This is a genomic window from Modicisalibacter tunisiensis (genome assembly GCF_020148005.1).
GTDB lineage: Bacteria > Pseudomonadota > Gammaproteobacteria > Pseudomonadales > Halomonadaceae > Modicisalibacter > Modicisalibacter tunisiensis.
Genome location: NZ_JAGXFD010000002.1, coordinates 1 through 224836 on the forward strand (window position 1 = coordinate 1; position 224836 = coordinate 224836).

The following is a 224836-nucleotide window of genomic DNA, read 5'->3' on the forward strand; positions in this document are numbered from 1 at the left end:
TTTGTCACCGCCGTTCGGCCCGGCCGCCTTCTACCTCAAGGGCGTGGCGCCACCGGGCATCAGCCTGAAGGACATCTTCGTGTCGCTGCTGCCGTTCATCGCCATCCAGCTGGTGGTGCTGTTCGGTCTGCTGTTCTTCCCCGACCTGGCCATGTGGCTGGTGTAGGTTCCCTCCTTACAACCCAAGCGGAGATCGCCATGCGACTCATCCAGTATGAACACGAGGGCCGCCCGCAGGTGGCGGTGGTGGAAAGTCCCGACCGGGTGCGTCGGGTCGCGGCCGACGAGGGCACCTACGGCCTGGCACGCCGCGCCATTCGCGAGCGGCGCTCGCTGGCCGCGGTGGTCGAGTCGGCACTGACCGAGGAGCGGCTCGACTACGCCGAGCTGGTCCGCGAACATCGCCTGCTGCCCCCGCTCACCCATCCCGACCCGGCTCACTGCCTGGTCACCGGCACCGGCCTGACGCACCTGGGCAGCGCCGATACCCGCTCGGCCATGCATGCCAAGGCCCAGGCCGACGAGAGCCAGCTGACCGACTCCATGCGCATGTTCAAGCTGGGTGTCGAGGGCGGCAAGCCAGACCCGGGCCGGGTCGGCGCGCAGCCGGAATGGTTCTACAAGGGCGACGGCGACTGCGTGGTCGCCCCCGAGGCCGACATCCCGGTGCCCGCCTTCGCCGCGGACGCCGGCGAGGAACCGGAGCTGGCGGGGCTCTACGTGATCGACGAGGCTGGCCAGCCGTGGCGAATCGGCTATGCTGTCGGCAATGAATTTTCCGACCACGTCACCGAGCGCCACAATTACCTGTGGCTGGCCCACTCCAAGCTGCGCGCCTGCAGCTTCGGTCCCGAGCTGCTCGTCGGTGAGCTGCCCCACCATCTCGAGGGCACCAGCCGCATCGTCCGCGACGGCAAGACGCTGTGGGAGAAGCCGTTTCTCACCGGCGAGGCCAACATGGCCCACAGCCTCGCCAACCTCGAGCATCATCACTTCAAGTACGCCGGCTTCCGGCGTCCCGGCGATGTCCATGTGCACTTTTTCGGCACCGCGACATTGAGTTTTGCCGACGACGTCCGCACCCGGGAGGGAGATCGCTTCGAGATCGAGATTCCGGTCTTCGGACGCCCCCTGCGCAACCCGTTGTGCTTCGAGGCCACGGATGTCGAGACCGCGACATCCGTCAACACGCTCTAACCCAGTTCTGACTCAGAAGGAGAAACCATGACCCTGGAAGGCAAGCAACTCATCGGCCAGCAGGCGGTGCGCGGCACCCGCGGCGAGATCCAGGCCATCAATCCGTCGTCCAGCCAGGGCCTGGAACCGGTCTATGCCGGCGGCACCCCGGACGACGTCGCGCGGGCCTGCGAGCTCGCCGAAGCGGCGTTCGACACCTACCGCGAGACCTCGCTGGAGGAGCGCGCCACCTTCCTCGAGACCATCGCCGAGGAGATCGAGGCGCTGGGCGATGCCCTGATCGAGCGCGCCAGCGACGAGTCGGGCCTGCCGATTCCGCGCATCGAGGGCGAGCGCGGGCGTACCTGCGGCCAGCTCAGACTGTTCGCCAATGTCGTGCGCGCCGGCGAGTGGCTCGACGTGCGCGTCGACCCGGCCCTGCCCGAACGAGCGCCGCTGCCGCGGGCCGACCTGCGCCAGCGCCACATCGCCCTGGGCCCGGTGGCGGTGTTCGGCGCCTCCAACTTCCCGCTGGCGTTCTCGGTGGCCGGCGGCGACACCGCCTCGGCCCTCGCCGCCGGCTGCCCGGTGGTGGTCAAGGCGCACTCCGCCCACCCGGGTACCAGCGAACTGGTGGGCCGGGCCATCCAGAAGGCCGTGGCCCGCTGCGAGCTGCCCGAGGGCGTGTTCTCGCTGCTCTATGATGCCGACATCGAACTCGGTCAGGCGCTGGTCGCCGATCCGCGCATCAAGGCGGTGGGCTTCACCGGCTCGCGCCGCGGCGGCCAGGCGCTGGTCGCCACCGCCCAGGCGCGTCCCGAGCCGATCCCGGTCTACGCCGAAATGAGCGCGATCAACCCGGTGTTCGCCCTGCCCGCGGCGCTCGAGGCGCGCGGCGAGAGCATGGCCGAGGGCTTCGTCGGCTCGCTCAACCTGGGCGCCGGGCAGTTCTGCACCAACCCGGGGCTGGTGATCGCGGTCAAGGGCCCGGCACTCGACACCTTCGTCGAGGCCGCCGGCCGGGCGGTACGCGACAGCGCCGGCCAGACCATGCTCACCCCGGGCATCCATGATGCCTACACCCGCGGCGTGGACAACCTGGCGAATCATGACAGGACCCGCGAAGTGGCCCGTGGCCAGGCCGGCGAGCAACCCAACCAGTGCCGGCCGGGGCTGTTCGTCACCGCGGCGGCCGACTTCCTCGCCGACGAGGCGCTGCAGGCCGAAGTGTTCGGTGCCACGTCGCTGGTGGTCGAGTGTGCCGACGAGGCGGAAGTGCGCCAGGTCGCCGAGCACCTGGAGGGCCAGCTGACCGCCACGCTGCAGCTGGACGACGCCGACCACGACAGCGCCCGCGCGCTGCTGCCGATCCTCGAGCGCAAGGCGGGGCGGATCCTGGTCAACGGCTGGCCGACCGGGGTCGAGGTGTGCCACGCCATGGTCCACGGCGGGCCCTACCCGGCGACGTCGGACTCGCGCACCACCTCGGTGGGCAGCGCGGCGATCCAGCGCTTCCTGCGCCCGGTGTGCTACCAGAACCTGCCGGATGACCTGCTGCCGGAGGCGCTCAGGGAAAGCAACCCGTACCAGCTCAACCGCCTGGTCGACGGCCGGCGCGAGGGCTGAGCGGCGCTTGAGCCGCTGAGCCACGCATGACCCCGACGGGACGGCTTCGGCCGTCCCGTCGCTGTTTCAGGGGCGCTTCACCTCCCCGCCCGACGCCTCTCCCGTCACACCCTCGAGGGGACGTGCCGCCAGCTCCCGCAGGTGCTCGATCAGTGCCCGGGCCGTCGATGGCAGCGTTTCGTCACGCCGCGTGATGATGCCGTAATAGTCGAGCGGCTTGCCGATGATGCGTTCGAGCAGCACGTACTGGCCGCTTTCCAGCGGGCGCCGCAGCACCGAACGCGGCAGCACCGCCAGCATGTCCGAATCCAGCAGCAGCTGCAGCGTGGTCTGGATCGAGGTGGTCTCGACCACATTGTCCGGCGAGGTCACGCCCTCGGCCGCCAGCGCCGTCTCGAACACGCCACGCATGGGGCTGGTCAGCGGGTGCAGGATCCACGGCCAGCGCGCCAGCGTGGCCAGACTCGGCACGGCAACTCCCCGCGTCAGCGGATGATCGCGCCGCACCACGACGCGCAGCGGCTCGTCACGCAGCGGCTCGAAGTCGAACTGGTTGTGCTGGCTGACATGGGTCAGCCGGCCGATGACCAGATCGAGGCGCTTGTATTCGAGCTCGATCAGCAGCCGGTCGCTGGTCTGCTCCTGCAGGTGGATGGAGAGCCGCGGACGCTCGCGCTTCAAGCGGGCGATCGCCGCCGGCAGAATCTCCGGCGCCGCCGCCGCGATCGCGCCGATCAGCAACCGCCCATAGCCGCCCGCCCGCAGATCGTTGATGTCGCTGACCAGCCGATCGGCCTCGTTGAGCAGCCGCCAGGCATGGCGGATCACCGGCTCGCCCAGCTCGGTGGGCAGCATGGCGCGCGGCAGCCGCTCGAACAGCGCAAAACCGAAGAAGCCTTCCAGGTCGCGCAGCATCTTGCTCGCCGCCGGCTGACTCAGGTGCATGGCGCGTGCCGCGGCGTGCAGGTTGCGGCTGCGATCCAGCGTGGTCAGCAGCACCAGATGCTTGAAGCGCAGCCAGCCCAGCAGGCCGGCGGATGACAGGGGGTCCATGGACTTCGCTCCCCGGCACGGCAACGCGTGCCATTTTGATAACCAGAAGAAATCGCAGAAACAAAATTTTGATTGGAAGGTTATCGCAGTTACCGCTTACCTTGCCAGGAGGCTTGAGTCCCGGCGACGACCGGCAACATGGCAAGGAGCAGGCATGACCACCATCACCCACCTCGACGTGCGCGACATTCGATTTCCGACCTCGCGCGACCTGGACGGCTCGGACGCAATGAATGCGGCTCCGGACTACTCGGCCACCTACGTGATCCTTTCCACCGACGCCGGCGACGGCCGGGAAGGCCACGGGCTGACCTTCACCATCGGCCGCGGCAACGAGGTGTGCGTGGCGGCCGTGCGCTCGCTGGCCTCGCGGATCGTCGGCCAGCGTCTGGAAACCATCACCGCCGAGATGGGCCGCTTCTGGCGCGAGCTGACCAGCGGCGACAGCCAGCTGCGCTGGCTGGGGCCGGAAAAGGGCGTGATCCACCTGGCGAGCGCCGCGATCATCAACGCCGTCTGGGACCTGTGGGCCAAGCGCGAGGGCAAGCCGGTCTGGCAGCTGCTGGCCGACATGTCGCCCGAGCAACTGGTGCGCTGCCTGGACTTCCGCTTCGTCAGCGACGCCCTGACGCCCCAGGAGGCACTGGCCATCCTCAAGCGCAACGAGGCCGGCAAGGCCGAACGGATCGCGCATCTTCGCGAGTCGGGCTACCCGGGCTACACCACCTCCGCCGGCTGGCTGGGCTACTCGGAGGACAAGATGCGCCACCTGGCCCGCGAGGCCCTGGAGGAAGGCTGGGAGCACTTCAAGCAGAAGGTCGGCGGCGACCTGGCGGAGGACCGGCGCCGGGCGCAGATCCTGCGCGAGGAGATCGGCTGGCAGCGCAGCCTGATGATGGACGCCAACCAGATGTGGGACGTCGACGAGGCGATCGCCAAGATGCGCGACCTGGCCGAGTTCGACCCGCTGTGGATCGAGGAACCCACCAGCCCCGACGACATCCTCGGCCACGCCGCCATTCGCGAGCGCCTGGCACCGGCCATCGGGGTGGCCACCGGCGAGCACTGCCACAACCGGGTGATGTTCAAGCAGCTGCTGCAGGCCGGGGCGATCGACTACTGCCAGCTCGATGCCGCGCGGCTCGGCGGGCTCAATGAGGTGATCGTGGTGCTGCTGCTGGCCGCCAAGTACGACGTGCCGGTCTGCCCCCACGGCGGTGGCGTCGGCCTGTGCGAGTACACCCAGCACATCTCGGCGTTCGACTACATCGCCGTTTCCGGCTCGCTGGAGGGCCGCCTGCTCGAGTACGTCGACCACCTGCACGAGCACTTCCTCGACCCCGTGCGCATCGAGCGCGGCCGCTACCGGCTGCCCGAGGCCCCCGGCTACAGCATCACCATGCACGCCGACACGCTCGCGCGTTACCACTTCCCCGACGGCGACGCCTGGCAGTCGTGAGCGCAACCGCCCGGGCATGTTCGACCAACGATCAACTCTCATCGAGCGCCGAAGTCGTGTAAGTTCAACATAGAGATCAACGAAACAAACATTATTCAGCATAGTTTGTTCATTTGTGACCGGGTTGCGGTGTCTGCCCGCCCGGCCCACACGCCACGTGTCTTGCACACGTCAGCCACACCAAGGAGCCAAGCATGAAAACAACCACAATGACCCGCGTGACTTCGCTGATCGGCGGCGCCCTGCTGGGCCTGACCGCCCTGCAGGCCAGCGCCGCCACCGAGATGCCGCCGATCCCCGACGTCAAGGGTGATGTCGTCAAGGCCGACGGCGACTTCAAGATCAAGTTCAGCATCGGCACCACCCAGTCCGGCGCCCAGTATCGCGGGCTCGAGTACTTCGAGAAGATCGTCGAGAAGCGCAGTGACGGTCACATCCAGGTCGAACTCTTCCCCGGCGCCCAGCTGGGCGACGACCTGCAGGCGGTCAGCGCCCTGCAGTCCGGCACCCTGGAGATGACCGCACCGTCGACCTCGCCGCTGGTCAGCATGTTCCCGAAGTTCGCCCTCTTCGACCTGCCCTTCCTGTTCCCCACGCCGGAAGTCGCCGACGAGGTCCTGGACGGCGAGATCGGCCAGCAGATGCTCGAGGACGCCTCGACCAACGGCCTGGTGGCGATCGGCTGGGCGGAGAACGGCTACCGCCAGTTGACCAACAGTCAGCATCCGGTCAGCTCGCCGGAGGATCTCGACGGCCTCAAGATCCGCACCATGCAGAACCCGATTCACCTCGACATCTGGCGCACGCTGGGGGCCAACCCCACGCCGATGTCCTTCGCCGAGCTGTTCACCGCCCTGGAGCAGGGCGTGGTCGACGGTCAGGAGAACCCCTGGATCACCATCCAGTCCTCCAAGTTCAACGAGGTGCAGGACTACGCCACCGAGACCAACCACGTCTACACGCCGTTCATCACCCTGGTGTCGGAGCGCTTCTGGAAGCGCCTGCCGGACGACTATCAGCAGCTCCTGCGTGAGGCGGCCAAGCAGATGGGTGACTACGAGCGCCACGTCAGCCGCACCATGAACGACCAGATCAAGCAGGAGCTGGCCGACTCGGGCATGCAGATCACCGAGCTGACCCCGGAGCAGATGAAGACCTTCCAGGAGACGGTGGCCCCGGTCTACGACGACTGGCGCGACAAGATCGGCGGCGAGCTGATCGACAAGGTCCGCGCGGTCTCCCAGTAATCACCGACCGGCGTCGGGCGGGCCTCGGAGCCCGCCCGACGCGCCGTATTCGGAGGGCGCCATGAACGCATCCCATTCCTCACGCAGTGCGCTCGCCCTGCTCAAGACCACCCTGGAAGTCGCCGTCGGCCTGCTGGTACTGGGCGTGGTGTTCTGCGTGGCGGCCAACGTCTTCGGCCGCTTCGTGCTCAACTACTCCTACGCCTGGGCCGAGGAACTCTCCCGCGTGCTGTTCATCTGGCTGGTGCTGCTCGGCGCCGGGCTGGGCAGCATCGACCGCGAACACGTCGCGGTCACCTACTTTCAGGACAAGGCCCCGGCGCCGCTGCGCAAGCTGTTCGCCCTGCTGTGCATCGCGGTGATCTACATCGTCTGCGTGTGCATCCTGTTCGGCTTCCGGGACCAGCTGTCGGGCTTCACCAGTGCCACGCCGATGCTGCAGATCCCCAGAAGCGTGCTCTACAGCGCCATGCCGGTGATGGCCGTGCTCACCCTGATCGCCAATACCCTGGCGCTCGTCAAGCTGTTGCGGGGGACCGCCTCATGATTCTCTGGAGCATTCTCGTCGGGCTGGCGATCTGCATCGTCATCGGCCTGCCGATCTCGTTCGGGCTGGCAGCGATCAGCCTGTTCATCTTCTTCGCCGCCGACTACTCGCTGTCGCCGATCGTCGCCCAGGCGGTCAACGGGCTCGACTCCTTTCCGCTGCTGGCGATTCCGCTGTTCATCCTGGTCGGCGAGGTGATGAGCCAGGGCGGCATCGCCCAGCGCCTGGTGCGGCTGGCCAGCGCCCTGGTGGGCTTCGTCGCCGGCGGGCTGGGCCAGGTGGCGGTGCTGACCTCGATGTTCTTCGGCGGCATCAGCGGCTCGGCGGTGGCCGACGCCTCCGCGGTGGGCAGCATGATGATCGAGCCCATGAAGCAGCACCGCTACAGTGGCCCGCTGGCCACGGCGATCGTGGTCGCCGCCTCGGTGGTGGGCATCATCATTCCGCCGTCGATCCCCATGATCCTGTTCGGGGTGGTCACCAATACCTCGATCTCGCAGCTGTTCATGGCCGGCATCGTGCCCGGCGTGCTGATCACCCTGGGCCTGGCGGTCACCACCTACCTTCAGGCCCGCAAGACCGGCAAGGGCCAGCCCTTCGAGCTCCGCGAGCTGGGGCTGGCACTCAAGGATGCGCTGCTCGCGCTGCTGCTGCCGGTGATCATCGTCGGCGGCATCCTCTCCGGGGTCTTCACGCCCACCGAGAGCGCGGCGATCGCGCTGATCTACGCCATCGCGGTGTCGATGTTCATCTACCGCAGCCTGTCCCTGAAACGCTTCTTCCGGCTGTGCATCGCCACCGGTCGGCTGACCGGCGTGGTCATGCTGCTGCTGGCCTTCGCCAGCGTGCTGGCCTGGCTGCTGACCGCCAACATGATCCCCCAGCAGCTGGTCGTCAGCCTGTCGGCGATCACCGAGAACAAGCTGCTGCTGCTCCTGCTGCTGTCGCTGTTCCTGCTGGTGGTGGGGTTCTTCATGGACCTGACCCCGGCGATGGTGATCCTGGCGCCGCTGATGACGCCGGTGGTGGTCAAGCTGGGCATCGACCCGGTGTACTTCGGCGTGCTGATGTCGTTCATCCTCGGCCTGGGCCTGATCACCCCGCCGGTCGGCACGGTGCTCTACGTGGGCTGCGGCGTGGGCAAGGTCGGCATGGAACATCTGGTCAAGAGCCTGCTGCCCTTCTACCTGACCCTGCTGCTGCTGCTGGCCGCCTTCCTGCTCTTCCCCGGCCTGATCCTCTGGTACCGGTAACGCTGCAAAGGAGACCGCCATGCCCATCGATCCCGCGCCCCTGAAGGCCTTCCTCGTCGAGCAGCTCGGCGAGGCCGGGGTCATCGACGATCCGGCCGACCTGCCCCGCTACACCACCGACTGGGCCGGCGACCGGCGTGGCGAGCCGCTGCTCGTCGCCCGGCCACGGACCACCGACGAGGTGGCGTCGGTCGTCGCCCACTGCCGTCGTCACGGCATCCCCATGGTGCCCCAGGGCGGGCATTCCGGACTGGTGGGGGGCGCCCTTCCCGACGACGCGCGTCCGGAGCTGGTGATCAGTCTCGAGCGGCTGAACCGGATCCGCGCCATCGACCCGCTCAACTTCACCATCAGCGTGGATGCCGGCTGCGTGCTGCAGACGGTCAAGGACGCCGCCGCCGACCACGACTGCGACTTCCCGCTGAGCCTCGGCGCCCAGGGCAGCTGCCAGATCGGCGGCAACGTCGCCACCAACGCCGGCGGCCTCAACGTGCTGCGCCACGGCATGATGCGCCAGCTGGTGCTGGGCCTCGAGGTGGTGCTGCCCGACGGGCGGATCTGGAACGCCATGCACGCCCTGCACAAGGACAACCGCGGCTACGACCTCAAGCAGCTGTTCATCGGCGCCGAGGGCACGCTGGGCATCGTCACCGGCGCGGTGCTCAGGCTCTCTCCCCGGACGCACAACACGCGCACCGCCCTGGTGGCCGTGCCCGACGTGGCCGCGGCGATGGCCCTCTACGGCCAGGCGCGACGCAGCTGCTGCGACCTGCTCAGTGCCTTCGAGCTGATCCCGCGCGCCTGCCTGGAACTCGCCTTCGAGGCCGATCCCTCGCTGCCCGACCCGCTGGGCAGCCCCTACCCCATCTACGTGCTGCTGGAGGTCGCCGCCAGCGGCCCGCTGGATCTCGACGCCCTGATCGAGCACCTCTTCGAGACCGGCATGGCGGCCGGGCAGATTCTCGACGGCGTGCTGGCCGGCAGCGACACCCAGGCCGAGCGCCTGTGGCAGATCCGCGAGCGCATGGTCGAGGGCCAGCAGCTGCGCGGGGAACACCTGCGCACCGACATCGCCCTGCCCATCTCGACCCTGGCCGACTTCTTCGCGGCCGCCAGCCGCCGGATGGTCGAGCGTTCGCCGGATACCACGGTGATCGCCTACGGCCACATCGGCGACGGCAACCTGCACTTCAACCTGCTGCCGCCAGCCGGGCTCACGCTGGCCGACAAGAAGGCCCTGCTGCACGAGCTGGAAACCGAACTGTTCGCGCTGGTCGACGACCATCACGGCAGCATCAGTGCCGAACACGGCATCGGCCGGGTCAAGCAGGCCCCCTACCTGGCCGGCCTGGCCCCGGTGGAGCGCGAGCTGCTCGAGGGCATCAAGCGGCTGTTCGACCCCGAGGAGCTGATGAGCCCGGGGCGTATCCTGCCCCGGCGTCACTGAGCCCGTCACCCGGCGTCCCGGATGCCGCCGCGGCACCCGGGACAGGCCGTCCGTTCCGTCGTCTCCCTTTTCCCCGTTCCCGCGCGTTCCCGCATTCCCCGACGAAAAGCCAATGCCCGCCGTGCCGCCGGGTATGGCAAGTCGACGACGGCTGTACCATACTCGACGTGACAGTCAGGCTGTTATCCTGTCATACAATAAGTCAGTCAATGACACCGCCACCATGAGGCCGCCATGCGACTTCGAGACAAGACCGCCCTGGTGACCGCCGCCGGTCAGGGCATCGGCAACGCGACCGCGCGACGCTTCGCGGCCGAGGGCGCCCGTGTCCATGCCACGGATATTGCCACCGACGCGCTGGAAAGCCTGGCGGACGTGCCCGGCATCGAGATCCACCGGCTCGACGTGCTCGACGCCCGAGCCATCGCGCAACTGGCCCGGTCCCTGCCCGGGATCGACATCCTGTTCAACTGTGCCGGTCATGTCGCCAGCGGCTCGCTGCTCGAGTGTGACGAGGACGACTGGGAGCGCTCCCTGTCGCTCAACGTCACGGCCATGTACCGGATGATCCGCGCCTTCCTGCCCGGCATGCTGGAGCGGGAGCACGGCAGCATCATCAACATGGCCTCGGTGGCCTCGAGCCTGAAGGGCGTGCCCAACCGCTTCGCCTACGGCACCACCAAGGCCGCCGTGCTGGGCCTGACGAAGTCGGTGGCGGTGGACTATCTGGCCCGGGGCATTCGCTGCAACGCCATCTGCCCGGGCACCGTCAGCTCGCCCTCGCTGATGCAGCGCATCGCCGACCAGGCCGCCGCTCAGGGCCGCAGCGAGGCCGACGTCCACGCCGAGTTCATCGCGCGCCAGCCCCTGGGGCGCCTGGGCACGCCGGAGGAGATCGCCGCACTGGCGACCTACCTCGCCGCGGACGAGTCGGCCTACACCACCGGTACCTTCTCGGTCATCGACGGCGGCTGGCTGGCCTGATTTCGCTGGACACTCTCGACCATGGACACTCTCTCGATCACAAGGAATACCCACGCATGAAACTGCTGCGCGTCGGCCCTCCGGGCCAGGAAAAACCCGCCCTGCTCGCCGAGGACGGTACCCTTCGCGACCTGTCCGGGCAGATCGACGATCTCGCCGGCGACGTGCTGGCGGCCGCGCGACTGCGCGCGCTCGCGGCGCTGCCGATCGACAGCCTGCCGATGATCGACGCCGATACCCGCATCGGCCCCTGCGTGGGCCGGATCGGCAAGTTCATCTGCATCGGCCTCAACTACGCCGACCACGCCGCCGAAAGCGGTGCCGAGGTTCCCGCCGAACCCGTGGTCTTCAACAAGTGGACCAGCGCGGTCTGCGGCCCCGACGACGACGTCGTCCTGCCGCGCGGCTCGCAGAAGACCGACTGGGAGGTCGAGCTGGGCGTGGTGATCGGCAAGGGCGGCCGCTACATCGAGGAAGCGGAGGCGATGTCGCACGTCGCCGGCTTCTGCGTGGTCAACGACGTCTCGGAGCGCGAGTATCAGCTCGAGCGCTGCGGCAGCTGGGACAAGGGCAAGGGCTGCGACACCTTCGGCCCGCTGGGCCCGTGGCTGGTCACGCCCGACGAGATCACCGACCCCCACGACCTGAACCTGTGGCTCGAGGTCGACGGCAAGCGCTATCAGGACGGTTCGACGCGCACTATGGTCTACAAGGTGCCCTTCCTGATCAGCTACCTCAGCCGCTTCATGAGCCTGCAGCCCGGCGACGTGATCTCCACCGGCACGCCTCCCGGCGTGGGCATGGGTCAGACACCGCCCACCTACCTGCGGGCCGGGCAGACCATGCGCCTGGGCATCGACGGCCTGGGCGAGCAGCGCCAGCGTGTCGTGGCCGACTGAACGAGACTACCGGGGCGGCGCCAGAACCGCCCCGGGACGGAGCATCCTGCAATGAGCCAGACCATCATCAGCGACACCTTTCAGCGCCCCAGCCTGCGCGTGCATGCACTCGACAACGTGCATGTGGCCCTCAAGGACCTGCCGGCCGGCACCGAGATCGACGACGACGGGCGGACCGTGCGCCTGACGGAAGCCGTGCGCCACAAGCACAAGTTCACGCTCGCTCCGCTGGCCGAGGGCGAGCTGGTCATCATGTACGGCGTCACCGTCGGCCGGGCCACCCGGGCGATCGCCGAAGGCGCCGCGATCACCACCGAGAACACCGAGCACTCCACCGACAGCCACCCCGCCCAGGCCCACCGCGACCACTGGAGCGCCCCGGACGTGAGACGCTTCAGCGGCATCACCTTCGACGGCTACCACCGTCCGGACGGCCGGGTCGGCACCAGCAACGTCTGGCTGGTGGTGCCGCTGGTATTCTGCGAGAACCGCAACATCGAGGTGCTGCGCCAGTGTGTCGCCGATGCGCTGGGCGAGGACCCCTATCGCGACTACAAGCGCATGGCGCGCGAGCTGCTCCACGGCGAGGCCGGTGCCGCCAGGGACGCCCCGCCCTCGCAGCCACTCTTTCCCAACGTCGACGGCGTGCGCTTTTTGACTCACACCCTGGGCTGCGGCGGCACCGACGACGACGCCCGGGCCCTGTGCCAGCTGCTCGCCGGCTACATCTGTCACCCCAACGTCGCCGGCGCCACCGTGCTCAGCCTGGGCTGCCAGAAGGCGCAGATCGAGATGCTCCGGCAGGCCGTCGCGCAGCGCGACCCGCAGGGGCTGCGCCCGGTGCACTACTTCGAGCAGCAGGCCGCCCAGGGCGAGGACGCGCTGATCCGCGAGGCCCTGACCACCATCTTCGACGGCATCAAGGAAGCCGACCGGGTCACGCGCCGGCCGGCGCCGCTGTCGGCGCTGACCATCGGCGTGGAGTGCGGCGGCTCCGACGGCTTCTCGGGGCTGTCGGCCAACCCGCTGGTGGGGGCGGTCATCGACCGCCTGGTCACGCTGGGCGGCAGCGGCATCCTCAGCGAATTTCCCGAGCTGTGCGGCGTGGAACACGAGCTGGTCGCCCGCTGTCGCGACGATCATGTGGCCGAGCGCTTCCGCGAGCTGATGGACGCCTACCAGCGTCATGCCGCCGCCGTCGGCGCCCACTTCTCGATGAATCCCTCGCCCGGCAACATTCGCGACGGGCTGATCACCGACGCCATGAAATCCGCCGGCGCCGCGAAGAAGGGCGGCGACAGCCCGGTGGTCGACGTGCTCGACTACACCGAGCCGACCGTGCGCCAGGGACTCAACCTGCTGTGCACCCCGGGCAACGACGTGGAATCCACCACGGCGCTGGTCGGCTCGGGGGCCAACCTGGTGATGTTCACCACCGGCCTGGGCACACCCACCGGCAACCCCATCGCCCCGGTGCTCAAGGTCGCCAGCAACAGCGAGATGGCGCAGCGCCTGCCGGATCTCATCGACTTCGACGCCGGGCCGATCATCCGCGGCGAGGCGCGGATCGGCGAACTGGCCGATGAACTGCTGCAGCTGTGCATCGACACCGCCTCGGGACGCTATCAGCCCCGGGCCGTGCGCCTGGCGCAGCACGACTTCATTCCCTGGAAGCGCGGCGTCTCGCTGTAGGTCGCCTCACCGCGGGCCGGAAGCACGGGCCCAGCAACGAACAGGGGCGCCGATGGGCGCCCCTGTTACCACCTGACTCCTGGACCTGACGATGTACCGGTACCGCCCCGGATCAGTCCTCGTCGGACAGGCGTTCCTTCAGCTGCCGGTAGGTACCGTAGTGGCGATCGAGATGACGGCGCATCGCCGCCTCGGCGGCATCCGGATCGCCGGAGGCGATGGCCTCGACGATCTCGACATGCGCCCGCAGCGCGGCATGGTCCTCGCCCTCGCGCTGGAGTACATGGGCGCGGCGGTCGTCGAGCCATTCCGACAGCGCCTCGTGCACGGCGCTGAAGATCGGGTTGCGGGCGATCGCGGCCAGCACGCCGTGGAAGTCGTTGTCGCTGCGCTTGAAGCGGGTATCGTCGTCGAGCGCCTCGCGGTTCTCCTCCAGGGCGCGACGCAGGCTGTCGATATCCTCGGCGCTGGCGTGCTGTGCGGCATAGCGGGCCATGGAAATCTCGAACATGGCACGCGCTTCCTGGAAGTACTGCTGCCCTTCCGACTGGGCGAGCAGCTGGCGAGTCACGCCGGACAGCCGCGCCATCACGGCCTCGGCGGTGGGGCGAATGACCCGGGCACGCGTGCCGCTGTTGATGGCGATGAGCCCCAGCCGCTGCAGGTAGAACAGCGCCTCGCGCACCGCCGGCCGGCCGACGCCGAACTGCTCCATGAGCTCGCGCTCGGCGGGCAGCTGATCGTCCGCCTTGAGCCGCCCCTCGAGAATGTCCTTCTCGAGCTGCTCGGCCACCTGCTCGGACAGCGTCTTGCGTTCTACCTTGTATTTCGTCATTCGCTGCGACTCCTCGCCAACCGTGTCTGCGCCCTATGGTACTGCATTGCCCCCCGGTCAGGTCAGCGGCAACGGTTCCACGTCCAGCGCCTCGGCCAGTTGCCGATAGGCCGCGACGTTGGCCGAGTCCAGCGGGATCCCCTCGGCGTCACGCTGCGCCTGGCAGCGCCACTCGCGGTCGCCCGGCGCCAGCACCTCGCGTCCCTCGACGGCGGGCTGGGCACGCAGATCCTCGAGGTAGGCCGCGATGGCACGCTCGTAGACCTCGCGTTCCACGAAGGCCCCGGGATTCATGACCAGGAAGAAGTGCCCGATGCCCCGCGGGGTGTGCATGTCCTCGCCGAGCATCGGCAGCAGCCGGAACCCGTGCAGCATGCCCGACAGGCTGGCGCTGAGCACCTCGACCATGCCGGCCAGCGCGGCCCCCTTGAAGCCGAAGTCGGCACCGCCCAGCGGCAGCAGCGAGGCGGCCGTGTGCGGGTCGGTGGTCAGGCCGCCGCGGTCATCGACCACCACGTTCGACGGCAGGGTGCGGTCGATGGCGCGATACTGCTGGACGCGATTCCAGGGAATCGAGCTGGTCGCCATGTCGACCAGGTAGGGCTGGCCCGCGGCCACCGGCGCCGCGAAGGCGATGGGATTGGTGCCATGGAAGGCGTTGGTGCCGTCGTGCAGGTTCACCAGGGCGTCGGCGGTACAGAACGCCATCCCCATGTAGCCCCGCCGGGCGGCTTCCAGCGCGTAGCAGCCGGCGGCACCGAAGTGCGACGAGTTGCCGACCGCCACCGCCCCCATGCCGGTCTCCTCGGCCATCTCGATCGCCCGCTCGATGGCCTGGTACCCCGCCGGATGGCCGAGCCCGTCGCCGGCGTCCAGGTAGCCCGTCGCCGGCAGGCGCCGCGTGAAGCGCATGGCCGGCCGGGCCTGGATGCGCCCGCCCTGCAGCGCCCGGATGTAGTGCGGCAGCAGGCGCAGCCCGTGGCTGTCGGTGCCCATGCGCGATGCGGTCAGCAGGGCCCGGGCGACCGCCTCGGCGGCGGTCTCGTCGACGTCGCAGCGGCGCAGCGCCTCGCGCATGAAGCGCCCGAGTTCCTCCGCGGAGACGCGGGCGGCAATATCCTGGGTCATGGTCAAGAGTCTCCTAGCGGTAGATCAGTGTCGGCAGCCACATGGACAGCGCGGGGATGAAGGTAACCAGCAGCAGCGCCAGAAACAGCGGCACCAAAAACGGCAGCGTGCCGCGCATGCAGCGCTCGAAGGGAATGTTCGAGACCCGTGACAGCACGTAGATCACCATGCCCACCGGCGGCGTGAGCAGGCCGATCATCAGGTTGAGCACCATGATCACGCCGAAGTGCACGGGGTCGATGCCGGCGTTGACCGCCACCGGCAGCAGGACCGGCACCAGGATGGTGATGGCGGCGATCGTCTCCATGAAGCAGCCGACGATGATCAGCACCAAGTTGATCAGCAGCAGCACGGCGACCGGGTTGTCGGCGATCGGCCCGAACAGCGCCACGACCTGCTGGGTCACCTGATTGCTGGTCAGGATCCAGGCGAAGATCGAGGCCCCGGCGACGATCATCAGGATGATCGCGGTGGTCTCGATGGTTTCCATGCTGACCTGCACCAGACGCCGCCAGGTCAGGGTGCGATAGACCACGGTGCCCAGGAACAGGGCGTACACCACCGCCGCGATCGCCGCCTCGGTGGGCGTGAACATGCCGGTGATGATGCCGCCGACGATGATCACCGGCGTCAGCAGGGAGAGGAAGGCCCGGGCAAAGGTGATCCGCAGCGTCTTCAGGGCGAAGGTGGTGTCGCGCTGATAGCCGCGGCGACGCGCCAGCACGGCGATCATCACCATCAGCACCACGCCCATCAGCAGCCCCGGCACCAGCCCGGCCACGAACAGCTGTCCCACCGAGGCCCCGGCCATGACGCCGTAGATCACCATCGGCAGGCTGGGAGGAATGATCGGCCCGATGGTCGACGAGGCGGCGGTGATGCCGACCGCGAATTCCTGATCGTAGCCGGCGTCGCGCATGGCCTTGATCTCGATGGTGCCGAGCCCGCCGGCGTCGGCCACCGCCGCTCCGGACATGCCCGAGAAGACGATGCTCGCCCCGACGTTGACGTGTCCCAGGCCGCCGCGCATCCAGCCCATCAGCGCCAGGGCGAAGTCGAAGATGCGGTTGGTGATGCCACCGTTGTTCATCAGGTTGCCGGCCAGGATGAAGAAGGGAATCGCCAGCAGCGGAAAGCTGTCCACCCCGTTGATCATGCGGTGGGCGACGATGATGTCGGGCACCTGGCCGCTGAGATAGACATAGAGCAGGCAGGAGCCCGCCAGGCAGATGGCGATCGGCACCCCCATCACCAGCAGCGTGAACAGGGTGGCGAAGAGAAAGCCGATGTACTGGCCCTGGAGGGCCAGCACGACACAGAAGGCCACCGCCAGGATGGCGACGACCGGGGGAACCATGAATCGCCCGTGGCGAAGTGACAGCGTGGAGGACATTGTCGCGCAGCTCCAGGGAGGGTTATCGGTCGTCGTCGCCGGCCAGCAGCTCGCTGGTGCCGTCCCGCCAGTGGCGCATCGCCACCTGCACGGCCCGCAACAGCATCAGCAGGAAGCCGGCCATGACGGCGTAGTAGAGATAGCTCTTGGGAATGTCCACCGAGACCATCATCGAGTGCGTGCGGCCGGCGAGCCCGTAGGTGATCCAGGCGGCGGCGGCGAAGAAGACGATCCGCGCCAGATCGACAAACGTCGAGAGCAGGCGCCCCATCGCCGGCGGCATGTAGCGGTAGAAGAACTCGACCATGATGTGCGAGTTGCGGCGTACCGCCATGGACCCGCCGATGAAGCACACCAGGATCAGCAGGTAGCGCGCCATCTCCTCGGTCCAGGCGACCGAGTCGCCGAGCACATAGCGGCTGAAGAACTGGAGAAAGACATCGAGGGCGAGCACCCAGAAGATGCCCAGGGTGACGTAGTCCTCGATTCGGTAGTCGCGCGGGTCGAACGGGGCCTCGTCGGGGGCGGCCAGGGCCTCGAGCGCCTCGCTGTCATGGGACTGGCGTTGTTCCGTCATCGCGGTCTCCGAACCCCGCCCGGGGCATGGCCGCCGGGCGGGTAATGAAGGGAAGGCGGTGTTCACGCGGTGGCGTTACTGACCGAGTGCCTGCAGACGGTCGTAGGTCTCCTGGTCCCAGGTGGCGGCGTCCCCGTTGTGGTAGGGCATCACGGCCTCGCGGAAGGGCTTGGTATCCACCTTGTTGACGGTCACGCCCTGGTCCTCGAACCAGCTCACCAGCTCTGCCTCGGACTGGCGGACGTCCTGGGTGATGTGCTCGCCGGCCTCCTGATAGACGTCGCGGAAGATCGTCTTGTCCTCGTCGGAGAGCCGGTTCCAGAACGGCCCGCCGGCGATGGTCAGCAGCGAATCGGTGATATGCCCGGTGAGGTTGATGTAGTCCTGCACCTCGTAGAACTTCTTGGCCTTGATGGTCGGCAGCGGATTCTCCTGGGCATCCACCACGCCCTGCTGCAGCGCCAGATAGACCTCAGAGAAGGCGATCGGCGTCGGGTTCGCGCCGACGGCCTCCGGGAACATCATGTACATCGGCGCGTTGGGCACGCGGATCTTCAGCCCCTTCATGTCCGCGGGGGTGTTGATCGGCTTGTTGGAGGTGGTGTGACGCTTGCCGTAGTAGTTGAGCGCCAGCGGCACGTTGCCGGTCGCATCCTGGTAGCCCTTGGCGATCTCCTTGAACAGGTCACTGTGCGCGTAGGCCTTCCAGTGATCGAAATCGCGGAACATGTAGGGCGCCCCGGCGATGCCGATGGGCCCGTAGGAACGGCCGGCGAACTGGTTGCCGGTGAAGATCAGGTCGATGGTGCCGAGCGACAGGCCCTCGTTGATGTCGGCCTCCTTGCCCAGCGACGAGGCCGGATACACCTCGACCGTGTAGCGCCCGTCGGTACGCTTCTCGATCTGGTCGCCGGCCCAGACGGCCCACTTGTGATAGGGCTCGGACGTCTCGTAGACGTGCGCGAAGCGCAGCGTCTCGGCACTGGCCATGCCGGCCGCGCTGATGCCGGCCAGCAGCATGGCGGTCGAGATCCAGCGGTTGATGCGGGTGTGGCGGGTGCGCGTGTTGCCCATTTATTGTTCTCCCTTGAAAGACATGGCAGGTCACTGCCCGGTATTGGCTCGATGGCGCAAATGTATACGTGTCATACCATCATAAGGAAAGCTAGCCGTCGTCGCGTCATGGCGCAACGGCCGGTGTATTATCCTCTGGTCGTAGACGCCGCCAGCAGCCGCACCAGCAGGTCGTCGTCACCGAAGCCGCCGGCCTTGGTCACCACGGGCTGGCGGCGCTCGCCCTCCAGCCAGCCCCAGGCGACCCCGGGCTCCCACTCGCCGGCCACCTCGATCGAACGCACGCCCCGATGTCGCAGCAGCGCCATGGCGGTGTCGCCGCCGGTCAGGAACAGCCAGGGCGGGGAAGCCGCCCGCGCCAGCCAGGCCTGGGCCTGCACCGCCAGGACACGGGCCACATCGTCCGCCGTCCATTCGCGGCCGACACGCCCCGGCCGCAGCAGCGTCGTCCCCTGCCAGCCCGCCGGTGGTGCCCGGTCGGCGGGCGCCTCGGCCTCCCGCCAGACGACCGGACACTCCGCCAGCTGCGCCATCTGACGGCGGGCCTGCTCGCAGCGCGACCCGACCACCAGCAGCCAGGTGTCGCCGGGCGCGGGCGTCGGCCCCTGCCCCCGGAAGTGCCGCCGCGCCAGGGCCTGACACAGGCCCGCCGCGCCCACCAGGAGGCCGGGGGCCGGCGCGGTTTCCAGGGCATCCACCAGGGCATCCAGCGCCGCCTCGTCCTCGGCATCCCAGACGATGTCGCCTGCCAGGCGTGCGTCTTCCACGCTGCGGCAGGCCACCGCCAGCCCGGCGGCCGCGAACAGCTCGGGCAGCGCCCCGTCCGGGGGGGCCGAGCGGGCATCCCGCGCGAAATCGCTCTCTGCCAGCGCCCGGCCGTGCACCTGCACCCGGCCGTGGCGCACGGTGCGTCCCTGGGACGGCACCGCCGGCGCCACGATCAGTGGGTAACCGAGCACCCGCCTTGCCGCCAGGCTCTCGGCCACCACATGACCGCGCAGGGTGGAATCGATCTTCTTGATCACCAGCGCCGGGGACAGCGCTTTCACCGCGTTGAACACCTCGGCCACCCGGGCGGCCGCCTCGGCGACCGGGGCATGGCGGGTCTCGGTGTTGACCGCCAGCACCTCGCAGTCGCCGACATCGTCCAGCACGGCGGCCAGGTCCGTGGGCGACACCACCACCCGGGTACGCGCCCCCCGGCCGGCGAACGGTGCGGCGGCGTCGAGGGCGCCGGTCAGGTCATCGGCGACGATCACCACGCGCCATTCAGGCATGCCTGCCTCCCCTCGCCAGCCGCCGGGCATAGGCCAGCGCCGCCGACAGGTTGGTGGCATCGGCCCGGCCCTGCCAGGCGATGTCGAAGGCGGTGCCGTGATCGACCGAGGTACGCTGGACCGGCAGCCCCAGGCTGACGTTGACGGTGGTATCGAAGGCGATGAGCTTGACGGGGATGTGGCCCTGGTCGTGGTACTGGGCCACTACCAGATCGAACTCGCCGCGATGGGCGCGGTAGAAGACGGTGTCGGCCGAGATTGGCCCCTGGACCGTGTAGCCCTCCTGCTGCAGGGCACTCACGGCAGGCCGGATGATGCGCTCGTCCTGATCGCCGAAGATGCCGCCCTCGCCGCAGTGCGGGTTGAGCCCGGCCACGGCGATGCGCGGATTCGCCACGCCCAGCGACTCGAGATGCGCATGGCCGGCCCGCACAGTCTCGGCGATGCGCGCCTCGGTGACGCGCTCGATGGCCTCGGCCAGGGAGACATGGGTCGAGACATGGATCGTCGACAGCGTGGCCGAGGCCAGCAGCATGAACGAGGACGGCGCGCCGGTCAGCGCGGCCAGCATGCCGGTGTGCCCGTCATAGAAGCGCTGTGCGGCGTGGAGCGCCGCCTTGTTGAGCGGCGCGGTGACGATGACCCCGGCCCGGCCGGCCTGCACGCATTCCACCGCCCGCGCGACGCAGCGAAAGGCCGTCTCCCCCGCCGCCGCACTGACCCGGCCGTCGATGATGGGACCGGCGGGACGCGCGATCGACGCCACGGCGACGACATCATCGCCCGGGGCATCATCGAGCTCGCCAAAGCGCAGCGAGGCGTCGACCAGGCCGGCGGCACGCTCGAAGGTGGGGATGTCACCGACCAGCAGCGTCTCGCGGCGCTGCTCCGGTGTCATGGCGGCCAGCGCACGGCAGATGATCTCCGGGCCGATGCCGGCCGGGTCGCCCATGGTGACGGCGAGGGGATAGAAGCGCGGCGCGGTCATGGCATCAGCTGCCCGCCGTTGACCTCGATCACCTGGCCGGTCACGTAGGCGCTGAGCGCATCGTTGACCAGGAACAGGTAGGCGCCGACGCAGTCCTCGGCATTGCCCAGCCGCCCCATGGGGATGGTGGCGCGCATCGCCTCGAGCTGTTCCTCGCTGGAGTAGCGCCCATGGAAATCGGTGGCGATGACGCCGGGTGCCACGGCATTGACGCGGATGTTGTCGGCCGCCAGCTCCTTGGCCATGGCCCGGGTCAGGGTGCTCACGCAGCCCTTGGCGGACGCGTACAGGCCGACGCCCGGCCCGCCGCCGTTGCGCGCGGCGATCGAGGTGGTATGCACGAGGTTGCCGCCGCCCTGGCGCCGGAAGTGCGCCACCGCGGCGCGACTGGCCATCACCACCGAGCGCACGTTGAGGTCCATCACCCGGTCGTACTGATCGTCGTCCATCTCGGCCAGCGGCACCCGGCCCAGCAGGTCGCCGGCATTGTTGATCAGCACGTCCAGGCCGCCCAGCGCCTCGGCGGCCTGATCGACCACCGCCACCGCCGTGGCCGAGCGGCTGACGTCGCCCCGGATCAGGTGCGCCTCACCGCCCGCGGACTCGATGGCTTCGGCCACCTGACGCGCCGCCGCCTCGCTGGCATGATAGTGAACGCCGACCCGGGCACCCAGCGCCCCGAGACGGGTGGCCACGGCCGCGCCGATCCCCCGGCTGGCACCGGTGATCAGGATGCGTTTTCCCGCGATGGATTCGAACATGGATTTCTCCTGGTGAAGGGGTCGCCAGCGGAAGTGGATTGCCTCACACTTGGCATACCTGTCATACATGCTGACAATGATAGACCATCGCTTCGACACGTCAGTGCGACGTTTGTCGGCCCTCTCATCCGAACAGGAGGCTTTTTCATGTCGTCACCCTTGAGCGAGCGCTATCTGCCCGACGATCACGCGCGCGCCCTGCTGGTGGGCCGCGTCTGGCGCGACGTCCCACGTCCCGGCCCCGCCGTCGTCGCCGTTCGCGGCGGGGACGTGATCGACCTCTCCGCGCACGCCGCCACCCTCGCCGACCTGCTGGAAGATCCCCGCGCCCATGAACTCGTCGCCACGGCCGACGGCGACGTCCTCGGCAGCGTGGAGACCCTGCTTGCCAACTCGCTGCGCGATGAGCCCAGCGCTCTCTACCTGCTGGCGCCCTGCGATGTGCAGGCGATCAAGGCCTGCGGGGTCACCTTTGCCGTGTCGATGCTGGAACGCGTCATCGAGGAACAGGCCGGCGGCGACGCCTCGCGCGCCCATGCCCTGCGCGAGGAGCTGCAGTCGCTGATCGGTACCGACCTGTCGCGCATCCGGCCGGGCTCTCCGGACGCCCAGGCGCTGAAACGCGAGCTCCAGGCCCGGGGCGCCTGGTCGCAGTACATGGAGGTGGGAATCGGCCCCGACGCGGAAGTCTTCACCAAGTCACAACCGCTTTCGGCCGTGGGGTTCGGGCAGGGGGTCGGACTGCACCCGGCGTCGCAGTGGAACAACCCGGAACCGGAGGTGGTGCTGGCCGTCGACAGCCGGGGACAGGCCCGCGGCGCCACCCTGGGCAACGACGTCAACCTCCGCGACATCGAGGGGCGCAGCGCGCTGCTGCTGGGCAAGGCGAAGGACAACAATGCGTCCTGTGCGGTCGGCCCCTTCGTGCGCCTGTTCGACGAGCACTTCACCCTGGACACGATCCGCGGGGCGCAGGTGTCCCTGCGCATCGAGGGCAGCGACGACGACTTCCTGCTCGAGGATGCCAGCGACATGCGCCAGATCAGCCGCGATCCGCTCGACCTGGTGGCGCAGACGCTGGGCGCCCATCATCAGTACCCCGACGGATTCATGCTGTTTCTGGGCACGATGTTCTCGCCGATCCTCGACCGTGACGGCGAGGGCCAGGGCTTCACCCACCACATCGGTGATCGTGTGACCATCGCCACCCCGAGCCTCGGCGCCCTGGTCAACCACGTCGATCGCAGCGACGCCCTGCCGCCCTGGACCTTCGGCATCCGGGAACTCTACCGTCACCTGGCCGCGACCCAGACGCGCTGAAACGAAAAGACCCCGGTCGATTGACCGGGGTCTCGCGATTCGAGATCGCTTGGGCCGACGATGGCTCGCCGGCCCCGCCATCAAGACTTAGAGAGCCTTGATCTTGGCAGCCTGAAGGCCTTTCTTGCCCTGAGTCACCTCGAAGGAGACTTTCTGACCGTCCTGCAGGCTCTTGAATCCGTCTGCCTGGATTTCGGAGAAGTGAGCGAAGAGGTCGTCACCACCGTCGTCCGGAGAGATGAAGCCGTAGCCTTTGGTGTCGTTGAACCACTTGACAGTGCCAGTTGCCATTGTCGATTTCCTTAACTAGCTAAATATGATACCGGGTGGGCAAGACCGTCTCGCCTCGGGCCCGAAGTGCGTGGTAAGACAAGGGGGGAATGCGCACTGAAGAGTTTCGAGAATCGACAACCAACCGACGCCATTCAACTTGCTAACCTACGCAGCGGATCATGCATGATCGTTTCGAACCGTGTCAAGCTACGCTGAACTGGATCTCGCCGATCACGCCACGCCCGCAATACGCAACATAGATGGAAAAACCATGCACGTCCAGAACGTCGATTACACCTCGCCCGATGCGCCGCAACGTTTCATGACATCGCTCAAGGAGACGGGATTCGCGGTGCTGCGCAACCACCCGATCCCCTTCTCGCAGGTGGAAACGATCTACGCCCGCTGGGAGGCCTTCTTCGCCTCGCCCGACAAATACCGATGGCGCTTCGACCCGCAGCGCCAGGACGGCTACTTTCCCCCCGAGATCTCGGAGACCGCCAAGGGCCATGGCCAGCGCGACCTCAAGGAGTACTACCATGTCTACCCATGGGGACGTCTCCCGGAGCCCCTGCGCGACGATATCCTCGCCTACTATCGTCGTGCCGAGAGTCTGGCACGGACCCTGCTCGGCTGGATCGAGCGCGAGGCCCCGGCCGAGGTGGCCGAGGGCTTTCACGAGCCCCTGTCACGGATGATCGACGGCAGCGAGCAGACGCTGCTGCGGGTCCTGCACTATCCGCCGCTGGCCGGCGACGAGCCCGAGGGCGCGGTGCGCGCCGCCGCCCACGAGGACATCAACCTGTTGACCGTGCTGCCCGCGGCCAACGCGCCGGGGCTCGAGGTTCGCGACCGCCACGGCGACTGGCACCCGGTCCCCTGCGACCCCGGGCAGCTGATCATCAATGTCGGCGACATGCTGCAGGAGGCCTCGCACGGCTATTTTCCCTCGACCACGCACCGCGTCACCAACCCCGGCGACGACAGCCGCCATCGGGGGCGCCTGTCGCTGCCGCTGTTCCTCCATCCGCGCCCGGACGTGGTATTGTCCGAGCGATACACGGCCGACGCCTATCTGCAGGAGCGCCTGCGGGAACTGGGCGTGGTGTCGTGACCCCGATTCACGGGCGAGCCCGACGCGGCTCGCCCTCCGAAACCGCGAAACGACCACAGGAGTTGGCGTGACACAACTGGCATCCTCGAACACCCACAGCAAGGCCATCGGCTACCTGCTGTGGCTCTTCGGCTTCACCGGCGCCCACCGCTTCTACTACGGCAAGCCGGTCACCGGGACAATCTGGTTTCTGACCCTCGGCCTGCTGGGCATCGGCTGGCTGATCGACCTGTTCCTGATTCCGCTGATGGATCGCCAGGCCGACATTCGCTATCGAGCCGGGCCGATCGACTACACGGTCGCCTGGGTGCTGCTGACCTTTCTCGGCGTGTTCGGCATCCACCGCATGTACATGGGCAAGTGGCTGACCGGCCTGCTCTACCTGCTCACCGGCGGCCTGTTTCTGGTGGGCATTCTCTACGACTTCTGGACGCTCAACGACCAGATCACCTACAAGAACGCCCGTCGCGGCCTCTGACCGCGCACGGCACGGGGCAACGGAGCTGCCCGCCATCCACCAGGGAGGTTTCACGATGGCCGAACGCATGACACTGACCCAGTTGCTCGACGGCATGGACGAGGCCAACGCCGGGCGCACCATTCACCTGCAGGACATCATCGACACCTTCGCCTCTCGCGGCTTCGGCCCTCTGCTGGTCGCCCCGGCACTGATCGCGGCCCTGCCCACCGGCGCCATCCCCGGCGTGCCCACGCTGTGCGGCCTGTTCATCGCCACCGTGGCCGGCCAGCTGGCCCTCGACAAGCGCAGCCCCTGGCTGCCGCGCCGGCTGCGCGAACGCGGCATCGACCATGACCGCCTGCACGCCGTCGTCACCCGCCTGCGTCCCTGGACACGGCGCTTCGACCGGCTGCTCAAGGTGCGCCTACGGGTGCTGGTGAACCCGGTCTCGCGGCGGTTGATCGCCCTGCTGGCCGTCCTGCTCGGCCTGTCGATGATGCCCCTGGAGCTGCTGCCCTTCGCCGCCGCCCTGCCGGCGCTGGCCATCGTGCTCATGGGGCTGGGCCTGGCCGCCGAGGACGGCCTGCTGATGCTGTTCGGCCTGGCGGTGGTGATGATCGGCGCCTTCGTGATCTGGCGCTGGCTGCTGCCCTGACCCTCACGCTTTCGATATGAGGCCCCGATGCTGTTCGATACCCAGTTCCTGTCTTTCCTGCTGGCCATCACCCTGCTGAGCATCACCCCGGGCGTGGATACCCTGCTGGTGATCCGCAACACGGCCCGCGGCGGCGTGCGCGACGGCATACTCACCAGCCTGGCGATCTGCTGCGGCCTGTTCGTCCACGCCACGGTGTCGGCACTGGGTATCTCATTGATCCTGCTGCAGTCGGCCTGGGCGTTCAGCGCGCTCAAGCTGGCCGGGGCCGCCTATCTGGTCTGGCTGGGCCTCCAGAGCCTGCGCAGTGCGCGCCGCGGCAACCCGCTGCCGGTCGCCGGGGTGACGGGCGCGCAGCGCCCGGTCGGCCTCTGGCAACCGATCCGGGAAGGCCTGCTGTCGAACGTGCTCAACCCCAAGACCGTGGTCTTCTACATGGCCTTCCTGCCGCAGTTCATCGCGCCGGGGGATCCGGCGCTGCTGAAGTCGCTGTGGCTGGCGAGCGTGCATTTCGTGATCGCCAACCTCTGGCAGATCGGCATCGCCCTGATGGTGGATCGCGCCGGACACTGGCTGGCCAAGCGCTGGCTGTCGCGCACGCTGGATGGCGTGACCGGCTCGGTGCTGGTGCTGTTCGGCGTCAAGCTGGCGCTGGCCCAGCGCCCCTGACCCATCAACGACGCCGCCCTCGGGTTGCATGACCGAGGCCACCACGGCCACGAGCGCGCAGTCTCTGGCGGGGCAGGCCCGGGAAATTATGCTACTTATCGCTCTCGATAATAATTTTCAGTGCGAATTTGGCCAATATTTCGGTTAAAAACATATAAAAATGACTTTCATGCAGTGCTTTCCACCAGCTTTCCTCGATCGCCCAGCGAGTGCCGGAACAGCGCATAGGCCAGCGCCCCCGCCAGCAGGTTGCCCAGCGCCGCCCCCCAGGCCGTGCCGACGATGTCGCCGCCCCACTGCGTGCCCAGCCACAGGCATGGCAGGTAGCAGACGAACAGCCGAGCCGCCGACATCAGCATGGCCCGCAGCGGCCAGCCCAGCGCATTGGCGGCAGACACCACGACCATGCACACCCCGAGCAGCGCATAACTGGGCAGCAGGGCCCGGATCAGCGCCTCGAGTCCATCTCGCACCTCGGGATTGCCCGACAGCACGGCGGCCAGCCACGGGGCCAGCAGCGCCATGACCACGCCCAGCGCCAGCTGCCAGACCACCACCACCCTGAAGGCCAGCGCCATCAGCCGACGGATCTCCTGCCAGTGCCCGGCCCCGTAGCAGCGCCCGAGCCAGGGCGGCAGCGACATGGTCAGCGCCAGCACCACCATCAGCGACACCGTCTCCAGGCGGCTGGCCAGCCCCCAGGCCGCCACGCGCTCATCGCCCAGCGTGGCGACCACCGCCGTCGCCAGCATGGCCGCCAGCGGCGGCATCAGCTGGCTGACCATGGCCGGCATGGCGATGCCCAAGAAGGGGCGTGTCGACCGGCGCGCCTCGGCGACGAGACCGCTGGCGGTCAGCCAGTCGGAACGGCCCAGGCGCCAGCCGACGATGGCCAGCCCGCTGCCGAAGGCCAGGCTGGTGGCCCAGGCCGCCCCGGGCAGCCCCAGCCCCGCCCAGGGGCCGACGCCGAAGATCAGCAGGGGGTCGAGCAGCAGATTGAGCAGGCTGGTCAGCACCATCAGCTTGCCCGGCAGGCGGGTATCGCCGTGGGCGCGGAACAGGCTGTAGCCGAAATACAGCACGGCGCCCAGCCAGGCCGCCAGCAGCTGGGGGGCCCAGTAGTCGCGAATCAGCGGCAGCAGCGCCGGGCGCGCGCCGATCTGGCGAAACAGCGGCGTCTGAGCGACATGCAGCCCCACCACCAGGCAGGCGATCAGGGCACTCCCGCCGAGCAGCACCAGTGCGCCCAGTCGTCGCGCCCGGGCCGTCTCGCCGGCGCCCAGCGCCCGGGAGATCAGCGCGGCGATGGCGATGCCGATGCCCACCTGCACGCCGATGATCAGAAACGACAGCGGAAAGGTGAACGACTGCGCCGCCAGCGGCGCCGTGCCCAGCCGCGCGATGAAGGCGCTGTCGACCAGTTGAAAGCCCAGCAGGGACAGCACCCCGACCGCCATCGGCCAGGTCTGTCGCCAGAGTTGATGCGCCAGTGGAGACAACACGGCCTCTTCTGTTCAGGAAAAGCGCGCATTCTGGCATGTCCATCGATACAACCCAACACGCCCGGCAGGCATCACGCGACGGAAGCCGACCGACCGCTCCTTGTCATGCCGTGCCGGCCTCGTGCCCGGGCTGGCGGGGCTCAGGTGTCCCAGCTGGGGGCGAAATCGGGGTTGGCGATCCGCTCGCCGATGTCCAGCGTCTCGATGCGCGCCATCTCGTCATCGCTCAGCGTGAGGTCCAGCGCGGCCAGGTTGGCCCGCTGATGCTCGGGGCGCGTCGAGGAGGGAATCACCACGATATCCCGGGCGGCGACCCAGGCCAGCGCCACCTGGGCGGGCGTGGCCTCATGATTGGCGGCGATCTGCTGCAGGACCGGTTCGTGCAGGACCTTGCCCACCGCCAACGGCATGTAGCCGGTCACCTGGATGCCCTTGTCCTGACAGTGCCGGGCCAGCTTGTGATTGGCCAGGAAGGGATGTACCTCGATCTGGTTGGTGACGATATGCTCGCCGCCGGGGACCGAGAGCGCCTCGTTGAGATGGGCGATCGTGAAGTTCGACACCCCGATGTGCCGGGTCAGGCCGCGTTCGCGGGCTTCGGCCAGGGCGCCGATGTATTCGGACATGGCAACCTCGTCACCGGGAGACGGCCAGTGGATCAGCGCCAGGTCCACGTGGTCGACGCCCAGCTTGCGGACGCTTTCCTCGAGGCTGGCGATCAGCGCATCATGCTGCAGACGATCCCACCACACCTTGGTGGTCAGGAACAGCTCGTCGCGCGGCACCTCGCTGCGGCGGATCGCCTCGCCGACCGCTTCCTCGTTGTCGTACATCTGCGCCGTGTCGACATGCCGGTACCCCTGCGCCAGCGCCGAGGTCACCGAATCGATGGCATCCTGCCCCTTGAGCCGGAAGGTGCCGATACCCGGCTGCGGAATGATTGACGAGGCCATGCGGGACTCCTTTCGTTGCGTGGATCGGGACGCGCCGGAAGCGGCCGCCCGGTATCCGTCCTGCGGCCGAGCCTCCGGCTTTTCAAGCCCGCAGGTGCCCCGGCGGTATTCCGTGCACGAAAATCCCCCCGCCCACCGACACAATGGTAGGTTGGTGACAAGGCTTCCACGAGACTATCCGATGGACGAGATCACGCGAGTGGTGCTGGTCGGCGCCGGTCACGCCCACCTGCATCTGGCGGCGAACGTCGACCGGCTCATCGCCCGGGGTGCCCACGTCACCCTGGTGACGCCGGGCGCCTTCTGGTATTCGGGCATGGCCAGCGGCATGCTCGGCGGCGACTATCGCGATGACGAGGATCGACTCGACCCGACGGCGCTGATGCGTGCCCGGGGCGGCGACGTGGTGCAGGACCGCGTGGTGAGCATCGACCGCCGCCAGCGTCGACTGCATCTGGCCAACCACGAGCCGCTCGCCTACGACCTGCTGTCACTCAACCTGGGCAGCGAGGTCTATCGGCCATCACGCCTCGCCCCGCCGGGCACCCCCGATGTCTGGGCGGCCAAGCCCGTCCACCGCCTCTGGCAGTTGCGCCAGCAGCTGGAAAGCACCCTGGCGACGTCCGCCCCGCCGCCCCGGCTGGCGGTCATCGGCGGCGGCCCCACGGGCGTCGAGCTCACCGCCAACCTGCTGGCGCTGTTCGAGCGCTATGGCCGCTCGCCCCGCGTCACGCTGGTCGGCAACGACGCGCGCCTGCTCCCGGGGGCGCCGCGCGGCGCCGGGCGCTGGGTCGCCCGACGGCTGATGCGACGCGGCGCCCGGCTGGAACTCGCCGCCTCGGCCATGGCCTGGGAGCCGGGCACGCTGCATCTGGACGACGGCAGCCAGGTCGCGGCCGACCAGCTGCTGCTGGCCACGGGACTGGTGGCGCCCGAACTGATCGCCACCCTGGACCTGCCTCAGGACGCCCATCAGGGGCTGGCGATCACGCCCGCCCTGCATTCGCCCGACGACCCCCGCCTCTTCGCCGTCGGCGACTGCGCCTGGCTGGCCTCGGCGCCCTATCCCAAGCTCGGGGTGTTCGGCGTGCGTCAGGCTCCGGTGCTCCTGGCCAACCTGGAGGCCCGGCTTAGCGACGAGCCCCTGCAGCCCTTTCATCCGCAGCGGCGCTACCTGTCGATACTCAACCTGGGCGATGGTCGCGGGCTGGCGCTGCGCGGGCGCCTGTGGTGGCGGGGGCGCTCGGCGCTGTGGCTCAAGCGCCACCTGGATCACCGCTTCATGGCGACCTACCGGGCGGAAGACGACACCGACTGACGCCACTCGGGCACCCGCCCTGACACGCAACGGCCCCGGGAGCCGGGCTCCCGGGGCCAATCAACAGCGACGTTGTGCGGTGGCCGCTCAGCCGCGCAGCACCTGCAGCAGCAGTTCGGCTGTGGGGGCGCTGGAGGCCGGATTCTGGCCGGTGATCAGCAGGCCGTCGCGCAGCTGGAAGGCGGTGAAGTCGCCTTCGCTGCGCTCGAACCGGGCACCACGCTTGACCAGCTCCTCCTCGAGCAGGTGCGGCACCACCTCGGTCAGGCCCACGGCCGCTTCCTCGCTGTTGGTGAAACCGGTGACCCGGCGTCCCTCGACGATCGGCTTGCCGGAGGCGTCACGCACGTTGAGCAGCACGGTGGGCGCGTGACAGACCGTGGCCACCGGCTTCTCGGCGGTCAGGAAGGCCTGGATCAGGCGCTGAGAATCGGGGTTGTCGGTCAGGTCCCACAGCGGGCCGTGGCCGCCGGGGTAGAAGACCGCGTCGAAGTCCTCGGCATTGACCGAATCCAGCGGCCGGGTATGGGCCAGCTGCTCGCGCGCCTCCTCATCGGCCTCGAAGCGACGGGTCGCCTCGGTCAGGGCATCTTCCTGGGTGGAGTTGGGATCGACGGGGGGCTGGCCGCCGGCGGGGGACGCGAGGGTGATCTCGACGCCGGCATCCTTGAACACGTAATAGGGCGCGGCGAACTCCTCGAGCCAGAATCCGGTCTTGTGGCCGGTGTCACCCATGCGGTCATGGGACGTCAGCACCATCAGGATCTTCATCGAGGTCTCCTTGAATCCGATTGGCTTCAACTTCACCCCCTAGATGGAGACGTTCCGGGAAACTTCAAGGCGCGCAGCCGATCGGCACACGCGGACGGGACGGCGCGCCCGCCACCCCGCCACGGAGCGCGCCGAATGCTCAGGCCAGGGCGTCGAGGCCGCGCGCCAGATCCGCCTTGAGATCGTCGAGGGCCTCGAGCCCCACGGCGATGCGGACCAGCCCCTCGCGGATGCCGGCGGAGGCCTTCTGCTCGTCGGACAACCGCCCGTGCGTGGTGGTCGCCGGGTGCGTGATGGTGGTCTTGACGTCGCCCAGGTTGCCGGTGATCGACATCAGCTGGGTGGCGTCGATCACCGACCAGGCGCCCTCGCGCTCGCCGCGGATCTCGACGCCGAGCACGGCGCCGAAGCCCGACTGCTGCTGGCGCGCCAGCGCATGCTGCGGATGGCTCTCGAGGCCGCTGTAATGGACCCGCTCCACCGCCGGATGGGCCTCGAGCCACTGGGCCAGCGCCAGGGCGTTGTCGCAATGGGCGCGCATGCGCAGGCTGAGCGTCTCGAGCCCCTTGAGGAAGATCCAGGCGTTGAACGGGCTCAGGCAGGGCCCGCAGGTGCGCACCACGCCGAATACCTCCTCGAGCTCCTTGTCGCGCCCCACCACCGCGCCGCCGATGGCGCGTCCCTGGCCGTCCAGGTACTTGGTGGCGGAATGGATCACCAGGTCGGCGCCCAGCGCCAGCGGACGCTGCAGCGCCGGCGTCAGAAAGCAGTTGTCGATCGCCAGCAGGGCCCCGTGATGATGGGCGATCTCCGCCAGCGCGGCGATGTCGACCAGCTCGGAGAGCGGGTTGGAGGGCGTCTCGGCGAACAGCAGCTTCGTACGCGGGGTGATCGCCGCCTCCCAGGCCTCGAGATTGCCGAGTTCCACGTAGCGGGTGGTAATGCCGAACTTGCCCAGGTACTTGCTGAACAGGCTCACCGTGGAGCCGAACAGCGAGCGCGAGGCGACGATCTCGTCACCCGCCTCGAGCAGGGCCAGTACCGTGGACAGGATGGCCGCCATGCCCGAGCTGGTGGCCACACAGCGCTCGCCGCCCTCGAGCGCCGCCAGGCGCTGCTCGAAGATCCGCACCGTGGGGTTAGTGAAGCGCGAGTAGATGTTGCCCGGCTCCTCGCCGCCGAACTTGCGCGCCGCCTCCGCCGCACTGCGATAGACGAAGCTCGAGGTAGTGAAGATCGGCTCGCCGTGCTCCTGCTCGGCGGTACGCACATGGCCGGCACGAACCGCCAGCGTCTCCAGCGACAGGGCATCGGCGTGAAAGTCGTCTTGCTGCATGGTGCGGGCCCCCTCAGCCGTAGTCCTCGACGTCGTTGTGCAGATCGACCACGGCATGCACGCTGCCGTCCTGCGTCTTGGCCGCGTCGTTGCGCGAGGCCTCCAGGGCGGCCAGGTAGGCGTCGTCGATGTCGCCGGTCACGTACTGCCCGTCGAATACCGAGCAGTCGAAGCGCTCGAGGGCCGGGTTGACCTCGCGGCAGGCGTCCTTGAGATCCTCCAGGTCCTGGTAGAAGATCCGGTCGGCACCGATCAGCTCGCCGACCTCCACCTCGCTGCGCCCGTGGGCGATCAGCTCGCCGGCGGCCGGCATGTCGATGCCGTAGACGTTGGGGTAGCGCACCGGCGGCGCCGCCGAGGCGAAGTACACCCGATTGGCCCCGGCCTCACGGGCCATCTGGATGATCTGCTTGCAGGTAGTGCCGCGCACGATCGAGTCGTCGACCAGCAGCACGTTCTTGCCGGCGAACTCGATATCGATGGCATTGAGCTTCTGGCGCACCGACTTCTTGCGCTGGGTCTGCCCCGGCATGATGAAGGTCCGCCCGATGTAGCGGTTCTTCATGAAGCCTTCGCGGTAGGTCACCCCCAGGTGCTGGGCCAGCTCCAGCGCCGAGGTCCGCGAGGTGTCGGGAATCGGGATCACCACGTCGATGTCGTGCTCCGGCCACTCGCGGAGGATCCGGTCGCCGAGCTTGCGCCCCATCTGCATGCGCGTGCCGTAGACGTAGGCGCCGTCGAGGATCGAGTCCGGGCGCGCCAGGTAGACGTGCTCGAAGATGCACGGCACCAGCGAGGGCCGATCGGCGCACTGCTGGGTGTGCACCACCCCGTCCATGTCGACGAAGATCGCCTCGCCCGGCGCCAGGTCACGGGCCAGCTCGAAGCCGCCGACATCCAGCGCCACCGACTCGGAGGCGATCATCACGTCCTGCCCGGTCACCGTCTCGCGGGTGCCGAACACCACCGGGCGGATGCCGTGCGGATCGCGGAACGCGACCATGCCGAAGCCGTTGATCATGGCCACCGCCGCATAGCCGCCGCGACAGCGGCGATGGACGCGGCGCACCGCATCGAACACGTCCTCGGGATTGAGATGGTGGCCCTGCTTGCCCAGTTCGTGGGCGAAGACGTTGAGCAGCACCTCGGAGTCCGAGCTGGTGTTGATATGGCGCAGATCCGTGGAGTAGAGCTCCTGCTTGAGCTGATCGGCGTTGGTGAGATTGCCGTTGTGCGCCAGCGCCAGCCCGTAGGGCGAGTTGACGTAGAACGGCTGGGACTCCGCCTCGCTGGAGGAGCCGGCCGTCGGGTAGCGCACGTGACCGATGCCCAGGTGGCCCTTGAGACGCGTCATGTGACGCGTGTGAAAGACGTCGCGCACCAGTCCATTGCTCTTGCGCAGCAGAAAGCGTCCCTCGTGCCAGGTCATCATTCCGGCGGCGTCCTGCCCCCGGTGCTGGAGCACCGTCAATGCATCATAGAGCGCCTGATTGACCGGCTGAGTGGCCATGAGGCCCACGATACCGCACATTCCGCCTTACCTCGCTTGCGATGGACTCGCGGTGCCGTCGTCGGCACCGATCGATAACAGTGATTCGGCGCGGGTCGCGCCGCCGGACAGGTCGTCCGGCAGGGAAAACGCCCGCCATTCATCAAGCTTTTGGGGATGACGCTGCTGCCAGTCGCTGAAGCGCGCCACCGCCTGGTCGCGCAGCGACTCGAAGGTGGGCCGCAGTCGCGCCTGCTGCCAGGCCTGAAGCTGCATCAACGGGGTCAGGCTGATCAGCACCGTCGCCAGCACCAGGATCGCCCCGCCGCGCAGCAGGCCGAAGCCCGCACCGGCCACGCGATTGAAAAAGCCCATGCCCACCCACTCGACGGCCGCCTGGACACCGCGGATGACCATGCCGCAGAGCATAATCACCCCGAAGATCACCACCACGAAGGCCACGATCAGACGGATATCCGGCGAATCGATCCAGCCACCCAGCAGCTCGGCCACCGGCGGCGCCAGCCAGCGCGAGGCGAACAGGGCCGTGATCCAGGCGCCCAGCCCCAGCGCCTCGCGCACCAGCCCGCGCATGAAGCCGGCCAGCATCGAGGCGCCGAGCACCGCCAGAAAGACCCAGTCCAGCCAGGTCAGGGTCATTGCTCCTCCTGGATACGGATCAGCAGGCCCTGGAGGTTGACCTTCTTCTTGAGCTCGGTGCGCGCCTTCTCGCCCGCTTCGGAGGTGGCGAAGGGCCCCACATAGACGGAGGTCAGGTTGTTGTCGCGCGGGCGACGATAGGCGTTGAAGCCCTGGGCATCGAGCTTCTTCTCGAGCCGTTCGGCGTTGCCCGGCTCTCCGAAGCTGCCCACCTGCACCGCCCACTCGCCGGCCTTCGCCGCCGGCTTGCCCTCGTTGGGGCTGGCGGACGGCGCGCTCGCCGCCTGGCGCTGGCGATCTTCCGCATTGCGGGCCAGTTCGGCGATCGGATCGGGCTTGCTGTCGGTGCCGGTATCGCTCCGGGCGTCGCCGGCGGATTCCTGGCCGGCGCCCGCCGGCGATGCGCCGTCGGTCGTGGTGGAAGGTTGCGGCGCCGGCTCGCCGCCGGCCTGGGGCGACTGAATCTGGCCCAGGCTCGACGGCGGCTCCGGTTCGGCCACCGGGGCCTGCTCGACCTCGACGGGCTGCTCGATGGACAGGGCCGGCTGCGGGCGCGGCTCGCGCGCCGGCGGCTCGTCGAAGAGCATGGGAATGAAGATGACCCCCAGCGCCAGCAGGATGACGGCCCCGCTGACCCGTTCGCGCATTCCGTATTTCATGCGTCCCTCCTCGCGGCCCGGGTGCGGGCCTCACCTCATGACGGGCAGCGTCCCTGCCCCCGGTCTTCGTGCCACGCCAGAACCTCGGCCACGGTCAGGAAGGAGCCGCAGACCAGCGCCTGCTCCCCGACGGCCAGCCGGCTCGCCAGCCACTCGGCGCCCTCCCGCGGCGTGCCGGCCACGTGCAGCACCGCCTGGCCGCGGGCCGCCAGCAGCGCAGCCAGCTCGTCGCCATCGCGCCCCCGCGGCCCCTCGAGACCCACGGCCACCCAGGCATCCACCTGCGAGGATAGCGCCTCGATGACGCCCGGCGCATCCTTGTCCGCCAGCATGCCCAGCAGGGCGATGCGTCGCGGCGGGCGGGGCTGCGCGGCCAGCCGCGCCGCCAGATACGTGGCGGCGTGAGGGTTGTGGGCCACGTCCAGGCACCAGCGGTCCAGCCACTGCATGCGCCCCGGCAGCGACACGCTAGCCAGGCCATGTCGACAGGCGTCGATATCGAGCGGAACACCGGCCAGCGCGAGCGCCTGCAGGGCCAGGGCGGCATTGTCGAGCGGCAGCCCCGGATCGGGCAGCGCCGCCAGCGACAGCTCGTCGCCCCGAGGGCCCTGCCCTTCCCAGTGCCAGCCCGACGGCGCCTCGCGACGGCGGATCGTCTCGCCCAGCCGCCAGACCGGACAGCCCAGCGCGTCGGCGACCCGGAAGACGCTGTCGGTCAGGTCGTGACCCAGCACCGCCGGGCGTGCCGGACGCAGGATGCCGGCCTTCTCGCGGCCGATCGTCTCCAGGTCACTGCCCAGGAAGTCGGCATGGTCGAGGGCCACGGTGGTGATGACCGCCACGTCGGGGTCGATGACGTTGGTGGCGTCGAGCCGTCCGCCCAGGCCGACCTCGAGAATCGCCACCTCGGGATGGCGCTCGGCGATCGCCCACAGCGCCGCCAGCGTGCCGGCCTCGAAATAGGTCAGGCTTACCGGCGACGGCGCCAGGCGGGCCGCCTCGACACGCTCGAAGCCCTCGACCAGCATGGCGTCCCCGGCCTCCCGGCCGTCGAAACGCAGCCGCTCGTTGTAGCGCAGCAGGTGCGGCGAGGTGTAGGTCGCCGTCGCCAGGCCGTGGGTCCGGGCCAGCGCCTCGACCATCGCCACCGTGGAGCCCTTGCCGTTGGTGCCGGCGACGGTGATGACCCGGCCGGCGATCGGCCGGCCGGTCAGCCCCAGGCGCTCGGCCACCACGGCCACGCGCTCCAGCCCCAGCTCGATGCTCACCGGGTGCTGACGCTCGAGGCGGCTCAGCCAGTCATGGAGTCGGGCGGAGGTAGCCATTCAGCGCTGGTCGTCCCGCGGCGTGTCGTCGCTGGCGGCTTCCGGAGTCTCGGCCGCCGGCGCGACCTCTTCCGCCTCCGGCGCCGCGGCCGGCTCGGCGTCGACGGGCTCTGCGTGCTCCACCGTTGCTTCGGGCGCCCCCTGCACCGGCCAGCCGGTCAGCTTGCGCAGCACGCCGCCGAGGCGCTCGCGCATGTCGTGACGGTGCACGATCATGTCGACGGTGCCGTGCTCGAGCAGGAACTCGCTGCGCTGGAAGCCTTCCGGCAACTGCTCGCGCACGGTCTGTTCGATCACCCGCGGCCCGGCGAAGCCGATCAGGGCATTGGGCTCGGCCACGTTGAGATCGCCGAGCATCGCCAGCGATGCCGACACCCCGCCGAACACCGGGTCGGTGAGCACCGAGATGTAGGGCACGCCCGCCTGCTTGAGCTTCTCCAGGGCCGCGGAAGTCTTGGCCATCTGCATCAGCGAGAACAGGGCCTCCTGCATGCGCGCACCGCCGGAGGCGGCGAAGCAGACCAGCGGAACCCCCTCCTCCAGGGCGGCCGTCGCCGCCCGCACGAACTTCTCGCCGACCACGGCGCCCATCGAGCCGCCCATGAAGGTGAACTCGAAGGCCACCGCGATCACCGGCAGCCCCCCGAGACGACCGCGCATGGCGATCAGTGCATCGTGCTCGTCGGTGGCCTTCTGGGCCGCGGCCAGGCGATCCTTGTACTTCTTGGAGTCGCGGAACTTGAGGCGGTCGACCGGCTGCAGGTCGGCGGCGATCTCGTCGCGGCCCTCGTCATCGAGGAACCAGTCGAGGCGCTTGCGGGCCGTCAGGCGCAGGTGGTGGTCGCACTTGGGGCAGACGTTCTGGTGTTTCTCCAGCTCGGGGAGATAGAGCACCCCGTCGCACTTGGGACACTTGCGCCACAGGCCGTCCGGCACGCTGGTACGCCGGTCCTTGCGCTGAATGCGTCCCATGGACGGCACGATCTTGTCTAGCCAGCTCATGGTCAGAGGATATCCATTCTGCTGCGGTCAAGGACCCGGGCAGGCGCCCCGGGTCCGACGAGTTGGTTACGAAGGGGCTGCGGTCACGCGTCCAGCGCCTGGCGCATCTCGCCAAGCACGCGCTTCAGCGCATCGGGAATCCGCTCGGGCTGCTCGGCATGCTCGGCGATGCGCGACACCAGCGCACTGCCGACGATCACGCCATCGGCAACACGGCCCACCGCGGCGGCCGAGGCACCGTCGCGGATACCGAAGCCCACGCACAGCGGCAATTGGGTCAGCTCGCGCAGGCCGTCGAGCTGCCTGCCGACGGCCTCGACATCCAGCGAGGCGGCACCGGTGACCCCCTTCAGGGACACGTAGTACAGGTACCCTTCACCGTGGTCGCATATTGTAGCGGCACGCGCACGCGAGGTGGTAGGGGCGACCAGGAAGATCGACTGCAGGCCTTGCGCCTTGAACAGCGGCGCCAGCTCGTCGGCCTCCTCGGGCGGCATGTCCACCGCCAGCACCCCGTCGACGCCCGCCGCCGCCGCCTGCTCGGCGAAGCGCTCGTAGCCGAAGCGCTCGATGGGGTTGAGATAGCCCATCAGCACCACCGGCGTCTCGGCGTCGCCACGACGGAACTCGCGGACCATCTCGAAGACGTCGGTCAGGCGCGTGTGGTGACGCAGCGCCCGCTCGCAGGCCTTCTGGATCACCGGACCGTCGGCCATCGGGTCCGAGAACGGCACGCCCAGCTCGATGATGTCGGCCCCGGCCTCGACCAGGGCATGCATCAGCCCGGCGGTATGCGCAGGCGCCGGGTCGCCGGCGGTGATGTAGGGGATCAATGCGGTTCGGCCCTGCTCCTTGAGGGCCGCGAAACGTTGGTCGATACGGTTCATTATCTCATGCCCTCAAAGGCGAAAGTTCAAAGCAGCGAACGAAGGCCAGACCCGGCGAAAACGCCGTAGGGTCGAGTGCAGCCATTTGAACTCCGCCTTCAGAATTCGACGCCGTCGATCTTGGCGACGGTCAGGATATCCTTGTCGCCGCGCCCGGAGAGGTTGACGACGATGTGCTGGTCGGGGCGCATGGTGGGCGCCAGCACCTTGGCATGGGCCAGGGCGTGCGCCGACTCCAGCGCGGGCATGATGCCCTCCATCCGCGTCAGCTCGCGAAACGCCTCGAGCACCTTGTCGTCGTTGGCGGCCACATACTGGACGCGCCCGACGTCCTTCCACAGGGCGTGCTCGGGACCCACCCCCGGGTAATCGAGCCCGGCCGAGATGGAGTGCGTGTCGGTCACCTGACCACCCTCGTCGGACATCAGGTAGGTACGATTGCCGTGCAGCACGCCGCGCGGCGCACCGGCGGTCAGCGGCGCGGCGTGGCGCCCGGTCTCGACCCCGTCGCCGCCGGCCTCGACGCCGTACATGGTCACGTCCTCGTCCTCGACGAACGGATAGAACAGCCCCATGGCATTGGAGCCGCCGCCGACGCAGGCCACCAGGGCATCGGGCAGCCGACCGATCTGCGCCAGCGACTGCTCGCGGGCCTCGCGGCCGACCACGGCGTTGAAGTCGCGCACCAGCATCGGGTACGGATGCGGCCCCGCCACGGTGCCGATGATGTAGAAGGTGTCGTCGACGTTGGTCACCCAGTCGCGCAGCGCCTCGTTCATGGCGTCCTTGAGGGTCCGCGAGCCGGACTCCACGGGAATCACCCTGGCGCCCAGCAGGTGCATGCGGTAGACGTTGAGCTTCTGGCGCTCGACGTCCTCGGCGCCCATGTAGACGTCGCACTGCAGTCCCAGGCGCGCGGCGACGGTGGCGGTGGCCACGCCGTGCTGGCCGGCGCCGGTCTCGGCGATCACCCGCGGCTTGCCGCTCTTCTTGGCCAGCAGCGCCTGGCCGATGGTGTTGTTCACCTTGTGCGCGCCGGTGTGGTTGAGATCCTCGCGCTTGAGCCAGATCTGCGCGCCACCGAGCTGCCGGGACCATCGTTCAGCGTGATACAGCGGAGACGGACGGCCCACGTAGGTCGCCAGGTCACGATCGAATTCCGCCTGGAAGGCCGGGTCATCGCGAAGGCTCAGGTAGGCCTTCTCCAGCTCTTCCAGCGCGAAGCTCAGGGTCTCCGATACGAACCGGCCGCCATACGGACCGAAATGGCCGCGGGCATCGGGCAGTCGGGTCAGGTCGCTGAACTTGGTCACGAAAGACACCTCACAGGGTCGCTTGGGCTCAAGAGTCTTGAGACAGGGTCACTTGGTGAATGAACGCACGGAGCTTGGCGGGATCCTTGACGCCCCGCTCGCGCTCGACGCCACCCGAGACGTCGACGGCAAAGGGGCGTACCGTGCGTATCGCCTCGCCGACATTGTGCGGGCCGAGGCCTCCGGCGAGGATAACAGGTTTTGCCAGGCTTGCGGGGATCCGCGACCAGTCGAAGACCTCGCCGGTCCCACCCGGAACGCCCGGCTTGTAGGCATCGAGCAGCAGCGCCCGGGCCTCGCGATAGGCCTCGGCGGCGGCCGGCAGGTCGAGGCCGTCACGCATGCGCAGCGCCTTGATCCAGTCGCGCGGCGAGCGGCGGCACTGCTCGGGCGCCTCATCGCCATGATACTGGATCAGGTCCAGCCAGGGGGCACAGCGCTCGACGAACGCCGGATCCTGATCGACGAACAGGCCCACGCGGGTCACGAAGGCCGGCACCCGGGCGGCCAGGTGCGCCAGGCGACCGGGGTCGATGGCGCGCGAACTGCCCGGCCAGAGCACGAAGCCCAGGGCATCGGCGCCGGCGTCGACCGCGGCGTCGACGTCCTCCTCGCGGGTGAGACCGCAGATCTTGATGCGGGTTCGCGGCATGGCGGATCTCCTTGTTGTCGAAGGCGGCGTCAGTCGACGCCGTTGGCGACCGCGGCCGGATGCCGGGCGCCGGCCTCGCCGCGGCGGTAGCGGACCATCGGCGTGTCCGGCAGGGGGCGCTCGCCGGTCCACTCGCCGAGGAAGGCCAGCAGGCTGGGCCCCAGCGGCTCCCTGGGCAGGTCGAAGCGCTCGTCGTAGACGGAATCGACGAAATGCAGCCCGCAGCCCGGCGCGGTGACATCGCCGCGCGCCCGGTCGCGCATGGCCAGCAGCTCGGCGAGATAGCCCTCGCCCCGGTCGCCACGCCCCACCGACACCAGCGCCCCGGCGATGTTGCGGATCATGTGATGCAGGAAGGCATTGGCCTGGATGTCGATGGCGATCAGCGGCCCGTAGCGGTTGACCTCGATGAAATGCACATGGCGGGTCGGCGATTTCGACTGACAGCCCGCCGCCCGGAAGCTGGAGAAGTCGTGCTCGCCGACCAGCGCCTGGGCGGCGGCGTGCATGCGAGGCGCGTCCAGCGGCTCGCGGCACCAGGTGGCGTTGGCGCGCTCGAGCACCGGGCGGCTGGGCTGGTTGAGAATCAGGTAACGGTAGCGCCGCGCCAGGGCCAGGAAGCGCGCGTGGAACTCGTCGGGCACCGGCTTGACCCAGCGCACCGCGACATCGCGCGGCAGGTTGGCGTTGGCCCCGAAGACCCAGGCCTTCTCGCTGCGGGGCACCGGCGCATCGAAATGCACGATCTGCCGGGTGGCGTGCACGCCGGAGTCGGTGCGTCCGCTGCACAGCACCCGCAGCGGGGCGCCGGCCACCCGGCCCAGCGCGGTTTCCAGCGTCTCCTGCACCGACGGGGCATGCTTGAGACGCTGCCAGCCGCAGTAGCCGGTGCCGTCGTACTCGACCGCCATGGCGAGACGGCCGGTCAGCGGGTGTTTTTCATCCAGGAACTCGAAAAGGGGCATGTCCACCACGGCTCGTGATTCATCGACCCGGCGCCCGCCCGTCGGGGCTCGCTCGCGGACCAGGGTGTTCGCTCACTGCCCCCGCCGCCGGCTGCCGCCCTCGCGACAGGCCGGATCAGGCATCATCGTGCCGAAGGTGCATCCGGGGCCTGTTCGCCGGCGCGGGGGCCATGGAGCGGTCATTATCCAGATCGAGCGGATCGAACGCCACCTCCTCGAGCACCCAGCCCGCCTCTTCCGCCCCGGCGGCCTCCGGCGCATGGTCCCCGTCCGCTCGGGAACCGCTCCCGGTGCCTGCCGGCTCGACGGCCTCGTCGTCGGACGCCGCCAGCGGAAACTCGACGATCGGCAGCTCCAGATGCGGCGCCCGGTCGGTCACCGCCTCCGGGTCGAGCCGCGGCGGCTGGTAGTCGATCACCCGCGCGTCGTCCGTGTGCTCGCTGCCCACCGGGAAGTCACGCGCTTCGGGCTCGGGCTCGGGCTCGGGCTCGGGCTCGGGCTCGGGCTCGGGCTCGGGCTCGGGCTCGGGCTCGGCAGCAGCGAACGCCGGGGCGTCTTCCTCGGCCAGCGGCTCGTCGGCTGCCGGGCTGACGGGCGTCATGACCTCATGGCCCCCGGGGTCGACCCGGGCCAGCAGCGCCCGGGCCTCCTCGCGCTGGGTCGCGTCGCCGTCGCGCTGCAGCCGTGTCGCCTCCCGGCTCGCCGCCGTGCGATCGCCCAGTGCCACCAGGGCGGCGAGCAGCTTCAGCCGCAGGTCGCTGCGCTCGGGTTCCCGGGCCAGGGAGCGCTCCAGCCGCTCGCGGGCCTCGTCATAGCGACCGTAGGCCATGTAGATATCGGCCTCGTTGATGACTTCGGCCCGCAGCGTCTCGCCCCGCGCCTCCTCGGGTGGCGGCGTGTCGGCCGTGCCGCCCCCGGTGGCTCCCTCGGCGGAGGCATCGTCGCCCTCCTGCGAGTACGGCGGCGGCACGACCCCCTGCATCGGAAAGGGTCTGGCGCGCGACTCGTCCCGGGCTTCCCGACGCGCACGACGGCGTCTGCCGGCCAGCCCGGCAAGCAGCAGCAGGAGCGCCCCGCCACCCAGCCAGGGCGCGAAGGTGCGCCACTGGCTCAACCACCCCGCCGAGGCGGCATCGGGAGCGGACGGCGACGGGGTCCTGTCGGAAGACGTCGAGGCCGGCGATGGCGACTGCCCGACCGAGGCCGTGTCCGGCGATTCCAGTCGCTGGCGAAGCGCAGTCAGCTGCGTGCTCAGCGTCGCCAGCTGCTCGGCCAGTTCACGGCGCTGGGCCCGGGCGTCGGCCAGCTGCTGCTGCGTGGCGGCCAGGCGCGACTCGAGCGTCTCCAGCCGCGCCTCCCGAGCCAGCCGGCGTGCCGCCTCGACGCTGGCCGTGGACAGCGTCGATGACGGTGGCGAGGTTTCCAGTTCCCGGTCGCTGAGCACCCGGAGTCGCCCCGGCTCGCCCGGAGACTCCCGAGAGGCAGCGTCCCCCGCGGCCGCCCCGGAGCTCGCCACCTGTGTCTCCGCGCCCCCGCCTGCCCTGCGGCGGTCCGGTTCGCGCACCCGCCGCTCGGCCGTCGCCACCGCCTGCCCGCGGACGGCCTGCGCCGATGGGACACTCAGGGTCGCGCCGACCCGCAGGGCGTCGATGTCGCCGTCGACGAAGGCCTCGGGATTGGCCTGCTGGAGCGCTTGCAGGGTCTGTTCCATGCTCGCGCCAGTCGGTCGCACCCGGCCGGCCAGTTGCCACAGGGTGTCACCGGGCGTGACGGTCAGGCGCGTGGGCGATGCGGCGGGCTCGGACGGGGCATCGCGGGAAGCGGCCGGCTGGGCGCCCGCGGTGGCAGCCGTCGCGGACGCGTTGGTGGACGGCTGCAGTGACGGCATGCTCGCGTAGCCCGGCGGGTCCAGCAGCAGGGTGACTTCGCGGCGCTGCTGCCCGCCCGGCCACTCCAGGGTCAGCAGGAAGTCGAGATAGGGCTCCCGGACGGGTTGCTGCGTCGACAGCACCACCGCGGGGGCCCCGGCCTGGCGGGCGATCGCCGTGGCGATGCTCTCGACCAGGGTCGTGCGGGGGATCCCGGCCTCGGTGAAGGCGGCCCGGTCGGCCACATGCACCCGGATCAGCGACGGGTCGATGTCGCCCAGGCCGCTCAGCGGCAGCCGCGCCTGGAGCGGCGCATCAAGGGTGGACGCCACCTCCGGCGCCCCGATACTCAGCCCCAGGGCCACGGGGCTGGCCACCACCAGACCGGCCAGCGCCCCCCAGGAAAGTACACGTCTCATCATGTTCCCCACGCCTGGTGCGCCACTTTCACCATGAAGCAGCGTCATTATCAGGAATTAGCGTTGTGTCACTTTATCATTACCACGCCATGCCGGCGGCAAACGCCCCGACAACGCAGGAAACCGGCCCGATTTTCTTCCGGAAACGAAAACGCCTCCCGAAGGAGGCGTTCGATGCGCTCATGGGCCCGATGCGACGGGCAGCGTCACCGCGATTCGCGCAGGATCGCCAGCATCCGCTTGAGCGGCTCGGCGGCCCCCCACAGCAGCTGGTCGCCGACCGAGAAGGCGGTCAGGTACTCGCCGCCCATCGCCAGCTTGCGCAGGCGCCCCACCGGCACGTTCATGGTGCCGGTCACCGCAGCGGGCGTGAGCTCGCGCAGGGTGGCTTCCTTGTCGTTGGGAATCACCTTGACCCAGTCGTTGTGCCGGGCGATGCGATCCTCGATCTCGTCGATCGGCACGTCCTTCTTGAGCTTGATGGTGAAGGCCTGGCTGTGCGAGCGCATGGCGCCGATTCGTACGCAGAGCCCATCGATGGGAATCGGGTTGTCGCCGTGACCCAGGATCTTGTTGGTCTCGACGCCCCCCTTCCACTCTTCCTTGCTCTGGCCGTTCTCCATCGGCTTGTCGATCCACGGCAGCAGCCCGCCGGCAAGCGGCGCCCCGAAGTTGTCGATCGGGAAGCCGTCACCGCGCATCGCCGCGGAGACCTTGCGATCGATGTCGAGGATCGCGCTGGCCGGGTCGGCAAGCTCGGTGGCCACGGCATCGCGCAGCGAGCCCATCTGGTTGAGCAGCTCGCGCATGTGCTTGGCGCCGGAGCCCGAGGCCGCCTGGTAGGTCATCGAGGTCATCCACTCGATCAGGTCGGCCTCGAACAGGCCGCCCAGGCCCATCAGCATCAGGCTGACCGTGCAGTTGCCGCCGACGAAGGTCCTGGTACCCCGGGCCAGCTGGGCGTCGATCACGTGGCGGTTGACCGGGTCGAGCACGATGGTCGCGTCGTCGCTCATGCGCAGGGTGCTGGCGGCGTCCAGCCAGTAGCCCTTCCAGCCGGACTCGCGCAGCGGCTGGTAGACCTTCTCGGTGTAGTCGCCGCCCTGGCAGGTGACGACGACGTCGAGGGCCTTGAGCGCCTCGATGTCGAAGGCGTCCTTGAGCGGCGGCACCTCGACACCCACGTCCGGGCCGGGCTGGCCGACCTGGGAGGTGGTGAAGAAGATCGGCTCGATACCGGCGAAATCATTGGCCTCGCGCATGCGATGCATGAGCACGGAACCGACCATGCCCCGCCATCCGACAAAACCGACTTTCAACATGAAACTGTCCTCCTGACGTTCTGGGGTTGCCCCGTGAACCGGGATAAGCGTGTGTTATTGAAAGGCATGGTAACAGATAATCTTTCGCTATGCTTGCAATCGACTCGCTGCCGAAGGGCTATTGCAGATAGCTGCAACATGACTCGAGCTGATCCGTCGGCAGATTTGCGAGGGGGCGCTGTAAACCCCTCCATGGGCGCTACCTACGCCCTCCATGGCGTAGGACCCCCTCTTCAACCTGCCCCCGGCGCCCTCGTCAGAGCCAACGGCGATTGCCCTGCTCGCTGCCGCCATCAGACCTGCCGGAAGGCGGCGACCACGGCATCGCCCATTTCGACGGTACTGACCTGACGCGTGCCTTCATAGGCAATATCGGCGGTGCGCAGGCCGTCGTCGAGCACCTTGCCCACGGCACGCTCGATGCGCTCGGCCAGCGCCGGCTCGCCGAGCGAGTAGCGCAGCAGCATGGCCACCGAAAGGATGGTGGCCAGCGGGTTGGCCTTGCCCTGGCCGGCGATGTCCGGCGCACTGCCGTGGCACGGCTCGTACATGCCCTGCCCCTGCTCGTTGAGCGAGGCCGACGGCAGCATGCCGATCGAGCCGGTCAGCATCGCCGCCGCGTCGGAGAGGATATCGCCGAACATGTTGCCGGTGACGATGACGTCGAACTGCTTGGGTGCGCGCACCAGCTGCATGGCGGCGTTGTCGACGTACATGTGCGAGAGCTCGACGTCCGGGTACTCCGCGGCCAGACGCTCGATCACCTCGCGCCAGAGCATGGTGACCTCGAGCACGTTGGCCTTGTCGACCGAGCACAGCTTCTTGCCGCGCTTCCGGGCCATCTCGAAGGCCACGCGACCGATGCGCTCGATCTCGGCTTCCGAATAGACGTAGGTGTTGTAGCCGACGCGCTGGCCGTCACGCTCCTCGATGCCCCGCGGCTGACCGAAGTAGATGCCCCCCGTCAGCTCGCGGACGATCATGATATCGAGCCCCGAGACCACCTCCGGCTTGAGGCTCGAGGCCTCGGCGAGCTGCGGGTAGAGCAGCGCCGGGCGCAGGTTGCCGAACAGGTTGAGCTGCTTGCGCAGGCCCAGCAGTCCCTTCTCGGGACGCTTGCTGATGTCCTCGAGCTTGTCCCACCGGGGCCCGCCCACGGCGCCCAGCAGGATGGCATCGGCGGCCTTCGCCTTGTCCAGCGTCTCGGCCGGCAGCGGCTCGCCGTGGGCATCATAGCCGGCACCGCCGACCAGGCCTTGCTCGAGGACGACATCGAGGCCCTGCTCGCGGCAGGCGTCGAGGACCTTGACCGCCTCGGCGGTGATTTCCGGGCCGATACCGTCACCCGGCAGAACGAGAATCTTGCGGCTCATGCATGTTTCCTGAGTGGCTTCGGCCCTGGCGGGTCGAAGTGTCGTGAATGGGGCGCTGTCCCTGCGCGGCCGCCCGTCGACGGTATCCCTTTTTTGCGTCCAGCGTTGTGGTTATATCCCGGCAACCGGCTCAGCCCGCTTGGCGGAACAGCCAGGGGCGCTTCTGCCGGTGCGCCTGCTCGAATTCGCGGATCGCGTCCTCGTGCTGCAGGGTCAGGCCGATGTCGTCGAGGCCATTGAGCAGGCAGTGCTTGCGGAAGGCGTCGATCTCGAATGTCAGCACCTCGCCGCTCGGTGTGGTCACGGTCTGCGTTTCGAGGTCGACGTCGAGCCGATAGCCCTCGCTGGCCTCGACTTCCTGGAACAGTCGCTCGACGGTGGCCTCGTCGAGGGTGATCAGCAGGATGCCGTTCTTGAACGCGTTGTTGTAGAAGATGTCGGCGAAGCTCGGGGCAATGACCACCCGGAAGCCGAAGTCCTCGAGCGCCCAGGGGGCGTGTTCGCGGGAGCTGCCGCAGCCGAAGTTGCGCCGGGCCAGCAGCACGCTGGCCCCCTGATAACGCGGCTGGTTGAGCACGAAGTCGGGGTTGAGCGGACGCTGGCTCGCATCCTGCCCCGGGTACCCCTCGTCGAGATAACGCAGCTCGTCGAACAGGTTGGGACCGAAGCCGGTGCGCTTGATCGACTTCAGGAACTGCTTGGGAATGATCAGGTCGGTATCGACGTTGGCCCGGTCGAGCGGCGCCACCAGGCCCTGGTGCTGTTTCAGTGCGTGCATGGCTCAGGCCTCCTCGGGCTGACGGTTGAATTCACGGACATCGACGAAGTGCCCGGCCAGGGCGGCGGCAGCGGCCATCGCCGGACTGACCAGGTGCGTGCGACCGCCGTAGCCCTGGCGCCCCTCGAAGTTGCGGTTCGAGGTCGAGGCACAGTGCTCGCCCGGCTCCAGCTTGTCGGCGTTCATCGCCAGGCACATCGAGCAGCCCGGCTCGCGCCATTCGAAGCCGGCCTCGATGAAGACCTTGTCGAGCCCCTCGGCCTCGGCCTGGCGCTTGACCAGGCCCGAGCCCGGCACCACCATCGCCAGCTTGACCGAGTCGGCCACCCTGCCGCCGCGTGCCACCCGGGCCGCCTCGCGCAGGTCCTCGATGCGCGAGTTGGTGCAGGAGCCGATGAACACCTTGTCGAGACGGATGTCGGTGATCTTCTGGCACGGCGCGAGGCCCATGTACTCAAGCGCCCGGGTGATGCCGCCGCGCACGGTTTCATCGTCTTGCGCGGCGGGATCGGGCACCTCGCCGGTCACCGGCGCGACCATCTCGGGGCTGGTGCCCCAGGTCACCTGCGGGGCGATCTCGGCGGCGTCGAGCACCACCTCCTTGTCGAACACCGCATCGGTGTCGGAGACCAGCTCGCGCCAGTCGGCCACCGCGGCGTCCCAGAGGTCGGCGCCGGGCGCGTAGGGACGCTCGCGCAGGTACTCGATGGTGGTGTCGTCGACGCCCACCAGGCCGACGCGGGCGCCGGCCTCGATGGCCATGTTGCAGATGGTCATGCGGCCTTCCATCGACAGCTCGCGGATCGCGCTGCCGGCAAACTCGATGGCGTAGCCGGTACCGCCGGCGGTGCCGATGCGGCCGATCACCGCCAGCACGATGTCCTTGGCGGTGACGCCGTCGCCCAGCTCGCCCTCGACGCGCACGCGCAGGTTCTTCATCTTCTGGGCGATCAGGCACTGGGTGGCCAGCACGTGCTCGACCTCGGAAGTGCCGATGCCGTGGGCCAGCGCCGCGAAGGCGCCATGGGTCGCGGTGTGCGAGTCACCGCAGACCACGGTCATGCCGGGGAGCGTGGCGCCCTGCTCGGGACCGACCACGTGGACGATGCCCTGGCGGGCGTCGTTGATGCGGAACTCCTCGATGCCGAAGCTCTCGCAGTTGTCATCGAGCGTCTGGACCTGGATCAGCGACACCGGGTCCTTGATGCCGGCGTTGCCCTCGGCACGCTCGAGCACGGTGGTCGGCACGTTGTGGTCCGGGGTGGCCAGGTTGGCGTCGAGGCGCCACGGGGTGCGGCCGGCCAGGCGCAGCCCCTCGAAGGCCTGCGGCGAGGTCACCTCGTGCAGCAGGTGACGGTCGATGTAGATCAGCGCGCTGCCGTCGTCGCGCTGCTTGACCAGATGCTGCGACCACAATTTGTCGTAAAGGGTCTGACCTGCCATGAAACTCCTCCAGCGTGCTCGATGAGCCTTGCATCACGGGGCCTGACGCGCCCGTGGGCGACGTGTCGGCTTGCCTTGTCTGTGTTCACAGACTAAGAAGTTGCCCGCATGAAAGCAATTCATGTTATTTATTCTTCGGATTCCATAAAGGAATAGGAGGAAGGCGCCATCATGGACACGCAAAGCCTGCAGGCCTTCGTCGCCGTCGCCGACCGGGAATCCTTCTCGCTGGCGGCCGAGGCGCTGTTTCTCACCCAGCCGGCGGTCAGCAAGCGCATCGCCGCCCTCGAGGACCAGGTCGGCTCGCGGCTGTTCGACCGCATCGGGCGGCGCGTCACCCTGACCGAGGCCGGCCGGCTGCTGCTGCCCCGGGCCCGCGAGATCCTGGTGATGGTCGACGACAGCCACCGGGCGCTGGCCAACCTGTCCGGCGATGTCGGCGGCAGCCTGACGCTGGCCACCAGCCACCATATCGGCCTGCACCGCCTGCCGCCGCTGCTCAAGACCTACACCCGGGCCCACCCGGAGGTGCGCCTGGATCTGCGCTTCCTGGACTCGGAACAGGCCTATCAGGGCGTGCTGGATGGCGAGCTGGAGCTGGCCGTGGTGACCCTGGCCCCCTCGCCCGACCCGCGACTGACCGTGGTGCCGGTATGGATCGACACCCTGCACTTCGTCTGCGGAAAGGACCATCCCCTGGCCGGGAGCGCGTCGCTGCCGCTGAATGCCCTCACCGACCACGATGCCGTGCTGCCGGGGCCGCTGACCTTCACCCGCGGCATCGTCGTCGATACCTTTGCCCGCGAGGGGCTGCAGGTCCGCGTGGCGCTGTCGACCAACTATCTGGAAACACTGAAGATGATGGTCGCCATCGGCCTGGGCTGGAGCGTGCTGCCGGCCTCGATGATCGACGGTGACCTGCACGTGCTGCCGATTCCGCACCGCCCCATCGAGCGGCCGCTGGGCTACCTGTTTCACAAGAGCCGCACCCTGTCCAACGCGGCTCGCTCGATGATCGCCATGCTCGACGAAGCCCGAACGCACGACGCCCGCCGACGTCGGTGACGGGCGGGCGTCGCGTGCTCGCTGGGCTCGGCGTCAGTCGTCGACGCCCTGCTCGGCCAGCACCTCGGGAATGCTCTGCCTCACGTAGCGCCCGGGCGCCGGCTCGATGGGTGCGAGCTCGCCGTCGCCGGGCAGACGGGCCGCTACCATGCGCTCGGGGTCGGCGTACTTGTTGTCGATCATCCAGGCCTGCCAGTGCGGCCACCAGGATCCCTCGTGCTGGGTGGCCCCCGCGAACCATTCCTCCGGCGTGTCCGGCAGGGAATCATTGGTCCAGTAGCCGTACTTGTTCTTGCTCGGCGGGTTGACGATCCCGGCGATGTGGCCGGATCCGCCGAGCACGAAGGTCACCGGCCCCTTGGGATACCGGGTGCCGTAGTAGGTGGAGGTCCACTTGGCGATGTGGTCGTCGCGGGCCGACACGAAGTAGCTGGGGGTGGCGATCTTGCGCAGGTCGATGCGGACGCCGTCGAGCTCGATGCCGCCGGGCTCGATCAGGCGGTTGTCCAGATACATGTGACGCAGGTACCAGCCATGGGTCGCCGCCGGCAGGTTGGTGCCGTCGGTGTTCCAGTAGAGCAGGTCGAAGGCGGCGGGTGTCTCGCCCTTGAGGTAGTTGTTGACGTAGAAGGACCAGAACAGGTCATTCTCGCGCAGCAGGTTGAAGCTGAAGGCCATCACCCGGCCGTCCAGATAACCGTCGGCCTCGAGCTGGCGCTCGATGCCCTCGAGAACCGGCTCGTTGATGAACACGCCGATCTCGCCGGGATCGCTGAAGTCCTGCAGCGTGGCCATGTAGGTTACCGAGCGGACCTTGCGGCCACGCCGGGTGCTGGTCAGGTAGGCCAGCGTGGTCGCGGCCAGGGTACCGCCCACGCAGTAGCTGAGCAGGTTCACCGACTTCTCGCCGCAGGCCTGCTCAATCGCTCCCATGGCGGCGATCGGCCCCGACTGCATGTAGTCGGCCCAGGTCAGGTCACGCTGCTCGGGCCCGGGATTGCGCCAGGAGATCAGGAACACCGTGTGGCCCTGATCCACCAGCCACTTCATCAGCGAATTGTCCTGACGAAGATCGAGGATGTAGTACTTGTTGATCCAGGGCGGGATCACCAGCAGCGGCGTCTTGAACACCTGCTCGGTGGTGGGGGCGTACTGGATGAGCTGAATCAGCTCGTTCTCGTAGATCACCTCGCCGGGCGTGACCGCGATATTGCCGCCCACCTCGAAGGCCTCGCGATCGGTCATCGCCACGTTGACGCCCTCGGCCGAGTTGGCCAGATCGTCACGCAGCCGGGAAAGCCCATCGGCCAGGTTCTGGCCACGGGTCTCCTGGGTCAGGCGCATCACCTCGGGATTGGTGGCGATGAAGTTGCTCGGCGCCAGGGCGCTGACGATCTGCCGGGCATAGAAGCTCAGGCTCTGCCGGCGCGACTCGGGCAGGTCATCGGTGGCGGCCAGCAGCTGATCGACATAGCGCGAGAACAGCAGGTACTGCTGCAGGACGTGGCGATAGTAGGGATCGCGCTGCCAGGCATCGTCCCGGAAGCGGCGATCCCGGGCGTCGGGCTCGACCACCGGCTCTCCCGGTTCGCCGCTCAGGTCGCCGACGGCCTGCTGCCAGAGCCGCAGCTGGTCCTGGAACCACTGCTGTTGCGTACTCTGCAGCGCATCGGGGCGCAGCGCCAGCGCCTCGATACCAGCCAGCAGGCTGCGCTGCATGTCGCTGTACACGGCGGCCGCTGCATCGCTCGGCCAGATCCGGGTCAGCATCTCCTGCAGCAGACTGTGATAATCCTGGCCGATGGACTCGAGCCGTGCGGCCAGCTCCGGATCGACGGACACATCCAGATCGTTGGGCAACTCCGAGGTCATAGCCCCTCCTTCGACACCCTCACCCCACGCTGACGACCCGGCTACCGCCATGAGCGGTACCCGAGTCGCCGTCTTCCTCTACCCGCTCCACTCGGACCGGGCAAGACATTTCATGTACGCCGACAGGTCAGCTCGACTTGCCGCGCGAGGCCTGACTGCTGGACCGGGCCGGCTGGGCACTGTCCTTTTCCTTCTCCTTGCCGGCTGTCGCAGAGGCGCCCGTCGACTGTCCGGCGGCCTGACCTGTCGTCTTCTCGGCAGCCTGGGTGGCCTGGCCTGCCGCCTTCTCGGCGGTCTGCGTGGCCTGGTCTGCGGCTTCCGTGGCCGCCGCGGAGAGTTCGCCGAAGGCGGACTCGAGCTGCGAGCGGAACGTCAGGCTCAGCTCGGTCATCGCCCGGGCGTCCTCGATCATCTGCCGGGACAGCTCGTTCATCAGTTCGGCCTGACGCGCGGCGAAGTCACGCATGTCGTCGGCGTTCTGCACGTCCGCCGCCGCCCGCATGCGCTCGGTGCCCATCTGGGTATAGCGCTTCATGGACTCGAGCTGCTGCTGGGTCAGCTTTTCCAGGTTGTTCAGCATCAGCCCGTTGAGCTTGCGCATGGGCTCGAACAGGCGTTGTGTCTGGTCGGTGAAGGCATCGAACATCGGATCCTGTGGCATCACGCATTCCTCCCTTTGGAAACGGCGTGGAGATGACAATAGCGCACTTTTGCTGCAGTGCAAAAAAATACTGCACCGCGCCCTGTCCGGCAACCGCTTGCCGAATCACTCCTTGGGGCGGCGAGACTGACGCGAGGTGGCCCGGGCGCTGCCTTCCTTCTCCCGGGACGGCTCCCGGGACGATGCGGCACTCTCGTCCCCCGACGACCCCGCGGACTCGGGGCGCGCGCTGCCGGCGCGACGCAGCAGGTCGAGCATCATCTGCTGGTAGTTGCCGAAATGGCTCATCCCCTGAGTCACCCCCTGCTGGAAGAAGGGCTGCATCAGGCTCCAGGGATCGTAGCCATCGACCCCGGCTTCCATCTGCTCCTGAATGCGCGCGAGCATCTCGCGCTGAAAGGCATCGACATCGGGCAGCCCCAGCGCCTGGCGAAACTCGGCGGGGGTCAGGTCGAATTCGACATTGATCTTCATGGCATGACTCGGTCGCTTCGGATTGCCCTGAGTGTAGCAGGCTCGCCACGGCGGTTGGCGCGCGACCGAATGGCGTATAACGGGAAGAGGGTCGGGAGCGGACCCGGTCGCACGACCGGGTCCGGCCATCGTTCAGCGCAGGCGGGGGGTGGCGACCTCGACATCCAGGTTCTGGGCCCGATGGCGCAGCAGGTGATCCATCAGCGTCAGAGCCATCATCGCCTCGGCGATCGGCGTGGCGCGAATCCCCACACAGGGATCGTGGCGCCCCTTGGTGACCACCTCGACGGGATTGCCGTCGACATCGATCGAGCGGCCGGGCACGGTGATGCTCGAGGTGGGCTTGAGCGCGAGATGAGCGATCAGCGTCTGCCCCGAGCTGATGCCGCCCAGCACCCCGCCGGCGTGGTTGGAGAGAAAGCCCCCGGGAGTCATCTCGTCGCGATGCTCGCTGCCGCGCTGGCTGACCGAGGCGAAGCCGTCGCCGAACTCGACCCCCTTGACGGCGTTGATGCTCATCAACCCGTGGGCCAGCTCCGCGTCCAGGCGATCGAACACCGGCTCGCCGAGCCCCACCGGCACCCCTTCGGCGACCACGCTGATCCGCGCGCCCACCGAGTCCTGGTCACGACGCAGCTGGTCCATGAAGGCCTCGAGCTCGGGCACCCGTTCCGGGTCCGGGCAGAAGAAGGCGTTGTCATCGACGGCCTCCCAGCTCTTGAAGTCGAGGGTGATGGGGCCGAGCTGGCTCATGTAGCCACGCACCACGATCCCCCGGCTGGCCAGGTACTTCCTGGCGATGGCCCCGGCGGCGACGCGCATCGCCGTCTCGCGGGCGCTGGAGCGGCCACCGCCCCGGTAGTCGCGCCGGCCGTACTTGTGATGGTAGGTGTAGTCGGCGTGGGCCGGGCGAAAGCGATCCTTGATCTCGGAGTAGTCCCTGGAACGCTGGTCGGTATTCTCGATCAGCAGGCCGATCGCCGTGCCGGTGGTCTCGCCGTCGAAGACCCCGGAGAGGATGCGCACCTGATCCGGCTCGCGACGCTGGGTGGTATGGCGCGACGTGCCCGGCCGCCGGCGATCGAGGTCGCGCTGCAGGTCGGCCTCGCTGAGGGGCAGGCCCGGCGGGCAGCCGTCGACGATCGCGCCCAGCGCCGGGCCGTGGCTTTCGCCGAAGGTGGTGACGGTAAACAGCTTGCCGTAGGTGTTGCCGGACATTCAGCGTTCCTCGCAATCGATCAGACGAAACAGGCGGCGTGGTCGTCGAGTTCCCGGGCGGTCAGCGCGAACACGCCGTGCCCGCCCCGCTCGAACTCCAGCCACAGAAACGGCACCTCGGGATAGGCGGCCTCGAGGTGCGCATCGGAGTTGCCCACCTCGACGATCAGCACGCCCTCGTCGGTGAGATGCTCCCGCGCCTCGCGCAGCAGACGACGCACGATGTCCAGGCCATCCGTGCCGGCGCCCAGCGCCAGGGCGGGTTCATGCCGGAACTCGGCGGGCATGGCGGCCAGATCGCGGGCATCCACATAGGGCGGGTTGGCGACGATCAGGTCGTAGCGCTGCCCGGCCAGGCCCTCGAACAGGTCCGAGGCCACGGCGCGCACCCGCGCGCCCACGTCGTGACGGGTGATGTTGACCTTGGCCACGGCCAGCGCCTCGGGGCTGATGTCGGCCAGGTCGACCTCGGCGGTCGGCAGGTGCAGCGCGGTGGCGATGCCGATGCAGCCCGACCCGGTGCACAGATCCAGCACCCGTGCCGGCGGCTGCTCGGGGAACCAGGCCGCGAAGTCGTGCTCGATCAGCTCGGCGATCGGCGAGCGCGGAATCAGCACGCGCTCGTCCACCGTGAAGGGGTAGCCGGCGAAGAACGCCTCGCCCAGCAGGTAGGGCAAGGGCGTGCGGGTCTCGATGCGCGAACGCACCAGCGCCACGATCCGCGCCCGCTCCACGTCCAGCAGCCGGGCGTCGAGGACCGCGGGATCGACATCCCAGGGCAGGTGCAGCGCCCCCAGCACCAGCGCCACCGCCTCGTCCCAGGCACTGGCCGTGCCATGACCGAAATGCAGCCGGCCGACATGAAACTCGCTGGTCGCCCAGCGCAGGCAGTCGCGCAGGGTCAGCAGCTGGTCGGCCAGGCGCTGGTCGTCCAGCGTCAGGGTGGAAGCGGCGGGGAGCGGGGAAACAGCCACGGAATAGAACCTGTCGGGGTGCCAAGAGTGAACGGCGATTGTAACCGCCCGCCGGCGCGCTTCACAGTCGCGTGTCAGCCGCTATACTGGAGCGCCGTTCGAGCAACCGTTCCCCCGGCTGGAAAGAGAGGGTCGCATGAGCCGTCGACGCGGCACGCCAGATGAAGAGGTATCGCTGTTTCGCCAGGCCCTGCAGGAGGCCGGTGTCCAGCGCCTGTTCAGCGATCGCGCCGACCCCGGCACGCCGCGTCGCGACGATCCGCAACGGCTGGCCGCGCGCCGCGATGCCGCCGTCTCCGCCGCGACCGATGCCGGCCACAGCCGCACCAGCGACGGGCGCGTGGAGCCGCTGCGCCCCAGCACGCCGCTCGACTTCGCCGTGCCCGACCTGCCCTACCGCACCCACAGTGCCCTGAAACGCGGCCGCATCGCCTGGGAAGCCGGCCTCGACCTGCACGGCTACACGCTCGAGGAGGCCCGGGCACAGCTCGAGCAGTTCCTCCACGATGCCCGCCATCAGCGGCAGCGCTGCGTGCTGGTGGTCCACGGCAAGGCCTGGACCGGCATGGCCGACTACCCGGTGATCAAGAGCCACGTCAACGCCTGGCTGCGCGAGTGGCCGAGCGTGCTGGCATTCTGCTCGGCCACCGATGCCGACGGCGGCACCGGCGCGGTCTATGTCCTGCTGCGCCGCCGCGGCGGCGAGTGATCGCCGTCAGTTGGCCGGCTTGCCGGTGGGCGGCTCGCTGACCATCACCTGCCCGCCCTGGGCATGTCCGTAGCCGGGGCGTTCGTAGCGATCCAGCGCCTGGGCAGCCAGATGCCGCCCCAGACAGATCAGCGCATTGGCACGATGAAACTCGTAGGCGCCGCAGACCGTCTTGGGAATCTCCACCAGCACGTCCGGCGGGTAGCCGGCCACCTTGTACTTGGCCAGCGCCGCCTGGGTGATCTCGAAGGAGGTGAGCATGATATCGAGCTTGCCCCAGGCCCGCACGCTGTCGCGTCCCGGCGGCGCCTTCTCCTCGTCCCAGCTCGCTTCGCTGCCATTGCCGTTGCCGAACATCTTCTGGGCCCGGTCGCGCACGCCGTTGAACCACTCGCCGAGCCCCCGGCCCTCGGCCTCCAGCCGCGCCTCGCGCTCGCGTTCCTCGGCCGCCTCGTCGTCGGGCAGCAGCTCCTCGAGCGAGACGGGCTGGTGGGTCTGCGCCGTGGCATTGACCGCCAGGATCAGGTCGGCGTGCGAGGCCACGGTGGGAATGATCGGCAACGGATTGAGCAGCCCGCCGTCGACCAGCACCTGGTCGCCCTGATGCACGGGGGTGATCAGGCCGGGCACGGCCATGGAGGCACGGATCGCCCGCAGCAGCGAGCCCGTCTGGAACCAGACCTCGCGCTGACGCTTCAGGTCGGTGGCCACCGCGGTGAAGGGAATCGGCAGGTCCTCGATCTCGCGCTCGCCGATCAGGCCGCCGAGCCGGGCCATCACCTTGCTGGCCCGCATCGCGCCCATCGGGCTCCAGGTCACGTCCACCAGGCGCAGCACGTCGAAGTAGTCCAGCTGAGTGACCCATTCCCGATACCCCTCCAGCTGACCGGCCGCATGGACGCCACCGATCACCGCGCCCATCGAGCAGCCGGCGATGGCCACGATCTCGTAGCCGCGCCGTTCCAGCTCGTCGATGACGCCGATATGCGCATAGCCCCGGGCGCCTCCGCTGCCCAGCACCAGTGCGACACGCTTGCTCATGACCGCCTCCTGCCAGCTGCTCAGGGCGACGCCACGATCGAGTCGATGATGGCCGCGGCGACGGCATCGACTCGCTCCGGCTCCAGGTGCAGGTGATGGCCGCCCGGCATCACGCACCGTGTCAGGCTCGTCACGGCCTCCCGCGCCCGGCGCGCGAAGGCCCGCTCCGCCAGTATGCCGCGATCGCCCTCGATCAGCAGCACCGGCGCCTCGATGCTCGCCAGCAGCCCCAGCGCCTGCCCGGGACTGAAGCGCACCAGCGAGGGGCGCATCAGCCGTGAATCGGTGCGCAGCCGATAGCCGCCCTCGGTCAGCGGCGCCAGATTGCGCGCGACCAGCGGCTGCGCCGTCGCCGCATCGATGGGCGTCACGCCGCCGGCGACCCGTGCCGCCACGGCCTCGTCGAGTCCGGCGTAGGCGGGCACGCCCCGGGGCGGCCGGCGATGCCCCAGCAGCCCGCGACGCAACTGGTCGGCGGTGGCCTCGTCCGGCGTGGTCAGGGTGCCCAGGCCATCGAGCAGGATCAGCCGCGTGACCTTCTCGGGCAGGGCCGCCGCCATCAGCCCGGCGACCCCGGCCCCCATGGAATGCCCGACCAGCACGGCGGACTCGAGCGTCAGATCGGCCATGGCATCGAGCACATCGTGCAGGTAGTCCCAGATGGCATAGTCGCTCCCCGCCGGGTGATGGCGGGAGTGGCCGTGCCCGGAGAAGTCGAGGGCGACGAGCCGGATGTCCAAGGCCTCGGCCAGGCGAGGGGCGAGCCGCGTGAAACTGGCCGCATTGTCCAGCCAGCCATGCAGGGCCAGCCACACGGGCGCGCCGTCGCGACCCCAGCTCAACGCCGCCAGGCGGCCGTCGGCCAGACTCAATTCCTCGCAGATCATGGCATTCTCTCAGTCGGCAGTACACGATCGTCGAGGCCGCGTCACGCCGCTGGAAAGCGCTGGTGACGGGCGTCGACTGGGTTTAGCAGGCTATCGGGTTTATCATGGGCATGCCAGCGCACGCGCCGGCCCCTCGTCGTTTTCGCATCCACCCAGGAGTGCATCGTGCCCCGAGCCCCCCGCCCTACCCGCCTGCGCAATACCCTGTTCATCGCCACCGTCACGGCAGCCCTGATCGTCGGCTTCTGGCTGGTTCGCTAGGAGGCGGCTCGATGAATCTTCTCGGGGTCTTCCTGCACACCCTCGATGTCACCCTTCCGGTCTTCGCCATGGTCTTCCTGGGCGTACTGTTCAAGCGCATCGGCTGGATCGACGCCCAGTTCGTCTCCACCGCCTCGACGCTGGTGTTCAAGGCCACCATGCCGACGCTGATCTTTTTGAGTATCGTCCGCGCCGACCTGGATGTCGCCTTCAAGCCGGACGTGATTCTCTATTTCCTGGGATTCTCGGCGTTCAGCTTCTTCCTGGCCTGGGGCTGGGCCATCCTGCGCTGCCCGTTCGCCGATCGCGGCGTGTTCGCCCAGGGTGCCTTCCGCGGCAACTGCGGCATCGTCGGCCTGGCGCTCGCCGCCAGCCAGTACGGCGACTACGGCCTGTCGCTGGGCGGCATCCTCGCCGGCGGCATCATCATCGTCTACAACGTGCTGGCGGCGGCGATCCTCGCCTACTACAGCGCCAGCGCGAAATCCGGGATCGGCTCGATCCTCAAGCACATCGCCAGGAATCCGTTGATCCTGAGCGTCCTGCTGGCCATTCCCTTCGCCTATTTCGGCATCGACCTGCCCTCCTGGCTGATGACCTCCGGCGACTACTTCGGCGCCATGTCGCTGCCCCTAGCCCTGATATGCATCGGCGGCACCCTGTCGTTCACGTCGGTCAAGCGCGGCAGCCGCCTGGCGCTGGACGCCAGCCTCTGGAAGATCGTGTGGATCCCCCTGCTCGGGGTGCTCGGCGCCCTGGCCCTGGGCTTCCGCGGCGCCGAACTGGGCATCCTGTTCCTGTTCCTGGGCAGCCCCGGCGCCGCCGCCAGCTTCGTGATGGCCAAGGCGGTGAACGGCAACGCCCAGCTCGCCGCCAACGTCATCGTCATCACCACCCTGGCGTCGCTGTTCACCATCAGCGCGGGCGTCTTCCTGCTCAAGGCCGCCGGCCTGATCTGAGCCCGGCCCGGCCACCGGATTGCGTTGAAAAGGCCATTGCCCGATTTCGCATCCAGCAGCCACACTGGGAGTGTCATTGGTGGATACTCTCGCAAGCCGCAAGGAGCACAGGCATGTTCAAGAAGATCCTGGTGCCAGTGGATCTCGCCCATTTCGACGTGATCGAGCCCTCGCTGCAGGTGGTCGCCGACCAGGCCAAGTTCTACGATGCGGAAGTCTGTTACGTGGCGGTCGCCGCCAACACCCCGGGGGCCGTGGCGCGCACCCCCGAGGAGCATCAGCAGAAACTCGACGCGTTCGCGCAGGAGCGCGCCGAGGTGCATGGCCAGCCGGTCAGCACGCGCCTCATCATCTGCCCGGACCCCATCGCCGACCTGGACGACCGGCTGATCGACGCCATCGACGAATCCGGGGCCGACCTGGTGATCATGCCGACGCACCCGCCGAAGCATCTGGATGTGGTGATCCCCTCCCACGGCGGCAAGGTCGCCACCCATACCCGGGCTTCGGTGTTTCTGGTACGCCCTCCCCGGGACTGAAGCCGGCGACGCGCCCCCGGAACAGCGACGGGACGGCCGAAGCCGTCCCGTCGAGGTCATGGTGGCTCGGCGGCTCAAGCGCCGCTCTCGCGGGTCTTGTCATGATTCCAGACCGGTTCCAGGCGCTGGCTGGACGACGGATTGATGGCCCGGATCTCGCCGCGGGTGCCGCGCACCGCCTGCTGGCCGATGAGTTGCCTGCCTTCCAGGGTCATGAGCCTCTCCCGTGTCGGTGAAAAATGAAGGTCATTGGCGATAGGAGGCGTAGTTGTCGCGAGCCCGCGTCAGGTGATAGCGCATGGCCTCGCGGGCTGCCTCGACCCGCCGCGCGAGGATCGCGTCGAGAATCTCGGCGTGCTCCTCGCCGACCCGCTCGAGATAGCGTCGCGTGGCCTCGACATCCAGCTCGACGTCCAGCAGCTTGGCCCGGGGAATCGCCCCCTGGTCGAACTGCTCGTAGAAGGTGGCGAAGGCCGGATTGTGCGTGGCGCGGGCGATCGCGAAATGAAACACGAAGTCTTCCTCGCGTGCCTGGGAGTTGTCCCGGCATGCCGTCACGAAAGCCTGATGCGCCACCTCGAGGCGACGGCGATCCTCGGCATCGTGACGGGCCGCCGCCAGGGCCGCCGCCTCGGGTTCCAGCGTCAGGCGCAGCTCCAGGATATGCAGGATGTCCTCGACGGTGGTCAGGCTGATGCGCTTGGCCGGCAACGCCTCGAGCGGCGTCGCACGCAGCACCCGGGTGCCGATGCCGCGCCGCGTCTCGACCAGCCCCAGCGACTTGAGATGCGTGATCGCCTCGCGGACCACGGTGCGGCTGACCCCGAACATCTCGCACAGGGCATTCTCCGGCGGCAGCTTGTCGCCGACGGCGATGCGCTGCTCGCGGATCAGCTGCTCCAGCTGCTTCGAGACCTGGCCCGAAAGACTGCCCGACTGCGAGACACGTGAGACACCGAGCTGATTCATTGCTTGTTCCATTGCCTGTACCGGATTCCAACCCCTGTCATCTGCTCTGCCCGACCCGACCGGGAACGCTGTCCCCCGGTTGCCCAGATCCGACGCCCCAGTATCGCATGTCAGGCACCGCTGCCGTTGTCCATCACCCGGTCTTCCAGGGCTCCCCTGACCCGCCACCCGGTTGCTTCAGGCATCATCGGGATGCCCCGCCGCGGCGAACTTGCCGCCCTGGTAGACAACGACCGGGTCCTGCGGGTCCAGGCCGGTGTCCCGGGCCTCGACCTGCGCGCGCCAGGGCTCCGAGCTGTCCCGAGGGCGCCAGCCGAGGAAGCTCGACTTGCGGTTGTCCCACCACGTCTCGCTGTTGTCCGAGACCCCGTAGATCACCGTATTGCCCAGCTTCGGCGTGCAGAAGGCGCGCTGCAGCAGGGCCACGAAGTCATCGACACTCATCCAGGTGGCCATCATCCGCGTATCCGCGGGTTTGGGGAAACAGGAACCGATGCGCACGCTCAGCGTCTCGACCTCGAACTTGTCGAAATACAGGCTGGCCAGATCCTCGCCGAAGCACTTGGAAACGCCATACAGTGAATCGGGCCGGTGCGGCACCTCGGTGTCGAGGGTCTGCGTGCGCGGGTAGAAGCCGATAGCGTGGTTGGAGCTGGCGAACACGATGCGGGGCCGGCCGGCATGACGAGCCGCCTCGTAGAGGTTGTACGTGCCGACGATGTTGGCCTGCAGGATGTTCGCCCAGGGCTTCTCGACGGACATTCCGCCCAGGTGCACGACCGCCTCGCAGCCCTCGACCAGCGAGCGCACGGCCGACGCCTCGGCCAGATCGCAGGCCACGGCCTCCTCGTGCTCGCCGAGGGGGTCCACCTCGACGATGTCGGAGACCCGCACCCGCCTCGCCAGGCGATGCAGGTGCGGACGGATGGCCTTGCCGACGCCGCCGGCGGCCCCCGTGACAAGAATTCGCTTGAGCATGTTTCCTCCTTGCAACTCGGTCAGGAAAGCGGCCGGTACCCACCGACCGACGGATCATTCGAAGCCGTACAGGGCCGCCGGATTGTCGACCAGGATCCGCTGCCGAGCCTCGGCATCGGCCCAGTCCAGCAGTATGTCCAGCTGTTCGGCATCATCGGGATACTCGGCGCGGGGTACTCCGACATGCGGCCAGTTGCTGCCCCAGATCACCCGCTCCGGCGCGTGGCGAATGATCCGGCGGGCAATGGCGCCCACATCCGCGTAGTCGGGCCCGCCGGTGACGCTCGCCTCGTAGCCGCCGCAGATCTTGAACCAGGCGTTGCCGCGATCCAGCAGCCGAACGATGGCGTCGACGCGGTAGTCGTCGGCGGGTACCGGTGGCATGAACTTGCCGATGTGATCGATGATGTAGTCGCCCTCGAGACGCTCGAGGCCGTCCCGGTAGGTATCCAGGTGACGGCCGTTGAACTGCACCATCAGGTGCCAGCCGAAGGGCCGGATACGCCGCTCGACGGCGGGCATGTCGGCATGGGTGACGGCGCCGCCGGGCAGGTTCATGACCCGCGCTCCGCGCACTCCCCGGTCGTGCCAGTCACGCAGCTGGGTCGACGGAGTCTCGGGCGTGACCGCCGCCACGCCGCGAGCCGTCTCGCCCAGCCGGTCGAGCGAGGCCAGCAGGGCACCGTTGTCCTGCTGATAGGCATTGGACTGGGTCACCACCACCCGCTCGAGTCCCAGGCGCTGCTGGACACGCCGGTAGTCCTCGACGGTGCCCAGCTCGGCGATGGCGGGCCCGCCGGGCCGGGAGGGAAAGCCCGGCGGATAGAGGTGAATGTGGCAGTCGGTCGCCCCGGCCGGCGCCGTCAGCCGGGGTGGCGGCCCGTCCAGGGGCCGGGTATTGGCGGGAATCGCGATCACCGTCAGGCCTCCTTCAGCGCGTGCCGGCGCAGCGCATCGTGGTTGATCTCGATGCCCAGCCCCGGGCCGTCGGGGATCGTGACCACGCCCTCGACATGCTCGAGGGGCGAGGTCACCACCGCCTGACGGAAGGGGTTGCGGGTGCGATCGAACTCGAGAATCGGCTCGATAGGCCGGCGCCGCGGCGGGTTGGGCGGCAGCGCCGCCAGGAACTGGAGGCCCGCGGCGATGGCCACCGCCGTTCCCCAGACATGCGGCACCAGCCGCACGCCGTGCATGGCGGCCATGTCGACGACACGCCGGCTCTCGGAAAACCCGCCGACGCCACAGACATCCGGCTGGATGATATCGACCGCCCGTGATGCCAGCGGCTCCTGCATGGCATAGCGGCCATGCCAGTTCTCGCCGCTGGCCACCGGGACCGGCTGCCCCTGGCGCACGGCACGATAGGTATCGATCTGCTCGGGCAGCACCGGCTCCTCGAACCAGTCGACGCCGAGCTCGGCCGCCCGTCGCCCCACCTCCAGCGCCTCGAGCAGGTCGTAGCCGTGATTGGCGTCGATCATCAGACGGCACTCGGGACCGATCGCCTCGCGGGCGGCGGCGATGACCGCCATGTCTTCCTCGACGCCGAAACCGATCTTGATCTTGACGCCGTGAAAGCCTTCCCGGACGTAGCCGGCGACCTCCTCGGCGACGTCCTGCACCCGGTCGACGCCGTCGCGGCGAAACGAGCCGGTGGCGTAGGCCCGCACGCGGTCACGAAAGCGTCCGCCCAGCAGCTCCGAGACCGACGCGCCGTAGTGCTTGCCCTTGATGTCCCACAGGGCGATGTCGATGCCGCTCAGCGCGGTCATCGTCACGCCGCGCTGCCCCTGGTCGCGCAGCCGGTTGTAGAGTTCGAGCCAGCGCTTCTCGGTCTCCAGCGGGTTGCTGCCGATCAGACCGGCCGCGTAGGCCCGGACGATCACGGCGTTGATCGTCGCCGGGCCCAGGCACTCGCCCCAGTCGACGGTTCCATCCTCGCAGACGATCTCGACGAGACAGTGCTGGCGCCGCTCGAAGCGCATCGAGGCGCTCTCGAAGGCCTGATCGAGCTTGTAGTCGAGAATATGCGTATTTACGGCGGCAATTTTCATGGCACTCGAATTCCTGGTCATGAGTTGTCGGTCAGCCCAGCATGCCGGGTAGCGTCAGGGAGATCGCCGGGATATAGGTCACCAGCATCAGCACGGCGAACAGCGCCAGATAGAACGGCCAGATCGTCTTGACCGCATGCTCGATCTTGACCTTGCCGATCACGCTGCCGACGAACAGGCAAGAGCCGACCGGCGGCGTGCACAGCCCCAGCCCCAGGTTGATCATCATGATGATCCCGAACTGGATGGGGTCCATGCCGAACTGCTCGGCGACCGGCAGGAAGATCGGCGTGCAGATCAGGATCAGCGCCGCCATGTCCATGATCATGCCCAGCCCCAGCAGCAGCAGGTTGAGCAGCAGCAGGATCACGTAGGGATTGTCGGAGATCTTCAGCAGTGCATCACTGAGCAACTCGGGCACGCTGTACAGCGCTAGCAGATAGGAAAACGCCGAGGCACAGCCCACCAGGATCATCACCAGCGACGTCGTGCGCACCGACTGATAGACCGCCTGCTTGAACGGTTCCCAGCGCAGTTCCCGGTAGACCAGGCCGGTAATCACGATGGCGTAGATCGCCCCGAAGGCCCCGGACTCGGTCACCGTGAGAATGCCCGAGAGCACGCCGCCGACGATGATCACGGCGGTGAGCAGGCCCGGCAGCGCCGCCGCGAAGCTGATGATCAGCGCCCGCCAGCCCGGGAACGCTTCCCCGGCATACCCCCGCTTGACCGCCACCACGTAGGCCGCCACCGCCAGGGCCAGGCACATCAGCACCCCCGGCACGATGCCCGCGATGAACAGCTTGGTCACCGAGATGCCACCCCCGGCCGCCACCGCATAGAGAATCATGTTGTGGCTGGGCGGGATCACCACGCCGGCGATGGACGAGGTGACCGTCACGTTGACCGCATAATCCCCGTCATAGCCTTTTTCCTTCATGACCGGGATCAGGATCGAGCCCAGCGCCGAGGTATCGGCGACCGCCGAGCCGGAAATGCCGCCGAACAGCATCGAGGAGGTGACGTTGACCAGGCCGAGCCCGCCGCGGACTCGCCCCACCGCGGCCGATGCCAGGCGCACCAGGCGCGTGGAGATGCCGCCATGCAGCATCAGCTCCCCGGCGAAGATGAAGAAGGGAATCGCCAGCAGCGAGAAGACCGAGATTCCCGAAAGAATGCGCTGAAAGCCGACGAACAGGGGCAGCCCTTCATGGATGAAGGTGACGACCGCCGCCAGCCCCACGGCAAAGGCCACCGGCGCACCGACGATCAACCCCAGAAAGAACACGCCGAAAAGAATCATCAGGCCCATGATGTCACTTCCTCCCGTGCTGCATGAGACGCTGGACGATACTGGTGCCGGAAAAAAGCACCATCAGGGCCCCGCAGATCGCCAGCGGTGCCGCACGCCAGCTCTCGGACAGGCCGATCATGGGGATCGGGCGTCCGATGTTGTCCATGACCAGGATCCCGCCCTGCCAGGCCATGAAACCACCGAAGCTGATCACGAAGAGATCCGCGACATAGCGCATGATGTCACGCGGCAACGCCGGCAGTCCTTCACGGACGAAATCGATGCTCAGGTGGGTATTCTTGCGCACCCCGGCGGCCGCCCCCAGGCAGGTGACATAGACGACGATCAACAGCGAGGACTGCTCCACCCATGTCGGCGTGTCGTTGAGAACGTAGCGGCCGAAAACCAGCCAGCCGAAGGTAATGATCAAGAAAACCAGCAGCACGCCCGAGACGATGATGCACAGGTGGGCGATGCCATCCAGGAGATTGTCGAATGCTGATTGTGGCGCAGACGATGCCTCGCTCTGGTCACTCAATTGGTCGGAGTAGGAGCTCACGATATCCAATCCTCTCAAGGCACCCCGAGTCAGGTCGTGCCCGGGGCGCTTCGTGGGACTAACAGATCATTTCTGTGCAGCTTGAATGTCCGTCACCAGCGATTCCAGATCCGGATTCTGCTTGATGAATTCGTCGTAGATCGGCTGCATCCTGGCCTGGAACGCCGACTTGTCATTCACCTTGTTGATCGTCACGCCGGAATCGAGCACCTTCTGCTTGCTCTTCTCGACACGTTTCTGCCACAGCTGGCGCTGCTCCTTGGCGGCATTCTCGGCAGCCTCACGCACCATCTTCTGGTCTTCGGCAGACAGATCCTCCCAGCTTGACTTGGCGATACACAGACACTCGGGCAGGATCAGGTGCTCGGTCAGCGAGTAGTACTTCGCCACCTCATAGTGACCACTGGACTCGTACGACGGGTAGTTGTTCTCGGCACCGTCGATGACCCCGGTCTTGAGCGCCTGGTAGACGTCGCCATAGGGCATGGGCGTGGCATTCCCGCCGAGCTCGTCGATCATCTGAACGTACAGGTCGTTGTTCATGACGCGGACCTTGAGCCCCTTGGCGTCATCGGGCGTCTTCACCGGGTGATCGGTGTTGTAGAGGCTGCGAGCCCCGGAGCCGAACCAGGACAACGCGATCAGGTTCTTCTTGGCCAGGGCATCGGCGAAGCGGTCGCCTATCTCGCCGTCCATGATCCGATACATGTCGTCCGGACTCTTGAAGATGAACGGCAGCGAGAGCACGTTGGTGGCATTCACGATCGGGCCCATCGGCCCCATGTTGAAGTTGGCGAAGTCCAGGGCGCCGTTGCGAGTCTGCTCGATGGCATCGGGCTGATCACCGAGCACCGCATTGTTGTAGACCTTGGGCTCGATGCGGCCATCGGTCTTCTTGGCGACCTCCTTGGCGAAGTCCTCCAGTGCGATGCTGTTGGGGTAGCCCGGCGGATGGATGTTCCAGCCGCGCCATTGTTCCGCCTGAGCCGGCGAGGCCATCAGCACCATCGCGCCACCCAGCGCGGCGAGAGAAAGCGTGCCCTTCATCTTGAGATTGTTGTTGATCGGCATGACATGACTCCTGTGGCAAAGGAAATTGTCGTTATAGCTGCCTGGCGATACGCACCAGGTTCTCGAGTTGCTTGCATTCATCCTCGTTCGGCATCACCAGAGGCGCGCGCACGCTGCCGGCGGATCGGCCGATAATGGTAGCCCCCTCCTTGATGAGACTGACCGCATAGCCCTTCCGGCGGTCACGCAGGTTGATGAATGGAATGAAGAAGTCGTTGGTGATTCGCTTCACCGTGGCGGAATCGCCCTGGCGCAATGCCCGATAGAACGTGACCGCCAGCTCCGGCACGAAGTTGAACACCGCCGAGGAGTAGGTGTTCACCCCGATCGACAGGTAGGCCTCGGCGAATATCTCGGCAGTCGGTACGCCACCGACATAGACCAGCCGATCGCCCACCGTCTTGACGATCTGGTTGAGCAGCTGCATGTCGCCCTTGCCATCCTTCAGCCCGACCAGGTTCGGGCAGGCATCGGCCAGTTGCTGCACCGCCTCGGCCTCGAGCACGCCATTGCCGCGGTTGTAGTAGATGACGTTGATCGAGGTCGAATCGCAGATGTTGCGCGCGTACTCCACCAGGCCATCCTGCGGGCATTCGGTCAGGTACGGTGGCATCAGCAGGATACCGTCCGCCCCGGCCTCTTCCGCCGCCCTTGCATAAGCCTTGCCGGCGCCGACACTGAGACCGGCACTGGCGATGACCGGCAGCTTGCCGCCCACCGTTTCCACGGCGACGGTGACGACTGCGCGGAACTCGTCGAGCGTCAGGTTGAAGAATTCCCCCGTGCCACCGGCGACGAACACCGCCGACACCTCATGACTGACGAACCATTCCAGCCGCTGACGGTAGCTGTCGCGATCGAAACGCCCCTGCTCGTCGAAATCCGTCACGGGAAAGGAAAGCAGGCCATCACCGACTGCCTGAATGACTGCGTCTCTGGAAAAATTCACGAATTGCCCCTCTTGCCCGACTCGTTGAAGGCGGCACGCTGCAACAGGCCGCCTACTTGTCATACATCATACAGCTGCAAATCTAGAAGCCGGCCGGCTGTATGACAACGTCGACCATGGTCGATGCGACGAAGGGGCAACTCGAGTGGAGAAAGTGCCGCCATGCTGCATGGCAGCCAGCAAGCCAAGGGCAAGGCGCTTACAAGGAGCGGAATTGTGAGCACGGCAAGAGAACCCGGGACACGCCCAGGCACAGGACACTGCCTCGAAGCGTCGCCGACGGACGCAAGACCGTCAGTCGAAATCGGCCGGGTGACGAAACGCCCGGAGTTCGGCACAACCGGCCGCCCAGACCTCGGCTTCCAGGGCGGCGATGGCCGCGGTGGGCATCGGCAGCGAGCTGCGCCGGTCGCCCTCCACCAGGCGGCCGGTCAGCGCACCGACCAGCGGCATGTGGCTGACCAGCAGGACCGGCGTCTCGTCGGCGGCCTGCTGCAGCCAGTCGATGACCGGCTCGACCGGGTCATCGGGGGTGATGAACTCGAGCGTCTCCCCCGCCACGCCGAGCCGCTCGGCGACGATGGCGGCGGTCTGCCGGGCACGCCGGTAGGGGCTGGCGACGAGTCGCAGCGACCGACGCTGCGGCTCGCTCAGCGAGCCGGCCAGCCAGTCGGCCATGCGCGCCGCCTCGGCACGCCCCTCGGCGGTCAGCTCGCGGGCGGCGTCCGGGTGGCCCGGCGCGGCCTGACCGTGGCGCATGATCCACAGCATCGACATCACGGCCCCTCCTCCTGTTCGCGCTTGGCCTTCACCACCGACTCCCGCGACAGCGTGAACTCGACATCGCTGCTCTGCTCGTTGCGCATCAGCAGGCGCGCCATGTCGCGCGCCGGCACCTGATTGAACAGCACCTGATAGAGCCCTTCGCACAGCGGCATGTAGATCCCCTCGGCGCGGGCCTTGTCACGCACCAGACTGACGGTGTTGACCCCCTCGGCCACCTGGCCCAGTGCGGCGACCGCCTCGTCCAGCGACCGCCCTTCCCCCAGCGCGAAGCCGACGCGGTAGTTGCGTGACAGCTTCGAGGAGCAGGTGACGATCAGGTCGCCGACCCCGGCCAGCCCCAGAAAGGTCATGGGATTGGCTCCCAGTGCGACGGCGAAGCGGCTCATCTCGGCCAGCGCGCGGGTCATCAGCATGCTGCGCGTGTTCTCGCCCATGCCCAGGGCGGCGGCCATGCCGGCGGCGATGGCGTAGATGTTCTTGAGCGCCCCGCCCAGCTCCACCCCGTAGCGGTCGTTGCTGGCATAGACGCGGAAGTAGTCGCAGCCCAGCGCCGTCTGCACCCGGGCCCGCGTCAGCGCGTCGTCGCTGGCCACCACCGTCGCCGTCAGCTGCCGGTCGGCGATCTCGGACGCCAGGTTGGGGCCGGAGAGCACGCCGACATGGGCAAAACCGGTCTCCTCCTCGAGGATCTGGCTCATCAGCTTGAAGCCGTCGGCCTGGATGCCCTTGGTGGTGCTGACCAGGATCTGCTCGGGCCGCAGCCAGGGGCGTGCCTGGCGGACGACCTGCAGGAAGGCCTTGGAGGGAATGGCCACGAAGACCAGCTCCGCGCCGTCGAGCACGGCGGCCAGGTCGGTGTCGGCCACCACGTTCGGGTTGATGGCGAAATCCGGCAGATAGCGCGTATTGCGATGCTCGCGGTTGATGGTGGACACCAGCTCGGCATCACGCAGCCACTGCCGGACTCGGGCACCGTTGTCGGCGGCGATGCTGGCCAACGCCGTGCCGAAACTGCCACCGCCGAGTACCGCCACCTTCGGGCTATCGTCGCTCATCCTCGCTTCCTAGCTGCCACGTTGAGTGACCCCCAGTGTAACGAAAAACGCCCCCTGGCGGGGGCGTCACGTCGGCGGGAGGCTAGTCGATCAACGGTACGAGGCTGTCGATGCTGGACCGGGCGTCGCCATAGAGCATGCGGGTGTTCTCCTTGTAGAACAGCGGGTTCTCGATGCCGGAGTAGCCCGTGCCCTGGCCGCGCTTGCAGACGAAGACCTGCTTGGACTCCCAGACCCGCAGCACCGGCATGCCGGCGATCGGGCTGTTGGGATCCTCCTGGGCGGCCGGATTGACGATGTCGTTGGAGCCGATGACGATCACCACGTCGGTCTCGGCGAAGTCGTCGTTGATCTCGTCCATCTCCATGACGATATCGTAGGGCACCCGGGCCTCGGCGAGCAGCACGTTCATGTGTCCCGGCAGGCGCCCGGCGACCGGGTGGATGCCGAAGCGAACCTCCTTGCCGGCACTGCGCAGCTTGCGGGTAAGCTCGCTGACCGCGTTCTGAGCCTGGGCCACCGCCATGCCGTAGCCCGGCACGATGATCACGCTGTCGGCGTCGTTGAGCGCGCTGGCCACGCCGCCCACGTCGATCGACACCATCTCGCCCTCGATTTCCGCGGCCGGCCCCTGGGTACCGCCGAAGCCACCGAGAATCACGCTGACGAAGTTGCGATTCATCGCCTTGCACATGATGTAGGAGAGGATCGCGCCGGAGGAGCCCACCAGCGCGCCGGTGACGATCAGCAGGTCATTGGAGAGCGTGAAGCCGATCGCCGCCGCCGCCCAGCCGGAGTAGCTGTTGAGCATCGACACCACTACCGGCATGTCGGCGCCGCCGATGCCCATGATCAGGTGATAGCCGATGAAGAAGGCCAGCAGCGCGATCAGCAGCAGCGTCCAGAAGCCGCCCCCGTTGAGGTAGACGATCGCCAGCAGCAGCGACACCAGCGCCGCTCCACCGTTGAGCCAGTGCCCGCCCGGCAGCTTGTGCGGCTTGCTGTTGATCTTGCCGGCCAGCTTGCCGAAGGCCACCACCGAGCCGGTGAAGGTCACCGCGCCGATGAAGATGCCCAGCACGGCTTCCACCTGCAGGAAGGCCAGCTCCGCCGACGTCTTGTGGGCCAGCAGGGCGGCGAAGGCGGACAACCGCTCGGCGCCCTGGTCGGCGAGCTGCATGGCCAGCACCCGGCGCCGCTCGAGGTCGGCGTTGAAGCCGACGAAGACCGCGGCCAGGCCGACGAAGCTGTGCAGCGCCGCCACCAGCTGGGGCATTTCGGTCATCTCGACCTTGCGGGCCAGGTAGGCACCGATCAGCGCCCCGATCAGCATCATCGGCAGCATCCACCAGTAGCCGCCGATGCCCGGCCCCAGGGCCGTGAAGACGACCCCGATCGCCATGCCGACGATGCCGTACCACACCGCCCGCTTGGCCTTCTCCTGGTTGCTCAACCCCCCCAGCGAGAGGATGAACAGTACACTCGCCGCGATCGCCGCGGCAGACACGAATTCTTGTCCCATCATGATCTCGTTTCTCCGCCGCTCAGGATTTCTGGAACATCGCCAGCATGCGGCGCGTCACCAGGAAGCCGCCCACGATGTTGATGCTCGCGATCAGCACCGAGATGCCGGCCAGCAGGCCGACCAGGATACTGCTCGAGCCGATCTGCAGGATCGCCCCCAGGATGATGATGCCGGAGATGGCGTTGGTGACCGCCATCAGCGGGGTGTGCAGCGAATGACTGACGTTCCAGATCACCTGGAAGCCGACGAAGCACGACAGGGCGAAGACGATGAAGTGCTGCATGAAGGACGCCGGCGCTACCAGCCCCAGCAGCCACATCACCACCCCGCCGACGACGAGCATCGTCACCTGACGCTTGGTCTGGGCGAGGAAGGCGGCATGCTCGGCGGCCTTCTTCTCCTCGGGCGTCGGCTCCTTGACCCTGGGCTTGGGCTTGGCGGCGCCGATCGCCTTGACCTTGGGCGGCGGCGGCGGAAAGGTGATCTCGCCCTGATGGGTCACGGTGGTGCCACGAATCACGTCATCCTCCATGTCATGCTGGAGCACCCCGTCCTTGTCGGGCGTCAGGTCAGTCAGCATGTGACGGATGTTGGTGGCATAGAGCAGCGAGGCCTGGGTGGCCATCCGCGACGGGAAGTCGGTGTAGCCGACGACAACCACCCCGTTGTCGGTGACGATGCGCTGGTCGGGGACGGTGAGATCGCAGTTGCCGCCCTTCTCGGCCGCCAGGTCGATGATCACCGAGCCGGGCTTCATCGCCTGGACCATGTCCTCGAGCCACAGCTTGGGCGCCGGCTTGCCCGGGATCAGCGCGGTGGTGATGACGATGTCCACCTCGGCGGCCTGCTCGCGGAACAGCGCCAGCTGCTTTTCGCGGAACTCGGGGCTGGAAGGCTTGGCGTAACCGCCGCTCTCGGCGCCGTCCTGGCTCTCGTCGAAGTCGAGGAACAGGAACTCGGCGCCCATGGACTCGATCTGCTCGGCCACCTCGGGGCGCACGTCGAAGGCACGCACCACCGCTCCCAGGCTGGTCGCCGTACCGATGGCGGCGAGCCCCGCCACCCCGGCGCCGACCACCAGCACCTTGGCCGGCGGCACCTTGCCCGCCGCCGTCACCTGGCCGGTGAAGAAGCGGCCGAACTGGTTGCCCGCCTCGATCACCGCCCGGTAGCCGGCGATGTTGGCGGTGGACGACAGGACATCCATCTTCTGGGCCCGCGAGATGCGCGGCACCATGTCCATGGCCACGACCGTGGCGCCGCTGGCCTTGCAGCGCTCGAGCATGGCCTCGTTCTGGGCCGGCCAGAAGAACGAGATCAGCGTCTGGTCATTGCGCAGCCATCCGGCCTCGTCCTCGGTCGGTTCGCGCACCTTGATGACCACATCCGCCGCTTGCCACAGCGCCTCGGCCCCTTCCACGACCTCGACGCCCGCCTTGCGATAGGCCGCGTCATCGAAACCGGCGGCCACACCGGCCCCGGCCTCGATGAGGCACTCGTGACCCAGCTTCTGGATGTGCTGGGCGCTTTCGGGCGTCAGCGCGACACGCGCCTCGCCCGGCCTGACTTCTTTGGGTGCACCGACTTTCATGATGCGCTTCCCTCCCCTTGACGATAGTGAGCACGCCGGCGTGTCCCGCTCGAACAGCCGCGCCAGGACGAGCCCGTGACACGACGGCGACGCTTGCCGTTCGGCCGCTCGTTCATCGTGGCCGATCCCTTGCCGGATTCCTGGCGTGTTTGTCAGAACGCGTCGCCATAATTACTCGCCACGACACGGCACCAACTCGAAAAAAATGCGCATGTCGCAGCGGCTTTTTTCCAGTCTTTTGGCAAACGCCGGAAAGATCAATATCTATGTCAAAAAAATCCATCATAATCATGGATTTATGACATCCATAACGCGCCCGTTATGCATTGCACAATAAACAAGCTGTTGATTTGACTGAAAAATCTGGAAATCCCATACCTCGACTTATTCTTATGAACGGCATAAGTCATCCTTTATTGACGCAATCGTCTTATTCTCGAATCGCGCACTCGACGCGCCGGCATCATGAAAACCCGCCGCGGACTCAGTAACCGCGAAGGACCTCGTCGACACTCATTTCATCGACGCCTTCCGCGACCATCAGCGCCATTCCCAGGTCATGAACCATCCCGGATTGCCAGGTGTGACCACCACGATCGATCAGGTCGAAGTCGGCACAGGCGTCCTCCACGGCCGTCACGGAGAAACTCAGGCTGGTGGCGTGACACGCCGTGGCACCGACGCTCCTGGCCGTCGCCACGCCGGCGAGCATCAGCCGCGAGACGCCGCGGCGATGCAGCCAGGTTTCCAGCCCCGTGCCCACGAAGCCGCTTTCGGCATGGCGGGCCAGGACGCGTTCGCCCGGGAGGGGGTCGGCACACGACAGCGGATGCTCGAGGCGGGAAGAGGGCACGCCGTCATCGCACGTCGGGGAAAAGCGGTGCAGATGCACGACGAGTCCATCGCCTCGGCGCCAGCAGGCCAGCAGGGCGGCGACCCGAGCCTCGAGATCGGGATTGCTGCGCTGCCGTGCTCGAGCGCAGCCATCCATCGTCTGCTGCAGGTCGATCAGCAGCAGGGCCGTGCCGCTATCGCGCGCATCGGTGGAACGCTGGAGCAGGGAACGGGACGAGACGGGCATGGCAGAATTCCTGTCGGGCGACATGGCGTCCACACAGCATAGGCGCCCCACCCGTGTTATGCGCGCTCTCGATCCGGCCGCCCGGTCCGGCCCGCTCGGGCTTCACGTCACGAGGAGCAGGACAGGACCACAGGGGGCGCGTCGCGCGGGGGCGGGCTCGTCCAGTCCTCCGCGCCGTCCTCATGGGGCACGAAGGGCACGGCCAGGCGCTCGCGCAGGCGCCGGAGCGGCCCCGGGTCGCCGGCCTCGGCCGCGGCGATGACCTGCTGAAGCGGCCGGTGGCGCAGGATGTAGCAGGGATTCACGGCATCCATGGCACGCTGGCGCGTCTCGGCACTGCGCGACTCCTCCTCGAGACGCGTCCGGTAGGCCTCGAGCCAGGCAACCAGCGCAGGGTCATCGGCGGGAATCTCCAGATGCGCCGCCAGCTGCCGGCGCGACTCGTCATCCCCCCGGTAGGCCCCCAGGGCACGAAACGCCGAGTGGAAGTCGGCCTCATGGCGAGCCAGCAGCGACAGCCAGTCGGCCGCCAGGGTGGCGTCGTCATCCCGGGATTCGGCCAGCCCCAGCCGCGCGCGCATCCGCCGCGCATAGGCCGCCTCCAGCGCCGGCTCGAAGTCATCGAGCCGGTCACGCAGGCGCCCGGCATCGACCAGCGGCGTCAGCGACTGGGCCAGCACCATCAGGTTCCACAGTGCCACCCCCGGCTGGCGATCGTAGGCATAGCGCCCCTCGGCGTCGGTGTGATTGGGCGTCCAGCCGGGCCTGAAGCGCTCCTGGAAGGCATAGGGCCCATAGTCCAGGGTCAGGCCGAGCAGCGACATGTTGTCGGTGTTCATCACCCCGTGCACGAAGCCGTAGGCCTGCCAGGCGGCGATCGTCTCGGCGGTGCGTGCGATGACATCGGCGAACAGCGCCTCGATCGGGTTCTCGGCCTCGGCCAGCGCCGGGCGATGGCGCTCGATCACCTGCTGCAGCAGCCGGCGCATGCCCTCGACATCCCGCTGCTGGTAGAGCCATTCGACATGCCCGAAGCGGGCATGGCTGGGCGCCAGGCGCAGCAGGGTGGCGCCCGGCTCGACCCGCTCGCGCATGACTCGCTCGCCGTTGACCGCCACGGCCAGCGCGGTGGTGGTGGGAATGCCCAGCGCCTGCATCGCCTCGCCGGCCAGATACTCGCGGATCGACGAGCGCAGCACCGCCCGCCCGTCGCCGAAGCGCGAGAACGGCGTCTGTCCGGCCCCCTTGAGGTGCAGGTCGACCGGCCCCTGCCGGGTCATCGCCTCGCCCAGCAGCAGCCCGCGCCCGTCGCCCAGCGCCGGATTGTAGGTACCGAACTGGTGGCCGGTGTACTTCTGGGCGATCGGGCGCATGCCCGGCAGCAGCTCGCGCCCGGCCATCAGGGCGGCCAGGCGCTGCGGCTCGATCGACGCCGGCTCGAGATCGAGCTGGGCGGCCCCCAGCGGGCTGAGGTCGAGCACATGGGTGTCGCGCCAGGCGGTGGGCGCCACCTCGCGGTAGAACGCCTCGGGCAGGCGCGCCCAGCTATTGTCGAAGCGCAGGTCATCAAGGCTCATGGCGGTCACCTCGGTCGGCGAGCATTCACATCCACTCTAATCATCGGACCCGGGCGGGTAAAACCGGCGAGGGCACCGAAAACGACGAACCCGCCCGCCGTGACCGGCGAGCGGGTTTCGGGTGCGGCGTTTCGTGATCGTCAGGCGGTCAACAGGCTGTTGAGGCGCTTGACGTAGGCCGCCGGGTCATCGAGGTGGCCGCCCTCGGCGATGATCGCCTGATCCAGCAGGATGTGCGCCAGGTCGGCGAAACCCTCGCCCTCGGTACCTTCCAGTCGGCTGACCAGCGAGTGCTCGGGGTTGAGCTCGAGGATCGGCTTGACCTCGGGCATCGGCTGGCCGGCGGCCTCCATGATGCGGCGCATCTGGAAGCCCATCTCGTGCTCGGAGAGCACCACGCAGGCCGGCGAATCGGTCAGGCGATGGGTCACGCGGACCTCCTGGACGCTGTCGCCCAGCGCCTCCTTGACACGCTTGACCAGCTCCTCCTTGGCCTTGGCGGTTTCCTCCTGGGCCTGCTTCTCCTCCTCGCCCTCGATCTCGCCGAGGTCCAGATCGCCCTTGGCGACATCGGCGAAGGCCTTGCCGTCGTACTCGGTGAGGTGGCTCATCAGCCACTCGTCGATGCGGTCGTGGAGCAGCAGCACCTCGACGCCCTTCTTGCGGAAGATCTCCAGGTGCGGGCTGTTCTTGGCCGCGTTGAAGCCATCGGCGACGATGTAGTAGATCTTCTGCTGGCCTTCCTTCATGCGCGACACATAGTCGGCCAGCGACTGGTCCTGCACCGCGGTGTCGGTGTGCGTGGTCGAGAAGCGCAGCAGCTCGCTGATCTTGTCGCGGTTGGCGAAGTCCTCCGCCGGGCCTTCCTTGAGCACGCTGCCGAAGGTGTTCCAGAACGTCTGGTAGGCATCCTTGTCCTTGGCCAGCTTCTTGAGCATGTCCAGCGCACGCTTGGTCAGCGCCGACTTCATCTTGTCGACCTGCGGGTCCTTCTGCAGCAGTTCGCGCGAGACGTTGAGCGACAGGTCCTTGGTGTCGACGATGCCCTTGACGAAACGCAGGTACAGCGGCAGGAACTGCTCGGCGTCATCCATGATGAACACCCGCTGCACGTAGAGGCGCACACCGCGGGCGCCGTCACGTTCGTAGAGGTCGAACGGCGCGCGTTCGGGCACGTAGAGCAGGCTGGTGTACTCGAGCTTGCCCTCGACCTTGTTGTGGCTCCAGGTCAGCGGATCGCTGAAGTCGTGGGCGATGTGCTTGTAGAAGGCCTTGTATTCGTCGTCGGTGACCTCGCTCTTGGGCCGCACCCACAGCGCCTGGGCCTCGTTGACGGTCTCCCAGGTGGTGACCTCGCTGCCCTCGATCTCGTTGCCGTCGTCGTCCTTGGCGGTCTCGGTCCTGGGCATGCGCACCGGCACGTCGATGTGGTCCGAGTACTTGCGCACCAGGTTGCGCAGCCGGAAGTCGTCGGCGAATTCTCCGGCATCCTCCTTGAGGTGCAGGACGATCTCGGTGCCGCGCTCGGGCTTGTCGATATCGGCGACGGTGAACTCGCCCTCGCCCTTCGAACGCCATTCGACGCCGCCATCGCTGCCGGCACGCCGCGTGCGCACGGTGACCTCGTCGGCGACGATGAAGGCGGAATAGAAGCCCACCCCGAACTGGCCGATCAGCTTGGCATCCTTCTGCTGCTCGCCGGAGAGCTGCTTGAGGAACTCGGCGGTGCCGCTCTTGGCGATGGTGCCGAGATTGGCGACGACATCGTCGCGGGTCATGCCGATGCCGTTGTCGCGCACCGTCACCGTCTTGTTGTCGGCGTCGTGCTCGATCTCGATGCGCAGGTCGCTGTCGCCCTCGTAGAGCGCGTCGTTGTTCAGCGCCGCATAGCGCAGCTTGTCCGTGGCGTCGGCCGCGTTGGAAATCAGCTCGCGCAGGAAGATCTCCCGGTTGGAATACAGGGAGTGGATCATCAGATGGAGCAGCTGCTTGACTTCGGTCTGGAAGCCGAGCGTTTCTTCATGGGTGGCGGTGGTCATGGATTCAGGCCCCTCATGATGTGTAGAACGTGACACCGCCGATATGGGGCTAGTCCGAGCGTTTTCAAGCACCTGAATCAAAACCATGAGCTACTGGCCTGACCGGTGGACGCCGACGAACCGAGTCCGTGCCGTTCAGCGCGCCGCGGGCGGCCCCTCTCCCTTCCAGCGCCGGTAATCGGCCAGCGCCGCGTCGACACGGGTCAGCAGCCAGCCGACGATCACCATGTCGTCGACCAGACCGATCACCAGCAGCACGTCGGGAATCAGGTCCAGCGGCGAGATCAGATAGGCCGCCGCCAGTGCCATCCAGCCGAACGCCGGCCAGGGCACCGGGCGATAGCGGCCGCTCAGCACATCCGCGCACATCGGCACGAACAGGCGCATGGCCCGGGCGATGGCCGTCAGGGCCCGGCGGCGCTTCTTGAGGGTGGCGGCGAGGCCGCCGGCCTTGAAAAGGGCCATGATCGCTCCTGTCGTAACCCGACGACACTACTCAAGGCCGTCGCTATGGGCGAGGATGAGACAGATCGCAACCGATAGGCAAGCCCGAGGAGGAGCCGGCGATGCCCCTTCGAATCCCCCGTCATGGACTCGCGCTGCTCAGTGCCCTGCTGCTCAGCCTGCCGGCCGTGGCCGACGAGGCCGGTGACCAGGCCCTGCGCGAGGCGCTGGACGCCGCCCGCGCCCACCAGTGGAGCCGCATCGACGACACGGCCATCGACCACCATGTGCTGGCCGGCTACATCGCGTATCACCGCCTGCGCGACCGGCTGCCCGACGTGCCGCCGGCCGAGGTCAAGGCCTTCATCGACCGGCACGCCGATTCGCCGCTGTCGAGCTGGCTGCGCGGCGTCGCCGAAGTCGCCTACGGCAAGGCCGGCCGTCTCGACGACCTGCTGGCGGTGAGCGATGGCGAGCCGCGCGGGGTGATTCGTCGCTGCTACTACTACACGGCGCTGCTCGACAAGGCACCGGGCAGGGCGGCCGAGGGCGGGCGAAAACTGTGGCTGACCGGCCACTCCCAGCCCGGCGAGTGCGACACCCTGTTCGACACCCTGCGCCAGCGCGGCGAGATCGCCGGCCCCCAGATCTGGCAGCGCCTGCTGCTGGCCTGGGAGAATGGCGAGACCGGGCTCATGCACTACCTCGACGGCCTGCTGCCTGCCGGCTGGGGCGATGCCAAAAGCGCGCTGGCGCGGCTGCGCAAGGATTACGCGGCGATTACCCGGGTACCGCGCGACGTGGGGCCGAAGGGTGCCAGTGGCCCGCTGTTCGCCGCCGCCATGCACCAGTTCACGCGGGCCGACACCGAGGCGGCGCTGGAAGCCTGGCGCAAGATCGCCCCGCACCTGGACCTCGATGCCCGGCAGCGCCAGACGATCGAGCGCGACCTGGCCTTCTACTCGATGGTCCGCGAGGTCGACAACAATCGCGGCTGGGTCGACCAGGTCCTGCCCGACCTCGGCGACAGTGACCTGCTGGAACTGCGGGTGCGCCGGGCACTGGCCGACCGTGACTGGCAGGGGGTCATCGACTGGGTCCATGCCATGCCCGACGACCCGCGTCAGGATGCCCGCTGGCAGTACTGGCTGGGCCGCGCCCTGGCCGAGCTCGGCGATGCGAAGACCGCCCGCAAGGCCTACGCCGCCGCGGCCGGGCAGCGCAGCTTCTACGGCTTCGCCGCCGCCGATCGGCTCGGCCAGCCCTACGACCTCAACCTGCAGCGGGCGACGTTCAACGAGGCCTATCGTCGGCAGGTCGCCGACTGGCCGGTCATCCGGCGTGTCGAGGCGCTGATGCGCATCGGCGAGCCGGGGCTGGCGCGCAGCGAATGGTATTTCGCCGCACGCCGCGCCGACACCGACAGGGCCAACGCCATGGCCGACTACGCCATGCAGCAGGGCTGGTACGCCCTGGCGGTACAGACCACCATCCTCGCCCGTGAGTGGGATGCGCTGGCCTGGCGCTTTCCGCTGGCCTACCGCGACGCCTTCCAGCACTGGGGGCAGCGCCTCGACGTCGACCCCTACCTGCTGATGGGCATCGCCCGCCGCGAGAGCGCCTTCAACCCGCAGGCGCAGTCGGCGGTCGGCGCACGCGGCCTGATGCAGCTGATGCCCGCCACCGCGCGCCACGTCAGTGCGCGCGAAGAGCTGGACGCCCCGGATGCCGGGGAGCTGTTCGATCCGGCGGTCAACATCCGCCTGGGCAGCCACTACGTGCGCGAGATGCTGGACCGCTACCGCGGCAACCGGCTGGCCGCCGTGGCCGCCTACAATGCCGGGCCCAGCCGGGTCGACCGCTGGCTGCGCGACGCCCCGCAGGACTTCGACCTGTTCGTCGAGAGCATTCCCTATCACGAGACCCGCGCCTATGTGCAGGCGGTGCTCACCTACCGGGTGATCTTCGCCAGCCTCGCCCGGGGGGGCGACACCAGCCAGGTCGCGCTGCTGGCCGACGGCGAGCGCCAGTCACGCTACGATGCCTCGCTGCTCGCCAGCAACTGAGCCTCTCCAGGCGCCTTGCCACAAAAACAACGGGGGCGGCCTTCCGGCCGCCCCCGTGTATTTCGTGCGTCGGCTGTCAGTAGCCGACCTGACGATAACGCTGTGCCTTGCGGCTCGACTGCGGCCGCCGGCGTCCATAGCTGCCATTGGCGACCTTGCCGCGCCGTGAGCGGATATCTCCCTTGGCCATCTGTCACCTCCTGTTGCAGGAATGTATCAATGCGGCTGTGACGTCCGACAGTGTGGGAAACACACGGCGCCGCGGTCAAGCCGACCGCGGCCGGGATCAGGCCCGCGAACGGCGGCGCACCGGCGCGTCATCGTCATGACGCCGGCGTGACGCCCGCTCCGGGGCGCCGTTGTCCTCGGCGATCTCCAGCGCCCGGCCGGCGACCCGCGCCCGGGCCATCTTGGCCAGGATCGAGGTCGGCAGGGAGCTGGGCAGCTCGACCACGGAGAAGGCGTTGCGAATATCGATGCGGCCGATGCGGCCCCCTTCGATACCGCCCTCGTTGGCCAGTGCCCCCACCAGCTGGCCGGGCTTGATGCCGTCACGATGGCCCACGGCGACCCGGTAGCGGGTCATGCCTTCCGAAGGCGTGCGCTCGCGGCGACGCGGCGGCTTGCCGTCGCGACCGCCGTCACGGGCTGCGCCCGGCTTGGGCAGGCGGCCGACCGGCGCCTCGTCGGCACGGGCCAGGCTGGCGAAGGCACAGGCCAGCTCCAGCGGGTCGTGGCCTTCCGCGGCCAGCCGCTCGACCAGGCTGCGCTGCTCGCCGGTATCGCCGCTCAGCGTGCCCAGCACCCGCTCGCGGAAGCGTTCGTCGCGATGGGCACGGATCGTGGCCTCGTCGGGAAGCTCGGTCTCGGTCATCGCCTGACCGGTGGCCTGCTCCAGCCAGCGCACCTTGCGGGTCTCGCGGAAGCCGGCGAAGGTCACCGCAATACCGGAACGTCCGGCCCGGCCGGTACGCCCGATGCGATGGGTGTAGGCCTCGCTGTCCTGCGGCAGGTCATAGTTGAACACGTGGGTGATGCGCGGCACGTCGAGGCCGCGCGCCGCCACGTCGGTGGCCACCAGCACATCGACCTTGCCCTTCTTGAGACGGGCCACGGTGCGCTCGCGCAGGCTCTGGTCCAGGTCGCCGGACAGCGCCGCGGCGTTGAAGCCACGCGCGGTCAGCTGGTCCACCACCGTGGTGCAGGCCGCACGGGTCCGCACGAAGACGATGGCGGCATCCACCGGCTCGACCTCGAGCAGACGCGACAGGGCCTCGATCTTGCCGGCGCCATCGATGCGCACCAGACGCTGCTCGATGTTCTCGCCGGTGGTGACCCGTGATTCGATGGCCACCTTGACCGGGTCGACCAGGTAGCGGTTGACGATGCGCTCGATCTCCGCCGGCAGCGTGGCCGAGAAGAACACCCGCTGGGCGGTGGTCGGGGTATCGGCGACCACGCGCTTGACGTCATCGATGAAACCCATGCGCAGCATCTCGTCGGCCTCGTCGAGCACCAACGCACTGAGGCCGTTGAGCTTGAGGCTGCCGCGATCGAGGTGGTCGATCACGCGGCCCGGCGTACCCACCACCACATGCGCGCCGCGCTTGAGGGCGCCGAGCTGCTCGCGGTAATCCTGGCCGCCGCACAGGCTGGCGACCTCCAGGCCCGGGAGGTTCTGGCCGTACTTGCCGAACGAGACCGCCACCTGCTGGGCGAGCTCACGGGTCGGTGCCAGCACCAGCACCTGCGGCTCGCGGCGCGACAGGTCGAGGCGCGAGAGCAGCGGCAGGGCAAAGGCCGCCGTCTTGCCGGTACCGGTCTGGGCCTGGCCCAGCATGTCACGGCCTTCCATCAGGGCCGGGATGGTCTGTGCCTGAATCGGCGAGGGGGTTTCGTAGCCCAGGGTTTCCAGCGCGGAGAGAACGGCGGGCACGAGTGCCAGGTCGCCGAAACTCGGCGAGGCAACGGAAGTCAGGGTCATATCACACCTTGCATGGCCGGCATGTCGGCCGGCAGAAAATGTCGTGGTGCCCTGCCTTTCTCATTGCCATGACGGGATGGCGGCATGTGACACGGCACCAGGTCGCTCTGCCGCAGCTTGCGCGCCGCGGCTCACTCCTGCTCCTGCTCGACCGTCGCTCGACGGCACGAACAGTGTGGCGACCTCTTCACGCCGGCCGGTTCATCGGCGCCGGCAATCCATCAATCAAGGCTCCCGGGCGCGGTGCATCGGCATGTCGCACGACAGGGCGCCCGGTGCTGGAGTCACGTCATCGTCCGCCGCACGGGCAGGACAAATCACCGGGATGGAGGGGTCAACACAGGCGAGGAAGCGCCATGCTACCATCGTCGCGGGCATATTGCCTACGTCTTTTTAACGGCCCGCCTTGCCGCGGGCCCAAACTGGAGCCTGCCATGCCCTCCCTGTGGGTCGATGCCGATGCCTGCCCGCGCGCCGCGCGCGACATCGTGATCCGTGCCGCCGAACGTACCCGAACCCCCGCCTGGCTGGTGGCCAATCATGCCCTGCCGCTGCCGCCCTCGCGCTGGGCCAAGGGGCTCTCGGTGGCCAGCGGCCTGGACGCCGCCGACGACGAGATCGTGCGGCGTCTCGTGCCCGGCGATCTGCTGATCACCTCGGACCTGCCGCTGGCCATGGAGGCGCTCGACAAGGGCGCCGCGGTGATGACTTCCCGGGGCGAGCCGCTGACCGCGGACAACATCCGCTCGCGGGTGCAGATGCGCGACTTCATGGAGACCCTGCGCGCCAGCGGCGAGCACACCGGCGGCCCCAAGGGCTACTCGGACGCCGATCGCCGCGAATTCGCCAACGCCCTGGACCGCTGGCTGGCCAGGCATCGCTGACCTCGCCCCGGGGGGCGAGGCGGCCGCATGCATACGGCCGCCGGCATACCGCAGCTCAGACCAGCTGCTTGCGCTGGCGACGCGCCTCGCGCCGATCGCGCAATACGGCGCGGCAGATCACGATCAGCACGCCCAGCGTCAGGGCCGGCCAGATCAGTACGTAGAGAGTGAAGAAGGTGGTCATGGTCGAACTCCGGTTGGCGGGCGCCGGTTCACCGGCGCCCGGTCTGCAGGGATGAGGATCAGCGCGGCGTGGCGAGAGAGGCCGGCGCCGGGTCGCGGGCCGGCTCGACCGGCTCGGCGGCGGGATGGTGGTCGCTGTAGTCGCCGACCCGCTCGCGGATGCTGTCGAAGTCGAAGCGCTCGCGGCTGGCCAGGCTCATCACCACGCACACCAGGGTGCTGGTGCCATAGGCGGTCAGCGAGGCCAGCAGCACGGTGTAGTCGCGCAGGAAGCCGGTGGCGAACACCAGCATCGCCACGAGCGCCAGCGCGCCGGCCAGGAAACCGGCCACCCGGCCGAGGAAGCCGAACGCCATCAGGCCGATGATCACGCCGCCGCCGATGCTGGCCAGCACCTCGAAGCCCAGGCCGACCAGCCCGGTCAGGGGCAGCCACTCGAAGCGCGCCACGCAGAACAGCAGCATCGCGACGATCACCGAGGTGGTGAAGGCGGCATTGGTGACCCGGCTCCAGAAGCAGCTGGCGATGACCGGGAAGACGATGGCCCCCCACAGGGCGCCGACGAATACCAGCATCACCAGGATATCCAGCGAGAAGCTGGCGAAGACGATGCCGATCACGGTGGCGACGATCATGGTCAGACGCCCCACCAGCAGCATGCGCCGGGGATCGGCCTTGCCCCGGGCGATGTTCTTGCCGTAGACGTCGGCCATCATGATCGCCGACAGCGCCGAGAGGTCGGAGTCGGCGGTGGACGACAGCGAGCCGATCACCAGGATGAAGAACAGCGCGATGAACAGCGGCGGCAGATAGCCCGAGACCATCTGCGGAATCAGGTTGTTCATGTCGCCGTTGAGCGGCTCGATGCCCAGCGTCAGCGCCATCAGCCCGATCATGCCCAGGCCGATGACGATGGCCCCGTAGCCGACGGTGGCGGTCAGGAAGGTCGGCTTGATGTGGTCTTCGTTGACCGCGAACAGCCGCTGGGAAATGGTCTGGTTGCCGATCGCATAGGCCAGCACGGCGACGAAGAACGGCGCGCCCTGATTGAGGATGGCGTCGACCGAGAAGAAGTCGGCCTGCTCCGGCGTGAGATTACCGAGACCCGCCACCAGTTCGCTCGGCCCGCCCATGGCGAAGAAGACCGCCGGAATGATCACCACGGCGATGGCCATCATCGCCACCAGCTGGGCGAAGTCGGTCAGCACCGAGGCGCGGAAGCCCGACCACAGGGTATAGAGCAGCACGCCGACGCCGGCGATGATCACCCCGGCCTGGAAGGAGAGTGGCGAGAGCACCGACACCAGGGCGCCGGAGGCGGTGAAGTTCACCATCAGGCTGATGATGCTGCCGAGCAGGTTGGACAGCGCCAGGATCAACTGGCTGGACGCGCCGTGGCGGGCATGGATCAGCTCGCCCAGGGTATGTGCATTGGGGGCGAGCTTGCGGAAACGGCGGCCGAAGGGGTAGATGAACAGGATCATCAGCGCCCCCCACAGCCCGTAGTGGATGGGCCCCGAGACGCCGTAGGTGTAGCCGGAGGTGGCGGCGGCATAGAAGGAAGCCGCCCAGATCCAGGTGGCGGTCATGCTGGCCGCGCCGATGCCGAAGCCGACGCGGTGGTTGGAGACCATGAAGGCGTCGGCATCTTCCTCTTTCTTGCGAATGCCGAGCGTCATCAGGTAGGTGCCGCCATAGAAGGCGAGCATCAACAGGATCACTGTCAGGGTCGAGAATTGATGGAGTGATGCGTTGCTCAAGGGCAGTCCCTCGGTGGATTGGCAGGAGGCGGCCGCGCACGCCGAAGGAGACCGGCATGCCCGGAACGCGGTGATACCGCCGTGATCGCACGGATGACACGCGCGACGCGCTGCCCTCGGCCGAGTTCGAAACTCGCGCCTTGAAGGCAGGGAGAGCCTGTCGTGTCAGCCGTCGTGGCGGCAGGAGGCGGGAAGCGTCGTCGCGATGACGCTAGCCCCGGAAGGGCCGGAGAGGTGGTGGCGGGCGACGCGGCATGCAGCGGCCCTGGTCGGTGTAATGGGGCGACATGGATTCCCTCATCTATCGATGACGTCGATATCGGACGGTCGAAAGTCCCGGTGATCCAGTCATCGTCATGGCGAGACCAGCGGCTCCCGTTGCGGGAGCGGTATCGGGCCGGGGCAGCGCGGCACCCGGACCGAGGAGAGGCATACTATTATCCTGCAAACAAAATGTCCAATCGACGCCAATCGCGTCGGCTTCTGCGGCGACCTGTCGGCGTCGGCCGGAGCCGCCTCCGCCCCGCGACTACTTGCGCCGGACGCCGCGACCGGGCAGCCGCTCGCGATCGTGGGGCCGGTCGAGCTCCAGCAGCGGCCCCCGGGGGACGATCCGGGTAGGATTGATGGTGTCGTGGCTGTAGTAGTAGTGGCGCTTGATGTGGTCCAGGTTCACCGTCTCGGCGATGCCCGGCCATTGATACAGCTCGCGCAGGTAGTTCGACAGGTTCGGGTAGTCCTCGATGCGCCGCAGGTTGCACTTGAAGTGGCCGTGATAGACCGCATCGAAGCGAATCAGGGTGGTGAACAGGCGGATGTCGGCCTCGGTCAGCCACTCGCCGGCCAGGTAGCGCTGCTCGCCGAGCCGGGACTCCATGCGATCCAGGGCCTCGAACAGCGCCGTGACGTGCTTCTCGTAGACCCCCTGCTCGGTGGCGAACCCGGACTTGTAGACGCCGTTGTTGATGTGGTCGTAGACATCGGCGTTGACGGCGTCGATGGTCTCGCGCAGGTCCGCCGGGTAGAAGTCCAGACGATTGCCGGTGAGATCATCGAAGGCGTCGTTGAAGATCCGCACCAGATCGGCGGACTCGTTGTTGACGATGCGCCCCCCGCGCTTGTCCCACAGCGCCGGTACCGTGACCCGGCCGGTGTAGTGCGGATCGGTCAGGGTGTACAGCTGATGGTGGTAATCGACGCCGTTGACCGCGTCGCCGCTCGAGCCTTCGCGGGTGTCGTAGGTCCAGCCGTTGCCGAGCATCAGCGGGCTGGTATGCGACACGCCGATCAGGGGCTCGAGCTGCTTGAGCCGGCGCAGGATCAGGGCACGATGCGCCCAGGGGCAGGCCAGCGAAACGTAGAGGTGAAAGCGGTTCTCGGCGGCCTCGAGGCCGGGCTGCCCCTCGGGCCCCGGGCTGCCGTCGCGGGTGACCCAGTCGCGCAGCTGGGCGGATTCCCGCACGAACTCGCCACCGTGCGATTTGGTGTCATACCACTGATCATGCCAGCGGCCATCGATCAATAGGCCCATGCTTTCGGCTCCTCGGTTGACGCATGTCTTCGCGATTCAGGATAAGTCGATTGCATCGACGCTGCTGCGCATTATTTGGGCCTATGCATTCGATTCATTCGAACCACCGCACTCACTCACGGCTTCATGCAGCGCTCTTGCCATCGCATGCGTCGCCGGCCCGGCCCGATCGCGGTCCTGAAAGATCAGGTGTATCGGCACCTCGCGCACCCCACCGACTTCCAGCGGCAAGGGCACCAGGCGCCCGGCCTCGAGCGCCCCGCGAAGGCGGGTCTCGGGCAGCCAGGCGAAGCCCAGCCCGCGTTCCAGCATGTCCAGCGAGGTGGCCAGGTGGCTGACCGTCCAGCGCTGCTCGGCCTTCAGCCAGCCGGCATCCATCGACTGGCGCAGCGCCGAATCGCGCACCACCAGTTGCCGGTATTGCGCCAGGTCGCGCAGATCCAGCGTGCGGCCGAGACGGTGCAGCGGATGCGCGGGATGCGCCACGGCGATGAAGCGCAGTGTCGCCAGCGCCTCGCCCAGGAAACCCTGTGCGGCCAGCCCCGAGACCACCAGGTCGGCCCGCCGGTCATAGAGCATCTCCACCCCGCCGTTGAGCACCGTCTCGTGCAGCTGGACCCGGACATGCGGATACGCCCCGGAGAACTGCGCCAGAGCCTCGGCCAGCGCGTCGGGCGGGAAGACCTGGTCGACCGCCAGCGCCACCTCGGCTTCCAGCCCGGTCGCCAGGCTCGCCGCCACGTCCTCGATCGCCGCGGCGTTCTCGATCAGCTGGCGGGCACGCCGCAGCAGCATCTCGCCGGCCTCGGTGAGCCTGACCTGGCGCCCCGACGGTTCGAGCAGCGCCACCCCCAGTTGCGCTTCCAGCTTGTGGACGGCGTGATTGAGCGTCGACGGACTCTTGTGCACGGCCTCGGCGGCACGGGCGAAGCCGCCATGGTCGATGACCGCCGCCAGCATCTGCCATTGGGCCAGGGTGACGCGTGACATTTCGTTTTCCTCGAACGGGGAAGGGAAAAATATGCGCTTAATCTTCGAAAAAATCGTCCTAGAATCGAAGATAGTCAAGACACGCTCAGGAGTTGCTTCATGACCACTCGCACCGTGGACCGCCTCGTCGCCAGCCACCCCAGCCAGGACGGCGATGGCGTCAAGATCTCGCGCATACACGACTTCGGGGGCGGGCTCGATCCCTTCCTGATGCTCGATGAACTGGGCTCGGACCAGCCGGACGACTACATCGGCGGCTTCCCGCCCCATCCGCACCGCGGCCTGCAGACCCTGACCTACGTCGTGCACGGCGGCCTGACCCACGAGGACCACCTCGGTCACCGCAGCACCATCGGTGCCGGCGACGCCCAGTGGATGCACACCGGCCGCGGCATCATCCACTCGGAAATGCCGCTGACCGACAGCCACGGCCTGCATGCCTTCCAGCTGTGGATCAATCTGCCGGCCCGGGACAAGCTCAGCCCGCCGACCTACCGCGACGTGCGCCAGGCCGACATGCCGCGCCTCGATGCCGACGGCATCACGCTGACGGCGCTGGGCGGCACCTGGCGGGTCGCGGGACACCCCCCGCTCGCGGGCCCACTCGATGCCCTGGCGGGTGACGCCGGCGTCGCCCACCTGACACTGACGCCGGGGACGACGGTCACGCTCGAAAGCGATGCCCCGACGCTGCTGGTGTATGTCTTCTCGGGGGCCGTGGACGTGGCGGGGAAGACCATCGGGGCTCGCCAGCTGGCCCGCCTGGGCGCCGGCGACACCCTGACCCTGGACAGCGCCACCGACAGCCAGCTCCTGCTGCTGGAAGGCCGTCCCCACGGCGAACCCATCGCCCACTACGGCCCCTTCGTGATGAACACCCATGACGAGCTCGATCAGGCCCTGCGTGACTACCGGGATGGCAGCTTCGCGTCACCGGCGCCCTGAATCGCTTTAATCTTCCCGGCAGACCCCCTACAGTGAGGGTCAGGATGCGTAACTCAGAAACGCTGACAGACACTGAACGTAAACATGAGTAACATCCTGTAGGCGTTAATACTGAGTTTAATAGCCTGTACGCTTATACAGGCTAGGCACATGGTATGGCATGGGGTAAGGTGCATTCGGTTATATATCCACCGACATGCACCTAGGCCCCTGTTTATGTTGCGGATCCTAAATTCGCTGCCCCGCACGCACAAGTTGCTGTTGCTGCCCGTCGCCACCATGGTCACCGTGCTGGGCGCGCACAAGATTCTTGCCGCACTCGACGACAGCGCACCGCCGGTCGCATCGGACGGCGTCGCGCTTTCCCTCGACACCACTGCATCGACGTCCATCGAGACCGCATCGATCGAGGTCTCCCACCCCCTGAGCGATGCCATTCACGCGGCATCGTCGGCCATCGGCAAGGAAATCCCCCTGTCCGAGCTCACGCCACAGGGTATCGTCGACATCGACTTCATCAACCAGGCCCACGCCGACACGGCGAGCGCCCTGCCTCCGACGCTGCGGGTCGAGCCCGCCATGGCGATCGCCCGGTCCGCAGCCGCGGTCTTGCCCCAGGTGGCCGACGGCGCCGTCCTGGCCTCGCTGCAGCTCAGCGATACCGCCCGGCCGGCGGGCGGGGGCGATCTCGATGTGTTCTCCACCGACCCGCTGGTGCTGGACGACGGCGACGTGGACCTGTCCAACGAGCTGGCCGCCAAGGAAGTCTTCGTCCCGCAATGGGAAACCTATACCGTGCAGCCCGGCGACACCTTCGCGGTGATGGCCGAGCGCACCTTCGGCCTGGGGTATCGCGAGGTGCTGAGCCTGCTCGACACCCTCCCCGACAAGTCGGTGCTGTCCCGCTGGCATGTGGGTGACAACATCGACTTCAAGCTCGACCAGGACGGTCATCTGCTCGCCCTGCGCGTCATGAAGGACCCCCGCAGCGGCTACCTGATCAAGCGCGAGGCGCCCGATGCCGCCTTCGCCGTGTCCGACATCCAGAAGGCCACGGAGGCGACCCAGCGGCTGTTCGCCGGCACCGTCAACGGCAGTTTCGCCGGCTCGGCGGCCGCCACCGGCCTGTCCAGCGGCGACGTCGCCGAGCTCACCAACCTGCTGGCGAAGAAGATCAACTTTCGTCGTGACACCCGTCGTGGCGATCACTTCCAGGTGCTGGTCGAGTCCGACATGATCGACGGCAAGGCGATGGATTCACGGATTCTCGCCGCTCACTACGAAGGCCAGCGCACCGACCTGACAGTGGTGCGCAACGACAAGGACGACCGTTTCTACACGCCGGACGGCCACAGCCTCGACCCGGCCTTCAACCGCTACCCCTTCAAGGGGCATTACCGGATCAGCTCCTCCTTCAACCTGCGCCGCGTCAACCCGGTGACCAAGCGTGTCTCGCCCCACTACGGCACCGACTTCGCCATGCCCCGGGGCACCCCGGTGCGCGCCCCTGCCGACGGCCGCGTGGTCAAGGCCGCCTATCAGCGCGGCGGCGCCGGAAACTATCTGGTTATTCGCCAGGACAACGGCTACAAGACCCGCTACATGCACCTTTCCAAGAAACTGGTCAAGGAAGGCGATCGGGTGAAGATGGGCCAGCGCATCGCCCTGTCAGGCAACACCGGGCGCAGCACCGGCCCTCACCTGCATTACGAGATCATGGTCAACAATCGCCCGGTCGACGCCATGCGCGTCAAGTTGCCCGAGAGCAAGAACCTCTCCGGCAAGGCCCTGGCGGCCTTCAAGCAAAAGGCGAAGCCGTTGCTGGCCAAGCTCGAGGACGACAGCAACACCCAGATCGCCAAGCTGGATGCCGATACGCTCAAGTCCGATGGCTCCTGACCCATCTGACCTGACCGCCCCCTCGCGACCCCGCCTCGGCGGGGTCGCGTTGTTTTTGCACCGCGGAGTCCATCGTCTCTCGTTGAAGGGTTGTACCCGGCTGCCAGTCGCGCGCTAGGATGGCCGTTCACTCAACCGTGGAGGTTAGGCATGGCCATTTCCATCGGCGACAAGCTGCCCGACATCACCCTCAAGACCAACGGCGCCAACGGTCCCGAAGACCTTTCGACCGGCGACCTCTTTGCTGGCAAGCGCGTCGTGCTGTTTGCGGTTCCCGGCGCCTTTACACCGGGCTGCTCCAACACCCACATGCCCGGCTTCGTGATCAAGGCCGACGAGATCCTCGCCAGGGGCGTCGACACCATCGCCTGCATGGCGGTCAATGATGCCTTCGTGCTGGATGCCTGGCAGAAGGACCAGAACGCCGAGCGGATCACCATGCTCGCCGACGGCAATGCCGAGTTCACCCGGGCACTGGGACTGGAGCTGGACGCCACCGGCGGCGGCATGGGCATTCGCAGCAAACGCTTCGCCCTGATTGCCGACGACGGCGTCGTCACCTACCTGGGCGTCGATACCAAGGGCGTCGATCAGAGCAGCGCCGAAACGATCCTGAGCAAGCTCTGAGCCGCAGCCCGACCCCGCCGGGGTCGGGCGCGTTACCCGGCCCGGCTGCGCAAGCCGTGACACGCCTTGCCCGCCGCCACACCGGCGATGCTCCCGCCCCATCCACTGGACAACACCGGCCGTGCACTACACTGGTTGTGTAACCGGTAGCCACAGGGAGGGTGCAGGGAGATGAAGGATTACCTACAGAAACATACCAATCCCCCCGTCTTCTTCATCTCGGCGTTCATCGTGCTGACCTTCGTGATCTGGGGCATCGTCGCTCCGGCACAGCTGGGCGCCGTCGCCGGCGACATCAACACCTGGATCGCCCAGACCTTCGGCTGGTGGTACATGCTGGTGGTAACGCTGTTCCTGATCTTCGTGCTGGTGCTGATGTTCAGCCGCTGGGGCCAGATCAAGCTCGGCCCGGACGACAGCGAACCCGAATGGAGCACCTGGTCGTGGTTCTCCATGCTGTTCACCGCGGGCATGGGCATCGGCCTGGTCTTCTACGGCGTCGCCGAGCCGATCTTTCACTTCAACAGCCCCCCGGTCGGTGAAGGCGGGACCGGCCAGGCCGCGCTCAAGGCGATGGGCATCACGCTCTTCCACTGGGGCCTGCACCCCTGGGCGGTGTACATCGTCATTGGCCTGTCGCTGGGCTACTTCTGCTACCGCAGGGACCTGCCGATGCGTCCGGCCTCGGCACTCTACCCCCTGATCGGCAAGGGCATCTATGGCCCGGTCGGTCACGCGATCGATATCCTCGCCGTGTTCGGCACCCTGTTCGGGCTGGCGACCTCCCTGGGGCTGGGGGCGACACAGATCAACGCCGGCCTCAACGAGGTCTTCGGCATCAGCATCGGCGCCACCTCGCAGGTGATCATCATCGGCGTGATCACCGCGGTGGCGGTGACCTCGGTGATGCTCGGCGTCGACGCCGGCATCCGCCGGCTATCGGTGATCAACCTCTACCTGGCGATCCTGCTGGCGGTGTTCGTGTTCGTCGTCGGGCCGACGACGTTCATCCTGGAATTCATGGTCAACAGCACCGGCTACTACGTCCAGCACCTGCCGGAGCGCAGCTTCGAGATGTATTCCTTCTCCCAGGCCGGGTCCGACTGGCTCAAGAGCTGGACGCTGTTCTACTGGGGCTGGTGGATCTCCTGGTCGCCGTTCGTGGGCATGTTCATCGCCCGCGTCTCGCGCGGCCGGACCATTCGCCAGTTCATCGCCGGCACCCTGCTGGCACCGGTGGGCGCCTCGATCGTCTGGTTCGCGATCTTCGGCGGCAGCGCCATCCGCATGATCCTCGACGACAGCAGCAATCCGCTGGCCAGCGCCGGGACCACGGATGCCATGTTCATCCTGCTCAACCAGCTGCCGATCCTGCCGATCCTCTCGACGCTCACCGCGCTGCTGGCGATCCTGGTCGTGGCGCTGTTCTTCGCCACCTCCTCGGACTCCGGCTCGCTGGTGGTGGACATGCTCACCAACGGCGGCGATCCACATCCCGTCTGGCAGCAGCGGCTGTTCTGGGCCGTACTCGAGGGCGTGGTCGCCGCCGTATTGCTGGCCTCGGGCTGGGCCGCGTCGGGCGAGGCCTCCGCGGCCCTGCAGCCGCTGCAGACCGCGGCGGTGACCACGGGCCTGCCCTTTTCGCTCGTGATGATCTTCATGGCCTGGGGCCTGACCCGCGGGCTGATGCAGGAACGCGTCCCCGGCCATCCGGGCCGCAAGGCGCGCTTCCCCTACCCGTCCCAGCCACCCCGGGAAGAGGAGATGCGAAAGGGGTCCCGGAGTACCGGATCATCACGCGCCTGAGACAACCACCACAGCCATTGCGGCGGCGCTTCGGCGCCGCCGTTTTTCGGGCAAGCCCCCGCCCCGCCGCCCAGGGCGTGGCGCAAGCGCCTAATGTTCAACAGTTCTTGAACGAAAACGACCGGCAACCTCGACTACGCTGTAGAAGCGCCGGGTGATTCATGGCCAGGCGCTGCAGGACACCCGAGCCGACAACGAGCGACACAACAACGAGGTTGACCGATGAGACTTCTGGGACTCGAGACACGAGCACTGACCGCCGGACTGATCTTCTCGCTGGGCACCCTGGGCGCCGCGAGCAGCCAGGCCGCCGACACCTATACCGTCGGCGTGGAAGCCTCCTTCCCGCCCTGGGCCTACGTGGAGGGCGGCGAATACAAGGGGATCGCCATCGATGCCATGGAGAAGATCGCCGAGGATCAGGGGCTCGACATCGAGTTCAAGGACCTGCCCTTCCCCTCGCTGATTCCCGCCCTGTCGGCCGAGAAGATCGACATCCTCGCCACCGGCCTGACGGTGACCGAGCAGCGCGCCAAGGTCATCGACTTCACCATTCCCTGGTGGGAGACCAATGACGTCATCGTGGTGCCCAAGGACTCGGACCTGAACGTCTTCACCGCCGTGTGCTGCGGCGCCACCGTCGGCGTCCAGGGCGGGTCTTCCCAGAAGGCCTGGATGGAAGCCAACGTCACCAACTCCGACATCGACGTCAACCTGAAGAGCTACGACAGCTACGTCACCGCGATCACCGACATGCTCAACGGGCGGATCTCGGCGGTCGACGTCGACGACACCTCGGCGCAGGAGTACATCAACGAAGGCCGCCCGGTGAAGCTCGCCGGCAAGATCTTCATCCGCGCCCCCCTGGCCCTGGCGGTCAGCAAGGGCGATCCCCAGGGGCTGCTCGCGAAACTCAACCAGGGCATCGTCAACCTGGCGGAATCCGGCGAGTGGGCCACCATCGTGCACAACTACATTCCCGGCGTGACGGTCCCGTCCGTGCCCGGCAAGATGCCCGAGTACGTCGACACCTACCGCAAGCCGGTCGCCGGCCTGCCCGATCTGGGCAACTGATCCTGCCATTCCGTGCACACGGTCCGCACCGGTCGCCCCTGCGTGGGCGACCGGCCGGGCCGGGCTCTTCACTCGCGCATTCGATCAGGCAACGGCATGGACATCTACGACGTTCTTCTCCGGGACTTTCCCTTTCTGCTCAAGGGCCTGGGCGTGGCCCTGGTACTGCTGGCCGCGCTTCTGGCGCTGGGCTTCGTGATCGGGCTGACGATCTGCCTGATCCAGCTCTACGGCCCCCGCACCCGCTTCGTGCAATGGCCGCTCAAGGTCTACGAACGCATCTTTCGCGGCGTGCCGATCATCATCATGCTGTTCATCTTCTACTACGGGCTGGCGGGCATCTTCGACATCTCGTCGTTCGCGGCCGCCATCCTGGCCCTGGGCTTCCGCTCCGGCGCCTACCAGTCGCAGATCTTCCGCAGCGCCTTCCAGTCGATCCCCGCCGGCCAGATGACCGCGGCGCGCGCCAGCGGCATGACCCTGACCCAGGCGATCCGCTGGATCCTGTTTCCCCAGGCGATCCGCCATGCCATCGGCCCCTGGACCAACGAATTCTCCTCGGAGATCAAGGAAACCTCGCTGGCCTACGTGATCGGGGTCGTGGAGCTCACTCGCCAGGCCCACTACATCATCACCAGCACCCAGGGCAATGTGCTGACCGTGTTCGCGGTGGTGGCGCTGCTCTACTTCATCGTCAACAAGGCCGGCAACAGCGGCCTGTACTGGCTGGAAGCCAGACTCGCCGTCCCCGGCTTCGAAAAACGCCAATAACCGACAGGATTTCTTCATGGCTGACGTTCCCGTGCTGCGTGTCGACGACATCCACAAGCGCTACGGCGACAACGAGGTGCTCAAGGGCATCTCCCTGACCCTCGAACGCGGCGCGACCAAGGTGCTGATCGGCCCCTCGGGGTCCGGCAAGAGCACCCTGCTGCGCTGCATCAACCACCTCAACAAGCCGGACCGGGGCACCATCGAGCTCGACGGCCAGCGCATCACCGACGCCAACATCGACCGGATGCGGGCGCAGATCGGCTTTGTCTTCCAGGACTTCAACCTCTTCTCGCACCTGACGGTGCTCGACAATGTGCGCATCTGTCAGCTGAAGGTGAAGCGCCTGTCCCACGAGGAGGCGACGCGCCGTGCCCACGAGGAGCTCGAACGGGTGGGGCTGGGCGACAAGGCCGGCGCCTACCCGGCGGAACTCTCCGGCGGCCAGCAGCAGCGGGTCTCGATCGCCCGGGCGCTGGCCATGGATCCCATGCTCATGCTCTTCGACGAACCCACCTCGGCGCTCGACCCGGAGCTCACCGGCGAGGTCGTCAAGGTCATGCAGCAGCTGGCCGACGACGGCATGACCATGCTGGTGGTCTCGCACGAAATGGGCTTCGCGCGCCAGGCCGCCGACGAGATCATCTTCATGGAAGGCGGCTACATCATCGAGCAGGGGCCGCCGGACGTGCTGTTCTCGACGCCGGCGCAGGAGCGCACCAGAGCCTTTCTCAACGTCATTGCCGAGCACGGGTGAGCCCATGACCGACTTCCTCCAGTTCAGCATCGAGCAGCTTCCGGAACTGCTCAAGGGTGTGCCGATCACCCTGTCGCTGTGGATCATCGCCATCGTGCTGGGCTTCTTCATCGGCCTGGCGCTGGCCTGGGCCCGGGTCTACGGCAACCGTTTCTGGTATGCCCTGAGCACCGCCTACGTGGAGCTGTTCCGCGGCACGCCGATGCTGGTACAGATGTTCTTCATCTACCTGGGCCTGCCCCAGATCGGCATCGTCTTCGACGCCTTCACCTCCGCGGTGATCGCCATCACGCTCAACAGCGCCGCCTACCAGGCCGAGTACTTTCGCGGCTCGGTCCTCTCGGTGCCGCGCGGCCAGATGGTCGCGGCCCGGGCCTGCGGCATGAGCCAGTGGCAGGCCATCCGCTACATCGTGCTGCCCCAGGCACTGCGGCGGGTGCTGCCGCAGTGGTCGAACGAGGCCATCATCGAGCTCAAGTTCACCTCGATCGCCTACACCATCGGCGTCGTGGAGATCACCGCACGGGCCTCCGACATCGGCTCGCGGACCCTGGAGTTCTTCCAGATCTTCCTGCTGGCCGGGTTCATCTACCTGGCGCTCACCTCCAGCGTGGCCAGCTTCCTCAACTGGGTGGAGCGCCGTTATTACGTGCCCGGAGTGACCCATGCCGGCTGAGGCGACTGCAACCCCGCCGCCGACATGGTACAACGAGGCGTTTCTCGATCCGGACGAGCCCCATGACGCGTACGCGACACGCCACCCCGACCTTCCAGCTGCGCCTGGCTGCCGAGAAGGACGTGGTCATCGGCCCCGGCAAGGCCGACCTGCTCGAGGCGATCGAGCGCCACGGCTCGATCGCCTCGAGCAGCCGCGAGCTGGGCATGAGCTACAAGAAGGCCTGGCAGCTCATCGAGACCATGAACCGTCACTTCACCGCCCCGCTGATCGACACCCAGACGGGCGGCAACCAGCGCGGCGGTGCCAGCCTGACGCCGCTGGGCCGCGAGGTGCTCGCCCACTACCGGGCGCTGGAACGCCGGCTGAGCCCGGACGACAACCCCGATGCGCGCGCCCTGCTCGACTGCCTGGGTCGCCGGCCGGCGACCGACTGGACCGACTGAGAGTCCCGGCGCCTTGGCATGGCTCCACCGCCATGGCTATAGTGTCTCCGCTATACCCACGCAAACATAGCGGGAACCCTCATGCATGGAACGCCCCTGTCCGGTCTGTCGTCGCGTACCGCCACCTGTCTTCTGGGCCTGGCGGCACTGCTGCTTGCCACCCTCTCCCCGGCACAGGCGGCGGCGCCCCGGGTCACGATCTTCGCCGCCGCCTCGCTGACCGATGCCCTCGATGCGGCGATCGCCGACTACGAGGCCGACCATGACGTCGATATCGTGCCGGTGTATGCCGCCTCCTCCACCGCGGCGCGGCAGATTGCCCACGGCGCCCCGGCGGAGCTGTACTTCTCGGCCAACGAGCAGTGGATGGACTGGCTGGCGAGCCAGGACGTGACGCTGGCCGAGCGCACGGACCTGCTGAACAACCGCCTGGTGCTGGTGGCCGCTCCCGGGACGTCGCTCGACGCCTTCACCCCGGGCGCGGGCCGGCCGATCCGCGCGCTGCTCGACGACGACCAGCGCCTGGCGGTGGGCAACCCCGACCACGTGCCCGCCGGCATCTATGCCCGGCAGGCACTCGAGTCGCTGGGCGAGTGGCAGGCCCTGGAGCCGCGGCTGGCCCGGGCCGACAACGTGCGAGCCGCGCTGGCGCTGGTCGAACGCGGCGAGGCACCGCTGGGCATCGTCTACCGGACCGATGCCCGGGCCAGCGACAAGGTGCATCAGCTAGGCACGTTTCCCGCCGACGGCCACACGCCCATCACCTACCCGCTGGCCCTAGTCGACCCGCCCGCCAGCGACGCCGCACGGGCGTTCCGCGACTGGCTGACCGGCCGCGAGGCGATGGCCGTCTTCGAGCGATTCGGCTTCTCGCCGGCGGCCGCCGGCACACCCTGACGCGGTCATGCTCTCGGCCGCCGAATGGCAGACCATCGCCATCAGCCTCAAGGTCGCCGGCACCGCCGTCGCCGGCATCCTGCCGCCCGGCGTGGCCGTGGCCTGGCTGATGGCCCGGCACGACTTCCGCGGCAAGGCCCTGCTCGACGGGGTGCTGCATCTGCCGCTGGTGCTGCCCCCCGTGGTGGTCGGCTACCTGCTGCTGCTGGCGCTGGGGCGCCAGGGCTGGCTGGGCCACTGGCTGGATCGCCTCTTCGGCATCACGCTGCCGTTCACCTGGCAGGGCGCGGCGGTCGCCGGCGGCGTCATGGCCTTTCCGCTGCTGGTGCGTGCCGTGCGCCTCTCGCTCGAGGCCGTGGACGTCAAGCTGGAGGCCGCCGCCAGCACCTTGGGCGCCGGCCGCTGGCGGGTCTTCTTCACCATCACCCTGCCGCTGGCCTTTCCGGGACTGGTGACCGGCAGCCTGCTGGCCTTCGCCCGGGCCCTCTCGGAATTCGGGGCCACCATCACCTTCGCCGCCAACATTCCCGGCCAGACGCGCACCCTGCCGCTGGCGCTGTACACCCTGATCCAGACCCCCGGCCGGGAAGCCGCGGCCGCCCGGCTCTGCGCCCTGTCGATCGCCATCGCCATGCTGTCGCTGCTGGTCTCGGAGTGGCTGGCACGGCGGGCGCGACACCGGCTTCAGGAACGCGATGGCTGACTCGGAGCCCCGAACGATGCCGAACGCCAACCATGACGGCCTGCACCTCGACATCCGCAAGCGCCAGGGCGCCTTCCTGACCGAGGCCGCCCTGTCCACGCCCGGGCGCGGCGTCACCGCCCTGTTCGGCCCCTCGGGCAGCGGCAAGACGACCCTGCTGCGCCTGATCGCCGGTCTCGATCGCCCGGACGCCGGGGTCGTCCGCCTGGGCGACGAGACCCTCAGCGACGCCCGAACCGGCCGCCACGTCCCGCCGCATCGGCGGCGTCTCGGCGTGGTCTTCCAGGAGGCGCGGCTGTTTCCGCACTACCGGGTCCGCGGCAACCTGACCTACGGCATGCCCGCCGGTGGCGCCGCGAACTTCGATGACCTGGTCGCGCTGCTGGGCATCGGCAAGCTGCTGGAGCGTTTCCCGGCCACCCTGTCCGGCGGCGAAGCCCGCCGCGTGGCCATCGGCCGGGCCCTGCTCAGTCAGCCGCGCCTGCTGCTGATGGACGAGCCGCTGACCGGGCTGGACGGGGCGCGCAAGCAGGAACTGCTGCACTACATCGCCCGCCTGACCCGCCGCATCGACATCCCGGTAATCTACGTGAGCCACGATCCCGAGGAGCTGGTCAGCATCGCCGATCGACTGGTGCTGCTCGACCAGGGCCGCGTACTGACCGCGGGCCCTCTCGACGAGGTGCTCACCCGCCTGGAGTTCAGCGACGCGCTCGGCGGCTTCGATGCGGTGTCGTTGCTCACCGCGCGTCTCGAGGCCCACGATACCGCCTATGGGCTGACCCGGCTGCGGCTCGCCGACGGTCAGCCGCTCGTCGTTCCCGCGATCGACCGACGCCCCGGCGACAGCGTGCGCCTGCGCGTGCCGGTGCGGGACATCACCCTGGCCCTGGGTACGCCGGCACCCACCAGCGACCTCAACCGGCTCGAGGTGGTCATCGAACGCATCGCCCGCTCGACGACCGACGCCGCCACGGTGGATGTCGGCCTGCGGCTCGGCGAGGCGCGCCTGCGGGCCCGGCTGACCCGCCATGCCTGCCATGCCCTGGGGCTGCGGGAAGGCATGGCGGCGATCGCCGTGGTGCGCAATATCACGCCGGCCGCCGGCTAGGAGCGCGGGAAGCGGCGGTCAGGAAGGCGCGTCAGGCCTCGCCGATGCCGTGACGCTTGAGCTTGTTGGCGATGGTGGTGTGCGACACGCCCAGACGCCGGGCCAGCTGACGGCTCGACGGGTAATCCACGTAGAGGGCGGCCAGCACCCGGCGCTCCACCGAGCCGATGATCTCGGCGAGCGTACCATCCAGTTCGATGCCGCCCGGTCCCGGCGCATCGCCGACGTCGGGCAGGCGCAGATGTTCGGGCAGCAGCACGTCCCCCTCGCAGAGCGACACGGCCTGGAAGAGCAGGTTCTCGAGCTGGCGCACATTGCCCGGCCAGTGATACTCGGCCAGCCGTGCCTCTGCCGCCTCCGACAGCGTCGGCAGCGGACAGCCGATCTGGCGAGCGGCGCGGTCGATGAAGTGCTCGGCCAGCTCGGCGATGCCGTCGAGACAGTCCCGCAGCGGCGGGATATGCACCGACAGCACGTTGAGCCGGTGGTAGAGATCCTGACGGAACTGCCCCGCCGCACACAGCCGCGGCAGCTCCTGCTGGGTGGCGCAGATCACCCGCACGTCGAGATAGGTTTCCTCGTCGCTGCCCACCCGCCGGAAGCCGCCGTCCTGCAGGAAGCGCAGCAGCTTGACCTGCAGGCGCGGACTCATCTCGCCCACCTCGTCGAGGAAGATGGTGCCGCCGGCGGTCAGCTCCAGCAGCCCCAGCTTGCCCTCCGGCCGGGCGCCCTCGAAGGCCCCCGGCGCATAGCCGAACAGTTCGGTCTCGGCCATCGACTCCGGCAGCCCGGCACAGTTGAGCGCCATGAACGGCGCCTGGCCGCGCGGGCTGGCCAGGTGGCAGGCGCGGGCCAGCAGCTCCTTGCCGGTGCCGGTCTCGCCCTCGATCAGCAGCGGCGCATCCAGCGGCGCCATGCGTCGCGCCTCGCGCACCACCGCCGCCAGCCGCGGGCTGGCCTGGAAGATCGCCTCGAAGCCGCGCAGCTCCTGGCGCTGGACATGATAGATGCGCTCGCCGACCCGATCGGCCCGGTGCAGGGTGACCACCGCCCCGGCCAGCGAGGCGACGTCATCGCTTTCGGTGTGCAGCGGCGCGATGTCGGCCAGATAGACCTCATCCTTGAGCTTGAGCCGCAGGCCATTGACCCGGGCGTTGTTGCGCCGGATGAGCTCGGGCAGGTCCAGGTCATGCAGGTAACGGTCGAGCGACAGCCCCGGCACCTCGTCGACCCGCACGCCCAGCATCTGTCCGGCGGCGCGGTTGGCGGCGACGATCCGGCCGTCCATGTCGATCGACATCACCGGGTCGGACAGCGACGAGAGCAGCGCGTCCAGCTCCAGGTGGCGGCGCTCGCTGGGCATCAGGCTGACCCGCTTGACGCTGAACACGCCGGGCAGGGCCTCGAGAATCGGCCGGAGCGTGGCCAGCTGCGCATTGAGCAGCTGCGGCACCAGCAGGTAGATGGCGTTGCCCTGGTCCCCGCCGACCTCGCCGCGTGCCACGTTGAGGCCATAGTCGGCAAAGGGGGAGACGACATCGCGCAGGATGCCGATGCGATTCTGGCAGTGGAACTTGAGGCGCATGGACCCGGGAACCTCGAAAACGGCAACGATGGGGAAATACGCGTCACGACGGCGTGACTCAGGTGTAACGATAAACTGACACCCGGCTCGCCGTCGATCGATGCCAGCCGGGTTTTTGCCGTCTGGCCTTCCCCTGCGGCCGCCCCCTGTCACACATTCTTGACAGAAAACCGACGTGTCAGGCCCTCGGGCCGCCTGCCGCCCCCCTGCCGCAGCCCATCGGGGCCACCTAAGCTAAGAGCCATTCTCCCCGACAATGACAACCTGCAACCGGGAGCCCACGATGGCAAAGCAGACAAAATATCAGGCCCATCATCCCGATACCGACGGCATCATCCACTACAGCGATACCGAGAACGCTACCTGGCAGACCCTGATGGAGCGTCAGATGGCGATCATCGAGGGACGCGTCTGCCAGGAATACCTGGACGGCCTGGAACGCCTGGCCCTGCCCATGGACCGCATCCCGCAACTGGCCGACGTCGACCGGGTGCTGCAGGCGACGACCGGCTGGCGCACCGCGCCGGTGCCGGCGCTGATCCCCTTCAACACCTTCTTCGAGCTGCTCGCCAACCGGCGCTTCCCGGTCGCCACCTTCATTCGCACGCCCGAGGAGCTCGACTACCTCCAGGAACCGGACATCTTCCACGAGATCTTCGGCCACTGCCCGATGCTCACCAATCCGGCGTTTGCCGAGTTCACCGAGACCTACGGCAAGCTGGGGCTGGCCGCGAGCAAGGAAGAGCGTGTCTACCTGGCGCGCCTGTACTGGATGACCGTCGAGTTCGGCCTGGTCGACACGCCCCGGGGCCGACGCATCTACGGCGGGGGCATCATCTCCTCGCCCAGGGAGACCTTTCACGCGCTCTCCGACGTGCCGGCCCATCATCCCTTCGACCCGCTCGACGCCCTGCGCACGCCCTATCGGATCGACATCCTGCAGCCGCTCTACTATGTCATCGACGATCTCGAGACCCTGCACGACCTGGCCGGCCGCGACATCATGGCGCTGGTCCACGAGGCCATGGCGCTGGGGCTCTATGCGCCCACCTTCGAACCCAGGCAGGCCGCGGGCGCCTGACAGGCGCCACCTGCACTCACTACCCTGAAGACAACAAGCCACGGAGTTGAAGATGAGCCAGCTTTCCGAACAAGCCTGTGAAGCCTGCAGCTGGGATGCCCCCTTGGTGACCGACAGCGAGATCGAGCAGCTCAAGCCGTCGATCCCCGACTGGCAGATCCTCGAGCGCGATGGCATCATGCAACTGGAGCGCGTCTTCACGTTTCGCAACTTCAAGCAGGCCCTGGCGTTCACCAACCAGATCGGTGAAGTGGCAGAAGAGGCCGGTCATCATCCGGCGCTGCTGACCGAATGGGGCAAGGTCACGGTGACCTGGTGGTCCCACGCGATCAAGGGTCTGCACAGGAACGACTTCATCCTAGCCGCCAGAACCGACGAGGTAGCAAAGTCCAATGTTCGAGCAGATTGAGCGGGTCCCCGGGGATGCCATCCTCGGGTTGATCGATGCCTTCAAGAAGGACTCCAATCCGCAGAAGGTCGACCTGGGGGTCGGCGTGTATCGGGACGAGCAAGGCAACACCCCGATCCTGCGTTCCGTCAAGGAGGCCGAAGCGCGGCTGCTGAAGAACGAGACCACCAAGAGCTACATCGGCTCGCACGGCGACCCGCGCTACGGCAAGGCCATCCTGTCGCTGGTGCTGGGCGAGGACTCGCCGGTACTGGCCGCCAACCGCGCCAGCGCCACTCAGTCGCCCGGTGGCACCGGCGCGCTGCGCCTGGCGGCGGACTTCATCAAGACGCAGTTGCCCGGCAAGCGCATCTGGGTCTCCGACCCGACCTGGCCCAACCACCTGGGCATCTTCCACGCCGCCGACGTCGAGCTGCACAAGTACCCCTACGTCGATGCCGACAATCGCCTGGATTTCGACGGCATGCTCGCCGCCCTCAAGGAGATTCCCGAGGGTGACGTGGTGCTGCTGCACGCCTGCTGCCACAACCCCTCCGGCTTCGACCTGACTCAGGCGCAATGGAAGCAGGTCCTCGAGGTGGTCAAGGCCCGTCAGCTGCTGCCGCTGATCGACTTCGCCTACCAGGGCTTCGGCGACGGCCTCGACGAGGATGCCTACGGTGTACGCCTGTTCGCCGAGAACCTCGACGAGCTGCTGATCACCAGCTCCTGCTCGAAGAACTTCGGCATCTACCGCGAGCGCACCGGCTGCCTGATCGCCATCGCCAGGGACAGCGAGCAGATGGAAAACGTCCGTTCGCAGTTCGCCATCGTCGCCCGCGAGAACTACTCCAACCCGCCCGCCCACGGCGGCTCGGTAGTGATCGAGATCCTCGAATCCGCCGAACTGGCCGCCCAGTGGCGCGAGGAAGTGGCCGAGATGCGCAACCGCATCAACGGCCTGCGTCGCGACTTCGTCGAGGCCCTCAAGCCGCACGGCCTGGACGAACGCTTTGCCTTCATCGCCGAGCAGCGCGGCATGTTCTCCTACACCGGCCTGTCCGGCGAGCAGGTGGACCGCCTGCGCGACGAGTACAGCATCTACATGGTGCGCTCCGGCCGCGCCAACGTCGCCGGCCTGGTCAGCGACAACCTGCCCTACGTCGCCAGGGCCATCGCCGACGTCGTGAAGTAACCCGCCGTCCCGAAGCCCTCGAACGCCCGGCCTGCGCCGGGCGTTCGTCGTTGGAGCCCGTGATTCTGTCGCCATCGCGCATCACCGTCGTCGGCGCCGACACCCTGGGCCGGGCCCTGGCGGGTAACGAGACGGCACTGGCGCCCTTTCGCGCCAGCGCCCCGTCGCGCTGAGTTACCGTGGCGCAAAAGGTGACGTCAGGGCGTACCGGAAGTACCGGCCGTGTCGCCGTTGCCTTCCATGCCCGCATCAGGCGCATCGACCGCCTGCTGCGACTTGACGTCCTGGTGCTGGGCCTGCTCGAACTGCTGGTTGATCTCGCGCTCGGCTTCCTTGAAGCGTCGTTCGGTTTCCTTGAGCGCCTGATCGACCTCGTTCTGGGTGTTGTCCCAGCCACCGGTCGCCGTGACTTGATCCGTCCCGGTAGCGGTCGGGGTATCGACGGCGGCATCCCCGGTATCGCCCTCGGCGGTGGGAGTGGTCATTTCTCCTGCGCCGCCGGACTGCCTGGCCGATGGCTCGGAGTTGCTGCCGGTCGACGGGGTCTCGCCATCGCGGGCGTCCCGGGTTGCCGTTGCGGCGGCCGCGGACTGATCGTCACGCGCCGTGCGTGAGACGCCGTCGCTCGTGGCGCTGTCGCCACCCGCCTGCGTCGACGACGACTGGGTGGTGGACGTGGCGTCGCCCTGCTGACCGGACGCCTGCGAGGCGTCGTCGTCACCGTTACAGGCCGCCAGGCCCAGCGCCAGTACCGTGACGGCCAGGGTTCTCCAGGGCGTCTTGGGCATTCCGATCTCCTTGCATTGACGGGATTCAGGTTCGCGCTATTGCAGCAAACACCCCCTGGCGGCGCAAGGCGCTCATCGCCCCACGTCCTCGTTCCAGACCTCCGGATGGCGCGCGATGAAGGTCGCCATCAGTTCCCGGCAGGTCGGATCGTCGAGCACCTCGAGCGTGACGCCACACTCGCGCAGATGCGTTTCGTCGCCGAGAAAGGTGCGATTTTCACCGATCACCACCCGCGGGATGCCATAGAGCAGGATGGCCCCGCTGCACATCGGGCACGGCGACAGCGTGGTATAGAGCACCGACTGGCGATAGACGGCGCCGGGCAGGCGCCCGGCATTTTCCAGCGCATCCATCTCGCCGTGCAGGACCACGCTGCCCCGCTGCTGGCGACGGTTGTGACCGCGGCCGATGATGCGACCGTCGTGTACCAGCACCGAGCCGATGGGAACGCCCCCTTCCGCCAGCCCCTGGCGTGCCTCGTCGATCGCCGCCTGCATGAAGCTGTCCATGGTTCTCTCCGTTCCGGGGATGCCTGTCGCGATGTCAGCCGGACCCGGCGAGCAGGTCGCTGCCGTCGGGCATCGCCAGCTTCACCGCCCGGGGTTCGAGCGTCACCTCGAAGCGGCGCAGATGGCGCGGTTCGCCATCCAGGTTGAGCGGAAAGGCGTCGCGACTGGTGAATGTCAGGCCGGGCGTGCGGATCGTGCGCACGAACTCGCCATCGCGCGGCAACTGCTCGATTTCCTGCAGCAACTGGCGCATCTCGCTCAACGAGGCGAAATGCCGAACCACCAGCACGTCCAGCAGCCCGTCGTCGAGCTTGGCCCCGGGAGCCAGGCACTGGCCACCCCCGGCCTGCCGGCCGTTGCCGATCGCCAACAGGAACAGCGGCGTCTCCAGTGACTCGTCCGCCCACTCGAGACGCCCCCGATAGGGTTGATAGTGCCAGGCCTTGAGCATGCCCATCAGCGAATAGGCGCCACCGCCGAGCAGGCGCTTGAGCGCCAGCGGGGTCGAGGTGGTGACCTCCGCCCCGAACCCGCCGGTGGCCATGTTGATGAAGCAGTCCTCGCCCAGGCGGGCCACGTCGACCCCGTGACAGCGCGAGGTCAGGGCCAGCGACAAGGCCGGCTCCGGCTCGAGCGGCAGGCCGAGGCCGTTGGCGAAGTCGTTGGCGCTGCCCAGCGGCAGGATGCCCAGCATCGGCCGCCGCGGGGCCTCCAGAGCCATCAGCCCCGCCACCACCTCGTTGACGGTGCCGTCGCCGCCACCGGCGACGAGCCTCGACACCCCGGCCTCGGCCGCCTCGTGCACCAGGCGCAGTGCATCACCGGCCTCCCAGGTGACACGCACGTCCAGGGAATGGCCCTGGTCGCGCATGGCCTGGACGGCGTCGCGGACATCGGGAATCTGCGCCGACTTGCCGTTCAAGATCAAGCGGGCCTGCGGCGCCTCGGGCTGAACCATGCGTGGTGTTCCTTGTGCATTCCATTGACCGCTATACCATCGCCCCTCCGCGCGCCCCTCGCAAGTGCCAGGCCGCTCACGCCGGGCGGGAAGCCCTGTCGGTCACCAGCAACAGGGCCACCGGCAGCGTCGCCATGGCGGCCAGCGCCATCTGAAGGGACAGCGGCGTCGCCAGCATCAGGCTGGCCAGCACCGCGCCGCCCCCCAGCTGCAGGGCCCCCAGCAGCGCCGCCGCCGTGCCCGCCAGGCCACGGAACGGTTCCAGCGCCAGGCTGGAGGCCGCCCCCAGGGTCAGCGAAAAGCCCACCGACAGCACAGCCACCGGCCCCATGAACGCCGCCACCGACAACGGCAGGGCCCATGCGGCCAGCCCCTGCAGCCCGCCGGCCAGCAGCACCAGCCCCAGGCCGAGCCGCACGGTGCGCCGGCGCCCCAGGCGATGGATGACCCGTGGCGCCCGGAAGAAGGTGACAATGTTGACCAGCGCATTGCCGCCGAAGCAGGCGGCGAAGGCCAGCTCGCTCAGCCCCAGGCGCTCGACCAGCAGTACCGGCGCCGCCGAGACATAGATCAGGATCGCCGCCATGCACACCCCGGCCGTGCCGGCATAGCGCAGGAAGCGGCGATCCCCGAGCACGCGACGATAGCGCGCGAGCCGGTACAGGGGGCGCGGGAGCTCGGCGTCCCGTGGGCGGGTTTCCCCGAAGGTCGCGAACGCCGTCGCCAGCAGCACAAGCGCGAACAGCGCCATGAAGGCAAAGTTGCTGCGCCAGCCGAGCTGCACGGCCAGCACCCCGCCGACCACCGGCGCCAGGGCCGGGATCAGGCACAGCGAGCCATTCAGATAGCTGTAGAGCCGGGCGCCCTCGGCCGGCGTGTACAGGTCGCGCACCGCGGCGAAGGCCACCGTCGTGGCGGCGCAGGCCCCCAGCCCCTGCAGCACCCGGGAGAAGTAGAGCGGCAGCAGCGTGGTCGCGCTCATGGCCAGCAGGGCGCCCAGCCCGTAGAGCAGCGACCCCAGCAGCAGCGCCGGACGGCGTCCGAAGCGATCGGTCAGGGGACCGACCAGGATCTGACCCAGCCCCACGCTGAACAGCAGCAGCGTGATGGTGACCTGCAGCGCCGAGGAGGGCTGGCCCAGATCGCGGGCCATGACCGGCAGCGAGGGCAGGTAGATGTCGATCGCCAGCGGCATCAGCATGACGGCGGCGATCAGCAGCGCCAGCCGCCCGGCGCCGGAGGCAGCGGGAACGTCTCGGGACATGCAGGCTCCAGGTGTCGGCAGGCGACCACTGTAGCGTCCGCACCGGGCCGTTCAAGGGCTCACTGCCCCGCGGGGGAGAGATGGAATTCGAGCACGTTGTCCGCGGAATGGCGCAGATAGGCCGCCAGACGCTCAAGATTGCGCTTGTCGTGGGTCTGCAACACCATGTGGTAGTGAAACAACGTGCCATGCTCGCTCAGACGGTAGCTCATGGTCTGGATGGTGCAGCCGAACTCGCCGATCTGCCGACGGACCGCCGTCTCGTCGGGCACACGGCTGATCGGATAGCTCTGGACATGATCGGCGTAATACTCCGCGGGCAGGCGCTGCTCGATCCAGCGGAACAGCGACAGGGTCAGCAGCGTGCTCAGGGTGACCAGCACCGCCGGCATCATGAAGCCCACGCCGAACAGGATGCCCAGCGCCGAGGTCATCCAGATCGAGGCCGCCGTGGTCAGGCCGTGCACGTTGAGGCCCTCCTTGAAGATCACGCCGGCGCCGAGAAAGCCGATACCGGTCATGATGCCCTGCGCCATGCGGGTCGGATCGGTCCTCACGGTCGCCTCGGGCAGGCTGGCATCCAGCCACTGCCACTGGTGAGTGGTCACCAGCATCAGCAGCGCCGAGGCCACGCAGACCAGGGCATGCGTGCGAAAGCCCGCCGGGCGACCGTGAAAGCTGCGCTCCAGCCCGATCAGGCTGCCGGCCAGCCAGGCCGAGCCCAGGTTGACGAGAATGGCCAGCACACCGTCCTGCATCGCCGTTTCCTTCTGTTGCGATCCGTCAGTGTCTTCCAGCGTAGCCGAAACGGCCACACCACCGGCTTGCAGCCGGCCGGACAATCGCCCAGAGTCAGGACGTTACGCTCATCGCGACAAGGAGGCTCGCGTGACCCCATCAGGATCCACGACACCACCCGGCGACGATCGGGAACTCGACGACCGGCACCTGCCCTCGCAGGCCGCCGCCGTTCACGAAACCATTCGCGCCGATGGCGAGAAGGAGCTGACCCGCACCGCCTCGGCACTGTTCTGGTCGGCGCTGGCCGCCGGCCTGTCGATGAGCTTTTCCATGCTGGCCAAGGGGCTGCTCGCCGCCCACCTGCCGGACAGCGACATCGCCTATCTCGTGGCCTCGCTGGGCTACACGGTGGGTTTTCTGGTAGTGATCCTCGCCCGCCAGCAACTGTTCACCGAAAACACCGTCACCGCCGTGCTGCCGCTGATGAGCCAGCCGGGGCTGACCAAGCTGCTGTGCCTGCTGCGGCTGTGGAGCGTGGTGCTGGTCGGCAACCTGCTGGGCACCGCGATCTCGGCCTATGCCATCGCCGCCATGCCGCTGTTCGACGGCGAGACGCACCGGATCTTCCTGGGTCTCGGGCAGCACGTGCTGGAAAACGGGCTCGACGAGATGTTCGCCAAGGGAGTGGTCGCCGGCTGGATGATCGCCACCATGGTCTGGCTGATTCCCGCCGCCGGCGCCGCCAAGATCTGGGTCATCCTGATCGTCACCTACCTGGTGGCGATCGGCGGTTTCACCCACATCATCGCCGGCTCCACCGAGGTGATGTACCTGGTATTCGCGGGCAAGGCCTCGCTCGGCGAGTATCTGTTCACCTTCATCCTGCCGGTGCTGGCCGGCAACGTGGTGGGCGGCACCTTCATCTTCGCGCTGATCAGCCACGCGCAGATTCGCAGCGACGGCTGACCGCAGCGACGGCTGACCGCAGCGACGGCTGGCCGCAGCGACAGCCGAATACGACGACGGCCGCCGGATGTGGCGGCCGTCACTGCTGGCGAGAGCGTCAGGCGGTCGCCGTCTCGTGGGGGGCGCCGTCGGCGACCGTCACCCCGGCCCGGTTGAGTGCCGAGAGCACCGCCTTGAGCGAGGCGCTGACGGTGTCGCCGTCCTCGGCCAGACCGCAGACCCGCTGCCCGTCGACATTCAGCTGGACGAAGGCGATCGCGCTGGCATCGCTGCCCTCGCCAAGGGCGTGCTCGCCGTAATCGACCACGCTGACCGTCTGCCCGCTGTGGCGCTGCCAGGCGGCCATGAAGGCCGAGATGACGCCATTGCCCTCGCCCTCCAGCTGCAGCCGGCGCGAGCCGTCGCCAAGCGTCACCTGGAGCCGTTCGGCGCCGTCGCGATCCAGCCGGTAGCCCTGCAGGCTCAGCGGTTGTGCCGCGACGAAGGTGCCCATCAGGATGTCGCGGATCTGCTCGCTGGAGAGTTCGCCGGTGACCTGCTCGCTGGCCCGCTGGACGTGGGGCGCCAGCTCCAGCGTCATCCAGCGCGGCAGGCTGATGCCGAAGTCGCGCTCGAGCAGGAAGGCCATGCCACCCTTGCCCGACTGGCTGTTGACGCGAATCACCGCCTGATAGTCGCGGCCCAGGTCCCGCGGGTCGACGGGCAGGTAGGCGACCTGCCAGGGCTCGTCGTCGTCCTGCTTGCGCAGGCACTTGCGGATCGCGTCCTGGTGGCTGCCGGAAAACGCCGTGTAGACCAGCTCGCCGACCCAGGGGTGGCGCGGGTGCAGCGGCAGGCCGGTGCATTCGGTGCAGACCTGGATGATCTCGTCGGGGTTGGACAGGTCGAGCCGGGGATCGATGCCCTGGCTGTAGAGGTTCATGCCCAGGGTGACGATGTCCATGTTGCCGGTGCGCTCGCCGTTGCCGAGCAGGGTGCCCTCGACCCGGTCGGCGCCGGCCAGCAGGCCCAGCTCGGCCGCCGCGGCGGCCCCGCCGCGATCATTGTGGGTATGCAGCGAGATGATCGCGCTGTCACGGTTCTTCAGGTGGGTGACGAAGTACTCGATCATGTCGGCGAAATGGTTGACCGGCCCCACCTCGACGGTCGCCGGCAGGTTGAGGATGCAGGGGCGCTCGGGGGTCGGCTGCCAGACGTCCATCACCGCCTCGCAGATCGCCACCGCATAGTCGAGCTCGGTGCTGGTGAAGCTTTCCGGCGAGTACTGGAAACGCCACTCGGTCTGCGGGTAGCGCGCGGCGTACTCCTGCACCCAGCGCGCGCCCTGCACGGCGATCGCGGTCACGCCGGCCTGGTCCTGCTCGAAGACGCGCTCGCGCTGCACCGTGGAGGTGGAATTGTAGACGTGCACGAGCGCCTGCTTCACGCCCTCCAGGGCCTCGAAGGTCCGGGCGATCAGCGGCTCGCGGGCCTGTACCAGCACCTGGATGGTGACATCCTCGGGAATCTGGTCCGTCTCGATCAGCCAGCGCACGAAGTCGTAGTCCGGCTGGCTGGCGGCGGGAAAGCCGACCTCGATCTCCTTGAGGCCGACCTTGACCAGCAGGGCCCACAGGCGCTTCTTCTGCTCGACGCTCATCGGCTCCAGCAGCGCCTGGTTGCCGTCGCGCAGGTCGACGCTGGCCCAGATCGGGGCGCGGGTCAGGGTGCGCGACGGCCATTGACGCTGGTCGAGCGGGACCGGCTTGGCCGGCGTGTACTTGCGATGGTCGAACGAAGCCATGGGGGTATCCTGCCGATCGTGAATGCATGGGAGAAGGCGGCATCGGCGCCGCGGCTCGGTTCCCGCGGTCGGATCGACGCTCCGGGGAACGGGGCCGGCCCTTGTGGGGCGTGCGGCCCGTTTTGGGGGACTTCCGGGGGTGAACCGGACATCGCTTGTGGCGACAGGAACAGCATATGCTCAGACGCGCGGCAAGGGATTGCAAATGAGTTGCCGCATCGCGATGAAATCGGCATAAAATGCCAATTCATCAAATGATTTTGGCAGGAAATGCCCAGCATGACGAAACAACCCGCTCCCCCGGCGCTCGACCGCTACGATCGCCACATCCTCGAGATCCTTCAGCGCGAAGGGCGCATCAGCAACCAGGAACTCGCCGACCGCATCGGCTTGTCTCCCTCGCCCTGCCTGCGCCGCGTCCGCGCCCTCGAGGAAAGCGGCCTGATCGTCGGTTACCGGGCCCGGGTCGACAGCCGCCGCCTGGGCTACAGCCTGACGGCGTTGCTGCACATCTCCATGGACCGGCACACGCCGGAGCGCTTCGCCAACTTCGAGGCTCAGGTCGCCGCCCTGCCCCAGGTTCAGGAGTGCCTGCTGATCACCGGACAGGAGGCCGACTATCAGCTCAAGGTGGTGGTGCGTGACATGGACGACTACCAGAACCTGCTGCTCAACTGCATTACCCGCATCGAGGGCGTCAGCGGTGCCCATTCCAGCTTCGTGCTGCGCCGGGTGATCGACGACACGGTACTGCCGGCACCGGAGTGAGGCCGCCGACGGCATCCCCCTCGTCGGCCGAAGATGCTATCGTCGGCGGCTCGTCCATCGCCAAGTGACAGCCGACAGGGAGAGCATCATGTCCTCGAAGGTCTACTGCATCGCCAGCTTCAAGCCTCGCCCCGGCCGGGAGGAGGCCGTCTTCCGTGCCCTGCAGGCGCTGGAACCCAACGCTCACCGCGAGGACGGCTGCCTGCGCTATACCGTGACCCGCCACGTCGACAACCCTTTCGCCCGGGGCTCGAGCTATCCGATCGTCTTCCATGAAGTCTGGGCCGATCGGGCGGCATTCGAGGCCCACTGCCAGCGCGAGGAGATCCGCCACTTCTTCGCCACGCAACTGGAGGCCGAGGACGGTGACATCGAGGATGCCAACGTCTGCGTCTATACCGACGAGCCGGCCGACTTCGACGCGCCCGCGCTCTGACCTCGCGCCACCCATGCCACACGCCTCCCGATCATGGCCGCCCCCGCCCGGGCATGCCTCGCTGGCTCTCGGCCGGACGCCGCTGACCCTGAGGCCGGTGACCGCTGCCGACCTGCCGGGCGTGGAGCGGCTGGTCCACGACAACATGCGCCCCTACCTGGCCGATCAGGGGCTGGCCTGGGACAGCGGACAGTTCCGCCGGCGCGTCGCGGAAGCGGACAACTTCTGCCTGGTCTCGCCCGTGGCCCTGGTGGCCTTCCTGTCGCTCCTTCACGCCGATGACCACCTCCATGTGCGCGAACTGCAGGTGAGCGCGCCGTTTCGCGGGCGGGGCGTCGGCACCTGGCTGATCCGCCACGCGGAAGCGCTCGCCCAAGAGCATGGGCGCAAGCCGCTGCGCCTGAACGTGCTGAAACACAACCCGGCACTCAGGCTCTATCGCCGCCTGGGCTTTCGGGTGACGGCGGAAACTCGCACGGGGCTGGTCATGGAGAAGCGCCTCGACACACCCGGGCAGCCCGCCCCTTAGTCGGCTTACAATGAGACACGCCGGAGCGACCCAGGCCGTGTCGCCCCTTGTATTCTGCTCACTGATCGGAGGTTTCATGGAGGCCACCACCGCCACCGCCGCGACACCGCGTACCCAGCCCGGCCGCCTGACCGGCATGAGCTGGGCGCACTTTCTCAACGACGGCGCCGCCAACTATCTGCCCGGCGTGCTGCCGGCGATCCTGGTGTCGCTCAACCTGTCGGTGGCACTGGCCGGCACCATCATGGCGGCGCTGCTGATGGGTCAGGCCCTGCAGCCGCTGGTGGGCCTGCTCGCCGACCGGGTGGGCGGTCGCGTGATGGTCGCCCTGGGGCTCGCCGGTTCGTCGCTGGGCGGGGCGCTGGTCGGCTTCACCTCGGACGTCTGGGCGCTGCTGGGCGTGCTGGTGCTGATCGGCGTCTCCAACTCCTTCTTCCACCCCCAGGCCCTGGCGGGGGTGCGCCGGCTGGGCGGCGACAAGCCCGGCACGGCGATGTCGATCTTCCTGGTCGGCGGCGAGGTGGGACGCGGCGTGTGGCCGGCCATCGCCAGCTGGGTCGTCGTCCAGTGGGGGCTGGCATACCTGTGGGTGCTCGCCCTGCCCGCCCTGCTGACCCTGCCGTTTCTGCTGCGATGGGCACCCAGCCTGCCGCCCCGCGCCGGCGATGCGGCCCCGGTCCAGTGGCGATGCCACGCCGGCCCGCTGACCCGTCTGGTGGCCTTCTCGACCCTGCGCTCGCTGATGATCTTCTCGGTGGTGACCTTCGTGCCGCTGATGTGGACCCAGGCCGGCGGCTCGCTGACCACCGGAGCCAGCTTCATCACCGTGATGCTGGTCATCGGCGTGATCGGCAATGTCGGCGGCGGGCATCTCTCGGACCGCCTGGGACGCCGCCCCTTGCTGATCGCGGCGATGAGCATCTCGGTAGTGATGCTGGCCGCCTTCCTCATGGCCGAGGGCCTCTGGCTGTGGATCGCTCTCGGCGTGCTCGGCATCTGCCTGTTCGCGACGCTGCCGCTGACCATCCTGATCGCCCAGGACATCCTGCCGGAGAATCGCTCCCTGGGGTCGGGCATGGCGCTCGGGCTGTCCAACGGCCTGGCGGCGCTGGGGATCATGGCGCTGGGCCCGATCGCCGCCGAAGGGGGGGCCACGGCGCCCCTGTGGGTGGCGCTGGCGGGCGGCATCGTCACGGTGCCCCTGGCGCTGGGACTGCCGGAGCATGTTCGCCGCGATTCCCGCTAACCATCAGCGCCGCGGTCGCGCTACACTCGGCCCATTCCCCGCCCCGGCTTGTTCGGCAGAGGGCGACAGTCGCACGTGTTGACCACCCGATGGGTGGTGCCCATTGCGAGGATTCGACATGAACAGGCATCACGCCAAGCGTCTCGCCGTCGTGGGGGGTGCCGCCCTGCTCGGGCTGGCCGCCCTGGCCACCGTGCCGCTCTCCCGGGCGGAGACCTCGCTGGCCAGCAGGGCCGAGCACAAGGCGAGGATTCTCGAGCAGATCGCCGCCGAGCCCGGCGCGGCTCCGTCGCCCGACACCGCGCGCATCACTCCGGGCGGCGCCCAGGCCGTCGACCCGCGTGGCGCCGCCCCGCTGGACGACCCGCTGACCTGTCTGGCCCGCACCCTCTACTGGGAAGCGCGCGGCACGTCGTCCCGGCAGATGGGTGCCGTGGCCAGCGTGGTGATGAACCGGCTCGCCGATGCCCGCTTCCCCGACACCGTCTGCGGCGTGGTGCTCCAGGGCTCCGAACAGGGCCGTTGCCAGTTTTCCTGGTGGTGCGACGGCCGCGCCGACGACGCCGGCGAGAGCGACGCCTATGGGAATGCCAAGGAAGTGGCCCGCCGGACCCTCAACGGCCAGGCCAGGGACATCACGCACGGGGCACTCTACTTCCATCACCGGGGCATCTCGCCGCGCTGGGCCAGCCGCTTCAAGCGCACCCTGACCTCCGGCGACTTCGTGTTCTACCGGCCCCGCTGACGCCACCGCGCCGACGCCAACGACAGACGCCGCGGGATCACCGCGGCGTCTGGCGTTTCAGCCACCGGTTCAGGCGTAGGTATTGATCTGCGTACCGACGCTGCCGGAGGTGGCCAGCTGGCTGTCCTGCTGCGGAGCCACCGACTCCATGAGCTGGGAGACGTGGGCGGACTGCGTGTCCAGCGACTCCTTGAGCAGGCTCATCTGGGTCTGCTGGCCGGCATTGTACTGCTGCAATGCCGAGGCCATGCCGCTCATCGCACTGATGGAATCCATGCGCGTACCTCGCTGTGTGAAGGGGTGAATGGTGACGCTAGCACCCTTGATATCGGCCGAGCCACGCCAATCTTGGGCAAGGATACGAAACTCCTACAAAGGCGCCGGCTCCGTGAAACCCACCATCACAATCCCCGTTCAGCGGCTCGCGAGACGGCCCCGCAGGGCTTACCATGGCCGCTGCACCCACCATCGATGATGTCCACGCTCATGCTTGCCTGGCGGCATGCCCAGCAATCCGACATCCCCTGACGTCTCCGGGAACCTCCCCTCATGCAAGACAACGGCTTCTTCAACCGGCTGGGCGAACGACTGGGCGATGCCCTGCGCGAGCTGGTCACCCTTCTGAATCACCTGTTCGGCGGCACCTTCTCGGCGGCACAAGATTTCATCGACGGGCTGACCGCCTCGCTGGGCATCAGCGACTCGCTGTTCGCCATGCTGATGCTCCTCATCGGCCTGCTGATGCTCTACAGGGGGCTGCGCGGTTTCCTGCGCGGTGCCGTGATCGGCGCCCTGATCTGGACGCTGCTCGGGCTGACGATACTGAGCTGGCTGATCGCCTGAGGGCGTGTTGTGCCGGACGACTCGCCAGACGCCCTGCCCTCGTGTTGAACTGAGCATTCTTCCCCTCACCCACACGCAACGGAGAGCCCGCCATGCAGGACTGCGCCAAACGCCTGACCGCCATCGCCATGCTGCTGATGGCCATGACCGCGACCGCCTTCGCCCAGCAGGCCACCAACGGCAACGCCAGCAACATCCAGACCCGCACCGTCCAGGACTGGCAGGTGCGCTGCCCGACGGACGCCGGCCAGGGCCGCTGTTCCATGACCCAGCTGATCAACAACCCGGACGGCGACCAGCCGGTCCTGCGCGTGGTGGTGGCCTATCCCCCGCAGGCCGACGGGCCGGCCATGGTCTTCCTGCTGCCGCTGGGCGTGCGCCTGGCCCCGGGGCTGCAGCTGACCGTCGACGGCGGCAAGCCGATCAAGTTCCCCTACCAGGTCTGCGTGCCGGACGGCTGCCGCGCGGACATTCCCCTCAAGCCGGAACTGATGCAGCAGTTGCGCCAGGGCAGCCAGGCCACGCTGAGCCTGATCGACCCGCGCGGCCAGCGCCTGGATCTGGCGATCTCGCTGATGGGCTTCAGCGACGCCAGCGCCCGGATCGCCCCCTGAACCGCGTCATCTGCCGGCAAACGACAAGCGGGGCGCCCCCTGGGGCGCCCCGCTTGCATTCGCGCAGGCCGCGAGGGCCTCACTCGGCCAGTGCCTTCTCCACCACTTCGTAGACGTTGGGCGAGAGCTCCTCGGCGCGGATGCGCTCGAGCTCGGCCTTCATCAGTGACTGGCGCGTCTCGTCGTAACGCTGCCAGCGCGTCAGCGGCGTGATGATCCGCGCGGCGATCTCCGGGTTGAGCGTGTTGAGCGCGATCACCACATCGGCGAGCAGCCGGTAGCCCTCGCCGTCGAGGCGATGGAAGTTGACCCGGTTCTGGCCGGCGAAGGCGCCGATCAGCGCCCGCACCCGGTTGGGATTCTTCAGCGAGAACGCCGGATGCTCCATCAGGTACTTGACCCGGTCGAGGGCGTCCGCCTGCGGCCGCGTGACCTGGAGGCTGAACCACTGGTCCATCACCAGCGGGTCGTGCGCCCACTTCTTGCCGAAGGCCCGCAGCAGCGGATCGGCGACCGCGCTGCGCGAGCTGTGGACCAGCAGCGTCAACGCCGCGCGCACGTCGGTCATGTTGTGGTCGGCCTCGAACTGCTGGCGGGCCAGCTCGATGGCCTCCTCGTCCTCGATGCTCATCAGGTAGGCCAGGGCGACGTTCTTCAGGCGACGACTGGCGATCTGCTCGGCGGAGGGCGCGTAGGGCGCCTCGGAACGATTGGCCCGGTACAGCGCCATGAAGTCGTCACGCAGCACCGTGGCCAGCGACTGGCGGACGAACTCGCGCGCGGCGTGGATGGCGTCCACGTCGACCACCGGCTGCTGCTCGGCGATGTAGGCCTCGGAGGGCAGCGTGAGCATCTCGGCGAGCACCGCCTTGTCGTCGGCCGGCTCGTTGAGCAGCCCGCGGAACGCCTCGACCACCCGCGCATCCATGACCTTCTCGACACCGTTGCGGTGCGCGGCGATCAGATCGTCCAGGGCCAGCATGGCCAGCCGCTGCCCGGCATCCCAGCGGTTGAAACCGTCGGAATCGTGCGTGAGCAGGAAGGCCAGGTCCTCGCGGCCGTAGGGGAAGCGCAGCTTGACCGGCGCCGAGAAACCGCGCAGCAGCGACGGCACCGGGGCCTCGGCAACGTCGGTGAAGACGAAGGTCTGCTCCTCCTCGCGCAGATGCAGCACGCCCTCCTTGCCGAGCGCCTCGCCGTCGAGGGTCAGGGTCAGGTCCTCGCCGGACTTGGTGCCCACCAGCCCCACGCGCACGGGGATGTGCAGCGGCAGCTTGTCGGGCTGGCCCGGCGTGGCGGGCGTGCGCTGGCGCAGCGTCAGGTGGTATTCGGCCCTGGCGTAGTCGTACTCGCCGTGGGCGTCGATCTCCGGCGTGCCGGCCTGGGAATACCAGCGCATGAACTGATCGAGATCGAGCCCCGACACCTCGGCCATGCAGCCGGCGAAGTCCTCGATGGTCACCGCCTGGCCGTCGAAGCGCTCGAAATACAGATCCGAGCCCTTGCGGAAGGTCTCCCAGCCCAGCAGGTTGCGCAGCATGCGCACGATCTCCGCGCCCTTCTCGTAGATGGTCAGGGTGTAGAAGTTGGAGATCTCGATGTAGTGGTCGGGCTGGACCGGGTGCGCGGTCGGGCCGGCATCCTCGGCGAACTGCGCGGTACGCAGGAAGGAGACGTCCTCGATGCGCTTGACCGGCGCCGAGTTCATGTCGGCGGAGAAGCTCTGGTCGCGGAAGACCGTGAAGCCCTCCTTGAGCGAGAGCTGGAACCAGTCGCGGCAGGTCACGCGGTTGCCCGACCAGTTGTGGAAGTATTCGTGGGCGACCACCCCCTCGACACGCTGGAAGGCGGCATCGGTGGCGGTCTGCGGATGCGTCAGCACCGCCGCCGAGTTGAAGATGTTGAGGCCCTTGTTCTCCATCGCGCCCATGTTGAAGTCGTCGACGGCGACGATCATGAACAGGTCGAGGTCGTACTCGCGGCCGTAGGTCGTCTCGTCCCATTCCATGGCCGCCTTGAGCGAGCGCATGGCGTGGTCGGTCTTCTCCAGGTTGGCCGGCTCGACCCACAGCTGCAGCGTGACCTCGCGGCCGCTCATCGTGGTGAAGCGGTCCTCGACCTTCTCGAGCTTGCCGGCCACCAGCGCGAACAGGTAGCTGGGCTTGGGGTGCGGGTCCTCCCAGGTGACGAAGTGCCGGCCATAGGGCAGTTCGCCGCGCTCGACCGGGTTGCCGTTGGAGAGCAGCACCGGCAGCGAGGCGCTGTCGCCGATCACCGTGGTCGAGAAGGTCGCCATCACGTCCGGGCGATCCGGGTAGAAGGTGATGCGGCGGAAGCCCTGCGCCTCGCACTGGGTACAGAACATGCCGTTGGACAGGTACAGCCCCTCGAGCGCGGTGTTGCTGGCCGGGTCGATCTCGACCTCGGTCTCCAGGCGCAGGCGGTCGGGGGCGTCGGGAATGGTCAGCGAGGCGTCGTCGACACGGTACTCGGATTCACCGAGCTCCTGGCCGTCGATGGCGATGCGCTTGAGGCTGAGCCGCTCGCCGTCGAGCACCAGCGGTTGTCCCGGCGCGCCGTCCGGGTGACGTTCGAGATGCAGCACCGCGGTGACCCGCGTCGCCGCGGGCACCAGGTCGAACTTGAGCTCGACATGCGTGACGCGAAAGGCCGGTGGCTGATAGTCCTTCAGGTAGACCGGCTGCGGAGCGGCGTCGACGGGCTTGATCTCCGCTTCTTCGGAAATGCGCGTATCGGACATGGGACGAGTACTCCTGTACAAGGTTACCGGCATTGTACGGCGAGCAGGCCAGGAGTCTCAAAGTCGGCGCAGCGGATCCGTCGGTCAACGCCCCGACCGACGCGGGGCGCAGGACGCCTCGTCCAGCCGCCGCTGGGCCGCCGCATCGGCGGCCGCGGCGAACGGGCAGGCCCCCCGCGGCTCGGGACGGGTGATGATCCACAGGCCCAGCGCGAACAGGCCGACGATCAGCAACAGCCTGAGCACCAGCGCCCCCACGGTGAAGCCGATCACCAGCGACGAGACGACCAGCATGGTCGCCGCCATCCACTTGGCGTGGCGCGGGATGGCCCGCTCGTCCTCCCAGGCGAGGATCGGCGGCCCGAAGCGCGGGTGACGACGAATCCAGTTCGCGAAACGTGGCGACCCTCGCGAGGCCAGCCACACCGCCAGCAGCATGAAGCCGGTGGTTGGCATGACGGGCAGGAACAGGCCCACCACCCCGAGCGCAAAGCTGACGGCAGCCAGGCTTGCGTAGATGGCGTGCTTGAGGTTGGGCATGGGGCTTTCTCCCGAACGCGACGCTCCTAGCCTACCGGATTTCGCTTGCCGACGGATGGAGCGCATCGTCGCACCCGGCAGGCCCGCCGGCGCACGGGACGCGACCGCCGGGCCCGAGCGGGGCACGCCTGGACGCAACCGGACCCGACGATCGCCCGCCCATGAGACCCGATTCCCGCTCGGCGGGGAAATGAAAACCGGCTATCACCAGACTAGGCAAGATTCATCACGGCGCCAGCGCCTCAGTCGCGAAAGTTGTTGAACTGCAGCGGCAGCTCGATGGACTCATCGCCCTTGAGCAGCGCGATGGCCTGTTGCAGGTCGTCGCGCTTCTTGCCGGTGACCCGCACCTTGTCGCCCTGGATCTGCGCCTGCACCTTGAGCTTGGCATCCTTGAGCGTCTTGACGATCTTCTTGGCCAGCGGCTGATCGATGCCCTGACGCAGGACGATGCGCTGGCGCACCCGCACGCCGCCGGTCTCGGCGTCCTCCTCCTCGAGACAGCCGACATCGATGCCCCGGGCGATCAGACGGCCCTTCAGGATGTCGAGCATCTGGCGCAGCTGGAACTCGGCCTCCGCCTCCATGAGCACGGCGTCGCTTTCCTCGGTGAAGCTCGCGTCGACACCGCGGAAGTCGAAGCGGGTGGTGAGCTCGCGATTGGCCTGGTCGACGGCGTTGGTGACTTCGTGCTTGTCGAGTTCGGACACGATATCGAAAGAGGGCATGACAGGACTCCGGAAGGTGAAAGGGCGGATCGGCGCCGGGCCATCCTAGCCGATGCGGCTCGGACTTTCAGCGGTGTCCGCCCCGCGCTCGGCCAGCGTCGCCACGGCCAGCGGCTTGTCCATCTGCCAGGCGGCGCAGCCATCGACATAGTAGTCGTCCAGCCAGCGGCGCGGCAGGTAGCCCATGCGGCGGTAAAGCCCCATGGCGACACGGTTGTCGGCCCGGACCTCCAGGCTCAGGCGCTGCATGCCACGCTCGCCGGCGACCGCCTCCAGCGCAGCGAGCAGTCGCCGGCCCACGCCGCCGCCGCGCAGCGCGGGATGCACGCAGAAGGAATAGAGGCGCGCGGTGCGACTGTTGCGCCGGAACAGCAGGGTCCCGTAGCCCTGCAGCTCGCCGCGGTCATCGGCGACGACCCGGGTCACGGCATTGGCGCGCTTGAGCAGATGGGACAGTTGACGACGCGAGAAGCGATCGCCCTCGAAGCAGGCCTGCTCGAGCCGGCACAGGGCGTCGAGATCCTCGGGACAGGCATCGCGAAGCAGCGGTGGGTGCAGCGAATTCATGGGTCATTCCGAAACGGGCAGCGGCGGCATTGTCGGACGCCGAAAAGCGCCCTGTCATTGCCTGGTTGCATGAAATTATTTCACCGACATTCCGGCTTGTAGCGAGTGCCGGTCAAGTGCATGCTAGCGGCAATTTTGCCTCGTCCGGCTCCCCCTTGCACGCAGGAAACGCACCCATGGCTCCCTTGCGCATCGTCGTCGACCGCCTTTCCGACTGGCGCCCCTACTACCCCACCGAGGACCTGATCACTGCCGCCGACTACCTGGCCCGGGATGCCAACGGCGAGCAGGACGGCGCCACCCACGTCATCAACCTGTGCAGCGGTCTGGACTACCTCGAGACCGGCTACTATGTCTCGCTGCTCGCCCAGGCCCGCGGCCAGCGGGTGCTGCCCACGGTCGAGACGCTCAACCAGCTGTCGCGCAAGGCGCTGGTCGACCTGCAGCTGGAATCGCTGGCGCCGCTGATGGACGAGCTCGCCCGACGCGGCGCCCTGCCCGGCGAAGCATTCACGCTGCGGGTGATGTTCGGCGAGTGTCTCGAGGAAGGCCTCGGCCGGCTGGCCCGCCGACTCTTCGAGCGCCTGCCCTGCCCGCTGCTCGAGGCACGCTTCCAGCGCCGCCAGGGGCTGTGGCGGCTGACCCGGCTCAAGCCGCTGGCGCTCACCGCCCTGCGCGGCGCGGAGCAGGACCTGTTCGCCCAGGCCCTGAACCGCCACTCGCGCAAGGTCTGGCGCACGCCCAAGGCGCGGCGGCGCTACCGTTATGACCTGGCGATCCTCGTCGACCCCGGGGAAGCGCTGCCGCCCAGCAACAAGAGCGCGCTCAAGCAGTTCATCCGCGCCGGGCGCCGGCTGGGCATCGACGTGTCGCTGATCACCAAGCGCGACGAGGGCCGGCTTGCCGAGTTCGATGCCCTGTTCATCCGCGAGACGACAAGCCTCGATCATCACACCTACCGCATGGCGCGGCGTGCCGAGCACGAGGGGCTGGTGGTGATCGACGACCCGCGCTCGATCCTGCGCTGCACCAACAAGGTCTATCTGCACGAATTGCTGCGCGCCAGGGGCGTGCCCGCCCCCGACGGGCTGCTGCTGTATCGTGACGATCTGCCGCGGCTGGCGGAGAAGGCCGCCGGCCTGCAGTTCCCGATGGTCCTCAAGGTTCCCGACGGGGCCTTCTCGCGCGGGGTGGTCAAGATCGCCTCCAGCGAGCAGCTCGTTCAGGAGGCCGAGCGGCTGTTCGCCTCCTCCGCCCTGCTGCTGCTCCAGGAATGGCTGCCCACCGACTTCGACTGGCGGATCGGCGTGCTCGACGGCAAGGTGCTGTTCGCCAGTCGCTACTACATGGCCCGCGGCCACTGGCAGATCTACGACCATTCCCGCGGCAGGACGCGCAGCGGCGGCTTCACCACCCACGCCCCCGAGGACGTGCCCAAACCGGTGATCCGCGCCGCGCTCAAGGCCACGCGGCTGATCGGCGACGGCCTCTACGGGGTGGATCTCAAGCAGGTCGGCGAGCGGGTGGTGGTGATCGAGGTCAACGACAATCCCAACCTCGACGCCGGCGTCGAGGACATGGTGCTCGGCCCGCGCCTCTACGACACCGTGATGGCGGTGTTCCTCGAGCGCATGGAGGCCAACCGGCGTCGGCCGGGGTGATGGCCGGGCCCGTCAGGAACGGGAGGAACGAGCACGACCCAGTCCGCGCAGCAGCCAGGGCAGGAGCAGGATCAGCACGGTCAAGCGCAGCAGGTGGTGCGAGGTCACGAAGGCCGGCTCGATACCCAACGACAACGCCACCAGGCTAAGCTCCGGCGCGCCGCCCGGCATGTAGGCCAGCAACGCCGCCGCGGCGGAAACCCCGGTTGCGGCATGGATGCCCCAGGCCGCCCCGACGGCGATCAACAACAGGGCCACGGCCTGTACCATCGCCATCACCAGGCTGTGTCCCACGTCGCGTAGCGGCGTGCCACCGAATCTCACTCCCACCGACAGGCCGATGATCACCTGGGCAAGCGCGACGATCAGTGGCGGTATGCTCGCCTCGGTCGTGCCGCTCACATGCAGCACCGCCGAGACCAGCACCGGTCCGAACAGCAATGGGTTGGGCAGACGCAGCCAACGCCCCAGGAGGACTCCGGCAAGCCCCGCAAATAGCAGCATGAAGATGTCGTCGAGGCCGGGAAAAACCAGCCACTGGGACCAGCCGATCGTTCGCGGCTGGAGGGTGACGTGCCCCAGCAGGTTCAACACCGGCGGGATCGCGACCAGCAGCACCAGGATGCGCACGGCATGGGTCAGTCCCACGATGCGCAGATCGGCACCCGAGTCCACCGCCATCAACGTGACCGCCGACACCCCGCCCGGAACGCCGGCGTACAGGGCCGTGCTCACCGAATGACCGGCGACGTGCCGCCCGAACCAGACCGAGAAGGCCATCATCGCCGCCGTCGCCATCAGCATGACGATCAGGCTCGACCCCCACGTCACCATGTCGCCCGTCATGTCGGGCGAAAAGGCCGCGCCCAGCATGACTCCGATGACGGCCAGCACGACCCGGCGCGCGCGTCCCGGCGAGCGCAGGCGGATGCCGGAGAGGCTGACCAGCGTGGAGGCGATCAACGCCCCCAGCAGCCAGGGCAAGGGCAGGCCGACCGCGTAGGCCAGCCCGCCCCCCACGATGCCGAGCAACAGCGCCGGCAGAAAACGAATGACACTCGTCATCCTGGTGCGTTGCATTCCACTCATGTGCGGATCATTGCCACGCCCGGAGCACTCGCGGCAACAGCCAGGGCAGGACCAGCAGCGCCACGGCCGCAACCCACAGGCCGATCGAGATTCCCGACTGCCAGAGAATGCCCAGGTCGCCACCACTGATCGACAGGGCGCGGCGCAGGTTGTCTTCCATCAGCCCGCCCAGCACATAGCCGAGAATCACCGGCGCCAGCGAGAAGCCCAGCTTGCGCAGCAGGTAGCCGAACACACCGATGACCAACATCAGGTAGATGGCCATCAGGTCGGAATGCAGCTGGTAGACGCCGGCGAAGGCCAAGATGGCGATGCCCGGCACCAGCACCCAGCGCGGGATGGTCAGCACCCTGGCGAACAGCCCCGCCAGCGGCAGATTGAGCGCCAGCAGCACCACGTTGCCGATATACAACGAGGCGATCAGCCCCCCGGCCACCTCTGGCCGCTCGGAGAACATCATCGGGCCCGGCGTGATGTTGTAGAGCATCAGTGCGCCGAGCAGCACCGCCGTGGTGCCCGACCCCGGAATGCCCAGGGTCAGCATGGGCACGAAGGAACCCGCCGCCGAGGCGTTGTTGGCCGCCTCGGGCGCGGCCAGGCCCCGCATGTCGCCGGTGCCGAAGGTGCCCTCCTTGTCGCTGAGACGTTTTTCGGTCGTGTAGGACACGGCCCCGGCGACGGACGCACCGGTCCCCGGCAGCACACCGACGATGAAGCCGATCAGCCCGCAGCGCAGCATGGTCCACTTGCAGTGAGCGAGCTCCTTGAGACTGACCATTACCCGCCCCAGTGGCGGCATCTCGTCCTCGGCGTCCTTGCGGTTGGCGTGCTCGAGCATCAGCAGGATCTCGCTGATCGCGAACAGGCCGATGATCATCACTACGAAGTCGATGCCGTCATAGAGCTCGGCCAGGCCGAAGGTATAGCGCAGCACGCCGGTGCCGGAGTCCACGCCGACCATGGCGATCAACACCCCGAGCACCGCACCGATCGCGGTCTTGATCGGGTCCTTGCCCATCATCACCGCCATGGAGGAGAAGGCGAATACCATCAGCGCGAAGAACTCGGCGGGGCCGAACATCACCGCGACCTCGGCCAGCAGCGGCGCGAACAGCGTCAGGCCGATGATGGCGATGGTCGCGCCGACGAACGAACTCACCGCGGACAGGCCCAGGGCCGGGCCGGCCAGGCCCTTCTTGGCCAGCGGGTGGCCGTCGAGGGTGGTCATCACCGCGCCGGCGTCGCCGGGCACGTTGAGCAGGATACTCGACATGCGCCCGCCGTACTCCGCGCCGGTGTAGACGCCAGCCAGCAGGATCAGCGCCGACTCGGCCGGCAGGCCGAGCGTATAGGCCAGCGGCATGAGAATCGCGATGCCGTTGATCGGCCCAATGCCCGGCAGCGCGCCGAACAGCGTGCCCAGCACGGCGCCCAGAAAGGCCAGCCCCAGGTTGAGGGGGCTCAGCGCCACCCCGAAGCCGTCTATCAGAAAATCGAACATGCCGGGCTCCTCAAGCGTAATCGGGCAGCCAATAGCCGCCCGGCAGGGAAATACCCAGACCCTGGGTAAACAGAAGATAACTACCCAGTGCCATCAGCACCGCAGCGGCCAGCGCCTTGAGCCAGGTCGCCTCGAACAACCGGGCCAGCACCAGCACCGTAAAGAAGGTGGTCACGAGGAAGCCCAGACGCGTGAACAGCAGCGCATAGACCAGCAGCACGCCCAGCACCGCCAGCAACTTCAGACACAGGGCCTTGTTCGGCCAGTGGCCGTTCTCGCCCGGGCGGAACACCAGCACCAGCGACAACGCGGCCAGCACAACCGACAAGATGATGGGGAAGGCCTTGGGCCCGACGGGCTCGTAGCTGAAGGGCACCTGAAGCTGCCAAGCGTGAATGGCGGCAAACGCCGCCAGACCGATCAGGGCGAGTCCCAGGATGCGGTCGGCGGCGAATTTCATTGCGTCAGACCCACTTCTTCGGCGAGCTGCTTGAACTGGGCGACCTGGCCCTTGACGTAGCTGTCGAAGTCAGCGCCGAAGCGTGACATCGGGAACAGCCCGCGCGCTTCACGCATCTCGGCGAACTTTTCCTTTTCGGACAGTGTCTTGAGCTTGTTCACCCATTCCTGGTAGGCCGCGTCGCTGACATCCGGCCCCATGTAGTAACCGCGCCAGATCGGCCACTGCACGTCGTAGCCCTGCTCGGCGGCGGTGGGGATATCGGCGTAGGGCCCGCCCAGGCGCTCTTCGGACAAGGAAGCCAGTACGCGCACCTTGCCGCTCTCCAGATGCGGGCGCAGTTCCGACATGTCACCGGTGAAGACCTGAATGTGATCACCCAGCAGCGCCGCCAGCGACTCGCCGCCCCCCTCGAAGGCCACGTAGCGCAGGTCGCGCGGCGAGATATCCGCCGCCTTGGCGGTCAGTGCCGCCTTCATCCAGTCCTGGCTGCCCACGGTCCCGCCGGCACCGAAGACGATCTTGCCCGGCTGGGTCTTGAGATCCTGCATGAGTTCATCGAGGTTCTGCCACGGGGCATCGGCCTTGACCACGATGGCGCCATAGTCGGCGCCCAGCGCCCCCAGCCAGCGCACCTCGTCGGCGTCGTACTTGCCGAACTTGCCCAGCGCCAGGTTGACGGCAGCCCCCGTGCTCGCCGCCACGATCAGGTTGGGATCGTCGTTGCGCACGCCGTTGACATGGTTGTAGGCCACCGCGCCGATGCCGCCCGGCATGTAGCTGACCATCATCGGCTTGTCGATCAGCCCGGTTTCCTGCAGGGCATTGGCCGCGAGGCGGCAGGTCAGGTCGTACCCACCGCCCGGCTTGGCCGGCGCGATACACTCGGTGGCGCCGGATTGGGCCTGGGCCGAGCCGGCCAGCAGGACGCCGCTGAGTGCGAGCAGCGAAGACCAGTGGCGGAATGCCGAGTTGAATTTCATGGCGGACTCCTGTTTCTTTGTTGTCGAAAGGTGAGGGAGTTCCCTCCTGCCGTCATCGCCTCGATGACTCGAGAGATGCTAGGGGCCCAACCTTTCATCAACCTGTCATCCCCGCCCTACCCTCGTGAGACTTTGGTCCAATGCGCCTGCTCATCGTCGAAGACGACCCGTTGATTGCCCGCTCGCTCGGCAAGGCTCTCGGCCCGCTGGGCAACACCGTCGAGACGTTCTCGCGCCTGGCCGAGGCCAACGCCGCATTGGCCCACGACCATTTCGACCTGATCGTGCTCGATCTGGGGCTGCCCGACGGCAACGGCCTGACGCTGCTCGGCGAGCTGCGCGAGCGCGGCGACGCCACCCCGGTGCTGATCCTGACCGCCCGCGGCGGCGTCGACGAACGCGTGCGTGGCCTTGACCTGGGTGCCGACGACTACCTGGCCAAGCCGTTCTCGGTGGCCGAACTCGAGGCCCGGGTGCGCGCCCTGCTGCGCCGCAGCCAGCAGCGCACCGACAATCGCCTGCAGTTCGGCCCGCTATGCTTCGACCCGACCACGGGGACGACCATGCTGCATGGCGAGCCCCTGGCCCTGCCGCGTCGTGAATTGGGCCTGCTGGAAGGCCTGCTGCTGCATGCCGGACGCATCGCGCCGCGAGAGTTGCTGGTCGACCGCCTGTTCGGCTTCGGTGACGTGGGGCCCAACGCCCTGGAGGTGTACATCAGTCGACTGCGCAAGCGCCTGCAGGGTAGCGGGCTGCGCATCCGTACCCTGCGTGGCCTGGGCTATCGGCTGGAGGAAGAGCCGACGTGATCGCCGTCGACGGCACCCTGAAGCGCCGCCTGGGGGTCTGGCTGCTGGCCACCGTCGGTGTGCTGGGTGCATTCCTGCTGGTCGAGGCCTATACCAGCGCACAGCGTGCGGCCAACCGCGCCTACGACAGTCAGCTCGAGGCCGCCGGTTTGACTGTCGCCGAGGCGATCCAGTGGCAGGACGGCCAGCCGATCGTCGAGATGCCGGCGGCCGCCTTTCAGATCCTCGCCACCGACCAGCAGGAGCGGGTGTTCTACGCCATCCTCGACGCGGCGGGCCGGGAAGTGACCGGCAACCTCGACGGTGCCGTGACGCCCGCCTGGCAACGTGCCGCCAAGGCCGGGCCGGTGTGGATGACCGTGTCGTATCACGGCACGTCGATCCGCCTGCACGGCCGCGAATTGACCTCGGCCGGCTGGGAGTCGCTGGATCCGGTGCAGATCTGGGTCGGGCACACCCTCTCGGGGCGCGAGGCCCTGGCCGGCGACCTGTTCGAGCGCACCCTGACCCGCTTTCTGGCCATGGTGCTGGTCGCCGCTCTGCTGATGCTGCTGGCCATTCGCACCGCCCTCGCCCCGGTGCGCCGCCTGCGCCAGTCGCTGCGCCAGCGCGATGCCGATGACGTGCGCCCTCTGCACGCACAGGTGCCCGGCGAACTCTACGACATGGCGGAAACGCTCAATGCCCTGTTCGCCCGCCAGCGCGAAGGCCGCGACGCGCTGCTGCGCTTCACCGCCGATGCCAGCCATCAGCTCAGGACGCCGCTGGCCGGCCTGCAGAGTACCAGCGAACTGGCCCTGCAGAGCGAGCAACCCGACGAGTGGCGCCACGCCCTGGAGACCGTCCACGCCAGTGCGGCGCGTACCAGTCGTCTGGCCGGCCAATTGCTGAGTCTGGCCCGCCTGCGCCACGCCAGCGAGGGCACCCGGGACACGCTGGACCTGTCGGCTGTACTTCGCGACACGCTGATGGAGTGGGCCGAGCGCGATGCCGCCCAGCATCACGACCTGGGCCTGGCGCCGTTGCCCGCCGAGCCGGTACGTATCCAGGGAGAGTCCTGGTCGCTGCGGGAGATGATCGGCAACCTGATCGACAATGCCCTGCGCTACACGCCGCCGGGCAGCGAGATCACCCTGGAGCTGGAACGCCACCCCGGCAGCGTGACGCTGAGCATCGAGGACAGCGGTCCCGGCGTCAGCGACGAGCTGCTGGGTCGCCTGCACCAGCCCTTCGAGCGAGGCGGACGCCAGGATACCCAGGGCTCCGGCCTGGGACTCGCCATCGTCGATTCCATTGCCCGTCGCCACGATGCCGCGCTCGAGGCACGCAACACCCCGGGGCATGGTCTGTGGGTGGGCGTTCACTTTCCCTTGTCGGCGGAGACGAACTGATATGCGGTTCCGGTGGCCATTCGGCCTGCTGTTGGCCTGCCTGTTGCCGCTCACCGCACAGGCCCAGGCCAGGACACCCCTGGTGGTCGAGGCCGCTCTGGACCGGCAGGTCATCGCCCCGCTGCTCACGGCGTTCGAACACGCCTATCCCGATATCGCCCTGTACTATCACGACCGTTCGACGCTGGAGGTCGACCGGCGCGCCCGCGAGGTCCACCCGGCGCCCGATGTGGTGATCAGCTCCGCCATGCCCTGGCAGCTGGCCCGGGTCAACGAGGGACTGGCCCAGCCACTGACCAGTCCGGCGGCCCGCCACTGGCCGCAGTGGGCCAAGTGGCGCAACGAGGTATTCGGCTTCACCTTCGAGCCCATCGTCACCGTCTACCGGCTCGATCTGGCCCGCTACATGAAGCCGCCCGCCACCCATGCCGACCTGCAAGCCATCCTGACCACGCAGCAGGCGCGCCTGAATGGGCGCGTGACCACCTACTCCCCCTCGCGCAGCGGGGTCGGCTACACCCTGTTCCAGCAGGACGCGCGCTACTCGCCGCGCTTCTGGGACCTGGTCGCCGCCATGGGCGCCGCCGAGGTCAGCCTGGAGGACAATACCCAGGCGATGCTCGACGGCCTCAGCGACGGGAAATACTGGGTGAGCTACAATCTGCTGGGTTCCTATGCCATGTACTGGGCGCAGACCCACCCGGAAGTCATCGTGCAGGTGCCCCAGGACTATGCGCTGGTCATGATGCGCATGGCCTTCGTGCACCGCGACGCGCCACATCCGATGGCCGCCAAGGCGTTCGTCGACTTTTTGCTCGGCGTCGAGGGCCAGCGCATCCTCGCCGGCAGCACGCCGCTGTTCAGCGTGCTGCCCGAGGTCATCGGCCCCTACACCGCCCAGCGCCTGCGCGACCAGGTTGGCGAGCGGCTCTACCCGATCCCGATCAATGCCTCGCTGCTGGCCTTCGTGGACCCGCTGCGCCGCGAGGCCTTCATGGCCCGCTGGCGGCGCGAGATCAGTATCCTCGAGGATGGTGACTAGCCGACACTCACCTCGTAGCCGGTAAACTTGCGCAGGTTGATCACCCCGGTGTCGAACATCAGGTACTGGCCCTTCAGGCCCATCAGGGTGCCGCCGACGGCGGGCGTCTTGTCGAAGTTGAGCGAGACCACCTTGGTGGGCGATTCGAGCACCGGGTAGTCGAGCGTCACCGGGGCCTCGTCGAGGGGGCGGATGGCGTCCGCACCGAAGCGCTCGCGCAGTTCATCGAGCCCCGCGGCCAGCCCCTCGAGCAGCCGGTCACGCTCGGCGACCAGGTCGAGCGGCGCCACCTCGCCCTTGAGCATCGCCCGCCAGTTGGTACGATCCGCCACCTCGCGCTTGAACAGCGTCTCTACGAAGCCCGACTGCTGGCGGGTGTCGACCTCGAGGATCGGCAGCGCCTGGATCGCCCCCTGATCCAGCCAGCGGGTGGGTACCTGAGTCTTGCGGGTGATGCCGACCTTGAGCCCCGAGGAGTTGGCCAGATAGACCACATGGGGCCGGAAGCAGTGGCGCTCGCCCCACTCGGGCTCGCGGCAGGTACCGGCGAAGTAGTGGCAGGTCTCGGGCTTGACGATGCAGGTATCGCACTGGGCCAGCCGCTTGAAGCAGGGGTAGCAGTAGCCCTGAGCGAAGCTCTTGCGCGTGGCGCGCCCGCAGTGGGTGCAGGCGATGGCGCCGGTGTGGGTCAGGGTGAGCCGCTGCCCCAGCCGGGCGTTGAGGTCCAGACGCAGCTCGCCGGCCCGCAGGGTATAGCGCGCCGGCCCGCCGCCATCGCCGGGCTCGACCGCCATCTTGCGCAGGCAGCCCTGGCGGGTGATCAGTTCATCCACTTGATGCTGTCCTCGCCGCCGGCGCTGGACTGGCTGGAGCAGGTGCCCTCGAGATAGCCGACCCGTTCGCTCTCGGGCACGTTGTGCTCGAGTTCGTAACGCATCACGGCCTCCAGGCAGAGTTCCGTCTGCTCGGGGGTGAGAAAGCGCCCGTCGGGCCACTTGCGCAGCGCCACGGCCTGCTTGAGGCTCCGATAGATCTCGGGCGTCATCTGCTCGATCATGCGCGCGAAGGTCATGTCACTCATCGTCGTCAACTCCGGTAAATCCGAACTCCATTGTCTCACGCCGCGCCGGCGAGCGTCTGCTCAGGCCGTGCGGGTCGGGGTACGGCTGGCCCACAGGCCGATGCCCAGCCCGATCAGCAACCCGCCCAGGTGCGCCTCGTTGGCGACGTTGCCGAAGCCCACCGGGGCGGCGAAATCGGTCATGGTGAAGACCATCCAGCCGATCATGAACACCACCAGCATGGTCGGCACGAAGAAGCCGCTGTGCGGCCGCCGCCGCGACATCAGCCAGACATAGCCCAGCAGCGCGTAGTCGACGCCCGACATGCCGCCGAACAGCACCGTGCCGGTGGCATACTGCGCCAAGTTCGAGCCCAGCGCGCTGGCCAGCACCACCCAGACGAAGCGGCGCGAGCCGTGCAGGCTCTCGATCTGGCGGCCGAAGTACCACAGCCACAGCATGTTGAAGATCAGGTGCATCCAGCCGAAGTGCATCAGGGCCGGGGTCAGCAACCGCCACAGCTGGCCGGACGCCAGCGTCTCGCCCAAGGCACCGACCTGCACGCCGTTGCCGACCAGGGTCACGGGCACGATCGTCAACGCCGCCAGCAGCCGGTCGCCGAACAGCGCCATCAGGCCGAATACCACCAGACACAGCACGACCAGCCCTGCCGCCGCCGGCGCCTCCGCCAGCACGCCGTGGCGCCAGCTCCCGGCACCCGCCCGCGGCTCGTCAGGGGCGACGGCGAGGGCGTCTCCGCGCTGCCAGCGCTCGACCAGGCGCATCAGCGCTTCGTGCTGGCCGGGGTCGGCCAGCCACAGGACCTGCCCTTCTGCCTCGTGACTGATGCGGTGGCCGATGCGTCGCGCCCACAGCGCCTGGCGCAGGGTGCGGGTATCGATATCGTGCGGAATGATCAGCACCTTGTGCATGACGAACCCTCAGACGATGGAAAGCAGGACAGCCGCGGCGACGGGACGACAAAAAGAAAAGTCCGGCGGAGGGGGCCGCCGGACAATGAGCAAGGGATCATTCAAGGGAACACTGACTCTGACGGGCGCGGCGGCGAGAAGTTTCATGACGACGCAAAAAATTTGTGTAATTAATTGTAAAACCTTCAATCCAGGTCGATTTCCCAGGGTCTCGGCCGCGAACGCTCGTCTCGCGGGACCCGCAGCCAGACGAACTTGTCGGCGTCCAGCCGGGCCTCGCCATCCCAGCGATAGGCGACCAGGCGCCCGTACTTGACCGCGCTGTAGTCCAGGCAGGCGATGTTGGGCGCCGGCAGCGCCGGCACGCCCTCGCACCAGTAGTGCCCCAGGAACAACGGCGGCTGCTCCGGCCCGTAGTAGGTCAGGCGCTGGCGTTCGCTCGCCGACAGCGGGCGCGACTCGAGATCCCCCGGCAGGTTGTCGGGCTGGAACACCACATCGCCGTAGGTGCGCGGATGGCGGGCCCAGAAGTGGGCGCGGAAGGTGCGCCGCGTGAAGCCGTCGCCGGACTGGATCTCGATGCCCTCGGGCAGGCGCAGGTGCGTGCCGCGGGTCAGCCGCTCGAGCACCCGGAAGGCGAAGCTGTCGGGGTCGGCCGAGGCATCCAGGAACGCCTCGTCGATGCGGGCGCTCGGGTACGCCGCCAGGAAGCGCTCGATCAGCGGCGCGTCCCAGCAGGCATGCACCACGCGCATGCCGTCGAGCTCGAGCAGCAGCGGAATCTCCATGAACCACGCCAGCACGTCCTCCCACTCGCCGGGATGATCGCGGTACTGCTCGAGCGTCTCGCGGATGATCCGGTTGTGGCGCGGCGTGTGTTCGCGCAGCCACTGGCAGCCGGCCTCGGCCGGGCAGCGCCGGCTGTAGGCCAGGGCATTGAACTCGTGGTTGCCCATCACGATGTGAGCCTCGCCGGCCTCGACCATGTTGCGGGCGATCGTCACGGCCAGACGGATGCGCGGCCCCCGGTCGATCAGATCGCCCAGGAACACCGCCTTGCGCCGCGGATGGCGATAGACGCCATCCTGGCGGTGATAGCCCAGCTTCTCGAGCAGGGCCCCCAGGGTGGCGCCGCAGCCGTGCACATCGCCGATCAGGTCGTAGCCCTCGATACCGCCGCTCATGCTCATCTCATTCCCCCAGCCGGCTGCTCCAGCCGAGCTTGCTGCGACAGATCTCGTAGTAATTATGTCCCCGCGGATGGATCAGCGTGAGTCGCTGGGGCTTGCGGCGCACATAGAGGATGTCGCCGGGCTTGGACACCACCTGGGTCTGGCCGTCACAGCTGACGTGCGGATAGGCCTCGTTGGTCTCGCCGATATGCAGGGTGATCTCGCTGGCGGCATCGACCACGATCGGCCGGCTCGACAGGGTGTGGGGAAACATCGGCACCAGGGTGATGGCCTCGAGCCCGGGGTGGACGATCGGCCCCCCGCCGGACAGCGCATAGGCGGTGGAGCCGGTGGGCGTGGCGATGATCAGCCCGTCGGAACGCTGGCTATAGACGAACTGGCCGTCGACGAACAGCTCGAACTCGATCATGCGCGCCGCCTTGCCGGGATGCACGACGACATCGTTGAGCCCGTCGGCGGTACCGACCAGCGAGCCGTTGCGGAACACCTCGGCGTCCAGCAGGAAGCGTTGCTCGCTGTCGTAATGTCCGTCCAGCACCGCACCGACCTTGTCCTCGACATCGTCGGGCGAGATATCGGTCAGAAAGCCCAGCCGACCGCGATTGACGCCGAGCACCGGGGTGCCGCTCAGGCACATGGCGCGCCCGGCCCCCAGCAGGCTGCCGTCGCCGCCGACCACGATCACCAGGTCGCAGATATCGCCCAGCAGACGCCGGCTCGACTCCTGCTGGCCGTGATCCAGCAGCACGGTGGCAGTACGATCCTCGATGATGACATGATGCCCCCGGGCACTCAGGAAACGGATCAGGCGCCGCAGCGTCTCGACCACCTTGGCACTGCCCAGGCGGCCGATGAGACCGATGTTCTTGAAGGGTTGCATGCATGTTCCCCAGCCACGTCGAGCGGGTCATTATGCGGGCAGGGCGGGGTCCGGGCAAACGCCGCCACGCACACCGTCCCACACCCAGGAGAGACGCCGATGCCTCATCCGCGGGAACTCGAGATCGACGCGCGGCTGCGCCATCCGGTGGTCCGCGACCTGGCCTGGCTGCTGCAGGCGCCCGACCTGCTCGACACGCCCTACCCCGGCCGCCCACGGCTCGGCGAGCTGGCACTCGATGATCCCGAGCGGCGTCAGGCCTGGCTGCGGGCTCTGGAGCAGCAGCCCGGCGAGCTCGAGCAGGCGGTCGCCCACCGCCTGGGCGGGCGGCTGGGCCTCTATCACGAGGCGCTCTGGCATTTCCTGATCGCCCGGGCGCCCGGCACCCGGCTGCTGGCCACCAACCTGGCGATCCGCGACGCCCGGGGCGTGACGCTCGGCGAGCTCGACCTGCTGTATCGCCGTCGCGGCGACGCCGCCGTCGTGCACCTGGAACTGGCGATCAAGTATTACCTGGGACTGGAAACGGGCCCGGGCGGCAGCACCGCACCGGCGCGCTGGATCGGCCCGGGCTGCGCCGACTCGCTGGCCATCAAGAGCCGACGCGCCCTGACCCATCAGCTGACGATGAGCCGCCGCCCCGAGGCGCGGGAGCGACTGGCGGCGTACGGCGACGCTGACGTGGAGCGGCGCCTGGCCCTGCTGGGCGTGCTGTTTCGCCCGGTCGTCACGCATGACGGCAACGCCCTGCCCCTGCCGCACGGCACCACCGCCGACGCCCTGATCGGCGAGTGGCTGCCACTGAGTGCCTGGGCCCGCCACTCCGGCGGGCTCGCCGCCCCCGTGCGCGGCGCCTTTCTCGACAAGCCGCACTGGCTGGCCCCGCCGCCCGACGACCGGCTGATGCCTCTGGGCGCCCTGACGGGCGCCCTGCTGGCACGCTTTCGCGCACGCCGGACACCCTGCCAGCTGACCCTGCGCGAGGCCGACGGTGCACGCCGTCGGGTCTTCGTGGTGCCCGACGGCTGGCCGCACCTGATCCCGCTGATGCCGCGCTGAGCCCTTTCTCGGCGCTTCAGTCCGCGATCAGCAGGACCTTCATGGCCTTTTCCTCGGCGGCATTGCCGAAGACCTGGTAGGCCGTCTCGATGTCATCCAGATCGAAGCGGTGGGAAATCAGCTCGGCGGGCTGCAGCTTGCCGCCCTGCAGGGTCTGCAGCAGCATCGGAGTGGTGTTGGTGTTGACCAGCCCGGTGGTCAGCGTCACGTTCTGGATCCACAGCTTCTCGATGTGCAGCTCCACGCTCCTGCCGTGCACGCCGATGTTGGCGATATGCCCGCCCGCGGCGACGATCGACTGGCAGACATCGAAGCTCGCCGGCACGCCCACCGCCTCGATCGCCACATCCACGCCCTTGCCGTCGGTCAGCGCCAGGATGGCATCGACCGCCGGGCCCTCCCGGGCATCGACGACGTCCGTGGCACCCAGCCGGGTGGCCATCTCGAGGCGTGCCGGGTCCATGTCGGTCACGATGATCCGTGCCGGCGAGTAGAACTGGGCGGTCAGCAGGGTCGCCATGCCGATCGGCCCCGCCCCGACGATCGCCACCGTGTCCCCCGGCTTGACGCAGCCGTTGAGCACGCCGATCTCGAAGCCGGTGGGCAGGATGTCGCTGAGCATCACCAGCGCCTCCTCGTCGGCGTCACGCGGCACCGGATACAGGCTGTTGTCGGCATGCGGAATGCGCACGAACTCGGCCTGGGTACCATCGATCAGGTGGCCGAGAATCCAGCCGCCGTCCTCGCAGTGGGAATACAGCTGACGCTTGCAGGCCGGGCAGCGGCCGCAGGCGGTAATGCACGAGATCAGCACGCGATCGCCGGGCTTGACGTTGCTCACGGCATCGCCCACCTCCTCGACGACCCCCACGCCCTCGTGGCCCAGCGTCAGGCCGGCCGGCACCTCGGGAACATCGCCCTTGAGGATGTGCAGGTCGGTCCCGCAGATGGTGGTGTAGAGGAGGCGCACCACCGCATCGGTGGGCTTGTCGAGGGTCGGACGGGGCTTGTCCTGCCAGGCTTTCCTGCCGGGGCCCTGATAGACGAGTGCTTTCATGGAAACGCTCCTGAACGTGGCAATGACAGGCTGTCATCCGTTCAGGAGCATGGCGCATGGGGCCGAAGGCGTCTTGACGCGAGTCAGCCTCCGGCGCGGTTGCGCGCGCCGGAACTGACCGGGATCAAGGCGTCACGCGACACCGGGCAGACGGCGTCGCGTCCACCATTCGTTGACCAGCAGCGAGGCGAGGATGATGGCACCGCCGGAGGCCAGCCGCACGAGATCGGCATCACGATTCCAGATCAGCAGGTTGACCACCAGACCGGCGGGAATCAGCGCGTTGTTCATGATCGCCAGCGCCCCGGCATCGACCCGCGTGGCACCCTTGTTCCACAGGAAATAGCCGAGCCCCGACGCGACCAGCCCCAGCCACAGCAGCACGCCCCACTGGACGCCCGTGTCGGGGAGCGTCGCCGTGCCCAGCAGGCCATAGGCCAGGGCCACCAGAAGCAGCGCCCCGAGATAGAACCAGCCGAACACGCTGCGCTGGGGGACCTCGGCGAGCAGGCGAACGGCCAGATGCCGGTAGGCGACCTGGCCGACGGCGAAGCACAGGTTGGCTCCCTGCACGACCAGAAAGCCCAGCCAGAAGGACTCGCTGACGCCCTGGTAGCGGATCACCGCCGCCCCCGCCACCGCAATCGCCGCCGTGAGCAGGTAGAATGGGGAAAAGCGCCGGGCCATGGCATCGTCCAGCAGCGCGACGTACACCGGGGTGAAGATGGTGAACAGCAGCACCTCGGGCACGCTCAGCAGCAGGAAGGACTGGTAGAAGAAGATGTACATCAGCCCCAGCTGCACCGCCCCGACGGCCATCAGCAGCAGCTTGACCCGGTGGGGCACCGCACGCGGGCGCAGGAAGGGCAGGAACAGCAGGCTGGCCAGGCCGATGCGGATCAGCACGGCGAGATAGCTGTCGACCTGACCGGCGAGATAGACGCCGATCAGCGAGAAGGAAAACGCCCACAGGGCCGTGACACCGATCAGGTAGGACATGACGCAATCATCCGAGAGAGAAGCCATCGAACCGGCAATGGTAGCGCTGCGCTGCCACCTCCTGTCAACGTCGGAAGTTTATTTCAGTTCACAGCCCGGTCCGCACTCGCGAACCGGCTGGGCGGGGGACGGCGAAGGCCGGGTGGCGGTCACCCGCGACGCGGATGGCAGCGTGGCCTTCACCGAGAGCGGTCGCTTCCGCCCGGCCGCCGCTCCCGATACGCCGCCGGTGAGCTTTCGCAACGTGTTTCGCTGGACCTTCCTGACCGACCGGGTCAGCCTGGCCCATGAGCGTCGCGGCGCCGAGGCGGCCGTGCGGCTGTTCGACCTGGCGCCGGGCGACACGCCCGGCACCTGGCTGTCGTGCCACGATCATCTCTGCGGCGATGACCGCTACCGGGCCCGGCTGGTCGTGACGCCACGCGGGTTCGACCTGCGCTGGACCATCGAGGGGCCGCGCAAGGATGAACATCTGCATTATCGCTATCGGGGGGCGGCGCCGGCCAGCACGGGCTGACCGACGCCGAAGAGCGGGAGAGAGCTTACTTGTGCAGGCGAGCCTTGCTCATGCCCCAGCAGACCAGCCTGGCCATCACCCAGCCCGCCAGCAGCAGCAGCAGCACGGTCAGCAGCATGGAGACCGGCTTGACGATACAGGTGGCCCCCAGCACGGCGGCGGCGACGCACCACACCCAGCGGTCATCCTGACTGCGCAGCACCCGGGGCATCCGGCGTTCGACGAACTGGCCGAACGCCCCCTCCCAGCCTTTCCAGGTCAGAAACAGGATCACGGCGAATGCGATCAGCCAGATCACGGTCACGGTCATTTATCAGCTCCTGAGAGATCACACGGACTCGGTATCACGGATATCGCCGACGATCACGCGCGCAAGGCAGGCGATCGATGGCGAGGGAATCATGTCGGCGGAGCATCACGGCCTCGCCGTGTCTCGCGACACGGCAGGAAGCGTTCCGGGCAAACGCGGTGACGGGAGACAGTCGAACGGTCTCGTGGATGCCATGAAGGCCCTGCCGGATGTCCTGACGGCAGGGTACCCCCGCCCCGGGAGACGCGCAACCAACGCGGCGGCGCTCACGGTGCGGCCATGCGCCGCCCGCTCGGTGGCACGAACGCCGTCGCCCGACACCCTCCTGCCCCGGCACCGAAGCCCGGCGGACGACGCCTGACGGGGGCTGCAGCCCGCCTTGTTGAATCACGGTCATGTCGTGCCGAGGGGACATGAAAAAATTCCCCCCGCCCCTGACAGCCCCGGGGCGAGACGTTACCATGAGCCTGACATGCACATACCGAAAGGTTCATCACATCATGCAGATTGCGCAGAATTCCGTTGTCGCGTTCCACTACACCCTGACCAACGACGCGGGTGAAGTGCTGGACAGCTCGGAAGGCCGCGAGCCGCTGACGTATCTTCACGGTGCCGGGAACATCATTCCGGGGCTCGAGAAGAAGCTGGAAGGTCACCAGAGCGGCGATAAGCTGCAGGTGGACGTCAGCCCCGAGGAAGGCTACGGCGAAAAGCAGGACGCCCTCGTCCAGGAAGTGCCGCGCGACGCCTTCCAGGGTGTCGAGAGTGTCGAGCCGGGCATGCAGTTCCAGGCTCAGACCCAGGGTGGCCCGCTGATGGTCACCGTGACCAGCGTGGAAGGCGACACCGTCACCGTCGACGGCAACCATCCGCTGGCCGGCCAGCAGCTCAACTTCGACGTCGAGATCGCCGAAGTACGTGAAGCCTCCGCCGAGGAAATCGAGCACGGCCACGTGCACGGCGAAGACGGCCACGAGCACTGAGGATCCACGTTCCGCCAGCGGCGGACACGTGACCTGACGGGGCAGCCTCTGGCTGCCCCGTTTTCGTTTATCGGGCCCGTCCCGCCCCCTCCCCCTCGAGCCGCCGAAGCGTCCGATACCCGCCCCAAAGCCGGGTCGCGGTAGTGATCAGGCAGGCAATGGTGAACACACCCGACAGCACGACGAAATGCCCCGGCCACAGGCAGAAGGCCACGAAGGCCAGGATGGTTTCCGTGCCCTCGGTGAGCCCGTCGAGGTAGAAGAAGGCCTTGTGGGGAAAGTCCGGCCGCTCGAGCCGGTGACGCGCGGCCACGATGGCAAAGGCCAGGAAGGAGCTGGCGGTGCCCATGAAGGCGAACAGCAGCCAGGCGGCCGCCAGGGCATTCGCGGCGGGGTCGGCCAGCGCGAAGCCGAGCACCACGGCGGCGTAGAAGACGAAGTCCAGGCCGATGTCGAGAAAGCCCCCGGCGTCGCTGGCCCGCCGGGTGTGACGCGCCAGGGCGCCGTCCAGGCCGTCGGCCAGGCGGTTGAGCAGGATGACCCCCAGCGCCGCACCAAACCATTGACCGGCCAGCAGCGGCAGTGCCAGCAGCCCGACGGCAAACCCGCCGACCGTGACCTGCCCGGGCGTGATGCGCATCCGGGCCAGCCCGCCGGCCAGGTAGCGCAATGGCGGCTGGGCCCAGCGGGCCGTCCAGCGATCCAGCATGTCGTCTCCTCGTCGTCAGTCGCGAGCGGCGCCGCGCCGGCGCCAGGCGAAATAGCGCCCCAGCAGTCCCAGCAGCCGATCGGGCTTGTGGGCGTTACGCCAGGCGCCAGCCGTGGCCTTGGCGGCCTCCGCATAGGTGGGATAGGCATGGATCGTGCCCAGCAGCTTGCCGAGGCCGAGGCCGTGAGTCATGGCGAGGGTGAACTCGGCCAGCAGCTCCCCGGCGGCATCGCCGACCACGCTCACGCCGAGAATGCGATCCTTGCCGGGCACCGTGAGCACCTTGATGAAGCCCTCGGTCCGCCCGTCGACGATCGCCCGGTCGAGTTCACTGAAGGCGTAGCGGGTCACCTCGAAGGCCACGCCCCGGGCGGTGGCCTCCTGCTCGTTGAGGCCCACCCGCCCGACTTCGGGTTCGGTGAAGGTCAGGGTCGGCAGATTGCGGTCATCGACCGCAAAGCGCCGGAACTCGCCGAACAGGGCGTTGATCGTGGCGTGCCAGGCCTGATGTGCCCCGGCATGGGTGAACTGATGGGGGCCGGCGACATCGCCGCAGGCCCAGATGTTGACCTGCAGGCTGCGCAGGGTGGCATCGACCGTCACGGTGCCCCGGGGACCGAGCTCGATGCCCAGCGCCTCGAGCCCCAGCCCCGCGACGTTGGCCTCGCGACCCACCGCCAGCAGCAGATCGGAGAACGGCAGCCGCTGCCGGGCGCCCTCCCCCGACTCGACCACCAGACAGCGCCCGCTCGGCATTGCCGCATCGCGCTCGACCCGCAGCGCCCGGGTCTGCAGGTGAACCTCGACTCCCTCGGCGACGAGACGCGCGCGCAGCGGCTCGCTGACGTCCGCATCCTCGCGCGGCAGCAGTCGCGCGGCGCGCTGCACCAGCGTGACCCGGCTGCCCAGGCGTGCGAAGGCCTGGCCCAGTTCACAGCCCACCGGGCCGCCGCCCAGCACCAGCAGGTGCTCGGGCAGGCGCTCGAGCCGCCAGAGCGTCTCGGTGGTCAGGTAGGCGCCCGCCTCGAGCCCCGGCAGGTCGGGAACGCGCGGACGCGCCCCGGTGGCGAGAATCACGTGACGGGTGGTCAGCACCCGCTCGCCCACTCTCACCTCCCAGGGGGTCTGCAGGTACGCCGCCCCTTCGACCACCTCGACGCCCAGTCCCCGATACCGTTCGGGGCTGTCATGGGGCGCCACCGCCTCGATGGCCCGGTGCACGCCGGCCATCACCGCGGCGAAGTCGACGCGCGGCCCCTCGACCTCAATGCCCCGCGCCGGCGCCTCGCGCACCCGCTGGGCCAGCCGCGCGGCGCCTATCAGCGCCTTGGACGGCACACAGCCGGTGTTCAGGCAGTCCCCGCCCATGCGCTCGCGCTCGACCAGCGCCACCCGGGCCTGCAGGGCGCTGGCGATATAGCTGGCCACCAGGCCGGCCGAGCCGGCGCCGATCACCACCACGTCGTAGTCGAACCCCTTCGGCCGCGGGTAGCGTCTCGTCAGGCGGCGCCGCTCGAGCCAGGTCGCACCGCGCCGGGCGAGCAGCGGGAACACACCCAGAAGCACGAACGAGGCCACCAGGGTGGGCGACAGCACGTCACCGACCGCATCGACCTCGCCGAGCGCGCGCCCGGCATTCACGTAGACCACGGTGCCCGGCAGCATGCCCAGCTGGCTGACCCAGTAGAAGGTGCCGGCCCGCATCCGCGTCAGCCCCATCACCAGGTTGATCACGAAGAAGGGAAACAGCGGTACCAGCCGCAGCGTGAACAGGTAGACGGCCCCCTCGCGGCGAATGCCGTCGTTGATGCGTTGCAGCTGGCGGGCGAAGCGCCGCTCGACACTCTCCCGGGCCAGCCAGCGCGCGACCAGAAAGGCCAGCACGGCACCGATGCTGCTGGCAAACGAGACGATGACCACGCCCTGCACCAGGCCGAACAGCGCCCCCGCCAGCAGGGTCAGCAGCGCCGCGCCCGGCAGCGAGAGTGCCGCCATCAGCACGTACCCCGCGAAGAAGCCGCCGGCCACCGCCAGCGGCTGGGCGGCGAACCACGCCTGAAAGTCGGCCTGACGCGCCTTGAGGGTTTGCAGCGTCAGCCAGTCATCGGCGCCGGCCCAGAAGAACAGCGCGATGACTAGCAGCAGCGCGAGCAGGGCAGTCAGGCGAGATCGCGTCACGGGGGACTCCTCGTCGGTAGAAGGTAAGGTGCATCCATCAAGCCATGCGCACCGTACCGTTATACTGACGAACTCGCGTTGCGGATTCACGCGAGCGCCCTTCATCGACGATTCAAGAGGTTCCTGCCATGCGTCTCGCGACCCTGACCCTGCTGCTCGTGCTGGTCGCCGGGAGTCTCCCGGCCCAGGCCGGGGAGACCCGCATCGCCACCTTCGCCGGCGGCTGCTTCTGGTGCGTCGAAGAGGCCTTCGACCAGGTCGATGGTGTCGTCAGCACCACCTCGGGCTACACCGGCGGCGACCAGCGCAACCCGACCTACCAGCAGGTGTCGGCGGGCGGCACCGGCCACGCCGAAGCCGTGAAGGTGGTCTACGACCCGCAGCAGGTGGACTATGCCACCCTGCTGCAGGCGTTCTGGCACAACATCGACCCCTTCGCCGAGAACCGCCAGTTCTGCGATGTCGGCAGTCAGTATCGCAGCGCGATCTTCTATCACGACGAGCAGCAGAAGCAGCTCGCCGAACAGAGCCGGGACGCTCTGGCCAAGCGCTTCGATCGTCCGATCAAGACGCAGATCGTCCCTGCCGGCGACTTCTGGGCAGCCGAGACCTACCACCAGGACTACTACCGCAAGAACCCCATCCGTTATCACTTCTACAAGGCCGGCTGCGGTCGCGAGGCACGCCTGAAGGAGATCTGGGGCGACCAGGCCGGCCGCCCCGGCGAGTGAAGCGCGGGATTATCCCCCCTGGGCGGTGGCGGCCTGCGGGCGCCGCTCGCGCCGCCACAACCACACCGCCGTGGTCAGCGTCACCAGCAGCACCAGCCAGGAGCCCGCCACCACCGCCGGCCAGCCGCCGGCCTGCCACCAGGGTTCCAGATAGAAGCCGCCGAGACTCGCGCCCAGGTAGTAGCACACCAGGTACAGGGCCGAGGCGGTCCCGCGCGCCTGGGTCGCCTGCCGACTCACCCAGCTCGAGGCCATCGAGTGGCAGAAGAAGAATCCGAAGGCGTTGATGGTCAGCCCCGCCAGGATGCCGGCCAGCGACTCGCTGAGCGTGACCAGGCTGCCCAGCATGAAGATGCCGATCCCCAGCAGCATGCACAGCGGCTGGGCCAGCCGCTGTGCCACGCGCCCGGACAGCGCCGAGCCCAGGGTGCCGCCGAGGTAGGTGACGAAGATCATCCCCAGCCACTGGGTGGTCAGGGCGTACGGCGCCTCGCTCAGGCGAAACGTCATGTAGCTGTACTGGTTGATGAAGATCAGGAAGTTCAGCCCGCCGATCAGATAGGCCGCCAGCAGCAGCGGGTTGCCCAGGTGGGCGCGCATGCCGCCGAGTGCCACGTCGAGCCGCAGCGAGGCCGGCCGGAAGTTGCGCGCCGGCGGCAGCAGCCGCCAGAAGACCGCCAGGCAGACCAGGCTCAGCGCCCCGACGGTGAGAAAGCTCGCCTGCCAGCCGCCGTACTCGCCGGCGAAGCCGCCGATCACCCGGCCGCCGATGCCGCCCAGGGTGTTGGCGCTGATGTACAGCCCCACGGCCAGCATCAGGGCACGCCGGTCGAACTCGTCCCCCATCCAGGCAATCGCCACCGCCGGCAGCCCGCCCAGCGCCAGCCCCTGCAGGGCCCGCAGGACCAGCAGGCTGGTGAAGTCGGGTACCCAGGGCAGCAGCAGCGAGCACAGCGCCGCCACCAGCAGGCTCAGGCGCATGATCCCGCCGCGGCCGATGGCATCGGAGAGCGGGCCGTAGATCAGCAGCGAACCGGCCAGGGTCAGGGTCGCCGCCCCCATGACCATGGCGCTGGACAGCGTCGAGACGCCGAATGCCACCCGCAGGTCGGGCAGCAGCGGCTGGGCGGCATACAGGTTGACGAAGACGGTGAAGGAGCCCAGGCAGAGTGCCAGCGTGGCACGCCACCAGTCGCGACTGTGCGCTTCGATCATGTGTCTCTCCAGCAGTGACGGGCGCATAGCATCGCCCATCGCGCTATCATCGGCCAAATAGTGCTTGAAGATGATAACAATCGGATTTTGTGATGCCCCTGCCCTTCGACCTGCGGGCCCTGCGCGTCTTCCTCGCCGTGGCCGACCACGGCGGCTTCACGCGCGCCGCCCGCGCCCTGCATCTGGCCCAGTCCGCGGTCAGCCAGACCGTCGCCACGCTCGAGTCACGCCTGGAGCTGACGCTCTTTCACCGCCACGAACGACGCATCACCCTGACGCCGGAAGGCGAATTGCTGCGGGACAAGGCGCGCGCCCTGCTGGAACATGCCGACGCGGTACACCTGGCGATGCGCGAGGTTCACGGGCTGGTCAAGGGGGAGGTGCGCATCGGGATTCCCTCGATGCTGGGCTCGTACTACTTCCCGCCGCTGCTGATGGGCTTCAAGGCCCGCCATCCGGGGATTCGCCTGACGGTCGTGGAGGCCGGAACGCGGCGCCTGCAACGGATGATCGCCGACGGCGAGCTCGACCTGGGCGTGGTCATCTCGGCCCCCGAGCTGACATCGCTGGAGCAGCATGAGTTGCTCAGCGAGGAGATGGTGGTCTGCGTGCCGCGGGAGCATCGCTTTGCCGCACGCCGGAGCGTGACCGCCGAGGAGGTCTTCAACGAGCCGCTGGTGCTCTTCCAGGACGGCTACTTCCACCGCGAGTTCGTCGACCGCCTGGCCGGCGAACTCGGGCGTCAGCCGCAGATCGCCTTCCAGTCCAACCTCATCGCGCTGACCAAGGCGATCGTGCGCCAGGGCTTCGGCATCACCACCTTCCTGCGCCGGGTGGTGACCGAGGCGGATCTCGCCGCGGTATCCCTGGATCCGCCCGCCTGGCTCAACCTGTCGCTGGCCTGGTCACGCGGCGCCTATCTGTCCCGTGCGGAAAGTGCCTTCGTCGACTTCGTGCTCGAGCATCGCGACCAGCTGTGACGCCCGCCGCTCACTCGCGGGCCAGCAGCCACCGCTGGGCCAGCTCCACCCGCGGCAGCGGGCGCCGCGCCTGCCAGTAGTAGCGGCGCCAGTAGACGTTGTCGAGCCGCGAGAGCTTCACTCCCCGGGAGGTGGAGGCATGCAGGAAACGCCCGCTGCCGACATAGACCCCCACATGGTTGTAGGGCCCGGGCGGACGGAAGAAGACCAGGTCGCCGGCCTTGAGATCGTCGCGAGTGACCTGCTCACCCTCACGTACCTGGTCGTCGGTGGTGCGCGGCAGGGCCACCGCAAACGCCTCGCTGAAGATGCGCTGCATCAGTGCCGAGCAGTCGATGCCGTGGCGGCTGTCGCCACCCAGCACATAGGGGGTACCGACCCAGCGCTCGTGCTCGTCGAGCAGCGCCTCGCGGACCAGCCCGGGCGACGCCCGCCGGAATCGCAGCACCTGCTCGGCCAGACGATCGGCGGGCCCGTCGCTCCTCGGTGACGGCCCCGCGGCCGACTCGCGCGGCGCGGCGGACTGGGTTGACGGTGTGGCGGCACAGCCGGCCAGTAGCCCGGCCATTGCCAGGGCGGACACGCAGACACGAAGCATCCAGCGACCCCATCGCGACGCAGGAACCGACCCGCCGTGACCTCCACGGGGAGCATGTCGCTGGGGGAGTGATGCCCGGGTACCACTCCCTCAGCGGCCTGGCGTCGGCCCTGACCGAACAGTGAATTGGCGCGGGGCCTGAGCCCCGGCCCCTTCGGCCGATGATAGGCAAGCCCGGCGGGCTTGTCATCCGCGACCAACGGCGGCCCCGAAGGGCGTATCAGTGCAGCGTGCGGACATCTCCCGGCAGGGTGTCGATGTGCAGGGGCGACGAGTGACGCGGCCGGGCCCCGGGGAAGTCGAGGCTCGCCCAGGCGCCGGCCAGCGGCGGCGCCCCGCTCAGCCAGGCCGTCAGCGCCTGTCGGAAGCTGTCGAGCAGTGTCTGGCGATCCTCCGTCTCGCCCATGAAGAAGGAAAAGCCGGCATACAGGCCGCGGGCATAATCCCGCCAGTTGCCATAGTGCGTGCGGGCCAGGCCCAGGGCGGTGTCCAGCAGCGCCTCGTAGGTCTCGCGATCGAGCCAGCCCATGCCCCGGCCGGCCGCGGCGATGTCCACGGCCTGGGCGACATCCCAGGCGGTCATGTCGATGTCGTTGCAGCCATCGACATTGTCCCGCACCCGCCGCAGCCGCAGCAGGTGATTGCGCGCCTCCTCGTCGCAGTCGCCGGACTCGAGGATGGCGATCTCCTCGTCGAGCCGTCGCGCATTGAGGGTGTAGGGCGCGTAGTTGATCTGGTACTCCTGCCGATCGCCCACCTCGAGCAGGAACGTCAGGAAGTCGCCGAGCTCCGCGGCGCTGTTGAGGGCGTACTGCGACTCCAGCCATTCGCCCAGCGCCGCCTGCTCATGGCGGCTTTCCGGCTGCGGCTCCGCCCAGGGGCCGGCATTGAGCGGCCCCGCCAGCGCCAGCGCGGTGAACCGCTCCAGCGACGGGCGCGGGCCGGGCTCGCGCCAGGCCGTCTGCCGCCAGTCCAGCCAGTGGAACGGGCTGCCCGGGTCGTCGCGGTGCCAGCGGATCTCGTGAAGCAGCGTATCGTCGGGCAGCTCGGGCAGTGCCGTCTCCCAGGCGGCCCAGGCATCGAGCAGCCGCCGCGCGTCCGGGTAGAAGCGGCACAGCACCCCGCGCAGCGACTCGGTCAGCGCGGCGATGCCCTCGGGATCGAAGTCGCCGCTGTCGCTCGCCATCAGCAGGTAGAAAGCGTACTTCTCGGCCATGTACACCGTGGCGGCATGGCGGGCACAGTGCTTGAGGCCGTCACGCAGGGCCACCGCCTCGGAGGCCGGGCGACCGAGCCCGGTTTCCAGCGAGGGCAGCGTGCCGTGCCGGGCATCCACGGCCAGCTGGTTGAGATGGTGCACCTGGGCCGGCAGCCAGAACCGCGCCATGCCCTGCACGCCCTCGTCGGGAAACAACCCCAGGGTCTCCTGCAGGTAGCGGCGCACGTCCTGCTGCCGCGCGGTCTCGATGGGGGTGGCCACGCCCTGCCGGTAGAGCAGATCGGGCTCGCGGACCGCGGCCATCGCCAGCAGCCAGTGGCGGGCCTCCTGGCGCCAGCCGCGCATCGCCCGGCGCGAGGCCTCGCGAGCCGGCTCGTCGAGCAGTTCGGCCAGCGGCTCCCGCCAGGGGCTGAGCGGCGAATGCAGCAGCAGCGCCCAGTCCCGCGCATGCGAGGCCATGCCGTCGCGACCGTCGAACAGGCTGCGCCCGCGCTGATAGGCCAGGGTCACCGCGGTCCAGTCGCTGTAGCGTCGCATCAGCAGGTCGGCCGCATGCCCGGCGAACTGCTCGGCCTCCTCGGGCTCGAGCCAGCCCAGGGCGGCGCCGGCACAGGCCAGGTCCACCAGCCGCAGCCAGTCCCAGGCCGCCCACTCCAGCGGCTCGCCCCGCGACAGGAAGCCCAGCATGACCTTGCCGTAGCGCCGCTGCTCGCCCAGCCCGTTGAGCCACGCCTGACGGGCGTCACCGTCCCGCTCGAGCAGGCGCGCCGCGTCGATGTCCCAGCCGTAGCGATGTCCCTGCGAGGCCAGCCACAGCAGCACGCGGATCAGCTCGTCGCGCCCGCGGATCTGCCAGCCCTGGTCCAGCCAGGCTGCGGCATCCGGCCAGTCGGGAAGACGACTCGGCGGCAGCACCAGCAGCGGCGCGAAGGCGGCGCGGAGTCGCCAGGCGCCCGGCGCCTCCGGCCACGGCGTGCCCGCGACACGGCGGTTCAACGCGCCCTCCAGATGCTCCCAGGTGACGCCATCGCCCTCGGCTTCGAGAGCCGACAGGGCCTCGCCGGCCAGCGCAAAGGCCTCGTCGCCATGGTGCCATCCGCCATCGCGGCGTGCCTGGCGCAGCGCCTCCAGCCAGGCGTCCAGCGAGGCATGATGCCGATGGATGTCATGACCCAGGGCCTGCAGCCAGGCCGCCACGCGCTCGGCGGGCAGCCACCGGGCGGCCGCGGCCAGCGCCAGCAGCTCCAGGGCCTCCAGCTGCGCCTGCGGGTTGGCCCTCCCCCCGGGCAAGGCCTCCAGAAGCCGCCATGCCAGCTCGCCGCGCTCCGGCACGCCCAGCTGGACGAGTCGCTCGGTGGCCAGGGCCGGCTCCAGCGATGTGGGATCGGGGTCAAAGGTCCAGCCACATAACACCAGCTGTTGGGCCCACCAGGCATAGAGCGGATCGACCAAGGCACACCTCTGTTGAATTGGCATGAGCGGAAATTCGGGCGGGATAGTGTAGCGGAATCCCCGGCGTTCGCCGATGGTCACGACGCCCTTCGCGGCACACGGCGCGTCATGCCGGCTTGCCGGATTCACCTTCCGTGTACGACGCTTTCAACAAGCGTGCCGTCTCGACGCCCCGCGGGACGCCGAATGAGCGTGCCGCTCCTCGCATCGCCCTTCACCCGGTACCCAGGAGGTCAGCATGAACAACGCCCAGCTCAATGAACTCAAGCAGCGCTACGTCGCCAGCGGCGCCGCCAGCCCGGCCACGCAGTTCGCCGATCGTGCGGAAAACGCCGAGCTGTGGGACGCCGACGGCAAGCGCTTCATCGACTTCGCCGGCGGCATCGGTGTCCTCAACATCGGGCATCGCCATCCGAAGGTGGTCGAGGCGGTCAAGGCCCAGCTCGACAAGGTGATGCATACCTGCCAGACGGTCATGCCCTACGAGGGCTACGTGCGGGTGGCCGAGCGGCTCAGCCAGCTCACGCCGGTGCGCGGCCACGCCAAGGTCATGCTCGCCAACTCCGGCGCCGAGGCGCTGGAGAATGCCGTCAAGGTCGCGCGCGCCGCCACCGGCCGGAACAACGTCATCTGCTTCGACGGCGGCTACCACGGTCGGACGTTCATGACCATGGCGATGAACGGCAAGGTGGCGCCCTACGCCACGGACTTCGGCAGCATGCCGGGCAACGTCTTCCGCGCGCCCTACCCGGTGCCCTATCACGGCGTCAGCGAGGACGAGGCGCTGCGCGGCCTGAAGATGGCCCTCAAGACCGACGCCAACCCCAGGGACACCGCGGCCATCGTGCTCGAGCCGGTACTCGGCGAAGGCGGCTTCTACGCCGCGCCGACGAGCTTCCTGGAAAAGGTCCGCGAGATCTGCGACGAGCACGGCATGCTGATGATCGCCGACGAGGTGCAGAGCGGCTTCGGGCGCACCGGCAAGCTGTTCGCCATCGAGCACAGCGGTGTCGAACCCGACATCATCACCATGGCCAAGAGCATGGCCGACGGCATGCCGATCTCCGCGGTGGTGGGCACCGACAAGCACATGGACGCTTCCGGCGGCAACTCGCTGGGCGGCACCTACACCGGCAGCCCGGTGTCCTGTGCCGCGGTACTGGCGGTGCTTGACGTCTTCGAGGAGGAGGACATTCTCGGCAAGAGCCGGGCGCTGGGCGACAAGCTGGCCAAACGGTTCAGCCAGTGGCAGCAGGACTTCGCCTGTGTCGACCACCCGCGCAACCTGGGCGCCATGGCGGCGTTCGAGCTGGTCACCGACAAGAACGCCCACACGCCCGATGCCGACCTGGCCGGGGCGCTGTGCAAGCGGGCCCGCGAGAAGGGGCTGATCCTGCTTTCCTGCGGCCTCTACGGCAACACCATCCGCTTTCTGATGCCGGTGACCATCGGTGACGACGTGCTCGAGGAAGGACTGGCCATCATCGAGGAGTGCCTGACCGAACTGAGCGGCTGAGCGACGCCACAGCACCGGGCAGGCAAGACAGCGAGAGCAGTCAGGACAGCCATCAAAGGAGAGACAAGGTAGAACCGCCCGCCCGGGCACCGCGCCTCGTCCTCGAGACGCGGTGCCGGCGGTCATGACGACTTGCGCAGCTTGGCGACGGCCCACAGCAGCACCACCGCACCGACCGTGGCGGTCACCAGCGAGCCGATGAAGCCGCTCGAGGACAGCCCCAGCAGGCTGAACAGAAAGCCGCCGATCAAGGCGCCGACGATGCCCACCCCGATGTTGCCGAGGATGCCGAAGCCCCCGCCGCGCATGATGTTGCCGGCGATCCAGCCGGCCAGCCCACCGATGATCAACCACAGAATCAAGCCCATAGCGGCCTCCTTGCGTTGCACGATTCGTGAGGATGTGCGCTCAGGGTGCCACAGGCGCCCTCAGAAAGACGACCCCGGCTGACGCAGGAAGTCGACCTCCTCGGGCGTCGACGCGCGGCCCAGGACGGCATTGCGATGCGGGTAGCGGCCGAAGCGCTCGAGAATGCGCCGGTGGCGATGCTCGGACTCGAGATTGTCTTCCAGACCCGGCTGATCGAACAGCCGCACGGCCTCGTCGTGGATGCGCAGCGACTCGCTGTGCATGTAAGGCATGTACAGAAACGCCCGCTGCACCGTCTCGAGCTCGGCATCGGCGCCCCCGGCGACGGCCTCCTGCGCCAGCACCAGCGCCTGGGCGTCCTGGGCGAAGGCCTCGGGGCGGTCGCGAAACAGGTTGCGCGAGAACTGGTCGAGCACGAGGATCTCCGCCAGGCGGCCGCGGGGCGAGGCGCGCCAGCTCCATAGCTCGCCGGCATGGGCCGCCTGCCATGTGGCGAGAAAGCGCGTCTCGATGCGCCGATCGAGAGCCGGGTCCTTGCGGAACCACTGGCGGGGCGCGAGCTCCCGGAACCAGAAATCGAGCACGCTTTCGTGGGCTTCGGTCATGCCAGTCTCCTCCCGGGGATTCGGCGTCGTGCCCAGGCAGGAGCCAGGGCACTCGACAGGACGCAAGCGCTTGGTCTTAAGCATATTTCAGGGCGTTTAACAATACTATGTCCGACAAATGGATAATGGCAGAATCGATTCACGCCCATATACTTTCGCCTCGCCGTGAGACGCAGCGGAGCCTGCTCAAGCCGATACAGCCACCCGGCTGCATCGACAAGCCACTCAAGGATTCTCGACCCCCTATGCACGCCCTGACCCTGATCTCGTTCCTCTTCTTCACGGGACTGGTGGCCTTCATCACCTGGCGCATCACTCGCCGCGATGACCATCACAGTACCCGAGGCTACTTTCTCGCCGGCCGCAGCCTGACCTTCCCGCTGATCGCCGGCTCGCTGCTGATGACCAACCTCTCCACCGAGCAGATGGTGGGCCTGAACGGCAGCGCCTTCACCGACGGCCTGAGCGTGATGGCCTGGGAGGTGGTCGCGGTGGTGGCCCTGGTGGCCCTGGCCCTGTTCTTCCTGCCGCGCTTCCTGCGCAGCGGCATCGCCACCGTGCCGCAGCTGCTGGAGATCCGCTTCGACGCCGGCACCCAGCTGATCTGCAACATCATCTTCCTGCTCGCCTATGCGGTGATCCTGCTGCCGATCATTCTCTACTCCGGCGCCGTGGGCCTGCAGGGCATGCTCGACTTGCCCGGGCTGACCGGCATCGAGTCCAGCACCACGCTGCTGTGGGGCACCGTCTGGGTGGTCGGCCTGATCGGCTCGATCTACGCGCTGTTCGGCGGTCTGCGTACCGTGGCGGTCTCCGACACCCTCAACGGCATCGGCCTGCTGATCGGCGGCTTCGTGGTGGTCTACTTCGGCCTGCAGGCCGTCGGCGACGGCCACGGCGTGGCGGCCGGCTGGGAAGCGCTCAAGCAGCAGAGCCCCGACAAGCTCAACTCGATCGGCGGTGCCGACCAGCAGGTGCCTTTCGCCACCCTGTTCACCGGGGTCTTTTTGATCAACCTGTTCTACTGGACCACCAACCAGCAGATCATCCAGCGGACCTTTGCCGCCAAGACCCTGGCCGAAGGCCAGAAGGGCGTGCTGCTCACCGGTCTGCTCAAGCTGCTCGGCCCGCTCTACCTGGTGGTCCCGGGGATCATCGCCTACAACCTCTACGCGGGTGACGGCATCCGCGCCGACCAGGCCTACGGGCATCTGGTGTTCAACGTGCTGCCCCCCTACCTGACCGGCTTCTTCGCCGCGGTGATGGTCGGCGCCATCCTCTCCTCGTTCAACTCGGCGCTCAACAGCACCACCACCCTGTTCAGCCTGGGGCTGTACAAGGCGGTGATCAACAAGAACGCCACCGAGGAGCAGGTCGTCAACTCGGGCAAGATCTTCGGCTGGGTGATGGCCTTCGCCTCGATGACCATCGCACCGATGCTTGCCGGGCAGGAGAGCCTGTTCGGCTACCTGCAGAAGATGAACGCCCTGTACTTCATCCCCATCCTCGCGGTGGTACTGGTCGGCCTGCTGACCCGGCGCGTGCCCGCGATCGCCGCCAAGATCGCGCTGATCGGCGGCTGCGTGGTGATCGCCGCCGGCTACTTCCTGCCGCCGTTCAACGGCATCCTCGATGTCCTCAACCAGTATCACTTCGTCGCCGCCGTGTTCGTGATCCTGGTGCTCGGCATGCTGCTGATCGGCAAGCTCATGCCGCGCGAGACCGAGTGGGTGCACGAGGACAGCGGCCAGGTCGACCTGACGCCGTGGAAGGGCGCCGTTCCCGCCGGGATCGTGCTGATCGTGCTGGTCATCGCGATCTACGCCTCGTTCGCCGGCGGCGTTTCCTGAACGCCCCGCCCGCGACACGCCCTCGACGACCCCGCCCCTTCGGCGGGGTCGTTGCATTCCGGGCCTCATGACTTGCCACGCCCGCCAATCGCCCGCAGATTAGGGGCTGAATTTCCGGCGGACCCGTTCATCATGCGCCAGACCCTGGCACGCGAAGTCACCAATCTGCTCGAACGCGGGCGCGACCGTCAGCTGCGCCTGGCGGTCACCGGCCTGTCCCGGGCCGGCAAGACGGCCTTCCTCACCTCGCTGGTGAACCAGCTGCGTCATGCCGGGCTCGAGGCACGCCTCGACCTGATGGCCTGTGCCCGGGAGGGGCGCCTGCTGGGCGCCCGGCGTGTCGCCCAGCAGGATCTCGCCGTGCCGCGCTTCCCCTACGACGAGGCCATGGCGGCGCTCGACGAGACGCCGCCGCGCTGGCCCGACCCGACCCGCGGCATCAGCGAGCTGCGCCTGCAGATTCGCTACCGCCCGGGGCGTCACGGCCTGCTCGGCATGGTGGCGGCCGACAGCGCCACCCTGACCCTGGATCTGTTCGACTATCCCGGCGAGTGGCTGCTCGACCTGCCGCTGCTCGAGCACGACTTCCTCAGCTGGAGCGAGCGTCAGCAGGCGGCCCTGACCCCGGCACGCCGCGAGCTGGCCGCCGAGTGGCTGGAGGCCGTCGCCGACCTGACACCCGATGCCGCGGCCGACGAAGCCGAGCTGGCAGCCATCGCCGAGCGCTATGCCGCTACCCTGCGGGCCGCTCGTGAAGCGGGCTTCGCCGATCTGCAGCCGGGCCGCTTCCTGCTGCCGGGCGACCTGGCCGGGGCGCCGGTACTGCAGTTCTTCCCCCTGCCCGGCATCGGCGAGGCCGACCGTCAGGCCCTGGAGGCACTGCCCGAGGACAGCGTCTACCACACCCTGTCGCGGCGCTTCGCCCACTACCAGCAGCATGTGGTCAAGCCCTTCTATCGCGAGCATTTCCGGCGCTTCGACCGCCAGATCGTGCTGGTGGACGTGCTGGGCGCCCTCAACGCCGGCCCCGAGCGCTTCGAGGACCTGTCCCGTGCCCTGGCGACGCTGATGCGCAGCTTTCATTACGGCAAGCGCAGCCTGGTGTCGCGGCTCTTCGCGCCGCGCATCGACCGCCTGGCCATCGCCGCCACCAAGGCCGATCACGTGACCCCGGAGCAACATACCAACCTGGTCACCCTGCTCGAGGCACTGCTCGCCGAGCCGATCCAGGACCTGCGCTTCGCGGACATTCCGGTCAAGGCGCTGTCGCTGGCCTCGATTCGCGCCACGCAATCCCGGGAGGTGGAGCGCCAGGGCCGGCGCTTCCCGGCCCTGCGCGGCACCACCCAGGCCGGCGAGGAAGCCCTGCTGTTTCCGGGCGAGGTTCCCGCCCAGATTCCCGAGGCCGACTTCTGGCAGCGCCAGGGCTTCACCTTCGACCATTTCCGGCCGCTGCCGCGTGACGCACGCGGCGATGCCCTGCCCCACATCCGCCTCGACGCGGCCCTCGACTGGCTGATCGGAGACAAGCTCGCATGACCTCCCCCCGCCCCCGTCAACGCTTCTCGCTGGACGATGCCACGCCGAACCCGGCCGATCCGCGCCCGGCCGAACACTATCCGCTGGATGTCACCAGCCACGCCCACGAGGAGGCGGACGACGACCCCCGTGCCCCGGGGCTGGACACCGCGCTTGCCCGGCCGCGCAAGCGCCGCTGGGGGCTTTTGACCCTGCTCGGCGGCAGCCTGGCGCTGGGGGCCGCCGAGGCCGGACGCACGCTCTACGAGGCCACGCTGGGCGGCGATTTGATGAGTGGCGCCTGGAGCGCCCTGCTGCTGCTGGCCCTGGGGCTGGGCGGGTCGGCCCTGGCCCGCGAGCTGTGGCGCCTGCGCCGGCTGCGCCGCCATGCCGTACTGCGCGAGCAGCTTGACGCCCTGCCCGAGGCCTCGGCCGGCCAGGCCGGTCGACTGGCGGAGCGCCTTCGCGAGCAACTGCAGCTGGATCGTGACGACCCGCACTGGCAGGCCTTCTGCGCCGCCCATCAGCCCCACCACGACGGCGCGGAGACACGCACCCTGCTCGCCCATCACCTGCTCGCCCCGCGCGACCGCGAGGCCCGTCGCCTGATCTCGCGCATGTCCGGCGACACGGCAGTGATGGTGGCCGTCAGCCCCATGACCCTGGTCGACATGCTGCTGGTCGCCTGGCGCAACCTGGCGATGCTCGAGCGCATCACCACGCTCTACGGCCTGGAACTCGGCTACGCCAGCCGCCTGCGCCTGTTCCGCCAGGTACTGGCCAACCTGGCCTTCGCCGGCGTCACCGAGATCGCCAGCGAGGCCAGCATGGAGCTATTCTCGATGAACCTGGCCAGCAAGCTCTCCACCCGGGCCGGCCAGGGGCTGGGCATCGGCCTGCTGTCGGCCCGACTGGGGCTGCGCGCCATGCGCCTGACCCGCCCGCTGCCCTTCGACGACACCGACAATCCGCGGCTGGGCGACCTGCGCCACGAGCTCTGGCAGCGGGTGAGGCGCCTGGAGGAGTCGGCCACGCCGCCGCGCTGATTTGCCCTCGGCACCCGTCGCCTTGACCCCGGTCAAGCACCGCCCTCGGCATTCATGGCTAGACTGGGTGAAAGTCTCGTTCACGACACGACCCGGGGGATGACATGCTCAAGACGATTCTGGTACCCGTCGACGGCTCGGAAGCGGCCAGACTGGCGCTGGAGATGGCCTGCAAGATTGCCCGGGCCGACCAGGCCAGGGTGCATGTGCTGCATGTGCCGGAACAGCTCGCCCATGACACCCTGCTGGTGTGGGGGGTCGGCGCGGCACGCATGGAAGCCTCCGAGGCGGAGGTCGAGCAGGCCGGCCACGAGATGCTCGAGGCCGCCCTCCAGGCCGTTCGCGAACACGGCATCACCGATGTCGACGGCAAGGTCCGTCAGGGCGACCCGGCCCGGGTGATTCTCGACGAGGCACAACGCACCAAGCCCGACATGATCGTCATGGGCAGTCGCGGGCTCAGCGACATCCGCGGGCTGGTGGTCGGCAGCGTCTCCCACAAGGTGTCCCACGCCGCGCCCTGCCACGTCGTCACCGTTCACTGACGCCGACACGTCTCCCCTCGCCGATGCCCGCCCGGGCATCGGCTCGCCTTCACGAGGCTTCGGATCGGAATAACGCGCGTTTGCCGCGGTCGAGTGCGAACCACGGGCGGGCACAGGACCGCCTGCCCGATAACGCTGCCGGGCAGGCGGTTGCCGGAAGTCCGCGCCGGAATCCGGCGCCGCGTCTTCAGTTCGCCTGACGCAGGCGCTTGAGGTCCGCCACGGCCTCGCGCGCCACCGGCGACAGTTCCGAACCGTCGCTGTCCAGGTAGTCGATGATCTGGGCCTTCATGCTGCGCGCCCAGAACTTCTGGAGATGCGTGGTCACCCGCTGTGCCGCCGTCGCCTGGTCACCGTGCTGGTTGGCGGCGATCTGGTTGACCATATGGATCAGGTGCTGCAACTGCTGATCGCTCATCGGCGTTCTCCGGCTGACAGGATTTCCATGGGGGGTCACTTGGCCACGACATCGGACACCTCGGCGGAGCGGCCGAGATAGCTGCGCTGACGCGCGTCGAACTGGCGGAAGTGCCGCTGCCACTCGGACGGCTGCGTCACCTTTTCCACCTGCACCGCGGTGACCTTGTACTCCGGACAGTTGGTGGCCCAGTCGGAGCTGTCGGTGGTGATCACATTGGCGCCGCTGCCGGGATGGTGGAAGGTGGTGTAGACCACGCCCGGCTGCATGCGATCGCTGATCCGGCAGCGCAGCACCGTCTGACCCACGCGGCTGGAGACGCCCAGCCAGTCACCGTCACGGATGCCTCGCACCTCGGCGTCGCTGGGATGGATCTCCAGCACGTCCTCCTCGTGCCAGCGGCTGTTGTCGGTGCGCCGCGTCTGGGCGCCGACGTTGTACTGGCTGAGGATGCGACCGGTGGTCAGCAGTAGCGGATACCGGCGGTTGCTGCGCTCCTCGGTGGCCACGTACTCGGTGATCGCGAAATGCCCCTTGCCGATGGGGAACGCCTCTTCGTGCATGGTCGGCGTGCCGTCGGGATGCTCGGCGTTGCACGGCCACTGGATACTGCCCAGTTCCTCCAGCCGGTCGTAGCTGACCCCGGTGAAGGTCGGCGTCAGCCGGGCGATCTCGTCCATGATCTCGGACGGATGGCGGTAGTGCATCGGGTAGCCCAGGGCATTGGCCAGATCCTGGGTGACTTCCCAGTCTTCCTTGCCGGCCACCGGCGCCATCACCTTGCGCACGCGGTTGATGCGACGCTCGGCGTTGGTGAAGGTGCCGTTCTTCTCCAGGAAGGTGGAGCCCGGCAGCAGCACATGGGCGTACTTGGCGGTCTCGTTGAGGAAGATGTCCTGCACGATCAGGCAGTCCAGCGACGTCAGGGCGTCTTCCACGTGCCGGGTGTTGGGGTCCGACTGGGCGATGTCCTCGCCCTGCACGTACAGTCCCCTGAAGGTACCGGCGATGGCGGCATCGAACATGTTGGGAATACGCAGCCCCGGTTCGTCGTCCAGCGTCGCCTTCCACACGCTCTCGAAGCGCTCGCGCACGTCGATGTCGGCCACGTGCTGATACCCCGGCAGCTCGTGGGGGAAGGAGCCCATGTCGCAGGAACCCTGGACATTGTTCTGGCCGCGCAGCGGGTTCACGCCGACGCCCTCGCGGCCCAGGTTGCCGGTGGCCATGGCCAGGTTGGCGATGCCCATGACCATGGTCGAGCCCTGGCTGTGCTCGGTCACGCCCAGGCCGTAGTAGATGGCGCCGTTGCCGACGGTGGCGTAGGCGCGCGCGGCCTCGCGAACCTGTGCGGCCGGCACCCCGGTTTCCGCTTCGAGGGCCTCGGGCGAATTGCGCGGCTCGCTGATGAAGTCGCGCCAGGCCCGATAGGCCTCGGTCTCGCAGCGCGTCTCGATGAAGTCGGTGTCCTCCAGCCCCTCGGTGATCACGACGTGGGCCAGCGAGTTGATCAACGCCACGTTGGTGCCGGGCTTCAGCGGCAGATGCAGGGTCCGGCTGCCGTGAGGCGTCTTGAGCAGGTCGATGCGCCGCGGGTCGGCGACGATCAGCGTGGCGCCCTCGCGCAGCCGGCGGCGCATCTGCGAGCCGAAGACCGGGTGGGCGTCGGTGGGGTTGGCGCCGATGACCAGGAGGGTGTCCGCCTTCATCACCGAGTCGAAGGTCTGGGTGCCGGCAGACTCGCCCAGCGTGGTCTTGAGGCCATAGCCGGTGGGCGAATGACAGACGCGGGCGCAGGTGTCGGTGTTGTTGTTGCCGAAACCGGCACGCACCAGCTTCTGCACCAGATAGGTTTCCTCGTTGGTGCAGCGCGACGAGGTGATGCCGCCGATGCTCTCGCGGCCATGACGGGCCTGGATTTCCTTGAGACGCCGCGCGGCGAAGCCGATGGCCTCGTCCCAGGAGACCGTGCGCCACGGCTGGTCGATGGAGTCGCGGATCATCGGTTCGGTGATGCGATCCTTGTGGGTCGCGTAGCCGAAGGCGAAACGCCCCTTCACGCAGGAGTGCCCGTGATTGGCGTCGCCCCCCTTGTAGGGCACCATGCGCACCACCTTGTCGCCCTTCATCTCGGCCTTGAACGAGCAGCCGACGCCGCAGTAGGCGCAGGTGGTGACCACGCTGTGTTCGGGAACGCCCTGGTCGATGACGCTCTTCTCCATCAGCGTGGCGGTGGGACACGCCTGGACACAGGCGCCGCAGGAGACGCATTCGGAGTCCATGAAGGGCTCGTCCTGACCGGCCGCGACCCTGGAGTCGAAGCCACGCCCGTCGATGGTCAGGGCGAAGGTGCCCTGCACCTCCTCGCAGGCCCGCACGCAGCGCGAGCAGACGATGCACTTGCTGGGATCGAAGCTGAAATAGGGGTTGGAAGTATCGGTCTCGGCATCCAGATGGTTCCTGCCCTCGAAGCCGTAGCGCACCTCGCGCAGCCCGACGGCACCGGCCATGTCCTGCAGCTCGCAGTCGCCGTTGGCCGAGCAGGTCAGGCAGTCCAGCGGATGATCGGAGATGTAGAGCTCCATCACGTTGCGGCGCAACCTGGCCAGCTTGCCGTTCTGCGTGGTGACGGCCATGCCCTCGCTCACCGGTGTGGTACAGGAGGCCGGGTAGCCGCGCCGCCCCTCGATTTCCACCGCGCACAACCGGCAGGAGCCGAAGGCTTCCAGGTTGTCGCTGGCGCACAGCCTGGGGATGGTGATGCCCGCCAGGGCGGCCGCGCGCATGACGGAGGTGCCCTCCGGCACGCGGATGTCCGTGCCGTCGATGGTCAGGGCGACGGGCGTCTCGGAGCGCCGGGCCGGTGTCCCCAGATCTCGCTTCGGGGCGATGCCATTCTGGCGCGGATCGAAGTAGTTGATCATTGCTGGCCTCCTCCGGTCAGGCTGGGCCGGGGTTGCAGGTCGTCCGGGAAATGCTGCATGACGCTCTGCACCGGGAAGGGCGTCATCCCGCCCATGGCGCACAGCGAGCCGTCCACCATGGTGTCGCAGAGATCGGACAGAAGCTCGAGGTTGGCGTCGCGGTCGGTGCCGGCGCGGATGCGATCGATCACCTCCACGCCGCGCACCGCGCCGATCCGGCAGGGCGTGCACTTGCCGCAGGACTCGACGCTGCAGAACTCCATGGCGAAGCGGGCCTGATCGCCCATGTCCACGGTGTCGTCGAACATCACCACGCCGCCGTGCCCCACCACGCCGCCGAAGGCGGCAAAGCCCTCGTAATCGATGGCGTTGTCCCACTGGCTCTCGGGCAGGTAGGCACCCAGCGGGCCGCCCACCTGCACGGCCTTGAGCGGCCGCCCGCTGCGGGTACCGCCGCCGAAGTCCTCCATCAGCTCGCGCAAGGTGATGCCGAACGCCAGCTCGACCAGCCCGCCGCGCTTGACGTTGCCCGCCAGCTGCAGCGCCACGGTCCCGCGGGACCGGCCCATGCCATAGTCGGCATAGGCCTGGGCGCCGCGTTCGAGGATGAACGGCACGGCAGCCAGCGAGAGCACGTTGTTGACCACCGTGGGCCGCCCGAACAGCCCCTTGATGGCGGGCAGTGGCGGCTTGGCGCGCACCATGCCGCGCTTGCCCTCGAGGCTGTCGAGCAGCGAGGTTTCCTCGCCGCAGATGTAGGCGCCGGCCCCCAGGCGCACCTCCAGGTCGAAACGCCGGCCGCTGCCCAGGATGTTGTCACCCAGATAGCCCGCCTCTCCGGCACGCTCGAGCGCCTCGTTGAAGATCCGGTGAGCGAGGGGATACTCCGAGCGCAGGTAGATGTAGCCCCGGGTGGCGCCCACGGCCAGGCCGGCGATGGTCATGCCCTCGATGAGCATGTAGGGGTCGCACTCCATCACCAGCCGATCGGCGAAGGTGCCGGAGTCGCCCTCGTCGGCGTTGCAGACGATGTACTTCTGGCCCTCGGGTTCGTCGTGGACGGTCTGCCACTTGATGCCGGTGGGAAATGCCGCCCCGCCGCGGCCGCGCAGGCCGGAGGCCTTGACCTCGTCGACGATGGCCTGGGGAGTCATCTCGAGCGCCCTGGCCAGCCCCGCAAAGCCCTGATGGGCCCGGTAATCCTCGAGGGACAGCGGATCGGTCACGCCGATACGCGAGAAGGTCAGGCGCTGCTGCCGCTTCAGGTAGGGGATCGCCTCGGTCGGGCCCAGCGCCAGCGGATGCGTCTGGCGGCCCTCGAACAGGCCGGCTTCCACCAGCGCCTCGACATCGTCCGGCGCGACCGGGCCGTAGGCCACTCGGCCCTGATCGGTCGCCACCTCGACCATCGGTTCCAGCCAGAACAGCCCACGGGAGCCATTGCGGATCACGGTCAATGCCACCCCCTTCCGGCGCGCCGTCCGCTCGATCGTCTCGGCGACGGCATCGGCGCCCACGGCCAGGGCGGTGGTGTCACAGGGTACGTAAACGGTCACCGTCATCACTTCACCTCCACGACCGTCGTGGTGAGATCGTCCACCAGCCTGTCGAGCCTTGCCGCACTCACCCGGCCGTGGATGGTGTCATTCACGCGAATCGACGGCCCGCAGGCGCAGTTGCCCAGGCAATACACCGGCTCGAGCGTGAACGCGTTGTCGCGGGTGGTCTGATGGTAGTCGACGCCCAGTCGCGCCTTGACATGGGCTTCCAGCTGGCGAGCCCCCACCGCCTGGCAGGCCTCGGCACGACAAACCTGGATCACGTGGCTGCCCACCGGGTGGGTCCGGAAATGATGATAGAAACTGATGACCCCGTGCACCTCGGCACGGGTCTGGCGCAGGGCGTCGGCGATGATCGGCACCGCTGCATCGGGAATGTAGCCGCAGCGATCCTGAATGGCGTGAAGTATCGGCAGCATGGCGCCCGGCTGATCCTTCAGCGCATCCACCTCGCGCTGAATCGACGCCCGGGTCCAGGCCACCGGCTGGGGCGAGCCGGGTGACGTCATGGCATTGTCCTCATCGGCACGGTGATTGGCGTCCAGCATGGGAATGGCCGCTCTTGATTGTTGTCGGCCCCGGGGAGCCTGTCCTCTGGAAAATAGCACGCCGACGGCCGTCTCGGGCGCGTCCATTGACGCCGCACGGCCGGCACGCAGCACGGGCCGGATCGACGGTCCGTCGGGCGCAACCGGTGTTCGACCAATCTGCGGCAGAATCCCGCCCGGGACTTCCTTGCGCACGAACACGGCATGACCCTGCGCGACACGCGGCCATCGACTAGGCGCGCCGGCCCCTTGATTCCCCGCCCTCTCGCCCGCACGTCGAAGAGACACCGGCGACCGCTGCCGGTCGCCATGCTCATCCGACAGGAGGTCGACATGAAGACACTGGTCATCGGCGCCAACGGCAAGATTGGCCGGCAGTTCTGTGAACTCGCCCGGGCCGCCGGCCACCCCGTGCGGGCGATGATTCGCGACAGCGATCAGCAGGCCTGGTTTCGCGAGCGCGGCATCGACACGGTGATCGCCGACCTGGAAGGGCCGATCCGCCACGCCTTCTACGGCTGCGACCAGGTGGTATTCGCCGCCGGGTCGGGACCCCGCACCGGGCCCGACAAGACCCTGCTGATCGACCTGAACGGCGCCGTGCGCGCCATCGACATGGCCGTCGAACTGGGCATTTCACGCTTCCTGATGATCAGCGCCATGCGCGCCGAACGCCCGCTGGACGCCCCCGAGAAGCTGCGTCCCTACATGGCCGCCAAGCATGCCGCCGACGCCCACCTGCGGGCCGCCCGGCTGCCCTACGTGATCCTCAAGCCGGGCCGGCTGACCGACGACGCGGCGACCGAGCGCCTGGCGACCTCGCTGGAAGAAGCCGGCGACAACCGCGTCTCGCGCGCCAACGTGGCCCATGCCCTGCTGCACCTGGCCGAGGACCGCGCCCAGCGCCGCCGCGAGCACATCCTGCTCGACGGCCGCCGCGCGCTGGCCGAGGCCCTGGCCTGAGCCGCGCCCCGGGCCGCCGCCGGCCGGACAACGATTGGCGGCGGCGGCCCGAATCCGTATAGTGGCTCCTCGTTCCCCGCCAATCGTACCGACTTCCCCATGCTGCAGAACAACGCGCTGCTTTCGCAGCTCAAGCAACAGATTCGTGAAAACACCCCGCGCGTCGAAGGCGTGATCAAGGCCACCGACCGTGGCTTCGGCTTCCTCGAGACCGATGACGGGGACTCCTATTTCGTGCCGCCGCCCGCCATGAAGCAGGTCCTCCACGGCGATCGCGTCGAGGCGATCCTCAAGGAGGAAGGCGACAAGAAGTCGGTCGAGCCCGAGCGGCTGATCGAGCCGTCGCTGGAGCGCTTCATCGCCCGCGTACAGAAGCGCGAGGGACGCCTGGCCGTGATCCCGGATCATCCGTCGATCAACAACGTGGTGAAATCGCGGATCAAGCGCAGCCTCGACGAGGACAGCATCGCCGACGGCGACTGGGTGGTGGCCCGCCTGGTGCGCCATCCGCTCAAGCCCGACGACCGCGGCTTCTTCGGCCAGATCGACGAGCTGATCGCCAAGGCCGACAACCCGGCGGTGCCCTGGCGCGTGACGCTGGCCCGCCATGCCCTGGAGCAGGCCTCGCCGGAAGCCGGCGACGACTGGGACCTGGCCGACGAAGGCCTGCAGCGCGAGGACCTGACCGGCTGGCCGCTGTTCACCATCGACGGGGAAAAGACCCGCGACATGGACGACGCCCTGCACGTCGAGACCCGCGAGGACGGCGGCTGGCGGCTGACGGTGGCGATCGCCGATCCCACCGCCTACGTCGCCGAGGGCCATGCCGCCGATCTCGAGGCGCAGACGCGGGCGTTCACCGTCTACCTGCCCGGACAGAACGTGACCATGCTGCCCGAGGTGCTGGCCGACGACCTGTGCTCGCTCAAGGAGGGCGCGGATCGCCCCTCGCTGGCCTGCACGCTGAACGTTGAGGCCGACGGCAGCTTGGGCGAGTATCGCTTCTTCGCCGCCACCGTGCGCTCCCACGCCCGGCTGGTCTACGACAACGTCTCGGACTGGCTCGAGGGCCAGGGCGAGTGGGCGCCCGATGCCGCCGTGGCACCGCAGCTCGAGGCGCTGGCCAGGCTGACCGAGGCCCGCGCGGCCTGGCGGGCCGAACACGCCCTGGTGCACAAGGACCGTCCCGACTACGTCTTCGATCTCGACGACGCCGGCAACGTCCTCGATATTCGCATCGAGGGCCGGCGCATCGCCAATCGCATGATCGAGGAGTCGATGATCGCCGCCAACGCCTGCTGCGCCGACCTGCTGGCGACCCACATCGGTCACGGCATCTTCAACGTGCACCGCGCCTTCGAGCCGGAAAAGGCCGATGCCGCCCTGGAATTTCTGGCCAACCAGCAGATCGAGGTGGAACGGGAAACCCTCACCGAGCTGCCGCGCTATCGCGAACTCAAGCGCGAGCTGGAAAGCCGCGACGACGCCTGGCTGGACGCCCGCCTGCGTCGCTTCCAGGGCTACACCAGCATGTCCGCGCAGCCGGGACCGCACTTCGGCCTGGGGCTGCCGGCCTATGCCACCTGGACCTCGCCGATCCGCAAGTACGGCGACATGGTCAACCATCGCCTGATCAAGCGTGTGCTCAAGGGCGAGCAGGCGCCGGCCGAAGCCAGCGCCACCCTCACCGAGCAGCTCACCGAGCGCCGGCGCCTCAACCGCATGGCCGAGCGCGATGTGAAGGACTGGCTCTACGTGCGCTTCCTGACGCCCGCCGCCCAGGCCCAGCAGGACTTCGAAGCCGAGGTCGTGGCCATCAACCGCGGCGGCATGCGCGTGCGCCTGACCGCCAACGGCGCCACTGCCTTCGTGCCCGCGCCGCTGATTCACAGTGACCGCGACAAGGTCGTCATCGACGACAAGGAAGGCCGCATCCAGGTCGAGGGCGAGGAACGCTTCAAGCTTGGCGACGTGATCCGCGTCGCCCTGACCGAAGCGCGCGAGGAAACCCGCTCGCTGGTGGCTCGTCCGGCAGCCTGAAGGTACTTTTCACGCTTCTTACCCACGGCGGCTCGCAAGGGCCGCCGTTTTTTTATGTGCCCAAAAAACGTCATCGTGACGATAGTCACGACTTTTCTGCTGAGATCTTCACCAAAACAGACTCGACAAACAATATATTAAAAAATTATTAATATTTACTCACCCTCTTTCCAGCCCGCCAGCAACTGGCTACCATCCCTCGCCTCGTGCTCCACGAACAGACAGGGTTGCCGGGGAAAAGGAAAAATACCGGTACGCAGTGTCTCACCCGGACCTGTCGCCATAACAACCAGGAGACTCTGACAGCTTCAATGGCAACGGACTCTGCCGGGAAGCCCGACATTGCTGATTGGAGACATTGCATGAGCAGCACCATCGATATCGAGTCCGGTATCTCCGCCCACGAGCTTGAAGCCCGGATCGAGGACGCTCCCAGTGGGGCAACACTGCGATTTGCGGCCGGGGATTACCACTTCGATGATGCGATCACCATCCGGCGTTCCGATATCTCGCTGGTCGGCGCCGGCGCCGAACGTACCACGCTCACCTTCTCCGACGAGGCGCTGGACCACAACGACGACTTTGCCATCCGGCTGTACGGCGGCTATGGCCATGACGTCGGCACCCTCGACTCGCACGCCGACGAGGGAGACCGGCAAATACGCCTGGAAAAGGCTCCCGACGACCTCTCTGCCGGGGATACCGTACGCCTCTGGCAGGACAACGACGACGCCTTCTTCGACGAGATCGGCGATACCTCATGGCGCAAGGTCAAGTACGCCGAGCTTCGTACCAGCATGGCGCGCGTCGAGTCCGTCGACGGCCGGGAGGTGACCCTCGATCGCGGCGTTCACTTCGACCTGGACGGCGGCGAGACCCATGTCGAGCGCATCGACACGGTCAATGACGTGTCGCTGGAGGGGTTCACCCTCGCCTTCGAGCTGGGCACGCCCGATGCCGGCAAGTTCCACAACACACTCGACTCGCTGAGCGACTATCACGCCGTGCTGCTGGACGGCACGGTCAACGCCAGCGTCGATGACATTCGGGTCGTCAACGGGCCGTCGACCGCCTTCCGCTTTTCCCGGGCGCTCGACAGCGACGTCGACAACCTCGAAGCCCACGGCAGCTTCAACAAGGGAGGCGGCGGCAACGGCTACGGCTTCGAGCTGCACGAGAGCTACGACGGCGACTTTACCGGACTCATCGACAGCGGCATGCGCCACGGACTGGTGTTTGCCTCCTGGCGCTCCTCGGTCGGCAACGAGATTCGCGTGGAATCCACCGACCGGGACATCAACTTTCACGGCGGACGCGACCACGACAATCACATCCATGTCGAACAGTCGATCCGCAATCCCGATGCCGATGCCCTCTCGCCGTCATTGTGGATCAACGGCGGCGGCGAGAGCTTCGGTGCCATTACCGACGCCGACGCCAATCAGGTCCGCTTCGAATACGTGGTCGGGTCGCGGCGTGACGATCATATCGAGGGCTCCGACGACGGCGTCTATCTCGACGGCGGACTGGGCCACGATACCCTGATCGGCGGCGACGGCGACGACATCCTGCAGGGTGGCCCGGGCGATGACTGGTACGACGGCAACGATCGTATCGACGGCGGTGACGGCTACGACACCGTGCTCTACATGGCGAACCGCGACGCCTATACGCTCGATTTCGACGGCGACACGGTGCACGTCACCGGCAAGGGCGGCACGGATACCCTCGAGCATGTCGAGCAGCTCATCTTCGCCGACGGCACGCACCTCGATGTGGCCTCCCGGGACAGCGTTCAGGGAAGCGCTGCCGCGGTGCCCTCCGTCACCGACATACTCGATCATGACGATGCCCCGCTCGACGGCGACACCAGCGGTACCGACCTGCGCCTCAACGGCGACGTGACCAGCGCCTGGTCTGACGGCTACGTGGCGGAAATCTTTGTCGAGAACCGTTCCGACGAGGCCATCGACACCCCCGAGCTCCATTTCACCATGGCCGATGACATCGCCGTCGTCTGGAACGGCGACGTCGCGCAGGATGGCGACGACTACCGGGTCCATGACGACGAGCATCAGGTGCTGCAACCCGGCGAGACCTGGCGTTTCGCCTACAAGGCCTACGGTGACGCCCGCTCGGTCCCCGACTCGCTCAGCGCGCAGAACGCCGATGGCGATGATCTGTCGGTCGTGCTGACGGGCATCGATACCGGGCAATTCGATTCGCTGGCCGGCTGACGCGGGATCGACCGCACGGTGTGCCATGCCTTTCAGTCCAGGCACGATGCACCAACAAAAAGGGCACCCCGCGGGGTGCCCTTTCGATCGCCTGGCGATGCAGGAGCAGACGGCTTTTACCAGCCGGTCGCTTCCTTCAGGGCATCACCGATCTCGGCCAGAGAGCGCACGGTCTTGACGCCCGCCGCTTCCAGCGCCGCGAACTTCTCGTCCGCGGTGCCCTTGCCGCCGGCGATGATGGCACCGGCGTGGCCCATGCGCTTGCCCGGAGGCGCGGTGACACCGGCGATGTAGGAAACGACCGGCTTGGAGACATGCTTCTTGATGTAGGCCGCCGCTTCTTCCTCGGCGGTACCGCCGATCTCGCCGATCATGACGATCGCCTCGGTCTGCGGATCCTTCTCGAACATCTCGAGGATGTCGATGAAGGTGGAGCCCGGAATCGGGTCGCCACCGATGCCCACGCAGGTGGACTGGCCGAAGCCGTGGTCAGTGGTCTGCTTGACCGCTTCATAGGTCAGGGTGCCGGAACGCGACACGATGCCGACCTTGCCCGGCTTGTGGATGTGGCCCGGCATGATGCCGATCTTACTCTCGCCCGGCGTGATGACGCCCGGGCAGTTCGGGCCGATCAGGCGTACGCCCAGCTCGTCGCACTTGACCTTGACGTCGAGCATGTCGAGGGTCGGGATGCCCTCGGTGATGCACACGATCAGCTTGATGCCGGCGTTGGCGGCTTCAAGGATCGAGTCCTTGCAGAACGGGGCCGGCACGTAGATGACGGATGCCTCGGCGTCGGTCTCCTTGACCGCTTCCTTGACAGTGTTGAACACCGGCAGACCCAGGTGCTCCTGGCCGCCCTTGCCCGGGGTCACGCCGCCGACCATCTGGGTGCCGTAGGCGATCGCCTGTTCGGAGTGGAAGGTCCCCTGGCCACCGGTGAAGCCCTGGCAGATGACCTTGGTGTTCTTGTCGATCAGGATACTCATTACTTGCCCTCCGCTGCTTTGACGACCTGCTGGGCCGCATCGGTCAGGCTGGTAGCAGCGATGATGTTCAGACCGCTGGACGCCAGTTTCTCGGCCCCCAGCTCGGCATTGTTACCTTCCAGGCGCACCACGACCGGCACGTTGACGCCGACCTGCTCGACGGCACCGATGATGCCCTCGGCGATCATGTCGCAGCGCACGATACCACCGAAGATGTTGACCAGAACGGCCTTCACGGAGTCATCGGAGAGGATGATCTTGAAGGCTTCGGCCACACGCTCCTTGGTCGCGCCGCCGCCGACGTCCAGGAAGTTGGCCGGCTGGCCGCCGTTGAGCTTGATGATGTCCATGGTGCCCATGGCCAGACCGGCGCCGTTGACCATGCAGCCGATGTTGCCGTCGAGCGCCACGTAGTTGAGTTCCCACTGCTGGGCGTGAGCTTCGCGCTCGTCCTCCTGGGACGGGTCACGCATCGCCTGCAGGTCCGGGTGGCGGTACAGGGCGTTGCCGTCCAGATTGATCTTGGCGTCGAGGCAGTGCAGGTTGCCTTCGTCGGTGATCACCAGCGGGTTGATCTCGAGCAGCGCCAGATCCTTGTCGTGGAACAGCTTGGACAGGCCCAGGAAGATCTTGGTGAACTGCTTGACCTGAGCCCCCTCGAGGCCCAGCTGGAAGGCCAGCTCACGCGCCTGGTACGGCTGCGCGCCGACCAGCGGATCGATCTCGGCCTTGAGGATCTTCTCGGGGGTTTCCTCGGCGACCTTCTCGATCTCGACACCACCTTCGGTGGACGCCATGAACACGACGCGGCGCGTGCCACGGTCGACCACGGCACCCAGGTACAGCTCGTTGGCGATATCGGTGCAGTTCTCGACCAGGATCTTGGCGACCGGCTGACCCTTCTCGTCAGTCTGGAAGGTCACCAGGTTCTTGCCCAGCCACTGCTCGGCGAAGGCCTTGGCCTCGTCCGGGCTCTCGACCAGCTTGACGCCGCCGGCCTTGCCACGGCCACCAGCGTGGACCTGGGCCTTGACGACCCACTTGTCGCCACCGATCTTCTTGCAGGCCTCGGCGGCTTCCTCGGGGGTGTCCACGGCAAAGCCCTTGGACACCGGCAGACCATAGTCGGCAAACAGCTGTTTGCTCTGATATTCGTGAAGGTTCATCGTGTCATGCCATTGGTTGCATGTGACTCGAATGATGACGCGGCCTCGGACTGATAATCAGCCCGGCCGCGTCACCCCTGTTCGCCCGCGAACGGACGAAGCGCCCTCGAGCGAGGGCGCGGGTTTACAGCGGCGATCGTTACTTGCGCTTCTTGCGGTTGGCCACGTGGATGGCGTGGCCGTCCACCGCCAGTGCCGCCTCGTGAACCGCTTCGGAGAGCGTCGGGTGCGCAAAGCAGGTCAGCGCGAGGTCCTCGGCGCTGGAGCCGAATTCCATGGCGATCACGCCCTGGGCGATCAGCTCGCCGGCATGCTGGCCGACGATGTGCACGCCCAGCACGCGGTCGGTCTCGGCATCGGCGATGATCTTGGCCGAGCCTTCGGTGGCGTTGTTGGCCATCGCGCGGCCGCTGGCCGCGAACGGGAAGCTCCCGGTCTTGACCTCGATGCCTTCGGCCTTGGCCTGCTGCTCGGTCATGCCCACCCAGGCAACTTCCGGGGCGGTATAGATGACGCAGGGGATGGCGTCGTAGTTCATCTCCGCCTTGTGGCCGGCGATGATGTCGGCCACCATCACGCCCTCCTCGGAGGCCTTGTGCGCCAGCATCTGGCCACGCACCGCGTCGCCGATCGCGTAGACGCCCGGCACGCTGGTCCGGCAATGGTCGTCGACGAAGATGAAGCCGCGCTCATCGAGCGTGACACCGCTGTCGTCATCCAGCACGCCCTGGGTGTACGGGCGACGACCGACACAGACGATGACCTTGTCGAAAGTCTGTTCCTGCTCGCCCTCGCTGTCGGTGTACTTGACGACGACTTCCTCGCCCTTGACCTCGGTACCGGTCACACGGGCACCCATCTTGATGTCGAGGCCCTGCTTCTTGAGCAGCTTCTGGGTTTCCTTGGCGATGCTCTGGTCGACCATCGGCAGGAAGGTGTCCATCGCCTCGAGCATGGTCACTTCGCTGCCCAGACGATTCCACACGCTGCCCAGCTCGAGACCGATGACACCGGCACCGATGACGCCCAGTCGCTTGGGCGCTTCCTGGAACTCCAGCGCGCCGGTGGAGTCGACGATCAGCCCTTCGGTCAGCGGCGCCGGCGGAATCTCGACCGGCACGGAACCGGTGGCGATAACGATGTTGTCCGCCTCGTAGGTGGCCTTTTCACCGTCGTTGCCGGTCACTTCGACCTTGCTGTTGGAAAGCACCTTGCCGGTCCCTTCCAGGGCGGTGACGCCGTTGGCCTTGAAAAGCCCGGAGATGCCGCCGGTCAGGTTGGTGACGATCTTGTCCTTGCGGGCCATCATCTTCTTGACGTCCATCTTGACGTCGCCGGTCTCGATGCCCAGATCGCCGAAGTCGTGCTGGGCTTCTACGAACTTGTGCGAGGCTTCCAGCAGCGCCTTGGACGGGATGCACCCGACGTTCAGGCAGGTGCCGCCGTGCACGGTCTTGCCTTCCTTGCTGACCCACTTCTCGACACACGCGGTCTTCAGGCCCAGCTGGGCGGCACGGATGGCGGACACGTAGCCCCCGGGGCCCGCGCCAATGACGATCACATCGTATTTATCGGCCATGAATCTATCCTGTTCGATCTAGTTGGCTTGGCGGCGAATCAAACGTCCAGCAGCAGGCGTGCCGGATCCTCGAGCAGCTCCTTGATCGTGACCAGGAACTGCACCGCATCCTTGCCATCGATCATGCGGTGATCGTAGGACACGGCCAGATACATCATCGGCCGGATCTCGACCTTGCCGTTGACGGCCATGGGGCGCTCCTGAATCTTGTGCATGCCCAGGATCGCCGTCTGCGGCGGATTGAGGATCGGCGTCGACATCAGTGAACCGAAGATGCCGCCGTTGGTGATGGTGAAGGTGCCGCCCTGCATTTCATCGATGCCAAGCTTGCCGTCACGGGCCCGCTTGCCGAAGTCGACGATGGTCTTCTCGACGTCCGCCAGCTTCATGCTGTCGGTATCACGCAGTACCGGCACGACCAGACCGCGGTCGGTAGACACGGCCACGCCGATGTCCTGGTAGCCATGGTAGACGATGTCGGTACCGTCGATGGAGGCGTTGACATCGGGGAAGCGCTTGAGCGCCTCGGTGGCCGCCTTGACGAAGAAGCCCATGAAACCGAGCTTGGTGTCGTGAGCCTTCTGGAAGGTCTCCTTGTACTGGGCACGCAGTGCCATCACCGCACTCATGTCCACCTCGTTGTAGGTGGTGAGCATGGCGGCGGTCTGCTGGGCCTGGACCAGGCGCTTGGCGATGGTCTGTCGCAGGCGGCTCATCGGCACGCGCTTCTCGGGGCGCTCGCCCTCGACGGCCGGGGCCGGTGCGGCGGCGGCCTTGGCAACGCTGCCCTGCGCGGCCGGGGCAGCGGACTTCTTCGCCGAGCCGGCCTTGATGGCCTTCTGGACGTCTTCCTTGAGGACGCGGCCGCCCTTGCCGGTCCCCTCGATCTTGCTGACGTCGAGGTCGTTCTCGGCCACCAGCTTGCGCGCGGCCGGGGCGAGGATCTTGTCGCCGACCTTCTCGTCGCCGGCGGACTCGCTGGACTCGCTGCCGCTGGACTCGCTCGCCCCGCCGGCGTCACCACCGGCACCCTCGGCGAACACGGCCAGCAGCTGCTCGGAGGTGACCTGCTCGCCCTCCTCGGCCTTGATCTCGACCAGCGCGCCGTCGGCCGGCGCTACGACCTCGAGGACGACCTTGTCGGTCTCGATGTCCGCCAGCACGTCATCGCGCTTGGCCGCTTCGCCGACCTTCTTGTGCCAGGTCGCCACGGTACCTTCCTGCACGGATTCGGGGAAGGACGGTGCCTTGACCTCATGCTGCTTGCCGGACGCGGACGGCGCCTCGGCCTTGGCTGCCTGATCCTTCTCGGCCGGCTGGGCGTCGTCGCTCTTGGCCGCCGTCTTCTCCTGACCGGCCGCGGCGTCGGCCGCCCCCAGCATGCCCAGCACCTGCTCGGATTCGCAGGTCTCGCCTTCCTCGACCTTGATGTCCGACAGCGTGCCCGCCTCCGGCGCCACGACCTCGAGGACGACCTTGTCGGTCTCGATCTCGACGATCAGCTCGTCGCGCTCGACGCTATCGCCGGGCTTCTTGTGCCAGGCGGCAACCGTCCCCTCGGCGACGGATTCCGGAAAACTGGGCGCTTTGATCTCGGTAGCCATTTCGTTTCCTTAGTGTGTTCTCTCTCGTCGGTCGCGACGCCTCAGGCGTTGAAGGCGTCATCCACCAGTTGGCGCTGCTGTTCCACGTGCACGGACATGTAGCCGGCGGCCGGTGCAGCCGATGCGGGACGACCGGCAAACTTGAGGCCGCGACCCAGGCCGTCCACCAGCATGTCGGCCACGACACGCATGTGGTGCTGACTCTGGTACCAGGCCCCCTGGTTGAGCGGCTCCTCCTGACACCACACCACCTGCTCGAGGTTGGTGAAGGCCTTGAGGGCCTCGTAGAGCTCTTCCTTGGGGAAGGGATAAAGCTGCTCGACGCGCACGATGGCCGTGTCGTCGCGCTCGTTCTCGGTCCGGTAGGCGGCGAGATCGTAGTAGACCTTGCCGGCACACAGCACCACGCGCTTGACCTTCTCGGGGTCCAGCTTGCCCTGATCCGGCAGCACCATGTTGAAGCCGCCGTTGGCCAGCTCGTCCAGGCTCGAGGTCGCCTCCTTGTGACGCAGCAGGCTCTTCGGTGACATGATCACCAGCGGCTTGCGCAGCGGGCGAATCACCTGGCGGCGCAGCAGATGGAAGATCTGGGCGGGCGTGGTCGGCACGCAGACCTGCATGTTGTGCTCGGCGCACAGCTGCAGGAAGCGTTCGAGCCGCGCCGAGGAGTGCTCCGGCCCCTGGCCTTCATAGCCGTGCGGCAGCAGCAGGGTCAGCCCGCACAGCCGGCCCCACTTGGACTCGCCCGAGGAGATGAACTGGTCGACCACCACCTGGGCGCCGTTGAAGAAGTCGCCGAACTGCGCTTCCCAGATGATCAGCGCATTGGGCATGGTGGTGGCGTAGCCGTACTCGAACGCCAGCACCGCTTCCTCGGACAGGAAGGAGTCGTGGATGGTGAAGCGCGGCTGGCCGTCGCGGATATGCTCGAGCGGGACGTAGGTGCTGCCGTCCTTCTGGTTGTGCACCACCGCATGGCGGTGCGAGAAGGTACCGCGCCCGGAGTCCTGGCCGGTCAGGCGGATCGGGTGCCCCTGATCGAGCAGGGTGGCGTAGGCCAGCGTCTCGGCGAAGCCCCAGTTGAGCGCCATGCCGCCGGCGAGCATCTTGCGTCGATCCTCGTAGATCTTGCTGACCTGGCGCTGGACCTGGACCCCGTCGGGAATCTCGCACATCCGCGCGGCCAGCTGCTGCATGCGCTTCATGTCGAAGGAGGTATCCGCGGCCCCGGTCCACTCGTGGCCCAGGTAGGGCGACCAGTCGACGAACAGCTCGGTGTTGGGCTCCTTGACCAGGGCATTGGCCACATGGTTGCCGGCCGCCAGATCGTTGCGGTAGGTCTCGACGCGCTCCTTGGCCTGCTCCTCGCTGATCAGCCCTTCCGCGATCAGGCGCTCGGCGTACAGGGCGCGCGAGGTCTTATGCGACTTGATCTTCTGGTACATCATCGGCTGGGTGCCGGACGGCTCGTCGGCCTCGTTGTGGCCCCGGCGCCGGTAGCAGACCAGGTCGATGACGACGTCCTTGTGGAACTGCTGACGATAGTCGAGCGCCACTTGGGCGGCGTGGATCACCGCGTCGGCGTCATCGCCGTTGACGTGGAAGATCGGCGCCTGAACCATCTTGGCGATGTCGGTGCAGTACTCGGTGGAGCGCGTGTCCTGCGGGTTCGAGGTGGTGAAGCCGACCTGGTTGTTGATCACGATGTGCAGCGTGCCGCCGGTCCGGTAACCGCGGGTCTGCGACATCTGGAAGGTTTCCATGACCACGCCCTGCCCGGCAAAGGCCGCATCGCCGTGGACGTTGATCGGCAGCACCTTGTCGCCCTTGGCATCCTCGCGGCGATCCTGACGGGCCCGCACGGAGCCCTCCACCACCGGCGAGACGATCTCCAGATGCGACGGGTTGAAGGCCAGTGCCAGGTGAACCTCGCCGCCCGGCGTCATGACGTTGGAGCTGAAGCCCTGGTGGTACTTGACGTCGCCCGAGCCCTTCTCGATCACCTTCTTGCCGTCGAACTCGTCGATCAGCTCGGACGGGCTCTTGCCGAGGATGTTGACCAGCAGGTTGAGGCGGCCGCGGTGGGCCATGCCGATGACCACTTCCTTGGTGCCGTAGCCGCCGGAGCGCTGGATGAGCTCGTCCATCATCGGGATGAAGGTCTCGCCGCCCTCCAGGCCGAAGCGCTTGGTGCCCGGGTACTTGGACGCCAGATAGCTTTCGAGCCCTTCCGCCGCGGTGAGCCGCTCCAGCACATGCCGGCGCACCTCGTCGCTGAAGCGGGGCGCGGAGCGTACCGATTCGAAGCGTTGCTGCAGCCAGCGCTTCTCCTCAGTATCCACGATGTGCATGAACTCGCAGCCGATGCTCCGGCAGTAGGTCTGCTCCAGCGCGTCGACGATTTCCTTGAGCGGCGCCTTGTCCTTGCCCAGGAACAGCGAGCCGGTCTGGAACTCGGTGTCCATGTCCGCCCGGGACAGCTGGTGGAAGGCCAGGTCGAGGTCGGGCACCGGTACCGGGTTGCGCAGATCGAGCGGATCGATGTCGGCCTTCTGGTGGCCGCGGAAGCGATAGGCATTGATCAGCTGAAGGACCTTGACCTGCTTCTTGCTCTCGCCGCTTTCGGTGGCCGGAGCGGCGGCACCGTTGCGGCGCTGCTGGGCCAGCTGGTAGAACTGATCGCGGATCGGGCTGAGGGGAATATCGTGAGAGGGGCTGCCTTCCGGCCGGGGTAACGTGTCGAAGTAGTTACGCCATTCGTCCGGGACTGCGTTGGGATCGACGAGGTACTGCTCGTACAGCGCTTCCACATAGTGAGCGTTGCCGCCGCTCACATGGGAGGTGCGCCACATCAACTCCATTATGCCTTCTTGCATCTTTCGGTCACCCTGCACTGATGGGGTGGTGTCGGCGCCGGAGTTGCGCTTGGGCTCCGGCGTCACTCTTTGCTCTAACGAGAGCGAGACTTGCACTGACTGGACCCGCTCTGCGTGAACGAGTGTCGTCCAAGAGTTTCGGCGGCTTTGATCGTCAAGAGCCGGTGCCCCTGACACCGGCTCTTGACGCCTGGACCGGCTCCCAGCCGCGACACATTGCCGCGCCCGGGAACAGGGGGTAATGATAACAAGCCATGAACCCCGGTTTAAGTGGCGTTCGCCAGCAAAAGCTCGCGAATCTTGCCGATCGCGCGGGTGGGGTTCAGCCCCTTGGGACACACCGCCACGCAATTCATGATGCCGCGGCAACGGAACACGCTGAACGGATCCTCGAGCTCGGACAGACGCTCGCGAGTCGCGGTATCGCGGGAATCCGCCAGGAAGCGGTAGGCCTGCAGCAGGCCGGCCGGCCCGACGAACTTGTCCGGATTCCACCAGAACGACGGGCAGGAGGTCGAGCAGCAGGCACACAGGATGCACTCGTAGAGACCGTCGAGCTTGTCGCGATCCTCCGGTGACTGCAGGCGCTCGATGGCCGGCGGGGTGGCGTCGTTCTGCAGGTACGGCTGGATGCGCTCGTACTGCTTGTAGAAGATCCCCATGTCGACGACCAGGTCACGAATGACCGGGAGGCCCGGCAGCGGGCGCAGCACCAGCTTGTCGTTCTTGACCACATCCGACAGCGCGGTGATGCAGGCAAGGCCGTTGGTGCCGTTCATGTTCATCCCGTCGGACCCGCAGACGCCCTCGCGACAGCTGCGCCGATAGGCCATCGAGCTGTCCTGCTGCTTGATCATCTCGAGAACGTTCAGGACCATCAGGTTGCGGCCCTGAGTGTCCACCTGGAACTCCTGCATGTACGGCGCGGAGTCGGTTTCCGGGTTGTAGCGGTATATGGATACCTGAAGCATGGACATCGGAGCTCCCCTTAGTAAGTCCGGACTTTCGGCTCGAAGGTGTCGAGGGTCTTGGGCTGGAAGTTCACGTCACGCTTGCCCAGCTTCTTCTCGACCGGGAAGTACATGGAGTGCTTCAGCCAGTTGACGTCGTCGCGGTCCGGGTAGTCGTAGCGGGAATGCGCACCGCGGCTCTCCTTGCGCTCCAGCGCCGAGATGGCGGTCGCCTCGGCCACCTCGAGCAGGTTGTCGAGCTCCAGCGCCTCGATGCGGGCGGTGTTGAAGGCGTTGGACTTGTCGCCCAGGTGGGCATTGGCGATGCGCTCGCGCAGCTCGGCCACCTTCTTGACGCCCTCCTGCATGTGGTCTTCCTGGCGGAACACGCCGAACGACGTCTGCATGGTTTCCTGCAGCTCGGCGCGCAGCTCCGGCACCGATTCGCCGCCGCTCGACTCGTTCCAGCGATTCAGACGCGACAGCGCCTGCTCGACGTCGGCCTCGGCCGCATCCAGATACTCGACCCCTTCGTTCAGGGCGCTCTCGATGAACATGCCGGCGGCACGACCGAACACCACCAGGTCGAGCAGCGAGTTGCCGCCCAGGCGGTTGGCGCCGTGGACCGAGACGCAGGCCGCTTCGCCGCAGGCGAACAGGCCGTTGACGACGCTGTCGTTGCCGTCGCCGTCCTGGACAATCACCTGGCCGTTCACGTTGGTCGCCAGGCCGCCCATCATGTAGTGGCAGGTCGGCACGACCGGGATCGGCTCCTTGACCGGATCGACATGCGCAAAGGTCTTGGCCAGCTCGACGATACCCGGCAGGCGCTTGCTGAGGACCTCCTCGCCCAGATGGTCGAGCTTGAGCAGCACGTGATCGCCGTTCTCGCCGCAGCCGCGGCCCTCGAGGATTTCCATGACCATGGAGCGGGCGACCACGTCGCGACCGGCCAGGTCCTTGGCGTTCGGCGCATAGCGCTCCATGAAGCGCTCGCCGTCCTTGTTGATCAGGTAGCCACCCTCGCCGCGACAGCCTTCGGTCACCAGCACGCCGGCGCCGTAGATACCGGTCGGGTGGAACTGCCACATCTCCATGTCCTGCACGGAGAAGCCGGCGCGCAGGGCCATGCCGATACCGTCGCCGGTATTGATCAGGGCGTTGGTGGTGGAAGAATAGATACGGCCGGAACCGCCGGTCGCCAGCACGGTGGCCTTGGACTTGATGTGCACCACTTCACCGGTCTCGATGCACAGGGCGATACAGCCGACCACGTCGCCGCTGGCGTTCTTGACCAGATCCACCGCGTACCACTCGTTGAGGAACACGGTGTTGTTCTTCAGGTTGTTCTGGTACAGCGTGTGCAGCAGGGCATGACCGGTACGGTCGGCCGCGGCACAGGTGCGGGCCGCCTGGCCGCCCTTGCCGAAATCCTTGGACTGGCCGCCGAACGGGCGCTGGTAGATGCGGCCGTTGTCGAAGCGCGAGAACGGCAGGCCCATGTGCTCGAGCTCGAAGACCGCCTTCGGCCCCTCGGAGCACATGTACTCGGCGGCGTCCTGATCGGTGATGTAGTCACCGCCCTTGACGGTGTCGTACATGTGCCAGCGCCAGTCGTCGTTGGGGTCCGCGGAGGCGATGGCACAGGTGATGCCGCCCTGGGCGGACACCGTGTGCGAACGGGTCGGGAAGACCTTGGTGATCACCGCGGTCTTCTTGCCGGACTTGGCCAGCTCGAGGGCGGCACGCAGGCCGGAACCACCACCGCCGATGATGATGGCGTCGAACGTCAGGCTACGCAGATTGGACATGGATCAGGCTCCCCACAAGACTTGTACGCCCCACACCAGAAAGATGAAGATGGCGAGGATGATGGCGATTTGGACGGTGAAACGGACGCCGGTCGGCTTGATGTAGTCGGTGACCACGGTCCACAGCCCGATCCAGGCGTGAGCCGCCAGCGAGACGAAGGCCAGCAGGGAGAAGATGCGCATCCAGGTCTGCGCGAACAGGCCGTTCCAGGTGGTGTAGTCCAGGCCGGGATGGAACAGCAGATAGCCGACCATGAAGACCGCGTAAAGCGCCAGGATGACTGCCGAGACCCGCTGGATCAGCCAGTCCGACAGGCCGCTGCGACCGAAATTGGTGATATTGGTTACCATACCCAGACTCCTGCCAGTACGACGAGCACGGCGCTCGCCACCACGGTGACTTGCGACTTCTTGTAGGCGTTTTCGAGATCGACGCCATAGCCGGCATCCATCAGCAGGTGCTTGATGCCTGCGACGAAGTGATAGGCCAGCGCCGAGAGCAGGCCCCAGGCCACGAGCTTGGCCAGGAAGTTGTGCTCGAGGGCGCCCCGGACGGCCTCGAAGCCTTCAGGCGAAGACAGCGACGCGTCGAGTGCCCAGAAGACGAAGATCAGGCCAACGAACAGGATGACGCCGGTGATGCGGTGAGCAATGGAGGTCAGGGCTGGGAGTGGAAACGTTATCGTGGAAAGGTCGAGGTTTACGGGTCTTTTGCTATTCACGGCTCTCTACACACTCTCTTGGCCCGCTCCAGGATTCCGATAGGGCTCGGTCGAGCGGGCGGTGGTTTGAGGAAGAGCGATGGTTGGCCAAGTCAGGTGTACCAGTCACCGCTTCCCGCCAGTCGCGCGACAAAGATTATAGGGATTGGCCACTGGCATGACAAATCGTTACCGCCAAATCGCCGCCTTGGTGTTACCCTTGGTAACAAGGTAACCTTGCTGCCCGACAGCATGACGCCCGTCCCGAGCACGCCCAGCAGGCCGCCCCGGCCTGTGCTGCATCGCCGCATCGTCCACCATCGATCAATTGACAATACTCGGGACACTTCTATAGTGGGCGAACCTTTAGATGTCCGTTTGCTGGCGAGACAACGAGTTACGTTAGGTATTGGAAAAAAAGAGGAGGCCATCATGGCTGACAGGAAAGCGCAGTTGACAGTGGACGGGCTGGAGAAGCCCCTCGACCTACCGGTCTACTCGGGCACTGTCGGACCCGACGTCATCGATGTCCGTGGTCTTACCGCCGAAGGCCTCTTCACCTACGACCCGGGTTTCGTCGCCACCGCCGCCACCGAGTCCGCCATCACCTACATCGATGGCGCCAAGGGCATGCTGCTGCACCGCGGCTATCCCATCGACCAGCTGGCCCAGAATTCCAACCATGTGGAACTGTGCTACCTGCTGCTGTTCGGCGAGCTGCCCACCGAGAAGCAGTACAGCGACTTCGAGAAGACCATTCGCAATCACACGATGGTCCATGAACAGCTCGCCAACTTCTTCAAGGGCTTCCGGCGCGACGCCCACCCCATGGCCATCCTGTGCGGCGTGGTCGGCGGCCTGGCGGCCTTCTACCATGACAACCTGGACATCACCAAGGAGGACGAGCGCCTGGTCAGCGCCGTCCGCCTGATCGCCAAGATGCCCACGCTGGCGGCGATGTGTCACAAGTACAACATCGGCCAGCCCTTCAACTACCCTCGCAACGACCTCAGCTACGCCGAAAACTTCCTCTACATGATGTTCGGCAACCCCTGCGAGGAGTACAAGATCAACCCGGTGTTCGCCAAGGCCATGGATCGCATCTTCATGCTCCACGCCGACCACGAGCAGAACGCCTCGACCTCCACGGTCCGCCTGGCCGGCTCCACCGGCGCCAACCCGTTCGCCTGCATCAGTGCCGGCATCGCCGCGCTGTGGGGGCCGGCCCACGGCGGCGCCAACGAAGCCGTGCTCAACATGCTCGACGAGATCGGCGACGAGTCCGAGGAGAACATCCAGCGCTACGTCGACCGCGCCAAGGACAAGGACGACCCGTTCCGCCTGATGGGCTTCGGCCACCGCGTCTACCGCAACTTCGACCCGCGCGCCAAGGTCATGAAGGAGACCTGCGACGAGGTGCTGGGCGAACTCGGCCTGGCCGACGACCCCCAGCTGAAGATCGCCAAGCGTCTCGAGCAGATCGCCCTGGAGGACGAGTACTTCATCGAACGCAAGCTCTATCCCAATGTCGACTTCTACTCCGGCATCATCCTCAAGGCGATCGGCATCCCGACCAACATGTTCACGGTCATCTTCGCCGTTGCCCGCACCATCGGCTGGATCTCGCACTGGAACGAGATGATCAGCAACGGCTACCGCATCGGGCGTCCGCGCCAGCTCTATACCGGCTACGCCAAGCGCGACTACCCGACCGACAGGTAAGCAGGAACGCCCCGAGGCCGCCGCAAGGCGGCCTTTTTCGTTCCCGACTGCCCCATGATATTCCGGGTCCGGCCGCCATCCCGGCGAGCCTTTCCCACACGAGCCGGCCAATTCGCACCACCGCCTTGATCGGCCCGCCCCCCCCCGATGGCCGGCCATCCGGCCCGCACCGGCATCACGATGCGTGTCCACAACCGCCCCTCGAGACAGCTCGCCGCTGGACCGACGAGCATGGCGGCAGCTGAAACGACAGCCCGCCTCCCGGTGGCGGCGCTGGCGGAGCCGTTCTGCGGCGATGCCCGGGCCATGGACGAAGGCCGCCGGAGCACCGCCGTCCCGTTCAAGCACCTGCAGCACGACTGATCGAACAGGCCCGATCCCGCCGGATCGGGCCTGCCCGCCCTTTTCCACACATTCTGTGGACAACCCTGTTCATAAGCTTTCGAAAAGGTCGCGGAATCGCCATGACAAGCGGCCTGGCAACAAATCGGTCAATTTTTGACCAACCGCAAGTTGTTGATTTAATTAATTTTTACGAAAGAGATGTGCGGAAGCACGAAACCTGCGCCGACTTGTGCACAAGCGGCGCGCCAGCGAACAGCCGTGGGGAAAAGTCAATACGCGAAGTACCGCCAGCAGGCCCAGCAGGGTCGCGACACAGTCGGCAAAGCTTGCTGCCGGTGAGGCAGTCAGGCAGAGATTGGGGAGGAAACAGCCGGGGAAAAGTGGCGTCCCATAGGGGGTTCGAACCCCTGTTACCGCCGTGAAAGGGCGGTGTCCTGGACCACTAGACGAATGGGACGCAGAGAAGCTTTCAAGCAGATTCACAACGTGCAAGCCTGGTGGAGCCTACCGGGATCGAACCGGTGACCTCGACACTGCCAGTGTCGCGCTCTCCCAGCTGAGCTAAGGCCCCGTATCGGCGTTGCCCGTGAGAACGAGGCGTATAGTACTGATTCCTGAGCCCTTCGTCAACGGCGAATTTCACGGGCCAAGGCGCGAGCCGGGGCATCCGCCCCGGCTCGCGCGAAGCCGCCCGTCCGGTCACAGATCCCGGTACTCCTTCTCGAAGCGCTTGGCCTGCTTCTTGGACACACCGCCCAGCACGGCGATGGCATGGCGCAGGCGCGCACGGGTCATGTCGGAGCCGAGAATCGCCATGGCATCCATCACCGAGGTCGAGGTCGCCGAGCCGGTGATGGCGACGAACACCGGGGCCAGAAAGGCCTTCATCTTGAGATCGAAGGCGCCGCTGAGCGACTTGATCTCGGCCAGCAGGCTTTCCTTTTCCCAACGGGTCACCCCTTCGAGCCGCCAGACCAGGAACTGCAGCAGCTTGAGCAGGGTTTCGCGCTCGAGCTTGATGTCGGCAAAGCTCTGCTCGTCGAGAGGCGGCACCCCGGCGAAGAAATGGCCGGCCAGCGGCGCCACGTCGGACAGCGTCTCGATACGCGGGCGCACCTGCGGCAGGATCTGACCGACATAGCGCTCGTTGAAGGCCCACTCGCGCAGCGCCGCCAGCAGCGCCGCGTCGTCGAGATCCTCGCGGATGTAGACGCCGTTGAGCCAGGTCAGCTTCTGCAGGTCGAAGACCGGGCCGCCCAGCGATACGCGCTGGATGTCGAAGTGCGCCATCATCTCGTCGAGCGTGAACTTCTCGCGATCGTCCGGCATCGACCAGCCCATGCGCCCCAGGTAGTTGGTCACCGCCTGCGGCAGGAAGCCCATCCGCCGATAGTAGTTGATCGACGTCGGGTTCTTGCGCTTGGAGAGCTTCGACTTGTCGGGATTGCGCAGCAGCGGCATGTGGCACAGCACCGGCATGTCCCAGCCGAAGTACTCGTAGAGCAGCTTGTGCTTGGGTGCCGAGTTGATCCATTCCTCGCCGCGCAGCACATGAGTGATGCCCATGAGGTGATCATCGACGACATTGGCCAGGTGATAGGTGGGCATGCCATCGGACTTGAGCAGGATCTGGGCATCGACCTGGGCCCAGTCCACCTCGATGTCGCCGCGCAGCATGTCATTGACCACACAGGTGCCTTCCGCCGGCACCTTCATGCGCACCACGTGGGGCCAGCCTTCCGCCTCGCGCCGACGCAGCTCGGCCTCGGGCAGGGCCAGATCCTCCGGCTTGAGCGCCAGATGCAGCCCCTGGGCCTTGCGCGTCTCGCGCAACTCGTCGAGCTCCTCGCTGGTCCGGTAACAGCGGAAGGCATGTCCGGTCTCGATCAGCTGACGGGCATACTCGGCGTAGATATCCCCGCGCTCGCTCTGGCGATAGGGGCCGTGCGGTCCGCCCACGTCCGGCCCTTCATCCCAGTCGAGCCCCAGCCAGCGCAGGGAATCGAGGATCATCTGCTCGGATTCCGCGGTGGAGCGCTGGCGATCGGTATCCTCGATGCGCAGAATGAACTGACCGCCGTGCTGGCGGGCGAAGCAGAGATTGAACAGCGCGATGTAGGCGGTGCCCACATGCGGGTCACCGGTCGGCGACGGCGCGATACGGGTACGTACAGTGGTCATGACAGCGTCCATTGGCTTGCGGGATGGGCGGCATTATACGCACCCGGCGCGCCGTCATCAGCCGATGGCCGGTCTCGTTCCCGCGTCTTTTCAGGAGCTCATCATGCTGGACGCCTTGCCGAATGACTTTACTGCGGTAGTGACCGGCGCCGGCGGCGGCATCGGCCGCGCCGTGCTGGACCACCTGCTGGCCAGCGATCGCCCCGGACGGGTGCTGGCCGTGTCCCGCCACCCCCTCGAGCACCGCGATCCCCGCCTGGACGCCCTGACGGCGGAGCTCTCCACCCAGGCGGGCCGCGAGGCGCTGGCCGGTCGTCTCGACGGCGCCCCCGTGCACCTGCTGTTCAACGCCATCGGCCTGCTGCACGACACCGCCCGGGGCATGCAGCCGGAGAAGCGCCTCGAGGAGCTGGACGCCGACACCCTGGCATATCTGTTCCAGGTGAACGCGACGACGCCGGCGCTGCTGCTTCAGGCTCTGCACGCCTCGCTCAAGGGGCGCCATCCGGCGATCGTCGCCAGCCTGTCGGCGCGGGTCGGCTCGATCGACGACAACCGGCTCGGCGGCTGGTACGGCTACCGGGCCAGCAAGGCCGCCCACAACATGCTGATGCGTACCGCCGCCATCGAGCTGGCCCGCTACAATCGCCGTTCCCTCGTGCTCTGCCTTCACCCCGGCACGACCGACACCGCACTGTCGCGCCCCTTCCAGTCCCGCGTGCCCGAGGGCAGGCTGTTCACGCCCGCCTTCGTCGCCGAGCGCCTGTTCGCCGTCATCAACGCGCGCCGCCCCGAGGACACCGGCACCTTCTGGGACTGGGCGGGCCAGCCCATCGCCTGGTAGGGGCCTACAGGACCAGACGCTCGCGGAACCAGTCGGTGATGAAGTCCAGATAGGCCCGCGTCTTGTCCGGCAGGTACTTGCGGGAACGGAACAGCACCAGCATGCTGCCGTGCTCGTTCCAGTAGGGCTGCAGCAGCGGCACCAGTTCCCCCTCGGCCACGGCGGACTGGGCGGCGAAGGTCGGCAGGTAGGCCAGCCCGAAGCCGGCCTTGGCCGCCTCGACCACCCCCAGCAGGTTGTTGATCACCAGCCGTGAATGGGGCTCGATGTCCAGCGGCTGGCCATTGAGCGAGAAGCGCCAGTGGGCCCCCAGGTCATAGTTGCCGTAGAAGATGCTGTCGTGGGACTCGATGTCCCGCGGGTGCTGCGGGCGCTCCGCCCGCGCCAGGTAGTCGGGCGCCGCATAGAGCCCATATACCACCTTGCACAACGGGCGCGACACGAGGCTCGAGGCCGGCAGCGGGCCCATGCGGATGGTCAGGTCCACGGAATCGTCGACCGGCTCGAAGCGCTGATCCTCGAGCAGGATCTCCACCGCCACATCCGGATAGCGACGCATGAAGGCCGTGGTCGGCGGCGCCAAGTACATGAAGCCGAAGCTGACCTGGGCACTCACCTTCAGCTGACCGCGGGGGCGCGCCGTCACCGACTGCACCTGCGCCTCGGCGGCGGCCAGTTCCTCGCGGATTCGCAGGCCGTGCTCGTAGTAGATCTGGCCAGCCTCGGTCAGATGCAAGGAACGCGTGGAGCGGTTCAGCAGGCTCACGCCCAGCTCCTCCTCCAGCGCGGCGATGCGCTTGGAGGCCAGGGACTTGGAAATCCCCAGGCGCCGTGCCGCGGCGGTGAAGCTGCCGGCGCGCACGACTTCGACAAATACCTTGAGAGCATCCAGCGTGGCCAAGCCCATTCCCTCGCGGTTCGACGGCAAGACATTTTGTTTCCATTATAGAAACACTGGATTTCGATTGTACCCACTTATTCCGCAAAGTACGACTGCCTATACTGGCGCCACTTCGACGGATAGCGCCGTTGAAGCCCCGTCCTCGCCCTTGCGGCGTCGACGAAGCCTTCAGTGCATCATCTCTTGTGCGCCAGAGCCTGCTCGACCGAGCCCTCGGCGCATTTTTCTTTCCAGCCGCCTTGTTCCCGTATCGTGTCGCCGTTTGCCCACACTTTTCGTCCAGCCGGTGCCAGGGGTATAACGGTCGAGAACGTCCCCGCCTTCACGGTAACGCCGGCAAAGTACGCTCCGGTCCTGGGGGAAAATTTCCTTCAGACTTTGCGAATATACGCCTGCCATCGCGCGCCTGTTGCCGGCTGCCCGCGTAAATGAGTGACGTAAAAGCACACTTTTTTACGGAAATCATCAGCCGCGGTACCCATCAATTTCCTCATAAAGCGAGCTTCATTAACCCGAAACATACTTCGGTGGCGACTGGCTATGCTAGGCGTTCACGTTACGGCGAGATGCAATCAATGGATGCGTTGGGTTCCCGAATAAAAGCGCTGAGACTGAAGGCAAACCTGAGCAAGGCCGCCCTCGCCCGGCGAGTCGGTGTTTCTGATGTGACCATTTCCTACTGGGAGTCGGGCACCATCAGGCAAATCGGCCACGAGCGCCTGCTGGCCCTGGCCGATGCCCTCGACTGCACCCTGGCAGACCTCCTCGAGGATACGCCGGCCCCCTCGACCCCCATGGGCATACTCGCGCTCCATGCCAGGGAAGCCGCCCCGTGGGAACGCCACGATGCCTCGCTGATATCGCTGCTGGGCGAGCTGCCCCTGGCCCGGGTCGACAAGGACTGCCATCTGATCACCCCGGGACCGGGCGAGCGCTTCGACTTTCTCGACAGCGGCGACCTGGCCGCCATCCGCCCGCTCGAGACCTTTCAGGAAGACGGCCTGTATCTGGTGGCCTATCTCGACCGGCTGGCCATTCGCCGCCTCGACCGCACCCCCTCGGGCGAACTGCGCATCGCTGGAGAGCACGGCACTCCGGAAACCCTCTCGCTTGCCGCCCTTCCCTTCCGCCTGCTGGGCCAGCTCCGCGCCCGCTGGCAGCTGCGCGACGCCTGAGAGACACCCAGGCGAGATCGGACCCGGCTTGCGACCCGACGCGGGAATGCTACGTTATCGGCAGGTTCCAGAAGGAGGAAAGGCTCATGCCGCTGTTCGACAGTTACGAGGCAGCCGGCGACTGGTACGCCGCCAGCGACTACAAGGACATGGCCTGGTACGACGGCTTCGAGGAGGAACAGCTGATCGAGTTCGCCTACCGCCATGGCTCGGACCACGACGGCGAGGACGACCTGATCGCCGCCTTCCTGCGCGAGCAGGGCGAGGATCCCGCCGAATACGGCCTGTAAGCCTGGCCGCCGTCGGCATTTCGGGACACGCACTCCGAGACGGAAATACCCTGCCCCGGCGTCTCGCCGGGGCAGTGCTCTCGGGCCGAGCGCCCGGAGGCGTCGGCCCTTGCTCATCGATGATGGCGGCGTCTAGTCGGCCTTGAGCACGCCACGGCGAATCTGGTCTTCCTCGATGGATTCGAAGAGCGCCTTGAAGTTGCCCTCGCCGAAGCCCTTGTTGCCCTTGCGCTGGATGATCTCGAAGAAGATCGGACCGATCACCGTATCGGTGAAGATCTGCAGCAGGATCCCCTCCTCCGGCGCGCCGTCGATCAGCAGGTTCAGCGCCTTGAGGTCCTCCAGGTTCTCGTCATGGTTGGGCACGCGCTGGTTGACCTTCTCGTAGTAGGTCGCCGGCGTGGTCATGAAGCGGATGCCGTTGTCGCGCAGCGCCTTGACCGTCGCGTAGATGTCGTCCGTGGCCAGCGCGAGATGCTGGATGCCTTCCCCGTTGTACTCGCGCAGGAATTCGGCGATCTGCGAGTTGTCGTCGGCGGACTCGTTGATGGGGATGTGCATCTTGCCGCAGGGCGCGGTCATGGCCCGCGAATGCAGACCGGTCATCTTGCCCTCGATGTCGAAGTAGCGAATCTCGCGGAAGTTGGCAATGGCCGTGTAGAAGCTGGCCCAGACATCCATCTGGCCGCGGTCGACATTGTGGGTCAGGTGGTCGAGCATCTTCAGACCCACGCTGCGGGCGTTCCTCTCGGCACCGGGGATGGGTTCGAAGTCGATCTCGTAGATGCTGCGCCCATCGGCGTCACGCTTGTCGTCGACGAAGTACAGCAGCGAGCCGCCGATGCCCTTCACGGCCGGAATGCCGGCCTCGCCGGGGCCGACGGGATTTTCCACCGGTTCGGCGCCCTTCGCCACGGCGTGCTCGAAGGCCTGGCGGGCATCCGCCACCTTCCAGGCCATGGCGCAGGCGCTGGGGCCATGCTTGTCGGCGAAGGCGGAAGCATGGCTGTTCGGCTCGGCGTTGAGCACGAAGTTGATGCCCTCCTGCTGGAACAGGGTCACCTGCTTCGAACGGTGCCGGCGGGTCTCGGTGAAGCCGAGCTGGCGAAACAGCTGACGCAGGCCCTCGCGCTCCTCGGCACTCGGCGCGGTGAACTCGACGAAGGCAAAGCCATCGGTCCCGATCGGGTTGCCCTGGGTTTCACGGGGGGAAATGCTGGCCGGTGCGGTCATGAGCCTTCTCCTTGTTGATGTCATGGCAGGGAACGGCGCCGTCGAGGGACGGCGAATGGCTCCCAGCCTAGGCGTCCGGCCGGCCGGCGAGAATGGCCGATTGCCGGCATCACGGGCCCCGCGATGCCGCCACGGGCGCCCGTCGCGTCAAGAAAAGCTGACAGCCGAACCAGCCCACGCCAGTGGCTTTCACGAGCGGCCGAAAACCCTGACAAGGCGTAACGAAACATTGACGCTCAGGTCACCAGCTGCGCCGCCACCAGCAACAGGACACCCCCGATCACCGCATCGATGCCCCGCCACACGTCGGGATGCGCCAGCCGGGGTGCCAGCCACCCGGCCGCCGCCACCAGCCCGAAGAACCACAGCCCCGACGCACTCATGGCACCGGCATAGAACCCGCCCGGGCTGGCCTGGACGGCACCGATGGCGCCCAGCATCACCACGGTATCGAGGTAGACATGGGGATTGAGCAGGGTCACCGCCAGGGTCTCGGCCGTCACGCCCCGGCGCGAGCATGCCACCGGCGCGGCGGCTAGGCCGGCGGGCGCCAGAGCCCGCCGCCACGCCTGCAGCGCCTGCCAGATCAGGAACACGGCACCGCCCCAGCGAGCCACCGTCATCAGCAGCACCTGCCCGGCAATCAACGGCCCGAGGCCCAGCCCGCCCAGGCCGATCAACAGCGCATCGCAGGCCGTGCAGATCGCCGCGACGCGCCACGGCGAACGCCGCCGCAGCCCCTGCGCCAGCACGAAGGCGTTCTGCGCCCCGATGGCCACGATCAGGCCGGCGCCGGTCGCCATTCCCTGAAGGGCGGATGCCCACATGATCCCGTCTCCTCGCATTCGGAAGACGACAGGTTAGGTTTGGCGCTACAATAAGTGAAATTAATTCAAGGAATGGATGATTAACCTGGTTGATGCTTGACTACAAACTTCTCCAGGCCTTGGCCGCCGTCATCGACCAGTCCGGCTTCGAACGTGGCGCCAAGCATCTGGGGTTGACCCAGTCGGCGGTTTCCCAGCGCATCAAGCTGCTCGAAGCCCGGCTGGGACAACCGGTACTGATTCGCACGCCCAAGCTGGCCCCCACGACGCTGGGCCGTCGCCTGCTCAATCATGTCCAGCAGGTCCGCCTGCTCGAGCATGACCTGCTCGACCAGATTCCCGCCCTGGGCGAACGGGAACAGCGGCTGCGCCTGGCGATCAATGCCGACAGCCTGGCCACCTGGTGGTCGCCGGTCACCGGGCTCTTCTGCCAGCAACACGACGTCCTTCTCGATCTGGTGGTGGAGGATCAGGACGTGGCCCTGAAACGCATGCGGGACGGCGAAGTGGCCGGCTGCATCTGTGCCACGCCGCGACCGATTCAGGGCGCGCGCCAGCATCCGCTGGGCTACATGCGCTACCGGGCGCTGGCCAGTCCGGACTATGTCGCTCGCCACTTCCCGCACGGCCTGACGCATGACGCCCTGCGCGAGGCGCCGGCCATCGTCTTCGGTCCGGATGACCGGCTGCAGCATCGCTACCTGGAAATGCGCGGCTTTCGCGAGCCCTTCCCCCATCACCTGTGTCCCTCCTCGGAGGGCTTCATCCAGCTGGCCGAGGCGGGCATGGGCTACGGGCTGATTCCCGAGCGTCAGGTCACCCGGGAGCTGGCGGGCGGCTCGCTGGTGGACCTGGACCCCGGGTGCTGTATCGACGTGCCGCTCTACTGGCACCACTGGCGGCACGGCGGCCAGGTGCTGGAAGCGCTGACCGACCATCTGCTCGCACAGTGCCGGCACTGGCTGATCCCCTTCGCCACCCCGGCGTAGGCCGGGGCGTCGTGACGCCCCGGCGCTGGATCACGCCGCCAGACTGCCGTGGGGGTCGATGACGAATTTCTTCGCCACGCCGCCATCGAAGTCGGCGTAGCCCTGGGGCGCCTCGTCGAGGGAAATGACCTGGACATTGACCGCCTTGGCGATGTCGATGCGCTCGAAGAGGATGGCCTGCATCAACTGGCGATGATAGCGCATCACCGGGCACTGCCCCGTATGGAAGGAATGCGCCTTGGCCCAGCCCAGTCCGAAGCGCATCGACAGGTTGCCGTGCTTGGCCTCCTGGCTCTCGGCACCGGGATCCTCGGTGACATACAGCCCCGGGATGCCTACCTGGCCGCCGGCCCGGGTCACGTCCATCATCGCATTGAGCACGGTGGCCGGCTGCTCGTGACTGTGGTTGTGGCCATGGCAGCGCGCCTCGAAACCCACGGCATCCACCGCGCAATCGACCTCGCGCTCGCCGAGGATGGCTTCCAGCATGTCCGGCATCGGCGTGTCCTGACGCAGGTCGAGGGTCTCGCAACCGAAGCTGCGCGCCTGGTCGAGCCGCTGCGGATTCATGTCGCCGACGATCACGCAGGCGGCGCCCAGCAGACGCGCCGAGGCGGCGGCGGCCAGCCCCACCGGGCCGGCGCCGGCGATGTAGACCGTGCTGCCCGGCCCCACACCCGCGGTCACGCAGCCGTGATAGCCGGTGGGAAAGATATCCGACAGCAGCGTCAGGTCACGGATCTTGTCCATCGCCCGGTCGCGGTCGGGGAAGCGCAGCAGGTTGAAGTCGGCGTACGGCACCATGACGTACTCGGTCTGGCCACCGACCCAGCCCCCCATGTCGACATAGCCGTAGGCGGCGCCCGGCCGCGCCGGGTTGACGTTGAGACAGATGTGGGTGTTGCCTTCCTTGCAGTTGCGGCAGCGGCCACAGGCGATGTTGAAAGGGACCGAAACCACATCGCCGACCTTGACGAACTCGACATCTCGACCGCATTCGACCACCTCGCCGGTGATCTCGTGGCCCAGCACCAGCCCCGGTGGCGCCGTGGTGCGACCCCGCACCATGTGCTGATCGCTGCCGCAGATGTTGGTGGTGAGCACCTTGAGGATCACGCCGTGCTGGCACTGACGATTACCCAGGGCAAGCTCGGGAAAGGGGAGAGACTGCACCTCGACATGACCGGGGCCCTGATAGACGACCCCGCGGTTGGCTTGACTCATGGCTGGCGTCCTTTGTCGTTGTTCCTGTCACCGCACCCACGGTGACGACCTCGACCAGCCTAGCCCCGGCGCGAGGGAGGCCACTGTGCTCAGAAAGGCATCGGCATGCCTGAACGAGACAGCCGCACGACATCCCCCGTCTCGCCTCAGTGCCGAAGCAGGTCTTCGACGCTGGCCACCTTGTCATCCATGCTCTGCTCGCGATCGGTACGCGTGCCGACCTTGAGCGTGGTGTTGATGCGGGGTGCCCCCATGGCGTGCACGGCTTCATGGCAGCGCTTCACCACGGCGAAGACCTCGTCCCACGGCCCCTCGATATTGGTCCCGTAGGCATGCATGCGATGCACCAGGCCAGCCTCCTCGATGATCGTCTGGCACGCCGCGACATGCCGGGATACGGAAACGCCGACGCCCATCGGCACCAGGCAGAAATCGACAATGACCTGCATGATTCACTCCTTTCGCGATCCGTATGACTGATTGCTCGTGGTCTATGCTGTTGAGCAAGGCTATTGCCACCATAGACTGAGCCTCTTGCAGGTCGCCAAGTCAATTAGCAAACTAAACGAGAGCTGTGTACAGCGGCAAGGATTGCCTTGCCCGAAAACCGTATCGCGCAACGGCGCCCCAGATAACGGAGTTCGGCATGACCAGTGACACTCGCATCGCCCCCATCGCACTGCCCGACACCCGCGCCCGACGCGTCATCGAGAGCCTGCTCGACGGCTCGGGTGTCGCGCTGAACGGCACCTCGCCCTGGGACATTCAGGTACACCATCCCGACTTCTTCTCGCGAGTTCTTCACCAGGGCACGCTTGGCCTCGGCGAGTCCTACATGGAAGGCTGGTGGGAATGCGAGCGCATCGACGAGATGACCCATCGCCTGCTGCGTCACGGTCTCGGCGAGCATGCGCACACCCCCTCCGAGCGCCTGATGTACAAGCTCCAGGCCGGCTTCTTCAACCTGCAGAGCAAGGCGCGGGCCTACATTGTCGGCGAGGCGCACTACGACCTGGGCAATGACCTGTTCGAACGCATGCTCGATCCGACCATGTGCTACTCCTGCGGCTACTGGAAGGACGCCGAGACACTGCACGAGGCCCAGGTGGCGAAACTCGATCTCGCCGCCCGCAAGCTGGGCATCGAGCCGGGCATGAAAGTGCTCGATATCGGCTGCGGCTGGGGCAGCTTCGCCGAGCATGCCGCACGCCATTACGGGGCCCACGTCACCGGCATCACCATCTCTCGGGAGCAGGCCGAACTGGCCCGCAAGCGCTGCGAAGGCCTGCCGGTCGAGATCATCCTCGAGGACTATCGCGATCTGGAAGGCCGCTTCGACCGCATCGTCTCGATCGGCATGTTCGAGCATGTCGGCCACCGCAACTACCGGACCTATTTCGACACCGTGGACCGGCTGCTGGCCGACGACGGCCTGTTCGTGCTGCACACCATCGGCTCCAACAACTCCGAGATCAGCGCCGACCCGTGGATTCACAAGTACATCTTCCCCAACGGCATTCTGCCGTCGATCAAGCATATCGCCCAGGCGACCGAGGGGCGGCTGCTGATGGAGGACTGGCAGAATTTCGGCGCCGACTACGATCGCACGCTGATGGCCTGGCAGGACAATTTCGACGCTCACTGGCACGAGATCGCCGACAACTACAACGAGAAGACCCGCCGCATGTTCCGCTACTATCTGGGAGCCTGTGCCGGCGCCTTTCGCGCCCGGGACATCCAGCTCTGGCAGGTGGTCTTCTCCAAGGGGCGGCCGGGTCGCTACGACAGCCCGCGCTGAACGGTCGCGGCTGCAGGAAACTGCTGACTCGTCTTCGGGGTCGAGGCTGACGCGATCTGTGACATGACGCGCGCTTCATTTCGGGCGTATAGCGTGACGCTTTGTGCGGATCCTGTTGCCGATCGGCGGCAGGCTTCTGCTCCTGGACCAGCGCATGGCGTCACCCGATGCCCCCGATCTCACGCGGGCCGATGCCGCGGAGAGTCCCGACCTTCTGATCTGGCATGCCCCGTGCCCGGGGAGAACCGGGGCATCACCGAGTACCGGGACGACATCGCCGAATCACTGCTCGAACGTGCCGATCGGCGCGTCTACACCGCCAGGCGCAACGGTCGCCACCGGGTCTTCAGCCGACCTGAAACTCCGCCGGGCGTACGGGTGGGGACGCAAGAGAAAGTCATGACGGGAGGAGTCGGGAAGCAGGCTCAATAGCCTTTCAACCAATGCTCCGCATTCGACTCGATGTGGCACAGCACACGGTGGAACGCCTCGTGATCGGCCGGTGCCAGTCCCGACAGGATCAGGGTCCTGACCTCATCGGCACGCGCCTCGAGCGTGTTCAGCATCTCACGGCCCGCAGCGGTGAAGTAGATCTGGCGAACACGACGGTCGCCGTGCGGCGTACGGCGCACGATCAATCCCTGCTGCTCGACCTGGGCCAGGGTCCGTGACAGCGACGGCAGCTCGACGCCCAGCGAGTCGGACAGCTGCTTCTGGGTGGTGCCATCGCCCATGTGGTGCAGCATGAACAGCACCGTCCAGCGCGGCTGGGTCAGTCCAGAGGCGGCAACGGTGCGGTCCACCACCGCCCGCCACAGGCGATGGACATGGCCCAGGCGCATTCCCAGCGAGGCATCGGCATCAGGCAGGTATTTAGTTTGCATGTCAAATAGACTATCACATGTTAGCCAACTAATAAATTATACCTAAAACAACTGCCTGCGAAAACGCCTTCTCCTGGCGCTCGCCCAAGCCACCGGCAGCAAACGATAGGAAATGACCCCGGCCAGGCCAGACGCTCAGTGGCTCCGACAGAGCTCCGCCGGGTGAGACAAGCGCTCCAGCAGGTAGCCACGCAGTTCCGGCGCCACGCCCATCTCGTCCAGCGCCGTGGCCATGCAGGCCAGCCAGGCGTCGCGTTCCGCCGGCCCGATCGGCAGATGGCGATGGGCGCGAGGGATGGCGATCGGCCCGAAGCGCTCCCGATAGCGGCTGGGACCCCCCATCCAGCCGATCAGGAAGGTCGCCAGCTTGTCCCGGGATTGGGCGAGGTCGTCAGGGTGCCAGGCACGAATCGTTCGCGCCTCGGGCAGCCGCTCCATCGCCGCATAGAAGCGCTCGACCAGTTCGACCACCGCGGCCTCGCCCCCCAGGGCGCGCAGTGTGCTGTCACCCACGCCATACACCGTCATCGTTTCTTTCCTCCTCGGCTCGTCGCGCACCAACGGCGAAAAGGGACATTGTGCCAATGCGCCCGCCCCGGGTCATGGCGTCGAGCGCTGCGGGGCGAGATGCTCGAGGAACCACTGGGCGGCAAGACGCTGCACCTCCTCGAGCTTGCCCGGCTCCTCGAACAGGTGAGTGGCACCGTGCACGGTAACCAGCTCGCAGGGCGCGGTCATCCGCTCTCGTGCCTGTTCGTTGAGGTCGATGACCTGATGATCACGCCCGCCGACCAGCAGCAGCGTGGGCGCCGCGACCCGCGCCAGGGCCGTGTCGGCAAGATCCACCCGCCCCCCGCGCGAGACCACGGCGTACACCGCCTGCGGCCGTTCGGCGGCAGCAATCAGTGCCGCCGCCGCGCCGGTACTGGCACCGAACAGGCCGATGGCGAGTTCACGGGTCGCCTCGGCCTGGGCCACCCAGTCCACCGCGCCGGTCATGCGTCGCCCGATCAGCGGAATATCGAAACGCAGCTCGCGGGTACGCTCGTCGATGACGTTCTCGTCCGGCGTAAGCAGATCGAAGAGCAACGTGGCCAGCCCCAGCGAGGCGAGGTATTCGGCGACCTGGCGATTGCGGGTACTGAAGCGGCTGCTGCCGCTGCCATGGGCGAACACCACGATGCCGGTGGCGCCCTCGGGCAGGATCAGGTCACCTTCCAGCCCGACGCCGGCGGCCTCGAGCGTGACGGTCCGGGGCGAAAGCATCATGGTCGGCCTCCTTGCCGCAGACGGCGGCAGAAGCGGAATTGGTGGGATCACGCGGCCTTGCTTGAGTGTAGGAACGCCCCGACGCTTCGCTCCAGTGACTCGACTCGACAGCCACCCGCGAGGCTCAGGTGCGCCCCCGGCTCTCGCCGCGGGCGATCCCACCGGCGATCAGGTGGGCGGTGCGCAACGGCTCGGGAATCCGCCCCTCGAGCGCGGTGGCACGGATCGCCCGCTCGGCCTCGCCTCGGCTGAGCCCCTGGCGCTGGACGTACACGCCGGCCAGCGGCTCCATCGGCCCCAGCCGGGCGATGCGCGCCCATTTTTGCGAACCGCCGGGAATGTGCGCGAGCAGGGCCTCGCGAAGCGCCTCGGGGCGCGGCGCATGGCGGGCGACCACCAGCACCGGAAGCCCCGAGAGACGATGCAGGCGCACCGCATCGACGACATTGAACCCGGCCAGCGCCACGCCCTGCAGCAGGATCAGCTGCAGCTGCGCGGCAAAGCGCGTCTCGCTCGTCAGGCGCAGCAGCTCGCGGGTGGCATCGAGTCCGTCGCGCTCGACGCGTCCCGACACCACGCCGGCCAGTCGGCGGCCCGAGTACATGGCGCCGATCACGGTCACCGGCCCGCAATGGTCGCGCGCGAAGGGGCAATCGTCGAAGCCGACGATGTGCGAGAATGTACGCGGCTGGCGAGCGGTCATCGGCGCCCCTCGAGTGACGAATGCCGTTCCCAGCATAGCCCCCGCCGCCTTCACCGCCAGGAGTGGTCATGATCGAGCAGACCCTGCAGAACGTCTTCGGCTACGGCGAGTTCCGCCCCGGCCAGCGGCCGGTGATCGAGGCGGTGACGGCCGGACGCTCGGCGGCGGCGATCTTTCCCACCGGCTCCGGCAAGTCGCTGTGCTATCAGCTGCCGGCGCTGCACCTGCCGCACCTGACGCTGGTGGTCTCGCCGCTGCTGGCGCTGATGCAGGACCAGCTGGCGTTTCTCGAGCGCCACGGCATCGCCGCGGCGAGCATCGATTCCGGCCAGAGCCGCGAGCGCACCGCACAGGTCATGACGGGCGTGAAGCGCGGCGAGATCCGCATCCTGATGATCTCGGTGGAACGCCTGAAGAACGAGCGCTTTCGCACCTTCATCAAGGGCGTGCCGATCTCGCTGCTGGTGGTCGACGAGGCCCACTGCATCAGCGAATGGGGCCACAACTTCCGCCCCGACTACCTCAAGCTGCCCGACTACCAGCGCGAGTTCGCCATTCCCCAGGCGCTGCTGCTCACCGCCACGGCGACGCCCCGGGTGATCGACGACATGGCGCGGCGCTTCGCCATCGCCGCCGACGACGTCACCACCACCGGCTTCTACCGCCCCAATCTCAACCTGCTCATCGAACCGCTGGCGGCCGAGGCCAAGCCACGCCTCCTGCGCGACTGGCTGCGTCCGCGGCTGGCGAGCGATACGCCGCAGCCGAGCATCGTCTACGTCACCCTGCAGCAGACCGCCGAGCGGGTCGCCGGCTACCTGCGCCAGGCGGGACTCGACGCCGTCGCCTACCACGCCGGCCTCGACGCCGAGAATCGCGAGCGCATCCAGCGAGACTTCATGGCCGGAGATGTCGGCGTGATCGTCGCCACCATCGCCTTCGGCATGGGCATCGACAAGAGTGACATCCGCAACGTGGTGCACTTCGACCCGCCCAAGTCGCTGGAGAACTACAGCCAGGAGATCGGTCGCGCCGGGCGCGACGGCGCGACCTCCGACTGTCTGGTGCTGGCCGGCGGCGACAACCTGCGGGTGCTGGAGAACTTCGTCTACGGCGACACGCCGGAACCGGCGGGCATCCGCACGGTGATCGAGGCGATCCTCGGCGAGCGTGAGGGCAATCACTGGGAACTGATCCTCAACCGCCTCTCGCAGCGCAGCGACATCCGCCCCCTGCCGCTCAAGACGCTGCTGGTGCAGCTCGAGATGCGCGGCGTGATCGCCCCGCGCTACGCCTACTTCGCCGAGTACCGCTTCCAGTACCGGATCGAGCCCGAGGACCTGGTGGCGCGCTTCGCCGGCGAGCGCCGCGACTTCGTGACGGCCATCATCGCCACCGCCGAGCGCGCCCGGACCTGGTGCCGGCTGGACTTCGAGGCCCTGCATCGAGAGGGCCGGGAACGCGGCCTGGACACCCGCCGCGCTCGGGTGATCGCCGCCCTGGACTACTTCCACGACCAGGGCTGGATCCGCCTCGAGACCCGCCAGATGACCGAGGTCTACGAGGTCCTGCAAAGCGACATCGATCCCGCGCGGCTGACCGCCGAGCTGCACGCCGACTTCCACACCAGGGAGGCCGCCGAGATCGCGCGCATCCACGCCATGCTGGCATTCTTCGAGAGCGAGACCTGCCTGAGCCGACGCCTGGCCGAGCATTTCGGCGACGACCGTGCGCCTCATCGCTGCGGCCACTGCTCGGTGTGCGCCGGGCGCGTGGCGCGACTGCCCGAACCGCCGGCACCGCAGCCCCTGGCCGAGCGGAATTTCCCCGAGCTTGCCGGCGAGCTGATCGAGCGCGCCGCCGACGAGGGCGATCCGGCGGGCCGCGAACTCGTCACCCGCTTCCTGTGCGGGCTGACCACGCCGCGCCTGACTCGGCTCAAGGCGCGCCGGCTGCCGGGGTTCGCGGCACTGGAGGGCTATCCCTATGGAGAAGTGCGTGGCTGGGTCGCGCGGCACCTGACCGCCCGCGAAAGCCGCTGAAGCGGCCCGAGCACCCCATCGCCCGGCGGGTTATACCTTCTTGACGAACTCCGACTTGAGCTTCATCGCGCCGATGCCGTCGATCTTGCAGTCGATGTTGTGGTCGCCGTCCACCAGGCGGATATTCTTGACCTTGGTGCCCACCTTCACCACCGACGACGACCCCTTGATCTTGAGGTCCTTGACCACGGTGATGGTGTCACCGTCCTGCAGGAGATTGCCGTGGGCGTCGCTGACCACCGGCGTGTCGTCGTCAGTCTCGACCGCCCCATCGGCGACCCACTCGTGGGCGCATTCCGGGCAGATCAGCAGGTCCTGATCCTGGTAGGTGAATTCCGATCCGCACTGCGGGCAGGGAGGCAACTGGCTCATGAACGATGTCCGATAACAGAAATGAGCGCGCAGTGTAATCGGTCGCGACGCATTGCCCAACCTGGCTTCCGTCCACCGTGCCGACCGACGCGCATTTGCCGGGTACCCCGACCGATCATCCGTGCCCCGGCCCGACTTCGTCGCCCCACAGCGCCAGCAGCGTCTCGATGAACAGCTCGGCGGTACTCGAGAGATGGTGATCGTTGCGCTGAATCAGGCCGATGGTGCGCTCGATTCGCGGTTCGGGCAGGGGACGCGAGCACAGCGTGTCATGGTCGGCACCCGGCATGGTCAACCGGGGCAGGATGGCGACCCCCAGCCCGGACTCCACCAGCCCGAGCGACGTGGAAAGATGCTGGACCTCGTAGAAACCGTTGAGGCGAATGCCCTCCGACGACAGCACGTTGTCCAGCAGGGTGCGATTGCCGCTGTCGCGGCTGACGGTGATCATCTTCACCGCCTCCAGGTCGGCCCAGGTGATCGTCTCCTTGGCAGTCAGCGGGTGATCGGAGCGCAGCGCCAGCACGAACGGGTCACGCAACAGCGGCGTGAAGGAGACCTCGGGCAGCTGCGGGCTGATCATGTTGATGCCGAAATCCGCCTCGCCGTTGACCACCCGTTCCAGGCCCTCGTTGGCACTGACATCGAGAATCCGGATGCGGATCCCCGGCCACGCCTCGTTGAACCGGCGGATCACGCTGGGCAGGAAATAGAATGCCGCCGTGGGCAGGCAGGCGATGGTCAGGGTGCCCTTCTGGTGCGTCGCCAGTTCGCGGATGCCGAGGATCGACGATTCGTAGTCGTCGATCATCCGGCGGGCCCGCGGCAGGAAGTCGGTGCCGATCGCCGTCAGCCAGGTACGCCGGGTGGTACGCTCGAGCAACGTCACTTCGAGCGCCTCCTCGAGCTTCTGGATGCGCCGCGACAGCGCGGGTTGTGACAGGTGGAGCCGCTGTGCCGCCTCGTGAAAGCTGCCCAGCTCGGCGACCTGGACAAAGGCCTGCAGGTCGAGAAACTCGATGCGATGTAACATGGACGATTCTTGCATTGGAATTGAGCCATTGAACAACTTATCACATTAATGTGCTTTACACATTAGCAGTTATATTTATTTGCATTTTAGGCATCAAAACAGCGGTGACATGCTCGTTTCATGAGTTCTGGCACGGAAAGTGAAACGGCAATGATCCACAGCATCCCTTGCATCATCATGCGCGGCGGCACCTCCAAGGGGCCGTTCCTGCGCATGAGCGACCTGCCCGAATCGACGGAGGCGCGCACGGAGACACTGCTCAATCTGATGGGTGCCGGTCATGCCCTGCAGATCGACGGCATCGGCGGCAGCGATCCGTTGACCAGCAAGGTGGCGATCGTCGAACGTTCCGACCATCCCGACGCCGACGTCGACTACCTGTTCGCCCAGGTCGACGGCCCCGGGCGCCGCGTCGACTTCAACCCCAACTGTGGCAACATGCTCTCGGCGGTCGGCCCCTATGCCATCGAGACCGGGCTGGTCGAACCGCAAGACGGCATCACCGTGGTGCGGGTTTGCAACCTCAACACGCAACGCCTCATCGAATGCCACGTCCCCACGCCGGGACGCCAGGTGGATTACGAAGGCGACACCCGCATCAGCGGCGTGCCGGGGAGCGCCGCGGGTATCCAGCTCAGCTTTCTCGATGTGGTGGGCACCAAGACCGGCGCCCTGCTGCCCACCGGCCAGGCGCGGGAGATCATCGACGGCATCGAGGTGACCTGCCTCGACGCCGCGACCCCGACCCTGCTGATCGCCGCCGAGGCCTTCGGCCTGACAGGCGACGAAACGCCCGCCGAACTCGACGCCAACGGCCCCATGCTCGCCCGCCTCGAGGCCATCCGCCGCGAAGCCGGGCGGCGCATGGGGCTCGGCGACGTCAGCCACTGCGTGCTGCCCAAGCCGGTTCTGCTGTCGGCCCCCGGCACCACCGAGGCGACGCTGCGCGCCCGCTACTTCGTGCCGCACCGCTGCCACAAGGCGCTCGCCGTGACCGGTGCCATCGCCCTGGCAACGGCGATCAGCGTTCCGGGGACCGTCGCCAACCGTATTGCCACCGCGGCGGGCCGGCTGACCGACGGCGAGTCACTGGCGCACGTGCGTCTCGAGCACCCCTCGGGCTACATCGATCTCGATGTCGAGCACCGCGGGCAGGACCCGCATGACGTCGCCCGGGTCTCGCTGGTCCGCACCGCCCGCAAGATCATGGCCGGCACGCTGTATTATCCCGGCACCACGCCCGATCACCGGCCGGCCGCTGCCATGACGGCCAGGACCGGCTAGATCGTAGTCCATCCGACGAACCCCAAAGAGCGACACAACAACAAGGAGTCACGCCATGCGCCCCTTGAAATCCCGACAGACTCTCGCCACCCGTCTGAAGCGCGCCGCCGGCCTCGGCCTGCTGTGCGCCGGCCTGAGCCCGCTGGTCCTTCCCGCGACGGCGAACGCCGCGGACCCCGACGTCCCCGATACCATCAAGTGGACCATTCCCTTCGGGGTGGGTGGCGGCACCGATGTCTGGGCACGCTTCTTCGCGCCCTGGTTCAGCGACTACCTGCCCGGCAAGCCGACCGTCATGATCGACAACGCGCCCGGTGGCGGCTCGATCAACGGTGCCAACCTGTTCGCGGTCCGCGCCAGGTCCGACGGCAGCCAGTGGCTGGGCACGTCGGCCTCGACCCAGTACCCGGCCATGCTCGGCGACCCGCGGGTGCGCTACGACTACGCCGACTGGAAGCCGATCCTCGCCTCCCCGACCGGCGGGGTGGTCTACGCCTCGCCCGAGATGGGCAAGGACGCCGACAGCGCCCTTAAGGCCCTGTTGAAGCAGCCGGTCAAGCTGGCCGCGCAGTCCCCCACCGGGGTCGAGCTGCCGGTGCTGATCGCCCTCGAGATGCTGGGCGTCGACATCAATCCGGTATTCGGCATGCGCAGCCGCGGTGAAGGTCGCCTGGCCTTCGAGCGTGGCGAGGCGAACATCGACTTCCAGACCACCTCGGCCTACCTGAGCAACGTCCAGCCGCTGGTCGACGACGGCAAGGCGATCCCGCTGTTCAGCCTCGGCGTGCTCGACGACGACGGCAACATCGTTCGCGACCCGACCTTCCCGGATCTGCCGACCTTCAACGAGGTCTACCGTCAGACCCGGGGCGAGGCACCGTCGGGCAACGCCTACGAGGCCTACCGCAAGTTCTTCGCCTCCGGCTACGCCCTGCAGAAGCTGGTGATGGTCCCGGTCGACACCCCCGAGCCCCTCGTCGAGACCTACCGGCAGGCGGCTCGCGAGTTCATCAAGACCGACCAGTTCAAGGAGGAAGCGGCCGCCCAGCTCGGTCCCTACACGCCGATCGTCGGCGAGACGGTCTCCAGGCACCTCCGGGATGCCATGGCGATCAAGGACGAGACGCGCCAGTGGCTGATCACCTGGCTGGCGGACAAGTTCGACGTCCACCTGGCCACGCGCTGATCTCTCCGGCCCCGTCGCAACGCGCCGGGGCCGGCCCGATTCCGACACGACAACGCGAAGAACCACGCCATGCTCGACATCCTTCTCTCCAGTCTGGGACAGGTCTTCACCCTCTCCCATCTTCTCTACATGATGCTCGGGGTCATCGTCGGTCTGGTGGTCGGCATCATTCCCGGCCTCGGCGGTATCGCCGGCATGTCGCTGCTGCTGCCCTTCCTGTACGGCATGGAACCCTCGGTGGCACTGGGCATGCTGATGGGGCTGGTGGCGGTGATCCCCACCGGTGATACCTTCGCCTCGGTGCTGCTGGGCATCCCCGGCTCCAGTGCCTCGCAGGCCACGGTGATCGACGGCTTCTCGCTGGCCAAGCGCGGTCAGGCGGCCCGGGCGCTGTCCAGCGCCTTCCTGTCGTCGATGATCGGCGGCCTGATCGGTGCCGTGGTACTCACCGGCTTCATCCTCATAGCCCGGCCCCTGGTGCTGGCATTCTCCTCGTCGGAACTGTTCATGCTGACGCTGCTGGGCCTGTCGATGGTCGCCGTGCTCTCGGGGCGCGACCTGTTCAAGGGGCTGGCCGCCTGCGGGCTGGGCCTGCTGGTCGGCGGCATGGGCATGGCCCCGGCCACCGGCGAGTTTCGCCTGAACTTCGGCCTCGACTACCTCTACGACGGCCTGCCGCTGGTCGTGGTGGGCCTGGGCATCTTCGCCCTGCCCGAGATCATCGACCTGCTGGTCCAGCGCGGCGCCATCGCCGACGAACCCTGCCGCCTCGGCGAGGGCTGGCGCCAGGGCTTTCGCGATGTTCGCCGGGAGCGCGGCCTGGTGGCCCGCTGCGCGGGATTCGGCAGCCTGATCGGCACCATCCCGGGGCTGGCCGGCTCGGTCGTCGACTGGATGACCTACGGCCACGCCGTGCAGAGCGCCAAGGACAAGAGCGAGTTCGGCCGCGGCGACATCCGTGGCGTGATCGCCCCCGAGTCGGCCAATAACGCCTGCGCCTGCGGCGCGATGGTGCCCACGCTGCTGTTCGGCGTCCCCGGGTCCGGCAGCGCGGCGGTGTTCCTCGGCGGCCTGCTGCTGCTCGGGCTACAGCCGGGCATCGGCATGATCGAGACCCACCTCGATCTGACCTACACCATCATCTGGTCGCTGGCGCTGGCCAACATCCTCGGTGCCGGCCTCTGTCTGGGGCTCGCCGGCCCGGTCGCCAGCCTCACCCGGGTCCGCTTCACCATTCTCGCCCCCCTGATCACCGTCCTCATCCTGTTCGCCGCCTACCAGGCGACCCGTGCCGCCGGCGACCTGGTCGCGCTGGCCGCCGTCGGCGCCATCGGCGTGCTGTTCAAGAAGGCCAACTGGTCCCGCCCGGCCTTCCTGATCGGCTTCGTGCTCGCGCCCGGTGCCGAGACCTACTTCTATCAGGCAGTCCAGTTCCAGGGCAGCGCCGCGTTCGCCCGCCCCGGCGTGATGATCATCGGCGCGCTGATCCTGGCGGTGCTGTTCATCCCCGCCCTCAAGGCGCTGTGGCTGAAACGCCGCCAGGCAAGGGTGAATGGCGACACCGCGGACACCGAAGCGGCGATCCCGGCCGAGCGAGCACGGCCCACCTTCGGTGCGGTGGACGTTCTGCTGCTGGCGGGGCTGCTGGGCCTGGCCGCGTTCGCCTGGAGCGATGTCGCCGGACTCTCGCTGCTGGGCAGCGTGTTTCCCAAGCTGGCCATCGCCATCATGGCGGTGGGCTGTCTCGCCGAGACGACGCGCTACCTCCTGCGCCGACCGCAACGGCAACACCAGTCATGCCGGGAGGAACTGATCTGGCTGGCGGGCTTCTGCGCGCTGATTGCAGCGATCATCGGGCTGGGCTTCATCAGCACGGCAGCGATCTTCTGTCTGGCCTTCCTGGTGGGCATCGCCCGACTCAAGCCGTGGACGGCGGCGGGAATGGCCGTCGGCGTGGTCGCCTTCCTGGTCGGCATGGCTCACTTCCTGACGCTGACCTATCCCAGCGGATTCCTCGATCCCTGGCTGTTCAGCTGAGCTCACCTGACAGGCCGCCGCCCGCCATCGCGTGCGGCGGCCGCACTCGCTCTCCCCTCTACCAAGCCAACCATTACCCTGCAAATGGCTTACACTACTGGCTTACATTACGCCAAGCTGTCTCCATTCCCATCAGCCAGGGTGTTCCATGCGCGAACTCGTTCCCCGTACCACGCCCCTCATCCTCGTCGACCTGCAGCGCGGCATCGTCGGCCTGCCGCTGGAACCACGCAGTGGCGAGGTCGTGGTCGGCACCGACCTGGCGCTGGCCTGATGCCCGACGAGGCCCGGCAAGCCGCGCCATTCGATCTGGCCACTCGCGACCTCGCCGTACAGTGGCTGATCCTGGTGTTGCTTTCGGTTCTGTTCGGTGCCGCGCTGGTGGGCCTTCAGGTTCCCGCCGGGCTGCTGCTGGGGCCGATGGCGGCCGCGGTGCTGGTCGCCGTGGGGCGGGGACGGGTGCGCGTGCCTCGGCGGCCGTTTCTGCTCGCCCAGGCGAGCATCGGCTGCCTGATCGCCCAGAGCATCACCCTGCCGATCCTTCACGAGATCGGCCGGCACTGGCCCACCTTCGGCCTGGCGGTGGTCGCGGTGATCGCCGCCAGCAGCCTGCTCGGCTGGCTGCTGGCACGCGGGCAGATACTGCCGGGCACCACCGCGATCTGGGGCTCGGCACCGGGCGCGGCCACCGCCATGGTGCTGATGGCCGAGTCGTTCGGCGCCGACGTGCGGCTGGTCGCCTTCATGCAGTACCTGCGGGTGGTGATCGTGACCCTGGTGGCCTCGCTGGTGGCCTCGTTCTTCATGCCGGAAGGCGCCGGCGGTGATACCCCCGGACGTGAATGGTTCGCCGCGGCGGACCCTGCCGCCCTGGCGGTGACGCTGGGCGTGATCGCTCTCGGCGCCGTCATCGGCCAGCTTTCGCGCTTGCCGGCCGGCCCGCTGCTGGTAACCCTGCTCGGTGCCACCCTGCTGCAGGATCTCGGCGGCGTGACCCTTGAGCTGCCCGCGCCCCTGCTCGCCGTCAGCTACGCCTTCGTCGGCTGGAACATCGGCCTGCGCTTCGACCGCACCATCCTCGTCCATGTCGCCCGCTCGCTGCCCGGTGTGCTCGTCTCGATCTTCTGCCTGGTGGGGATCTGCGGCGGCTTCGCCGCCTTGCTGGTGGTGTTCGCCGGGCTCGACCCGCTTACCGCCTATCTCGCCACCAGCCCCGGCGGCGCCGACTCGGTGGCGATCATCGCCGCCTCCACCCATGTCGACATGGCCTACGTGATGGCGATGCAGCTCGCCCGCTTCGTGCTGGTGCTGCTGTTCGGACCGCACCTCGCGCGACTGATCGCCGGGCAGGCCAGGCGCCGCCGGCCCGAGGCGCCCTGACGCGTCAGCGCGGCGTGCCGGGGCCGCGAGCGCCGATCACGCGATTGCGGCCGGCCTGCTTGGCCCGGTACAGGTTCTGGTCGGCCAGGTTGATCAGGGCGTCGCTGCCGGCGACGCCGGGCGCCATGACCGCGATGCCGGCGCTCAGGGTGCACTGGAAGTCCCGATCGTCGCCATGGAACGTCAGCGCGGCGAAGGACTCGCGCAACTCGTCGAGCACCCTGAAGGCCTGGGCGCTTTCGCAGTCATTGAGCACCAGCAGGAATTCCTCGCCGCCGTAACGGCCGATCAGATCACTCTCGCGAAGCCGGCGGCGCAGCAGGTTGGCCAGCGCGCGAATCACCTCGTCGCCGGCCAGGTGACCGTGGGTGTCGTTGACCGACTTGAAGTGATCGATGTCGAGCATGGCCAGGCACAAGCTGGCATCACGCCGTCGGGCCTGGGCGATGGCAGCCTGCAGCCGCGCCTTGATGTCGGCGTGCTTGAGCAGGCCGGTCAGGCCGTCTCGGGACAGCGCGGCGGCCAGCTCCCGGGAGCGCCGGGCCCGGGCCGTGACGGCGGCGACCAGCGCCTCGGGGGCGATCGGCTTGGTGAGGAAGTCGTCGCCGGCCTTGGTCATCGCCTCGAGCTGCGCGCCGGCATCGAGGGCGGCCGACAGGTAGATGATCGGCACCTGCAGCCAGCGGGGATGATAGCGCACGATCTGGGCCAGTTCAGGGCCACTGCACTGCGGCAGGTGCACGTCCAGCACCAGCACGTCGGGCGCGAACCCCTCCATGGCCTCGAGTATCTCCTCGGGGCGACTCAGGGTCATCACCGTGAAGCCGACCTCTTCCAGCAACAGGCGATGATAGGTGTGCATCATCTCGTCATCGTCGACCAGCAGGACCCGTGCCGGCGGCAGGCGATGCCGGCGCAGGTGCGTCTCGAGCATGTCGGCCAGCCGAATCGGATCCAGCGGATGGGAGATGATCCCCACGACGCCGGCACGCACGGCCCGCAGCTGGTCCTCGAAGGCCTGGGCCCGGCTGGTGACGAACAGCGGCAGTGGCTCGTCGAACAGGTGCTGCACCGCCTCGCCGATGGCCAGGCCATCCTCGACCTCCAGGTGCAGGTCGAGAATCAGCGCATCGGGGCGCTGCTCGCGGCAGGCTCGCTCGAGCGCGTCCCCCGTGCTGAACCGGCATGTCCGGTAGTGAAAGCTCTCGAGCATGCGGCACAGTGGCTGCCCCGTGGTGGCGTCGTCGTCGAGCACGAAGATCAGCGGCTGGCGAGATTCCCGGACTTCCGGCGACCGAGCCACGACCGGCGAGTGCAGCAGGTCGTCGGCGATGGAGAGCCGCTCGGGGGTCAGCGACTTCACCAGCGCCGGCAGGGAGTCGAGTTCGCGCAGGAAGACCCCGGCGTCGCCGGAGGCACCGGTCTGCAGGATTCGCTCCAGGCGATGCTCCAGCAGCCGACAGATTTCACTGGCCTCCTGGAAGCCGAAGGTACCCGCCGAACCGGCGATGCGATGCAGCCGTTCGCGAACCGGCTCCCAGGGGGCGCCGTTCAGGATGGGATTGCCCAGCTCCTGTGCCTGAGCCGACAGGTCGGCGCACTCGCGACCGAGCCAGAGCCCATAGTCATGGCGCATGCGCTCGAGCCTGCCCCGAATATCGGCGTTAGCCATGGGAGTCATGCAGCGCCCCTCCCGACTGTCCCGTGCTGTGCGGCCGGCCCACCCGGCCCACCGCTTCTTGTGTCGCCCGTGTCATGGCGACCCTCGACTCGCTGTCCTCGACATGCAGAACACGACGCCACTCCGGCATGAACCATCCCTGCCCCTGATCCGACTGTTTACTTGACCCTGTTTCCCCAGCGTGTCGCTCGTCCCACCGACGCCGGCGCGCTTGCCACACCCGGGCTTCTCCCTCCTACACTGAAGCCCATCATGACATGGTAACGGAGGCGTCGAATGGACGAGAAACGTATTTGCGAGTGCCCTTATTGCCAGTGCGTCGTGCCCGACACGGCGCTGCCGGTCAACGGCCACTACTACTGCTGCTCGGCCTGTGCCAGCGCCCATCCCGATCGTCAGCCCTGCCAGGATGCGAACTGCGACTGCCACCGGCACGGCTGGGGCGGCATCAAGACGTGATGCGACATCCGCCGTTGCGTGAAACGCCATGACTGGCGTTTCACGCCAACTCGACCCATCTTGACGGAAAGGCTCCCGCCCGCCCCCGACCCGAGGAGAACCATCGACACGCGACTCCCGCCACCCCGTTCAGGGCTCACGCCCGTGGTTGTCATCGTTCCGCCATGCTCGGCTGTCAGCGTCGAGCGGGCCATCAACCAAGGAGTGCTCACGCCGATGGTACGTATCGACAAGAAGGCCACCCGCCTGTACGTGCTCGACACCAACGTCCTGATCCACGACCCTGCCGCCCTGTATCACTTCGAGGAGCACGACGTGGTCATCCCCATGACCGTGCTCGAGGAACTCGACAAGCACAAGAACGGCCTGCGCGATATCGCCCGCACCGCACGCCAGGTCAGCCGCACCCTCTCCGAACTCACCGCCAGCGCCACCTTCGACGAGATCCGCGCCGGCATTCCACTCCCCGGCACCGGCCAGACCGGACGCCTGCGCTTTCTCTGCTACAGCGACCTCAAGCCGCTCGACCCGCTCGAGGACAGCCCCGACAACCGCCTGCTGGCCGAAACCTGCCGGCTGCGCGACGAACGCCCGGATGCCTCCGTGATCCTGGTGACCAAGGACATCAACCTGCGCGTCAAGGCGGCGGCGCTCAATGTGCCGGTGGAGGATTATCGCAACGACCGCGCGTTCAGCGACAACGACGCCATGATCGAGGGGGCCCGGGTCTACGCCCAGGCCGGGCCGGACGGCGCCGGTTTGTGGGAGTCCCTCGATGTCGAGGTCAGCGTCGAGCGCATCGACCAGCAGACCTGCTATGCACTGACCGGCGCACTGCCCGATGACTGGCATGCGGGCATGCTGGTGGCCGACAGCGACAACGGGGCCGACTTCGAGGCCATCGTGCGCGAGTGCGGGGGCGGTGGTGCCCGGCTCGAGCTGCTGACCAACTACCGTCATCACGCCGGGGTCTGGGGCGTGCACGCCCATGACAGCCGGCAGAACTTCACGCTCAACCTGCTGATGGACCCCGAGATCGACCTGGTGACCATCGCCGGCACCGCCGGTACCGGCAAGACCTACATGACCCTGGCCGCCGCCTTCGAGCAGACCTTCGACCAGAAGCGGTTCGAGCGCATCGTCTTCACCCGCGCGCCGATCCCCATGGGCGAGGATATCGGCTTCCTGCCGGGCACCGAGGAGGAGAAGATGTCGCCGTGGATGGGCGCCTTCCACGACAACATGGACAACCTGCTGCGCGACGAGCGCGATGGCACCACGAACTGGAGCGAGGGCGCCACCCGGCAGCTCATCGGCTCACGGGTGCAGATCCGCTCGCCGACCTTCATGCGCGGGCGCACGCTCAACGACACCTTCCTGATCATCGACGAGGCCCAGAACTTCACGCCCAAGCAGCTCAAGGGGCTGATCTCGCGGGCCGGGCGCAACACCAAGATCATCTGTCTGGGCAACGTCGGCCAGATCGACACGCCCTACCTCACCGCCAATACCTGCGGCATGGCCGCGGTGGTCGAACGCTTCCGCGACTGGCCGCATGCCGGCCACATCACCCTGAAGAGCGTCGAGCGCTCGCGGCTGGCCATGGCCGCGGAGGACCTGCTGTAGCTGCAGAAGGTACCCACACGACAGCGCCGGCCGGGCGGCCAGTACCACGGGCCGCCAGGCCGGCGTCACCGGGCCGGGAAACGAGTCAGTGCCGTGCGTTCACGGCCTTCTCGAGCAGCGCCTCGCTCTCGCTGCCGGGCCCCTTGCGCAGGATCTCCTGCGCCTCGTGATAGAGGCACACGTAGGCGTTGCAGGAAGCACAGAACACCTTGTCGTCGGGATTGTGGACCTCGGACACCCGCATCAGATGGCTGCCGCACGCGGGGCACCCCACCGGCAGACGAAAATCCTCGGACAGGTCATGATCGGTCATTGGCACTCACTCCCTTGATGGTGAAGGCAGGGCCGCCACCGGCCCTGCCTTCAGTGTTTGGGGCATCGGCCCGATTATCAAGCACCCGGCCCCTCAAGTCCCCTGCCGGCGCAGCACCACGCCCACATTGTTGGCCGGCATCTCCACGACCTGCTCGAGGTGCAGGCCGCGGGCGCGTGCCAGGGTCGACACCGCCGCCAGCGAGCGCAGGCCCCAGCGCGGATCGCGGCGGCGCAGCTCGGCATCGAAGGCCTCGTTGCTGGGCGCCGTCGGCACCCCGTCGCGCAGGAAGGGACCGTAGAGGAACAGCGGGGCCCCGGCCGGCAGGCGTTCGCCGGCCTCGCCCAGCAGGGCCTCGGTCACCGACCAGGGGGCGATGTGCAGCAGATTGATGGCCACCAGGGCGTCGAAGCCATCGACCGCCCAGGGGCGCCGCTCCACATCCAGGGCCAGCGGCTCGGCCAGGTTGTCGAGGCCGCTCTCCGCTCGCCAGGCCGCGATCGAGGCCCGGGCCGACTCGCCGGGGTCACTGGGCTGCCAGCGCACGTCCGGCAGCGCCGCGGCAAAATGCACGGCATGCTCGCCGGTGCCGCTGGCCAGCTCCAGCACCGTTCGAGCCTCGCTCAGCAGCGGCGCGAGCGTGGCCAGAATCGGCTCGCGGTTGCGCCGGGCCGCCGGGCTGGACAGGCGTTGGTCCGAATGGCCCGCCCTCGGGTCCATGCTCTGCATCGTGACACTCTCCTCGGTACCTTGCTCGGTACTCGCCTGGGTATCGGCGGTGACGCTCCGATCCGTCCTCGCTCGGGCGCCACCCCGTTCAAGTTTCGTCGGCCACGGGCCGATAAGACAGCAAATGCGGTCCGCCATGCCGGGGTCAGGGCGCGGCGCCGCTTTCGCCACCGCGGGTCATCAAGCGTCAGGAACGATCACTCTTGCCATGCAGCCTCCACGCCTTCCCGACACCGAAGCACAACGCTTGCGGACCCTGCACCGTCTCGAGCTCCTCGACAGCCTCCCGGAGATCGAGTTCGACCAGCTGACCGAGCTGGCCGCGCGCCTGTTCGACGTGCCCACGGCCCTGATCTCCCTGGTCGACAGCCATCGCCAGTGGTTCAAGTCGGCACGCGGCCTGGACTGCCGGGAAACCCCTCGGGAGATCTCCTTCTGCGGCCATGTCGTCGCCGACGACCAGCCGCTGGTGATCGAGGACGCCCGGCGGGATGCGCGTTTCCATGACAACCCCCTGGTGGCTCAGGCCGAGGGCATCCGCTTCTATGCCGGCCATCCGCTGCGCCCCCTCGACGGCCATGTCGTCGGCACCCTGTGCCTGATCGACACCCGTCCGCGCCGGCTCGACGCCCGGCAGCGGGAGAGCCTGGCGCTGCTCGCCGCCCAGGCGGAGGAGTTGATCCGCCTGCACCTGGCCCGCCGCGAGTCGCGCAGGCGCGAGCACCGGAATCATCGCCAGCAGGCCCTGCTGCGCATCCTGCATCAGGGCATCACCGACTATCGCGCCCTGATGTCGGAACGGCGGCTCTGGGACTTCCTGATGGAAGCCCTGCGCGAGCTGACCGGCAGCGACTACGCCCTGATCGGCGAGGTCCTGCACGAGGGCGAGGGGCCGGCCCTGAAGATCCACGCCATCACCGATCTCGCGTGGAACACGCAGTCCCGCCGGCTCATGGCGCAGTTGAGCTCGGGGAACATGCGCCTGACCAATCCCGGCTCGCTGCTGGGACGCGTGTTCGCCCATGGCGACACCGTCATCACCGACGACCTGGCCAGCCATCCCCTGCGCGGCGGCTTTCCCCCCGGCCACCCGCCGATCCACAACTACCTGGGCGTTCCCATCGTTCACGACGGCCGGGTGATCGGCATGTACGCCACCGCCAACAGCGCGGAAGGCTATTCCCCCGAGACCGTGGCCTGGCTGGCGCCATTCAACGCCACCTGCGCGCTGCTGATCAATCTCTATCGGCAGTTTTCCGAACGCGACCGCATCCAGCAGGCCATCACCCGGGCCCGCGACGAGGCCGAGCAGGCCAGTCGCGCCAAGAGCGAGTTTCTCTCGGCGATGAGCCATGAGCTGCGCACCCCGCTCAACGCCATCCTCGGCTTCGCCCAGCTGCTCGCCAACGGCCGCCGCGACCCGCTGTCCGCCCGCCAGCAGCGGCAGGTCGCCCAGATCCGCAGCAGCGGCGATCACCTGCTGGCGCTGATCAACGACATTCTCGACCTGTCGCGGATCGAGGCCGGTCGCCTGACCCTGTGCCTCGAGGCGATTCCGCTGGAGGCGGTCTGCCGCGAGGTCCTGGAGACGCTGGCCCCGCTCGCCAGGGAGGCCGACATCGCCCTGCACGGCCCTGCAGGCGACGTTCAGCCGCTCGTGCTGGCCGACCACACCCGCCTCAAGCAGGTCCTGCTCAACCTGCTGTCCAACGCCATCAAGTACAACCGCCCGACGGGGCGCGTCGAGATGGCCGTCAGCGAACAGGCTCACACCGCCCGGGTCAGCATCGAGGACACCGGCCACGGCATCGCCCCGGAGCGACTCGGCGAGCTGTTCGAACCCTTCAACCGCCTGGAGGCCGAAGGCAGCACCATTGAAGGCACCGGCATCGGCCTGGCGCTGACCCGCCAGCTGGTCGAGAGCATGCAGGGTCGCATCGGTGTCACCAGCGAACGCGGGGCCGGCAGTCGGTTCTGGATCGACCTGCCCCTCGCCGACAGCCTCCCCGGCGGCAAGGACGATGCGTCGCTCGCCGCCCCGCCCCTTTGCTGCAACAAGGAAGACAGCGATGCCTGACAGGGACGCCCTGCTCGCCAGTCACATACTGGTGGTCGACGACAACCCCGCCAATCTGGTCCTGCTCGAGGACCTGCTCGAGGACGCGGGCTTTACCCGGGTCGTCACCCTCGACGACGCCCGCCGGGTGATCGACTACTGTCGCGACACCCCGCCCGACCTGCTGCTGCTCGACGTGCGTATGCCGCATGTCGACGGCCTGACCCTGCTCGGCCAGCTGCAGCCGCTATGGAACGGCGAGGGGCCGCCGGTGATCGTGCTGACCGCCCAGACCGATCGCGCCACCCGCTCGCGGGCACTGGCGCTGGGCGCCCGCGACTTCCTGAACAAGCCCTTCGACCATCAGGAGGCGCTGCAGCGCATCCACAATGCCCTCCAGGCCGGTCATCTGTATCGGGAACGCAGGGACCAGAACGCGCGCCTCGAGCAGCTCGTGGCCCAGCGGACCGCCGAGCTGGAGCGCCTGGCCTTTCAGGAGCCGATTACCGGCCGGCCCAATCGCGGTGCCCTGGTCAAGTGGCTGGAGCGGCACCTGGCGGCGGATCACGGGGTCTGCCTGCTGTTCATCGCCCTCGACGGCCTCGACGACATCGCCCGCCTGCATGGCTACCCGGCCTCGGATGCCCTGCTCAAGCATGCCTGCCGCCTGCTGGCCAGCGAAGCCCATTCACTCGACGTGATGGGCTGCTGGGGCGGTGCCGAGCTGCTGCTGATCTGTCACGCTTCCCTGGCGGAAACCACCCTGCAGACCCGCGCCCGGCGCATCCTGACCCTGCTGACCCGCGACCACCAGATCGACGACGCCCTGATGTCGCTGACGGCCCGCATCGGCATCAGCCGGGCGGGCATCGATGCCGACACCCCCGAGCAGCTGATTCGCCAGGCCACCCTGGCCCTGCCGTCGCCGGGCGAGCCACCGGTGGGCCTCTACTCGGCCGACCTCGAGCGACGCCACCAGCAGCGGGCCCGCATCCATCAGCTGCTGCGCGACGCCACCAGCCGGGGCGAACTGCAGCTGGTCTATCAGCCCAAGGTATCGCTGCGCAGTGGCCGGCTGATCGGCGCCGAGGCCCTGCTGCGCTGGAACAGCGCCGAGCTGGGGCCTGTCTCGCCGGGCGACTTCATTCCGCTGGCCGAGACCAGCGGCGAGATCCTGGCCATCGGTGACTGGGTGGTCGACGAGGCCCTGCGCCAGGCCCGGGAATGGCGCGGGCGCGGCGAGGTGGACGACGATTTCAGCATCGCCATCAACGTCGCCGCCCGCCAGCTGATGACGGCGGGGTTCGCCGAGCGTGTCCTGACCCGCCTGCGCTATGCCGGGCTGCCCGCGCACGCGCTGGAGGTCGAGGTCACCGAGTCGGGACTGATGGAGGACATCAGCCTCGCGCGCCAGACGCTGCGCACGCTGGCCGACCAGGGCATCAAGATCGCCATCGACGACTTCGGCACGGGCTACTCCTCGCTGGCCTACCTGAAGACGCTGCCGGTCAACACGCTGAAGATCGATCGGGCCTTCATCGACGACATGCTGCACAGCAGCCACGATCGCAACCTGGCCAACACCGTGATCCAGCTGGCCCACAGCTTCGGCTGCGACGTGGTCGCCGAAGGCATCGAGAACCCGGAGCAGGCTCGGCTGCTGGCGTCGCTGGACTGCGAACACGCCCAGGGGTACTGGTTCTCGGCCCCGCTGCCGGCCGAGCGCTTCCTGGCATGGAAGGCACGCTACCACGCCGAGCACTATCACGAGCCCTCTCGCTAGCCGGGCGCGTCCACGACGCGCCGCCACTTCCGCCCCCCGGCAACGGCCGGACAAAAAGAGACCCGCCTGGCAGGCGGGTCAAGCAACAGCTACGGCTGTCGAGAGAGAACTGTCGGCCGTCCCGCGGGCGGGATCGGCTCAGTGGTGGAAACGCTCGGCGGCCTCGCGGGCCAGCGCCTTGATGCCGGCCCAGTCTTCCGCCTCGATCAGCTTGCCGGGGGTCACCCAGGAGCCCCCGACGCACATCACGTTGGGCAGCTTGAGGTAATCCTCGGCGTTGTCCGGGGTGATGCCGCCGGTCGGGCAGAAGCGGGCCTCGGGGATCGGCCCGCCGAACGCCTTGATCGCCGACGCGCCGCCGCTGGCTTCGGCGGGGAAGAACTTGAAGCGCCGGTAACCGTACTGCCAGCCGGTCATCAGCTCGGAGAGAGTCGCCACCCCCGGCAGCATGGGCACCGGGCTGCTGACCCCGTAGCGATACAGGGCCTCGGTGGCACCGGGCGTCACCACGAAATCGACACCGGCCTGCTCGGCCTGACGATACTGGGCCGGCGTCAGCACGGTGCCCGCACCGATGCTCGCGCCCGGCAGCGCCTCGCGCATGCGCGCGATGGCCGCCAGCGCGCAATCGGTGCGCAGCGTGATCTCGAGGACCGGCAGCCCGCCCTCGACCAGCGCGCGGCCCAGCGGCACGGCATCCTCCAGTCGCTCGATGGTCAGCACCGGGATCACTTCCGCCTTCTGGCAGATGCTGTCGAGCTCGGTGGTACGGGTGGAAGGCAGCTGCTTTTCAGTGGTCATGTCATGCTCCAGGAATCGGTTCAGGGTGCCCAGTAGACGGCCAGCGGACAGGCCAGGAAGGCACGGATGGGCAGCTCGCGAGCATCGTCACCGGCCAGGGCCCGGGCCAGGACCGAGCGCTTGTTGTCGCCGACGATGTGCAGGATGTGGCGGCGCGCACGATGCAGATAGGCGGCGCTCAGGGTGATGCGCGGCTGGGGAACGCTCAGGGCACGCACGGCCACCACCGCCTCGTCGGTGGTCAGGGCCAGCCCCAGTTCACCGCTGTCGGGGAACAGCGAGGCGGTATGGCCGTCCCCGCCCATGCCCAGAATCACCGCGCTGGCCGGCCAGGGCAGCGTGGCGATGCGCTCGGCCACGGCGGCCGCCCCCTGTTCGGGCGTGCCCTCGTCGCTGGTCAGCGGATGGAATTTCGCCGCCGCCGCCGGACCGACGAGCAGCTGCTCGCGGACCAGCCGGGCGTTGCTGTCGGCGTTGTCCTCGCCCACCCAGCGCTCGTCGGCCAGGGTCACGTCGATGCGCTCCCAGGGCAGCGCCATGGCCGCCAGCCGGGCGAAGAACGTCACCGGCGTGGAGCCGCCGGACACCACCAGCAGCGCCCGGGGCTGCTGTTCCAGGTCGGCGCTCAACGCCCCGGCCACCGCCTCGGCCAGTTGCGCGGCAAGCCGCTCCCGCGGAGAAATCTCGGTCGTCATGGAGTCACGCCTCGCTCAATAGTCCTCGTACCAGCTACGGCCGTCCTGGGTGATCATGGCGATCGACGCCACCGGCCCCCAGGACCCCGCCGGATAGCGCCGCGGCGGCATGTCGCGGGCCTTCCATCCCTCGATCAGCTGGTCGCACCAGCGCCAGGCGTACTCCACCTCGTCGCGGCGCACGAACAGGTACTGCTGGCCCTTCATCACCTCGAGCAGCAGCCGCTCGTAGGCATCCGGAATCCGCGACTTGGGGAAGGCGCTGTTGAAGTCCAGGTGCAGCGGCCCCGGGCGCAGGCGCATGCCCTTGTCGAGCCCGCCGTCCTTGGTCAGCACCTGCAGGGCGATGCCCTCTTCCGGCTGCAGGCGGATGATCAGCTTGTTGGCGGCCAGGTCGCGCTGGTCGGGATCGAAGATGTAGTGCGGCTGCTGGCGGAAGTGGATGACGATCTGCGAGAGCTTCTCGGGCATCCGCTTGCCGGTGCGCAGATAGAATGGCACCCCGGCCCAGCGCCAGTTGGAGACCTCGGTCTTCATGGCGACGAAGGTCTCGGTGCGGCTCTCGGTGTTGGCGCCTTCTTCTTCCAGATAGCCCGGCACGCTCTCGCCGTTGATCGACCCGGCGATGTACTGCCCGCGTACCACGTCGCGACCGATGGTCTCCTGGGTGAAGGGCTTGAGGGCCTTGAGCACCTTGACCTTCTCGTCACGGATGGCATCGGCATCCAGATTCGACGGCGGGTCCATGGCGATCAGGCAGAGCAGCTGGAGCAGGTGGTTCTGCACCATGTCGCGCAGCTGACCGGCCTTGTCGAAGTAGCCCCAGCGCCCCTCGATGCCCACCTGCTCGGCCACGGTGATCTCGACGTGCGAGATCTGGTTCTGATTCCACTGGTTGCCGAACAGCGGGTTGGCGAAGCGCAGGGCGATCAGGTTCTGGACGGTTTCCTTGCCCAGGTAATGATCGATGCGATAGATGCGCGACTCGGGGAAGGCCTCGCCGATCGCGTCGTTGATCTGCCGCGAGGATTCCAGATCGTAGCCGATGGGCTTTTCCACCACCACGCGCGTCTGCTCGTCCAGGCTGCCGCTGGCGCTCAGGTTGCGGCAGATATCGCCGTAGATGCTCGCCGGCACGGCCAGATAGACGGTCATCGGCCGCTCGACGTCCTTGCGCCACCGGGCGATGGCGTCGTAGCCCTCGACGGTGGCGAAATCGAGCTGGAGGTAGTCGAGGCGCGCGATGAAGCGCTCCAGACAGGTCTTTTCCAGCAGCGCCGTCTTGACGTGCTTCTTCAGCGCCTGCTGGACGCGCTGGCGGAAGGCCTCGGCGTCGATGTCCTGGCGCGCCAGGCCGAGGATGCGCGTCGACGCGCCCAGCAGGCCGTCGCGATCGAGATGGTAAAGCGCCGTGTAGAGCTTGCGCAGGGCCAGGTCACCGAGGGCGCCGAACAGCGCCAGATCGATGTCGGGCGTGGTGTCTTGGGTCATGCCTCGAACCCCTTCAATCTGGTAATCTTACGTATAAAATATGCCATTGATGCGTTTCACGGCAAGATTAATCGGTAATTTTACTACCAAACATGCCATCCTGTCGTGGCCCGCGCTTGGCGTTATCCCGAGCGTCACGCTAGGATGTGGCTACCAATGTAGTTAAATCACTACATATTGCATCAGGAGCCGTTATTCGCATGGCCAGCCATGACCTTCTCGAGCGCATTCGCGCCCGCCTCGACGAGCTCAACCGCTCGGAACGCAAGGTGGCCGATGTCATTCTCCAGGACCCGGCGACCGCCACCGGACTGAGCATCGCCACCCTGGCGCAGGCGGCCTCGGTCAGCGAACCCACCGTCAACCGCTTCTGCCGCAATTTCGACGCCAAGGGCTACCCGGACTTCAAGATCAAGCTGGCACAAAGTCTGGCCGGCGGCACGCCCTATGTCAGCCGCAGCGTCGAACGCGGGGACGACGCCGCCCGCTACGGCGACAAGATCTTCGGCGCCACCATCGCCGCCCTCGACGACGCTCGCCGCGCACTCGACGCCAAGCGCGTGGAACGCGCCGTCGACTACCTGATCCAGGCCAAGCAGATCAGCTTCTTCGGCCTCGGCGCCTCGGGCCCGGTCGCCCAGGACGCCCAGCACAAGTTCTTCCGCTTCAACCTGCCGGTGATGGTCTACGAGGACGTGCTCATGCAGCGCATGGTCGCCGCCGCCAGCCACACCGGCGATGCCATCGTGATCATCTCCTACACCGGACGCACCCGCGAACTGGTGGAGATCGCCCGCCTCGCCCGCAGCAACGGCGCCGTGGTGCTGGGAATCACTGCCCCCAACTCGCCGCTGGCCCGGGAGTGCACCGAGACGCTCGAGGTGATCGCTCCCGAGGACACCGACGTCTACATGCCGATGACCTCGCGGATGATCCACCTGGCGCTGATCGACGTGCTCGCCACCGGCGTGACGCTGCGCCGCGGCGAGGACTTCCAGACCCACCTCAAGAAGATCAAGGACAGCCTGCAGGCCACGCGCTTTCCCGCCCCGGACACCGAATCCTAGTCGGGCAGGTTTAGCGGACTTGCCCCCTCCGCCGCCAGGCTCAACAATAGCGCCCCCATTCTCGACAGGAGCCCCTCGATGCGACGGCTGATCGCCACCACCCTGATGCTGCTGGGCCTGGCCCCCGTGGCCCAGACCCAGGCCCAGGACACCTTCCGCTTCACCGCCATTCCCGACGAGGACCAGACACGCCTGGTCGAGCGTTTCCAGAAGGTCGCCGACTACCTGGCCGACACCCTGGATGTCGACGTCGAATACGTGCCGGTGAAGTCCTACAGCGCCGCGGTGAGCGCCTTCCGCAACGACCAGGTGCAGCTGGCCTGGTTCGGCGGCCTGTCCGGCGTGCAGGCACGCCGCCTGGTACCGGGCTCGCAGGCACTGGCCCAGGGCGTCGAGGACGCCGCCTTCCACAGCTATTTCATCGCCAATGCCGACACCGGCATCGCCGCCGACCAGGACCAGCTGCCCGAGTCGTTCGAGGGCCACTCCTTCACCTTCGGCGCCAAGACCTCGACCTCCGGCCGGCTGATGCCCGAGTACTACCTGCGCGAGCGCTTCGGCGAGGCCCCCGAGGCACTGTTCTCGCGGGTCGGCTTCTCCGGCGATCACACCCGCACCATCGCCCTGGTCGAGTCCGGCACCTATGACGTCGGCGCGGTCAACTACTCGGTGTGGAACGCCGCCGTGGAAGCCGGCCGCGTCGACACCGACAAGGTTCACGTGGTCTGGGAGACCCCCGCCTACCCCGACTACCAGTGGACGATCCGCGGCGATGTCGACGCGCGCTTCGGCGACGGCTTCACCGACCGCGTCCGTCAGGCCCTGCTGGGCATGACCGACCCGGACCTGCTCGAGAGCTTCCCGCGCCAGGGCTTCATCCCGGTCTCCAACGATGCCTATGCACCGATCGAGACCGTCGGCGAAGACCTCGGCCTGCTGCGCTGAGCATGAGCGTCACCGAACTGCTGTCGCTGGCCGACGAGGATGTCGGCCACGCCAGCCAGGTCGTTCTCCCCCGGCTGTCGCTGACCCTGCGCGTCGGCGAACGCATCGCCCTGCTCGGCCAGAGCGGGGCCGGGAAGTCGACGCTGCTGGCCACCCTGCGCCGGCGCCTCGCCGCCGACGCCGCCTGGTGCCCGCAGAGCCACGGCCTGGTGCCGCAGCTGGCGGTCTACCACAACGTCTACATGGGCCGCCTCGAGCGCCACTCGGCGCTGGCCAACCTGTGGAACCTGATCCGGCCCGACCGCCGGGCCTGGACCGAGATCGAGACCCTGTGCGGCGAGCTGGGCCTGGCCGGCCTGCTCAGACGCCCGGTCGCCCGGCTGTCGGGTGGCCAGCGCCAGCGCGTGGCGATCGCCCGCGCACTCTACCAGCGGCGGCGCCTCTTCCTTGGTGACGAGCCGGTGGCCAGCGTCGACCCCCACCAGGCCCTGCGCCTGCTGGCGCTGATCGATGCCCGTCACGACACCAGCGTCGTCGCCCTGCACCAGCGGGAGCTGGCGCTGTCCCACTTCGATCGTGTCTGGGGGCTGCGCGACGGCCGGCTGGTGCTCGACGCCGCGACCGATACGCTGACGCTCGACGACCTCGACCGTCTCTACCCCGACGCCGACGCCGCCTCCAGCGCCCCGGCCGACGAGGCCGCGCATGGCTGAACCCACCGCGCCGGGCATGCTGCGCGGCGACTCGCCCGGGCTGCGACTGGCCCGACGCTCGCTGGTGCTGGTCGCGCTGTGCGCCGTGCTGCTGCCCTTCGCCGACCTGTCGGTGGTCGCTCACGACCCCTGGGCGGAGCTGGGTCGCATGGCGACGGGTCTGGCGCTGCCGCACTGGGGCGAGCTGAGCTCGCCGCTCCAGGCCATCGGCCTGACGGTCAGCGTGGCGTTGTGGGGCACCCTGCTCGGCGTGCTGCTGGGCTTCCCGCTGGCGCTGGTGTTCTTCCGCTCGCGGCTGGTGCGCACCGGCTGCGCCTTCGTGCGGGCCATCCACGAGCTGTTCTGGGCGCTGCTGTTCCTGCAGGTCTTCGGCTTCTCGGCGGTGACCGCCCTGGCGGCGCTCGCCGTGCCCTATGCCGGCATCTTCGCCAAGGTCTACGCCGAGATTCTCGAGCAGACCCCGCGTGACGCCGCCGACAGCCTGCCCCCCGGCGTCGGCCGCCTGTCGCGCTTCGTCTACGCGGAGCTGCCGCTGGCCTGGGAGCGACTGGCCGCCTACACCCGCTACCGCTTCGAATGCTCGCTGCGTGCCAGTGTGCTGCTGGGCTTCGTCGGCCTGCCGACCCTGGGCTTCCACCTGGAAAGCGCCTTCCGCGAGGGCCACTACCATCAGGCCGGGGCGTTGCTCTGGCTGTTCTACCTGCTGATCGGCACGATCGGTGTCTGGGGGCACCGCCGTTTGCTGCCGCTGCTGGCATTCGCCAGCCTGTTCCTGCTCGGCCCCTGGCCGCACGTCGATGGCGACCTGCTGTGGCGCTTTCTCAGCCACGACCTGTGGCCGGCGCCGCTGCTGAATGGCGACTGGGCGGGGCTCATCGCCTGGCTGGGCGACATCCCCGATCTCGGCCCGGCGATCGGCAACACCCTGCTGCTGGGGCTGATGGGCACCGTGGGTGCGCTGGTCATCGCGCTGCTGCTGTGGCCGCTGGCCAGCCGCCACTTCGGCAACCCGGCCACGCGGCTGGGCGGACGCGCCCTGCTGGTCGGACTGCGCTCGACGCCGGAGCTGATGCTGGCGTTCATCTTCCTGCTGCTGCTGGGCCCGTCGATGCTGCCCGCCTGGCTGGCGCTCGCGCTGCACAACGGCGCGCTGATCGCCTTTCTCGCCGCCCGCCACGCCGACAGCCTCGAACCCGGCATGCCGGGACTCTCCGCCAGCGGCCGCTACGCCTACGAACTGCTGCCGCGTCTCTATCCCGGCCTGCTCGCCCTGGTCTTCTACCGCGCCGAAGTGATCATTCGCGAAACCGCCCTGCTCGGCATGCTGGGGGTCGCGACCCTGGGCTTTCACATCGATTCGAGCTTCCAGTATCTGATGTTCGATCAGGCGTTCTTCCTGCTGCTGGTCACCGCCGGGCTGAACATCGCCGTCGACGCCCTGGCACGGCGTTACCGGCCCCGCGAGGTAGTGATGGATGACCCGTGCAGCCGCTGACTCCCTCGACAGGGCCATGCGGCCAAACGCCGCGCTTCGAACGCACCCGACCCGCTTGCCTGCCGGCCGCGATCGGCATAGGCTTTCGCTTCATGATGTACTCACGCCCCTTCATTCTGCTGCTGGCGACGCCGGTGCTCATCATGCTGGCACTGGCCGCCGTCATCTTCGGTGGTCAAGTCATCGCCGACTCTCGCCGGGACCAGCAGATTCAGCAGACCATTGCTGCCAGCCTGAAGACCTCGGGCCAGGTCGAGCTTCTCAACCTGCAGGACGTGCAATACGGCTATGGGGTCTGCGGACTGTACCGCACCAGCGACTCCGACAAGGGCTATGCCTCCTTCTTCTACGACACCGTCAACGATCGCCTCTCGCTGGATGTCAAGTCACGCGCCTTCCAGTCGAACTGCAACCTGTCGGACCTCTGCTCCTGACGGCCGGATAGCGATGCATGCCGCGCCAATTCGTGCCGGTACCCTGCTGACCGGTGCTGCCGGATCTTTCGCGGCATCGACAGGGCGTGACGCCTCCCGGCAGCGCGATTTCCCGCCGAATACCGGCCCTTGACATAATGTCGCAGCGCCTTGAAGAAAGCCGGGCAATCGCTAAGGTAATGCGGATACCGCCAGGCATGCCGCGATCCCTTTCGCGGGCGACCAACCGGTTTTCCCTGACCGGTCCGGACCCTCGATGGCACCGAATGGAGACAAGACAGGATGGCAACAGACAGACGTGAAACTCGATGGCAAGCCTCTCCCCATCGGCTGATCCCGGGTCTGCTGGCCCTCCTGCTGATGACCGGCACCGCCCATGCCGAAGGCCTGACGGTGACCGATGCCCGCCTGAGCCTGATGCCCGGCGACACCCCCGGAGCCGGTTACTTTCATCTGCATAATGGCGGCGACGCCCCCGTCACCCTGGTGGGCGCCGACAGCGATGCCTTTGCCCGGGTCGAGATGCACATGAGCATGAACAAGGACGGAATGGCCAGCATGAAGCCGATTTCCGAACTGACGATCGACCCCGGCGAGACCCTCGATTTCGCTCCCAAGGGCTATCATCTCATGTTCATGAAACGTCAAGGGCCCCTGGGCATGGGCGACAAGGTTGATGTCACGCTCGATTTCGCCGACGACACGCGGCTTCCCGTGGTATTTGACGTGGTTTCGCCGGCCTCGCTGTAGCCGACGCCTGCAGGAATGGTGATGATGCATAAATGGCTACTCCCGCTGCTCGGCTCGCTGTGGCTGGCCGGATGCAGCGACAATAATTGGCGCACGACCGATGTCTCCGAGTTCATGCCGGACCTGGACTTCGAACTGGTGGATGAAAACGGCCGAGATGTGAGTGCCGAGGACTACCTGGGCAAGAACACGATCCTGTATTTCGGCTATACCCACTGCCCCGACGTCTGCCCGATCACGCTGGCCGGGCTCGCGACCGCCATCCGGAAGGTCGATGCCGAGGTTCGCGACGACATTCAGGTGCTTTTCGTATCGGTGGATCCCGGCCGGGATACGCCCGATGTCATGAAGCGCTACACGAACTACTTCGGCCCTCAGTTTATCGGCCTGACGGGCAGTACCGCGCAGATAGACGAGCTGACCAATCGGTATCGCATTACCTACGAATACGGCGACAAGGACGAGGAAGGCAACTACGACGTGAGCCACTCGAGTGCCGCCTTCGCCTTCAATAAACAGGGCGAGGCGGAGTTCATGATTCGCGACAGCGACCCCACCGCGAATGTGGTTGCCGATCTTTCCCGACTGGCGAAAAGGGGCTAGTCCGCACTCCCGCTCGATCCAGGGCCACGCTGCCGTGGCCGCTGGCCACGCCGCTCACCGTGCCGAGGGTATCGAAGCCCGCACACCTGACTCCCCCCCGCCGCCGCGGCTTGCGGCCCGCTCGCCCGGGCTGCGTGCCCCGTCGGCGTGATCCTTCGCGCGACTATCCTGCTCGGTCCGCGGGGTGTGACCACTCCGCCTGCTCGCCTCCCCCAACTAAAGTTAGACATCGCGCCGAATATTGATCGTCATCAAGGCTGCTAGGCTGGAAAGTTGAGACGTCTCACTATACTTTCGGACTGGTAAGACCAGTTCAGGGAGGGACTCGATGGCGGACCACAACGATCGGCCCCAACGTCGCGGCGACGCCGACGACGTCCATTGCCGGCATTGCAGCCTGAGATCGCTATGCCTGCCGCAGTCGCTCGACGACCGGGATCTGGAGCGTTTCAACGCCATCGTGCGACGGCCGGGCCACTTCAAGAAGGGCAGCCTGCTGGCACGGGAAGGCGCGCCCCTGCACAGCCTGCTCGTCGTGCGCTCGGGCAGCCTCAAGCAGGTCAGCCATACCGGCGGACGGGAACAGTTGACCCGCTTCTTCCTGCCCGGCGAACTGGTCGGCCTGGATGGCCTGGACACACTGCGCTACCCGGGGTCGGTGAGAGCGCTGGAAGCCGCCACCATCTGCGACATCCCCTATCCGAGCCTCGACACGCTGGCCACGCAGTTGCCCGACCTGCGCACCCAGCTGTTCCGCAGCATGAGCCGGACGCTGCGCGAGGATCGGCTGCTGATGGGGCACTGTCGGCCGAGCAGCGCCTGGCCACCCTGCTCTGCGAGCTGTCGGAGCGCTTTCGCCGCCGCGGCTACTCCGCCCACTGCTTTCGTTTTTCCAAGTCCCGCGCCGAAATCGGCAGCTACCTGGGCATTGCCATGGAAACGGTCAGTCGCGTGCTCGGCCAGTTCCAGCAGCAGGGCCTGGTGACCACCCGGGGCCGTGAAGTGCGGATTCACGACCTGGCGGCACTCGAGACCCTCGCCCGCGGGGACCGTCTGATGGTGCTCTCGCCGGTCCCTGCCGTGCCCGAGTCGCCCGAGCCTCGCGTGCTGCCCCTGGCGGTGGCCCGAGGCCGAGACGGACGCGCCACCCATCGCCGTCTCGGCCGTTAACAGGCCGAGGCGGCCCCCTCTCCTGGCATTTTCCCGGCCGATGCCTTAGCATCGGCGCTCCTTTGGGGAGTAGCCGATCCTCGCTGCTGACGACGGCGAGGAGGCCTGCATCAACAAGCTCGACGCCCACGTCGTGGTGCAGGCGACCGATTCCGGTTGGCGAGACCAAGGGCATACCGCGCGCTCGTGGTCGGGCGCGCGCGGCATGCCCCTGGCCAATCGCCCGACCCGGAGATGACCATGACCCTGGCTTCCACCCTTCTGCTGGCCTTCGCCATGTCCACGGATGCCTTCGCCGCCGCCATCGGCAAGGGCGCCGCCCTCCAGCGCCCCCACTTCCGTGAAGCCCTGCGCACCGGCCTCATCTTCGGCAGCATCGAAGCCACCACGCCCGTCATCGGCTGGGCCATGGGCATGGCCGCCTCGCGCTACGTCGCCGAGTGGGACCACTGGATCGCCTTCACCCTGCTGCTGCTGCTCGGCGGGCACATGATCAAGGAAGGCTTCTCGCAGAGTGAGGACGAGGAAAACGAACGCCCCACCCGGCACTCCTTCCTGCGCCTGGCGCTGACCGGCTTCGCCACCAGCATCGACGCGATGGCGGTGGGCGTCGGGCTCGCCTTCGTCGATGTCAACATCGTCTCCACCGCCGCGTTCATCGGCCTGGCGACCCTGACCATGGTGACGCTGGGCGTCATGCTCGGCCGCGTGCTCGGTCAGGTGGTCGGTCAGCGCGCCGAGATCGTCGGCGGCGTGATCCTGATCGGCATCGGCTCGCTGCTGCTGATGGAGCACCTCGGCGTGCTGGCCTGAGTCGGGCCATGGGCGCCACGGTGGCTCGAACGCGGTGGCCCGCAGGCGGCGACTCGCGTAGGGTATAGCCAGCGCCGACGGCCGTCCCGGCACGACGCGCAGCGCCCCCGGCAGTGACAGGATCCGGCACCATGACCTCGCCCTCTCTCCATCTCCAAGACTGGCGCGCCTGGCTCCCCGACGGCGACGCCGAGCGCGATGCCCGCATCGTCACCGACGCCCGCCCCGCCGGCCGCTCGCTGCCGGCGATGCTGCGCCGCCGCGTCAACCTGGCCGGGCGCGCGGTCGCCGACCTGCTCGCCGAGCTGGACCCCGGCGCGGACAGCATCCTGCTGCACGCCTCGCGCCACGGGGATGGCGAGCGCACGCTCGAACTGCTCTACGCGCTCGCCGAATCGGCCCCGCTGTCACCGGCCCGCTTCGGGCTCTCCGTGCACAACGCCGTGCTGGGCGTCTACTCCATCGCCAGCGGCAACCGTCGCTCGCTGCAGGCGATCGCCGCCGGCGGCGACGAGCTGGCCGCCCTGTTCAGCGAGGCCCGCGGCTACCTGGCCGAGGGCGCGCCCCGGGTCATCGCCGTGTTCAGCGATGTGCCGGTACCGCCGCGCTTTGCCGCCCATGCACCGGCGTCCCGCGGGGCGGCGGCACTCGCCATGCGCCTGACGCTCGACAGCGGCCGGGCGATCCACGAATCCCCCTGGCAGGGTGGCGGCGAGCCCCCGCAGCCCGTCGATGTCATCGCCTGGCTGCGTACCGGCGGCGAGCTGGGCAGCCCGCTGCGCGGCCGCGCCTGGCGCCTGGCCCCCTGATGGCGTTCGCCTCGATCCGGGCACCCCGCATGACCCGCCACCTCGACCCGCTATGGCGCCGGCTGATCACCCCGCTGGCCTTCGTTGGCTTCGCCGTCGCCGCCCTGACGGTGGGCGCGGTGCTCGCCCCCCTGACGCGCCTGGCCAGCCCCGACCGGGCCGCCGCCCAGCGACGCACCCGACACCTGGTGCGCCTGACCTGCCGGGGCTTTCTGGCCGCCCTGCGCCACGCCCGGCTGATCGACTACCGGGTATCCGGCGTCGAGCGGCTGGCCGCCGGGGGGCACCTGCTGCTGGCCAACCATCCCACCCTGCTCGATGCCCTGTTCCTGCTCGCCTTCACGCCGAATGCCAACTGCATCGTCAAGGGGCCTCTCGCCCGTCACCCGGTCACGGCCGGGGTGATTCGCGCCGCCGGCTTCATCACCAACCGCCGGCCACGCGCCACGCTCAGGGCGGCATGCCGGGCGCTGGCCGACGGCCAGTCGCTGATCGTGTTCCCCGAGGGCACCCGCTCGACGCCCGGACGGCCGGTGCGGCTGCGCCGCGGCGGTGCCGCCATCGCCGTGACCAGCCATGCCGTCATCACCCCGGTGCGCATCGACTGCCGCCCCAGTACCCTGACCAAGGGCGAGCCGTGGTATCGTGTGCCGCCGCGCCGTCCCGCGTTTCGCATTGCGGTCGGCCCGCCGATCCCGCCCACCGTGCCGTCGCAGGCCGCACCGCGGGCGATCGGTGATCTGACGCAGCATCTGGAAGCCTATTTCAACCGCCCCCACAAGGGATGAGGGAGCCATGACGACAGACCTGGAACACGAGCTCAAGCAACTGATCATCGATACCCTGGAACTCGAGGATGTCACCCCCGAGGACGTCGACCCCGACGAACCGCTGTTCGTCGAGGGCCTGGGACTCGATTCCATCGACGCGCTCGAACTGGGCCTGGCACTGCAGAAGCGTTACGGCATCCAGCTGGAAGCCGACAGCGACGAAACCCGGCGCCATTTCGCCAACCTGCGCACCCTGGCGGCGCTGGTCGAGGCGCGCCGTACCCAGTAGCCCGCGCCGACGCACGCCACCGCATGGTCCGGCCCTTCCCCTCGCGCCCACCCGCCGGCCTGCCGATCGCTGCGGCGACCCTGGCCTGGCCCTGGCTGGTCACCCGCTGGCCGGTGGCCGGCGGCTGGCCCTGGCTGGTGATGCTGGCCGGGCTCGTCGCCTGGCGCCTGCCGGCCGGCCACCGGCGCTGGGCCCTCTGGCTGGGCATCCCCGCCGTGCTGCTGGCGGCGGCGGGGGAAGCCACCCTGGTCCTCCGGCTCTGGCCGGTGCTGGTCAACGCCGCCCTGCTGGGCCTGTTCGCCCATTCGCTGCGTCACCCGCCGAGCGTCATCGAGCGGCTCGCGCGGCGTCAGACGCCGGACCTGCCGCCCAGCGGCGTGCGCTATACCTACCGGGTCACCCAGCTGTGGTGCGGCTTCTTCGTCGTCAACGGCAGTCTGGCGCTGGCCACGGTGATCCATGGCGACCCCGCGCTGTGGTCGCTGTACAACGGCGGCCTGGCCTATATGGCCATGGCCCTGCTGTTCGCCGGCGAGTGGCTCGTGCGCCGGCGCGTCAAGAAGAGGGCTTCGTGATGAGCGATTCCCCCCTGCGCCAGGCTCGCTGGCGCGACCCGGACCCGACCCGGTGCGTCGGCTGGCTGCCCACCGGCCGCGTCACCCTGGCCGACTTCCAGCGGCGCATCGGCGCCTGGCAGGCCTGTCTCGACACGCTCGCCGAGCCCGGTCGCTGCTATGCCCTGCATGACCGTGACCCGCTGGTCTTCGCCAGTGCCCTGCTGGCCCTGTGGGAGCGCGGCGACAGCGCCCTGCTGCCCGCCGACGACCGCCCCGAGACCCTGGCCGGCGTGGATGCCCTGACCCGGGCCCGGCTGGGCGACGTGCCCGGCGGCCATCGCCCCAGCACCGGCGCCGCCCCGCGCTGGGGAACCCTGAGCGCCGAGCGCACGGCGCTCTGGCTGTACACCTCCGGCTCCACCGGCGCGGCGAAGCGCATTCCCAAGTCCTTCGCCCAGCTCGATGCCGAACTGGCCACGCACCGCGACCTCTGGCCGCTCGAAGGGCGGCTGACGATCAGCCAGGTCAGCCACCAGCACATCTACGGCCTGCTGTTCGCCATCCTGCGCCCCCTGGTCGAGGCGGCGCCGATGGCCGGCGCCCTGTGCCGCTACCCGGAGACCCTGCACGCCTGGCTCGCCGCCCTGGATGAGACGAGCCAGACCGTGCTGATCAGCGCCCCGCCGCCGCTGGAACGGCTGCCCGAGACCCTCGACTGGCCCCGGGTGCGACAGCGCCTGGCCGCCGTCTACAGTTCCGGCGCCCCGCTGCCGGCCGCGGCGGGACGGCGCACGCAGCGGCTGCTGGATGCGCCGGTCCGCGAGCTCTACGGCAGCTCGGATACCGGCGGCATCGCCTGGCGCGGCGTTCCCCGCCAGGACGACGCCTGGACGCCGCTTCCCGGGATCGCGGTGCGTGCCGACCGCGACGACGATCACCTGTGGCTGCGCTCGCCCTATCTCGACAGCCGCGACTGGCAACGCCAGGCCGATCGCATCCGCGAGGCCGGCGACGGCCGCTTTCAGCTGCTGGGTCGCGCCGATCGCATCGCCAAGGTCGGCGGCAAGCGCCTGTCGCTGACCGCCATGGATCGTGCCCTGGAAGCGGCCGATGGCGTGCGCCGGGCCCGCACCGTGGTGCTGCCCGAGCCCAGCGGCCGGCTCGGGGCGATCGTCCAGCTCGACCCGGCCGGGATCCCCATCGAGCACGGCGCCCGCCGGCAACGCATCGCCGCCCTGCGCGAGCGGCTCGCCCGCGCCTTCGAGCCCACGGTGATCCCCCGCGCCTGGCGCTTCGTCGAGACCTGGCCCGTCAACGCCCAGGGCAAGCTCACCGTGGAACGTGTCGAGCGGCTGTTCCGCGACCGGCTGGACCACCGGCAGCCGCGCTGGCTGGGCGTCGAGGCATCCGCCGACGGGTGCTGCCACGTCACCCTCGAGGTGCCGGAACGCCTCGCCCATCTGGCCGGGCACTTCCCCGGCCGGCCGGTGGTGCCGGGGGTGGTGATGATCCAGTGGACGTG

213 protein-coding genes, 2 tRNA genes, 1 pseudogene and 1 riboswitch (1 of these 217 cut by a window edge) are annotated in these 224836 nt (G+C 67.8%); of the genes and pseudogenes, 94 read left to right on the forward strand and 122 right to left on the reverse strand.

Features of this window, described 5'->3' with window-relative positions; genetic code table 11:
- Positions 1-198 precede the first annotated feature (198 nt).
- Positions 199-1197, forward strand: coding sequence for an AraD1 family protein (gene araD1 / locus KGQ91_RS15100; protein ID WP_224414496.1), 999 nt, complete (start codon positions 199-201; stop codon positions 1195-1197).
- A gap of 27 nt (positions 1198-1224) precedes the next feature.
- Positions 1225-2802, forward strand: coding sequence for an aldehyde dehydrogenase (NADP(+)) (locus KGQ91_RS15105; RefSeq protein WP_224414495.1), 1578 nt, complete (start codon positions 1225-1227; stop codon positions 2800-2802).
- Between the two features lie 66 nt (positions 2803-2868).
- On the opposite strand, the gene KGQ91_RS15110 is transcribed toward KGQ91_RS15105, so the two are convergent.
- On the reverse strand, positions 2869-3855 hold the full coding sequence (locus KGQ91_RS15110; RefSeq protein WP_224421431.1) for a LysR family transcriptional regulator: 987 nt from the start codon (positions 3853-3855) through the stop codon (positions 2869-2871).
- A gap of 154 nt (positions 3856-4009) precedes the next feature.
- On the opposite strand from KGQ91_RS15110, the gene KGQ91_RS15115 reads away from it, so the two are divergent.
- The 8 genes from KGQ91_RS15115 to KGQ91_RS15150 all read left to right on the forward strand — a co-directional run bounded on the left by KGQ91_RS15115 (position 4010) and on the right by KGQ91_RS15150 (position 13383).
- Entirely contained in the window at positions 4010-5314 is a 1305-nt protein-coding gene (locus KGQ91_RS15115) for an L-fuconate dehydratase (protein ID WP_224414493.1), read from the forward strand.
- Positions 5315-5508: 194 nt separating this feature from the next.
- On the forward strand, positions 5509-6561 hold the full coding sequence (locus tag KGQ91_RS15120; protein ID WP_224414492.1) for a TRAP transporter substrate-binding protein: 1053 nt from the start codon (positions 5509-5511) through the stop codon (positions 6559-6561).
- A gap of 61 nt (positions 6562-6622) precedes the next feature.
- On the forward strand, positions 6623-7108 hold the full coding sequence (locus KGQ91_RS15125) for a TRAP transporter small permease (RefSeq protein WP_224414491.1): 486 nt from the start codon (positions 6623-6625) through the stop codon (positions 7106-7108).
- Positions 7105-8361, forward strand: a complete 1257-nt coding sequence (locus KGQ91_RS15130) for a TRAP transporter large permease (protein WP_224421432.1) — start codon at positions 7105-7107, stop codon at positions 8359-8361. Before KGQ91_RS15125 ends, KGQ91_RS15130 begins: the two co-directional genes overlap by 4 nt.
- A 19-nt stretch (positions 8362-8380) precedes the next feature.
- The gene (locus KGQ91_RS15135) at positions 8381-9808 is read left to right on the forward strand and encodes an FAD-binding oxidoreductase (RefSeq protein WP_224421433.1); all 1428 of its coding nucleotides are present in this window, start codon (positions 8381-8383) and stop codon (positions 9806-9808) included.
- A gap of 234 nt (positions 9809-10042) precedes the next feature.
- Entirely contained in the window at positions 10043-10792 is a 750-nt protein-coding gene (locus tag KGQ91_RS15140) for an SDR family oxidoreductase (RefSeq protein WP_224421434.1), read from the forward strand.
- Between the two features lie 56 nt (positions 10793-10848).
- Positions 10849-11691 carry a fumarylacetoacetate hydrolase family protein gene (locus tag KGQ91_RS15145; protein WP_163648519.1) on the forward strand — a complete coding sequence of 281 codons (843 nt, stop codon included), beginning with the start codon at positions 10849-10851 and terminating at the stop codon, positions 11689-11691.
- Positions 11692-11742: 51 nt separating this feature from the next.
- Positions 11743-13383: a UxaA family hydrolase gene (locus KGQ91_RS15150; protein WP_224421435.1), complete on the forward strand. Its 1641-nt coding sequence runs from the start codon at positions 11743-11745 to the stop codon at positions 13381-13383.
- Between the two features lie 112 nt (positions 13384-13495).
- Here KGQ91_RS15150 and nanR read toward each other — a convergent pair whose 3' ends face one another.
- From nanR to KGQ91_RS15190, 8 genes are all read right to left on the reverse strand, one after another.
- On the reverse strand, positions 13496-14218 hold the full coding sequence (gene nanR, locus KGQ91_RS15155) for a transcriptional regulator NanR (RefSeq protein ID WP_224421436.1): 723 nt from the start codon (positions 14216-14218) through the stop codon (positions 13496-13498).
- Between the two features lie 57 nt (positions 14219-14275).
- Entirely contained in the window at positions 14276-15346 is a 1071-nt protein-coding gene (locus KGQ91_RS15160; RefSeq protein WP_224414484.1) for an Ldh family oxidoreductase, read from the reverse strand.
- Between the two features lie 13 nt (positions 15347-15359).
- Entirely contained in the window at positions 15360-16703 is a 1344-nt protein-coding gene (locus KGQ91_RS15165) for a TRAP transporter large permease (protein ID WP_224421437.1), read from the reverse strand.
- A 58-nt stretch (positions 16704-16761) separates the two neighbouring features.
- The gene (locus tag KGQ91_RS15170) at positions 16762-17316 is read right to left on the reverse strand and encodes a TRAP transporter small permease (RefSeq protein WP_163648514.1); all 555 of its coding nucleotides are present in this window, start codon (positions 17314-17316) and stop codon (positions 16762-16764) included.
- A gap of 75 nt (positions 17317-17391) precedes the next feature.
- Positions 17392-18390, reverse strand: a complete 999-nt coding sequence (locus KGQ91_RS15175; protein WP_224421438.1) for a sialic acid TRAP transporter substrate-binding protein SiaP — start codon at positions 18388-18390, stop codon at positions 17392-17394.
- Between the two features lie 128 nt (positions 18391-18518).
- On the reverse strand, positions 18519-19667 hold the full coding sequence (locus tag KGQ91_RS15180) for a four-carbon acid sugar kinase family protein (RefSeq protein ID WP_224421439.1): 1149 nt from the start codon (positions 19665-19667) through the stop codon (positions 18519-18521).
- On the reverse strand, positions 19660-20655 hold the full coding sequence (pdxA, locus tag KGQ91_RS15185; RefSeq protein WP_224414479.1) for a 4-hydroxythreonine-4-phosphate dehydrogenase PdxA: 996 nt from the start codon (positions 20653-20655) through the stop codon (positions 19660-19662). Before pdxA ends, KGQ91_RS15180 begins: the two co-directional genes overlap by 8 nt.
- Positions 20652-21416: an SDR family NAD(P)-dependent oxidoreductase gene (locus KGQ91_RS15190; protein WP_163648511.1), complete on the reverse strand. Its 765-nt coding sequence runs from the start codon at positions 21414-21416 to the stop codon at positions 20652-20654. The genes pdxA and KGQ91_RS15190 overlap by 4 nt, the downstream gene beginning before the upstream one ends.
- Before the next feature lie 147 nt (positions 21417-21563).
- Here KGQ91_RS15190 and KGQ91_RS15195 point away from each other — a divergent pair, with 147 nt between their 5' ends.
- The gene (locus tag KGQ91_RS15195) at positions 21564-22736 is read left to right on the forward strand and encodes a fumarylacetoacetate hydrolase family protein (protein WP_163648510.1); all 1173 of its coding nucleotides are present in this window, start codon (positions 21564-21566) and stop codon (positions 22734-22736) included.
- 87 nt (positions 22737-22823) lie between these two features.
- Here the strand turns inward: KGQ91_RS15195 and KGQ91_RS15200 are convergent, their stop codons facing one another.
- Positions 22824-23027 carry a cold-shock protein gene (locus KGQ91_RS15200; RefSeq protein WP_163648509.1) on the reverse strand — a complete coding sequence of 68 codons (204 nt, stop codon included), beginning with the start codon at positions 23025-23027 and terminating at the stop codon, positions 22824-22826.
- Between the two features lie 253 nt (positions 23028-23280).
- On the opposite strand from KGQ91_RS15200, the gene KGQ91_RS15205 reads away from it, so the two are divergent.
- The 4 genes from KGQ91_RS15205 (at position 23281) to KGQ91_RS15220 (ending at position 25907) form a co-directional block, all read left to right on the forward strand.
- The gene (locus tag KGQ91_RS15205) at positions 23281-24123 is read left to right on the forward strand and encodes an isopenicillin N synthase family dioxygenase (protein ID WP_163648508.1); all 843 of its coding nucleotides are present in this window, start codon (positions 23281-23283) and stop codon (positions 24121-24123) included.
- A 67-nt stretch (positions 24124-24190) separates the two neighbouring features.
- Positions 24191-24601: a TM2 domain-containing protein gene (locus tag KGQ91_RS15210; protein ID WP_163648507.1), complete on the forward strand. Its 411-nt coding sequence runs from the start codon at positions 24191-24193 to the stop codon at positions 24599-24601.
- Between the two features lie 55 nt (positions 24602-24656).
- The gene (locus tag KGQ91_RS15215; RefSeq protein WP_163648506.1) at positions 24657-25238 is read left to right on the forward strand and encodes an exopolysaccharide biosynthesis protein; all 582 of its coding nucleotides are present in this window, start codon (positions 24657-24659) and stop codon (positions 25236-25238) included.
- Positions 25239-25265: 27 nt separating this feature from the next.
- Positions 25266-25907, forward strand: coding sequence for a LysE family translocator (locus tag KGQ91_RS15220; RefSeq protein WP_163648505.1), 642 nt, complete (start codon positions 25266-25268; stop codon positions 25905-25907).
- Between the two features lie 167 nt (positions 25908-26074).
- Here KGQ91_RS15220 and KGQ91_RS15225 read toward each other — a convergent pair whose 3' ends face one another.
- Together KGQ91_RS15225 and dkgB are read right to left on the reverse strand one after the other, a co-directional pair.
- Positions 26075-27364: an MATE family efflux transporter gene (locus tag KGQ91_RS15225; RefSeq protein WP_163648571.1), complete on the reverse strand. Its 1290-nt coding sequence runs from the start codon at positions 27362-27364 to the stop codon at positions 26075-26077.
- Positions 27365-27549: 185 nt separating this feature from the next.
- On the reverse strand, positions 27550-28362 hold the full coding sequence (gene dkgB / locus KGQ91_RS15230; RefSeq protein ID WP_163648504.1) for a 2,5-didehydrogluconate reductase DkgB: 813 nt from the start codon (positions 28360-28362) through the stop codon (positions 27550-27552).
- 181 nt (positions 28363-28543) lie between these two features.
- On the opposite strand from dkgB, the gene KGQ91_RS15235 reads away from it, so the two are divergent.
- Complete coding sequence (locus KGQ91_RS15235) at positions 28544-29680, forward strand: FAD-dependent oxidoreductase (protein WP_163648503.1); 1137 nt, start codon at positions 28544-28546, stop codon at positions 29678-29680.
- Positions 29681-29767: 87 nt separating this feature from the next.
- Here the strand turns inward: KGQ91_RS15235 and KGQ91_RS15240 are convergent, their stop codons facing one another.
- The 16 genes from KGQ91_RS15240 to leuC all read right to left on the reverse strand — a co-directional run bounded on the left by KGQ91_RS15240 (position 29768) and on the right by leuC (position 47942).
- Positions 29768-30451, reverse strand: a complete 684-nt coding sequence (locus KGQ91_RS15240; protein ID WP_163648502.1) for a type 1 glutamine amidotransferase domain-containing protein — start codon at positions 30449-30451, stop codon at positions 29768-29770.
- A 139-nt stretch (positions 30452-30590) separates the two neighbouring features.
- Positions 30591-31787: an O-succinylhomoserine sulfhydrylase gene (locus KGQ91_RS15245; RefSeq protein WP_163648501.1), complete on the reverse strand. Its 1197-nt coding sequence runs from the start codon at positions 31785-31787 to the stop codon at positions 30591-30593.
- A gap of 13 nt (positions 31788-31800) precedes the next feature.
- The gene (gene purF, locus KGQ91_RS15250) at positions 31801-33318 is read right to left on the reverse strand and encodes an amidophosphoribosyltransferase (protein ID WP_163648500.1); all 1518 of its coding nucleotides are present in this window, start codon (positions 33316-33318) and stop codon (positions 31801-31803) included.
- Positions 33319-33324: 6 nt separating this feature from the next.
- A complete protein-coding gene (locus KGQ91_RS15255; protein WP_163648499.1) occupies positions 33325-33936 on the reverse strand; it encodes a CvpA family protein in 612 nt (203 codons plus the stop codon).
- A complete protein-coding gene (locus tag KGQ91_RS15260) occupies positions 33933-34595 on the reverse strand; it encodes an SPOR domain-containing protein (protein ID WP_163648498.1) in 663 nt (220 codons plus the stop codon). Before KGQ91_RS15260 ends, KGQ91_RS15255 begins: the two co-directional genes overlap by 4 nt.
- A gap of 35 nt (positions 34596-34630) precedes the next feature.
- The gene (gene folC, locus KGQ91_RS15265; protein WP_224421440.1) at positions 34631-35920 is read right to left on the reverse strand and encodes a bifunctional tetrahydrofolate synthase/dihydrofolate synthase; all 1290 of its coding nucleotides are present in this window, start codon (positions 35918-35920) and stop codon (positions 34631-34633) included.
- A complete protein-coding gene (gene accD, locus KGQ91_RS15270) occupies positions 35921-36922 on the reverse strand; it encodes an acetyl-CoA carboxylase, carboxyltransferase subunit beta (RefSeq protein ID WP_224421441.1) in 1002 nt (333 codons plus the stop codon).
- 83 nt (positions 36923-37005) lie between these two features.
- A complete protein-coding gene (gene trpA / locus KGQ91_RS15275) occupies positions 37006-37809 on the reverse strand; it encodes a tryptophan synthase subunit alpha (RefSeq protein WP_224421442.1) in 804 nt (267 codons plus the stop codon).
- Positions 37810-37907: 98 nt separating this feature from the next.
- A complete protein-coding gene (trpB, locus tag KGQ91_RS15280) occupies positions 37908-39122 on the reverse strand; it encodes a tryptophan synthase subunit beta (RefSeq protein ID WP_224421443.1) in 1215 nt (404 codons plus the stop codon).
- Positions 39123-39150: 28 nt separating this feature from the next.
- The gene (locus tag KGQ91_RS15285; protein WP_263479128.1) at positions 39151-39807 is read right to left on the reverse strand and encodes a phosphoribosylanthranilate isomerase; all 657 of its coding nucleotides are present in this window, start codon (positions 39805-39807) and stop codon (positions 39151-39153) included.
- Entirely contained in the window at positions 39804-40739 is a 936-nt protein-coding gene (gene truA, locus KGQ91_RS15290) for a tRNA pseudouridine(38-40) synthase TruA (protein ID WP_224421445.1), read from the reverse strand. Before truA ends, KGQ91_RS15285 begins: the two co-directional genes overlap by 4 nt.
- Before the next feature lie 115 nt (positions 40740-40854).
- Positions 40855-43029, reverse strand: coding sequence for a type IV pilus assembly protein FimV (locus tag KGQ91_RS15295; RefSeq protein ID WP_224421446.1), 2175 nt, complete (start codon positions 43027-43029; stop codon positions 40855-40857).
- A gap of 203 nt (positions 43030-43232) precedes the next feature.
- A complete protein-coding gene (gene asd, locus KGQ91_RS15300) occupies positions 43233-44348 on the reverse strand; it encodes an aspartate-semialdehyde dehydrogenase (protein WP_224421447.1) in 1116 nt (371 codons plus the stop codon).
- A 293-nt stretch (positions 44349-44641) separates the two neighbouring features.
- Positions 44642-45721, reverse strand: coding sequence for a 3-isopropylmalate dehydrogenase (gene leuB / locus KGQ91_RS15305; protein WP_224421448.1), 1080 nt, complete (start codon positions 45719-45721; stop codon positions 44642-44644).
- Positions 45722-45851: 130 nt separating this feature from the next.
- Positions 45852-46499, reverse strand: a complete 648-nt coding sequence (gene leuD, locus KGQ91_RS15310) for a 3-isopropylmalate dehydratase small subunit (protein ID WP_224421449.1) — start codon at positions 46497-46499, stop codon at positions 45852-45854.
- A gap of 3 nt (positions 46500-46502) precedes the next feature.
- Positions 46503-47942: a 3-isopropylmalate dehydratase large subunit gene (gene leuC, locus KGQ91_RS15315; protein ID WP_224421450.1), complete on the reverse strand. Its 1440-nt coding sequence runs from the start codon at positions 47940-47942 to the stop codon at positions 46503-46505.
- 171 nt (positions 47943-48113) lie between these two features.
- Between leuC and KGQ91_RS15320 the strand changes: the two genes are divergently transcribed.
- The gene (locus tag KGQ91_RS15320; protein WP_224421451.1) at positions 48114-49007 is read left to right on the forward strand and encodes a LysR family transcriptional regulator; all 894 of its coding nucleotides are present in this window, start codon (positions 48114-48116) and stop codon (positions 49005-49007) included.
- A gap of 33 nt (positions 49008-49040) precedes the next feature.
- On the opposite strand, the gene phaC is transcribed toward KGQ91_RS15320, so the two are convergent.
- The 5 genes from phaC to prmB all read right to left on the reverse strand — a co-directional run bounded on the left by phaC (position 49041) and on the right by prmB (position 54206).
- The gene (gene phaC, locus KGQ91_RS15325; RefSeq protein WP_163648486.1) at positions 49041-50879 is read right to left on the reverse strand and encodes a class I poly(R)-hydroxyalkanoic acid synthase; all 1839 of its coding nucleotides are present in this window, start codon (positions 50877-50879) and stop codon (positions 49041-49043) included.
- Between the two features lie 127 nt (positions 50880-51006).
- Complete coding sequence (locus tag KGQ91_RS15330) at positions 51007-51540, reverse strand: phasin family protein (protein ID WP_163648485.1); 534 nt, start codon at positions 51538-51540, stop codon at positions 51007-51009.
- A 105-nt stretch (positions 51541-51645) separates the two neighbouring features.
- The gene (locus KGQ91_RS15335) at positions 51646-52014 is read right to left on the reverse strand and encodes a hypothetical protein (RefSeq protein ID WP_224421452.1); all 369 of its coding nucleotides are present in this window, start codon (positions 52012-52014) and stop codon (positions 51646-51648) included.
- A gap of 132 nt (positions 52015-52146) precedes the next feature.
- A complete protein-coding gene (aroC, locus tag KGQ91_RS15340) occupies positions 52147-53232 on the reverse strand; it encodes a chorismate synthase (RefSeq protein ID WP_224421453.1) in 1086 nt (361 codons plus the stop codon).
- A gap of 20 nt (positions 53233-53252) precedes the next feature.
- Positions 53253-54206: a 50S ribosomal protein L3 N(5)-glutamine methyltransferase gene (gene prmB / locus KGQ91_RS15345; RefSeq protein WP_224421454.1), complete on the reverse strand. Its 954-nt coding sequence runs from the start codon at positions 54204-54206 to the stop codon at positions 53253-53255.
- 136 nt (positions 54207-54342) lie between these two features.
- On the opposite strand from prmB, the gene KGQ91_RS15350 reads away from it, so the two are divergent.
- On the forward strand, positions 54343-54915 hold the full coding sequence (locus KGQ91_RS15350) for a Smr/MutS family protein (RefSeq protein ID WP_224421455.1): 573 nt from the start codon (positions 54343-54345) through the stop codon (positions 54913-54915).
- A 6-nt stretch (positions 54916-54921) separates the two neighbouring features.
- Here KGQ91_RS15350 and KGQ91_RS15355 read toward each other — a convergent pair whose 3' ends face one another.
- Together KGQ91_RS15355 and KGQ91_RS15360 are read right to left on the reverse strand one after the other, a co-directional pair.
- Positions 54922-55956: a patatin-like phospholipase family protein gene (locus KGQ91_RS15355; RefSeq protein WP_163648480.1), complete on the reverse strand. Its 1035-nt coding sequence runs from the start codon at positions 55954-55956 to the stop codon at positions 54922-54924.
- 20 nt (positions 55957-55976) lie between these two features.
- Positions 55977-56843 (reverse strand): alpha/beta fold hydrolase, encoded by an 867-nt coding sequence (locus KGQ91_RS15360; protein ID WP_163648479.1) that lies wholly within the window; start codon positions 56841-56843, stop codon positions 55977-55979.
- A 272-nt stretch (positions 56844-57115) separates the two neighbouring features.
- Between KGQ91_RS15360 and KGQ91_RS15365 the strand changes: the two genes are divergently transcribed.
- Positions 57116-58063, forward strand: coding sequence for an AEC family transporter (locus tag KGQ91_RS15365; protein WP_163648478.1), 948 nt, complete (start codon positions 57116-57118; stop codon positions 58061-58063).
- A gap of 113 nt (positions 58064-58176) precedes the next feature.
- Entirely contained in the window at positions 58177-58602 is a 426-nt protein-coding gene (locus KGQ91_RS15370; protein ID WP_163648477.1) for a universal stress protein, read from the forward strand.
- A gap of 74 nt (positions 58603-58676) precedes the next feature.
- On the opposite strand, the gene KGQ91_RS15375 is transcribed toward KGQ91_RS15370, so the two are convergent.
- From KGQ91_RS15375 to KGQ91_RS15455, 17 genes are all read right to left on the reverse strand, one after another.
- Positions 58677-58817: a hypothetical protein gene (locus tag KGQ91_RS15375; RefSeq protein WP_224414451.1), complete on the reverse strand. Its 141-nt coding sequence runs from the start codon at positions 58815-58817 to the stop codon at positions 58677-58679.
- 31 nt (positions 58818-58848) lie between these two features.
- A complete protein-coding gene (locus KGQ91_RS15380; protein ID WP_163648476.1) occupies positions 58849-59571 on the reverse strand; it encodes a FadR/GntR family transcriptional regulator in 723 nt (240 codons plus the stop codon).
- Positions 59572-59748: 177 nt separating this feature from the next.
- Positions 59749-60549 carry an NAD-dependent epimerase/dehydratase family protein gene (locus tag KGQ91_RS15385; protein WP_224421456.1) on the reverse strand — a complete coding sequence of 267 codons (801 nt, stop codon included), beginning with the start codon at positions 60547-60549 and terminating at the stop codon, positions 59749-59751.
- A 54-nt stretch (positions 60550-60603) separates the two neighbouring features.
- Positions 60604-61467, reverse strand: coding sequence for an amidohydrolase family protein (locus KGQ91_RS15390; protein ID WP_224421457.1), 864 nt, complete (start codon positions 61465-61467; stop codon positions 60604-60606).
- Positions 61468-61469: 2 nt separating this feature from the next.
- Positions 61470-62606, reverse strand: a complete 1137-nt coding sequence (locus tag KGQ91_RS15395; RefSeq protein ID WP_224421458.1) for a mandelate racemase/muconate lactonizing enzyme family protein — start codon at positions 62604-62606, stop codon at positions 61470-61472.
- A gap of 31 nt (positions 62607-62637) precedes the next feature.
- Entirely contained in the window at positions 62638-63918 is a 1281-nt protein-coding gene (locus KGQ91_RS15400) for a TRAP transporter large permease (RefSeq protein WP_163648472.1), read from the reverse strand.
- Between the two features lie 4 nt (positions 63919-63922).
- Entirely contained in the window at positions 63923-64459 is a 537-nt protein-coding gene (locus KGQ91_RS15405) for a TRAP transporter small permease (RefSeq protein ID WP_163648471.1), read from the reverse strand.
- Between the two features lie 66 nt (positions 64460-64525).
- Complete coding sequence (locus tag KGQ91_RS15410) at positions 64526-65530, reverse strand: TRAP transporter substrate-binding protein (RefSeq protein ID WP_163648470.1); 1005 nt, start codon at positions 65528-65530, stop codon at positions 64526-64528.
- 31 nt (positions 65531-65561) lie between these two features.
- The gene (kdgD, locus tag KGQ91_RS15415) at positions 65562-66479 is read right to left on the reverse strand and encodes a 5-dehydro-4-deoxyglucarate dehydratase (protein WP_163648469.1); all 918 of its coding nucleotides are present in this window, start codon (positions 66477-66479) and stop codon (positions 65562-65564) included.
- 294 nt (positions 66480-66773) lie between these two features.
- Entirely contained in the window at positions 66774-67256 is a 483-nt protein-coding gene (gene sixA, locus KGQ91_RS15420) for a phosphohistidine phosphatase SixA (protein ID WP_163648570.1), read from the reverse strand.
- Positions 67256-68320: an NAD(P)H-dependent glycerol-3-phosphate dehydrogenase gene (locus KGQ91_RS15425; RefSeq protein ID WP_163648468.1), complete on the reverse strand. Its 1065-nt coding sequence runs from the start codon at positions 68318-68320 to the stop codon at positions 67256-67258. The genes sixA and KGQ91_RS15425 overlap by 1 nt, the downstream gene beginning before the upstream one ends.
- A gap of 82 nt (positions 68321-68402) precedes the next feature.
- Positions 68403-69845, reverse strand: a complete 1443-nt coding sequence (locus KGQ91_RS15430) for an NAD(P)(+) transhydrogenase (Re/Si-specific) subunit beta (RefSeq protein WP_224414443.1) — start codon at positions 69843-69845, stop codon at positions 68403-68405.
- Positions 69846-69864: 19 nt separating this feature from the next.
- Positions 69865-71436 carry a Re/Si-specific NAD(P)(+) transhydrogenase subunit alpha gene (locus KGQ91_RS15435; protein ID WP_163648466.1) on the reverse strand — a complete coding sequence of 524 codons (1572 nt, stop codon included), beginning with the start codon at positions 71434-71436 and terminating at the stop codon, positions 69865-69867.
- Positions 71437-71920: 484 nt separating this feature from the next.
- Positions 71921-72517 (reverse strand): isochorismatase family protein, encoded by a 597-nt coding sequence (locus KGQ91_RS15440; RefSeq protein WP_163648465.1) that lies wholly within the window; start codon positions 72515-72517, stop codon positions 71921-71923.
- A gap of 107 nt (positions 72518-72624) precedes the next feature.
- Positions 72625-74094: a protein adenylyltransferase SelO gene (locus KGQ91_RS15445; protein ID WP_224421459.1), complete on the reverse strand. Its 1470-nt coding sequence runs from the start codon at positions 74092-74094 to the stop codon at positions 72625-72627.
- Between the two features lie 140 nt (positions 74095-74234).
- Positions 74235-76133, reverse strand: a complete 1899-nt coding sequence (htpG, locus tag KGQ91_RS15450) for a molecular chaperone HtpG (protein ID WP_224421460.1) — start codon at positions 76131-76133, stop codon at positions 74235-74237.
- A gap of 135 nt (positions 76134-76268) precedes the next feature.
- Complete coding sequence (locus KGQ91_RS15455) at positions 76269-76598, reverse strand: YkvA family protein (protein ID WP_163648462.1); 330 nt, start codon at positions 76596-76598, stop codon at positions 76269-76271.
- A gap of 101 nt (positions 76599-76699) precedes the next feature.
- Between KGQ91_RS15455 and KGQ91_RS15460 the strand changes: the two genes are divergently transcribed.
- On the forward strand, positions 76700-78643 hold the full coding sequence (locus KGQ91_RS15460) for a transglycosylase SLT domain-containing protein (RefSeq protein ID WP_224421461.1): 1944 nt from the start codon (positions 76700-76702) through the stop codon (positions 78641-78643).
- 76 nt (positions 78644-78719) lie between these two features.
- Here KGQ91_RS15460 and KGQ91_RS15465 read toward each other — a convergent pair whose 3' ends face one another.
- The gene (locus KGQ91_RS15465; RefSeq protein ID WP_163648460.1) at positions 78720-78833 is read right to left on the reverse strand and encodes a 30S ribosomal protein THX; all 114 of its coding nucleotides are present in this window, start codon (positions 78831-78833) and stop codon (positions 78720-78722) included.
- A gap of 96 nt (positions 78834-78929) precedes the next feature.
- Positions 78930-80627, reverse strand: coding sequence for a DEAD/DEAH box helicase (locus KGQ91_RS15470; RefSeq protein WP_163648459.1), 1698 nt, complete (start codon positions 80625-80627; stop codon positions 78930-78932).
- A 434-nt stretch (positions 80628-81061) separates the two neighbouring features.
- Between KGQ91_RS15470 and KGQ91_RS15475 the strand changes: the two genes are divergently transcribed.
- Entirely contained in the window at positions 81062-81511 is a 450-nt protein-coding gene (locus KGQ91_RS15475) for a YaiI/YqxD family protein (protein ID WP_163648458.1), read from the forward strand.
- Positions 81512-81566: 55 nt separating this feature from the next.
- Here the strand turns inward: KGQ91_RS15475 and KGQ91_RS15480 are convergent, their stop codons facing one another.
- The 4 genes from KGQ91_RS15480 to KGQ91_RS15495 all read right to left on the reverse strand — a co-directional run bounded on the left by KGQ91_RS15480 (position 81567) and on the right by KGQ91_RS15495 (position 85975).
- A complete protein-coding gene (locus tag KGQ91_RS15480; RefSeq protein WP_224414435.1) occupies positions 81567-81695 on the reverse strand; it encodes a putative transporter small subunit in 129 nt (42 codons plus the stop codon).
- 58 nt (positions 81696-81753) lie between these two features.
- Positions 81754-83454 carry a sodium:solute symporter family protein gene (locus KGQ91_RS15485; protein WP_163648457.1) on the reverse strand — a complete coding sequence of 567 codons (1701 nt, stop codon included), beginning with the start codon at positions 83452-83454 and terminating at the stop codon, positions 81754-81756.
- Positions 83455-83983: 529 nt separating this feature from the next.
- Positions 83984-84985, reverse strand: a complete 1002-nt coding sequence (locus KGQ91_RS15490) for a glutathione S-transferase family protein (RefSeq protein WP_224421462.1) — start codon at positions 84983-84985, stop codon at positions 83984-83986.
- Positions 84986-85066: 81 nt separating this feature from the next.
- On the reverse strand, positions 85067-85975 hold the full coding sequence (locus KGQ91_RS15495; protein WP_224421463.1) for a LysR family transcriptional regulator: 909 nt from the start codon (positions 85973-85975) through the stop codon (positions 85067-85069).
- Between the two features lie 99 nt (positions 85976-86074).
- Here KGQ91_RS15495 and KGQ91_RS15500 point away from each other — a divergent pair, with 99 nt between their 5' ends.
- The 12 genes from KGQ91_RS15500 to modC all read left to right on the forward strand — a co-directional run bounded on the left by KGQ91_RS15500 (position 86075) and on the right by modC (position 97687).
- Positions 86075-86920, forward strand: a complete 846-nt coding sequence (locus tag KGQ91_RS15500) for a pirin family protein (RefSeq protein WP_224421464.1) — start codon at positions 86075-86077, stop codon at positions 86918-86920.
- A gap of 216 nt (positions 86921-87136) precedes the next feature.
- Positions 87137-88819 (forward strand): peptidoglycan DD-metalloendopeptidase family protein, encoded by a 1683-nt coding sequence (locus tag KGQ91_RS15505; protein WP_224421465.1) that lies wholly within the window; start codon positions 87137-87139, stop codon positions 88817-88819.
- Between the two features lie 150 nt (positions 88820-88969).
- A complete protein-coding gene (locus KGQ91_RS15510) occupies positions 88970-89446 on the forward strand; it encodes a peroxiredoxin (RefSeq protein ID WP_224421466.1) in 477 nt (158 codons plus the stop codon).
- A gap of 171 nt (positions 89447-89617) precedes the next feature.
- The gene (locus KGQ91_RS15515; RefSeq protein WP_224421467.1) at positions 89618-91252 is read left to right on the forward strand and encodes a BCCT family transporter; all 1635 of its coding nucleotides are present in this window, start codon (positions 89618-89620) and stop codon (positions 91250-91252) included.
- Positions 91253-91474: 222 nt separating this feature from the next.
- Complete coding sequence (locus KGQ91_RS15520; RefSeq protein ID WP_224421468.1) at positions 91475-92326, forward strand: transporter substrate-binding domain-containing protein; 852 nt, start codon at positions 91475-91477, stop codon at positions 92324-92326.
- A 96-nt stretch (positions 92327-92422) separates the two neighbouring features.
- Positions 92423-93097: an amino acid ABC transporter permease gene (locus KGQ91_RS15525; RefSeq protein WP_224414427.1), complete on the forward strand. Its 675-nt coding sequence runs from the start codon at positions 92423-92425 to the stop codon at positions 93095-93097.
- A gap of 16 nt (positions 93098-93113) precedes the next feature.
- The gene (locus tag KGQ91_RS15530; protein WP_263479122.1) at positions 93114-93854 is read left to right on the forward strand and encodes an amino acid ABC transporter ATP-binding protein; all 741 of its coding nucleotides are present in this window, start codon (positions 93114-93116) and stop codon (positions 93852-93854) included.
- A gap of 4 nt (positions 93855-93858) precedes the next feature.
- Complete coding sequence (locus KGQ91_RS15535; RefSeq protein WP_224414426.1) at positions 93859-94530, forward strand: amino acid ABC transporter permease; 672 nt, start codon at positions 93859-93861, stop codon at positions 94528-94530.
- A 62-nt stretch (positions 94531-94592) separates the two neighbouring features.
- The gene (locus KGQ91_RS15540) at positions 94593-94976 is read left to right on the forward strand and encodes a winged helix-turn-helix domain-containing protein (RefSeq protein ID WP_224414425.1); all 384 of its coding nucleotides are present in this window, start codon (positions 94593-94595) and stop codon (positions 94974-94976) included.
- Between the two features lie 81 nt (positions 94977-95057).
- Positions 95058-95873, forward strand: a complete 816-nt coding sequence (modA, locus tag KGQ91_RS15545; RefSeq protein WP_224414424.1) for a molybdate ABC transporter substrate-binding protein — start codon at positions 95058-95060, stop codon at positions 95871-95873.
- Between the two features lie 7 nt (positions 95874-95880).
- The gene (gene modB / locus KGQ91_RS15550) at positions 95881-96576 is read left to right on the forward strand and encodes a molybdate ABC transporter permease subunit (RefSeq protein WP_224414423.1); all 696 of its coding nucleotides are present in this window, start codon (positions 95881-95883) and stop codon (positions 96574-96576) included.
- 16 nt (positions 96577-96592) lie between these two features.
- The gene (modC, locus tag KGQ91_RS15555) at positions 96593-97687 is read left to right on the forward strand and encodes a molybdenum ABC transporter ATP-binding protein (RefSeq protein WP_224414422.1); all 1095 of its coding nucleotides are present in this window, start codon (positions 96593-96595) and stop codon (positions 97685-97687) included.
- Positions 97688-97718: 31 nt separating this feature from the next.
- Here the strand turns inward: modC and KGQ91_RS15560 are convergent, their stop codons facing one another.
- Positions 97719-99272: a sigma-54-dependent transcriptional regulator gene (locus tag KGQ91_RS15560; RefSeq protein ID WP_224414421.1), complete on the reverse strand. Its 1554-nt coding sequence runs from the start codon at positions 99270-99272 to the stop codon at positions 97719-97721.
- A gap of 283 nt (positions 99273-99555) precedes the next feature.
- On the opposite strand from KGQ91_RS15560, the gene phhA reads away from it, so the two are divergent.
- The 3 genes from phhA to KGQ91_RS15575 are packed head-to-tail and all read left to right on the forward strand — an operon-like array spanning position 99556 to position 101936.
- Positions 99556-100353: a phenylalanine 4-monooxygenase gene (gene phhA / locus KGQ91_RS15565; RefSeq protein ID WP_224414420.1), complete on the forward strand. Its 798-nt coding sequence runs from the start codon at positions 99556-99558 to the stop codon at positions 100351-100353.
- 52 nt (positions 100354-100405) lie between these two features.
- Positions 100406-100762 carry a 4a-hydroxytetrahydrobiopterin dehydratase gene (locus tag KGQ91_RS15570; protein ID WP_224414419.1) on the forward strand — a complete coding sequence of 119 codons (357 nt, stop codon included), beginning with the start codon at positions 100406-100408 and terminating at the stop codon, positions 100760-100762.
- On the forward strand, positions 100746-101936 hold the full coding sequence (locus KGQ91_RS15575) for an amino acid aminotransferase (RefSeq protein ID WP_224414418.1): 1191 nt from the start codon (positions 100746-100748) through the stop codon (positions 101934-101936). Before KGQ91_RS15570 ends, KGQ91_RS15575 begins: the two co-directional genes overlap by 17 nt.
- A 197-nt stretch (positions 101937-102133) precedes the next feature.
- Here KGQ91_RS15575 and KGQ91_RS15580 read toward each other — a convergent pair whose 3' ends face one another.
- From KGQ91_RS15580 to KGQ91_RS15600, 5 genes are all read right to left on the reverse strand, one after another.
- Positions 102134-102724 (reverse strand): hypothetical protein, encoded by a 591-nt coding sequence (locus KGQ91_RS15580; RefSeq protein ID WP_224414417.1) that lies wholly within the window; start codon positions 102722-102724, stop codon positions 102134-102136.
- 72 nt (positions 102725-102796) lie between these two features.
- Positions 102797-103234 carry a nucleoside deaminase gene (locus tag KGQ91_RS15585; protein ID WP_163648441.1) on the reverse strand — a complete coding sequence of 146 codons (438 nt, stop codon included), beginning with the start codon at positions 103232-103234 and terminating at the stop codon, positions 102797-102799.
- A 34-nt stretch (positions 103235-103268) separates the two neighbouring features.
- Complete coding sequence (gene yegS, locus KGQ91_RS15590) at positions 103269-104192, reverse strand: lipid kinase YegS (protein WP_224414416.1); 924 nt, start codon at positions 104190-104192, stop codon at positions 103269-103271.
- 76 nt (positions 104193-104268) lie between these two features.
- Entirely contained in the window at positions 104269-105456 is a 1188-nt protein-coding gene (locus KGQ91_RS15595) for a Bcr/CflA family efflux MFS transporter (protein WP_224414415.1), read from the reverse strand.
- A gap of 59 nt (positions 105457-105515) precedes the next feature.
- A complete protein-coding gene (locus tag KGQ91_RS15600) occupies positions 105516-106214 on the reverse strand; it encodes an MgtC/SapB family protein (protein ID WP_163648438.1) in 699 nt (232 codons plus the stop codon).
- A 130-nt stretch (positions 106215-106344) separates the two neighbouring features.
- Between KGQ91_RS15600 and KGQ91_RS15605 the strand changes: the two genes are divergently transcribed.
- On the forward strand, positions 106345-107163 hold the full coding sequence (locus KGQ91_RS15605; protein ID WP_224414414.1) for a formate/nitrite transporter family protein: 819 nt from the start codon (positions 106345-106347) through the stop codon (positions 107161-107163).
- Between the two features lie 97 nt (positions 107164-107260).
- Here the strand turns inward: KGQ91_RS15605 and KGQ91_RS15610 are convergent, their stop codons facing one another.
- Positions 107261-108946, reverse strand: coding sequence for a 2-isopropylmalate synthase (locus KGQ91_RS15610; RefSeq protein ID WP_224414413.1), 1686 nt, complete (start codon positions 108944-108946; stop codon positions 107261-107263).
- A 279-nt stretch (positions 108947-109225) separates the two neighbouring features.
- Here KGQ91_RS15610 and KGQ91_RS15615 point away from each other — a divergent pair, with 279 nt between their 5' ends.
- The 5 genes from KGQ91_RS15615 (at position 109226) to KGQ91_RS15635 (ending at position 112670) form a co-directional block, all read left to right on the forward strand.
- Positions 109226-109714: an Lrp/AsnC family transcriptional regulator gene (locus tag KGQ91_RS15615; protein WP_224414412.1), complete on the forward strand. Its 489-nt coding sequence runs from the start codon at positions 109226-109228 to the stop codon at positions 109712-109714.
- Between the two features lie 88 nt (positions 109715-109802).
- Positions 109803-110150 carry a putative quinol monooxygenase gene (locus tag KGQ91_RS15620; protein WP_224414411.1) on the forward strand — a complete coding sequence of 116 codons (348 nt, stop codon included), beginning with the start codon at positions 109803-109805 and terminating at the stop codon, positions 110148-110150.
- Between the two features lie 97 nt (positions 110151-110247).
- The gene (locus KGQ91_RS15625; protein WP_224414410.1) at positions 110248-110679 is read left to right on the forward strand and encodes a GNAT family N-acetyltransferase; all 432 of its coding nucleotides are present in this window, start codon (positions 110248-110250) and stop codon (positions 110677-110679) included.
- Positions 110680-110755: 76 nt separating this feature from the next.
- Positions 110756-111925: an MFS transporter gene (locus KGQ91_RS15630; protein WP_224414409.1), complete on the forward strand. Its 1170-nt coding sequence runs from the start codon at positions 110756-110758 to the stop codon at positions 111923-111925.
- A 118-nt stretch (positions 111926-112043) separates the two neighbouring features.
- Positions 112044-112670 (forward strand): cell wall hydrolase, encoded by a 627-nt coding sequence (locus KGQ91_RS15635; protein ID WP_163648431.1) that lies wholly within the window; start codon positions 112044-112046, stop codon positions 112668-112670.
- Positions 112671-112739: 69 nt separating this feature from the next.
- Here KGQ91_RS15635 and KGQ91_RS15640 read toward each other — a convergent pair whose 3' ends face one another.
- Positions 112740-112946 carry a putative motility protein gene (locus tag KGQ91_RS15640; RefSeq protein ID WP_224414408.1) on the reverse strand — a complete coding sequence of 69 codons (207 nt, stop codon included), beginning with the start codon at positions 112944-112946 and terminating at the stop codon, positions 112740-112742.
- Positions 112947-113219: 273 nt separating this feature from the next.
- On the opposite strand from KGQ91_RS15640, the gene KGQ91_RS15645 reads away from it, so the two are divergent.
- Both KGQ91_RS15645 and KGQ91_RS15650 read left to right on the forward strand, forming a co-directional pair.
- Positions 113220-113513, forward strand: a complete 294-nt coding sequence (locus KGQ91_RS15645) for a hypothetical protein (protein WP_224414407.1) — start codon at positions 113220-113222, stop codon at positions 113511-113513.
- 92 nt (positions 113514-113605) lie between these two features.
- Positions 113606-114127 (forward strand): invasion associated locus B family protein, encoded by a 522-nt coding sequence (locus KGQ91_RS15650; protein WP_224414406.1) that lies wholly within the window; start codon positions 113606-113608, stop codon positions 114125-114127.
- Between the two features lie 79 nt (positions 114128-114206).
- On the opposite strand, the gene pepN is transcribed toward KGQ91_RS15650, so the two are convergent.
- The 4 genes from pepN to KGQ91_RS15670 form a co-directional block, all read right to left on the reverse strand.
- Complete coding sequence (gene pepN / locus KGQ91_RS15655) at positions 114207-116888, reverse strand: aminopeptidase N (protein ID WP_224421469.1); 2682 nt, start codon at positions 116886-116888, stop codon at positions 114207-114209.
- 84 nt (positions 116889-116972) lie between these two features.
- Positions 116973-117428, reverse strand: a complete 456-nt coding sequence (locus KGQ91_RS15660) for a YbaN family protein (RefSeq protein ID WP_224421470.1) — start codon at positions 117426-117428, stop codon at positions 116973-116975.
- 242 nt (positions 117429-117670) lie between these two features.
- Positions 117671-118156: a YajQ family cyclic di-GMP-binding protein gene (locus KGQ91_RS15665; protein WP_224421471.1), complete on the reverse strand. Its 486-nt coding sequence runs from the start codon at positions 118154-118156 to the stop codon at positions 117671-117673.
- A 45-nt stretch (positions 118157-118201) separates the two neighbouring features.
- On the reverse strand, positions 118202-118723 hold the full coding sequence (locus tag KGQ91_RS15670) for a GNAT family N-acetyltransferase (RefSeq protein WP_163648423.1): 522 nt from the start codon (positions 118721-118723) through the stop codon (positions 118202-118204).
- Positions 118724-118899: 176 nt separating this feature from the next.
- Between KGQ91_RS15670 and KGQ91_RS15675 the strand changes: the two genes are divergently transcribed.
- Positions 118900-120384, forward strand: coding sequence for a RimK family protein (locus KGQ91_RS15675; RefSeq protein ID WP_224414402.1), 1485 nt, complete (start codon positions 118900-118902; stop codon positions 120382-120384).
- A 12-nt stretch (positions 120385-120396) separates the two neighbouring features.
- Here KGQ91_RS15675 and KGQ91_RS15680 read toward each other — a convergent pair whose 3' ends face one another.
- Genes KGQ91_RS15680 through KGQ91_RS15695 form a run of 4 tightly spaced genes read right to left on the reverse strand, consistent with a single transcriptional unit; the run spans position 120397 to position 124417 of the window.
- Positions 120397-121473 (reverse strand): AbrB family transcriptional regulator, encoded by a 1077-nt coding sequence (locus KGQ91_RS15680; protein WP_224421472.1) that lies wholly within the window; start codon positions 121471-121473, stop codon positions 120397-120399.
- A gap of 7 nt (positions 121474-121480) precedes the next feature.
- Positions 121481-122974, reverse strand: coding sequence for a tripartite tricarboxylate transporter permease (locus KGQ91_RS15685; RefSeq protein ID WP_224414400.1), 1494 nt, complete (start codon positions 122972-122974; stop codon positions 121481-121483).
- Between the two features lie 10 nt (positions 122975-122984).
- Positions 122985-123434, reverse strand: a complete 450-nt coding sequence (locus KGQ91_RS15690; RefSeq protein ID WP_224414399.1) for a tripartite tricarboxylate transporter TctB family protein — start codon at positions 123432-123434, stop codon at positions 122985-122987.
- The gene (locus KGQ91_RS15695; protein ID WP_224414398.1) at positions 123431-124417 is read right to left on the reverse strand and encodes a Bug family tripartite tricarboxylate transporter substrate binding protein; all 987 of its coding nucleotides are present in this window, start codon (positions 124415-124417) and stop codon (positions 123431-123433) included. The genes KGQ91_RS15690 and KGQ91_RS15695 overlap by 4 nt, the downstream gene beginning before the upstream one ends.
- Before the next feature lie 140 nt (positions 124418-124557).
- Between KGQ91_RS15695 and KGQ91_RS15700 the strand changes: the two genes are divergently transcribed.
- Genes KGQ91_RS15700 through KGQ91_RS15710 form a run of 3 tightly spaced genes read left to right on the forward strand, consistent with a single transcriptional unit; the run spans position 124558 to position 127659 of the window.
- The gene (locus KGQ91_RS15700; RefSeq protein WP_224414397.1) at positions 124558-125226 is read left to right on the forward strand and encodes a response regulator; all 669 of its coding nucleotides are present in this window, start codon (positions 124558-124560) and stop codon (positions 125224-125226) included.
- Positions 125223-126617 carry a sensor histidine kinase gene (locus KGQ91_RS15705; protein ID WP_224414396.1) on the forward strand — a complete coding sequence of 465 codons (1395 nt, stop codon included), beginning with the start codon at positions 125223-125225 and terminating at the stop codon, positions 126615-126617. The genes KGQ91_RS15700 and KGQ91_RS15705 overlap by 4 nt, the downstream gene beginning before the upstream one ends.
- A 1-nt stretch (position 126618) precedes the next feature.
- Positions 126619-127659, forward strand: a complete 1041-nt coding sequence (locus KGQ91_RS15710) for an ABC transporter substrate-binding protein (protein ID WP_224421473.1) — start codon at positions 126619-126621, stop codon at positions 127657-127659.
- On the opposite strand, the gene KGQ91_RS15715 is transcribed toward KGQ91_RS15710, so the two are convergent.
- The 5 genes from KGQ91_RS15715 to KGQ91_RS15735 all read right to left on the reverse strand — a co-directional run bounded on the left by KGQ91_RS15715 (position 127656) and on the right by KGQ91_RS15735 (position 131725).
- Positions 127656-128453: a DUF2797 domain-containing protein gene (locus KGQ91_RS15715; protein WP_224421535.1), complete on the reverse strand. Its 798-nt coding sequence runs from the start codon at positions 128451-128453 to the stop codon at positions 127656-127658. The genes KGQ91_RS15710 and KGQ91_RS15715 overlap by 4 nt on opposite strands.
- 26 nt (positions 128454-128479) lie before the next feature.
- A complete protein-coding gene (locus KGQ91_RS15720; RefSeq protein ID WP_224414394.1) occupies positions 128480-128740 on the reverse strand; it encodes a YeaC family protein in 261 nt (86 codons plus the stop codon).
- Between the two features lie 60 nt (positions 128741-128800).
- Positions 128801-129652 (reverse strand): rhomboid family intramembrane serine protease, encoded by an 852-nt coding sequence (locus tag KGQ91_RS15725; RefSeq protein ID WP_224421474.1) that lies wholly within the window; start codon positions 129650-129652, stop codon positions 128801-128803.
- A gap of 185 nt (positions 129653-129837) precedes the next feature.
- Positions 129838-130842 carry a metallophosphoesterase gene (locus KGQ91_RS15730; protein WP_224414392.1) on the reverse strand — a complete coding sequence of 335 codons (1005 nt, stop codon included), beginning with the start codon at positions 130840-130842 and terminating at the stop codon, positions 129838-129840.
- 1 nt (position 130843) lies between these two features.
- Positions 130844-131725, reverse strand: coding sequence for an NAD(+) kinase (locus KGQ91_RS15735; protein ID WP_163648419.1), 882 nt, complete (start codon positions 131723-131725; stop codon positions 130844-130846).
- A gap of 99 nt (positions 131726-131824) precedes the next feature.
- On the opposite strand from KGQ91_RS15735, the gene KGQ91_RS15740 reads away from it, so the two are divergent.
- Positions 131825-132784, forward strand: coding sequence for a DUF1853 family protein (locus KGQ91_RS15740; protein ID WP_224414391.1), 960 nt, complete (start codon positions 131825-131827; stop codon positions 132782-132784).
- Positions 132785-132800: 16 nt separating this feature from the next.
- Here the strand turns inward: KGQ91_RS15740 and KGQ91_RS15745 are convergent, their stop codons facing one another.
- Positions 132801-133841, reverse strand: coding sequence for a zinc-dependent alcohol dehydrogenase family protein (locus tag KGQ91_RS15745; RefSeq protein ID WP_224414390.1), 1041 nt, complete (start codon positions 133839-133841; stop codon positions 132801-132803).
- Between the two features lie 132 nt (positions 133842-133973).
- Positions 133974-134840 (reverse strand): carboxylate/amino acid/amine transporter, encoded by an 867-nt coding sequence (locus KGQ91_RS15750; protein WP_224414389.1) that lies wholly within the window; start codon positions 134838-134840, stop codon positions 133974-133976.
- Here KGQ91_RS15750 and KGQ91_RS15755 point away from each other — a divergent pair.
- Positions 134839-135357 carry a DUF6314 family protein gene (locus KGQ91_RS15755; RefSeq protein ID WP_224414388.1) on the forward strand — a complete coding sequence of 173 codons (519 nt, stop codon included), beginning with the start codon at positions 134839-134841 and terminating at the stop codon, positions 135355-135357. The genes KGQ91_RS15750 and KGQ91_RS15755 overlap by 2 nt on opposite strands.
- Before the next feature lie 25 nt (positions 135358-135382).
- Here the strand turns inward: KGQ91_RS15755 and KGQ91_RS15760 are convergent, their stop codons facing one another.
- Positions 135383-135667 (reverse strand): hypothetical protein, encoded by a 285-nt coding sequence (locus KGQ91_RS15760; RefSeq protein WP_224414387.1) that lies wholly within the window; start codon positions 135665-135667, stop codon positions 135383-135385.
- 500 nt (positions 135668-136167) lie between these two features.
- Here KGQ91_RS15760 and slyD point away from each other — a divergent pair, with 500 nt between their 5' ends.
- Positions 136168-136650 carry a peptidylprolyl isomerase gene (slyD, locus tag KGQ91_RS15765; RefSeq protein WP_163648413.1) on the forward strand — a complete coding sequence of 161 codons (483 nt, stop codon included), beginning with the start codon at positions 136168-136170 and terminating at the stop codon, positions 136648-136650.
- A gap of 67 nt (positions 136651-136717) precedes the next feature.
- On the opposite strand, the gene KGQ91_RS15770 is transcribed toward slyD, so the two are convergent.
- On the reverse strand, positions 136718-137359 hold the full coding sequence (locus KGQ91_RS15770) for a CDP-alcohol phosphatidyltransferase family protein (protein WP_163648412.1): 642 nt from the start codon (positions 137357-137359) through the stop codon (positions 136718-136720).
- A gap of 15 nt (positions 137360-137374) precedes the next feature.
- Positions 137375-139537 (reverse strand): FAD-dependent oxidoreductase, encoded by a 2163-nt coding sequence (locus tag KGQ91_RS15775; protein ID WP_224414386.1) that lies wholly within the window; start codon positions 139535-139537, stop codon positions 137375-137377.
- Positions 139538-139665: 128 nt separating this feature from the next.
- On the opposite strand from KGQ91_RS15775, the gene msrA reads away from it, so the two are divergent.
- Complete coding sequence (gene msrA, locus KGQ91_RS15780) at positions 139666-140268, forward strand: peptide-methionine (S)-S-oxide reductase MsrA (protein ID WP_163648410.1); 603 nt, start codon at positions 139666-139668, stop codon at positions 140266-140268.
- Between the two features lie 9 nt (positions 140269-140277).
- Here the strand turns inward: msrA and KGQ91_RS15785 are convergent, their stop codons facing one another.
- The gene (locus KGQ91_RS15785) at positions 140278-141483 is read right to left on the reverse strand and encodes an MFS transporter (protein WP_224414385.1); all 1206 of its coding nucleotides are present in this window, start codon (positions 141481-141483) and stop codon (positions 140278-140280) included.
- Between the two features lie 92 nt (positions 141484-141575).
- Between KGQ91_RS15785 and KGQ91_RS15790 the strand changes: the two genes are divergently transcribed.
- Positions 141576-142463 carry a LysR family transcriptional regulator gene (locus KGQ91_RS15790; RefSeq protein WP_163648408.1) on the forward strand — a complete coding sequence of 296 codons (888 nt, stop codon included), beginning with the start codon at positions 141576-141578 and terminating at the stop codon, positions 142461-142463.
- A 10-nt stretch (positions 142464-142473) separates the two neighbouring features.
- Here the strand turns inward: KGQ91_RS15790 and KGQ91_RS15795 are convergent, their stop codons facing one another.
- Entirely contained in the window at positions 142474-143046 is a 573-nt protein-coding gene (locus KGQ91_RS15795; protein WP_224421475.1) for a C40 family peptidase, read from the reverse strand.
- A gap of 235 nt (positions 143047-143281) precedes the next feature.
- Positions 143282-145732 carry a DUF1266 domain-containing protein gene (locus KGQ91_RS15800; protein WP_224421476.1) on the reverse strand — a complete coding sequence of 817 codons (2451 nt, stop codon included), beginning with the start codon at positions 145730-145732 and terminating at the stop codon, positions 143282-143284.
- Positions 145733-145970: 238 nt separating this feature from the next.
- On the opposite strand from KGQ91_RS15800, the gene gabT reads away from it, so the two are divergent.
- Positions 145971-147248 carry a 4-aminobutyrate--2-oxoglutarate transaminase gene (gene gabT, locus KGQ91_RS15805; RefSeq protein ID WP_224421477.1) on the forward strand — a complete coding sequence of 426 codons (1278 nt, stop codon included), beginning with the start codon at positions 145971-145973 and terminating at the stop codon, positions 147246-147248.
- A 122-nt stretch (positions 147249-147370) separates the two neighbouring features.
- Here the strand turns inward: gabT and KGQ91_RS15810 are convergent, their stop codons facing one another.
- The gene (locus tag KGQ91_RS15810) at positions 147371-147616 is read right to left on the reverse strand and encodes a GlsB/YeaQ/YmgE family stress response membrane protein (protein WP_163648404.1); all 246 of its coding nucleotides are present in this window, start codon (positions 147614-147616) and stop codon (positions 147371-147373) included.
- A 60-nt stretch (positions 147617-147676) separates the two neighbouring features.
- Positions 147677-148222, reverse strand: a complete 546-nt coding sequence (locus KGQ91_RS15815) for a DUF924 family protein (protein ID WP_224421478.1) — start codon at positions 148220-148222, stop codon at positions 147677-147679.
- A 245-nt stretch (positions 148223-148467) separates the two neighbouring features.
- Between KGQ91_RS15815 and KGQ91_RS15820 the strand changes: the two genes are divergently transcribed.
- The 4 genes from KGQ91_RS15820 to KGQ91_RS15835 all read left to right on the forward strand — a co-directional run bounded on the left by KGQ91_RS15820 (position 148468) and on the right by KGQ91_RS15835 (position 153181).
- On the forward strand, positions 148468-150072 hold the full coding sequence (locus tag KGQ91_RS15820; RefSeq protein WP_163648402.1) for a solute:sodium symporter family transporter: 1605 nt from the start codon (positions 148468-148470) through the stop codon (positions 150070-150072).
- Positions 150073-150204: 132 nt separating this feature from the next.
- Complete coding sequence (locus tag KGQ91_RS15825) at positions 150205-151611, forward strand: YcjX family GTP-binding protein (protein WP_224421479.1); 1407 nt, start codon at positions 150205-150207, stop codon at positions 151609-151611.
- Complete coding sequence (locus KGQ91_RS15830; RefSeq protein ID WP_224421480.1) at positions 151608-152636, forward strand: TIGR01620 family protein; 1029 nt, start codon at positions 151608-151610, stop codon at positions 152634-152636. Before KGQ91_RS15825 ends, KGQ91_RS15830 begins: the two co-directional genes overlap by 4 nt.
- A gap of 104 nt (positions 152637-152740) precedes the next feature.
- Positions 152741-153181 carry a universal stress protein gene (locus KGQ91_RS15835; RefSeq protein ID WP_163648399.1) on the forward strand — a complete coding sequence of 147 codons (441 nt, stop codon included), beginning with the start codon at positions 152741-152743 and terminating at the stop codon, positions 153179-153181.
- A gap of 187 nt (positions 153182-153368) precedes the next feature.
- On the opposite strand, the gene KGQ91_RS15840 is transcribed toward KGQ91_RS15835, so the two are convergent.
- The 4 genes from KGQ91_RS15840 to KGQ91_RS15855 are packed head-to-tail and all read right to left on the reverse strand — an operon-like array spanning position 153369 to position 158591.
- A complete protein-coding gene (locus tag KGQ91_RS15840) occupies positions 153369-153599 on the reverse strand; it encodes a formate dehydrogenase subunit delta (RefSeq protein WP_224421481.1) in 231 nt (76 codons plus the stop codon).
- Positions 153600-153634: 35 nt separating this feature from the next.
- Positions 153635-156523, reverse strand: a complete 2889-nt coding sequence (fdhF, locus tag KGQ91_RS15845) for a formate dehydrogenase subunit alpha (protein ID WP_224421482.1) — start codon at positions 156521-156523, stop codon at positions 153635-153637.
- Entirely contained in the window at positions 156520-158085 is a 1566-nt protein-coding gene (locus tag KGQ91_RS15850) for a formate dehydrogenase beta subunit (RefSeq protein WP_224421483.1), read from the reverse strand. The genes fdhF and KGQ91_RS15850 overlap by 4 nt, the downstream gene beginning before the upstream one ends.
- The gene (locus KGQ91_RS15855) at positions 158085-158591 is read right to left on the reverse strand and encodes a formate dehydrogenase subunit gamma (protein ID WP_224421536.1); all 507 of its coding nucleotides are present in this window, start codon (positions 158589-158591) and stop codon (positions 158085-158087) included. Before KGQ91_RS15855 ends, KGQ91_RS15850 begins: the two co-directional genes overlap by 1 nt.
- A 372-nt stretch (positions 158592-158963) precedes the next feature.
- Here KGQ91_RS15855 and KGQ91_RS15860 point away from each other — a divergent pair, with 372 nt between their 5' ends.
- The 3 genes from KGQ91_RS15860 (at position 158964) to KGQ91_RS15870 (ending at position 163870) form a co-directional block, all read left to right on the forward strand.
- Complete coding sequence (locus tag KGQ91_RS15860; RefSeq protein WP_224414371.1) at positions 158964-159593, forward strand: SDR family oxidoreductase; 630 nt, start codon at positions 158964-158966, stop codon at positions 159591-159593.
- Positions 159594-159692: 99 nt separating this feature from the next.
- Positions 159693-161633, forward strand: a complete 1941-nt coding sequence (locus KGQ91_RS15865) for an exoribonuclease II (RefSeq protein ID WP_224421484.1) — start codon at positions 159693-159695, stop codon at positions 161631-161633.
- Positions 161634-161995: 362 nt separating this feature from the next.
- On the forward strand, positions 161996-163870 hold the full coding sequence (locus tag KGQ91_RS15870; protein WP_224421485.1) for a cellulose binding domain-containing protein: 1875 nt from the start codon (positions 161996-161998) through the stop codon (positions 163868-163870).
- Between the two features lie 116 nt (positions 163871-163986).
- Here the strand turns inward: KGQ91_RS15870 and sucD are convergent, their stop codons facing one another.
- The 9 genes from sucD to sdhC all read right to left on the reverse strand — a co-directional run bounded on the left by sucD (position 163987) and on the right by sdhC (position 175567).
- Positions 163987-164859: a succinate--CoA ligase subunit alpha gene (gene sucD / locus KGQ91_RS15875; protein ID WP_224421486.1), complete on the reverse strand. Its 873-nt coding sequence runs from the start codon at positions 164857-164859 to the stop codon at positions 163987-163989.
- Positions 164859-166025 carry an ADP-forming succinate--CoA ligase subunit beta gene (gene sucC / locus KGQ91_RS15880; protein ID WP_224414367.1) on the reverse strand — a complete coding sequence of 389 codons (1167 nt, stop codon included), beginning with the start codon at positions 166023-166025 and terminating at the stop codon, positions 164859-164861. Before sucC ends, sucD begins: the two co-directional genes overlap by 1 nt.
- 139 nt (positions 166026-166164) lie before the next feature.
- A complete protein-coding gene (gene lpdA, locus KGQ91_RS15885) occupies positions 166165-167604 on the reverse strand; it encodes a dihydrolipoyl dehydrogenase (protein ID WP_224414366.1) in 1440 nt (479 codons plus the stop codon).
- A 38-nt stretch (positions 167605-167642) separates the two neighbouring features.
- Complete coding sequence (gene odhB / locus KGQ91_RS15890; RefSeq protein ID WP_163648384.1) at positions 167643-169208, reverse strand: 2-oxoglutarate dehydrogenase complex dihydrolipoyllysine-residue succinyltransferase; 1566 nt, start codon at positions 169206-169208, stop codon at positions 167643-167645.
- A gap of 41 nt (positions 169209-169249) precedes the next feature.
- Positions 169250-172084 (reverse strand): 2-oxoglutarate dehydrogenase E1 component, encoded by a 2835-nt coding sequence (locus KGQ91_RS15895; RefSeq protein ID WP_224414365.1) that lies wholly within the window; start codon positions 172082-172084, stop codon positions 169250-169252.
- A gap of 266 nt (positions 172085-172350) precedes the next feature.
- Positions 172351-173061, reverse strand: a complete 711-nt coding sequence (locus tag KGQ91_RS15900) for a succinate dehydrogenase iron-sulfur subunit (RefSeq protein WP_224414364.1) — start codon at positions 173059-173061, stop codon at positions 172351-172353.
- 11 nt (positions 173062-173072) lie between these two features.
- A complete protein-coding gene (gene sdhA / locus KGQ91_RS15905) occupies positions 173073-174845 on the reverse strand; it encodes a succinate dehydrogenase flavoprotein subunit (RefSeq protein WP_163648381.1) in 1773 nt (590 codons plus the stop codon).
- Between the two features lie 3 nt (positions 174846-174848).
- Positions 174849-175196 (reverse strand): succinate dehydrogenase, hydrophobic membrane anchor protein, encoded by a 348-nt coding sequence (gene sdhD, locus KGQ91_RS15910; RefSeq protein ID WP_163648380.1) that lies wholly within the window; start codon positions 175194-175196, stop codon positions 174849-174851.
- Positions 175190-175567 (reverse strand): succinate dehydrogenase, cytochrome b556 subunit, encoded by a 378-nt coding sequence (sdhC, locus tag KGQ91_RS15915; RefSeq protein ID WP_163648379.1) that lies wholly within the window; start codon positions 175565-175567, stop codon positions 175190-175192. The genes sdhD and sdhC overlap by 7 nt, the downstream gene beginning before the upstream one ends.
- A gap of 411 nt (positions 175568-175978) precedes the next feature.
- Between sdhC and gltA the strand changes: the two genes are divergently transcribed.
- On the forward strand, positions 175979-177268 hold the full coding sequence (gene gltA, locus KGQ91_RS15920; RefSeq protein WP_163648378.1) for a citrate synthase: 1290 nt from the start codon (positions 175979-175981) through the stop codon (positions 177266-177268).
- A gap of 231 nt (positions 177269-177499) precedes the next feature.
- The gene (locus KGQ91_RS16765; protein WP_263479124.1) at positions 177500-177631 is read left to right on the forward strand and encodes a hypothetical protein; all 132 of its coding nucleotides are present in this window, start codon (positions 177500-177502) and stop codon (positions 177629-177631) included.
- Between the two features lie 363 nt (positions 177632-177994).
- Here KGQ91_RS16765 and KGQ91_RS15925 read toward each other — a convergent pair.
- The 3 genes from KGQ91_RS15925 to gltX form a co-directional block, all read right to left on the reverse strand.
- A tRNA-Glu gene (locus KGQ91_RS15925) sits at positions 177995-178070 on the reverse strand.
- A 38-nt stretch (positions 178071-178108) separates the two neighbouring features.
- Positions 178109-178184: transfer RNA gene (locus KGQ91_RS15930), tRNA-Ala, on the reverse strand.
- Between the two features lie 128 nt (positions 178185-178312).
- Positions 178313-179794 (reverse strand): glutamate--tRNA ligase, encoded by a 1482-nt coding sequence (gltX, locus tag KGQ91_RS15935; protein ID WP_163648377.1) that lies wholly within the window; start codon positions 179792-179794, stop codon positions 178313-178315.
- Between the two features lie 103 nt (positions 179795-179897).
- Between gltX and KGQ91_RS15940 the strand changes: the two genes are divergently transcribed.
- Positions 179898-180638 (forward strand): SDR family NAD(P)-dependent oxidoreductase, encoded by a 741-nt coding sequence (locus tag KGQ91_RS15940; protein ID WP_224414363.1) that lies wholly within the window; start codon positions 179898-179900, stop codon positions 180636-180638.
- A gap of 4 nt (positions 180639-180642) precedes the next feature.
- Here KGQ91_RS15940 and KGQ91_RS15945 read toward each other — a convergent pair whose 3' ends face one another.
- Entirely contained in the window at positions 180643-181539 is an 897-nt protein-coding gene (locus KGQ91_RS15945) for a LysR family transcriptional regulator (RefSeq protein WP_224421487.1), read from the reverse strand.
- Between the two features lie 575 nt (positions 181540-182114).
- Between KGQ91_RS15945 and KGQ91_RS15950 the strand changes: the two genes are divergently transcribed.
- A complete protein-coding gene (locus tag KGQ91_RS15950; protein WP_224414362.1) occupies positions 182115-182714 on the forward strand; it encodes a helix-turn-helix domain-containing protein in 600 nt (199 codons plus the stop codon).
- 86 nt (positions 182715-182800) lie between these two features.
- Entirely contained in the window at positions 182801-183004 is a 204-nt protein-coding gene (locus KGQ91_RS15955) for a hypothetical protein (protein WP_163648373.1), read from the forward strand.
- Positions 183005-183136: 132 nt separating this feature from the next.
- Here the strand turns inward: KGQ91_RS15955 and hppD are convergent, their stop codons facing one another.
- Complete coding sequence (hppD, locus tag KGQ91_RS15960; protein WP_224414361.1) at positions 183137-184237, reverse strand: 4-hydroxyphenylpyruvate dioxygenase; 1101 nt, start codon at positions 184235-184237, stop codon at positions 183137-183139.
- A gap of 236 nt (positions 184238-184473) precedes the next feature.
- Complete coding sequence (locus KGQ91_RS15965) at positions 184474-185064, reverse strand: LysE/ArgO family amino acid transporter (RefSeq protein ID WP_224414360.1); 591 nt, start codon at positions 185062-185064, stop codon at positions 184474-184476.
- Positions 185065-185156: 92 nt separating this feature from the next.
- On the opposite strand from KGQ91_RS15965, the gene KGQ91_RS15970 reads away from it, so the two are divergent.
- On the forward strand, positions 185157-186053 hold the full coding sequence (locus KGQ91_RS15970; protein ID WP_224414359.1) for a LysR family transcriptional regulator ArgP: 897 nt from the start codon (positions 185157-185159) through the stop codon (positions 186051-186053).
- A 30-nt stretch (positions 186054-186083) separates the two neighbouring features.
- Here the strand turns inward: KGQ91_RS15970 and fdhA are convergent, their stop codons facing one another.
- Positions 186084-187277 (reverse strand): formaldehyde dehydrogenase, glutathione-independent, encoded by a 1194-nt coding sequence (gene fdhA / locus KGQ91_RS15975; protein ID WP_163648369.1) that lies wholly within the window; start codon positions 187275-187277, stop codon positions 186084-186086.
- A 146-nt stretch (positions 187278-187423) separates the two neighbouring features.
- Positions 187424-187726, reverse strand: a complete 303-nt coding sequence (locus tag KGQ91_RS15980; RefSeq protein ID WP_163648368.1) for an MTH1187 family thiamine-binding protein — start codon at positions 187724-187726, stop codon at positions 187424-187426.
- Positions 187727-187923: 197 nt separating this feature from the next.
- On the opposite strand from KGQ91_RS15980, the gene cfa reads away from it, so the two are divergent.
- Positions 187924-189075, forward strand: a complete 1152-nt coding sequence (gene cfa, locus KGQ91_RS15985; protein ID WP_163648367.1) for a cyclopropane fatty acyl phospholipid synthase — start codon at positions 187924-187926, stop codon at positions 189073-189075.
- A gap of 425 nt (positions 189076-189500) precedes the next feature.
- Here the strand turns inward: cfa and KGQ91_RS15990 are convergent, their stop codons facing one another.
- The 4 genes from KGQ91_RS15990 to KGQ91_RS16005 all read right to left on the reverse strand — a co-directional run bounded on the left by KGQ91_RS15990 (position 189501) and on the right by KGQ91_RS16005 (position 191931).
- Complete coding sequence (locus tag KGQ91_RS15990) at positions 189501-189959, reverse strand: MarR family transcriptional regulator (RefSeq protein WP_163648366.1); 459 nt, start codon at positions 189957-189959, stop codon at positions 189501-189503.
- Between the two features lie 135 nt (positions 189960-190094).
- A complete protein-coding gene (locus tag KGQ91_RS15995) occupies positions 190095-190487 on the reverse strand; it encodes a group II truncated hemoglobin (RefSeq protein WP_163648365.1) in 393 nt (130 codons plus the stop codon).
- A gap of 72 nt (positions 190488-190559) precedes the next feature.
- Entirely contained in the window at positions 190560-191228 is a 669-nt protein-coding gene (locus KGQ91_RS16000; RefSeq protein WP_224414358.1) for a dienelactone hydrolase family protein, read from the reverse strand.
- A gap of 124 nt (positions 191229-191352) precedes the next feature.
- A complete protein-coding gene (locus KGQ91_RS16005; RefSeq protein ID WP_224414357.1) occupies positions 191353-191931 on the reverse strand; it encodes an endonuclease dU in 579 nt (192 codons plus the stop codon).
- A gap of 68 nt (positions 191932-191999) precedes the next feature.
- Here KGQ91_RS16005 and KGQ91_RS16010 point away from each other — a divergent pair, with 68 nt between their 5' ends.
- Entirely contained in the window at positions 192000-193973 is a 1974-nt protein-coding gene (locus KGQ91_RS16010) for a RecQ family ATP-dependent DNA helicase (RefSeq protein ID WP_224414356.1), read from the forward strand.
- A 30-nt stretch (positions 193974-194003) separates the two neighbouring features.
- On the opposite strand, the gene KGQ91_RS16015 is transcribed toward KGQ91_RS16010, so the two are convergent.
- The gene (locus KGQ91_RS16015) at positions 194004-194345 is read right to left on the reverse strand and encodes a zinc ribbon domain-containing protein YjdM (RefSeq protein WP_224414355.1); all 342 of its coding nucleotides are present in this window, start codon (positions 194343-194345) and stop codon (positions 194004-194006) included.
- A gap of 115 nt (positions 194346-194460) precedes the next feature.
- A complete protein-coding gene (locus tag KGQ91_RS16020; protein ID WP_224414354.1) occupies positions 194461-195378 on the reverse strand; it encodes a LysR family transcriptional regulator in 918 nt (305 codons plus the stop codon).
- A gap of 150 nt (positions 195379-195528) precedes the next feature.
- Here KGQ91_RS16020 and KGQ91_RS16025 point away from each other — a divergent pair, with 150 nt between their 5' ends.
- From KGQ91_RS16025 to KGQ91_RS16040, 5 genes are all read left to right on the forward strand, one after another.
- Entirely contained in the window at positions 195529-196662 is a 1134-nt protein-coding gene (locus KGQ91_RS16025) for a 4-oxalomesaconate tautomerase (RefSeq protein ID WP_224414353.1), read from the forward strand.
- A 55-nt stretch (positions 196663-196717) separates the two neighbouring features.
- Positions 196718-197848, forward strand: a complete 1131-nt coding sequence (locus tag KGQ91_RS16030; protein WP_224414352.1) for a Bug family tripartite tricarboxylate transporter substrate binding protein — start codon at positions 196718-196720, stop codon at positions 197846-197848.
- 69 nt (positions 197849-197917) lie between these two features.
- Positions 197918-199885, forward strand: a complete 1968-nt coding sequence (locus tag KGQ91_RS16035; RefSeq protein WP_224414351.1) for a tripartite tricarboxylate transporter permease — start codon at positions 197918-197920, stop codon at positions 199883-199885.
- A 148-nt stretch (positions 199886-200033) separates the two neighbouring features.
- Positions 200034-200159, forward strand: a complete 126-nt coding sequence (locus KGQ91_RS16770) for a cysteine hydrolase family protein (protein ID WP_263479125.1) — start codon at positions 200034-200036, stop codon at positions 200157-200159.
- A complete protein-coding gene (locus KGQ91_RS16040) occupies positions 200159-201265 on the forward strand; it encodes an AbrB family transcriptional regulator (protein WP_224414350.1) in 1107 nt (368 codons plus the stop codon). The genes KGQ91_RS16770 and KGQ91_RS16040 overlap by 1 nt, the downstream gene beginning before the upstream one ends.
- A 4-nt stretch (positions 201266-201269) precedes the next feature.
- Here the strand turns inward: KGQ91_RS16040 and KGQ91_RS16045 are convergent, their stop codons facing one another.
- On the reverse strand, positions 201270-202946 hold the full coding sequence (locus KGQ91_RS16045) for a diguanylate cyclase (protein WP_224414349.1): 1677 nt from the start codon (positions 202944-202946) through the stop codon (positions 201270-201272).
- 276 nt (positions 202947-203222) lie between these two features.
- Between KGQ91_RS16045 and KGQ91_RS16050 the strand changes: the two genes are divergently transcribed.
- Positions 203223-203405, forward strand: a complete 183-nt coding sequence (locus tag KGQ91_RS16050; RefSeq protein ID WP_224414348.1) for a metallothionein — start codon at positions 203223-203225, stop codon at positions 203403-203405.
- A 216-nt stretch (positions 203406-203621) separates the two neighbouring features.
- On the forward strand, positions 203622-205031 hold the full coding sequence (locus KGQ91_RS16055; protein WP_224414347.1) for a PhoH family protein: 1410 nt from the start codon (positions 203622-203624) through the stop codon (positions 205029-205031).
- Positions 205032-205116: 85 nt separating this feature from the next.
- Here the strand turns inward: KGQ91_RS16055 and KGQ91_RS16060 are convergent, their stop codons facing one another.
- Both KGQ91_RS16060 and KGQ91_RS16065 read right to left on the reverse strand, forming a co-directional pair.
- Positions 205117-205344, reverse strand: a complete 228-nt coding sequence (locus KGQ91_RS16060; protein ID WP_163648353.1) for a hypothetical protein — start codon at positions 205342-205344, stop codon at positions 205117-205119.
- A gap of 93 nt (positions 205345-205437) precedes the next feature.
- Positions 205438-206073, reverse strand: a complete 636-nt coding sequence (locus KGQ91_RS16065) for a DUF938 domain-containing protein (RefSeq protein ID WP_224414346.1) — start codon at positions 206071-206073, stop codon at positions 205438-205440.
- Positions 206074-206281: 208 nt separating this feature from the next.
- Here KGQ91_RS16065 and KGQ91_RS16070 point away from each other — a divergent pair, with 208 nt between their 5' ends.
- The gene (locus tag KGQ91_RS16070; protein WP_224414345.1) at positions 206282-208150 is read left to right on the forward strand and encodes a sensor histidine kinase; all 1869 of its coding nucleotides are present in this window, start codon (positions 206282-206284) and stop codon (positions 208148-208150) included.
- Entirely contained in the window at positions 208143-209912 is a 1770-nt protein-coding gene (locus KGQ91_RS16075) for a putative bifunctional diguanylate cyclase/phosphodiesterase (protein ID WP_224414344.1), read from the forward strand. Before KGQ91_RS16070 ends, KGQ91_RS16075 begins: the two co-directional genes overlap by 8 nt.
- 138 nt (positions 209913-210050) lie before the next feature.
- Here KGQ91_RS16075 and KGQ91_RS16080 read toward each other — a convergent pair whose 3' ends face one another.
- The 3 genes from KGQ91_RS16080 to zwf are packed head-to-tail and all read right to left on the reverse strand — an operon-like array spanning position 210051 to position 212899.
- A complete protein-coding gene (locus KGQ91_RS16080) occupies positions 210051-210713 on the reverse strand; it encodes a bifunctional 4-hydroxy-2-oxoglutarate aldolase/2-dehydro-3-deoxy-phosphogluconate aldolase (protein WP_224414343.1) in 663 nt (220 codons plus the stop codon).
- A 20-nt stretch (positions 210714-210733) separates the two neighbouring features.
- Positions 210734-211408, reverse strand: a complete 675-nt coding sequence (pgl, locus tag KGQ91_RS16085; RefSeq protein WP_224421488.1) for a 6-phosphogluconolactonase — start codon at positions 211406-211408, stop codon at positions 210734-210736.
- Between the two features lie 15 nt (positions 211409-211423).
- Positions 211424-212899 (reverse strand): glucose-6-phosphate dehydrogenase, encoded by a 1476-nt coding sequence (gene zwf, locus KGQ91_RS16090; RefSeq protein ID WP_163648348.1) that lies wholly within the window; start codon positions 212897-212899, stop codon positions 211424-211426.
- A gap of 200 nt (positions 212900-213099) precedes the next feature.
- On the opposite strand from zwf, the gene KGQ91_RS16095 reads away from it, so the two are divergent.
- From KGQ91_RS16095 to KGQ91_RS16160, 15 genes and pseudogenes are all read left to right on the forward strand, one after another.
- Positions 213100-213966, forward strand: a complete 867-nt coding sequence (locus tag KGQ91_RS16095; protein WP_224421489.1) for a MurR/RpiR family transcriptional regulator — start codon at positions 213100-213102, stop codon at positions 213964-213966.
- Between the two features lie 78 nt (positions 213967-214044).
- On the forward strand, positions 214045-214911 hold the full coding sequence (locus KGQ91_RS16100) for a putative selenate ABC transporter substrate-binding protein (RefSeq protein WP_163648346.1): 867 nt from the start codon (positions 214045-214047) through the stop codon (positions 214909-214911).
- Positions 214912-214913: 2 nt separating this feature from the next.
- Positions 214914-215624, forward strand: a complete 711-nt coding sequence (locus KGQ91_RS16105; protein WP_163648345.1) for an ATP-binding cassette domain-containing protein — start codon at positions 214914-214916, stop codon at positions 215622-215624.
- Complete coding sequence (locus KGQ91_RS16110; protein WP_163648344.1) at positions 215617-217119, forward strand: PhnE/PtxC family ABC transporter permease; 1503 nt, start codon at positions 215617-215619, stop codon at positions 217117-217119. Before KGQ91_RS16105 ends, KGQ91_RS16110 begins: the two co-directional genes overlap by 8 nt.
- A 92-nt stretch (positions 217120-217211) precedes the next feature.
- Complete coding sequence (locus KGQ91_RS16115) at positions 217212-217553, forward strand: hypothetical protein (protein ID WP_163648343.1); 342 nt, start codon at positions 217212-217214, stop codon at positions 217551-217553.
- Positions 217554-217913: 360 nt separating this feature from the next.
- Complete coding sequence (locus KGQ91_RS16120; RefSeq protein WP_224421490.1) at positions 217914-218303, forward strand: copper chaperone PCu(A)C; 390 nt, start codon at positions 217914-217916, stop codon at positions 218301-218303.
- A gap of 21 nt (positions 218304-218324) precedes the next feature.
- A complete protein-coding gene (locus tag KGQ91_RS16125) occupies positions 218325-218906 on the forward strand; it encodes an SCO family protein (protein ID WP_318010302.1) in 582 nt (193 codons plus the stop codon).
- Positions 218907-219234: 328 nt separating this feature from the next.
- Positions 219235-219567: pseudogene (locus tag KGQ91_RS16815) on the forward strand (cyclic nucleotide-binding domain-containing protein); the annotation flags it as partial.
- Positions 219568-219746: 179 nt separating this feature from the next.
- On the forward strand, positions 219747-220076 hold the full coding sequence (locus tag KGQ91_RS16820; RefSeq protein ID WP_318010303.1) for a helix-turn-helix domain-containing protein: 330 nt from the start codon (positions 219747-219749) through the stop codon (positions 220074-220076).
- A 57-nt stretch (positions 220077-220133) separates the two neighbouring features.
- Positions 220134-220296: riboswitch (yybP-ykoY riboswitch) on the forward strand.
- A gap of 20 nt (positions 220297-220316) precedes the next feature.
- A complete protein-coding gene (gene mntP, locus KGQ91_RS16135) occupies positions 220317-220889 on the forward strand; it encodes a manganese efflux pump MntP (protein ID WP_163648341.1) in 573 nt (190 codons plus the stop codon).
- Positions 220890-221020: 131 nt separating this feature from the next.
- Complete coding sequence (locus KGQ91_RS16140) at positions 221021-221698, forward strand: beta-ketoacyl synthase chain length factor (RefSeq protein ID WP_224421491.1); 678 nt, start codon at positions 221021-221023, stop codon at positions 221696-221698.
- A gap of 29 nt (positions 221699-221727) precedes the next feature.
- Positions 221728-222486: a lysophospholipid acyltransferase family protein gene (locus tag KGQ91_RS16145; protein WP_224421492.1), complete on the forward strand. Its 759-nt coding sequence runs from the start codon at positions 221728-221730 to the stop codon at positions 222484-222486.
- 7 nt (positions 222487-222493) lie between these two features.
- Complete coding sequence (locus KGQ91_RS16150; protein WP_224421493.1) at positions 222494-222757, forward strand: phosphopantetheine-binding protein; 264 nt, start codon at positions 222494-222496, stop codon at positions 222755-222757.
- A 23-nt stretch (positions 222758-222780) separates the two neighbouring features.
- Positions 222781-223332 (forward strand): COG4648 family protein, encoded by a 552-nt coding sequence (locus KGQ91_RS16155; protein WP_224421494.1) that lies wholly within the window; start codon positions 222781-222783, stop codon positions 223330-223332.
- Positions 223332-224836, forward strand: the 5' portion of a protein-coding gene (locus KGQ91_RS16160) for an ApeI family dehydratase (RefSeq protein ID WP_224421495.1). 208 nt of this gene lie beyond the right edge of the window; 1505 of the gene's 1713 nt are visible here — the first part of the coding sequence; its start codon is at positions 223332-223334; its stop codon lies beyond the right edge, outside the window. The genes KGQ91_RS16155 and KGQ91_RS16160 overlap by 1 nt, the downstream gene beginning before the upstream one ends.

Coding starts and splice junctions, on each gene's coding strand:
- araD1 (WP_224414496.1), top strand. CDS start 199: ATGCGACTCATCCAGTATGAACACGAGGGCCGCCCGCAGGTGGCGGTG.
- KGQ91_RS15105 (WP_224414495.1), top strand. CDS start 1,225: ATGACCCTGGAAGGCAAGCAACTCATCGGCCAGCAGGCGGTGCGCGGC.
- KGQ91_RS15110 (WP_224421431.1), bottom strand. CDS start 3,855: ATGGACCCCCTGTCATCCGCCGGCCTGCTGGGCTGGCTGCGCTTCAAG.
- KGQ91_RS15115 (WP_224414493.1), top strand. CDS start 4,010: ATGACCACCATCACCCACCTCGACGTGCGCGACATTCGATTTCCGACC.
- KGQ91_RS15120 (WP_224414492.1), top strand. CDS start 5,509: ATGAAAACAACCACAATGACCCGCGTGACTTCGCTGATCGGCGGCGCC.
- KGQ91_RS15125 (WP_224414491.1), top strand. CDS start 6,623: ATGAACGCATCCCATTCCTCACGCAGTGCGCTCGCCCTGCTCAAGACC.
- KGQ91_RS15130 (WP_224421432.1), top strand. CDS start 7,105: ATGATTCTCTGGAGCATTCTCGTCGGGCTGGCGATCTGCATCGTCATC.
- KGQ91_RS15135 (WP_224421433.1), top strand. CDS start 8,381: ATGCCCATCGATCCCGCGCCCCTGAAGGCCTTCCTCGTCGAGCAGCTC.
- KGQ91_RS15140 (WP_224421434.1), top strand. CDS start 10,043: ATGCGACTTCGAGACAAGACCGCCCTGGTGACCGCCGCCGGTCAGGGC.
- KGQ91_RS15145 (WP_163648519.1), top strand. CDS start 10,849: ATGAAACTGCTGCGCGTCGGCCCTCCGGGCCAGGAAAAACCCGCCCTG.
- KGQ91_RS15150 (WP_224421435.1), top strand. CDS start 11,743: ATGAGCCAGACCATCATCAGCGACACCTTTCAGCGCCCCAGCCTGCGC.
- nanR (WP_224421436.1), bottom strand. CDS start 14,218: ATGACGAAATACAAGGTAGAACGCAAGACGCTGTCCGAGCAGGTGGCC.
- KGQ91_RS15160 (WP_224414484.1), bottom strand. CDS start 15,346: ATGACCCAGGATATTGCCGCCCGCGTCTCCGCGGAGGAACTCGGGCGC.
- KGQ91_RS15165 (WP_224421437.1), bottom strand. CDS start 16,703: ATGGTTCCCCCGGTCGTCGCCATCCTGGCGGTGGCCTTCTGTGTCGTG.
- KGQ91_RS15170 (WP_163648514.1), bottom strand. CDS start 17,316: ATGACGGAACAACGCCAGTCCCATGACAGCGAGGCGCTCGAGGCCCTG.
- KGQ91_RS15175 (WP_224421438.1), bottom strand. CDS start 18,390: ATGGGCAACACGCGCACCCGCCACACCCGCATCAACCGCTGGATCTCG.
- KGQ91_RS15180 (WP_224421439.1), bottom strand. CDS start 19,667: ATGCCTGAATGGCGCGTGGTGATCGTCGCCGATGACCTGACCGGCGCC.
- pdxA (WP_224414479.1), bottom strand. CDS start 20,655: ATGACCGCGCCGCGCTTCTATCCCCTCGCCGTCACCATGGGCGACCCG.
- KGQ91_RS15190 (WP_163648511.1), bottom strand. CDS start 21,416: ATGTTCGAATCCATCGCGGGAAAACGCATCCTGATCACCGGTGCCAGC.
- KGQ91_RS15195 (WP_163648510.1), top strand. CDS start 21,564: ATGTCGTCACCCTTGAGCGAGCGCTATCTGCCCGACGATCACGCGCGC.
- KGQ91_RS15200 (WP_163648509.1), bottom strand. CDS start 23,027: ATGGCAACTGGCACTGTCAAGTGGTTCAACGACACCAAAGGCTACGGC.
- KGQ91_RS15205 (WP_163648508.1), top strand. CDS start 23,281: ATGCACGTCCAGAACGTCGATTACACCTCGCCCGATGCGCCGCAACGT.
- KGQ91_RS15215 (WP_163648506.1), top strand. CDS start 24,657: ATGGCCGAACGCATGACACTGACCCAGTTGCTCGACGGCATGGACGAG.
- KGQ91_RS15220 (WP_163648505.1), top strand. CDS start 25,266: ATGCTGTTCGATACCCAGTTCCTGTCTTTCCTGCTGGCCATCACCCTG.
- KGQ91_RS15225 (WP_163648571.1), bottom strand. CDS start 27,364: ATGGCGGTCGGGGTGCTGTCCCTGCTGGGCTTTCAACTGGTCGACAGC.
- dkgB (WP_163648504.1), bottom strand. CDS start 28,362: ATGGCCTCGTCAATCATTCCGCAGCCGGGTATCGGCACCTTCCGGCTC.
- KGQ91_RS15235 (WP_163648503.1), top strand. CDS start 28,544: ATGGACGAGATCACGCGAGTGGTGCTGGTCGGCGCCGGTCACGCCCAC.
- KGQ91_RS15240 (WP_163648502.1), bottom strand. CDS start 30,451: ATGAAGATCCTGATGGTGCTGACGTCCCATGACCGCATGGGTGACACC.
- KGQ91_RS15245 (WP_163648501.1), bottom strand. CDS start 31,787: ATGCAGCAAGACGACTTTCACGCCGATGCCCTGTCGCTGGAGACGCTG.
- purF (WP_163648500.1), bottom strand. CDS start 33,318: ATGTGCGGTATCGTGGGCCTCATGGCCACTCAGCCGGTCAATCAGGCG.
- KGQ91_RS15255 (WP_163648499.1), bottom strand. CDS start 33,936: ATGACCCTGACCTGGCTGGACTGGGTCTTTCTGGCGGTGCTCGGCGCC.
- KGQ91_RS15260 (WP_163648498.1), bottom strand. CDS start 34,595: ATGAAATACGGAATGCGCGAACGGGTCAGCGGGGCCGTCATCCTGCTG.
- folC (WP_224421440.1), bottom strand. CDS start 35,920: ATGGCTACCTCCGCCCGACTCCATGACTGGCTGAGCCGCCTCGAGCGT.
- accD (WP_224421441.1), bottom strand. CDS start 36,922: ATGAGCTGGCTAGACAAGATCGTGCCGTCCATGGGACGCATTCAGCGC.
- trpA (WP_224421442.1), bottom strand. CDS start 37,809: ATGAACCGTATCGACCAACGTTTCGCGGCCCTCAAGGAGCAGGGCCGA.
- truA (WP_224421445.1), bottom strand. CDS start 40,739: ATGCCCCTTTTCGAGTTCCTGGATGAAAAACACCCGCTGACCGGCCGT.
- KGQ91_RS15295 (WP_224421446.1), bottom strand. CDS start 43,029: ATGATGAGACGTGTACTTTCCTGGGGGGCGCTGGCCGGTCTGGTGGTG.
- asd (WP_224421447.1), bottom strand. CDS start 44,348: ATGTTGAAAGTCGGTTTTGTCGGATGGCGGGGCATGGTCGGTTCCGTG.
- leuB (WP_224421448.1), bottom strand. CDS start 45,721: ATGAGCCGCAAGATTCTCGTTCTGCCGGGTGACGGTATCGGCCCGGAA.
- leuD (WP_224421449.1), bottom strand. CDS start 46,499: ATGCACGCACTGAAACAGCACCAGGGCCTGGTGGCGCCGCTCGACCGG.
- leuC (WP_224421450.1), bottom strand. CDS start 47,942: ATGGCAGGTCAGACCCTTTACGACAAATTGTGGTCGCAGCATCTGGTC.
- KGQ91_RS15320 (WP_224421451.1), top strand. CDS start 48,114: ATGGACACGCAAAGCCTGCAGGCCTTCGTCGCCGTCGCCGACCGGGAA.
- phaC (WP_163648486.1), bottom strand. CDS start 50,879: ATGACCTCGGAGTTGCCCAACGATCTGGATGTGTCCGTCGATCCGGAG.
- KGQ91_RS15330 (WP_163648485.1), bottom strand. CDS start 51,540: ATGCCACAGGATCCGATGTTCGATGCCTTCACCGACCAGACACAACGC.
- KGQ91_RS15335 (WP_224421452.1), bottom strand. CDS start 52,014: ATGAAGATCAATGTCGAATTCGACCTGACCCCCGCCGAGTTTCGCCAG.
- aroC (WP_224421453.1), bottom strand. CDS start 53,232: ATGTCCGGCAACACCTACGGCAAGCTGTTTACCGTCACCACCTTCGGC.
- KGQ91_RS15350 (WP_224421455.1), top strand. CDS start 54,343: ATGAGCCGTCGACGCGGCACGCCAGATGAAGAGGTATCGCTGTTTCGC.
- KGQ91_RS15355 (WP_163648480.1), bottom strand. CDS start 55,956: ATGAGCAAGCGTGTCGCACTGGTGCTGGGCAGCGGAGGCGCCCGGGGC.
- KGQ91_RS15360 (WP_163648479.1), bottom strand. CDS start 56,843: ATGATCTGCGAGGAATTGAGTCTGGCCGACGGCCGCCTGGCGGCGTTG.
- KGQ91_RS15365 (WP_163648478.1), top strand. CDS start 57,116: ATGAATCTTCTCGGGGTCTTCCTGCACACCCTCGATGTCACCCTTCCG.
- KGQ91_RS15370 (WP_163648477.1), top strand. CDS start 58,177: ATGTTCAAGAAGATCCTGGTGCCAGTGGATCTCGCCCATTTCGACGTG.
- KGQ91_RS15375 (WP_224414451.1), bottom strand. CDS start 58,817: ATGACCCTGGAAGGCAGGCAACTCATCGGCCAGCAGGCGGTGCGCGGC.
- KGQ91_RS15380 (WP_163648476.1), bottom strand. CDS start 59,571: ATGAATCAGCTCGGTGTCTCACGTGTCTCGCAGTCGGGCAGTCTTTCG.
- KGQ91_RS15385 (WP_224421456.1), bottom strand. CDS start 60,549: ATGCTCAAGCGAATTCTTGTCACGGGGGCCGCCGGCGGCGTCGGCAAG.
- KGQ91_RS15395 (WP_224421458.1), bottom strand. CDS start 62,606: ATGAAAATTGCCGCCGTAAATACGCATATTCTCGACTACAAGCTCGAT.
- KGQ91_RS15400 (WP_163648472.1), bottom strand. CDS start 63,918: ATGGGCCTGATGATTCTTTTCGGCGTGTTCTTTCTGGGGTTGATCGTC.
- KGQ91_RS15410 (WP_163648470.1), bottom strand. CDS start 65,530: ATGCCGATCAACAACAATCTCAAGATGAAGGGCACGCTTTCTCTCGCC.
- sixA (WP_163648570.1), bottom strand. CDS start 67,256: ATGTCGATGCTGTGGATCATGCGCCACGGTCAGGCCGCGCCGGGCCAC.
- KGQ91_RS15425 (WP_163648468.1), bottom strand. CDS start 68,320: ATGAGCGACGATAGCCCGAAGGTGGCGGTACTCGGCGGTGGCAGTTTC.
- KGQ91_RS15430 (WP_224414443.1), bottom strand. CDS start 69,845: ATGATGGGACAAGAATTCGTGTCTGCCGCGGCGATCGCGGCGAGTGTA.
- KGQ91_RS15435 (WP_163648466.1), bottom strand. CDS start 71,436: ATGAAAGTCGGTGCACCCAAAGAAGTCAGGCCGGGCGAGGCGCGTGTC.
- KGQ91_RS15440 (WP_163648465.1), bottom strand. CDS start 72,517: ATGCCCGTCTCGTCCCGTTCCCTGCTCCAGCGTTCCACCGATGCGCGC.
- KGQ91_RS15445 (WP_224421459.1), bottom strand. CDS start 74,094: ATGAGCCTTGATGACCTGCGCTTCGACAATAGCTGGGCGCGCCTGCCC.
- htpG (WP_224421460.1), bottom strand. CDS start 76,133: ATGACCACCGCCACCCATGAAGAAACGCTCGGCTTCCAGACCGAAGTC.
- KGQ91_RS15455 (WP_163648462.1), bottom strand. CDS start 76,598: ATGGCCCTTTTCAAGGCCGGCGGCCTCGCCGCCACCCTCAAGAAGCGC.
- KGQ91_RS15460 (WP_224421461.1), top strand. CDS start 76,700: ATGCCCCTTCGAATCCCCCGTCATGGACTCGCGCTGCTCAGTGCCCTG.
- KGQ91_RS15465 (WP_163648460.1), bottom strand. CDS start 78,833: ATGGCCAAGGGAGATATCCGCTCACGGCGCGGCAAGGTCGCCAATGGC.
- KGQ91_RS15470 (WP_163648459.1), bottom strand. CDS start 80,627: ATGACCCTGACTTCCGTTGCCTCGCCGAGTTTCGGCGACCTGGCACTC.
- KGQ91_RS15475 (WP_163648458.1), top strand. CDS start 81,062: ATGCCCTCCCTGTGGGTCGATGCCGATGCCTGCCCGCGCGCCGCGCGC.
- KGQ91_RS15480 (WP_224414435.1), bottom strand. CDS start 81,695: ATGACCACCTTCTTCACTCTCTACGTACTGATCTGGCCGGCCCTGACG.
- KGQ91_RS15490 (WP_224421462.1), bottom strand. CDS start 84,985: ATGGGCCTATTGATCGATGGCCGCTGGCATGATCAGTGGTATGACACC.
- KGQ91_RS15495 (WP_224421463.1), bottom strand. CDS start 85,975: ATGTCACGCGTCACCCTGGCCCAATGGCAGATGCTGGCGGCGGTCATC.
- KGQ91_RS15500 (WP_224421464.1), top strand. CDS start 86,075: ATGACCACTCGCACCGTGGACCGCCTCGTCGCCAGCCACCCCAGCCAG.
- KGQ91_RS15505 (WP_224421465.1), top strand. CDS start 87,137: ATGTTGCGGATCCTAAATTCGCTGCCCCGCACGCACAAGTTGCTGTTG.
- KGQ91_RS15510 (WP_224421466.1), top strand. CDS start 88,970: ATGGCCATTTCCATCGGCGACAAGCTGCCCGACATCACCCTCAAGACC.
- KGQ91_RS15515 (WP_224421467.1), top strand. CDS start 89,618: ATGAAGGATTACCTACAGAAACATACCAATCCCCCCGTCTTCTTCATC.
- KGQ91_RS15520 (WP_224421468.1), top strand. CDS start 91,475: ATGAGACTTCTGGGACTCGAGACACGAGCACTGACCGCCGGACTGATC.
- KGQ91_RS15525 (WP_224414427.1), top strand. CDS start 92,423: ATGGACATCTACGACGTTCTTCTCCGGGACTTTCCCTTTCTGCTCAAG.
- KGQ91_RS15530 (WP_263479122.1), top strand. CDS start 93,114: ATGGCTGACGTTCCCGTGCTGCGTGTCGACGACATCCACAAGCGCTAC.
- KGQ91_RS15535 (WP_224414426.1), top strand. CDS start 93,859: ATGACCGACTTCCTCCAGTTCAGCATCGAGCAGCTTCCGGAACTGCTC.
- KGQ91_RS15540 (WP_224414425.1), top strand. CDS start 94,593: ATGACGCGTACGCGACACGCCACCCCGACCTTCCAGCTGCGCCTGGCT.
- modA (WP_224414424.1), top strand. CDS start 95,058: ATGCATGGAACGCCCCTGTCCGGTCTGTCGTCGCGTACCGCCACCTGT.
- modB (WP_224414423.1), top strand. CDS start 95,881: ATGCTCTCGGCCGCCGAATGGCAGACCATCGCCATCAGCCTCAAGGTC.
- modC (WP_224414422.1), top strand. CDS start 96,593: ATGCCGAACGCCAACCATGACGGCCTGCACCTCGACATCCGCAAGCGC.
- KGQ91_RS15560 (WP_224414421.1), bottom strand. CDS start 99,272: ATGCGCCTCAAGTTCCACTGCCAGAATCGCATCGGCATCCTGCGCGAT.
- phhA (WP_224414420.1), top strand. CDS start 99,556: ATGGCAAAGCAGACAAAATATCAGGCCCATCATCCCGATACCGACGGC.
- KGQ91_RS15570 (WP_224414419.1), top strand. CDS start 100,406: ATGAGCCAGCTTTCCGAACAAGCCTGTGAAGCCTGCAGCTGGGATGCC.
- KGQ91_RS15575 (WP_224414418.1), top strand. CDS start 100,746: ATGTTCGAGCAGATTGAGCGGGTCCCCGGGGATGCCATCCTCGGGTTG.
- KGQ91_RS15580 (WP_224414417.1), bottom strand. CDS start 102,724: ATGCCCAAGACGCCCTGGAGAACCCTGGCCGTCACGGTACTGGCGCTG.
- KGQ91_RS15585 (WP_163648441.1), bottom strand. CDS start 103,234: ATGGACAGCTTCATGCAGGCGGCGATCGACGAGGCACGCCAGGGGCTG.
- yegS (WP_224414416.1), bottom strand. CDS start 104,192: ATGGTTCAGCCCGAGGCGCCGCAGGCCCGCTTGATCTTGAACGGCAAG.
- KGQ91_RS15595 (WP_224414415.1), bottom strand. CDS start 105,456: ATGTCCCGAGACGTTCCCGCTGCCTCCGGCGCCGGGCGGCTGGCGCTG.
- KGQ91_RS15600 (WP_163648438.1), bottom strand. CDS start 106,214: ATGCAGGACGGTGTGCTGGCCATTCTCGTCAACCTGGGCTCGGCCTGG.
- KGQ91_RS15610 (WP_224414413.1), bottom strand. CDS start 108,946: ATGGCTTCGTTCGACCATCGCAAGTACACGCCGGCCAAGCCGGTCCCG.
- KGQ91_RS15615 (WP_224414412.1), top strand. CDS start 109,226: ATGACGAAACAACCCGCTCCCCCGGCGCTCGACCGCTACGATCGCCAC.
- KGQ91_RS15620 (WP_224414411.1), top strand. CDS start 109,803: ATGTCCTCGAAGGTCTACTGCATCGCCAGCTTCAAGCCTCGCCCCGGC.
- KGQ91_RS15630 (WP_224414409.1), top strand. CDS start 110,756: ATGGAGGCCACCACCGCCACCGCCGCGACACCGCGTACCCAGCCCGGC.
- KGQ91_RS15635 (WP_163648431.1), top strand. CDS start 112,044: ATGAACAGGCATCACGCCAAGCGTCTCGCCGTCGTGGGGGGTGCCGCC.
- KGQ91_RS15640 (WP_224414408.1), bottom strand. CDS start 112,946: ATGGATTCCATCAGTGCGATGAGCGGCATGGCCTCGGCATTGCAGCAG.
- KGQ91_RS15645 (WP_224414407.1), top strand. CDS start 113,220: ATGCAAGACAACGGCTTCTTCAACCGGCTGGGCGAACGACTGGGCGAT.
- KGQ91_RS15650 (WP_224414406.1), top strand. CDS start 113,606: ATGCAGGACTGCGCCAAACGCCTGACCGCCATCGCCATGCTGCTGATG.
- pepN (WP_224421469.1), bottom strand. CDS start 116,888: ATGTCCGATACGCGCATTTCCGAAGAAGCGGAGATCAAGCCCGTCGAC.
- KGQ91_RS15660 (WP_224421470.1), bottom strand. CDS start 117,428: ATGCCCAACCTCAAGCACGCCATCTACGCAAGCCTGGCTGCCGTCAGC.
- KGQ91_RS15665 (WP_224421471.1), bottom strand. CDS start 118,156: ATGCCCTCTTTCGATATCGTGTCCGAACTCGACAAGCACGAAGTCACC.
- KGQ91_RS15670 (WP_163648423.1), bottom strand. CDS start 118,723: ATGAATTCGCTGCACCCACCGCTGCTTCGCGATGCCTGTCCCGAGGAT.
- KGQ91_RS15675 (WP_224414402.1), top strand. CDS start 118,900: ATGGCTCCCTTGCGCATCGTCGTCGACCGCCTTTCCGACTGGCGCCCC.
- KGQ91_RS15680 (WP_224421472.1), bottom strand. CDS start 121,473: ATGAGTGGAATGCAACGCACCAGGATGACGAGTGTCATTCGTTTTCTG.
- KGQ91_RS15685 (WP_224414400.1), bottom strand. CDS start 122,974: ATGTTCGATTTTCTGATAGACGGCTTCGGGGTGGCGCTGAGCCCCCTC.
- KGQ91_RS15690 (WP_224414399.1), bottom strand. CDS start 123,434: ATGAAATTCGCCGCCGACCGCATCCTGGGACTCGCCCTGATCGGTCTG.
- KGQ91_RS15695 (WP_224414398.1), bottom strand. CDS start 124,417: ATGAAATTCAACTCGGCATTCCGCCACTGGTCTTCGCTGCTCGCACTC.
- KGQ91_RS15700 (WP_224414397.1), top strand. CDS start 124,558: ATGCGCCTGCTCATCGTCGAAGACGACCCGTTGATTGCCCGCTCGCTC.
- KGQ91_RS15710 (WP_224421473.1), top strand. CDS start 126,619: ATGCGGTTCCGGTGGCCATTCGGCCTGCTGTTGGCCTGCCTGTTGCCG.
- KGQ91_RS15715 (WP_224421535.1), bottom strand. CDS start 128,453: ATGGCGGTCGAGCCCGGCGATGGCGGCGGGCCGGCGCGCTATACCCTG.
- KGQ91_RS15720 (WP_224414394.1), bottom strand. CDS start 128,740: ATGAGTGACATGACCTTCGCGCGCATGATCGAGCAGATGACGCCCGAG.
- KGQ91_RS15725 (WP_224421474.1), bottom strand. CDS start 129,652: ATGCACAAGGTGCTGATCATTCCGCACGATATCGATACCCGCACCCTG.
- KGQ91_RS15730 (WP_224414392.1), bottom strand. CDS start 130,842: ATGAGCATGAGCGGCGGTATCGAGGGCTACGACCTGATCGGCGATGTG.
- KGQ91_RS15735 (WP_163648419.1), bottom strand. CDS start 131,725: ATGCAACCCTTCAAGAACATCGGTCTCATCGGCCGCCTGGGCAGTGCC.
- KGQ91_RS15740 (WP_224414391.1), top strand. CDS start 131,825: ATGCCTCATCCGCGGGAACTCGAGATCGACGCGCGGCTGCGCCATCCG.
- KGQ91_RS15745 (WP_224414390.1), bottom strand. CDS start 133,841: ATGAAAGCACTCGTCTATCAGGGCCCCGGCAGGAAAGCCTGGCAGGAC.
- KGQ91_RS15755 (WP_224414388.1), top strand. CDS start 134,839: ATGACGCAATCATCCGAGAGAGAAGCCATCGAACCGGCAATGGTAGCG.
- KGQ91_RS15750 (WP_224414389.1), bottom strand. CDS start 134,840: ATGTCCTACCTGATCGGTGTCACGGCCCTGTGGGCGTTTTCCTTCTCG.
- KGQ91_RS15760 (WP_224414387.1), bottom strand. CDS start 135,667: ATGACCGTGACCGTGATCTGGCTGATCGCATTCGCCGTGATCCTGTTT.
- slyD (WP_163648413.1), top strand. CDS start 136,168: ATGCAGATTGCGCAGAATTCCGTTGTCGCGTTCCACTACACCCTGACC.
- KGQ91_RS15770 (WP_163648412.1), bottom strand. CDS start 137,359: ATGCTGGATCGCTGGACGGCCCGCTGGGCCCAGCCGCCATTGCGCTAC.
- msrA (WP_163648410.1), top strand. CDS start 139,666: ATGCGTCTCGCGACCCTGACCCTGCTGCTCGTGCTGGTCGCCGGGAGT.
- KGQ91_RS15785 (WP_224414385.1), bottom strand. CDS start 141,483: ATGATCGAAGCGCACAGTCGCGACTGGTGGCGTGCCACGCTGGCACTC.
- KGQ91_RS15790 (WP_163648408.1), top strand. CDS start 141,576: ATGCCCCTGCCCTTCGACCTGCGGGCCCTGCGCGTCTTCCTCGCCGTG.
- gabT (WP_224421477.1), top strand. CDS start 145,971: ATGAACAACGCCCAGCTCAATGAACTCAAGCAGCGCTACGTCGCCAGC.
- KGQ91_RS15810 (WP_163648404.1), bottom strand. CDS start 147,616: ATGGGCTTGATTCTGTGGTTGATCATCGGTGGGCTGGCCGGCTGGATC.
- KGQ91_RS15815 (WP_224421478.1), bottom strand. CDS start 148,222: ATGACCGAAGCCCACGAAAGCGTGCTCGATTTCTGGTTCCGGGAGCTC.
- KGQ91_RS15820 (WP_163648402.1), top strand. CDS start 148,468: ATGCACGCCCTGACCCTGATCTCGTTCCTCTTCTTCACGGGACTGGTG.
- KGQ91_RS15825 (WP_224421479.1), top strand. CDS start 150,205: ATGCGCCAGACCCTGGCACGCGAAGTCACCAATCTGCTCGAACGCGGG.
- KGQ91_RS15830 (WP_224421480.1), top strand. CDS start 151,608: ATGACCTCCCCCCGCCCCCGTCAACGCTTCTCGCTGGACGATGCCACG.
- KGQ91_RS15835 (WP_163648399.1), top strand. CDS start 152,741: ATGCTCAAGACGATTCTGGTACCCGTCGACGGCTCGGAAGCGGCCAGA.
- KGQ91_RS15840 (WP_224421481.1), bottom strand. CDS start 153,599: ATGAGCGATCAGCAGTTGCAGCACCTGATCCATATGGTCAACCAGATC.
- fdhF (WP_224421482.1), bottom strand. CDS start 156,523: ATGATCAACTACTTCGATCCGCGCCAGAATGGCATCGCCCCGAAGCGA.
- KGQ91_RS15850 (WP_224421483.1), bottom strand. CDS start 158,085: ATGACGGTGACCGTTTACGTACCCTGTGACACCACCGCCCTGGCCGTG.
- KGQ91_RS15855 (WP_224421536.1), bottom strand. CDS start 158,591: ATGACGTCACCCGGCTCGCCCCAGCCGGTGGCCTGGACCCGGGCGTCG.
- KGQ91_RS15860 (WP_224414371.1), top strand. CDS start 158,964: ATGAAGACACTGGTCATCGGCGCCAACGGCAAGATTGGCCGGCAGTTC.
- KGQ91_RS15865 (WP_224421484.1), top strand. CDS start 159,693: ATGCTGCAGAACAACGCGCTGCTTTCGCAGCTCAAGCAACAGATTCGT.
- KGQ91_RS15870 (WP_224421485.1), top strand. CDS start 161,996: ATGAGCAGCACCATCGATATCGAGTCCGGTATCTCCGCCCACGAGCTT.
- sucD (WP_224421486.1), bottom strand. CDS start 164,859: ATGAGTATCCTGATCGACAAGAACACCAAGGTCATCTGCCAGGGCTTC.
- sucC (WP_224414367.1), bottom strand. CDS start 166,025: ATGAACCTTCACGAATATCAGAGCAAACAGCTGTTTGCCGACTATGGT.
- lpdA (WP_224414366.1), bottom strand. CDS start 167,604: ATGGCCGATAAATACGATGTGATCGTCATTGGCGCGGGCCCCGGGGGC.
- odhB (WP_163648384.1), bottom strand. CDS start 169,208: ATGGCTACCGAGATCAAAGCGCCCAGTTTTCCGGAATCCGTCGCCGAG.
- KGQ91_RS15895 (WP_224414365.1), bottom strand. CDS start 172,084: ATGCAAGAAGGCATAATGGAGTTGATGTGGCGCACCTCCCATGTGAGC.
- KGQ91_RS15900 (WP_224414364.1), bottom strand. CDS start 173,061: ATGTCCATGCTTCAGGTATCCATATACCGCTACAACCCGGAAACCGAC.
- sdhA (WP_163648381.1), bottom strand. CDS start 174,845: ATGTCCAATCTGCGTAGCCTGACGTTCGACGCCATCATCATCGGCGGT.
- sdhD (WP_163648380.1), bottom strand. CDS start 175,196: ATGGTAACCAATATCACCAATTTCGGTCGCAGCGGCCTGTCGGACTGG.
- gltA (WP_163648378.1), top strand. CDS start 175,979: ATGGCTGACAGGAAAGCGCAGTTGACAGTGGACGGGCTGGAGAAGCCC.
- KGQ91_RS16765 (WP_263479124.1), top strand. CDS start 177,500: ATGGCGGCAGCTGAAACGACAGCCCGCCTCCCGGTGGCGGCGCTGGCG.
- gltX (WP_163648377.1), bottom strand. CDS start 179,794: ATGACCACTGTACGTACCCGTATCGCGCCGTCGCCGACCGGTGACCCG.
- KGQ91_RS15940 (WP_224414363.1), top strand. CDS start 179,898: ATGCTGGACGCCTTGCCGAATGACTTTACTGCGGTAGTGACCGGCGCC.
- KGQ91_RS15950 (WP_224414362.1), top strand. CDS start 182,115: ATGGATGCGTTGGGTTCCCGAATAAAAGCGCTGAGACTGAAGGCAAAC.
- KGQ91_RS15955 (WP_163648373.1), top strand. CDS start 182,801: ATGCCGCTGTTCGACAGTTACGAGGCAGCCGGCGACTGGTACGCCGCC.
- hppD (WP_224414361.1), bottom strand. CDS start 184,237: ATGACCGCACCGGCCAGCATTTCCCCCCGTGAAACCCAGGGCAACCCG.
- KGQ91_RS15965 (WP_224414360.1), bottom strand. CDS start 185,064: ATGTGGGCATCCGCCCTTCAGGGAATGGCGACCGGCGCCGGCCTGATC.
- KGQ91_RS15970 (WP_224414359.1), top strand. CDS start 185,157: ATGCTTGACTACAAACTTCTCCAGGCCTTGGCCGCCGTCATCGACCAG.
- fdhA (WP_163648369.1), bottom strand. CDS start 187,277: ATGAGTCAAGCCAACCGCGGGGTCGTCTATCAGGGCCCCGGTCATGTC.
- KGQ91_RS15980 (WP_163648368.1), bottom strand. CDS start 187,726: ATGCAGGTCATTGTCGATTTCTGCCTGGTGCCGATGGGCGTCGGCGTT.
- cfa (WP_163648367.1), top strand. CDS start 187,924: ATGACCAGTGACACTCGCATCGCCCCCATCGCACTGCCCGACACCCGC.
- KGQ91_RS15990 (WP_163648366.1), bottom strand. CDS start 189,959: ATGCAAACTAAATACCTGCCTGATGCCGATGCCTCGCTGGGAATGCGC.
- KGQ91_RS15995 (WP_163648365.1), bottom strand. CDS start 190,487: ATGACGGTGTATGGCGTGGGTGACAGCACACTGCGCGCCCTGGGGGGC.
- KGQ91_RS16000 (WP_224414358.1), bottom strand. CDS start 191,228: ATGATGCTTTCGCCCCGGACCGTCACGCTCGAGGCCGCCGGCGTCGGG.
- KGQ91_RS16005 (WP_224414357.1), bottom strand. CDS start 191,931: ATGACCGCTCGCCAGCCGCGTACATTCTCGCACATCGTCGGCTTCGAC.
- KGQ91_RS16010 (WP_224414356.1), top strand. CDS start 192,000: ATGATCGAGCAGACCCTGCAGAACGTCTTCGGCTACGGCGAGTTCCGC.
- KGQ91_RS16015 (WP_224414355.1), bottom strand. CDS start 194,345: ATGAGCCAGTTGCCTCCCTGCCCGCAGTGCGGATCGGAATTCACCTAC.
- KGQ91_RS16020 (WP_224414354.1), bottom strand. CDS start 195,378: ATGTTACATCGCATCGAGTTTCTCGACCTGCAGGCCTTTGTCCAGGTC.
- KGQ91_RS16025 (WP_224414353.1), top strand. CDS start 195,529: ATGATCCACAGCATCCCTTGCATCATCATGCGCGGCGGCACCTCCAAG.
- KGQ91_RS16030 (WP_224414352.1), top strand. CDS start 196,718: ATGCGCCCCTTGAAATCCCGACAGACTCTCGCCACCCGTCTGAAGCGC.
- KGQ91_RS16035 (WP_224414351.1), top strand. CDS start 197,918: ATGCTCGACATCCTTCTCTCCAGTCTGGGACAGGTCTTCACCCTCTCC.
- KGQ91_RS16770 (WP_263479125.1), top strand. CDS start 200,034: ATGCGCGAACTCGTTCCCCGTACCACGCCCCTCATCCTCGTCGACCTG.
- KGQ91_RS16040 (WP_224414350.1), top strand. CDS start 200,159: ATGCCCGACGAGGCCCGGCAAGCCGCGCCATTCGATCTGGCCACTCGC.
- KGQ91_RS16045 (WP_224414349.1), bottom strand. CDS start 202,946: ATGACTCCCATGGCTAACGCCGATATTCGGGGCAGGCTCGAGCGCATG.
- KGQ91_RS16050 (WP_224414348.1), top strand. CDS start 203,223: ATGGACGAGAAACGTATTTGCGAGTGCCCTTATTGCCAGTGCGTCGTG.
- KGQ91_RS16055 (WP_224414347.1), top strand. CDS start 203,622: ATGGTACGTATCGACAAGAAGGCCACCCGCCTGTACGTGCTCGACACC.
- KGQ91_RS16060 (WP_163648353.1), bottom strand. CDS start 205,344: ATGACCGATCATGACCTGTCCGAGGATTTTCGTCTGCCGGTGGGGTGC.
- KGQ91_RS16065 (WP_224414346.1), bottom strand. CDS start 206,073: ATGCAGAGCATGGACCCGAGGGCGGGCCATTCGGACCAACGCCTGTCC.
- KGQ91_RS16070 (WP_224414345.1), top strand. CDS start 206,282: ATGCAGCCTCCACGCCTTCCCGACACCGAAGCACAACGCTTGCGGACC.
- KGQ91_RS16075 (WP_224414344.1), top strand. CDS start 208,143: ATGCCTGACAGGGACGCCCTGCTCGCCAGTCACATACTGGTGGTCGAC.
- KGQ91_RS16080 (WP_224414343.1), bottom strand. CDS start 210,713: ATGACCACTGAAAAGCAGCTGCCTTCCACCCGTACCACCGAGCTCGAC.
- pgl (WP_224421488.1), bottom strand. CDS start 211,408: ATGACGACCGAGATTTCTCCGCGGGAGCGGCTTGCCGCGCAACTGGCC.
- zwf (WP_163648348.1), bottom strand. CDS start 212,899: ATGACCCAAGACACCACGCCCGACATCGATCTGGCGCTGTTCGGCGCC.
- KGQ91_RS16095 (WP_224421489.1), top strand. CDS start 213,100: ATGGCCAGCCATGACCTTCTCGAGCGCATTCGCGCCCGCCTCGACGAG.
- KGQ91_RS16100 (WP_163648346.1), top strand. CDS start 214,045: ATGCGACGGCTGATCGCCACCACCCTGATGCTGCTGGGCCTGGCCCCC.
- KGQ91_RS16105 (WP_163648345.1), top strand. CDS start 214,914: ATGAGCGTCACCGAACTGCTGTCGCTGGCCGACGAGGATGTCGGCCAC.
- KGQ91_RS16110 (WP_163648344.1), top strand. CDS start 215,617: ATGGCTGAACCCACCGCGCCGGGCATGCTGCGCGGCGACTCGCCCGGG.
- KGQ91_RS16115 (WP_163648343.1), top strand. CDS start 217,212: ATGATGTACTCACGCCCCTTCATTCTGCTGCTGGCGACGCCGGTGCTC.
- KGQ91_RS16120 (WP_224421490.1), top strand. CDS start 217,914: ATGACCGGCACCGCCCATGCCGAAGGCCTGACGGTGACCGATGCCCGC.
- KGQ91_RS16125 (WP_318010302.1), top strand. CDS start 218,325: ATGATGCATAAATGGCTACTCCCGCTGCTCGGCTCGCTGTGGCTGGCC.
- mntP (WP_163648341.1), top strand. CDS start 220,317: ATGACCCTGGCTTCCACCCTTCTGCTGGCCTTCGCCATGTCCACGGAT.
- KGQ91_RS16140 (WP_224421491.1), top strand. CDS start 221,021: ATGACCTCGCCCTCTCTCCATCTCCAAGACTGGCGCGCCTGGCTCCCC.
- KGQ91_RS16145 (WP_224421492.1), top strand. CDS start 221,728: ATGACCCGCCACCTCGACCCGCTATGGCGCCGGCTGATCACCCCGCTG.
- KGQ91_RS16150 (WP_224421493.1), top strand. CDS start 222,494: ATGACGACAGACCTGGAACACGAGCTCAAGCAACTGATCATCGATACC.
- KGQ91_RS16155 (WP_224421494.1), top strand. CDS start 222,781: ATGGTCCGGCCCTTCCCCTCGCGCCCACCCGCCGGCCTGCCGATCGCT.